The following is a 230,686-nucleotide window of genomic DNA, read 5'->3' as shown; positions in this document are numbered from 1 at the left end:
AAAGAAATAAAAAATAAAGTCAAAAATAATGAATCATTTAATGAAAAAACGGCAGAAAAGACTTATGAAATAAGGCTTCGTTTAACAAAAAGAGGAATGTTGCTGGCAAATGATGTATTTGTTGAATTTATTTGAAAAAAAGGTTATAATAGTGTAACTGTAAAAAATATCATATTTGTACTTATAGAAAATAAATAGGAATTAATCAATTACAAAGCAAGTCAAAAAATAATAAGGAGCAAAAATGAAACTTGATAGTGTAAAAATTCAACAGAACTATGAAAAAATTTTGGAAGATATAAAAAAATATTCTCCATATCCTGAAAAAGTTAAAATTTTATTTGTAAGTAAGTATTTTGATGTCGAAGAACACAAGGCTCTGATTAAGATGGGGTATGATTATTTTGGTGAAAATAGGGCTCAGCTTTATCGGGACAAGCTAAATGAATTTTCAGATGAGAAATATAAAAATATCAAATGGGATTTTATTGGAAGGTTGCAAAAAAATAAAATAAAGTATATAATTAATAGTGTGAATTTAATACATTCGATTGATTCTTATGAACTTTTAGATGAAATAAATAAAAAAGCTATTGAAAATGACAGAATTATAAATGGATTGATTCAAGTTAATGTTTCAAAAGAAGAGTCCAAAACAGGAGTTTACATTGAAGATTTTAAAAAAGATAGCGAAAAGTATTTTTCTATGAGTAATGTAAAAATAATAGGTTTTATGACCATGGCACCATTTGAGGCAAGTGAGTCTGAAATAAATGATTATTTTTTAAATATGAGAAAACTAAAAGAAGAATACCAGAAGCAGCATGATTATGTTACTGAGATTTCTATGGGAATGTCGAATGATTATGTAGAAGCCTTGAAAAATGGGGCTACTATAATTAGAATAGGAAGTAAGTTATTTGAATAGGAGGTTATACTTTGGGACTTAAAAGAAAAATAATGGAATTTTTTGGCGATGATATTGAAGATGATGATGATGAATTATCTGAAGAATTGTCAAATGATGAAAGAAAAGAAGTGGCAGTAGAACAACAGCCAGTACAAACTCAACAGGCAAAAGTTCAACCAAAACCAGCAGTAAATCGAGTTGAACAAGAAAAACAACCAGAAGAGAAAAAAGGCATTGGAAGTCTTTTTGGAGTAGGAAAAAAGGAGGAAATTACAAAAATGGCGTCGTCAAAAGTGAGCTATGTTTCGATTATCAGACCAAAAGTTTTTGAAGATTCGAGATTAATTGCTGATGCAATAAAAGAAAATAAAGTTGTAACATTCAGTTTGGAATTTTTAGAATATGAAGTGGGACAAAGAGTAATAGATTTTGTGAGTGGAGCTGCTTATGCAATGAATGCACACCTTTCAAAGGTTACTGATAAAGTTTTGACTTCTATTCCAGTTGGAATCGACTATGAAGACATTGATGCTTCATTAGGAGAAGAATCAAGAGACAGTAACTTATTATAATACAAATAAGTTAATTTTGGAATTTAGCTGCTTTTTATGGGTTTTTCTCATTTAAAGCAGTATTTTTTAATAATTTATTTTAATACTAAGTCCATTAAAAAAATAGAAATAAAATTCTATAATAATTAATTTGATAGCTTTGCAAAAAAAATGAAATTTAATTCTTAAGTATTCATCCTAATGATTAAATTTAATTAAAGGATATTTTAATAGTTACACAGGTCGTATAATAACATAATCATGTAAAAAAAATGATTTTAATTTCATGAATGTTTGATTTTTGATTTTTAAATAGGAAATAATATAAATATGAAAATAAAAGAAAATGGAGAGAATAGATAAATGGGAATAATTTTTACAATAGTAATTTTAGGGGTAATAGTATTTTTGCACGAATTGGGGCATTTTGCGACAGCTAAATATTTTGGAATGCCTGTTTCAGAGTTTGCAATTGGGATGGGGCCTAAGATTTTTTCAGTGAGAAAAGGGGAAACGGTTTATTCGATTAGGGTTCTTCCTCTTGGAGGATTTGTTAATATAGAAGGGATGCAGCCTGAAAATTTTGATTTAGAAAGGTTTAAAAAGGAAAAAACTGACGAGATTATTGAGGAACTGAGAAATGAAAAAGGATTAAGTGAAAAATCTGATGAAATTGAAAGCGAAGAATTTGTCAATGAAGTGTCGAAAAGGCTGGATGAGAATGTGGAAAAGGAATTGAAAAAGCAGGAAAATATTCAAAAAAATGGATTTTTTGCCAAGTCGCCGTTTAGCCGTTTTGTTGTACTTATTGCAGGAGTTATGATGAACTTTATTTCTGCCTTGATTGCCTTATTTGTGATGCTTTCAATAACAGGAGTGATGCCTATAAAGTATACAGCGCCAGTTGTTGGAGAAATTCAGGCAGATTCCAGAGCAAAGGAGAAATTGAGAGTAAACGATAGAATCTTGGCAGTTAATGGAGAAAATGTGTCAAACTGGGTGGAAATGTCGGAAAAAGTTTTGAAAATTAGTCAAAATTATAAAGATGAAGATGTAAGTTTGAAAATTTTGAGAGATAATAAGGAAATTACAGAAAATGTGAAATTGACGTATAATAAAGAAGCGAAGGCAAATCTACTTGGAATACAGGTTTTACCGCAAGAAACGAATATTAATGAAAGAATAAAAATGAGTTTTGTAATGTTTCGAGATTATTTTAAACTGACACTTGATGGCGTGAGAATGCTTGTAACTGGAAAAGTGGCAATGAAGGAAATGACAGGACCTGTTGGACTGCCAAAGATTGTTGGTCAGGCTTACGGACAAGGCGGATTTTTTGCATTGCTTGGGATATTTATCCTCATTTCAATAAATATTGGAATTATGAATTTATTACCTATTCCAGCACTTGATGGGGGAAGATTGATATTTGTTATTCCTGAATTTTTCGGAATAAAAGTAAATAAAAAAATAGAGGAAAAAATACATATGATTGGAATGATATTTTTGCTTGTATTGATGTTGGTTATTGTATTTTTTGATGTTACTAAGTATTTTTAAAAAAATTTGAACATACCCGTGTTGTGTAATAAAAAATGGTAATTTAATAGTTAAAATAAATGTGTTATATTTTCAGTTTAATAAAACTAAAAAAGTTGTTAATTTTACCTTGTTATATTTCAGCCTCACAGATTTTAATATACCTGTGGGGTTTTTGTATTGTAGTAAAAAAAGAATTTGGGAAATAAAAGAGAAGCGTGTTAAAATGAGAATAGAAAGATATGTGGCTGGGAAAGGAGTGTTTACAGAAATGAAAAATTATAAAGAATTAGAAAAAATATTATTTTCAATGGATGGAAAAAGTTATTCGGCGTATAAGTTACTTAAAGGGGAATATAAATTTGAAAAGTATATTCTTGCGATTGATCATGTGCAGTCGGATCCTTATGCTCCGCCTTCAAAAATGAGAGTTATAATGGATAGAAAAATTTGTGGGATTCCTTATGAGCTCACGGATACGAAGGATAAGAATATTGCAGTTTCGGATTTTCTTACGAGAAATTTTTATAGGGAAATTCAGAAAAGTGGGAATGACAGTACAGGAACTGGGGGAAGTGGAAGAATTTTTATTGACAGGTGCGGACAGGAAATTTTGGAAAGAACTTCAGTTCTGATAAAGGGAGATAAAGTTGAAGTGAGGTTTGAAATGGGGATGCCTGCGAGAGGCAGACGGATAATGGGAAAAGCTGCACAGAAAATTATTTTTGAGCAGTTGCCTAAAATTGTAGAAAAATCCATTATTTACAATAATTTGAATAAAAAAGCATTAAATGAGCAGGTAATTCTAATGCTGGATCAGGAATATGCAAGAAAAATGTTGAAGGAAAAAGGGCTTGTTGCATTTGTGGCTAATGATTCTGTGCTTCCACGTGAAAGTGGAGTTTCGGATAGACCTATGAAAAATGCAGTTAAGTTTAAAAGTCCAGAAAAATTTGAGATTACGTTAAAACTTCCAAGTGGAAAAAAAGTAAGTGGAATAGGTATTCCAAAAGGAATTACGCTAATTGTGGGTGGAGGTTATCACGGTAAATCCACGTTGCTTGCAGCACTTGAAAGAGGGGTTTACAATCACATTGCTCAAGATGGGCGTGAATTTATAATTTCTGAATCGGATGCGGTAAAAATACGTGCGGAAGATGGAAGAAACGTGGAAAAGGTGAATATAAGCGGATTTATCAATAATTTGCCGCAAAATAAGGATACAAGGGCTTTTTCAACTGAAAATGCGAGTGGAAGCACATCGCAGGCGGCAAATGTCGCAGAAGCACTGGAATACGGGACTTCTTTACTTCTAATAGATGAGGACACTTCGGCTACTAATTTTATGATTCGTGACGGAAGAATGCAAAAACTTGTGGCAAAGGAAAAAGAACCGATAACACCCTTTATTGACAGGGTAAAGGAACTTTATGATAATTTTGGAGTTTCTACGATATTGATTGTCGGTGGCTCTGGAGATTATTTTGATGTGGCAAATCACGTTATAATGATGGATGAATATGTGCCAAAAGATGTAACGGAAAAGGCGAAGGAAATTGCAAAATTGGATGAAAACAAGAGAGAATTTTCTTCAAATGATAAATTTCAAGTAATTACACAGCGTATTCCACTTAAAAAAAGTTTTTCGCAGTCAGGAAAACTGGATAAAACAAAAGCCAAAGGGAAATACAGCATTCTATATGGAAAGGAATTAATCGACATTTCGGGACTAGAGCAGCTTGTGGATGATAGCCAGACAAACTGCATTGCTGTAATGATTGAATATTTTAAAAATAAAGTGCTGGATGAAAAACTGACACTTTCGCAAGCAGCTGACAGGATTTATGAAAAAATTGAAAAGGACGGGCTTGATTCGATTTCTTCGTACATAGGACATCTAGGAAATTTGGCATTACCGAGAAAGCAGGAATTTTGTGGGGCAGTTAATAGATATAGGAAGTTGAAAATAAAATAGTTTACTTTTAAATTTTTACTTTATTTAATAATTTTATCAATTAAATTTGAAATAAAAAATATTGTAGAGGAAGTGATGGCTATGAGAACGAAGGTATTGGTGTTTGTAGGTTTGTTTTTTGTAAGTATGTTAGGAATTGCATCAGAATTAGTTTTTAAAGGTGGATATGATTTTAATACATATTTATCATTAAAGGCAAAAGTATTTGATTATGGGCAGAATATAGTTTCGATTGAAATTGATACAAAAGGGCAAGGGAAAAATATTCAAAATAAGCAAATTGAAAAAGATACATTTAAAGTTTTTGCTAAAGGAACTTTGCCAAAAGACGCTGGAATTGTGCTAGACGATAAGACTAAATCCTCGGGGACATTTGAAGTTGAGAGGGAAATTGAGAATATTTATGTGAATGACAAGGGAAATATTGTTATTAACTTGAAATATGGGAAAGATGTGGCTGGAGCAAATACTTTGAGTTATGTTACTGGGGATGTTTCTCGAAATGTATTGATGGACTTGGAGTACAGAGTGGAGCAAAAAAAGGAGATAAAGGGTTATAAAACAGGATTTTATAGACAAGGGAAAATTGTTGATGAGGAAGCTGATAAGTTTGTAGCGGCGAAGTCTAAAAGTGGAGTGAACTATCAATATTTTAAACCTGTTAATAAAGATGATGGGAAGAAACATCCGCTTATAATCTGGTTTCATGGGAATGGTGAAGGCGGATACAAGGATTATCGGAATAATGTTTCACAAAAATTGGCAAATCGTGGGGCAGTAGCTTTTGCAGAAGATAAGACACAAAAGATATTTGGCGGGGCTTATGTTGTGGCACCACAGGCTGATGACACTTGGTACAATAATTATACCAAAGAGTATATAAAATCAGTAAAGGCCATGATTGATGAATTTGCTTCTGAAAATAATGTTGATAAAAATAGAATTTATGTTTTTGGAGCTTCTGCTGGTGGATATATGTCCTTTAGAATGATGATTGAATATCCAAATTATTTTGCGGCATTTAGTACAAGTGCGGCTGCTCTTGATAAAGCGGCTACTTCTGGTGGAGTTGCAACTACTACACAGGATTTGATGAAAATAAGAAATAAACCGCTTTGGATGGTTCACGCACAAAATGATCCGACTATTTCCTACGAAAATACAAGTAAAAGAGTTTACGATGTTCTTTCAAAATATGGAGCAATACTTTCCTCTTATCCAAATGTAAAAATTGGTGAAACTGAGTACAATGGACACTGGAGCTGGATTTATAGTCTTAGAAATATGCCTGTGAATAATAAAGGGGAACATTTGTTTGAGTGGATGGCAAAGCAACGTTTGAAAAAATAAAAATTTTAGATTATTAGGGATGTTAAAATGAAATGAAAAAGACTTGCTTGGAATAGTAAATTCTGAGTTTAGTCTTTTTTGTTTATAACTTTATTTTTAATTATTTAGATAAATGAGAGTTTTTAATTAATTTTCTTGAAAAAATTAGATTTATTGGTGAATTTGTGGTATTATAAACAATAATAGGTTAAGAATAAAATTTTTTAAAAGAGGAAACTTATAGATGACTGGTAAAGAGAAGGAAGTAAAAGAGAATAGAATACAAGAATTGCTTGTAAAGAGGGAAGAATATGTGAATAATGGAGAAATTGAAAAGGAAATTATTGTTTTACGGGAATTGAAGGTGTTGTTTAGACGGCTGTATGGTGGGGAAAGTGATGAGAGCGTAAAAGTGCTGACTGAATTGGGGAATGTTTTGAAATATGTTGGGAAATTTGAGGAGGCAATAAGACATTTATCTAAAGTTGAAAAAATTGTGTTAAAAAATTATGGAGAAAATACTATGGCTTTTGTGACTTGTAATGCGAATCTGGCTGAAGTTTACAGAACTATGAAAAAGTATGAAGAGGTTGAGGAAAAATATTTTAAGGCCATAAAGACGTATAAAAAGAATGATTTTAGGAATGAATATGTATTTGCAGGAATATGTAATAATCTTGGACTTTTTTTTGAAGAAACAGATAGATATAAGGATTCGGTAAAATGGCAAAAAAAAAGTTTGGAAATATTGGAAGATGCGGAAAATAGTCAAGTACAAAGTGCGATTATTCGAAGCAATATGGTAAATTCCTATCTGAAAATTGGAGAAAAAAAGTTAGCAGAAAATTGTATGAATGTAGCTCTTGAAGTTCTAGAAAAAGAAGTAGGAGAAAATAGTAATTTGTATTTTAATATTTTACATAATTTGGCAAATGTTTATTTTGAAAACAAAAGTTATAAAAAATCAGTTATATTACTAGAAAAATGTGAAAAATTGCATAAAACTATTTTTGGAAATGAAAATGAAATGTATCAAAGTATTTTGGATAAAATTTTAATTGCAAAGCAGAAAATCGCTAAAAATAAAATGGAACAGTATGTATGGAAAAACCAGAGTGTAAAAAAATTGAAAAACTAAAAAATATATAAATTTTGTTTAATAAATAATTTTGATTTGAGAAATGAAATTACAAGTAAAAATAAAGAGGAAGTTGAATATATGGATAAATTGGAAGATTTTTTGAAATATTCAGTTTTGTTTTCATATTATGGAGAACTTTTCCCCAAAAAGAAAAGGCAATATTTGGAACTTTATCTGGAGGAAAACAGCTCACTTTCGGAAATTGCTGAACAATGTGGAGTTACAAGGCAGGCTGTTTTTGATAATATAAAAAAAGGTGTTCAGAAGCTGGATGAATATGAGAATAAACTTGGAATATTTGAAAAAGAAAAGGAATTGAAGTGTAAATTGGAGCATTTGAGAAAAAATTTTACGAAGGAAAATTTGGAAAAGATAATAGAAGATTTTGAATATACAGAATAAAATTAAATTTGAAAAAGCAAAAATAAAAAATAAATTGCTATTGACAAATAGGAAAGTCAAGGTATAATGGTTATGTAAAGAATATGTGAAGTTTATAAATTTGAGTTATTACTATTTGGATTAGACAAAACTGAAATGGCGGGAAATGCTTCTAATAATTGTTTTCCCCCTTTGGTTTTGCCTTTTTTATTTAATAAGAAGGTGAAGGATGATTATTAGTAAACTGGAAAAAAAGGAGAATTTTACAAATAATGAAAATGAAATAGCAGATTACATTTTAAAACACTTGGATGAGGTACATTTACTGTCAGCGGAGAGTCTGTCTAAAAAGGCGTTTGTGAGCAAGGCTACTGTTGTGAGATTTTGCAGAAAACTAGGGGTTAAAGGGTATAGGGACTTTCAGAGAAGTCTGGATAAGGAAGTCGAGGAAATGATGAAAATTAAAGGACTGCTTAGTGAAGAGCCTGTAAACAGTGAAACAAAATACGATGAAATTATCTCAATTATTCCATCGCTTTATGAAAGAGTTATCGGGGCTACAAAACTTAATTTGGATACACCTGTTATGGAAAAAATTATTGAAAAACTTAAAAACGTTAAGAAAATTGAGATTTATGGAACTGGAATTTCATATATATTAGCAAAATTGGCTTCATTTAAATTTATGACGCTTGGAATAGAGAGTGCGGCTTATGATGGTCTTAATGAGCATTATGTAATTTCTACGGAAAAAGGGGAAAAAGACATGGCTCTTATTATTTCGCTTTCAGGGAATAATCCCTACATGATTAGAATTGGGGAATATTTGAAAAAAAGGAATGTATTTGTCGTAGGAATTGGGAATGGATCATCTGAAGAAATAAAAAAAGCATGTTCGGAATATATTGAAATACATGCTCCAAATTATATTTTGAGTTTTGAGATGGTATCGGCATTTACTGGTGTTAATTATGTGCTGGACATATTTTTTACTTCTCTTTTAGTGTCGAACTACTACAAGAATATAGATACATCTTTGGAAGTTAGCAAAAATTATGAGAAAAATGAACCAAAAGTATCAAAAAAATGATTAAAATAAAAACAATTTTGAAACAATGGGGAAAATTGAGAAATATTCTTGTTTTTGTAAGATTTTAGTGTTATATTTTTAATGTAAAGGAAATTATTAAAAATATTAAATGCGAAAATTTTTTAGGAGGAGATGGAAATGGGATTTAGAAAAGACTTTTTGTGGGGTGGAGCCACTGCCGCAAATCAGCTTGAAGGAGCTTATAATGTGGATGGAAGAGGGCTTGCCAATGTGGATTTGTCGCCAGTTGGGGAAGACAGGCTTGCTGTGATTACTGGTGAGCGAAAAATGCTGGAATTTGACGATGAGCATTTTTATCCTGCTAAAGGGGCGATTGATTTTTATCATAGATACAAGGAAGATATTGCATTATTTGCAGAAATGGGATTTAAGACTTATAGAATGTCGATAGCATGGACTCGTATTTTCCCAAATGGAGATGAAGAAACTCCGAATGAAAAAGGGCTTGAATTTTATGAAAATGTATTTAAGGAATGTAGAAAATATGGTATTGAGCCATTAGTTACAATAACTCACTTTGATTTTCCGATTCATTTAATCAAGAAATACGGTGGATGGAGAAACAGAAAAGTTATTGATTTTTACAAAAGATTGTGTACTGTAATTTTCACTAGATATAAAGGACTTGTAAAATACTGGCTTACATTTAATGAAATTAACATTTTGCTTCACGCACCGTTTATGGGGGCTGGAATTGTTTTTGAAGAAGGGGAAAATAAAAATCAGGTTTTATATACTGCGGCACACAATGAATTGGTGGCAAGCGCTTGGGCTACAAAAATTGGGCATGAAATTGACCCTAAAAATAAAATTGGATGTATGCTTGCGGCTGGGAAATTTTATGCACTTACTTCAAAGCCTGAAGATGTATGGACTGCACTTGAAAAAGACAGAGAAAATTATTTTTTCATAGATGTGCAGGCTCGTGGATATTATCCTGCCTATGCTAAGAAATTTTTTGAAAGAGAAAATATAAATATTGGAATTACAGATGAAGATGAGCAAATTTTGAGAGAAAATCCAGTTGATTTTGTAAGTTTTTCTTATTATACAACTCGCTGTATCTCTGCTGAAGCTGATAGACTTGGAGAAGGAAACTTGCTAAAAACAATGAGAAATCCGTATATCGAAGTGACAGATTGGGGCTGGGGGCTAGATCCGTTAGGATTTAGAACGACAATAAACGAAATTTATGACAGATACCAAAAACCGTTGTTTGTTGTGGAAAACGGGCTTGGAGCCGTGGATGTTCCAGATGCGGATGGATATGTGGAAGATGATTATAGAATTGGCTATTTAAGAGATCATATAAAGGCAATGAAGGAAGCGGTTGAACTGGATGGAGTGGAGCTGCTTGGGTATACGACTTGGGGGCCTATTGACTTGGTAAGTGCGGGAACTGGAGAAATGAAAAAACGTTACGGATTTATTTATGTGGATAGAGATAATTATGGAAATGGAACATTGAAGAGAAGCAAGAAAAAATCATTTGACTGGTATAAAAAGGTTATCGCAAGCAATGGAGAAGATTTGGATTAACATTTGAAATTATTTGTTGAAAAAATTAGTAAAAAAATAAGGGGATTTTTAAAATAGCGAATCCCCTTTGCTTTTGTGTGTGAAACTTTTTAAAATAAAATTGAGAAATTTAAATAAAATCCGAATTATAGAAAAAATAAAAATGTAATAATAAACCCCTTTTGAAAATAGGAATAAATTTTTATAATAACTATTTCATAATCATTCAACTAATTATTATGTTTTTTCTTTTTTGTTTTTGTAGGATTGCTCATTGCCGCAAATCCTACGACCTATGGCTAGTCTACGACATTTTTCTGCACTGACAAAAAACTCGCTATGCTCAAACAGTTTTGTCAGCACAGAAAAATGCTCCGACAGATTAGTTTATGATAGATTTTGTTAAAAAAGTGAAAATTATATTTTAATTGTTTGAAAATATTAGGTTTTTATCCTTTTTAAAAAAAGTTTTTAATAATTTCGCTGCTTAAACGGGGTTTAGTATTAAAATGAAATTGAGAAACTTAAATAAAATCTGAATTATAGAAAAAATAAAAATATAAAGGGAGAATTGTTATGAGCACAGCTTATGGGAATAATAGATTTAGCAAGATAAGAGTATTTTCAGGAGCACAATTAAAATATATCGCTTTTTTATCAATGTTGATTGATCATGTAAATAAGGCTTTTGCTAACAGAAAATGGATTTTTGAGATATGTGAGCGATGTATTTGATATTTTGGGGTTGTTGAGGATGTATTTTAAAATAGGAATTTAGAATGGAGAAATGGAGAGAAAATGAACAGAATGATAAGAGCGTATGGATTGCTCATATTACTTACGATACTGGCAGGGATGGAATTAGCTCTTTTGGTAAAGATGAACGTAGGAGTTGGGCCTTGGGATGCGATGGCACTGTCTTTTTCGTTTTTGACAGGAATAAAAATGGGAACAGTAGCGATAATATGTAATTATTTATGTGTATTGGGACAACTTATTTTACTAAAAAAGAAATTTAAAAAGATAAATTTTTTACAAATACCTATTTCTATGTTGCTGGGATATTCAATTAATTTTTTTGTATATGTAGTTTTTAAAAATATGGCATTTAATAACTATATTTTCAGAATAACAACTAATATTATAGTACTTGTATCAGTTGCCTTTACAATGGGAGCAATAGTAGTTTTGGGATTGCCGACATTTGCTTTGGAAGGTTTTTGCAGTGCGATTCATGCAAAAACTGGTATTCCGTTTGCAAAGTTTAGGCAATGGGTAGATTTTTTCTGCGTTGGGCTTGTAGTTATTTTGACACTTGTATTTCCTATAGAATGGAGTCTGCGTGAAGGAACGATAATTAGCATGATTCTTTTTGGACCTTTACTTGGAATATTTATGCCAAGAATTGAAAAACTCTATGAAAAATGGGATTTAGTTGATGGAAAAAGTCAGATTGAGAAGGAAATAGAAGGATTGGAATAAAAAATAAATTTTATAAAAAATATTGAAGGAGATTAGTTATGAAAATAAATCATGTAGCAATTTATGTAAAAAATTTGGAAAAAACAAGGGAATTTTATGAGAAATATTTTGAAGCAAGGGCAAATGAGAAATATCATAATAAAAATACTGGATTACAGACTTATTTCCTAACTTTTCCCGATAGTGAAGCACGGCTTGAAATAATGTCACGTCCTGAACTTTTGGAAAGAAACGATAAAATAATGAATGAAGGCTTTATCCATCTTGCTTTTAGCGTTGGAAACAAAGAGAATGTTGATAAATTGACAAAAAGACTTGTAAATGATGGGTTTAGATGTTTAAGCGGACCTAGAACAACTGGAGATGGATATTATGAGAGTGTTGTTGAGGATTGTGAAGGAAATTTGATTGAAATAACAGAATAATATTAATTTATAAATTTAGGGAATATACCTCAACAGGCGATAGATTGGGATTAAATTTTAATTTTCAGGAAATATAGAAAGTAAAATTTAGTATTTTGTCCGTTGTTTTTCTTAATATTGTTATTTTTTTCATTTTGTGATAAACTATACTCAAACTTTTTAAAATTAAATAAATAAAATTAAGTAATTTCGTAGTTTGATTTTAAATTGATAAATTTTAAGAAACATTTTTTGGGGGAAAAATGATGGGGGATAATAGAGAAATATTGACTTTTAGACAAAAGTTGTCTGAAGAGCAGGAAAAGGGGCATAGAGAAAGGCTAAGGCAGAGATTTTTGTCTGTAGGAGTTAAAGGCTTTTTAGATTATGAACTTTTGGAACTTTTGCTAACATACACGGTTATTAGGAAAAATTGTAGAGGAATTGCAAAAAATTTGTTAAAAAAATATGGAGATTTGTATACAATTTTACGTCAATCTGAGGAGGAATTACAGAAAAATAAGTATATGACACAAAGAACTGTTGTATTTTTAAAACTTTTGTTTGAAATTATAGAAAATGAACTTTATAAAAAAATACATAATAAAAAAATTAAGATATCAAGTAATGTAAAATTATTGAATTATCTAGAATATTCCCTTTTGAAAAGGGATGTAGAAGTATTTAAAGTATTGTTTTTGAATACACAAAATGAACTTGTTAAGGAAGAAGAGCTGTTTTATGGAACTATTGATAAAAGTACAGTTTATATTCGGGAATTAATAAAAAAAATATTAGAATACAATGCAAAAGGTGTAATTTTGGTACATAATCATCCAGCAGGTTCATTAAAACCGTCAGAATCAGATATAATATTGACAAAAAAAGTAAAAGAAGTATTTGAAAATATGGAAATACGCTTGGTTGACCATTTAATAATAAGTGAAAAGGGATATTTTAGTTTTTTAGAAGGTGGAATTTTATGAAAATAATAAATATTAAATTTAGAAAAACAAAAAAAGTTTATCCTTTTATGATAAATGATAAAGAAGATTATAAAAAAGGGGATCACGTACTTGTAGACACAATTCGTGGTGAACAAATTGGAATAGTTTTGGGACTTGCTTTAAATAAGGAACAAAATGAACAAGATGATTTAAAAATTAGAGAAGTAAAAAGAAAATTATCAAATAAAGAGATTGAAAAGTTAAAGGAACTTGATAAAAAAGCAGACGAAGCCTATTTTAAATGTAAAAAAATAGTAAAATATCTGTTGCCAGAAATGAATCTTGTCATCGGAGAATACACATTTGATGAAAGCAAACTGATATTTTATTTTACAGCGAACAATAGACTTGATTTTAGAGAACTTGTGAAGGAAGTAAACAGGACATTTAAAAAAAGAGTGGAATTTTATCAAATTAAGACAAATGATGAAGGTAGAATATTGTCAGCATTTGGGAAGTATGGACGAGAAATTTATTGGTAAACTTAGAAAAAACTGATATTTTAAAGTGAAACTTCAGTTTAGGGAATTTTTTTTAAAAAAGTAGTTGAAATATTGAATAAAATGTGCTATACTAATTAAGTAATAAAAAAGTTCGTGGTCGCATAGCTCAGTTGGGAGAGCACCTGCCTTACAAGCAGGGGGTCATTGGTTCGAGCCCAATTGTGACCACCATTTTTATGGAGGTGTAGCTCAGTTGGTTAGAGTGCTTGCCTGTCACGCAAGATGTCGCGAGTTCGAGTCTCGTCACTTCCGCCATTTGCCCAGATAGCTCAGTCGGTAGAGCAAGGGACTGAAAATCCCTGTGTCCGTGGTTCGATTCCGCGTCTGGGCACCATTAAAACAATTAAATTTGAAATATATAGTGCAAATCAGTGTTTATGCTGAAATGCACTTTTTTCTTTTATTTATGGTACTTTGCAGTTGGAGTGTACCCAAAATCTTGGACAAATAATTTGAAAACTAGTTTCCTATTTGTTAAAATATAGTTAAGGAGAGGAATTTGATTATGAACAAGAGAAGTAAAAGGTACACAGATGAATTTAAAATGTTAATTTTAGAATTGCTGGAAGATGGAAGAAAAAATCATTAGGAAATGAATATGGGGTAGCAACAGCAACAATCAGAAAATGGGAAAAAGAATTTAAAGGAATCATAGATAAAAAATACAATGCTAATGAAGCTTTAAATGAAATCATGGCCTTAAAAAAGCAGCTGCAACAAGAAATGGATAAAAATAAAAAATTAGAAAAAGACCTGGAACAAAAGGAATTAGATATTGACATATTAAAAAAGGCATCAACCATATTGATGAAAAAATAAGGACTGTTGACAAGTACGTATTAGTAAAGACTTTATTCAATGAGTTTAATGTTTCAAAATCAATAATAATTAATTTAATAGGCATTAAAAAAAGCAGCTATTACTACTGGATTAAAGAGGTCAAGACACAGAGGAATATAGAAAATAAAATTTTGTACGATATAATAAAATCAATATGGCAAGACAGGAGAAAAACTTACGGAGCAGTAAGAATTCATAAAAAACTAAGAAAGTTAGGATTAGAAGTAAATATAAAACGAGTCAGAAGATTGATGAAGAAAAATCAGATAAAGTCAATAATTCATAAAAAATTTAGAAATTATAACAAATCAGACGACATGAAAGAAACAGCAAGAAATATTTTAAAAAGAAATTTTGATACAAAAAAATTAAATGAAAAATGAGTAAGTGATATAACATATATTTGAACAAGAAAGCACGGGTGGTGCTATTTATCAAGTATAATGGATTTGCACAGCAGAAGAATAATATCACATAAGGTTGGAAAATTTATAGATATAAAATTAGTTATCGACACCTTAAAAATGGCGATATATAAAAGAGGGGATATAACTGATTTGATAATACATACAGATAGAGGAAGCCAGTATGTGAGTAAAGAATATCGTAAATTTTGTGCAAAAAAAAGCATAAGCATATCTTAGAGCGGAAAAGGAAATCCTTATGATAATGCCTGTATAGAATCATTCCATGCAACATTGAAAAAAGAATATGTACATAATGAAAACTTTGAAAGTCTAGAAAGTTTAAGAAGTAGAATGTACGAGTATATAGAAATATGGTATAATAACAGCAGAATACACAGTAAAATAGGATTTACAAGTCCGAATGAATAAGAAGAAAGCATAAAGAAAGGAAACAAAGAAATTGCTTAAAAATAGTCTAAATTTTGGGGGACACTCCAGTATAAGTTTCACTATAATATTAATTTCAGAAGAATTACTTTTGTCAAAAAATTTTCCACAGCCTGTTAGAAAACAAAAAAATAGTAATAATAAAAATACCCCTTTTATATTTTTCACAAAATACCCCACCTTTTATTTTATTTATTAATACAAGTCTTACTATTTTTCAAAACATTAAAATTTCAAAAAATATGTCTGAATTTATTATAACAGAAAAGACTGGAGTATACCAGTCCGATTTTATTAAATTATATTTTTACTTTTTGTTACACTTGACAAAGAGCTTTTTTAAAACTTCTATTTAGCTTTATTGACATTTCTTAAATATAAAATTCCGCCATAAGGAACTAATTTCAGTCCTTTTATTCCCGGTATTTCGAGAATAACACGAGTAATTTCACCATAGCCCATTTTTGCTGCCGGATTTTCTTTCTCATATATATTTTCGGCTTTGACTAAAACATCTGTTTTGACGTTAATATCTTTTGTTTCAGAGGCAATTTTTATAAGTTTGTCATATTCAGAATTAGAATAAGAACCGTAATTATAAGGACTGTCTGATACAAATCTTTCAAGATAAAGTATCGGATCACTAAATCCTAACAAAATTTCGTTTTCAATAATATCAAAATCTTTTTTTCTTGATTTTAAAATTAAATCCTTATAAGACACTCTTGTAACTTTGATATCTATTCCAAGATATTTTTTTAAATTTTCTGAGAACCTGTCAATGGAATTTTCTTTAATGACAATATTTAAAACAGGCATTTTATTTATTCCTAATTCTTTTAATCCCTCATCTAATAATTCTTTTATATTTTTGTAATGATAACTCTCACTTTCAATTTTTCCATTTTTTGCAGCTAAAGCAGAGAAATTTTTTCCATTAATACTGATGTATTCCGGAACAAATCCATATTCCTTCCTTGTTTCTCCTGCCATTACAGCATCTATAGCCTTTCTGACCTTAGGATTACTCAATACTTTTACTTTAGTATTGAAAACATAATAATGAGAAGAACCTGTAGATAATCTCTGTGTTTCTTTCATGTCATTTTTCAGCTTGGTTCTTGAAAAGAATTGGGAATATACAACAGTTGCATCTATTCCTTTACTTTCAGCAATTCTTTTATGGTCGTCTCCGTCCCATAAACCGCCATAAACATTGATTTTATTCATTTTTATATTACTGCTGTTCCAGTAATTTTTATTTTTTTCCAACAATAATTTTCTTTTTCCTATACTTTTTATTATATAAGGTCCTGAGTATAAGGTATTTTCAGGTGCTTTCCCGTATTTTTGTCCCAACTTCCCGAAAAATTCCTGCTTTAAAGGCGAAAATTCGACTTTTGCCATTAACATATCAAAATATCCTGTCGGCTTGATTAGTTCCAGTTCAATAGTCTCATTGTTATTCAATATTTTTATTCCTACATCTTCAGCTTTTACTTTTCCCTCATAAAATTTTCTGCCGTTTTTTACAAGAAAAAGAACATCCGTACTTGGAGATATTATTTCAGGATTCAGCATTCTCAACAATGCAGTTTTGAAATCTTCAGCTTTTATAGGGGTTCCGTCAGAATATTTCAAGCCTTTTCTCAGATGAAAAGTCCACTTGGTTTTATCCTTGTTTGTTTCCCACTTTTCTGCCAGTCCTGGTACTATTTTACCATTTTCATCAATTCTGACAAGTCCTTCAAATAAAAGGTCAAAAATATCAGCAGCTTCATAATTTCTGATATTTTCAGGGTGTTTATCATTAAGCAGTTGAGCATCGTAAGAGTTAGGAAGAAACAGATGTACTAAATTAAAAGTATCAGGGGCACTTTCAGCAACATTATATTCAAATTTAGATCCGCTAATTGTGTCCGCCATTGTATCAAATATATTTTCTCCTGTCTTATTCTCAGAATGTGTTCCTGTCTTACTTTCGGAACATGATAAATTGAATACTCCTAATAATAATATAAAAATTGTATATATTTTTTTCATTTTATTCACCCTCTCTATTTTTTTTAGCAAAAATCAGCAAAATTCCTAAAAATATTATTACAAATAAATTTACACAGAAATACATATTAAATATCTCAATGTATAAATTTTTATACCTCAACACAAATTTTAAGAAATGAATAAAAAACTTAAACTCATGCCCCACTTTAAAAGAGTAATTTTTATACAAGTTAGAAAGTTCCATTATAAAATTGATTCCTAATAATCCTATTATTGAAACAATAGCAGTATAAATTATTCCTATTATTCTGTGTTCATACAATTTCTTTTCGTATGTTTTTACTGAAAATAAAAAGACTACTGAAAAAAATGCAGTTGCTGATGTTGCTATTACTCCTGAAGGAATTCCCGAAAATAAAAACAGCATTATTTTCTGAATGAAAGTAAAGTTGAGTTTCATCTGTTTAAGAACTTCAGATGTTCCAATAATCGAATTTATAATAATTAAAACTCCTATGAAAATTATTACATAATACTTTATTTTATGAGATAATTCCATACTATTTTCATTAAAATATTCTTTTGTTATTTTTATAGAAATAATAGCTGATACAATTATTACAATAAGAGAAAATAATGTAAATATTGCAGCTAGCATTGTTATTTTTTCTTTTACATCTGTACCACTAAATTTCATTATAAAAGAAAGGTAATATTGCATATATATCATTCTCTTAAATAATACAAGAAAAACTGCTAAAACGACTATACCTGTTATTTTCATCAATCCTTGAAATAGACTGCTGATATTCTCTTTTTCAAAATCTTCAAATTTTTCATTTAAATCATTTATTTTCATATATTCTTTTACCTCCGGAAATATATATTTTTTTATTTATTTTCTATTCTTATGTAATATTAGCAGTAAAAGATTAAAATAAAATGAGATTTTTGATTTTTAAACTTAGCAAGGATCCTTTTCTCTTAAAATAGAAAACCTGTCTTTTCTATTTTGTATAGAAAAGAAACTTATAAAGATAAAAGGAGAAAAACATATAAAGATGGAAAAATAAAATAAATATACAGAGCCACTGATTAACTTCCCCAAAAAGTTGGACAAATTTAATTTAACTTACTAACAAGAATTGATTTTTGCTTTATACAGAAATCAATTTTTTTATTTATAAGAAAATTAAATTCATATTTTTTAGGTATTTACTGATATATTTGATAATTTTAAAAGAGGCGTCAGCCTCTTTTCCTCTTCTTTTATCAAAATAACTATATAAATGTCTACGACAAAATATCCAACCTAGTTGGATTAATAAAATATTAATAGTATTTTTTGAGGGGCGGATATCTGTAATGATAAAATTCCCATACAATCATTTTAACCTTGCTGACTTTTGTTCTTATAAATCATATCTAAAAATAGAAAATGTATATTATATTTGGAATTTACGTTAAAGAAAACTAATTTCCTGTTTAATTGTTCACAGTTTTGGGAACACTCTAATTTTTAAAATTTTTACTTATCTAAAATAGATAAATATAAATCTAGTTTCTGATTTAAATACCTAGCAAACATATCTGACATTGCTGATATATTGTGCTTTACATGATATTCATCAAAAGCTTCATAATATCTCAGTCGATCAGTAAACTTGATATCTATAGGTGGATATTCCTCCTTCATAAGTTCTAAATTTATTAATAATCTTCCAGTCCTTCCATTTCCATCAATAAAAGGATGAATACTTTCAAATTCTATATGAAAACGAGCAAGTTTAGTTACAATGTCTTCCTTGCTGTTTTTATAACGTTCCAATAATTCTTCCATTTTCGGAATAATTAGATACGGTTGTACGGGTTCATGAGCTGCTCCCATAATTCTAACAGGAACTCTACGGTATATTCCTCTATCCTCTTTCTTATCAGCCAATATCAAATAATGAATATCCTTAATTACTTTTTCGGATATTTCAACATTTTCACTAACAAGTTTTCTTACATACTCAAAAGCTTCCTTGTGTCCAATTACTTCCAAATGCTCCTTTAATGATTTTTGGTTAATGGTAAGCCCTTTAAGAATCATGTCTGTTTCACGTAAAGTTAAAGTGTTCCCTTCAATTGCATTTGAGTTATAGGTATATTCTGTTAAAAATTCTTCATTTAATCTTTCCAGTTCCCCTTCTGTTAAAGGTCTCCTTGCTTTAAGATTGCTTAATTTTTCTTCTAATATTTGAATGAGCGTTCCTGTAATTTTATATCTTCCATCAGTTGGTTTTATTGCATCATATGGTATTTTCCAAGTTCTTCCTTCTTGATATGCACCAGGTATTTTCCCTTCAGAGCATAAAACTCTTACTCTTCTATCAGATATTCTCCATTTTTCAGAAGCTTGTTTAACTGTAATATACATAAAATCACTCCAATCTTTTCATAGTATACTATTTTATCGGAATAATATCAATACTATTGGAATGAAATATATTGATTGTCGGAACAGTATTTTTTTGAAAAATTTGAAACAAAAGTTAAAATTATTTCTGATGGTATAAAAGAAAGATCAATTCAGGAAGAATTAGCAGAAGATATTATTTCCATAATTCATTTATTTAGTGAAAAACTTTACGGATTGAGATCTGCTTTTATTTTGATTATGTGCAGCAGTTCTCTCCCTAACCGTATTTTCCAGCTCAATATCCAGATTAATCTTAAAATCATTCCACCAGCCAGTCGTTTGCTTTAAAATTTTGGAGTGTACCCAAATCTTGGACAAATAATTTTTGGTACACTAAAATAGTATTCAAAATGGGACTTTTTCATAATCTATGCTTCCCAAAGAAAAAATATACATTGTTTAGTTTAATTTCAGATAATCCTTGTTGTAAAAAATAGAGCTTTTTTATTAGGAAAATAAATTTATTTTTAACATAGGAGTAAAATTATGAAAAGAAATTTTAAAAAAGTAACTGAAATTTTACTGGCAACTTTTATATTTCAAATACCCATTTTTAGCGAAATAATTATGCGTGGGCACCATTATTATTGATTTTAAATAAATTTTTCATAATATTGCAAAATACAATTCATTAGAAATAGTGAATTGTATTTTTTTTGAAATATTGTTTATATAATTATTAAGAATAGGAGTATTATTATGTGTAAAAAAGTTTTTATAGATACAAATATATTTATTGGTGAAAAATTTATGTTATCAAATGATAAATTTGAAAAGTTAAAAACATATATTGAAAACGATAAAATAATATTGTTAAATAATGAAATAACAGAAAGAGAATTAGAAGTTCATATAATCAAAGATGTAAAAGAAGTAATAAACAGTTATAATAAAGTATTAAGCAAAAGTCCTTTTTTAGAAATATTAAGCGAAACTCCGATTAAATTATCTGCTGAAGATGAAACATACATGATTTCTTTTCTTAAAACAGAATTGATAAAATTTTTTGATGATTCTATAAAATTATCTTTAGAAGATGTAGATATAAAATTAATATTAGAAGATCATTTTAACTTAAACTTACCATTTGAGAAGACAAAGCAAAATGAATTTAAGGATGCTTTTGTTGCACAAATAATAAAAAAATATCAAAAAAAGAATAACGAAAAAATTTATATTATTTCAAAAGACGACGGATTTAGGAAAACGTTTGACAATAATGATCAAAACTTTATAATTTTTGAAAATTTATCAAAATTTATAGAAGAAATAGAAATGGAAATGTTGAAAGAAAATGAAAAATTCTTAATCTTAATAAATGAAATAAAAGTTGGAGAAGCAAATGATAAAATTAAAGATTTTATAGATGATATTGGTTTAGAAATTGATTATGATTCCTCTGATTATGAAATTGATAATTATGAAATTATAGGAATTTATCCTGAGTTTATTAACTCTTGTGAAACAGAAAATATACAAATATATGAATTCAATGTAAAATTAGATATAGAAATAGAAATTACATATTTAGATGAAGATAGTTCTTATTATGACAAAGAAGATGGTGAGTATTTGTTTTCAAACTATATAACTGCTAAAGAAAAACATAATACAGAGTTTAAATTAGTAATTTTGTGTGATATAAAGGATTTGGAAAAAGAAGACTTTTTTAAGATTATATAACAATTGACAACGAAAAGTCTGATAAACGAATTTATTTAGATGAATATACTTGTGAGGATAGGAAAATTATTAATGAAACAATTAATAATTCTTAAAATATGTTAAAGAATTGTGTAACCTTAGGATAAAAAATTAACAAGGAAATTGCTTTAATTTTTGAGATAATTCCTTTTTATGTATGTTTAAGAGAATAAATTTTAAATTATTGTATTGAAAAAAATACTGTTTCATATAACTATAAAATAATATTTAAAAAATATAAAATTGACAAAATACTATTTCAAGGTATAATAAATAATAAAATTAAGTAAATATTAAAATTAAAGATAATAAAAAATGTTATAAATATTTATAATCAATTAAGAAAATTTTTTATAGGGAGATGGTATTATGTCAAAAATAAGAAAAATTGTGATATTTTTGATGTTTGTTTTTTGTAGTTTTATGATGTTTTCTAACGAAAATTTACAGCTGGAAAAAATTGTGATTTTTAGCAGACATGGACTGCGTTCACCATTAACTTCGCCAGGAAGCAGATTATCAAAGGTGACTCCATACGAATGGGAAAACTGGGATGTTTCTGCAAGTCATTTGACGAAAAAAGGTGCTATTCTAGAAACATATTTTGGACAGTATATAAACGACTGGTTAATACAAAATGAAGTTATAAAAAAAGGAGAATGTTTAAGTCCTAATAACGTTCAAATCTATACAAACAGCCTGCAAAGAACAATTGCAACTGGGCAATCACTTACAACAGGAATATTCCCAGGATGTGACATTAAGCCAGAACATAAAATGGAAATAGGGAAAATGGATCCAGTATTTAATCCAGTAATTACAACCGATAATGTTAAATTTAAAGAAGAAGCGTTAAAAGGAATGAATTTGAAGAAACAAAATCAAGAGTTAAAAGGTTCTTATTCTTTGTTAAGTGAAGTTATCAATTATGCAAATTCAGAAGAATGCTTAAAAGAAGGGAAATGTACATTTTATAATGAAGAAGGGACATTGAAAATTGAAAAAGATAAGGAACCAGGAGTAGATGGACCGCTAAGACTGGGGACACAAATTGGAGATGCATTGTTATTACAATATTACGAAGGTTATCCGTTGGATAAAATTGCTGGAAATAATATAAATACACAAGAAAAATGGCAAAAAATAACAGATATAAAAAACGGATATGGAGATCTGCTGTTTGCAACGGATAAAGTGGCTAAAAATGTAGCTGCACCGTTGATAAAATATATTTATAATGACATAAATTCTTCAAATCATAAAGTAACAGTGCTTGTTGGACACGATTCGAATGTAACTGCTATGCTTTCTGCGTTAGGTTTTAAAGATTATAAATTGGAAGAACAAGTTGAAAAAACTCCAATTGGTGGAAAAATATTTTTTGAAATTTGGAAAGATAAAAAAACAAATGAAAGAAAAGTAAAAATTGAGTATGTGTATCAAACATTAATCCAGATAAGGGAAACAAAGAGACTAACAAAGGAAAATCCGCCAAAACATACAATTTTAGAAATGAAAAACTGTAAAATTGATAAGGAAGGATATTGTCCATATTCTAGATTTATGACAGAATTAAAAAAATTTAATTAAATATTTAAATCAAAGAAAAAAATTATTTGAACTACATCTAAACTATTATAACAGGATAGGAGGTGTGGTTTTTTTATTTTTTTGCTCTTCAGTATCGTAGGGTAATTGCATATTAAATTTTTCTCTTTATGAAATCCTTTATTTATGGAATAAAATGAATAAATTGACTTTTTTATAAAAGAAAAATTAAATATTGATTCAACCCCTTTAAAAATCAATCATTCGGACTTATGAATTTTTTTTCTTGCGATTGCCTTGCATTATCGTATAAAAAAATGACAAAATTGAAAAAATATAGTATAATGTATGATATTATGTAAAAGTTTTGTGAATTTATAGATATATACTAAATTTTTTCAAATATTGAACTAATGAAATGTGATAACTATTTAGGTTCATTGGATAAAAAAATTTAAGAAAATAAAATTTTTAGAAAGGAAGACGAAATGAATAAAAGAAAAATCGAGGGTATAATTTGGTTTGTTGTGGGGTTTATATTGGTTTTATTGATGGCGAATAAATCCAGTATGTTAAGTGATAATGTTGGAGAAAATATTTTTGCACTGATACTAAGTGGAATTACGTTGTTTTTTGGAAAAATGACATGGTTTATAGCGATAGGTTCAATGATATATGGAATAATAATATTTTTTTATGAAAAAATTGAATTTCATATAACACAAGGAAAAATAGTTGCACTTATCGGATTATTTTTAAGCTGGTCGATGATTTTAATAAGAGGTTCTGTTGTCAAAGGGAATCCACTGGCAAATACTTTTACTGAGGCTGGAAGAAAATTGCTGGAGATAGGGTTTAATCGTGAGAGTGGAGGTATTCCAGGAGCGTTACTTTCAATGCCGTTTTATAGTGTTTTACATTTAAAAATTATGTTAATTGGTTTAATAGTTTTAGTGATAGCTTTCTTAGGTTGGTTAGTTAAGGATATGATTGAGCTGGGGTATGAACTTTTGAAAGAAGTTATGAAATATTATAAAAGTGACGATTATAAAGAGAAAAAGAGAAAGTTGGCTGCGAAAAAATATGCTGAAAATTTGAAAAAGACAGATTATAAGCGTTATCAGCGAGAAATGTTAAAGGCAAAAATTATACAATCAAGAAACGAAAAATTAAGTTTTGAAATTGCTAAAAAGCCAAAGGATAATTTTTTACAAAAGACGGAAGTTTATTCAAAAGAAGAACTTGCTGAAAAAGAAAAAGAATGGATTGAACTTTTTGAAGAGAAAGAAAAAGAAAAACAAAGTAATTTACAAAATATGAAAAAAAATTCAAATGAACAGAAAAATGATGTAAAAGAGTCTGAACTTAAATTGGAAAATATTGTAAAACCATCGGAAAATGTGAAAAGTTCTGAAACAGTAGAGGAACAAAATGAAAAAACAGCAGATTCTGAAAAATTTGAAGATAAAAAAGAAGAAACAGAAGAAAATAAAAAAATAGAGAAAAAGGTAGAAATAAAAGAAAAAGCTGAGAAAGAAGATAAGAGAGAACCTAAATTGGAAATTGTAACACCATTAAGGCGAGAAATGATAAATTCCGCACAAATGGATCCAAATTTTCAGGAGTTTCCCAAACTTGAGGCATTTGAGAATCCAGAGGTTGTAGAAAAAGGGTTTGAAGAAGAATTAAAAAAAGTGAATGCGATGTTTGACAATAACAAAGGATATGATGATGTTGTGAAAAAATCAATTTCTGAAATTTTTAAATCAAAACCTATGGATTTGAAAAAGAAAGAACAAATAGAAAAAAGCATAAGAGAAAATGTGAGTCATTTAGAAAATGTTTTAAAGGAATTCGGTGTAGAAGCAAAAGTTGTGAATTATGAATACGGACCTACTATTACAAGATATGAAATTATTATTCCGAAAGGCGTGAAAGTAAGTAAAGTTACTGGGCTTTCAGATGATATAGCAATGAATCTAGCTGCTGAAAGCATTCGTATAGAAGCACCAATTCCAGGGAAAAATACTATTGGTATTGAAACTCCAAATAAAATAAAGGAACCTGTTCATTTTTCAAATATTATAAAGAATAAAGAGCTGGACAGTGGAGAATTAAAGGTAATATTAGGAAAAGATATTGTTGGGCGAGATAAATTTATAGATATTGCTAAAATGCCACATTTGCTGATAGCGGGACAAACTGGATCAGGGAAGTCTGTTGCTGTAAATACATTGATTTCTACATTGATTTCTAAAAAATCTGAAAATGAAGTAAAGTTTATAATGGTGGATCCAAAAATGGTAGAACTGATGCCGTATAACGATATTCCACATTTACTGGTACCTGTAATTATAGATCCTCATCAGGCTGCGATAGCTTTAAAATGGGCAGTTAATGAGATGGAAAACAGATACAAGAAACTTATGGAAAATGGCGTTAGAAATATAAAAAGTTATAATGGACTTAGTTATGTTGAAAAAATGCCATATATTGTAATAATAATTGATGAGCTTGCTGATTTGATGATGGTTGCATCTGGAAGTGTGGAGGAATCTATAGCAAGAATCGCACAAAAAGCTAGAGCTGTAGGAATACATCTAGTTGTAGCTACACAGCGTCCGTCTACAGATGTTATTACAGGGATGATAAAGGCTAATTTACCAAGTAGAATTTCTTTTGCATTAAGATCACAAGTTGATTCGAGAACAATACTGGATAGTGCAGGTGCTGAAAAACTTCTAGGACAGGGAGATATGCTGCTTCTTGCCAATGGGACTTCAAAATTACAAAGAATCCAAGGTGCATATATTTCAGATGAGGAAGTTAGAAATTTAACAGATACCCTAAAATCTGCTAAAAAGGTAAAATATAGGAATGAAATTTTAGAAGAAATTGAAGATGAAACAATTGATATTGATCCATTTTTTGAAAATGCAGTAAATATAGCAAAACAAGAGGAAAAAATATCAATTTCAATGTTACAACGTAAACTAAAAATAGGATTTAACAGAGCTTCACGAATTTATGATCAGTTGAAGGAACATGGAATTATCAATTATGATAACCAATTAATAGGAGATAATATTGATGAAATTGATTAAAAAATGAATAAATTTTCAAATATTATTTGTAATTATGAAAATTCAGTATTAAAGTTGCTTGAGTATATTTGAAAAAAATGGTAAAATAGTTAATAATGAAAATAACATATAGCAATTCTAATTTAAAATGGAAGTAGAAGATTAGGCTATATCTATAGTCAATCCATTGTTTTTAAATATTTTTACTCTAATTTTAAAGTGGATTGACTATAATTAAATAAAGATACTTTAAAGTAAAAAATAAAATGAAGGAGATAGAATAGATGAAATTTTTTGATATTTTTAAGACAAATATAGCACCAAAAACTACACGAGATATAGCTATTGATTTGGGAACTGCGAATACAGTTGTATATGTAAAAGGTGAAGGAATTCAAGTAGATGAACCAACTTATGTTGCAATTAACAAAAAAACAGAAGAATTGGAACATATTGGTGAAAAAGCTAAGGAAATTATTGGAAGAACTGCAAAACATACCGAAATTATCCGTCCATTAAAAAATGGAGTAATTTCAAATTATGAAGTTACTGAAAGAATGCTTGAAGAATTTTTACATAGAATAAAAAAAGATAAATTTCAAAGTTCAAGAGTTATAATATGTGTACCAAGTGGGGTTACACAAGTAGAAAGAAGAGCTGTAATTGAAGTTGTAAAAGATGCAGGAGCGAAAGAGGTTTATTTGATTGAAGAGCCAATAGCAGCTGCAATTGGTGTTGGAATTGACTTATTTGAACCAAAAGGACATTTGATTGTCGATATAGGTGGAGGAACTACAGAAATTGCATTTATTGTATCAGGTGGAGCAGCATTATCAAGATCAGTTAAAATCGCAGGTGATCATTTAAATGAAGATATTATGGAATATGTGAAGGATGCACATAATTTATTAATTGGTGAAAGAACAGCTGAAGAATTAAAAATGAATACAATAAGTCAACAAGATCCTGAGTTTGAGTACGAAATTAGAGGTCGTGAATTAGGGGTTGGATTGCCGAAAAGTATGAAAATAAAAGCAGCTGAAATTGATGGAGCAATCAGAAAACATATTGATGCGATTATTGATGAAGTAAGACTTACAATAGAAGAAATTGAGCCTGAGGTTGCAGCAGATATTTATGAAACAGGAATTTTCCTATCTGGTGGTGGAGCAGGAATCAGAATTTTGAAAGAAAGAATTGAAAAAGAATTGTTGTTGAAAGTGACAGTTGGGGAAGATGCGATTCATGCTGTAGTAACAGGAATTGCAGAAGTACTTACAGACTTTAATAAATACAAGAATATCATTATTTCACCAACATACGAATATTAATTGAATAATATAGAAATTTAGGGGAATTTTCTGAACTTACAGTTAAAGGAGAATTCCCCTATTAACGCAAAATAACAAGTTTATTTGGCAAAAATAAAATAATGAAGATAAATGGTAGAATATGGAAAATTTTGAAAGCAAAAAAATTGAAATAAAAGAAAATAAAGATAGAGAAGAAACTATAAAAAATAAAATTAATGATATTGAAGAAAAAATTGAAACGATTATTTTTTTATCAAAAGAAATGATTACTGTGAAAGAACTTGCACAGTTTTATGGAATGGAATCTTTTGAAATAGAGGAAATATTGCGTAATTTAAAGGAAAAGCGGAAAAATACAGGAATAAATGTAAAAATTGAAAATGGAGTTGTATGTCTTGTATCAAATCCACTTTTTGGCTCTGATGTAAAACGATTTTTTAATCCAGAAATGAAATTAAAGAAATTATCTCGTTCAGCAATGGAAACATTGGCAATCATCGCATATAAAGGACCTATAACTAAAGCAGAAATAGAGCAGATCAGAAGTGTCGGTGTAGACAAGACTATGTCAAACCTATTGGAAAGAAAACTAATTTATATTTCTGGACGGAAAAAAACGGCTGGGACACCGAATTTATATGAAGTGACAGATGATTTTTACAGTTATCTGAATATCCATGGAAAACAGGAACTGCCAGGAAATGAGCAGTTTCAAAAAATTGAACTGCTTTACAAAGAAGATGAGAAGGCAGAAAATGAAGATGTAAGTGAGAAAGAAAAATTAAATTCAGAAGAAGATTCGGAACTAAAAGCAAAAGAAGAAATTGAAAAAATAAAAGAGTAGAAAATAAAGAGGTAAATAAAATGAGATTAAATAAATTTATAGCTGAAACGGGATTTTGTTCACGTAGGAAGGCTGATGAACTAATAAACGAAGGAAGGGTTACAGTAAATAAGCACGAGGCGATTATAGGAATGGATGTGAAGCCTGAAGATGTGGTCAAAATTGATGGAGAAAGAGTAAAACTTAATACAAAATATGAATATTACATTTTAAATAAGCCAAAAAGAGTGCTTTGCTCAAATGAAGACAAGTTTGGGCGTAGACTTGCAGTAGACTTTATAAAATCACGTGCCAGACTTTTTACTTATGGAAGATTGGACTTTATGACAGAAGGGTTAATTATAATCAGTAATGATGGGGAAGTTTATAATCACGTGATGCATCCAAGAAAGAAATTGTACAAAAGCTACATTGCAAAAGTTAGCCGTGAAATTGAAGACAAGGATATTGAGGCATTGCAATATGGAGTTGTAATTGATGGGAAAAGAACGGCACCAGCTAAAGTTAAAAAAATTGACAAAAAGGAACTTAGAATTGCAATTTTTGAAGGAAGAAACAGACAGATAAGAAAAATGCTGGAAACATTAGGATATAATGTTAATTCATTAAAACGTATTAAAGTGGGAGAACTTACGCTTGGTAATTTACAAGTGGGAGAATACCGTGCTTTGAATGAAGATGAAATTGAATATCTGAAAAATTTATAAAATTTTCTGACAGGAGGAAAACATTGGGAAATAATAAAAAATCAATCTTTTTAATAGATTTTGATATAACAATAAGTAACAAAGATTCGACAGATGTTTTGCTTGAAATGCATCAGCCTGAATTTAAACAGGAACTTCGAAAAAGATACAGAGCTGGAGAGTTTTCCATAAGAGAATTTATAAAAAATGGGCTAGGTTCCCTAAATATAACAAAAGAGCAGTATATTAAGACCTTACAGGAAAATGTGCCAATCGACGAAACTTTTATAAATTTTGCAAAAAGTGGAATTAAATTTAAAATCGTGAGTGCCAGTTCAAGGCTAAATGTACAGGGAACACTTTTGAAATATGGAATAAACTTACCAGATAGCGAAGTTATCTCGAATGATTTAAAATTTAACGGAGCTGATAAAAACGAAATTACTGTGGAAAATCCATTTTTGGACAAGGAAGGATATTATGGCGTTGATAAAAAGGAAGCAGTAGAAAATTATAAGAAACAAGGCTACACAACTTATTTTGTAGGTGACGGTCCATCTGATTACAAGGCATTGGAAGTGGCTGATTTTGCTTTTGTGAGAAAAGGGACTAGGGCGGTTAAGTTTTGTGAAGAAAATGGAATTGAGTTTTTTGAGTTTGGGGATTTTGATGAGATTTTGGAGTGGGTAGAAAATAATAAGAAATTTTAATTTAAGAAAAAAGTGTTTTTAAAATGAAAAAATTTAAAATAATAATAGAAGAACATGTTTAAGAAGAATTTGAAGTTGAAGCAGAAAATATGGAAGAAGCGTTTAATATTGCAAAAAAATAAGGATAAATTCGGAATGGAGGAAAAAAGTAAATGTTAAGCAAAGAAGATGTTTTAAAAATAGCAGCACTTTCTAAATTGGAATTTTCGGAAAGTGAAATTGAGAAATTTAGGGTGGATTTGAATAAAATATTTGAGCATATGGAAGAGTTGAATGGAGTTGATACGACTGATGTAGAGCCACTTTTTAATGTGCTGGACTTAAAAGATAAATTGAGAGAAGATAAAGTTAGGGATGCTGGAATTAAGAAGGAAATTTTAGAAAATTCGTCTAATAAGGATGAAGAATTTATAATTGTGCCAAAAGTTGTTGGAGAAAATGCGGATAATTAGATTCTTTTAAGGAGAGAAAAATGTTGGGAAATGTAGATTTATTTGCAGATAAAATAAAATGCGATTATGAAAAAATTAATGAAGATAGCGGAATAACAGAAGTTGTAGAAAGATACTTTCAGCTATTGGAAGAAGGTAAAGAACAAGGTTTTATCCCTGTTTTTGTTGAGGTAAAAGATTATTTCAATGAAGAATTTCCTGAATTCGAGGAATATAAAAGAATAAAAGATGAAATTTTAGAAAATTATAAAAAAGTAGACTGTACTCAGTGGTTTAAAGAAAGAAAACAGGAGTATATAGAAAATGAGTATCTGGATGAGGAATATGAATTTTCTGATGATGGTGACTACTTAGATTATTTTAAAAATTTCAATGAAGATAAAACTTTATATTTAAATTCAATATTTGACATAGAAACTGGAAAAATAAGAGAAAATGTAGGCTTATTTAAAGTTCCGGCAGATAAAGCTTATGAAATTTCGGCATGGTTTTTATTTGGCGGATTTAATGAATGTCCTTTGCCGGAAGAAATCATAGCTATCAGTAAATATTGGTATGAAAAATATAATGCAAGAGTTGTTGCCATAACTGATTCTGAAATGGAATTTTATTTGGAAAAATTTCCAGAAACACAAAAAGAGGCTGAAGAATTGGCAATAGAGCAGTTTTTAGTTAGCGAGGATTTAGTTTTTCAAATTTATGATGAACTGGAGGAACTTTCAAAAGAGTTATACAAAGCTAAAAATTGGTATTTTTGGTGGGATTAGAAAAGAAGAAAGGTGGAAAAATGAACTTATACAAAAAAACGGCTAGCGAACTAGCTAAAATGATAAAGAATAAAGAGATTACTTCAGAAGAAGTTACAAGAAATTTTTTAGATAGAATAAAAGCAGTTGAACATAAGGTTGGGGCTTTTTCTAATATTTTTGAGGAGAAGGCATTGGAACAGGCTCGAAAAATTGATGAAGAAAATAACGAAGAAGGAAGAAAAAAATATGAAAATACAGGACTTTTTGGAGTGCCTGTGGCGTTGAAGGATAATATTGTTTCAAAGGGAGATTTGACAACGGCGGCTTCACAAATTTTGAAAAATTATGTGGGAGTTTATGATGCTACTGTTGTGAAAAAGTTAAAGAAAGCTGGAGTAGTACTGGTTGGAAAGGCTAATATGGATGAGTTTGCGATGGGATCTTCAAATGAAAATTCGTCAATAAAGTCAGCATCTAACCCTTGGGATTTGGAAAGAGTGCCAGGAGGAAGCAGTGGGGGATCGGCTGCTGCGGTTGCGGCTAGTGAAATACCTGTTGCTTTGGGAACGGATACTGGTGGAAGTATTAGACAGCCTGCGAGCTTGACTGGAACTGTGGGGATAAAGCCAACTTACGGAAGAGTTTCGAGATATGGGCTTATGGCATTTGGTTCTTCGTTGGATCAGATTGGGGCTTTGGCAAAGAGTTCAGAAGATTTGGCAAGAGTTATGCAGATAATTTCTGGATATGATGAAAATGATCCGACAACTGCGGATGTGGAAGTCCCAGATTATTTATCTTTGCTTGAAAATGATATAAAAGGATTGAAAATTGGACTTCCAAAAGAATATTTTTCAGATGAACTGGATAAATCAATAAAGGAAGTTGTGGATAAAACTGTGGAAACATTGAAAAAACTTGGAGCGGAAGTGAAGGAAGTATCGTTGCCTTACACAAAATACGCAATTTCCACTTATTATATAATTTCATCGGCTGAAGCGGCTTCAAACTTGTCAAGATATGACGGAGTGAGATATGGAGTTAGAAAAAGTGATGAAAATATTGAGGAAATGTATGTAAAATCACGAACAGAAGGTTTTGGAGATGAAGTGAAACGTAGAATTATGATTGGAAATTACGTGTTAAGTTCTGGATTTTATGATGCTTATTATAAAAAGGCTTCGCAGGTTAGAAGATTAATAAGAGATGATTTTTCGCGAGTTCTTTCAGAAGTTGACTTGATTTTGACACCAGTTTCTCCGACAACAGCATTTAAAAAAGGTGAAAAAGTTACTGATCCAGTTCAGATGTATTTGGGAGACATTTTTACTGTATCAATAAATATGGCTGGATTGCCTGCAATATCAGTGCCAGGTGGCTTTGTAAATGGACTTCCTGTGGGAATACAGCTGATTGGAAATTATTTTAGGGAAGATTTGCTGTTTAATGTGGCAAACAAATTTGAGAAAGAACGTGGAGAGATAGAATATCCAGAACTTTAAAAAAGTGGAGGAAATATGAAGAAGATAAGAGTAATACTATTTTTGATGTTGAGTATCTGTATTTTATCAAGCTGTGGAAATGATAAAAATACAACTGAAGAAAATAAAAAAAGTGAAAAATCAGATTACAATGGGATAAAAGAAATAGATTTTTCAAATAAGGATAATGAAAAATTAAAGAAATTTTTAGCTTTTTATACGAGTAATAAAGATAAATACAAGTATTATTCTTCTGCTTTGGAAGAGTATACACTAATGTTTGGATATGATTATTTGTATGAAGTATATTTGATTGCATTTATAAATGGAGAAAATGAATTTCAGGCTGATGAAGAAAAAGTCAGTTCATTTAAAAGTTCTCTTGTAACATTTGATGAAAGATTTGGCAATGTTTATGAACAGTTTAAAAGTCTTATTCCGCTAATTAAAGAGGAACTTAATAAAGGAATTGACAAAAATGGAAATGGAATTGATGAAAAATATAAAGAATTTATAGAATTGGCAGAAGAAAAGACAACAATTATTGATGAAATAAAACAGTATTATAATTCAAATAAATATAAAACTGACAATTTTTCAAAAGGAAGAGAACTAAATGATAAATATTTAGCTAATTACAAAAAAACAAGAGAAAAATACAGGGAACTTTATAATTTGTTTTTTGAGATAGATGAAGAGCTTTCAAATAACGATATTAAATCTTTCAAAGATAAGGGATTACTAGCTAAAATAGAAATGGCAAAGGCAAGACTGCTTTTGAAAATGTTTACAAAAGAGCTTTATGCTTCAAGTTTTCAGTTTGAATTTATTAAGGCAGGTACAACTATTAATATAAATAATAGAAATTATATTAATAATTTAAAAAATATTCATCAAGTATTGGATAAAACTGTTCAAGACATGGAAAAACTTGATGAAAAAACAATTGAAAAGGAAGATTTAAATTCAGAAAAATATAAAGAAATAGTAGAAGAAATGAAAAATATGTCTACTTATTTAAATGAAATAATTACTAGATTTGAAAAAACTGATTATAAAGAAATTATGCACCTAATTACAGATTTTACAGTAAGAAATTATCTTGTTGAGAGAGCAATAGGAACGCTGTAATTAGAAATTATAAAAGGTGATCTGAATATGAAGCTTAGAAAAAAATATATTGTTTTATCATTATTATTAGTATTAATGTTGGGATGCGGTAAGCAGAAAAAAGTAATTAATTCAAAAGATTACAGTGAAATTTCAGAAGTTGATATGGTTAATAAAAATATAAAAACAGAAGAGTTACAAAATATAATGTATCCGTTAATTGAAAATCCCAACTTATTAAATAAATATGGGAATATAATTTCTTCTTATCGGCTAGAAAATTTTCCAGATATTTTTTACAATAACTATTCACAGAATTTTTTGGATGAAAATAACAACTTTGTTATGCCAAATAAAGAAAAAATTAATTCATTTCTTTTAGATTACGATGAAAATCAATACAAGCTGCATCTTGAAAAAATATGAATGATATGAAAAATGAATTATCAAAAAAACCGAAGTATAAAAACAAGGAACTAGATAAAAAAACCGAAGAATTTATTAATTCCATTGAAGAAAAACTTGCCAGTATGGATGAAATAAGAAATTATTATAAAAATAAGGAATATAAAAAAGATAATTTTGAAAAAGGGAAAATTTTATCTGAAAAATACGTAAAGAGTTATAGAAATTCCCTTGAAAAATATGATAAATTTTTTCATGAATTTAGAAAGACAATGTATGTTGTTATGAAAAATTCAATTAGTATTTTAAATGATCAAACTGGTAAGAGTATATTGTACAATAAGTTAAAAGTAAATTTGCTTTGTGAAATGTTTAGAGATAAGTTCTATGGTTCAAAATTATCTATTGATACTTCTAAACCTTTTGTTATAGAAGATAATGATAAGGAAAAATATGTAAATGAACTAAAAAGTATTCAAAAAACATTGGATTATACTATTTCTGATATGAGAAAATTAGATGCTTCAAAATTGTCGCAAGAAAATATAAGTAATGAAGAATTTAAAAATTTCCTACACAAGATAGAAAAGATTTCTAAAAATACAAAAGTTATAATAACAAAAATTGAAACTGGAAAAAATAATGAAGTAAATGAAATGATAAATGAATATTCAGAAAAAGTTGAGAAGTTGAAAAGAGAATAAAATTTCTCACAAATATTAAAAATTTTAAATGAAAGCAGGAATAGGAAAAATACAAAATTTGAAGAAGGGAATAAATAAAAAATGAGTATGGAATATGAAACAGTCATCGGACTGGAAGTGCATTGTCAATTGAAAACGAATACGAAGGTATGGTGTTCTTGTGATGCGGATTATGATAATAAGGAGCCTAATACTGCGGTGTGTCCTATTTGTACAGGGCAGCCTGGGGCTTTGCCAAAATTGAATGAGAAAGTGCTGGATTATGCGATAAAGGCGGCACTTGCACTTGGGTGCGAGATAAACAGGGAGAGTTATTTTGATAGAAAAAATTATTTTTATCCTGATTCGCCAAAAAATTATCAAATTACACAGTTTTTTAAGCCTTATGCTGAAAATGGAGCTTTGAAAATTACGACAAATAGTGGAAAAGAGGCAAGTGTCGGGATTGAGAGAATACAGATTGAGGAAGATACGGCGAAAAGTATTCATACGGCTTCTGAAACTTTGCTAAATTATAATAGGGCCTCTGTGCCGTTAATTGAGATTATTTCAAAGCCTGAGATAAAAAATGCCGAGGAAGCGTATGCTTATTTGAATACATTGAAGGATAGGCTGAAATATACGAAAGTCAGTGATGTAAGTATGGAACTTGGATCACTTAGATGCGATGCTAATGTTTCTGTTAGAAAAAAAGGTGAAACAAAACTTGGGACTAGAACAGAAACTAAGAACTTGAACTCGTTTAAGGCGGTTGTGAAGGCGATTGAGTATGAAACAAACAGACAAATTGAAGTGCTTGAAAATGGTGGGCGTGTAGTTCAGGAAACAAGACTTTGGGATGAGGAAAATGCAGTTACAAAGCCAATGAGAAGTAAAGAGGAAGCAATGGACTATAGATATTTTCCAGAGCCTGACTTGCCAGCGATTATCATTACTGAATCAAGACTTTCAAATGTAAAGGGTGAAATGCCTGAATTTGCAGATGAGAAGGCAAAAAGATTTATTAATGAGTATAAATTGAATGAAATGGAAGCAGCGACTCTTTCATCAGAGCAGGAACTGGCTGAATATTATGAGGAAGTTGTAAAAGTTTCGGATGATGCAAGACTTGCGGCAAACTGGGTATTGACAGAAATTTTACGTGTGTTGAAGGAAAAAAATATCTCTATTGAGGAGTTTTCTGTTGAGCCTGAAAATATCGGAAAATTAATTAAATTGATAAAAGCTAATACGATTAGTTCAAAAATTGCAAAAGATGTGTTTGAAATCCTGCTTTCAGAAAATAAAGATCCTGAAATTATCGTAAAGGAAAAAGGGCTTGTGCAAATTACAGACAACAGCAAAATTGAGAAGATTGTAGAGCAGGTATTGGCTGAAAATCCTCAATCTGTGGAAGATTACAAGGCTGGAAAAAGTAACGCATTAAAATATCTTGTGGGACAGTCAATGAGACTTTCTAAAGGCAAGGCTAATCCGCAAATGATTAATGAAATGATTTTAGCAAGACTTGAAGGTTAATATTGGTTAAAGTAGGAGAAAAATGAAAAAGGGTAATAAAAAAAGTAGTATTATTGACAGAGCAAAGTCAAATATGGAAGAAAATAGGAGAAAACAGAAGTTACAAAAAATTTGTAAAAAACTGTTTAAATATTTTAACACATTTAACGGACGATTTGTATTGATATTTCTTTTTACAATTATAGGATTTGCAGCCTTAATTGCAAGAGTTTATTATCTTCAAACAAAAGGTGGACAAAAGATAAGAGAAGATTCAGAAAAAAAATATTCTTACAAAACATATAAAAAAGCTAAAAGAGGTAAAATATCCACGAGTGATGGGCAAATTTTGGCATATGATAATGAGGATTATTTTGTTATACTAGATCCAACTTTGATTGATGAGGAAAGTATTGATACATTGCTAGATATGTTAAAAAGATATATTGAATCTTTGGATATTCAAAAATATAAACTTGAGTATTTGGAGAAAAAAAAGGCAGGTAGGCAATATTTAAAAATAGATGATAAAATTTCATATAGAACAAAAATAGAAATTGAGTCAGAAATTGATAATGATAAAAATGAGGCTATTAAACAAAAAAAAGAAAAGTATAAAAGACGGTTTAAAGGAATAGTATTTGAAACGGTTTTTACAAGAAATTATGTGCAGAGTGAGGCTTTTCAGGAAACACTTGGATTTGTAAACAATGAGAATAAAGGTGTTTATGGGATTGAAAAATACTATGATGAACAACTTGCTGGAGAAATGGGAGTTGAGCCAAGACTTAGAATACCAAAGCCATTTTTAGAAATTGTAAAAGTAAAAAATAAAAATGAAGCAAAACCAGCTGTTGAAGGACAAAATCTTGTGCTTACGCTTGACAGTGTTATGCAGTATAATCTTGATGACGAGCTTCAAAAGGCATATATAGAACATAGTGCAACTTCAACAATGGGAATTTTAATAGAAGTAGAAACAGGAAAAATATTGGCAATGTCTTCGTATCCAAAGGCTGAAGATAAGTCAACTATAAAAAATAGGACAATTGTTGATTTTTTTGAGCCAGGTTCAATATTTAAGCCTATAACTGTTGCAATAGGACTGGACACAAAAGTGATTAATGAAAATTCTAAAATTAGATCATCAGGGTCAACAAAAGTGTATGATACAGTAGTAAGAGATCATGATGATTCAACAAGGGGAGAGTTAGGATTAGCGGATATAGTAGCACATTCTGGAAACGTAGCAATGGTAAAAATACAGGAAAAGATTGATAAAAATACTTTTTATCGTTACTTAATAGACATTGGACTAGGTGGAAAAACAAATGTAGATACATATTTTGAAGCAACACAAAAACTTCGTGAATTTAAAACTTCAAAAGATGAAGTAAGAAGAGCTAATATATCTTTTGGACAAGGAATCGCAGTAACACAAATTCAAATGATAACAGCATTAAATACAGTTATAAACAATGGTAAATTAATGAAGCCTTATTTAGTGGACAGAATAGAAGACAATAAGGGAAATATAATAAAGCAAAATAATCCTGTTATGATAAGAAAAGTATTTAGTGATGAAGCATCAAGGTTAAATAGAAGGTACATGGAAGCAAGTGTAAATCGTGGAACTGGTGGAGGAGCGTATATGCCTGGCTATCGTGTTGGTGGAAAAACAGGAACTGCTCAAAAAGCAGAAAAAGGTGGATATGGAAATAGACATATTAGTTCGTTTTTTGCATTTTTTCCAGCAGATAAGCCTAAATACGCTATATTGATAACAATTAGCGAACCTAAAGGTGGAAAATATTATGGAGCTCAAGTTGCCTTACCTTCAGTAAGAAGAGTATTGGAAAAATTAATTGAGTATAAGAGAATAAAACCAAATGGGAAGGTAAAAACTCCAGAAAAAATTACTGAAGTTGTTCAGCAGGAAAAGAAAAAGGACTTAGGAAAGATAAAGCAGGATTTTGATAAAAATATTATGCCTGATTTAACTGGAATTAGTTTGAGAGAGTTTTTATCAATTTATCCGCAAGGGAAGTTTGCTCAGTACGAAATTACTGGAAGTGGAGCGGTTGTATCACAATTTCCTGAAAAAGGGACTAAACTCGATAAGCATACGAAGATACAGATAATGCTGGAATAAAAGTATTTTTTATAAAAATTAATTGAGGAAGAAATGTTAAGGGGTAAAAATGTATTATTATGAAATTTATGTGGAGAATAATCAGGGAATATACACATATAAATCGGAAGAGAAGTATGAAATTGGGCAATGGTGCATTGTCAATTTTATAAATAAGGATAAAATGGGGCTTATTGTAGCAATTGTTAATGAAAATCAGATTCAGTTTGATATTTCAAAAGTGAAAAAAATTAAGGATGTTGCCCCAGTTTTGTCCATTCCATCTGATATTATGCAGCTTATAAGATGGATAAAAAATTATTACATAAGTGATTATTATAGCGTAATAAAGGCAGCTTATCCAGGAGCGTTGAAATTAAGTTATTCCAAAAAAGCCATTTTCCAAAAGGAATTTTCGGAAAATAATGAAACTTTGGAAGTGGAAAAAATTGAGGAAATGAAAAAATTTAATGAATATATGAAAAAACGGCAGGAAGTTACCATCGCAACTTTGAAAAAGAATTTTTCCAGTGAAATTGTGAAACAGGCGGTAAATGAAAAGGTTATTTCCATTGAAAAGAAAGTTATTTTAAATTCTAAAATTTCAAAAAGAGAAAAAGAAAAAAGTGAAATTGTAGAAAAGGAAATTATTTTGAATGATGAGCAGCAAAAGGCTGTGGATACAATAAAAAATAGTGAAAATCAGATTTTTCTGTTAAAGGGGATAACTGGCTCAGGGAAGACGGAAATTTATATTAACTTGATAAAGGAAGCCTTGAAACAAGGGTTTGGCAGTATTTTCCTAGTGCCTGAAATTTCACTTACGGTTCAGATGATACAAAGGCTTGAGGAGGAATTTCACAATGAAGTGGCTATTCTTCACAGTAAACTTACAGACAAGGAAAAGCGGGAAGAATGGACTTTTATACGAAATGGAGAAAAGAAAATTGTGATTGGAGCAAGATCGGCGGTTTTTGCACCTGTTCAGAACTTGAAATATATTATTGTGGATGAGGAGCATGAAAATACCTATAAGCAGGAGAATAATCCACGGTATTACGTAAAAAATGTGGCGATAAAAAGGGTATTTTTGCAAAACGAAAATTTGAAAAAAGATGAAAAACTTGAAAAAAATAATGAATTAGAGAAAAATGTTAATTTGGAAGAAGCTGAAATTGTAAAAAGTGAAAAGATAAAAGTGATTTTAGGTTCAGCAACTCCATCTTTTGAAACTTATTATCAGGCACAGCAGGGTGATATTGAATTAATTGAGCTGACAAAAAGGTATAAGAATGCTAAACTGCCAAAATTTAAAATTGTGGATTTGAATGAAACAACAGAAAATTTTTCAGAAGAATTGCTAGATAGGATTTCTCAAACTTTACAAAAAAATGAGCAGGTTATCTTGATTTTGAACAGAAAGGCATTTTCAAATTTGCTTAAATGCAAGGATTGTGGAAATATTCCAACTTGTCCGAACTGTAGTATTTCTTTAAACTATTATAAATATGATAATCGCCTCAAATGCCATTACTGTGGATATGAAAAACGCTTTGACAACACGTGTGATGAATGTGGCGGACATAAAATGAGACAAATTGGGGCTGGAACTGAAAAAATTGAAGAGGAACTGGTGACGGCGTTTCCATCGGCAAGAATTGTGAGAGTAGACTCTGAAAGCATAAAAACAAAGCAAAATTATGAAAAAGCCTACAACGACTTTAAAAATCATAAATACGACATAATGCTTGGAACACAGATTATCGCAAAGGGACTGCATTTTTCAAACGTAACATTAGTCGGAGTAATTAATGCGGACATAATCCTGAATTTTCCAGACTTTCGGGCCTCAGAAAAGACTTTTCAGCTGCTGACACAGGCTTCAGGGCGTGCCGGACGTGGAGAAAAGGATGGGGAAGTGATTATTCAGACTTTTAATGGCGAAAATGATGTAATAAAGAAAACTATTGAAAGTGATTATGAAGGCTATTACAAAAACGAGATGATTATGCGAAAAATGTTGAATTATCCGCCTTTTGGAAGAATTGTAATTTTGGTAATTTCGGCAACGGAGGAAAATCTGGTAACGGAAAAAGCCAAAATTTTGCGTGAAGAAATTATAAGAAATGTAAATGTAGCTATGAATTTAACTCAAAATGATTTTATCTCAGACGCTTTCAAATCCCCAATTTACAAAATAAACGGCAGATACAGATACCAAATATTTTTTAAATTTGAAAGAGAAAATATCTTAAAAATTAAAAAAATCATAAAAAAATGTGTAGGCAAATTTCGGGAAAGAGAAAAGAAAGTCAGGGTAACAATTGATGTAGATCCTGTAAATATGATGTGATTTTTTTGAAACTTAATGTATTTTGAAGTGGGATTTTTTAGATTCTGCTTCTTTTTTTGTTTTAAAAGGGGAATTGTACTCTAGAACTAGAATTAGTATTAAAAAATTTACTATGTATAATCATCTTGTTTTTTCCCACATAATATGTTATCCTATAATCACGAAAATTAAAAAAATATATAGTAAAAAATATATAAATAAGGAGAAAAATTAATAATGTTTAATAATTTAGGAGATAGATTTAAAGATATATTTAAAAAAGTCAGTGGACAAGGGAAATTGACTGAAAATAATATGAAAGAAGCTTTGAGGGAAGTAAGACTGGCATTGCTTGAAGCAGATGTAAATTACAGCGTGGCTAAAAACTTTGTAGCAAAGATTCGAGAAAAGGCATTGGGAGAACAGGTTATTAGCGGAGTTAATCCTACGCAGCAATTTGTAAAAATTGTAAATGATGAACTTGTGGAAGTGCTTGGAGGTTCAAATGTTTCGATTGCTAAAGCTGATAAAAATCCAACGATTGTAATGCTTTCTGGACTTCAAGGAGCTGGAAAAACTACATTTTCTGGAAAATTGGCAAAGCATTTGAAATCGAAAGGGGAAAAGCCATTTTTGATTGGGGCAGATGTTTATAGACCTGCTGCGAAAAAGCAATTGAAAGTGTTAGGAGAGCAAGTGAAAGTTCCTGTATTTACAATTGATGAAAGTACAAATGCATTGGAGATTGTAAAACAAGGGATTGAGGCTTCAAAAACTGAGCATGCCACTTATGTGATTATTGATACTGCGGGAAGATTGCACATTGATGAACAGCTTATGAGTGAATTGCAAGACATAAAGGATAGTTTTAATCCAAATGAAATTTTGCTTGTTGTTGATGGAATGACAGGGCAGGATGCGGTTAATGTAGCAAAGGAATTTAATGAACAGCTTGATATTACTGGAGTCGTGCTTACAAAACTCGACGGAGATACTCGGGGAGGAGCTGCTCTTTCAGTAAAGGAAGTTGCAGGAAAACCAATTAAATTTATAAGTGAAGGTGAAAAACTGGATGACATCGCACCATTTCACCCAGATAGGCTTGCTTCGCGTATTCTTGGAATGGGAGATGTTGTTTCGCTCGTAGAAAAGGCACAGGAAGCTATTGATGAAAAAGAAGCCAAGAAAATGGAAGAAAAATTTAGAAAAAATCAATTTGATTTTGAAGATTTTTTAAAGCAGTTTAAGATGATAAGAAAAATGGGATCAATTGCTGGAATTATGAAAATGATACCTGGAGTTGACACTAGTATGATTGACATGGGAATGGCTGAAAAGGAAATGAAAAAAGTTGAAGCAATCATTTTTTCAATGACAGTTCAGGAAAGACGTGATCCAAAACTTCTAAAAAACGGAAGCCGTAAAATGAGAATTGCCAAAGGAAGCGGAGTTCAGGTAAATGACGTAAATAAATTAATAAAACAGTTTGAGCAAATGAAACAGATGATGAAAATGTTTAATAGTGGCGGTATTCCAGGACTTGGTGGAGGATTTATGAAGGGCAGAAGAAGATAAAAAATAGATTTAGAAATAAAAAAGTAAAAAAGGAGAAAATTAGAATGAAAAAATTAATTTTGATGTTATTTATTATTTTTGGAACACTATCGTTTTCAGCTTTAGATAAAGTTGTAATTGGAGTTATTAATGACAATTATGAAAACCCAGTGATAAGTGGAACAGTAAATCGTGGAGGGCTTGCAAATCTTCTTTTTAAGCTGAAAAAGGATGGAGATTTTGCAAAACAGATGTACAAAAATCTTTCAGGTGCAAATAAAGTCGAATTTATTATAGAAAAACACGATGAATCTGCACTTTTGAGCCTTTTAAAAGTATTTGAAAAAAATAAATACAAAGGGCAATTGGAAGTTACAGAAGTGGCTGCTTCAGAAAATAAGAACATCCGTGAAATTACTAGAAAAAACGGCTGGACTTATAACATCTACCCTTATACAAGTGGAATACCAGGAACTGTCACAATTTCAGGAATTGATACTGATAAGGGAGAATTTGTACAAGATTTATTTCAAAAGGCAAAAGCAGCATTAAAATAAGTTAGTTAGGATAAAGAGGGCAGGATTTTTATGAATGCTCTTTTTTATTCGTAAATAAAAATACTTGACTTATAATGGTTATAAATTATAAAATATATTCAAACCTATTTAAAATTAAACTACTAAAAATTATATAAATTTAAGGTTTGAGTAGAATAATCATAACTTTTGAGTTCAGTTTTAAATTGGTTTTACTATATATTTGAACACTTGTAAAATTGAATGAAGAAAAATAAAAAAAGAAAATTTATTTTAGAAAAGGGAAAATATGAAAATATTAATAATAAGATTTAGTTCATTTGGAGATGTGGTGCTTACAACTCCGATAATAAGAACAATTAAGGAGAAATATCCAGAAGCTGTAATAGATTTTATAGTTTACAATACTTTTTTTGAGGCAATTTCCTTAAATCCTGAAATTAGAAATTTGGTAATTTTTGATAAAAAGAAAAGTAAGGATAGAAATTATATAAAAGATATGATAGGCAAGCTGAAAAAAGAGAATTATGACTATGTTATTGATTTACATTCAAAATTTCTTTCCAGAATTATTGGAAAAAGCCTTCAAAGTAAGAATACTAAGTATTGTCGATATAAAAAGAGGAAATGGTGGAAAACTATACTTGTAAAAGCGAAACTTATTACATATAATGCAGATTGCACAATTGTTGAGAGTTATTTTACTGCATTAAAAAAACTAGGAATAAGTTTTTCTGATAAAAATATAAAAAATGGATTTGGAGATAATCTGGAATTTTATATTGATAAAAAAATGGAAGAAAAATTTGTACAAAAATATGATTTGAAAGATGGAAGTTATTTTGTGTTGGCTCCAGGAGCTTCTAAATTTACGAAAAAGTGGCCTTATTATGATGAACTGGCAAAAATGATTCTTGAAAATGAAAGTAAATTTGTAAAAAATAATGAAAAGTTGAGAATTTTTGTGATTGGTGGAAAAGAAGATGCAAATGTTGTAAAAGCTGATGAAGACGGACGAGTGATTGATTTGTGCGGGAAAATTTCTTTTAAGGAAAGTGGAATATTATTAAAATATTCAAAAATCGCTGTTGTAAATGATTCAGGTCCTTTTCATATAGCAAGAGCTGTAAAAGCCAAAACTTTTGTATTTTTTGGACCAACTGATCCAAAATTATTTTCCTTTGAAAAAAGTACATTTTTGCTAAATAATCCAAACTGTCCGTCGCATTCACTTTATGGAGATGACAAATTTCCTAAGAAATATGCAGATTGTATGACGGGAATTTCAGTAAAAACTGTATTTGACAAAATTGTTAAGGAATATGACAATTAAAAATTGAAGAAAAAAATGAAAAACGAAAAGAAGAAAGAGAGAAAATTATGAAAATACTTGCATTTGAAACATCCTGTGATGAAACTTCCGTTGCAGTTGTAGAAGATGGAAAAAAGATTTTAAGCAATATTATTTCCACTCAGATTGGTATTCATAAGGAATTTGGTGGAGTAGTTCCTGAAATTGCCTCACGGCATCACATTGAAAATATTTTACCAGTATTTACCGAAGCTCTTGAAAAAGCAAATTGTCAATTAAGCGATATTGATTACATCGCTGTAACAAACACTCCTGGACTTATCGGTTCCTTGCTCGTAGGCTTAATGTTTGCAAAATCCTTGAGTTATGGCAACAATATTCCACTACTTCCAGTAAATCACATTAATGGGCATATTTTCTCAAGTTTTATTGATAACGATGTAAAATTACCTGCAATATCACTAGTTGTATCAGGCGGACATACAAACTTGTATTATATTTACGAAGAAAATGAAAAAATAATTACTGATTTGCTTGGCGAAACATTAGACGATGCTGTTGGAGAAACTTATGACAAAATTGCAAGAATATTGGGATTAGAATATCCAGGAGGACCGCATATAGATAAATTGTCAATAAATGGAGAAGATATTTTAAAAATAAAAAAACCAAAAGTTGACGGCTACAACTTCAGTTTTAGTGGAATAAAAACTTTTATAACTAATTATGTAAATAATCAAAAGATGAAGGGTAATGCTATTTCAAAAGAAGATATTGCAAAATCTCTTCAGGAAATTATTGTAAATGTTTTGTATGATAAAATATTGATGGCTGTAAAGGAAAAAGATGTGAAAACTATACTCGTTGCAGGTGGCGTTTCTGCCAACAAAAGGCTTCGTGAGAAATTTTCAGAATTTACAAATATTAAAACTGACAAAAACGAACAAATTGCAGTTTATTTTCCCAAAATGGAATATTGTACTGATAATGCGGCTATGATAGGAGTTGCGGCTTATTATGACTTGAAGAATAATTCTCAAGTTGAACTGGGAAAACAGTATGATGTGGATGCGATTTCTACTAAAAATTAGATATATAATGAAAACACCCCTTGTAACCTGTAATATTATTTATAATAGAAATATAGCTTTTAAGGGGGTTTTTATTAATTATAATTTTTTATTACTTTGATTTTAAATAATTTCAAGAATAAGTTAAAAATTAAGAGTAACTTATTATGTTAAATTATTTCATTTCGTCCAAAATATTTCTCACAACTTCCCTATCATCAAAATGTGTTTTTTCAGTTCCGATGATTTGATAAGTTTCGTGTCCTTTTCCTGCAATTAATAGACTATCGCCTTTTTGAAGTAGTTTCATTCCATGTTTTATTGCTCTTTTTCTATCAGCTATAATTAAGTATTTACCAAATGGGTATTTTTCTTCAATAAGTCCTTTTTCTATGTCTGCTAAAATTTTCACAGGATTTTCTGTACGTGGATTGTCTGAAGTTAAAATAATAAAATCACTGAATTTCGCAGCAGCTTTTGCCATTTTTGGACGTTTTTCGTGATCTCTATCACCGCCTGCACCAAATATTGTTATTACACGATTATCTGTGATTTGTTTCAAAGTTTTTCCAACATTTAAAAGACCATCATCTGTATGTGCAAAATCAACTACTATTCTTACTTCCAAATCGTTTTTTATTGTTTCAAATCTTCCTGATACTGAAGACATTTTTTCTAATTTTTTTACGATACAGTCCATTTCAATGCCAAGTGATAAAGCAGAAGCAACACAACCAAGAATATTGGATAAATTATATTCTCCAACCAAATCAACTTCAAATTTGAATTCTTCTTTACACTCTTCGTTTATGTTTTTAAGAAAAGGATTAGTTTTTTCAAAATAATTTTTCAAATTTATTTTTACTTTCATTCCATTATTTGTATAATTTAGAATATCTCCCCAAATGTCAGCTTTTTCATTTCTTACACTTATTGAAATAGAATTGTTGCCTTTCATTTCAGAATAAATTTTTTCCCCGTGTTCATCATCAATATTAATTACCCCTGTACCGCTATTTTTTTTATCTTTTCTTAACATAGAAAATATTTTTTTCTTTGCATTAAAATAATTTTCCATTGTTTTGTGGAAATCCAAGTGATCTTGTGTCAAATTCGTAAATATTGCAGAATCAAATTGAAGCATATCTACACGCCCAATTTCCAAAGCATGTGAACTAACTTCCATTATAAAGTAATCAGCACCTTTTTTTACGCTTTTATCAATCAACTTGATTAATTCTAGTGATTCAGGAGTCGTATTCACTGCGTCAAATTCTTCATCTAAAATACGGTTTCCATTTGTCCCTATTCTAGCTGTCTTTTCCAAAATATTTTCTAAAATAAAACTTGATGTAGTTTTTCCATTTGTTCCTGTAATTCCTATGATTTTTATTTTATTTTGTGGATAGTCATAATAATTTGAAGCAATTATTCCTAGTTTTTTTCGTATATCTTCTACTAAAATAAAAGTTACATCGTCAGCATTTTTGTATGTTGCTATATTTATATTTTTTTCTGCAATAATCATTTTTGCACCATTGTCGATTGCCTTTTGAATAAAATTATGCCCATCTGTTTCACTTCCAGACATTGCCACAAACACAAAATCTTTTTTTATTTTTCGTGAATCATACTCAATACCTTTTATTTCAAATTTTTTTGAATCTTTGAGTATTTTATACTCTACATCTTTGAATATTTTATACATTTTACACACTCTCTCTCTTGTTAAAGAATCTTAGGATTCTAAAATTTGTTTTTATAATATATTTTATCATTTTAGCCAAAAAAAATCTAGAAAAGACAGAATAAAAAATTTATAAGCAAATAAATTTAATCAGATTTTATATATATACTCAAACCTATTTAAAATTAAACTACTAAAAATTATATAAATTTAGGGTTTAAGTGAAATAGTCCTAACTTTTGAGTTTGGTTTTAAAATAGTTTTACTATAAGATAGTATTAGATGTTATAAAAAAAGACTCAAACTCCAAAATTATAAAGGAGTTCGAGTGTATTTAAAAATTATAATTCAATGTCTTCTTTTCTTAAAGTTGGGAATAAAATAACATCTCTAATTGAAGCAGAATTTGTCTGCAGCATAACTAATCTGTCAATTCCTATACCAAGTCCTCCAGCTGGGGGCATTCCGTATTCTAAGGCACGGATATAGTCTAAATCCATTCCTTGTGCTTCATCATCTCCAGCTTCTTTTAATTTTACCTGTTCTTCAAATCTTTCCTTCTGATCTCTCGGATCATTTAATTCTGAATAAGCATTAGCAAATTCTCTTCCTGAAATAAATAATTCAAATCTGTCTACCCATTCAGTTTCACCTTTTTGATTTTTTGAAAGTGGAGAAATTTCTTTTGGATATTCTGTAATAAATGTTGGATTTAATAAAGTTCCCTCTACTTTTTCTTCAAATATCAAGTTTAAAATTCCATATTTTGTATAAGTTCTATCCTTTTCTAGTGGGATATTCATTTCCTTAGCTTTATTTATAGCATCTTCATCACTGGTAACTGTATCAAAATCAAATCCAGTTGTTTCTTTTACAATGTCCTTCATTGTAATACGTCTCCAAGGTTTTGCCATATTAATAGTCTTATTTTCATATTCAATTTCATATTTACCGTGTAATTCAAACGTCAAACTTGAAATCAAATCTTCTGTCAAGTCCATCATATCATTAAAATCAGCATAAGCTTGATATAGTTCCATCATTGTAAATTCTGGATTATGTTTTATTGAAATTCCTTCATTTCTAAAACTTCTGTTTATTTCAAATACTTTTTCAAATCCACCTACAAGAAGTCTTTTTAAGTATAATTCAGGTGCTATTCTCAAAAACAGCTCCATATCAAGTGCATTATGGTGTGTTACAAATGGTCTTGCTGTAGCTCCTCCAGCAACTGGGTGCATCATTGGCGTTTCCACTTCTGTAAATCCTTGTTTTTCAAGATAGCTTCTAAAAAATCTTATAATTTGGAATCTTTTTTTCATCGTTTCCATAACTTCTCTGTTCATTACAAGATCTACATATCTTTGTCTGTAACGAGTTTCGATGTTAGTCAGTCCGTGGAATTTTTCTGGAAGTGGACGTACATTTTTAGACAGCACTTCAAAAGAATCTACTCTTAAAGTTAATTCTCCAGTATTAGTTCTAAAAAGTTTTCCTTCAAGTCCAATAAAGTCTCCAAGTCCCATTTTTTTATAAATTTCGTACTGTTCTTCTCCAACTTCATCTTTTTTTACATAATACTGAATTTTCCCAGTTGGATCCTGAATTTGTCCAAATCCATTTTTTCCCATTCTTCTAAAGGCAACGATTCTTCCCGCTGTTTTAAATACTTTGTCACAAGTTTCATCATATTGATTTATTTCTGCAATATCATTTAATTTTTCATATTTTCGTCCATATGGCTCAATGCCTATTTCTTTTAGTTCTTCTACTTTTTTTAATTTTTCTTTTATAATACCATTATCATTGTGGTTTTGATTACTCATTCATTTTTCCTTTCTGCTTTTTTATTATGAAATAAATGTATTTATATCTTTATCTTTCTACTATTTAGATTTAAAAAATAAAATCTAAATAATAGATTTCATTCCCCAAAAATCAAAATATTTCTAATTTAAAGTAATATTTTTATAAGAAAGTTTTGTGTAGCTTTGGGATATAAGGGCATGGCGATTGATGCTCTTGCTTAAATATCTATAAATTGTACTTCTAAATTTATACTGTTTATTATTTCATTACCATCTATTATATCATATTCCAGCATTATTTTTCCATTTTCTTTTTCAAATTTTTTTGTAAAAATCTCATATTTTCCATGAAATTGCTTTGTAATATAGGTAAATAAAGTATTTTTATTATTTTTAAATATTTGCTTGGAATTGATTTGCCCATAGCGAAAAATTTCTATAAAATCATCTTTATCAATGATTTTACAGTTTCCATATTCGTCTTTATAATGATATTCTTTTTTTTCTTCAAGATTTATCATTTTTTCCAGTTCAAATAATTTTTCATAATTTTGTTCAAAGCTATCCGAACTTTTAATTTTTATTTTCATTTCATTCCTTTAGTTTATTTTTTATTCATCATCATCATCAAAGAAATCATCTAAGAACTCAGATAAATCCTCGTCATCTTCGTCTTCATTGCCAAAAAATTCATTTTCTTCATCTTCGTCTTCTAATGCGTCAAAGTTTCTTTCATCATATTCTCCATCCACATTTTCATCTTTATCATATTCCCCAAAATCTTCATTCCAATACATATAATCCTTGTCAGAGCCGTAATATTCATCATTCCATATTTCCAACACCTGATCTTCTTCATCCTCATCTAAATCATACAGTTCCTCTTCAATACTGTCATAATAAAACACTTTCTTTTCGCCAGTTTCATCATCACAAACTAAATATTCCTTATCTCCTACCGTAACATTGGAAAGGCAAGTATAACCTTCTACATCTCCTTCGTTGTTAATTCTTTCAAATTCTTCCCCAGCAGAATACATATTTTTCCTCCATTATTTATGATATTTTATATTATTATTAATTGAAATCCATCTGTATATTTGCTCTGTCAAAATTAATCGCATAAGCTGATGTGGAAATGTCATTGGTGAAAAACATAGTCTAAAGTCTACAATTTTTCGCAAGTTGTCATTTACTCCGTTAGATCCGCCTATTATGAAATTAATTTCACTGTTTGTTATGGAAATTTTTTCGATTTTATCTGCCATTTCTTCAGAAGACATCATTTTTCCATTTAAATCGAGCAAAATATTGTATGAATAATTTTTTTTTGAAATAGCAGTTATTATTCTTTCAGTTTCTGAATTTATTGCATTTTCAATCCCCTTGTTATCATCTTCTTCAGCCAGTTCAGTAATATCGAGTTTTATGTATTTTGACAACCTTTTTGAAAACTCAGCTATTCCCTCTTTTATGTATCTATCTTTTATTTTTCCAATACACACTACATTAATTCTTATCATATTTTTTCCTTATTGTCAAAAGTTTTTTCAATTTTTTACTAAATTTTCTCAATTTTTATCCTTATTTTCTTCTGCCAAACATTTTATCTAGATCGTTTCTAGAGAGTTTTACAATAATTGGACGTCCATGTGGACACGTATATTTCGCAACTTCGTGAATCCTTCGCACCATATTTTGCATTTCAAACATATCAAGCCTTTGTCCAGCTTTTACAGCTCCCTTGCACGACATCGAAATAATAATATTTTCCCGTAAATCCTTTATTTCAACTTCATTTTTCAAATCCATAATCAGCTGTAAAAAGACGTTTTCAATGCTATCCCGAAAGTCAAAGGCAGGAACGGCACGAATTACAATTTCATCTTCTGAAAATTCATCAATATCAAATCCAAAATCTCTAAAAATTTCAATATTTTCAAAAATAATATTTTTTTCAATTCCTGTAATCTCCATTTTCAGAGGCAATAATAAATGCTGTGACTCTAGTTTCTTATTATAGAACTTGTCTTTTAGCTCTTCATACAAAATTCTTTCGTGAATAATATGCTGATCATAAATTTCCAGTTCATCATCTCTGCGAACAAGAATATATGTATCAAAAATCTGCCCCAGAATATCATAATGAAACTGCTTTCCAACATGCTTTTCAAACATTCCAACTTTATAATGGGATTCATTTGCAGTATTTTCATTTATAATATCAAAATTTCTGTATTTACCAGAATTTTTGTAATTTTCAAAATTGCTACTATGTTCCGATTTTTTTGTCTGAAATTTATCTTCAATTTCAAAGTTTTCCACATTATTTTCCACAATTTTGTTTGAATTTTCATTCATTTTATTCCAGATTTCATCAAGTTTTGAGCTATTTTCATTTTTATTATTTACAAAATTTTCATCACTTGAAAAAGTATTGTATGTAATATTTTCGGAATTATCAGAAAACTCAGAATTTCTATCATTTTTATTAAAATCATCCGCTGAAAAATTATCTTTCTCATTTGAATTTTTAGTATTTTCTAAAATCTTTCCATCAAAAGTTTCCAAACTTATAACTTTTTGATTTTCCCCTTTTAAAATATCGTCAGAAAACAAGTCATCGTTTTCCACAGCAACATTCTCGTTAATGTTAATATTTTTCTTTATCAGGTCAATATTAGGTTGCCAGTTTTCCCTGTCGTTATAATAAAAAAAGTCATCAATTGCTGATTTTATTTCATTATAAACAATTTTATCATTTGAGAATTTTATTATTTTTTTGGATGGGTGAACGTTTACATCTATTTCCTTTGGATCAGTATTGTAAAAAATAATTGCAAATGGATATTTTCCCTTCATTAGTTTAGTGTAATAGCCGTCTATAACAGCACGTTCAATAGTTGTTGACTTTACATATCGGTTATTTACAAAAGTAAACATAAAGTCCTTTGAACTTCGTAAAATTTCTACGTTACCTAAATATCCATATTCAAATTTTTTCAAATTTCTCAAAACAGACTTTCCAAATAATTCAAGGATTGTATTATCAATCCCCTTTCCGCTAGTCTTTATAGTACTTTTTCCATCTAGTTCCAGCGAAAATGCCACATTGCTGTTCGAAAGTGCTTCCTTTAGCACAATATCCCTAATTTTACCATATTCTGTTGACATTTTGCGTAAAAATTTCCGTCTGGCAGGCGTATTGTAAAATAAATCCCTGACTTCCATTTCTGTACCGATATTTCTCGAAACTTCCTCAAACTTTCTCACAACTCCGCCATAACAGCCAATTTTGTATCCTATAGGACTATTTTCAGAACGTGTAGTAATCGTAAGCTTAGACACCGCCGCAATAGACGACAAAGCCTCTCCACGAAATCCATAAGTGTTTAAATTAAAAACATCTTCCTTTTCCTTAATCTTAGAAGTAGCATGCCGCTCGACCGACAAAAGTGTATCGTCCTTATCCATCCCAATTCCGTTATCACTTACTTTAACATCCGTTCCAGATTTGAAAACTTCAATTTTTATCATTGTAGCCTTCGCATCCAGCGAGTTCTCAATCATCTCCTTAATCATCGAAGCAGGATTTTCGACAACTTCTCCAGCCGCAATAATATTTGACACTTTTTCATCAAGTATTTTTATATATCCCACAATTTCTCCTCCTTTTTCATTAGTTTTTCTTTTTTAAGACAAATACAGCTATCACACAGACAATTAATCCAGCAACTGCAGGCTTTAACATTGACAATGCACTATTGCCAGTTAAAAGGTAGCTGTTAAATATTTTAAGAATTGCAGTTGCTATTAAAATTAATAAAAGTAATTTCCAGTTTTTTGTCCAAGTTGAAACTATTATAAAAACCAAAAAAATTATAACAATAAAAAGCAGGGCAATTTTATCTATTGTCCATCCACTTTTCAAATAATTTGCTTCAAAATTTAAAAATTTTACAATTTCAGGATTAGTTATATTTGGCTTTGGAAACCAGAACATACTCGTAAATAGAAGAAAAATAGAAATTGAAATTCCTGAAAACATCTTTTTGTATGCACTCCAGATTATTGGAATAATAAATAGTGGTCTAATATACCAGCTTAGTATATTATGATGCCGCTGAAATGCCCACATAAAAAATATGTTATTACTAAAAAATAAATAAATTAAAATTATTGTCATAATTCCAAATAGTATGCCTATAACTATGTCAGCTTTTCTTAATTTATCCATTATTCAAAATCCTTTCCAAAATATATCTTAACTCTTTCAATATTAAACTGATAAAATCAAACAATTTTAGGAATTATCATAATTTTTTATTTTCAATTTCAAATTATACTCAAACCTATTTAAAATTAAACTACTAAAAATTATATAAATTTAGGATTTGAGTAAAATAGTCATAACTTTTGAGTTTTGTTTTAAAGCAGTTTTACTATAATTTTCACAATTATAATTTCACAGTCTTACTTACAATAATCTTATACTTTTCTTCAAAAATTTCTGCTAATTTTTCTAAATCCTCTTCCAAACAAAGTACCTTCACATTAGGCCCTGCATCCATTGTAAAATAGCATTTTTTGCCATTATTTCTCAAATTTTTTACAAAATCTATTGCTTCATAAGTTTTTTCATTAAAATATGTAAATGGAGGATTTGCAGTTTCAGTTGTCTTGTGCATTCTAAGAGCATTCTCTTCTGTCAAAGTTCCTACTTTTTCAAAATCATTTTCAGCAAGATATTTTTTCATATTTATAAAGTCAATTTCAGACTGTTTTACCCACTCGTCAAAATATGTCGAAGTTTTTGCACAAAGTTCCATTCCATTTCGGCTTGAAATTTCCTTTTTATTTTCATTCAGCACAAGCACAATCATCGCCAGTTTCAAATCTGTCTTTACCTCATAAATTTCTCCAGTATCCTTGTCCCAAGCAGCAATAGGTCCAAAAAAGCTTCTCGAAGAAGATCCCGAACCAAATTTTGAAATCTGTGCAAGTTCAGATTGCGTATAGTTTTTTCTAAAAAGTTCATTACAAGCCTTTATTACAGCCGATAAACCACTCGAACTGGAAGAAAGTCCAGCAGCTGTTGGCATATTATTGGTTGTAGAAATTTTTACCTTCTGACTTCTATTTTTTCTGAATAAATCCACAACTTTACTAATCTTTTCTGTATGTACACTATCCTGCAAGTCTCCATTCAAATAAAACAAATCTGCCATGTTTGAATATTTATCTTTACAATTTCCACTTTTTATCTCTTTTTCAACTGCAATTTTAATATCTTCATCATTTATAAATTCCAGTTCTGTTTCTGTAAACATATCATTAAGAGTAAGGGAAATGCTGCTTGTGGAAGGTATCATTTTTGCTGCATCTTTTTTTCCCCAATATTTTACAATCGCAATATTAGCATAAGATTTGACTTTTACCATTTTTACTCCTTTTTTTTTATTAAATTTTCTCCACCCAAATATTCTCTGCTCCACATTTTAGCAATTCATCTTTTATTTTTTCTACAATTTCCAGATTCTTAGCAAGTGCGATTACACAGCCTCCTAATCCTCCGCCAGAAATTTTTGCCCCACTTGCTCCGTTTTCGATTGCTGTTTTTACAAATAAGTCTGTTTTTTCAATGGTTATATTCAAGTTTCCGAGTTCTGTATTTGCTTTTGTCATAATTTTTCCTATTTTATCGACTTTTTCTTCTTTGGATTCAATATTTTCAGTCAAGATTTTAGCCATTTCATCTGTCAATTCTCCTAATTTGTTTAAAGAACTGTCAGCGTTACTTCCTAAATTTTTAACCTTTTGAATTGCTTCGCCAGTATTTCCATAAATGCCTGTATCTGCAATTACAAGATATGCATCGAGATTTAAGTCAATGTATGAAAATCCCTTGTTCTTTATAAATTTTATGGCTTTGTTGCTAAGGCAAGTTTTGGCATCCAGCCCGCTTGGTGTACTATGAGCTACAATTTCTGCCGTGTGAACCAACTTTTCCAGCAATGTATCTTCCAAATATTCTCCAAAATAATCAAATACAGCACGAATGGCGGCAATACTCACAGCTGCTGAAGAGCCCATTCCACGTTTTGTCGGTATTTGAGAAGTTACTTTATATTTTATTTTTGCATTTTCTTTTTTTAAATATTTTAACGCAGTAAAAAGAGCAACTGAAATAGTATCAGTCTTATTAGGGAAATAGCTGCTTTTGGCTTCTTCCACAATACATTCAATTTTAATTTTTTTTAGTGGAATAGCGATGGCAGGATAACCGTAAACAACAGAATGTTCTCCAATTAATATTATTTTACTGTGTGATTTTCCGATACCTTTTTTCATTGAATTTTCCTTTTTTATACTAAAATTATACAAATTTATTATACTAGAAAAGTTATAATAATCCAATACCTTTTTATATATTTTCAAATTTTTTCAAAATCGAAAAAAAATTAATAAAATCTAGTGTTTGTATATAAAAACATTTTTTTATTTGTTAAAAAAAAACTCTAAGTTTTTTATAAACCTAGAGTTTCTAATAATTTTATTGTTGGTAAAGGTTTTAATTTTTATTAACCTGCAAGAAGTTTTGCTCTAGTTAAACGCAATCCTCTGTACCCAGTACCTTCAAAATAAATTTTATAAGAATATCCTTTTGAAACAGAAGATAATCGACCACTTGTAAATTGGAATGTTCTTCCTGATTCTGCACTTTCACACGTTACAGATCTACCTGTTTTACCAGTAACATAACACTCCTCTACGTATCTTGAAAATCCTAATGCTCCAAATGCTAAAAATCCTACTAGAATTAATTTTTTCATGCTAATCAGCTCCTTTTTACATTTTTTTAAATACTGTTTTCTATTATAGTATATCATATAATTTAAAAAAATCAAGTATTTTTTTGATTTTTATTCGAAAATTTTAAAAATTAAATCTAAATATTGATTATTAGAGACATTGTATAACTTTGAAACGTAATGTTACTTTCTTTGACTTAGTCTATATTTTTAACAAGTTAGAATCTAAGATGCCACTGTTTGATTAAGTTTTTAATTTATACTAAAGAAAGAAAATAACAATAAAATAAAAAAAGACGTCCTTGTGAACGTCTTCTTTATTTTTGGAGAGAAAATCAACTTGTGAAAATTGATTTATCTTAGTTATATATAAAATATAGCTAAAATCATATTTAATTTGTCTTTTGTGAAATTATTTTTATTATTCACAGACATAGTTTATTATTAAAATTCTTTTTTGATTTGTTCAACCCATGCATCAATTCTTTCATCTGTTAATTCAGACTGATTAACTTCATCTAAAGCAAGTCCTAAAAATTGACCATTTTTTACAGCTCTTGATTCGTTAAATTCATATCCTTCAACTGAAGTTTTTCCAATAATTGTTGCACCAGTTTTTTGGATTTCTTCATCAAGAATGCCAATTCCATCCATAAATGTATCCGAGAATGTTCCTTGATCTCCACTACCGAAATATCCTACTTTTTTACCACTGAAATCTTTGTTTGCCAAGTCATCGACAACTGCAGCCCAGTCATCTTGCAAGTCTCCAAACCCCCATGTAGAAGCTCCCAAAAGCAGTACATCAAAGTCTTCTAACTTATCTTCATTCCCATCAATATTAAAAACTTCTGCTCCATCAATTTTTTCTGCAATTTTATGAGCTATATCTTCAGTTACGCCTGTTGTTGATCCGAAAAAAATTCCTACTTTTGCCATTTTAAGCCTCCGTTATTAGTTTTATTTATTTTGGATATCATGTATCCATCTGTTTGTTGTATTTTTAAATCAAAGAATTGAAATAAATTATTTTACTCAATTTTCATATAAAAAATATATCATATTTTATTTTGATTGTCAAATTTTTTTGATTTTTATATTAGTTTTTTAGATTATATTCAAAATTTTTAAAATTAAGTCCTAAAACTTAATAGAAAAGGACTTATTTTCTAAAATAACAAAAATAAATTAAATATACCACATATAGTAATCTTCTTCTGTTTTTGGGATAATTCTGGCAGGAATGCCTACAGCGACAGCCTCGTCAGGTACATCTCGTAAAACAACTGAATTTGCTCCAATTCTTGCATTTTTACCAATTATTATATTTCCTAAAAGTTTTGCTCCAGTTCCAACTGTTACATTTTCTTTTAATGTCGGATGTCTTTTAGTTTTTGAGGTACTTACCCCTCCGAGAGTTACCCCATGATAAATAACGCAGTTATTGCCAATTTCGGCTGTTTCTCCGATTACAATTCCCATTCCATGATCAAAAAATATTTTATTTCCCAGCTTTGCTCCAGGATGAATTTCTATTCCTGTAAAAAAACGGGAAAGTTGTGAAATAAGCCTTGCAAAAAAATATAATTTATGATTTTGAAAAAAATGTGCAATTCTATGATTAATAACCGCATGCAAGGATGGGTAGAGAAAGACTTCTATTTTGGATCTTACTGCTGGATCCTTTTCTGCGATATTATTTATTTCATTTTGTAACCATTTAAAAATAGTAATCACACTCCTTAAAAATTATATCTTATTATATACTAAAACTATTTTAAACACAACTTTTTTATACAAATGTAATAAAATTTTTTTAAGGATTGTAAAAAAGGCAATTAATCTTAGATATATCTGCAATATCAAAGAATTCTTGCCTTATTATTTTCTATAAATTATTTCTAAATACTTCAACTGATAAGTATTTTTCACCACCATCAGGTAAAATTGCTAAAACTTTTTTTCCTTTTCCTAATTTTTTAGCCACCTTGTAAGCAGCTGCAATTGCAGTTCCAGAAGAGATTCCTATAAATAGTCCATTTTCCTTTGAAGCTCTTGTTGCAAACTCAATAGCTTCTTCATTTGTTATTTTTATAACTTCATCAACAAGTTCAGGATTATAATTTCCAGGAATGAATCCAGCTCCAAGACCTTGCTGAGAATGTTTTCCAGGTTGTTCTCCTGATAATACTGCAGAAGTTGTAGGTTCTACAGCGAACACTTGCACTCCAGGTCTTTCTTCTTTCAATCTTTTTCCAACTCCTGATAAAGTTCCAGCAGTTCCAACTCCTGAAATAAAGGCATCAATTTGTGGGAAGTCATTCAAAATTTCTTTTGCCGTAGTTTCATAGTGTTTAGCAGGATTTGCAGGGTTTTCAAATTGCTGAGGTAGGAAGTATCCGTTTTCAGCCGCTAATTTTTCAGCTTCAGCGATTGCTCCTTTCATTCCTTTTGCCCCTTCAGTCAATATTAGCTCAGCTCCGTAAGCTGCCAAGATGCTTCTTCTTTCCACACTCATCGAATCAGGCATGATGATTATTACTTTATATCCTTTTGCTTTTCCGATTAAAGCTAATGCAATTCCAGTATTTCCCGACGTTGGCTCAACAATTGTACCACCTGGCTTTAATTTCCCTTCTTTTTCAGCTGCTTCTATCATTCCAAGAGCCGCTCTATCCTTTACACTTCCACCAATATTATATTTTTCCAGTTTCACATAAATATCAGCAATATTTTCTTCATTTAAAAATTTTAGTTTTACTACAGGTGTATTTCCAATTAAGTCTAAGATATTTTCATAAATCATTATACATTACCTCCATATAATTAATATATTATTCTTTTAAATTTGTATCTACAATTATTATATCACTAAATTTTTTTTAAATCAATAGAAAAACAGAAATATTTTAAAATTTTATTTTTAATAATGATTTAAATTACAAATTCATATCATCGACACTATCCAGATATTCTTTAATTTTTGGAATTACAGCCGCTAATGTTCCTTCCTCAAACGGATTTTTAAGATTGGCAGATTTCATAAGTTCAAAAAACGATTTACTTCCACCAAGTTTACATAGATTCAAATAATCCTGCCATGCTTTTTCCCTGTCTTCCCTTGATTTTATCCAGAATTGGAAAGCACAGACTTGGGCTAAAGTGTAGTCGATGTAGTAAAATGGCGAGCTGAAAATATGCCCTTGTCTAAACCAGAAAATTCCATTTTTCAATTCATCGGCTTCCCCATAATCTCTAGTTGGCAAATATTTTTTCTCAATTTCAAGCCATTTTTCACGACGCTCTTGTGGAGTAACTTCTGGATTTTCATAAACCCAATGCTGGAATTCATCTACAGTTACTCCATAAGGAATGAATAGAAGAGCTTCTGATAAATGAATAAATTTATATTTTTCTGTATCATTTTGAAAGAACAAATTCATCCAGGGCCAAGTCAAAAATTCCATGCTCATTGAATGGATTTCACAAGCCTCGTAAGTTGGCCATAAATATTCAGGTACATCAAAACTTCGGCTTTGATAAACTTGAAAAGCATGTCCTGCTTCATGCGTCAAAACATCAATATCGTGTGCAGTCCCATTAAAGTTGGCAAAAATAAATGGAGCCTTATGTTCTGGAATGTAAGTGCAGTATCCGCCACTCATTTTCCCCTTTTTAGAAAGCAAGTCAAGCAAATTATTTTCAGTCATAAATGTAAAAAATTCATCAGTTTCCTTCGACAATTCCTTATACATCGTTTTTCCATGACTCAGAATCCATTTAGGTGAACCGTGTGGATCAGCATTTCCAGAATTAAATTTTATAGCCTCATCATAAAATCTAAGTTTTTCCACTCCCAGTCTTTTCTCCTGTCTTTTACGAAGTTCAGTATGTAGTGGAACAATGTTTTCAAGTACTTGCTTTCTGTAACCTTCCACCATTTTTGCATCGTATTCAAGTCTTGACAGCTGTTTATACCCAAATTCCACATAATTTTTATATCCCATTTTCTGTGCCATTTTAGTTCTCACTTTTACAAGCGAATCATAAATATTGTCAAATTCTTCTTGATTTTCAGAAAAAAACTGAGCCACTTTCTTTGCGGCTTCAATTCTCACATTTCTGTCCTTTGATTGCGTATAGGGAACCATTTGCGATAAATTAAGCTCTTTCCCATCAAAATCAATTTTTGCACTAGCAATCAATTTTGAATATTTGCTAGATAATCTATTTTCTTCCTGTGCATCTGGAATAATCTCGTTCGAGAAAACTTTCAATGTATTTTCTGCCAAGTCGAACAATAATTTTCCATATTTCTCGACAAGTTCGTTTTTAAATTTTGAATTCACAAGAACTCTATAAAAATCATTAGTAAACCCAAATAAAATTGGACTAATTTCATCCATATACTCATTTTCCTTATCATAAAACTCATCGTTCGTATCAATGCTGTGTCGAATCGAAACAAGCATCTGCATAGTTTCAATATGATTTCTCAGCTTTATAATTTTATCAAACGCCTCAATTTGTCCCTCTACATTTTCTGCCTTTTCAAAACTATCTATCAGCTCTGAAAATTCTCCTTTTATTTTTTCCAAGTCCAAATGCTTATATTTGTAATCATTAAAATTCATAATTTTTCTCCCTCCATATTTTTTATTTTTATAAATTTAGTATATCAAATTTTAAGTAAAATAACAATTTCAAAGATTTAGATTGCTGGATTTAGCTTCTACTTTGTTATGAGATAGTAAGTATAAGTATAAGTTATGATTAAATTTTTAAAATATATAAATAAAAAATTATAAATATACGAGTATAACGTTTAAAATTACTTCAAAGCTATGTTTCTCTTGAATTATCGGTACTTGAATTTCATAATAAAATATGTTATACTCATACTGTGATTATGTATAAAAATAGAGAATAAAAACTTCTATATTACACAAAAATTCAAATAAATTTTTTCATCTTTTTTCTCATTTAAAATTATTTAATACAAATTATAATTTTTTGTCTTAGAAAATATTATTCTTTACTTGAAACTTAGTAAAAAAATTAAGATGAAATCTTGAATGAATAGTTCTTACATGGAGTCTATATAAATGATTTGTTAAGTGAGGATGAATAATTATGAAACTAAATAAAGATATACGCATACGTATATTATATATTTTTATTTTATATATGATTTATAGTCTTTTATTAGATAAATATGACTATGTAGTAAAATATTTAACAAATTTTATATTTATTTTATTTATATTTGTAAAGTTTATATTTTGGGCAACTGGATTTTTATGCAGAACGTTTTAGGCTTAAAGATGTTTTTATAAATTTAGGAATTGATATTATTTTTTCTGTAATGTTATATGCCTTTTGGAAACGTTTTGATGTATTTTATATGTTTGGATTAATATTTGTGTTTCAAGTAATTTTTAGAAAAATTATATGTTCAATTTATATGAAAAAACAAAATGTATTAATATTCGGATCAAATCATATAGACAATAATATCCAAGAAGATATTATAAATACCCTTGACTATAATTATATTGGATATATTTCAAATAATAAAACTAGAGCAACAAAATATTTAATTGGAAAATATGATGAAATGGAGTCAATTATTGTAAAAAATAATGTGGATATTCTAGTAATTGTAAAAGATATAAAAAGTCCTGATTTTAAAAAATATTCAAAACGTATTTTTGATTTGAAAATTAATGGATTAAAAATAATGAATTATGAAGAATTCAATGAAGATATCCAAAAGAAAATTGATATAAATCAAATAAATGAAGAATGGATTTTACAATCAAATGGATTTGATATTTTGAACAATGAAATGCAAAGAAATATAAAAAGAGGAATGGATTTAATACTAGCATTAATTTTGATGGTTGTTCTTTCTCCTCTCGCATTAATTACTTCAATAATTATTAAATGCGAATCTAAAGGACCAGTTATATTTAAACAAACAAGAATAGGCGAAAATATGAAACCTTTCAAAGTTTATAAATTTAGAAGTATGAAACTGCATGATCCTAAAAAATATTCAAAGTATACTTTGGATTGTGACACAAGAGTTACAAAATTTGGGAAATTTATGAGAAAAACAAGAATCGATGAATTACCACAACTTTGGAATATTTTAAAAGGGACAATGAGTTTTATTGGACCACGTCCAGAATGGGATATACTAGCCAAAGATTACGCAGAACAGATAAGCTACTACAATTTAAGGCATCTTATAAAACCTGGAATAACAGGTTGGGCTCAAGTAATGTTTCCATACGGCGAAAGTTTAGATGATGCAAAGAGAAAACTTGAATATGATTTATACTATTTAAAACATCAGGACTTAATACTTGATGTGCTTATTGTTGCAAAAACGGCTAAGGCTGTTTTATTTGGAAAAGGGAAATAATATTGAAATTGAAAAAATTCTGTTTATTAAATGGTTTATTTAAGGAGGAGACTTATGAAGGGAATTGTTTTAGCTGGAGGTTCTGGCACAAGACTTTATCCATTGACAAAATCTATTTCCAAACAAATATTGCCAGTTTATGATAAGCCTATGATTTATTATCCTTTATCTGTACTTATGCTTGCAAATATAAAGGATATTTTAATAATTTCCACACCAAGAGATATCTTGTTATTCGAAAATCTTCTTGGAGATGGAAAACAATTAGGAATAAATATTGAATATAAAATTCAAAAGGAGCCAAATGGAATTGCTGAATGTTTTTTGGTTGGAGAAGATTTTATTAATTGTGATAACGTTACATTGATTTTGGGAGATAATATATTTTATGGAAATGGATTTTCAAAAATTCTTGAAGAAGCAATTGAGTATTTTGAAAATTCTAAAAAAACAGAATTAAATAATAATGGTGCAATGATATTTGGTTATCCAGTGAAAAATCCCAGTGATTATGGTGTTGTTGAATTTGATAAACATGGAAATGTTATTTCTTTACAAGAAAAACCAAATGTCGCCAAATCAAATTTTGCAATCCCAGGACTGTATTTTTATGATAATACAGTTATAAAAAAAGCTAAGACATTAAAACCATCAAAACGTAAAGAGTTAGAAATAACATCAATTAATGAGCTTTATTTGATTGAAGAAAAATTAAAAGTAAAAACTCTCGGACGTGGCATGAACTGGTTTGATACAGGAACACCAAAAGGTTTGTTAGAAGCTTCAAATTTTGTAGAAGCAATTCAAAATAGACAAGGTTTTTATATTGCTTGTCTTGAAGAAATTGCCTATACAAAAGGCTGGATAGACAAAGAAGTGCTTGTTAAAATAATAAATAAGTTAAAAAATTGTGATTATAAAAAATATTTAGAAAGTTTATTAAAAAAATAATTTATAATAGTAGTTGTTGTTTTCTATAATTCAGAAAATATACTAATAAAATTTTAAATAAAAAAAGGAGGAGCTACATTGACTTCAATAGTAATAATGGCTGGTGGAAAAGGTGAAAGGTTTTGGCCTAAAAGCCGAACAAATTTGCCAAAGCAATTTTTATCTTTAACAGATGATGGGAAATCCATGATACAACATACTGTTGAAAGAGTAAAAAATTTAGTAGACATTGAAAATGTTTACGTAGTAACAAATGAAATGTATAAAAATTTGGTTTTAGAACATATTCCAGATATACCAAAAGAAAATATTATCATTGAACCAATTGCCAAAAATACAGCACCTTGCATTGGACTTGCTGCAATGCATATTGCAAAAAAGGATATAAATTCAAAAATGATAATTTTACCTTCGGATCATCTAATTAAATTTAATGAAATTTTTATTGATACATTGAAAATAGCATTAGATGTTGTTGAAAAAGATGATAATCTAGCAACAATAGGAATTACTCCAAATTATCCTGAAACAGGATACGGGTATATTAATTTTACAAAAGGTCAAAACTTTAAAGATAGTACAAATATTTATGAAGTTTTGCGTTTTGTGGAAAAACCAACTTTAGAAAAAGCTAAAGAATACTTAACAAGTGGACAATATTTATGGAATAGTGGAATGTTTGTATGGAAAGCATCAACTATTTTGAAAAATTTTAAAGAATATTTGCCAGAAATTTATGAAGGACTGCAAAAAATAGGAGAGTCAATAAATACAGAAGAATATGAAGAAGTGTTAAGAAAAGAATTTCCAAATCTTCCATCAGAATCTATAGATTATGGGATAATGGAAAAAGCTAAAAATATTTATGTAATTCCAGGAAATTTTGGATGGGATGATGTGGGAAGCTGGCTTTCACTAGAAAGAATTAACAAAACAAATCAAGATGGAAATGTTATAAGTGGAAATGTTATAAGCATAAAAACAAAAAATTCAATAATACAAGGTAATGAAAAACTTATCGCAACTATTGGATTAGAGGATATAGTAATTGTGGATACTGATGATGTAACATTGATTTGTCATAAAAGTAATTCACAGGAAGTTAAAGAGGTTATTAGTAATTTAAAAATTTGTAATAGAAATGAATATTTATAAAATAAAAAGATAGGAGAGTAAATATAAATGAAAAGAGCTTTAATTACTGGAATAAATGGTCAAGATGGTTCGTATCTAGCAGAATTATTATTAGAAAAAGGATATGAAGTTTATGGACTTATGAGAAGAAAAAGTGTAACTACTTTTGGAAATATAGCACATAGAAAAGATGAGATAAAGTTTATCTATGCTGATATGATAGATTTGGTTTCATTAATAAATGCAATGCAAATTTCACAAGCAGATGAGGTGTATAATTTGGCTGCACAATCATTTGTGGGAACTTCATGGGAACAACCTGCAGCAACTGCAGATATTGATGGAATTGGTGCTTTGAATATATTGGAAGCAATAAGAACTATAAAACCTGATGCAAAATTTTATCAAGCATCTACGAGTGAAATGTTTGGATTGGTTCAAGCAATTCCTCAAAATGAAGATACACCTTTTTATCCTAGAAGTCCATATGGAGTAGCGAAACTATATGGTCATTGGATAACTAAAAATTATAGAGAAAGTTACGATATGTATGCGTGTTCAGGAATTTTATTTAATCATGAATCTGAAAGACGTGGAAAAGAATTTGTAACAAGAAAAATAACAGATGCGGTGGCAAGAATAAAATTAGGTGTTCAAGATGTTTTGGAATTAGGAAATTTGGATGCAAAACGTGATTGGGGACATGCAAAGGATTATGTAAAAGCAATGTGGTTAATGTTACAACAAGATAAAGCAGATGATTATGTGATTGCAACAAATGAAACTAGAACAGTTAGAGAATTTGTTGAAAAAGCTTTTAAATGTGTCGATATAGATATAGTTTGGGAAGGCAATAGCATTGATGAAGTAGGGAAGGATTCTAAAACTGGAAAGACATTAGTTAGAATAAATACAGAGTTTTTTAGGCCAGCAGAAGTTGATATCCTAATTGGAGATCCTGCAAAAGCTGAAAAAGCATTAGGGTGGAAACGAGAAGTTACATTTGAAGAATTGGTAGAAAGAATGGTTAAGAATGATTTAAAATTAGTAGAAAGAGAAATTAAATTTAAATCTATCTAAATTTTAAAATTAATAAAAAAGTAAGGAGAGTTGTAATGCTAGTTGAGAGAATGAAACCAAATTTTGAATTTAAAAATAGTGAAGGCTCGTTAATACAGTTAGTAAGAGAAGGTTGGAAACAGATAAATGTTTTATATTCAAAAAAAGATTCTAAAAGGGGAGGGCACTATCATAAAATATGTAATGAAGCATTTTATATAGTTAGTGGAAAAATAAAATTATTCTTAGAAAAAGGTGATGAAAAAGAGGAAGAAAATTTTAAGGAAGGAGAAATGTTTATGATAACTCCTTATATAAAGCATACATTTGTTTTTTTAGAAGATACTGTTATGGTATCTATGTATGATAAAGGAGTTGAATTAGAAAATGGAGAAAAAGATATTTATGAATAAGAAAAATGAACAGGATATCTATTTAATAGTTGGTGCAAATGGTTTTGTTGGATCATATATGATAAAAAATATTTTAGAGAAGACAGAAAAGAAAATTTTAGCAGCTGATTGTAATATAGAAGGAAAAGAAAATACAGAGCGTGTAGAATGGATAAAATGTGATGTAACAAAGCAAGAGGATATTGAAAAAATAAATAAAAAATGTAATGAGTATAATGGAGTAAAAGTATTATATCTTGCTGCATATCATGCACCTGATTTAGTAAAAAAAAATCCTAAAAAAGCATGGGATATTAATGTTACATCGTTATCTTCTTTTATAAATTCTATTGAAAATGTAGATTGTTTATTCTATTCTTCTACAGAGATGGTTTATGGTGCTGGTGAAGCAGATAAGAAATTTTCTGAATCAGATTCCTTGAACCCTGTGAATATTTATGGAGAAAACAAGATTGTTGCTGAGGCTCTTATTAAAGGTTATGGATATAATGTATTACGTTTTCCCTTTTTAATTGGACCAAGCTTAGATAAAAATAAAAAACATTTTTATGATAAAATAGTTGATGAAATAACAAATGGAAATTCAGTTGAAATGTTTTCAGATGCTTTAAAAACAGCTTTAGATTTCAATACATTAACAAAAATAATACTAGAATTAATGGAAAATTACACTTCAGCACTACCTAAGTGTATTAATATATCTGGTGATGATATTTTGTCTAAATATGATATTGGTTTAATGATTGCAAGAAAATATAATTGCAATGAAGAATTAATAATTCCTATTTCTATGGAAAATAATAATCAAATTTTTACAGAAAAAAGAGCAAATTGTACATTATTAGATAATTCTTTATTAAAAAAAATATTAAATTTATCTGAGATAAAAATAGAAATTTAAAAAAGGAGAATGTATGAAAAAATTAGCAATAATAAGTAGTTATAATGAATCTTGTGGAAATGCATCTTATACTGAGGTTTTAAGAAGAGAATTTGCTAAGTACTATGAAGTGGATGTTTTATCATTACAGTTAGATGTTTTATCAAGTAATGCATCAAATATAAGAAAAATAGCAGATGAACATATTAATGAACTTGCAGAATCTTTAAAAAATTATGATTATGTGAACATACAATTTGAAGCAGGATTATATGGAAATAATAAAAATGATATACTTAGAAGAGTAAAAAAACTAATAGAAGCATCTAATAATTTGATAGTTACTATGCATAGAATTGACTTACCAAGATTATTGTTTAGTTTGAAAACTTTAAAAATATTATTTTCAAGTAAAAATATAGTACAAAATATCCGATTAATAAAAAATGAAATATATTTTAAACAATTGTATAGAGATATTGTTAAAATAATAAAAAATCATTCTAAAAAACATAATGTTAATATTATAGTTCATACAAAAAAAGATAAAAAAAATATAGAAAGATTTTTCGATTTTCATAATGTATATGATTTTCCATTAACATTTTTAGATAAAAATCAAAGATTAAGAAAAAGAAATGATAAAGAAAGAGAAGAATTTATAAAAAAATATGAATTAGATAAAAACGATAAATTAATAGGTATATTTGGATATATTTCTGAATATAAAGGTCATGAAACAATAATAAAAGCATTGTCATACTTACCTGATAATTATAAACTTCTAATTTTTGGTTCTCAACATCCAATGGCTATACAGGAATTTTCTAAGTGTGATCCATATATATCACAACTTTTAAATATGGTAGATGAATTAAAAAAACAGGAAGAGTTAAATGGAAAAGAAATGTTGCCTAAAAAAGAAATTTCCATCACTGATAGAATTCTTTTCTTAGGTAATCTAGATGACGATGATTTTTTAGATGCTTTATATTGCTGTGATTTTGCAGTATTACCTTATATGGAAGTAAATCAAGGAGGTTCAGGAATAGCATCATTGGTTTTAGAAACAAAAATAAAATCTCTATATTCAAATAATAAAGCATTTGCAGAGTTAAATAAATATTATCCAAATACATTTAGTAAATTTGATATAGGAAACTATGTAGAACTTGCTAGAAAAATAAAAAATTATAAAGAAGATTATACAGAAGCAATAGATAAATCTTTAGAAAAATATAACCTTGAAAATAACGTAAGATTACACATGGATATATTTGAGGAGGCTTTAAAAAAATGATTCGTAGTAAGGAAATTTTATTTACTATATCTCAAATGGACTTGAAAACAAGATATCAAAATAGTAAGATAGGTTTTTTATGGTCTTTTTTAAAACCTTTATTACAATTTTTTGCATATTACACAGTATTTAGAGTATTTTTAAAAATTGATGTTTCAGAGGACTATCCATTAAGATTATTCTTAGGAGTTTTGTTATGGAATTTTTTTGTTGAGGCAACAGGTAATGGACTAAATTCATATATCGGTAAAAAATCAATTGTAACAAAAATAAAGATACAGAAAGAAATATTACCGATGGCTGCCTATTTAACAGCTTTTATGAATTTTTTACTAACTATGGTTATTTTTATTATTATGTTTGTAATACAAAAAAAAGTAATAGTGATTTCCTTCTTCAGTTTGTTAAATTTTATATTTTTTTTAATACTCTATAGTATTCTTATTATTTCTATAAATATTATTTTATCAACTGTTAATGTGTTATTTAGAGATTTACAGAATATATGGGATATTGTTTTAACATATGGAGTTTTTCTTACTCCTATAATATATACAATAACAATTCCTAAAGAATATTTAAAAATCTATTATTTTTTAAATCCATTAGCTTATCCTATTGAAGAGATGAAAGCTTCATTTTTTGGTATAAGTGGTCTATGGCAGGCTCCAGAACATTTATTTTCATTTATTTTGTCTATAATTTTTTGGATTTTAATTGCAATGATTGTGAGAAAAAGATTAGGATTAAAGGTGGCTGATTATCTATGATTGAGTTAACTAATGTTAGTAAAAGATTTAAAAAGTATACAGTACCATTTAATTCTTTAAAAAGTTTTTTGCTAAATTATAAGAAGTATAAAGAAGAAAATAAAAAAATTGAAGAATTAACTGCTGTCGAAAATTTAAGTATGAAAATAGAAGCTGGAGAAATTTTATGTATTGTTGGAAAAAATGGTGCGGGAAAATCAACATTAGCAAAAATGATAGCTGGGACAATTGCACCAACAAAAGGTCAAATTAAAGTTAGTGGAAGAATAGTTCCTTTTTTAGAACTTGGTGTTGCATTTAATAGTGAATTAAGTGGTTATGATAATGCTATATTGAATGGTGTTTTGCTAGGTATGAAAAAAAAATATATTAAAGAAAAAATAAATGAAATTTTTGCTTTTGCTGAAGTACAAGATTTTATAGATACGCCATTAAAATTTTATTCATCAGGTATGTTAATGAGACTTGCATTTTCTATTGGAATGTTTGCAAATGGAGATGTTTATATTTTTGATGAAATATTAGCAGTTGGAGATGCTAATTTTCAAAAAAAGTGTTTTAGTTCTTTTAAAAATTTAATTAAAAATAAAAAAACGATAATATTGATAACACATGATTTAGAAACAGTTAGTAAATATGCAACAAGAGTTTTATTGTTAAATGGAAAAAATCATAAAATAGTTGATGATATAACTAAAATTAAGCAAATGGGAGAAAAAAATTTTGATGATATATATATAGAGAAAGTGTAATTTAAATGTATTTTTAAATTTAATATAAATACTATTATCTTATATAGTTATATTTAATAATAAATAAAAAATGAAAAAGTTAATAATATCAAAAAAATTATTTTATCTAGAAAGAGCTATAATAATTTTTATTGATTTATTAAATTTTTTCTTTTTTTATTCATTTTTTATAGAATAGTAAGGAATATTTTGAGAATTATATCATTCAAGAAAATAGATTTATTTAAAGATACTATTTTGTAAATAAAAAATATTAAAGATTGAAAGGTTATACAATATGAAATTTATAAAAATACTATTTGTTTCTATATTTCTATTTATAATATCATCTATAGGTCTATTATTTTTATGTAGAATGAAATTTCAAACAGAATTAATAGGAGATACTCAAATTGTTAAGGAAGAACCAAAATTAAGATTTATGGAAGTGCTATCTGGTAACTATCAGTTAAACTATGAAAAATATTTTGGAACAAACTTTCCCTTAAGAAATTATCTAGTAAAAGGTATGAATCAAATTTTATATAATTTTGGTTCAGTAAATATTATAGAAAAAGGGAATAAGAATGATTTATATTTACTACTTTGGACTAAAAGATACTTACTCTATGATTTATATAATGTGAATAATAATAACTTACAGGACATATCTAGTTTAGCTGGTAGAATTAATTATGAAGCTAATGAAAAGGAGATTCAGGAATATTTAAATAATATAAAGTATATAAATAATTACTTAGAAAAAAAAAATAAAAAGTTGATATACGTAATTACTCCTAATAAAGCAGAAATATATAATGAAAATATGCCTATTAGATTTAAAGTAATTGAAAAAATTACAACAGAAGAAAACAAATCAAAATTGAGAAAAAAATTGATAAAATATTTGAATGAAAATAATATTTTAAATATAGATGCAACAGATTCTATGCTAAAACTAAAAAAAACTGGGAAAAGAGTTTTTCCTATTAAAGGTATTCATTGGAATAATATTGGAAGTTCTCAAATAATATATGAAATGAATGAAAAATTGAGAAATACTGGAATAACTTTACCTAGATTGGAATTATCAGAAATCCAAACTTCTAAAGAACCAACTAATGATAGTGATATTGATGCAAAAAATTTATTAAATGTATATTTTATAAAAAATGATCCATGGTATTATAATAGAAAGCTGATAATTGATGATTCAACAGAAAAAAATGTTAATGCTTTTGCAATAACTACAAGCTTTTTTTATTCAATACAGGAATATTTTGTGAGAAATATGCCTTTTAATAAAATAAAAAGATTTGATTATGATCAATATAATGTTGAACTTTACTATGAAAATAAAAATTTGATGTCCAAAATTAATCAAATAGGAATTACGGAACAAGATTATCAAGATATTGTAGATAAATATGATGTTTTAATAATAGAACATACGAGTATGGCTTTACCAAAATCACATATTGAATTTATTAATAATTTGAAAAATTATTTGAAAAAATTAGAAGAAAAATAGGAAAGGATTTTCAAATATGGTTTTTGCTTCAGCAATTTTTTTATTTTTATTTTTACCAATAACAATTATTGGATATTTTTTAATAAAACCAAAATATAGAAATTTTTGGCTTTTTATAATGTCTCTTATTTTTTATGCATGGGGAGGATTAATATACGCCATATTATTTATATTTTCTGCATATATAAATTTCTTGTTTGGTATATGGATGGAAAAAAATAGAAGAAGGAAGAAATTAATTTTATCTCTATCAATTGTATGGAATTTGGGGATACTAGCTTATTTTAAATACTCTTCATTTATTTTATTGAATCTTCAAGCAGTTATTCAAATTTTTATACCAAATTTTAAAATTAACATTGTTTCTGTTCCTTTACCTATAGGTATTTCATTTTTTACATTTCAGATTATGACTTATGTAATTGACCTATATAGGGAAGAAATTAAAGTTCAAAAGAAATTTATAAATTTAGGATTATACATTATGTTGTTTCCTCAATTAATAGCAGGACCAATAGTGAGATATATTGATATTGAAAAAGAAATAAATAATAGAAAAGTAGATATTAATTTAATTGATGAAGGAATTAAGAGATTTATATTGGGTCTTGGTAAGAAAATTTTTATTGCAAATATTATGGGAACCTGGGCTGATATAGTATTTAACATGCCATTAGAAAAAATAAATACACCTTTAGCCTGGCTTGGAATTTTTGGGTATACTATGCAAATATTTTTTGATTTTTCAGCATATTCAGATATGGCAATTGGATTAGGAAAAATATTTGGATTTCATTTTTTAGAAAATTTTAATTATCCTTATGTATCAAGAAATATACAAGAATTTTGGAGAAGATGGCACATATCATTATCACAATGGTTTAAAGATTATCTTTACATACCATTAGGAGGAAATAGAAAAGGGGAAATTAGAACTTATATAAATCTTTTGACAGTGTTTTTCTTAACAGGATTGTGGCATGGAGCTTCTTGGAATTTTATTTTTTGGGGAATATTTCATGGATTATTTTTGATAATAGAAAGATTAGGATTGAAAAAATTTTTAGAAAAAATTCCCAAAACTTTACAACATTTCTATACGATGATTATAGTAATTATAGGATGGGTATTTTTTAGATCAAATAGCTTTATTTTTGCTCTAAAATACTTAAAAAAATTATTTGTTCCTAATTTTATTTATATGGAAAGTTTTTTTGTAGAACTTGAAACTTTGAAACTATTTATAGTAGTATGTACAATATTTTTTTCGACTCCAATAGTTCCTAAATTAAAAAATATTTTATTGAATAATGTATTTAAAAGTAAGTTTTACTATGAAATATTTAGAAATTTTGTTTATATCGTTCTCTTTTTGCTATCAGTTATATTTTTAGCAGGTTCTAACTTTAATCCATTTATATATTTCCATTTTTAAAAATGGATTATAAAATAAAATTATGAAAAAGGATACTAGAATAATGAAAAAAATAGTTCTATCTGGGATAAATTTATCTGAAGGAGGACCTTTAACAATTTATAAGGAATGCCTTGGATGTCTAGAAAAATATTTTTTAAAAGAATACAGAATAATAGCACTAGTTCATGACAGAAATTTATTTTCAGAGTATGAATCAAAAATAGAATTTATAGAATTTAAAGATTCTAAAAAAAGTTACTTAAAAAGAATGTATTATGAATATTTTTATTTTAAGAAACTATCGAAAAAATTGAAACCCTATTTATGGTTTTCACTACATGATATGACACCGAATGTAAGAGCTGATAAAAGAGTTGTGTACTGTCACAATCCTAGTATTTTTTATGATATGAATAAAAAGGATATGATTAATGAATTTAAAATGTTTATGTTTTCTAAGTTTTATAAATATGCCTATAGAATCAATATTCGAAAAAATGATTTTGTTGTGGTGCAGCAAGACTGGATTAGAAAAAAATTTAAACAGATCTTTAAAATTAAAAATGTAATTGTAGCTCATCCTAATGTTGTTATTGATGATTTAGATTTAGAGAAAACTAGACAAAATAATGTGAAAACAGTAAAAAAAAGTTTTTTATATCCTTCATTTCCTAGGATTTTTAAAAATTTTGAGGTTATTTGTGAGGCTGTGAAAATATTGGAAGAAAAGAATGTTACAGATTTTACAGTTTATCTAACAGTTGATGGTAGTGAGAACTTATATTCCAAAAAATTGTTTCAAAAATATAAAGATTTAAAGAATATAAAATTTTTAGGCTTGTTAAAAAGAAAAGAACTTATGAAATATTATGAAAGTTCAGAAAATATTATTTTTCCATCTAAACTTGAAACTTGGGGATTGCCAATTTCAGAAGCAAAAATATTTGGTAAAAATATACTTTTAGCAGATTTAGAGTACGCTCATGAAACGTTAGGAAATTATAAAAATGTAATGTTTTTTGAACCTGATGATGCTGAAAAATTAGCTGAAAAAATGGAAATATTAATAAATGGGGAAAATGTAAAATTTGATGGAAATTTAGAGAAAAATATTGAAAATCCGTTTTGTAAAAACTGGAAAGAATTATTTGATATTTTACTTGAAGATAATAAATAGTATATTTAAATTAACAAAAAATTATAAAAATAGAAAGAAGCTTAAAAAAGATATGGGAAAAGATAAAATTGTTATATATTTTGGATTTAATAATCCAATTATATATAAACGTGGGGTAGAAAATGTTATACTGTCTCAGTCTGAGGCATTACCACAGGATATAAAAAAATATTATATATTTTTTGGAGAAAAAGATGAAGATTTTTTTTGGAATGATATAAAATGTATATCAATAAAGCATAATTTATTTCGTTTTTTTAAATTAAATAAACTTACAAATAGATTGACTAAAAATACGGAATGTATTATTCATTCTCATAATTATTTGATAAGTTTTTTTCTTTGGAGAAAGACAGATATATTTACTGTTCATGATGGGCTTTTTTATTTATCATCCCAAACCAATCATAAGTTTAAAAATATTTTTAAATTTATTGAAAAAGCTGTTTATAGAAAAAGTAAATTAGTACATTTTATATCAAATTTTTCAAAAAAAGAATCACTTTATCATGGAAATAATTTTATTATTGTTAATAATACTACTCCACTTGAACAAGTAAAAGTTAAATTTGAAAAAGAATCTTGGAGTTCAAAAAAAGTAAAAATATTTACAGTAAGAAGTATTGAAGAGCGTGTAAATATTCATTTGCTTATCGAACTTGCTCAAAAAAATAGTAATTTTGAAATAAAAGTTTCTGGAAAAGGACCTTTGCTTGAAAAGTATAGAAAAGAAATAAAAGATAAAAGATTAGATAATATTGAATTAATGGGATTTCTTGGAGATGAGAAAATAAGGAAGTATTACAATAGCTGTGATCTTGTAACAGTTTTGGCAAAATATGGTGAAGGATTCGGTCTCCCTATTATTGAAGGATATTTGCATAATAAACCTGTTTTTGCTTCTAATGTTTCAGCAATTCCAGAAGTAATAATTGATAGAAAGTTCTTATTAGATAATACTGTTATAGATTTAGAAAATAAAATTCAGAATTACTTGAAGGAAAGTAAAAATTATAATTTTGAAAAATATTATTATGATAATTTTGGAAATAATGTAATAAGAGAAAAGTATATTAAGTTGTATAATCAGATTTTTTTAATTGATAAAAGCAATTAAAATATAATAGAGTTGTATTTAAAACTTAACAGAAATAGTTAAAAAAGTAGTTTTATATAGAATAAGAAAAAATATAATTTGCCTTTAGAATATATATTGTATTTAGGAACAATAGAACCAAGAAAAAATATAGAAAGAATAATAAGAGCCTTTATAAAATACAAAAATGAAGTTAATGATGATTTAAAGTTTGTAATTGTAGGAAAAAAAGGATGGAAATATGATAATATTATGAAATTATAGAATCAATGGGGACAGATATTATAATTACAGGTTATATTGATGAAGAAGATAAAATTCCTATTTATAAACTTGCACAGATTTTTGTATTTCCATCACTCTACGAAGGGTTTGGAATGCCAGTTCTGGAAGCTATGGCGGCAGGAGTGCCTGTGGTCACTTCCAATGTGTCGTCTTTACCTGAAGTTGCAGGAGATGCCGCAATTTTAGTTGATCCTTTAAATGAAGATGAAATTTTTGAAGCATATAAAAAAATACGGAATGACAGTAATTATAGAGAAGAAATGATACTAAAAGGATATGAACAGGCTAAAAAATATCAGTGGAAAAATTCTGTAGAAGTTCTCGAAAAAGTTTATGAAAAAATGTAATCAAATAAATATAGAAAGGTAAAATATGGAAAAATCAGTTTATGAGTTGTGTAAATTGGGGATTAATTTAATTAAAACAAAAATATTTTTTCCAAAAGCTAGACTAATTCGTTTCCCATTCGATATAAGGGGAAAAAAGTATATAAAATATGGAAAAAATTTTACTACTGGTGTTGGATGTCGAATAGAGGCTTATAATTTTAATAATAGAATTTCAGATGGAAAAAATCCTCAATTAATTATTGGAAATAATGTTCAAATTAATGACTATGTTCACTTATCTTGTGCAGAGTCAGTTATTATAGAAGATAACGTATTAATTGCTAGTAAAGTTTATGTTTCTGATTTGAATCATGGAAATTATTCTTCGTTAAAGAACCCTGAACATTCATGTCCTGATGAAATTGTAAAAGAGAGAAAAATTTTTACAAAACCAGTAAAAATTTGTCAAAATGCTTGGTTGGGAGAAAATGTTGCAGTTTTATCGGGAGTAACTATTGGAAAAAATTCTATAATTGGTGCAAATTCTGTTGTTTCTAAAAATATCCCAGAAAATTGTATTGCTGTTGGAAATCCTGCAAAAGTAATAAAAAAATATAATTTTGAAACAAGAAGATGGGAAAAAATATAAAATTTTTTTGAAATATTTAACTTGTTTGATTAAATTTAAGATGTTATAATTTTACTAAGTAAAAAAGAGTGGAGGATTTCGTATGTATGACTTTACAGCTTGTATAGTGACTTATAATACTGATCAAAAGGAATTAGCTCAAATCATAAGTTGTTTTCAAAAAACAAAATTGAAATTTAAATTATGGATTTCAGATAACTCTGAAGAGGATAGTTTGAGAAATTTTATAAAAAATTTTTCAGACGATCGAATCGAATATATTTTTAATAATTCAAATAATGGATTTGGATCAGGACATAATGTTATATTAGAAAAATTAATGGATAAAAATTGCAAAGAAAAAGCAGAATTTCATTTAATATTAAATGCTGATATAATTTTTGAAGAAAATACAATTGAGAAAATAGTTGATTATATGAGAAAAAATTCTGATATTGGGCAGATAGGGCCTAAAATATATGAATCTAATGGAGAGGTAAACAAATCTTGCAGACTATTACCCACACCTTTAAATTTAATATTTAGAAGATTTTGTCCAATAAAATCGGTTGTAGATAAAATGGATTATGATTATGAAATGAGATGGTGTGATTATAACACAATAATGGAAGTTCCAATTTTATCTGGATGTTTTATGTTCATAAGAACAGATGTTTTGAAAACTGTTGGAATGTTTGATACTAGATATTTTATGTATATGGAAGACTATGATTTATGCAGAAGAATTGGTCAAAAATATAAAGTTATATTTTATCCTGAAGTAACAATAGTTCATGAACATGGAAAAGCATCTTATAAAACACGAAAAATGATGATGGCACATATAAATTCAGCTATAAATTATTTTAATAAATGGGGCTGGTTTTTTGATAAGGAAAGAAAAACAAGAAATAAAGAATGCATGAAAAAATATAAAAAATAATCTAGTTTGGTAAATATTCAATTAGGAGAATAAATGAAACAAAAGGTTTTAGTAACAGGTGCTAATGGTTACATAGGAAGAAATGTTATAAATTATTTATTAGATAGTAATATCGATGTAGTAGCTGTTGATATTTCTTTAAATAAAATAATAAGTGAGAAACTAAAAAAAATAGAAATCAATATATTTGAAAATACAGACTATCTTTTTTCTAATTTGCAAAATGTAGGGACTTGTATTCATTTAGCATGGCGTAATGGATTTGTACACAATTCTATTACTCATCTTGAAGATATCTCCTTACATTATAAATTTTTAAAGAAAATACATGAATTCGGTATAAAAAATATAAATGTTATAGGAACTATGCATGAAATTGGATATTGGGAAGGAGAAGTTGATAATGATACTACAACTAATCCTATTTCATTTTACGGTATAGCAAAAAATAGTTTGAGACAGTCTTTGAAAATATTAGAAGATAGTGATAAGGAATTGTTTATAAAATGGCTTAGAGTATTTTATATACAGGGTGACGATAGAAATAATAATTCTATTTTTTCTAAAATATTACAAAAAGAAGAAGAGGGTGCTAAGACTTTTCCGTTTACTACGGGAAAAAACAAATATGATTTTATCAATATAAGTATATTAGCTGAGATGATTTCAAAAGCAGCTTTACAAACTGAAGTAACTGGAATTATAAATTGTTGTTCTGGTAAACCTGTAAGTTTAAAGGAAAAAGTCGAATCATTCTTAAAAGAAAATAACCTCAAAATAAAATTAGAATACGGTGTATTTCCAGACCGTTCTTATGATTCTCCTGCCTTATGGGGGAATAATAGTATAATATCTAAAATAATAAATAACAACCCAAAAAAAGACTTCTGAGAATTTGTTTTTTCTCAAAAGTTTTTTTTTATTAACAGGTTATTTTATTTTTTGTAAGAAAATACATGTATATACAAAAATAAAACTTTACAAATAAAATTTTTTATAGTATAATACTTTCATATACAAATGTTATCAGGAAAGTGAGACATAAAAATGAAAAGTATTATGAAAAAAGACAAAAAATTATATATGATAATGTGTATGAATTTGTAGAGTTTATTTTAAAATTAATTGAAAAATAATTTTAGATGTAAACTCATTTTAAAGTGAATAAATTGAAAAAATGAGATTGTATCTTAGAAAGCCGGATAATCTTATTCGGCTTTTTTCTTTAAAAAATATTTATTTTTGGAGGTCTTGGAATGAAAAAAAATAAATTATTGCTAGGAGTTTTATTATTGCTGATTTTAGCCGTATCTTGTGGAAATAAAGCGAATGCTGGGAAAAAAAGGGTTATAAAAGTAGGGACAGATGGAGTTTATGCACCATTTTCGTTTAAGGATGAAAGTAGCGGGAAATTGACAGGATATGATGTTGAGGTTATTCAGGAAGTTGGAAAAAGAATAAATGCAGATATTGAATTTACAACTGTTCCTTGGGATAGTATATTTCTGGGATTAGAGTCAAAAAGATATGATATTATTGCCAATGAAATTGAAAAAACTAAGGAAAGAGAAGAAAAATATATTTTTTCTGATAAATATTTAGTTTCAGCTGCTCAGATTATTGTAAAAGAGGGAGAGAATAATATAAAAACTTTGAAGGATCTGGAAGGTAAAAGAGTAATTTCAGCAGTTGGAAGCAATTATTCAAAAACTGTTGAGGAATATAATAAAACGGCTACTAAAAAGATAGATCTTAATTATTTTGACGGCGGAATTACATTGACATTGGTAGAAATAGCACAAGGAAAAGCGGATGCAACATTGAGCGACAGACTTGTGGTAAGTTACTATAAAAAACAGCAAGGAGATAAGGTTCAGCTGGTAGGAGAGCCTTTGAGTACAACACCAACATTTTTCCTGTTTAGAAAAGATAGCGAGGAATTAAGAAATGAAGTGAACAAAGCACTTGCTGAAATGAGGGCTGACGGAACTCTTGCTAAAATATCAGAAAAGTGGTTTGGCGGAGATTATACGAAATAGTTAAAAGATTAGTTTTACTATAATATAAATAAAAAATATAAAAATTTTGGGAGGAAAATCATGAAAAATATTTTAAAATTAACAGGAATTTTATTGATAGGACTATTTCTTATCAGTTGTGGAGGGAAACAGGAAAATGGTAAAAGTGGGAGTAGTGAAGGAAAACAAAAAGTTAAAGTTGGAACAGAAGGAGTTTATGCACCATTTACGTTTACTGATGGAAGTGGGAAATTAACTGGATATGATGTGGAAGTTGTTGAAGAAATTGGTAAAAGGGCAAATTTAGATATAGAGTTTGTGCCTACGCCTTGGGATAGTATGTTTTTAGGACTGGAATCGAAAAAATTTGACTTTATTGCAAATGAAATTGCTAAAAATCCTGAAAGAGAGAAAAAATATACTTTCTCTGATGATTATTTAGTATCAGCTGCTCAAATTATTGTAAAAAAAGGAAGAACTGATATTAAGACACTTGAGGATTTAAAAGGTAAAAGGGTTATGACAGGAGTAGGAAGTAATTATAACAAAACTTTGACTGATTTTGACAAAAATAAGGAAATAAATTATGCTTATTTTGACGGAAATGTTTCAATTGCACTTGAAGAAATTGCACAAGGAAAGGCAGATGCTACTTTAAATGACAGATTGACAGTAGGATATTTCACAAAGCAAAGAGGAAATCTTGTAGAAATCGTAGGAGAACCCGTAACGAAAACACCTGTATACTTCACATTTAGAAAAGATAGCGAAGAATTGAAAAATAAAGTAAATAAAGCACTAGCTGAAATGAAAGCCGATGGAACGCTTGCCAAAATATCAGAAAAATGGTTTGGCGGAGATTATACGAAATAATTTACAAATAGGAGAAAAGTAATGAATAATAATGTACCTTTTTTAAACTGGGGCTTTATGGTAAGAGCGATTCCAGAAATACTGAAAGCATTGCCAATGACTCTGAATATTGCGATTGTTACGATGATATTTTCGCTGATACTTAGTTTTTTTATCGCACTTGTGAGAATAAATAAAATTCCTGTGCTGACAAGACTTGCTACAATTTATGTGTCCTTTATAAGAGGGACACCTCTTTTAGTTCAGATTTACCTTGCCTATTATGGATTGCCTAAAATATTGGATTATATACATCTGAAATATGGATTTAATATAGATGTGACTAATATTCCTGCGATTGTGTTTGTGTATGTGGCATTTATTTTAAATGTGTCGGGGTATCTCTCGGAAACATTCAGGGCGGCAATTCAGTCGGTGGATAAAGGGCAAGTTGAAGCTGCATTGTCTATTGGAATGACAAAATGGCAGGCAATGAAAAGAATTGTACTTCCGCAGGCGATTATAATAACTTTTCCTAATTTTGGAAATACTTTTATAAGTTTGATAAAGGATTCCTCACTTGCTTTTTCAGTTTCAATTGTGGAAATGATTGGAAAGGCAAAAATAATTTCAGCTTCAGGACTGGATATTTTTGAAGCATATATCGTAGTTTCAGGAATTTACTGGGTTGTTTGTATAATTGTGGAAAAAGTAATGGGAATTGTGGAAAAGAAATTGAGAGTAGGTGGACTGTAAAATGATAAAGGTTGAAAATCTAAAATTGTCTTTTGGAAAAAATGAAGTTTTGAAAGGAATAAACTTTAAAATAGAAAAAGGACAGGTAATAAGCATCATAGGACCGAGTGGATCGGGAAAATCAACATTTTTACGAAGCCTTAATTTTCTTGAAACAGCTTCATCGGGAACAATAACTTTTGGAAACGAAACATTTGACTTGAGTAAAATAAATAAAAAAGATATAAATAGACTTAGAAAAAATACGACAATGGTTTTTCAGAATTATAATTTATTTAAAAACAAAACTGCTTTGGAAAATGTAATTGAAGGTCTTTTGATTGTAAAAAAAATGAATAGGAACGAAGCAACAGAAATCGGATTGAAAATGCTTGAAAAAGTGGGGTTAAAAGATAAAGCCGAATTTTACCCAAATCAGCTTTCTGGAGGGCAACAGCAAAGAGTGGGAATCGCAAGGGCGGTTGCAATGAGTCCAGAAGTAATTTTGCTTGATGAGCCAACTTCGGCACTTGATCCTGAACTTATTGGAGAAGTTCTAAAAGTTATAAAGGATATGGTAAAAGAAAATATGACAATGATAATTGTTACCCATGAAATGCAGTTTGCAAGGGAGGTTTCAGATTATATAGTATTTGTTGATGGTGGAACAATTATAGCAGAAGGTAAGCCAGAAGAAATTTTTGTTAGTTCAAAAAATCAACGGTTGCAAAATTTTCTTAAAAGATATTCGGAAAGTGAAACAGATATTTACTCAATATAGAAATTAAAAAAAAGCCTCTAAATAAGAATATTTGGAGGTTTTCATTTTTTACATATAAAAAATAGACATGAGCTTTCTCTTTACATTTGTAACAATTGATTCATTTAGCTCTAATATCAGACTAATTCGTTACAAGCAGTTTCTAATTGTTTTAATGCTCTTTCTAACACACTTCTAGGACAAGCGGTGTTAATACGCATAAATCCGCTCGATCCATGATTAAACGCACGGCAAGAATTCAATCCTATTTTTGCTTTTTGATAAATAAATTTTTCTAGTTCATCTTGATTAAAATTATATTTTTTCATTAATTCGCGGCAATCTAGCCAAACTAAATAAGTCGCTTGTGGAACATTTGGTTTAATTAACGGAATATTTTCTTTCATAAAAGTATTTAAGAAAAGGATATTTTGTTCTAAGTAATCGATTAACTGAGTCAAATATTCTTCCCCTTCTGTATAAGCAGCAATAGTTGCAACTAAATTGAAAGGATTGTTTCTATGAACCTCTAAATCTTTCCAAAATCTATCAAATTTAGTTTTGTTTTCAATATTATTGAATACAATTGTCGCACATTGTAAACCAGCTAAATTAAAGGCTTTCCCAGTAGCAGTACAAGTTATTGTGTTTTGTCTGATTTCTTCTGAAACACTTGCCATCGGAATGTGTTTATTACCCCAAAGTGTTAAATCAGCGTGAATTTCATCAGAAATAATAGGCACATTATATTTTACACATAAATCTCCGATTGTTTTTAATTCCTCATAAGTCCAAACATGTCCCAAAGGGTTATGTGGATTACAAAAGATGAATAATTTAGGCTGTTGTTTCAATTTTTCTTCCAAATCTTCCAAATCGATAGTGAAAGTACCATCTTTTTCTTTGAATTTATTTTCTAAAACAATTCTTTTATTATCAGTATTAATATCATAAAATTCTGAATAGACAGGAGGTTGAATCAAAACAGTTTCCCCTTCTTCAGAAAATAATTTTATCAATGTTCCAAGAGTAGGCACAACACCGATACTAAAACTCAAAAGTTCTTTTTTAGGTTCCCAGCCAAATCTTTTCTTTTGCCAGTTAATAAAAGATTCGAAATATTCTTCAGGTCGATAAACGTATCCAAAAACCCCATGTTGAACCTTTTTTTCAAGAGCATCAATAATTGGTTGGGCAGTTTTAAAATCCATATCTGCAATCCATAATGGAATAAAGTCTTCAGGCTCCTTTCCATGCTCAAATCCAAATCTAGTCAATTCATTGTATTTAACAGAATGATTATTTTTTCTGTCGATAATTTCATCAAAATTATATTTCATAGAATCACATCCTTTTATTTATGTTTTTTAATTAATTTAGTTGACAATCCTCGAATTAAATTATAAAATATATTCAAAATACTTTTAAAGAGGTAAATTTAATGACTAAAGAATATAATAAAAACTTTATAATTCAACAAAGTGCAAAACTTTTTTATTATAAGGGGTATAAAAATACAGAATTAACCGATATTTTTAAAGCATGCGATATGCCAAATGACATTTTTTACAAATTTTTTTCAAGTAAAGAAGAGCTACTTAGTTCTGTAATTAAATATCATACTGAAAATCTGATAAACTTCTTCAATAATAATGTAGATGACTTATCAATTGATAAATTTCACTACTTTTTTGAAAAATATTTTGAAAACATTGTAAATAATAGATTTCATGGTGGGAGTCCACTTGGAAATTTGGCATTGGAGCTGTCTGACTTAAATAATAGTATACGTGAAGAACTTGTAAAATCATATAAAAAAATAGAACTTAGGTTTTCTTTTTTTATAACAACTTTAAAATATGCCTTTCCTAAAAAATACGATGATATTGTTCCTGAAACAACTGCAAGGCTTTTAATTGCTTTACTCGAAGGAACAATACTTATGTTAAAAACTGAAAAAGAAAGTTTTGCAATTAATGATTTTTTTGTTTTCTTTGATAGTCTTTTCAAACTTGATGAAGATAAAAAAGCAGAAGAACAGTTAAATAAAGAAACTCAAGAAACATCAGATGCAGAAAAAAAATATATTTCAGATTCTATTAAAAGCGAAATCATAGATTCCAAAAGCCATGAGTTCAATATGCAAACTGATATTAAAATTTCTGAAGACATATTAAATAAAGGGATTGAGGAAACTAATCAGGAAAATATAGAAATCGAAGTTTTAGAACATGAAAGTAGCAGTCTTGATGATAATATGTATTATGAACTTGATTCAGACAGTTTAATTAATGTTTTTGATGATTTGGAAAATTATCAAAAAAATGAAACTGAAGATGATGAATAAAAAAATTTAGGGAGAATGAAAAAACTCCCTTTTTTATTTTATTTATATTCAAGTCTTTCACTTGAAACAATTTTACCATCTTCTGTCACAATTACCTGATAATATGCCTGTGCTCCATACAAAATAACTTTCCAGTTTCTAAAGCCCTTTTTGTATAATCCAACGTGCTGAGTTCCTACTGTTTCACTAAATTTTTTTTTCACTTCTTCAATACTGTTATTCATAATAACATCTCGTGACACCACTGCTGAGTTTGGGACAACTCTTTTTCCAACAGATGAACAACTTATTATCATTCCAAAGCATAAAATTATTATTATTTTTTGTATTTTCTTTTCCACTAATTATTCACTACCTCTATTTTAATATCAAATTGTAAATGTTTTTTTTCCTTATCTGAATATGCATATTTTATTTTTCGCAAAACAGCGTTTGGATTGTTACCTAAAATTTCATTAATATTCTGGTTAGCCTTTTCAATGCACTGAAAATTATTTGCAAGTTCAGTATTTGAAAGGCCCATCATTTTCAAATAATTGAACATATTAAAAGTTTCAAACATAAAATTCTCCTTTCCACATCAGATTCCAATCCTTCTTAATATCGAATTAATAAAATTATTTTTCCAATTCCTCATAAGTTTTTTTCAAAATTTCCTCAAAAGATAAATCCGTCTTGAATCCAGCAGCTTTTATGTGTCCACCACCACCAAAAATTGAAGCTATCTTATTTACATTGTACTTATCATTTGATCGAAAACTTCCTTTTAATAAACCATCTTCCTGTTCCCGTACGAAAAGTGAAATTTCGATTCCTTCGATTTTTAAAAGCATTTCTGATGTACTGTTTGTATCATCCTTTTCAATGCCTAGTTCTTTCATTTTTTCTTGTGTCAGATAATAGCTGACAAATTTATATTTTTCATCAACTTTTTTATTTTTATAAACTTCACCAATAAAATCAACTTGTTTTTCATTTACTGCAAAAATAATATTAGCAATTTTGTGATTATTCATACCTACCTCAATTAATTTCGAACATACCAGAAAAGTATGCGATGTAACGTTATCATGCCTAAAGTTTCCAGTATCATTAATTATTCCAAGATACATATATTCAGCAATTTTCTTTGTCAGTTCAATGTCAAAAATCTTCAAAAACTGATATAAAAGCTCTCCTGTACTGCAAATATCTTCTACATAGTTAAAATCCGCATGTTCAGTATTGCTGACATGATGATCAATATTTATTGATTTTTTACTCAATTTTTTGATTTCTACAGCTCTTTCATATCTTTCCTGATTCGCACAGTCCAGACTTATAAACAAATCAAATTTTTCATTATTTTGAAAATTTTTTTTAAATTTTTCACAAAATTTTTCATAATCCCAGATAAGCCCTGTATCTTCAAAATGCCTCATATATTTAGGCAGTTTATCATCGACCACAATCTTTATCATTTTTTCCATATTATTTTTTTTACAATATTCATCTATCATAAAATAAAATGCCAAAAGTGAGCCAAGAGCGTCTCCATCTGGATTAATATGTGCTGTTAGAATAATACTTTTAGACAATTTTATTTCATTTACGATTTCTTTTGGAAGAATATTTCCTCTGTAATTTTTATTCATAAATTTTATTCTCACTTCTATTCTAAATTTTAATTAGTAGAACGTATCATATACCCGCTACCAGCTTTTTTAGCTTGATTTTCCATTGTTTTTAAAGTATTTGGATTATCAGTCATATTTGACATTACCACATAGACTGTTCTACCGTTTACAGATGTTTTTTTGTAGTAAAAATTTCCACCTAATTTTTTTGTTATTTCTCTAGCTGAGGCTTCTGAGCCTACTGAAGCAACTTGAATGTACTTTTTGTGACCTTTAGATTGTCGATTTTTCGCATCTTCCCTAGCTTTTTTTGTTGTTTCCTCTTTAGCTTTTCTAGCAGCTTCTTCTTTTGCACGTTGTCTAGCCGCTTCTGCCCTTGCTTGTGCTGCTGCCTGTTCTTTTCTAGCTGCTGCTTCTTGCTGCTGCTTTTTAAGTTCAGCGTGTCTTGCTTCAGCTCTTTCCTCTTCCTGACGTCTTTGTTCAGCCAATTTTTTCTGTTCTTTTTGTCTTTTCTGTTCCAGTTTTTGAGCTTCTAATTTTTTCTGCTCTTCTTTTTTCTTATCTTCCTTAGCTGCCTTTGGATTATTTTGAGGCTGTGTCTGCTGGTTATTTACTGTAGGGTTTTGTAAGTCTACTGTTTCAGCAGATTTCGTCTGTTCAAGCTCCTTTGCAACTGTTTCATTATTATTTTCAATAACCTGATTTGGCAAAGTTAGATTATTTTTATAGTCCTTGGAATTGTAAAAGTCCTTATTTCGAACTTTCATTTCCTTTGTAACACTTTCGGTCGTAGTTACCTTTGATTTCTTGTAGCCTGTTGCAAGTACTACACCATAAGTAATAACAGCAACAATTCCAACTGCTCTCATTACTTTAAATGGATTTAATCGAAAACTCATTTTTTCTCCCTTCTTTTCCCTATTTTATTTTTGTTGAAACATCTTTTATTTATTAGATAATTGTCCAATATTTATAACTATTTCATTAAATAATTTGTTTTAATATTTTTTTAGAATTTTCTGCTGCCAGTTTCACAAAAGTTTCATATTCCATATCAGATTCGTCTGTAATTGAATCTGAAATTGAACGGATTATCAAAAATTTAACACCTAACCTTGTACAGACTTGAGCCACAGCTCCACTTTCCATATCCACACAAAGTGCTTCAAAATCTTTTCCAAGTTGAATTTTTACATCTTTTTTACTTACAAACTGATCTCCAGTCAAAATTCTTCCAAGTAAAATCTGATGTTCAAAATTCGTTATATTTCCAGTTTTTTCAATTAAATTTTTATCTGATTCAAACGCCCATTCCTTCATTTGCGGAATCTGTCCCATTTTATAGCCAAAAGCTGTAGCATCAACATCATGCTGAACAATATCCCGTCCAACAACAATATCTCCAATTTTGAGCCTTTCATCCAGTGATCCAGCTACTCCAGAAAAAATAACTTCTTTTACATCAAATTTTTCAATTAGTAAAGTTGCTGTAATTGCAGCATTTACCTTTCCAATTCCAGATTGCACAAAAACAACATCTTTATTATTAAATTTTCCAGTAAAAAATGATATTCCGTTTATTGTGTTTTCCTTAATATCATTAATTTCTTTTTTGATTGCTTCAGTCTCTTCAATTACTGCTCCAATAATTCCTATCATTATTTCCTCCGATTTTTATTTTTCATTTTCAATATTATTAGTGTTTTCATTATTAACATTTTCAGTATTACTATCTTTATTTTCAATAGTTGTATTTATATTTCCTTCATAAATATACGTATCTTTAAGTTTACAAGTTTTCGTTTCATTTGTATTAAGAACTGCCTGAAATTCCCATTTTTCATTTTTTCCAAGCGAACTTATGTTGTCAACAGCATCTCCAATCTTTGCCCCATTTTCATCAAAACATGGAATTTCTATTGTCAAATTTCTCTTAGTTACTCCATTATGAGTCAAAATTCCTGTAACAATAGTTTTTCCACCAGTTATTTCTACTTCCGCATTTGCAAATTTGTATTTTGTATTTTTGGCCTTTATTTCGCCATCTTTTCCACCAATAATACCTCCTATCAATTTACCAGTTGTCCCGATAACCGCTCCAGTAATTCCACCTGCAGCTTTTATAGTTCCTCCGACGACACTTCCAACGCCGCCAACAATTCCACAAGATGAAATTCCAAACATTATTCCAATCAATAAAATTCTTTTTTTCACTGTTCTTAATCCCTATTCCTTTTTTATTTTTTATAAAATTATCTTTCGTTATGTCTATTTAATAATCTAACTTTTTATATATTTATTAAAAATAATACATTTTTCGAAAATTCGATATATTATACAATATATGATTATAAAACGATATTAGTATAACATTAGAATATCATATTCCAACTAAAAAAACAAGGCAAATCATCTAATTTGCCTAAAAAATAAACTAGAATCATTGCCCACATTTATTTAAATTACAGTTCTCAAAATTTCAAAGTTTCCAATAGTTTTTGTGTTGATGCCAACAGGGATTAAAATTGTTTCGCCTTTTTTTATTGCAAGCTCTTCATTTTCGCCCCATGTAATTTTTCCTTCTCCTTCCAGTATCGAATAAATTGTCATACTTTCATTATTCACATCTTCAAAGGAATCAGCGAATTTTACTTTATCAATTGAGTAGTATTCTTTTTTTATAATATGTTTTTTCAAAATATCTTTCCCATTTTCAGAATCATCAAAATCAGTATTTTTAATTTCCACTTCTTTTCCAAAATCAATTACATCAGCAGAATCCTGTAAGTGCAGTTCTCTTTTTTTGCCATTTTCATCAATTCTCTCAAAATCATAAATTCTATAAGTTACATCTGAGTTTTGCTGAACTTCTGCAAAAAGTACGCTTCCTTTTAGTGAGGCGTGGACTGTTCCTGGTGTGATGTCAATAAAATCACCTTTTTTAACAGTTTTTTCTTCAAATAATCCATCAAAATCATTTTTTTCTACTTTTTCCAAAAATTTTTCTTTTGTAATACCAGGCTTCATTCCCATAATTAAAGTCGCATCATCACTTGCCTCCATTATATACCAAGATTCACTTTTTCCAAATTCATTGTGTTTTTTTAAGGCAACTTCATCACTTGGATGTACTTGAATAGAAAGTCTATCATTTACGTCCAGATATTTTATAAGAAGTGGAAATTTGTTAGGATATTTTTCATAAACCTTTTTTCCAGTAAGCTCTCCTTTATATTCCTTGTAAATATCATCCAGTCTTTGTCCAGCTAAAGCACCATTTTCCACGATTCCCATTCCATGAGGATGTGCCGACACTTCCCAAGATTCTCCAATTTTTTTGCCTTCAGGCAGTTTCACTCCTAATTTTGTTTCAAATTCACGTCCACCCCACACTTTTTCCACAAAAAATTTTTTAAACTTCATTGGATATAACATAAAAAATCTCTCCTTTATTTATATAATTAATTTTCAATAATTTCTTTATTTTATGATAACATTTTGAATTAAATTTTACAATAACATAATGAAGAAATTTTGCAAAAAAAACCTGCAAATAATATCTGCAGGGGAAAAATATTTTTCATTTTTGGGGTGTTATCCTCTACTTAAAAAATAGTAGGCAACTACAATTTGAATTATGATATAAATTATATCACGCTCCACTGGTATCACCCCCAGACTTGTGTAAAATATGAGGTTCGGTTTTCCTCAAAAATATTATATCATACTATTACAAAATATTATACTTTTTTATTTAATTATTTTTTAAAAATTTTTTATAATTATATAAAAACTGCCCCAAATTTTAAGGCAGTTTAACCGATTTTTTATTTACACATGTCTGTTTTTTACAAAATAATTATACCATAAAAAAAGTTTTTTATCAATTAATTTGAAAAAATTTTGTTAATATTGTAAAATGTTTAAAAGGCGATTTTTAATGTTAAGAGGTTAAAAAATATGTATGTTTACGATGAGCAGAAAATTGAAAAAGAAAAGAGAAAAAGACGACTATTTATTTTGATGAATAGCTTAATGTATGTGATTATTCCGATTATAATAGGATTTTTGAAAATTAATAAAAATATTATATCTATTTGGTTAATAATTATTTTTGGAATTTTGAAGTTTTATTTGGAAACAAAAAAGGATTTTGTAAATGATTATGAAAAAGAAGATGAAGAGACTGGAGATTTTGAGGAAACTTTGCGAAAAGAGAAGTTAAAAAAGAAAATTTTTTATTTAAAGATAGGTTGTGTATCAGTCTGTTTAATTGTAATAATTCTAATTAATATAAATATATTTCAGTTGCCAAGTTATGTTAGGGATTTAAAAGAAATTAGGAAAATTATTTCAAATAGCAAAGAACTTTATGTAAATGGGAAAAAACTTGAAAATACAGAAGATGTAAAAAAATGGATTTGGGACTCTACAAATTATTTTGAGATTTTGTGGGATTACAAGAGGACAGATAATATAGAAGAGCCCAAAATAAAGGCAACTTTATCCAATGAAAAAGACAGTATCTAGTAATTGAGAAAAAAAATTACGGATGGAGTTTTTTGAAAATGAAAGAAAATCACTACTATAAGTTAGGTATTACTTACAAAAAAGATGTTGATAGAACAATTGAAATGGAAAAATCTTTGGGACTTATTCCTCAAGATTAAATGTTTTATTTATAACAATTTTTATTTTTAGACAAAATTTTATGATTATTACAAAGGTTAGGAGTTTTAAAATTAATGGCTATTGATATTATAAGAATTTTTGCGTTTATTTTTATTGTGCTTTTCACACATTGAACAGGCAGTATGGGATAAATGTTTGGATGGGAGGATATGCGGTTATTTCAATCGGAGTTAATCTTTTTGTTATGATTAGCGGATATTTGCTGTTGTATAAATCAGAAAATACAGCATTATTTTTTAAAAAGAGAATTTTAAACATTTTACCACTTTTTATTGTTTTTAATGTGATTTATATTTATTTTTTCAAAGTTCCGATTGTACCAATTTTAAAGGGGAAAGCATTTGCAGCTCCACATTTTTGGTATATTTATATGATTCTGGGGTTGTATTTTCTCACACCTTGGCTTCAAAAGGTTCTTAAATATGCTGAAAAAGAAACATTTTTTGTGATTTTTCTATGGTTTTTATGTAATATTTTAAATCCCTATTTACGTTATTTCAACTTTGTCGAAATTCCATTTTCAAATTTTCCAATAACAGGTTTTATTGGTTATTATATTTTAGGATATTTTATAAAAAAATACGAAGAAAAAATAAAAGATTTTTCATTTGTTTGGATAATAATTATTTATTTTATAGGGTTTTTCATAAGTTTTTTTTCTACAAAATATGTTTTAATTACAACAGGTAACAGTGTATCCAATTTTTTTGATAAAAATTCACTTGGAACTTTCATAATGACGATTTCCTTTTTTTTATTCTGGTGTAAATTTAATTTCGTCAACAGAAATAATTTTATAAAAATAATTGCAAACTCTACATATTTTGCATTTTTAATTCATCTAATTGTTCTTCACTTTGTAATAAAAATAAGTGATGAAATGATTTTCAAATCGGTTCTGACTATTGCAATAAGTATAAGTGTAGGAGTTTTGTATAATTTTTTGAAAGAGGGGAAATTAATACCGAAATATACTATTCACAGATGAATAATAATAGTTTTTGTATATAAAAAACTCACAAAAAAATAATCTAATTAAAAGAAATTGTTAAATAATTTCTATTCATAAACTTGTATAATGAGATTATAATAATATGATTAAAATTATACTAAAAATAATTACAAAATAAATTATATTAGTAGACATTTTCTATAAAAATATTTAATAATTGGGGTTTTGATATACAAGTAATATAATCATAATTACCTATTAGATTTTGTTTTAAGTAAATTTTGGGTGACAGTATAATTTTAGTGTTATTTAAAAATTTAAAGGAGGTGTGAGTTATGACGGATATTAAAGAAATTTATCTAGCTGGAGGATGTTTTTGGGGCGTAGAGAAATTCTTTAAAATGGCTCCTGGTGTTATTGAAACAACAGTTGGCTATGCCAATGGACAAACTCTTGATACAAGCTATGATATTTTAAAAATGACAGATCACGCTGAAACAGTGCATATAAAATATGATAATGAAATAGTTTCATTAGATAAACTTTTGGATTACTATTTTTCGATAATTGATCCTACAAGTATTAATAGACAGGGGCTTGATGAAGGACGACAATATCGGACAGGAATTTATTATGTAGATAGTGATGAAGTTCATACAATAAAATCAAAAATTGACAGTGAACAAAATAAATATTCAAGAGAAATTCAAGTGGAAGTAAGACCATTAAAGCATTATATTATGGCTGAGGATTATCATCAAAATTATTTGGAGAAAAATCCAAATGGTTACTGTCATATTGATTTGGATAATGCAAAAAAAATATTTCAACAATAATATAAAATTAATAATTCATTATTAAGTCGGTTTTATCCGGCTTTTTTTTGTAAATTTTTTAAAAAAATTGTTGTGAGATAATACATATGTAGACAAGAATATACAAAAAAAAGAAAGGTTTCTGATATAATGTAAGCCTACCAAAACTACATTAAGGAGAAACCTTTCATATGAGTAGTATATCAGAAATATACCGTGTTCGTCAACGGGCAATTGAGTATGCAATAAAACATAATAATAATTCAAAGGCAGCAGTGAAGTATAAGACATCACGTCAGCAGATAAAACGTTGGAGAGATAGATACGACGGCACAGTCCAATCTCTTCTGCCAAAAAGCAGAAGACCTAAAAGCCATCCAAACCAGCACACGCAAGAAGAAATAGAACTGGTTATGAAAAAATACAGGAAATTTGGCTATGAAGGGCTGGCAGAAGTTTATGTCAAAGCAAGAAAGGAAGGCTACAGCCGTACATACGATTCAATGTGCAGGATAATAAGGAAAATGAAGGGCAATGCCAAAGAAAAGCCTAAAAAGCCGCATAAAAGAAAAAAGAAGGTTGAACAGGCTAAGTACCCTGGGGAAAGAGTACAGATAGACATAAAATATGTTCCGGAAGAATGCATACAGTTTGGTAAACGTGACCAGAAGTATTATCAAATAACGGCATTAGATGAATATACAAGAAAAAGAGTGTTAAGGATAGCAGATGAAAAAAGTACCTATCAGACTGCAAAGTTTCTAGAGAACTTGGAAAAGGAGCTGGGATTTGACATAAAGAAAGTTCAGACAGATAATGGAAAAGAGTTCACAAATTCTGAAAGTGATAAGAAAACGCTGTTTGAGCTGAAACTGGAGGAGAAGGGGATAGAGTACGGGACAACTCGTCCATATTCGCCATGGGAGAATGGAAAAGTGGAAAGAAGCCACAGGCTTGACAGCAAGTACTATGGGGACAAGAAATTTAAAAGCAAGGAAGAACTGTTAAGGTCAATAAAGAAATACAATACAAGATACAACAACATATCGAGAAAAGTACTAGGCTTTAAGAGTCCAAATGAAGTATTAAAAGAGTACAAGCAAAATCATTAGGTTAAAGCTACATTAGGAAAGAAATATTTTTTTTAATATATTTTTGTAACAAATGTTTGACATCTATACAAAGCGGTTATGACATCTGCACATTACAAGCTTGACAATTTAGTTGCGATAGTTGACTATAACAACTTGCAGATTGACGGAAAAGTTTCGGATGTAATGGATGTCGCTCCAGTTGGGGAAAAGTTCAAGGCTTTCAAATGGAATGTAATTGAGATTGACGGACACAATTATGAAGAAATCATAAATGCTCTTGATACAGCAAGAACAGTAAAAGGACAGCTAACAGTTATCGTTGCGAATACTGTAAAAGGAAAAGGGGTTTCATTCATGGAAAATAACGCTGGGTTCCACGGGGCTGCTCCAAATGATGAAGAATACAAGAAGGTAATGGAAGAATTGAGTTAATAATAGCAAGGGAAATCAATCGCCATTTCCCTTCATTTCGCAATAATAGCTATTTTAACATATTTAACTAATGGAATATTAAAGAGAATGACGAAAGTGCTACGCACTAACCCTGGCTTGTGGAATAGTATTAGAAAGTTTTTAAAAATAATGAAATAAAAAATAGGAGAATATGAGAATGGAAAAAAATCAACTAGAGTAGCTTATGGAGAAGCGTTAGTTAAATTGGGAAAAGTAAATAAAGATGTGGTAGTGCTGGAAGCAGACTTGTCAAAATCAACAATGACTGCGTATTTTAAAAAAGAGTTTCCAGAAAGATATATAAATGTGGGGATTGCAGAAGCTGATATGATTGGAACAGCGGCAGGTATTGCAACGACTGGAAAAATACCGTTTGCCTCAACTTTTGCACATTTTGCGGCGGGACGTGCTTTTGATCAGATTAGAAACTCGGTGGCGTATCCACAATTGAATGTTAAAATTTGTCCAACTCACGCAGGGGTTTCGTTAGGAGAAGATGGAGGTTCACACCAGTCAGTTGAGGATATGGCTTTAATGCGTGCAATTCCAGGAATGGTAGTGCTATCGCCAGCAGATGCAGTAGAAACGGAAAAAATGGTCTTTGCAGTGGCTGAATATGAAGGGCCTGTATATGTAAGACTTGGAAGACTGAATATACCAGTATTATTTGATGAAAACTATAAATTTGAAATAGGGAAAGCTGCAACTTTGAGAGAAGGAAATGATGTAGCAATATTAGCAACTGGTCTTATGGTATCAGAAGCTCTTGAAGCAGCAAAATTACTAGAAGAAAAAGGAGTAAAAGCAAGAGTGGTAAATGTTTCTACGATAAAGCCGTTAGACACAGAAACAGTTTTAAAAGCAGCAAAAGAATGTAAATTTATTGTAACAAGTGAAGAACATTCTGTAATTGGGGGACTTGGAAGTGCAGTTTCAGAATACTTGTCAGAAGTTCATCCTACAAAAGTTTTAAAACATGGAATACAGGATGTTTTTGGACAAAGTGCGGATGGAGAAACTATGCTTACGAATTACGGGCTTAGAGCGAAGGATATTGCAGAAACAGTGCTAAATAATTTAAAATAGTAAATAGGTGAGCAATAATAGAAAAGCCATACTAATTTTCATAATGAAGAGAATAGGTATGGCTTTACTTAAAAAGAGAGGTATTTTTATGGATTTAAAAAATATGGTAAGCGGGACTGATATTCGGGGAATAGTTTCAAAATACGAGGATAAGGACATTAATTTATCTGAAAAGGAAGTTGAGTTCATAGCAAAAGGATTTGGGCTTTGGATAACTGAAAAATGCGATGAAATCGCAAAGGCTGAAAACAGAAAGGTTAAAGTGGCAGTTGGATACGATGCAAGGCATACAGGACCTAAATTTTCAGAAGTTATAAGAAAGGCCTTGATGGAAATGGGAATTGATGTATATGACTGCGGAATGTCAATAACACCGTCGCTTTTTATGGCTACGATATTTGAGGATTATAAAGCTTATGGCGCAATGATGATAACTGCCAGCCATTTACCGAGCTACTACAACGGAATTAAATTTTTTACGAAAAATGGAGGGCTTCAAAAAAGTGATGTTAATGAATTTCTAGAAATGGCCGAAAAACAAGAAGAAAATTTGATTAAAGAAGAAAAAGGTGTAGAAATTCTAAAAAATCTGGCAGATGACTATGCTTCATATATATGTGAACTAATAAAAAATAAAATTGGGAAAGGGGATAAACCTCTAAAAAACCTACGGATAGTGATAGATGCAGGAAATGGAGCCGCGGGATTTTTTGCTGAAAAGGTAATAGAAGTATTAGGTGGAGATACTGCTGGAAGCCAATTTTTAAATCCTGATGGTAACTTTCCAAATCATATTCCAAATCCTGAAGCAAAAGAAGCGATAGAATCAATAAAAAAAGCAGTTCTTGATAACAATGCAGATTTTGGAATAATATTTGATGCAGATGGAGATAGAAGTGCCTTTATAGATAAAAATGGACGTGAAATTAACAGAAATAATCTTATTGCATTGCTTAGTGAAATATTGTTAAAAGAGCATTCTGGCGGAATAATTGTAACAGATTCGATTACATCGGCAGGGCTAAAAGAATTTATAGAAAACCGTGGCGGGATTCACCATAGATTCCAGCGAGGATACAAGAACGTAATAAACGAATCTATAAGACTGAATAATGAAGGAAAGTATTCTCCTCTTGCTATAGAAACGTCAGGACATGCCGCATTTAAAGAAAATTATTTTCTTGATGATGGAGCATACATGGCTGCAAGACTTTTGATTCAGCTTGTAGAGAGCAGGGAAAAAGGGGTTGAATTTACAGATGTTCTAAATGAGCTGTCTGAGCCTGCTGAGGAAATAGAAATAAGAATTCCTATAAAAGATAAAGATTTTCGAGCTCGTGGAGAAAAAATCGTGGAAAACTTTAGGGAATATGCTGGAAAAAAAGAAGGTTGGAGCCTAGAAATGCCTAACTACGAAGGTGTAAGAGTAAATGCCGGTCAAAAAAGCTGGTTTTTAATCAGATTGTCACTGCATGAACCACTTTTGTGCGTTAATATAGAAACGGAAAAAGAAGGAATGGGGAATGAGATTTTAGAAGAATTGAAGGATTATTTTAAAAAATATGAAAAAATGGAAATTTAAGAAAAAATAAAAAATAAAAATTTAAAAAAAGGTATTGATAAAATTTATAAATGTGGTAAAATATAGAAGGGTTTATTACCCACTCTAACTTAAATTAGCTAAAATTCTTTAGCAGAAAAAACTGATTAAATTCAGTTTTTTTTTCTTTTTTGTTATTTTTTTGAAAATTTAAAAAAGAAAATTGAAAAATGGCTTTTAAAATGTTAAAATTAGATGTGAAAAAATAAATTTGGAAAGGAGCGGTATTTAATTTTAAATATCGGATAAATAATTATGAATATAGTGTTATTTGGAGCACCGGGAGCAGGAAAAGGGACTCAGGCAAAGGAATTAATTCAAAAATATGAAATTCCTCAAATTTCAACAGGAGATATTTTGAGAGCCGCAATTGCGAATAAGACTCCGTTAGGACTGGAAGCAAAAAAATTGATGGATGAAGGAAAATTAGTTTCTGATGAAATCGTAAATGGGCTTGTGGAAGCAAGACTTCAGGAGGAAGACTGTAAAAAAGGATTTATTTTGGATGGATTTCCAAGAACAGTGGCTCAAGCTGAAGAACTTGACAAAATTTTGGAAAAATCAAACAGAGAAATTGAAAAAGTAATCGCACTTGAAGTTAGTGATGAAGAAATTATCGAAAGAATCACAGGAAGAAGGGTATCGAAAAAAACTGGTAAAATTTATCACATAAAATACAATCCGCCAGTTGACGAAAATCCAGAAGATTTGGAACAAAGGGCAGACGATAATGAAGAAACAGTAAAAAAACGTTTGGCAGTTTATAACGAGCAGACAGCACCAGTATTGGACTTTTACAAAAAGCAGAATAAAGTTTACAGCGTAGATGGTGCAAAAAAACTGGAAGAAATTACAAAAGATATAATTGATATTTTAGAAAAATAGTAAATATTTTCAAAATTATCTAAGGTTAAATTGGTAAAAATTAAGAAACTTTAGAACTTGAATTTAATTTTAAAGTAATATTACTAAATTTATTTGATGATTAATAAAATTTTATTTTTAAAAGGATAAGACTTTTTGTAAAAAAGTATTGAACTGTCAAATATATCTACTAAAAAATAAAAAAAGAATTTAGAAAGAAGAAGTACAAAAAATGATAATTTATAAAACATTGGATGAAATAAAAAAAATAAAAAAAGCTAATGAAATAATCGCAAGACTTTTTGAAGATGTATTGCCAAAACACGTAAAAGCTGGAATCAGCACATACGAACTGGACCAGATCGCTGAAGACTACATTAGAAGCCAAGGAGCAATTCCAGGAACTAAGGGTTACGATGTAGGTCGTCCATACCCTCCTTATCCAGCCGCAACTTGTATTTCTGTAAATGAAGTTGTCGTACACGGTATTCCAAGCAAAAAGCAGATACTGAAGGAAGGGGATATTCTGACAGTTGACACAGTTACAGTGCTTGATGGCTATTTTGGCGATGCAGCAATTACTTATGCTGTGGGAGAAATTGATGAAACTTCTAAAAAACTTATGGAAGTTACTGAAAAAGCAAGAGATATTGGGATTGAAGTGGCACGTGCCGGAAATAGAATTGGAGATATTGGGCATGCTATTCAGGAATATGTGGAAAGTTTTGGATTCTCGCTTGTAAGAGATTTTGCAGGGCATGGAGTAGGAAAGGAAATGCACGAAGATCCAATTATTCCAAATTATGGAAAAGCTGGAACAGGGGCTAAAATTGAAGATGGAATGGTTATTACAGTTGAGCCGATGGTAAATGTCGGTACTTATAAAGTAAAAGTTCTATCGGATATGTGGACTGCAGTTACCAAAGATGGAAAACGTTCAGCCCAATATGAACACAGCCTTGCTATTATTGATGGAAAGCCTGTAATTTTAAGTGTAAGAGATTAAGTTAAAAATAAAGAACATAAAAATATAAAGAAGGGAGAGAATTATTTTGAGCATACTGGCACTCATATTAATATTATTTGTGGCAATTGAGCATTACTATATATTAATTCTTGAAATGTATTTCAATGAAAGTGAAACTATACAACGAAATTTTGGACTTGATTCAAAATTCTTAAAAGATGAGCGTGTAAAAAAAATGATGGCAAATCAAGGATTATACAACAGTTTTCTTGCCTCAGGATTAATATGGAGTTTAACTGAAACTGGAGAATTTCAAATTCAAATTGCAGTTTTCTTCCTGATTTGTATTATCTGTGCAGCTGTTTATGGTTCTGTCACAGTTTCCAAAAAAATATTTTTATTGCAGGGACTTCCTGCCCTAATGGCTATTATTGCAGTATTGTTGCCGTTAATAGTTTCATAATTTTGATTAGATTTTTAAAAATACGCCTAAACTGGAGAATTGGAGTTTGGGTGTTTTTTTGTGTGAATAAAAAGAGAAATGGGAAATTAATTTTCTTCATTGCAAAGTTTGTTTTTATTTTAAGAAGTTGTCTAATAATTTTAAAAATTTATGAAGATATAGAATTGATAATTTTAGAATAATAGCAGAAATAAAAAATGAAGAACTTATAATATTAGTAATTTAAATAGGAAAAAGAAGTAATGTATATAAAAATTAAAAATATTTACAAAAAGGCTGAAGATAATGCTCTAGTCTTTATTTTATTTGCACTTTTTCTGTAATATCAGTAAAAAAGACTAATAAAAATACAAAAAATGTGATAAAATATATTGTATATTCAAATTCTTCTAAAATTATTTGAATATTTTTGAGAGGAGATTGATAAAAGTTAGGAAAATTAAATAAAATTAAGTTTTAGGAATTTTTTGTAAATTATAAAAAATTGAATTGATAATTTAAAGGGAAAAAATAAATAAAAAATGGAGGAAAATATGAAACATACAGTAGCGATTGTTGGTAGACCTAATGTGGGGAAATCAACATTATTTAATAAGCTGGTGGGTGACAGGCTGTCGATTGTAAAGGATGAGCCAGGAGTTACTAGAGACAGGCTTTACCGTGAGATGGAGTGGAGCGGGAAAGAATTTATTTTAGTTGATACAGGAGGGCTTGAGCCACGTACAGAAGACTTTATGATGGGAAAAATTAAGCAGCAAGCACAGGTTGCAATTGATGAGGCGGATGTAATTATATTTCTAGTGGATGGAAAGGCTGGGATTACTGGGCTTGATGAGGATGTGGCAACAGTACTTAGAAGACAGGATAAAAAAGTTGTTGTGGCTGTAAATAAGATTGACAATTATATGCATGATCAGGAAAATATTTTTGAATTTTATGGACTGGGATTTGAAGAAGTTATTGGAATTTCTGGAGAGCATAAGACGAATCTTGGGGATTTATTGGATGCTGTAATTAACAAATTTGAAGATAAAAAAATAAAACAAACTGAAAACGGAATTAATATTGCAATTCTTGGAAGACCAAATGCAGGAAAATCTTCACTTGTAAACAAACTCTTGAATGAAGAACGTTCTATTGTGAGTGATATTGCTGGAACAACAAGAGATACAATTGATTCTAGTTTGAGATATGATGGAGAAAATTATACATTGATTGATACTGCTGGAATTCGTAGAAAGTCAAAAGTAGAAGACGATGTTGAATATTATAGTGTACTGCGTGCTATAAAAGCGATAAAAAGAGCTGATGTGTGTGTGTTAATGCTCGATGCGACAGAGCTTTTGACAGATCAGGATAAAAGGATTGCTGGAATGATTTATGAGGAAAGAAAGCCAATTATTATTGCAGTAAATAAATGGGATTTAATTGAAAAAAATAATAATAGTGTGAAGGAATTTACAGAATTGGTAAAAGCTGATTTGGCCTTTTTAGATTATGCACCAATTGTAACGATTTCAGCAATGACAGGAAAGAGAACACTGAATATTTTAGAGCAAGCTAAATTTATTAATGAAGAATATCATAAAAAGATAACGACAGGGCTTCTGAATCAGATTTTGGCAGAAATGATAGCACAAAATCCAGTACCTACAAGAAAGGGAAGAGCAGTAAAAATAAATTATGCAACACAAGTAAGCCAAGCACCACCAAAATTCGCATTTTTTGCCAACAATCCAGAACTAATACATTTCTCTTACCAAAGATATATTGAAAATAAGCTAAGGGAATATTTTGGATTTGAAGGATGCCCAATTGATATTGTATTTAACAAGAAAAGTGAAAAAACCTTTGGATAGATAAAAAATTGATAGATAGAAAAAGGGAGATTAATCAAATGAAATTTTATGATGAGGAAAAACTGTTAAAAATAAGAAATATTCTGATTGTAGCAGTGTTGATGCTTTTGACAATTTTGTTGTTTTTTAGAGTTTATGACAATTTTGCAAAACCAATAAGACTTGTGACAAGCACTATTTTTCCATTTATTCTCTCATTTGTAATTGTGTACTGCCTTATGCCTTTTATTGATATGATAAGTGAAAAGGATAGAATTAAGAACAGTAAACTTGATGAGCTTGAAAAAGTGGAAAAAATGAATATAAGCAATTCAGAACGAAGAAAAAGAATGGAATTATTTAATAAAATTTCTTATGAAAATAAGAAAAAAAAAATTCAGTTAAACCGTACATTTGCAATTTTACTTGTATTAACTATGTTTTTTATAATTTTTCTTTATATAGTTTTAACGATTGTTCCGATATTTACAAAGCAAGTATCAAGCCTTATTGACTTTTTACTAAAAAATCAGGAAAAGCTACAAAATAATTTTTTTGGATTTCTTGAAAGTAATAACATCGATTTAAGAACGTCTATAATGAACTCTAAAGATATAATTGTAACAAATATAATAAAAGTGCTAGGTTCAAGTTTTTCATTAATGAGCAGCACATTCAGTTTATTATTTATGACACCTATTTTTACAATAATGTTAATTTTTAGCTATGATAACATTGAAAATGGAGTTAAGCGAATTTTACGAAATATGGGAAGAGAAGACTTAATAGTACTTATAAAGAATATGGATGAAACTATTGGGAAATATATTCTTGTGACAGCTTTGGACAGTATGATAGTAGGCGTAGTATCGTTTGTGATTTTTTATTTTTTGAAAATGGATTACAGTCTTCTTTTTTCAGTAATTATAGGATTTGGAAACGTTATTCCATTTATAGGACCTTTTATTGGTCTAATTCCAGCGATATTGTATGCTTTTACAAAATCATTTAAACTTGTGATTTTGATAATTGTTCTAATTACAATTGTCCAAACAATCGAAGCCAATATTGTGAAACCATGGCTTACAGGAAAATCAGTGGAAATGCATCCAATTACAACTCTTCTAGTAGTTCTTGTGGGAGGAGCTTTGTTCGGAATTGGAGGAGCTTTTGTCGCTATTCCTGTGTACATTATTATCAAACTTACGTGGTTATTCTGCTGGGAAAAATATGTAGTAAAGAATAAATAGCAAACGAAGAAAGGAAGGAAGTGAAAATATGACTAAAGGAAAAATGGAAATTCAGAAATGTATTTATTTTACGATTTCAAAAATGTTTAGAATGATTAATAAAATGGCGGAGGAATCATTTGAAAAGCTGGATATTTATCCAACGCACGGATTTCTTATGATTATATTAAAAGAAGAAGCAGAAGGATTGACTGTAAATCAAATATCAGAAACTTTGGCAATAGCTCCCTCAACAGTTACGAGATTTGTTGATAAGCTAATTTCTAAAGGGTATGTAGCAAGGGAAAAAGCTGGAAAAAACTCCTTTACAAAAATAACAGAGGAAGGCTTAAAAATTATGCCTGAGATTTATAAGGCATGGCATGGAATTTCAGAAAAAGTCGAAGAAGTTGTGGGAAATGAGGAATACTTGAGAAAAGCAGGAGAAGATTTAAGAGAGTTTGCAGATAAAATAGGAAAAGATAAGAAATATGATCAGGTTTGTGAAGATTTTGACTTTTGGATCATTTAAAAATTAAAAATAATTTTATATAAACAGAAAGTTAGGCGATTCTGATGTTAGTAAAACGAAAGAAAATTTCCCCTTATACCATAATCTTAGTATCATTTATAATAATTATATTAATAGGCGGCTTTTTGCTTTCTTCGCCAATTGCAATAGAAAATGGACAAAGGACAAATTTACTTGAAGGCATGTTTACAGCGACATCGGCTGTCTGTGTAACAGGACTTACAGTAAATGATGTAAGCAAGGTTTATAATTTATTTGGCAAAACAGTTATTATGGTATTAATTCAGCTTGGCGGGATTGGAATTATCACGTTCTCAACAGTAGTTGTGGCAATGATTTCAAAAAAAGTTGGATATTTTGCTAAAAAGCTGATACAGGAAGATATAAACACAAATACAACATTTGAAATACAAAAATTTGTAAAAAAAGTTTTGACTACGGTTTTTATAATAGAAATTATCGGGGCTGCAATATTATTTTTAAAATTTATAAAAATATTTGATTATAAGACAGCGGCTTATTATGCTATATTTCATTCTATTTCTGCATTTTGTAATGCCGGATTTGCATTATTTTCAAATAATTTAAGTGATTTTAAAAACAGCATAATAATAAACACTGTAATTCCTGTCTTAATTTTTTTAGGTGGAATAGGTTTTGCAGCAATTCTTAATATTTATCAATATTTTCTAAAAAAAGATAAAAGGCTTACTACTACTACAAGAATAGCTATAAAAATGTCAATTTTTCTAATAATATTTGGGACAATTATAACATTTATCCTAGAATATTCAAACAATAAAACATTAGGAACATTGCCATTTTTTGAAAAGATAGGAGCCGCCTTTTTTCAAAGTGTAACAACAAGAACGGCTGGATTTAATACAATTTCCATAGCTGAACTGCGGGAACCTACAGTTTTTCTGTTTGTAGTATTAATGTTTATCGGAGCCTCACCTGGCTCAACAGGTGGTGGAATAAAAACTACTACAGCCGGATTGATACTTTTTGGAATAATTACAACTATAAAAAATAAGGAACATCTGGAATACAACAAGAGAAGAATCAGCTGGAAAATATATAATAAAGCTATGGTTATTGTTTTTATATCAATTATGTATGTTGCTGTAGTATTATTTTTATTAATTTGGCTGGAGGATATAAGAGTTATAGAATTAGGATTTGAACTGGTATCTGCTTTTGGAACGGTGGGATTATCACGGGATTTAACGCCGCAATTATCGAGCATTTCTAAACTGTTAATTATGATTACGATGTTTGTTGGACGAGTCGGGCCACTAACAATAACATTGGCCTTGTCCAGAATGAAAAATCCAAAAGGAAGATATGTTTATCCAAAGGAAGACATTTTGATAGGATAAGGAAGAGGTGAAAAATGGCAGGATATTTAGTAATTGGGCTTGGAACATTTGGTAGAAGTGTAACTCAGACATTATATGAAAATGGTAAAATGGTACTGGCAATAGATCAAAGGGAGGATCGTGTACAAAAGGTAATTGATGATGAAATCGCAAGTGATGCAATTACATTGGATGTGACAGACGAAAATTCAATCAGGAAAGTAATAAATGATGACTTTGACACTGCTTTTGTCTGTATTGGAGACAATACCCAGTCCAGTGTATTTGTTACGGTAATTTTAAAGGAAATGGGAATAAAAACTATCATTTGTAAGGCAAAAAATGAATTACAGGGGAAAATTTTAAAAAAGATTGGTGCAACTTCCGTTGTTTATCCAGAAGAAACGATGGCCAAGGAAACAGCACTTGGGGTAATAAGGCCCAATATAACGGAACATTTTAAATTTTCAGAAAAATATAGAGTGTTTGAAATAAAAGCACCAAAGGATTTTGATGGAAAAAATCTTATAGAATTAAATTTGAGAAATAAATATGAAATGAATATTATCGGGATAAAAGATGAAAAAGAACTAAATATTATGCCACTTCCAAATATTATAATAAGAGAAAATAATGTACTATTAGTTATCGCAAATATAGAAAAAATGATGTTATTTGGGAAAAAATACGTTTTGTAGTAAAAAACTTAATTAAAGCCTTTCAAATGTAAAATAAATTGTTATAGGTATAAAAGTATGGTATAATTTAGCAAAAATCTAATGTATAAAAGGTTGAAAAAATGAAAAGAATGAGATATAAAATATTGTTTATTTTACTGTTTTATATTATACTTTTTGGCAAGTTAAATGCTGCTGGAGAAGTTATAGAGCTGGAAACAGAAAAATCTACAATTAATCTGGAAACAGAAGAAATAAATACCGAAGGTAATGTTACTGTAAAATATGGAGATTTTACAATAAATGCAGATAAATTAAAAAAGATTGCCAATAAAAACATTCTTTCAGGATCTGGAAATGTTGAATTTATTCAAGGTTCTCAAATTATAAAAGCTGATAACCTTATTTTTGATATGGATACAAAATTAGCAAAAATATTTAATTCAGAAAGTTATGATTCAAATGTTAAACTGCGTTATGGTGGAGAAGAAACGCTAGCTCAAGGAAATAAGCTAATTTTTATAAAAAATGGTTGGTTTACAACGAGCCCTTATGAAAATCCAAGCTACAAAATAAATGCAGATGAGCTGGAAATTTACCCAAATAGAAAAGCCATTGCAAGAAACATAGGTTTTTTTGCAGGAGGAAAAACTTGGTTTAAATTACCATATTATGTAACTTCGTTAAAACCTGCTTCGCAACGGGCAACATTATTTCCGTATGTTGGGATGGATAGCGACAGAGGACTTTTTGGAATTATGGGGTTTGATTATGATTTAGGACCTCTTGCACAGGGATTTGTAGATTTTGAGTTAAGTACAAAGCAAAAGCTAGCTTTAAAATTTTCAAATGATTATGCTTTCTGGGGAAATAATTCAGGAAATATATTTGTAAATAGAATTGTTGTTCCTATCGGAAATCATAAAAAAGAATGGGATTTTAAATGGAATCACAAGGTTAAAAATACTCCTAAAAAAGCTAAGGAAGATAGACAATTTTATGACACAGGTTATGGAATTTGGAATTTGAATTATCAAAATATTACAACAAATTTAATGTATGCTATTAATGGAAATGAGTTAAAAGATGATTATACAGATTTTGTTGATAAGTATAGTCATATTGGATTTTGGGATTTCAATATTAATCAGGAACTTGGACAAAATGGTGAGTTTAATGCGAAATATTACTGGACACAGAATAAACATGCTCTTAAAGCATTGACAGAGATAAATGACAAAATTGTAGAAGCAGATAATTTAGATCCACGTAAAACTGACGTTGATTTATATAAAAGCATAAAGTATACGAATGGAAATTCAAATGTTTCAATAACAATTGACAATGAGGATTTTCGTGATATTAATCCAGGATATATAGGAGATTTGAATTCCTATAGAAAAAAGAGAAGCTATGGAATTGATTTTAGAGGACCTAAATTAAAATTGGATTATTTAGACTCTGACAAGGATGAATATGGAGAGCTTCTTGGTATGCGTGATAGAGGTGAAGACAATACAGTTCATTGGGTTCAGAATGTTGCGTATGACAAAAGAAAAGAATGGGGATTAACTTTTGGAAATTATTATCCATTTAGAGAGAGTGATTTTTTTGGATACCAGCCTAAAACAGGTTATCAAAATTTGACAAATACTCTTTATTTTGGTGCACAAGTAAAACAAGTTGATATAAGAAAAAAAGAATATGAGTATGATTATACACGTGATAATGAAAATTATAATTCGTTATTTTTAAATTCTGCAACAACTGACGAAAGTCGGATTTATAAAATATATCAGGATAATGAAATAATTCGCCGTCCTAAAAAAATTCTTTATGAAAAATATAGATCGCAAAGATTCAATACAGGTAATGATAGAATTGATATTCCACTAAAAAATTCATTTATTGGTTATAATTTGGCATTTGAGAATCGTGATTACAGCAGTTTACCAGTGCCTGAATTTAGAAATGGACGAAAAGTGGAAGATTTAGATTCCCAAACTGGTTATAAAGTTGCAAGAGATGCAAGTGGAAAAAGTATAAAACAAAGTCCATCAATGAGAATTTTTACTCTTGATACAAGATTATTTACAACACTTTTTGATAATACATCGAAAAAAAATAATAAATATGATGTAAAAGTTACAAACGATGCAACAGTTACTTTCCAAAAAACGACAGCTGGAGGAGCAATGTATGATGGTTTTGACATTGTAGAAGTTCCAACAAATGCATTGGGACTTAGAGATGATTTTAAGTATCAGATTGGAAATGTAACATTCAATTATAACTTGACAATGAGGGATGACAGACATTTTAAAGATAATTGGCTAAAAAATAGATATATTAGAAATTATTTTAAGGCTGATATTGCAAATAAAAGGTTTGTAAGCCTTGATTTTTCAAATAATGAGCAGTATGAGTTTGAGAATTTTAAATCTGAAAGAGATTTTAACAGAGAAGTTCAATATGGTTATCTATCTGATGCTGGAGATAATTTTTTATACAGATTTAATGAAAAAAATAAACAACTATTTCCATACAACACAAGTCTTGGTTGGAATCAAAAAGTTTATAAGGAATCTTTAAAGGAAAGAACTTTTGGAGTCAACTTTAATGAGTGGGGATTTGAATACACTAATTCAGTAAATAAAGCAAACGATATTTATGGAAATACAGCAACTTTTGGTTTACCAGCATTAAAATTAAAAACGAATTATCATAGATTAGGATTTGTTTATGATACTTCAAAAATGAAAAATAAGAAATTTGAATCAGACCATTATTTTAAAATAAACTTTGGATTTGGTAAAAAGGTATATAGAGATTTAAATAATACTCCGATTATTACTTCGGATGATAGATATATTCGTGGGAATGATTACACAACAATAGGGTTTCTATATAAATATGAAAATAATGCTAAACCTAGATATGCAGCTGATTTAGATAAAAAAGAAAAGGAAAAAAATAGAGAAACTGAAATTGATACAACTGAGAATCAAATAAAAAATACAAGTATGGTAAGGAATTCAAATACTCAAGAATTTTCTATTAGTAATGCCAATAAAAATTCGATTGATAAAATTTTGGTAGATAGTAACGATAGATTATTTTTGAGCAGTGAGGAAGAAGAAGCATACAAGAGTTATGTAGAAGAAGAAAATTATCGTCAAAATAAATTTAGTCTAAATGATTTTAATTCAAAACTTCAAAATTTAAGAAGCCGGAAAAAATATTTCCAAATTGGGATGGATATGCAAATAGATGGTTCTGATGCAGCTAATCCAAGTGGAATGAAAGGATTTGACAAAATCAATGATTTAACATTTAAGGTTGAAGCAGGATATTTGGAAAAGATGTTTGTTAGATATGCTTTCATAATGGAACGACCTGATCGAATTTATAGAAATAATGCAACTCGTAATAGTACATTTGATTTTAGAAAACATGAATTTGAAGGAAAATACATGTTTTCAAATGATCCTGATAAGCCTTGGTGGGTTGGAGGAAAAATTCAATATGTACAAAATGGAGCACCAAAATCTTCTGATCCAGAAATTTATGAAAGTTCATGGTATGCAACAAAAGTTAATAAATTAACTTTAGGAATGGCAACTTTAAGTCATAGATTTGAAAATATTGAATGGGAAATTGGAGCAGGAATGAAATGGGATAAACCAAGCAATAAAAAGTTAGGATACTATCCAGTAGTTTCATTAAAATTTGGGGTAACACCATTCCCAGAAAAAAATGCACAGTTTAAATATTCTGGAAAAGGATTTGAATTTGGAGCCGGATTATAAAATATACAATACTGAAATAAGCATTAGAAATATTAGGAAACCGATATTTTCTAATGTTTTTTCGTATTTAAATATTCTAAAATCAAATTATTATAGGAGATAAAAAATGAAAAAATATACTCTTGAAATATGTGTAGATAGTGTGAAATCAGCAATAAATGCTGAACGAGGTAAAGCTACAAGGTTAGAATTATGCAGTAATTTAATAATTGGAGGAACTACACCTACAAAAAGTTTATTTGAAGAAGTAAAAAAGAATGTGAATATTCCAATAAACGTATTAATACGTCCTCGGTTTGGAGATTTTTTGTATTCAGATTATGAAGTGAATATTATAAAAAATGAAATAAAAATGTTTAAAAAACTGGGAGTTGATGGAATAGTTGTAGGAATTTTGACTAAAAATGGAGAAATTGATTTGGATAATATGAAAAAATTTATAGAGGGAGCTCAAGATATTCCAATTACATTCCATAGAGCTTTTGATGTGTGTAGAGAACCATTAAAGGCATTTTATCAGTTACAAGAATTGGGAATTCAGAATATATTAACATCTGGACAATCACAAGATTGCCTAAGAGGAAAAAAGTTATTGAAAGAATTAGTAAAAATTTCAACTAAAAATAGTAAAAATAAAACTGAAATACTTGTTGGAGCCGGATTAAATATTGAAAATATTGACGAAATAGTAAATTTTACAGGTGCGACTAATTTCCATTTTTCTGGAAAACGAATAAAGCAAAGCAGTATGGAGTATAGAAAAGAAAATGTAAATATGGGATTAAAGGAATTTAGTGAATTTGAAATTTTAGAAACAGACGAAAATCTTGTAAAAGAAGTAGCTGATTATTTAAGTAAATTATAGTAAACAAAAAAAGCCAGATCTATTAAATTTGGCTTTTTTGCTTATCTTATTAATGAACAAATTGAACTTCAATACGTCTATTGGCTGCTCTTCCTTCTTCTGTATCATTTGAAGCAATCGGATTGTTGTCACCATTTCCTTTTGTTTCAATAATCTTTTCAGGAGATAGTCCTAATTCGATTAATTTTTCTTCAAGACTTTCAGCTCTTCGTAGGGATAATTCTTTATTATATTCTTTAGTACCTTTAGAATCAGTATATCCAGTAATTGAAATTTTCTCATTCTTAGTTTCTATATAGTTTTTCAATTTTTCTAATATTGGAGTATACTCTTCTTTTATTGTGGCACTGTTAAAATCAAATTTTAATTGATTTGTGTCTAGTACTATAACGTTATTATTATTAGTATCCTTTTCTTCTTTTACTATCTCTAATTGTTCTATTTCTGTTCCATCAACTTCAACAGCAGCAGTTCTCATCGCATTATCACGTAAATTTGATGTTGTAAGTTTTTTAGCTGTAGTCGGAGCAGAAACTAATAATACAGATAGCATTGCTGTAATTTTTGATTTTTTCTCCATATTTTAACCTCTTTTCCTTTTTTATTTATATTTTTTATTATATTTAAATTATACTTTCCTTTATTGCATTTAATTGTAACATATTTTTTTTAATTTTCATAGTGTTTTTTTAAAATTTTATAAATAATTTTTGAAAATATAGAAGTTTTTTATCATGGTAGATAATTTATTAAAAATTCAATCAAAATAATAAAATACTCTAAAGTAATATTTAGAGCATTTTAAATAAGAAAATTTATATAATTTAGACTATTTATTTTCGATAATTACTGTTTTTGGATCAACTTTATTTCCGTAAACAGGCTCAAGAGTTGATTTATACGCTTTTTCAAAGAACCCTTCCTTAGTAAGAGCATCTATTTCAGTATTTAGCCAGTCTAATAATTCCTTGTTCCCTTTTCTTACAGCTGGAGCAATATAGTCCTGTTCCCCTAACTGTTTAATATCCACAACAAATCCTGGATTTTCTGTTGCCCATGCAAATACTAGAGTATTATCGTGTGCAAGCGCAGCTCCCCTTTTATCTAATAATGCGTTAAATGTTTCTGTGTTTTGGTCATATTTCAATAATTCTATATCTGGATAATTTTTCGTAAAGTAAATTTCTGCTGTTGTTCCTTTGTTAACTATTAATTTTTTACCTTTCAGCTCTTTCACATCTTTTATTGGAGCACCTTCTGGCGAAACAATCCCTAGTGATACCTTCATATAAGGTTTTGCAAAATCAACTTTTTGTTTTCTTTCGTCTGTTACTGTAAAGTTTGCTAGAATAATGTCAACTTTATTTGATAATAAATATTCCACTCTGTTTGCAGCTTCTAATGTAATGAATTCTATTTTATTTTCGTCACCTAATAAATCTTTCGCAAGTCTTTTTGCCAAATAAATATCATAACCTTGATTTTTCCCATTTTCATCAACAAATCCAAATGGTGGCTTATCTCCAAATACTCCTATTCTAATTTTTCCTGCTTTTTTTATTGCCTCGATTGATCCTGGTTCAGCACTTCCCTTTCCACCTTTTCCACAGCTTATTGCAAATACTCCTAAAACTAAGATTGCAATAATTTTTACAAACCTTTCAAAATTCTTTTTCATAATTACCTCCAAGTTTATTTAATATTTTTGTTATTTCTTATCCTAATTTTTTCAATTCATCTTTTAAATATTTAGCTAGTTCCAACATAGCATATTTCCCAGCTATTTTTTCAGCATCGGCGTTGTAGTTAGTATTTGTATTTATGTCATAAACAAAAACTTCGTTGTTTTCATTTATGATAAACTCTATTGCCGCCACATCTATGTGGTTTTCTTTCAAAAATTTTTCATATTTTTCAATTTGATTTTCTGGCAATCTTTCGATAATTCTAAATTTTGATTTTTCCGCCGCTTCTTCTCCTACAGGACAGAATTTATCATTTATCTGGCACGAATCTGCTGGACATAGTTCAAATCCATCGCTTGAGTCAACTTTTACGGCATAAAGATATTTTCCACCTATAAATTCAGCTCTTATGATATGTCCATCCACAGGCTTCACATATTCCTGAATCAAACTTATTCCATCAACAGAATCTTCAAAATCATTTCCATTTACATAATTGTCAAGTTCTTCATAACTTCTTATAAGCCTTACCCCAAGCCCTTTTCCAGCTCTATTGTGCTTTATGATAAAAGGATATGTGTCAAGTTCCTTTGCGGCATTTAAAATTTGATCTTTTCCCACAGCTCCCAATGTTTTTGGAGTATTTATCCCTGCCTTTTGCAGTAAGATGTATTGTTTCAGCTTGCTTACTTCAAGATTTATAGCAGATGTCCCATTAATTACACGGACTGCTTCTGTTCCTTTGTTTTCCAGCCATGTCAAGACTTGCTCCGTTAATTCTGGTGCATATCTGTGCCCTCTTGTATGTGAAGAAGCACTCATTCTATTATAATACACGCCTTTTTCAGGCTCTTTTCCTATATTTAATATTCCTTCTGACAAATCCAGTTCTTCATAAGGAACCGACAATTCATCCAGCCTTGCGGTAAGATGTCTTGTCCAATCCATATTTTCATGAATTATATATACTTTTGACATATTTTCATCCTTTCTATTTTTATTTTTAAAGTTTATTCAGCTACAGCTGCATTTTCTTGAAGTCCAACATACACTTCCTCTGTTTCCACAGCTTCATATTCTCCAATTTTTTCAATAATTGCAGGAACAAGCGTGTTTCCAACTACATTTACTGCTGTACGTCCAGCATTTGCCAAAAAGTCAACTGATACAATTAGGGCAATGCCTTCTGCAGGTAAATTAAGCTGCGCCGCAGTCGCAAGCAGTACAACCAATGCTCCAGACGGAACTGCCGCAATTCCCTTTGTAATTATTGTCAAAAACAATATTAACGGTATTAATTGCCCCCATGTAAGCGGAGTTGAGTACAAGTTTGTTATAAATGTTACTGATAAACTTATATATATGCAGGCTCCAATAAGATTAAATGAATATCCAAGTGGTATGGCAAAAGCTGAAACTGATTCAGATATTCCATTTTCTTCACTACGTTCAAGAAGTGTCGGTAAAACTACTGCAGAACCTCCTGTTGTAAAGGCTATCAGTACCAAATCCTTAATATTTGATAATAATTTTAAATAAGGAACTTTGAATATGTATGCAATAATCGGAAATACAACTAATAGAGCTGCCAAGTATCCAACATAAAGAAGCAGTACAAACTGTCCTAGCAAGTACAAATCTCCAAGCCCAGTTTTCGCAACATTGTTTGCAATCAGTCCAAACACTCCCACAGGTGCAAATGCAATGGCATAATCTACAATCTTATACATAGCCTTTATCCAAGATTCAAAGAATGCTATCACAGGTTTATTGTCATCTCCAACAGCAATTAAGGCAATTCCCAGAAATACTGCAAAAAATATAACCGGTAAAAGATTTCCATCTGCGAATGCTGTAAATACATTTTTAGGTACAATTGATGTTAAGAAATCGCTCAAATTAATGTTAGAAGCAACATCTTTAATAGCTTCTGTAGAAATGCTTCCAGCTTTTATATTTGCACCAATTCCTGTTACTTTCCCTAAAATAAGGCTAAGCGTGATTACTAACGTTGTAATTGAGAAAAAGTGTAAAAAAGTCTTAAATGCAAGATTTCCAAACTTTTTAGTATTTTTCATTGTAACTATTGACAGAACAACTAGCGGGAATACAAGCGGTACAATAACCATCTGAACTAAACTGGTAAACAGCACTCCCAGTATCTTTAACTCTTTAGCAAACGACGGAAATAACTGCCCAACCAAAATACCTAATAACGCACCAATCAATATCTGTGCCAATAAATTCAATTTTCTAAATCCTAATAATTTTTTCATACTTTCATTCTCCCTTCAACAATTAGCATTCACTAAATTGTTTTACTAAATTTTTTATTTATATCAACAAAGCTGATTCCACCTTATCTTTCTTTTCAAAATTAAATATATTTAAGAACTTCTTAGCTCTTTCAGTTTTTGGATTTCTAAAAAATTCCAGCGGATAATTTGTTTCAACGATTTCTCCAGAATCCATAAACACTATTCTATCCGCAACCGCTTTAGCAAATTCCATTTCATGAGTAACGATTATCATTGTCATTCCTTCCTTTGCCAGTTCCAGCATTACATCCAGCACTTCTCTTACCATTTCAGGATCAAGTGCCGCTGTAACTTCATCAAACAGCATTATTTCTGGATTCATACATAGTGATCTTATAATTGCTATTCTTTGTTTTTGTCCTCCTGACAGTTCTCTTGGATATGAGTTCTTTTTATCCAGAAGCCCTACTCTTTCCAGCAATTTTTCTGCTTGTTCTGTAACTTCCTTTTTATCCCTTTTCTGTACTTTAAGCGGTCCTAACAGAAGATTTTGCATAACTGTCATATGATCAAATAATTCGTAACTTTGAAACACCATTCCTATTCTCTGGCGTATTAAGTGCCATTTTGTCTTGTCTTTATTAATAACATTTCCTTGTAATTTTATTTCTCCAGACTGAATTTCTTCAAGTCCGTTTACACATCTTAAAAGTGTACTTTTCCCACATCCAGAAGGTCCTAATATTACTACAACCTCACTTTTATTTACTGAAAGCGAAACTCCTTTTAGTGCGGCTATGCCTTTTTTATATTCTTTTTTTATATCAGAAAGTTCTAATAAAACTTCCGAATCTGCCATTTTGCTTACCTCCGTTTCCTTTATTTTTTAAACAGCCCATTTTTTCTCCATTTTTTTTGATAATAATGTAATTGGATAACAAATTATGAAATATAGAAAAAATATGAACAGATACACCCAAAATGGTGCCATCGGATTTTTCCTGCTTGAAAATTCTATAATTTGCCGTCCTATTTTTAGAACTTCACCGACTTCTATAAAAATCGCAAGTGAAGTTGTCTTAATCATTCTTGTTATAAGGTTTACCGCTGCAGGTGCAATTCTTCTTACAGCCTGTGGAAGCAGCACATATCTATAAACCTGAATTGTATCAAGTCCTAAAGCCTTTGCACTTTCCCCTTGAATTTTTGGAAGAGAAATAATTGCTCCTCTCACAATATCCATCATTTCAGCCGTTCCCCATATCACAAACACTATTATTGTCGTAGTTTCTGAATCAATATGCAAATCAAAGCCTTTTGCAACTCCAAAATAAATTATGAATAGCCACACAAGCAAGGGAATGATTCTCATACTTTCCAGATAAAATTTCAATACTCCATAAATAATTTTATTTTTTGTAGTCATAACTATTCCCAGAATTAATCCAAACAATATTGAAAATACTATGGAAACAAGGGCAATTTGTCCTGTTACAATAAGTCCACCCATAAGCCTTTGCAAATTGACTCCTTTAAAAATAACATCAATTCCCGACAGTTGCATATCTTATTCTCCTTTCAATTACTGTTAAAATAAACGAAACTGGTAAAATAATAATCAAATATGCTGCAACAAGCATAAACAGACTTTCATTCGTTTTATAATAAAGCCCTATCAAATCCCTTGTCAGATACATCAGTTCCATTAAAGCCAAAATCCCTATTACTGAAGTTTCTTTCAAAAGAAATATTATATTTGCCGCTATCGCTGGAAACGAAACCGTAAATGCCTGTGGCGATATTACGTTAGTTATAAGCTGTGATTCTGTAAGCCCAATGCTTAACCCAGATTCCCGCTGCCCTTTCGTAACCGACTCCAATCCGCTCCGAAATGCCTCACACATGTAACTTCCACCAAGGAAAGATAATCCAATCACAGCACAGATATGCGAATTAAATGTAATTCCAATTTTTGGAAGCCCAAAATACAGAAAGAATAACTGTATTACGAGCGGCGTATTTCTCGAAAGCTCAATATAAATTCCCACAATCTGCCTAACAGCTGGAACTCTATAATAAAGCACCAATGCACAAACTATTCCAATCAATATTGAAAATACAATTCCAAAAATTCCTATAATCACAGTCAATTTCATTGCTTCTAAATATTTAGGAATATTTTCTATTATAAAATTAAAGTCCATTTTTGTATTTCCTTTCTTTGTATATTTTACTTTTTTATCTCTTATATTTGTATATGAAAATATTATACTACAAAAAATTTTATTTGTAAAGATTTATTTTGTATATACACATATTATTAATTTAACAGAGTAAGAAACCTTTCCTAAGTCTAAAATATTTAAGTCGTTTAATTTTTTATTTGATTGCTACTATAATTTTCAAAATACGTTTCAAAGTTCATAAGGATATTTTTGAATAGAAAATTTTAAACAAGCTATTTTTTAGTGAAAAATTAAAATTCAAGAAGTCAGAGTATAGGGAGATAGCGTTTAATTTAACTGCTTAAAATAAACTTGAATATATAAAATAAGAAAAAATATCTTTTAATCTGAATAACTGAAATAAAAATTAATATAAACATTATTTAATAGAGATAGTTAAAAAAATAACAAAACTTTCCTCCAAAGGTTGAAATATTGAAAAATATGTTTTAAAATATAGTAAATAAAATTTTAAGGAGGCAGAAAAATGAAAAGTTTAAAAGAGGATTTTTCTTTAATGTCAAGTTTGTTGATACCAGTAGCGGTGGCTATTAATTTTACAGGTTTTGGGATTGCGAAATTTTTACAGTTGCCTATATTTCTTGATTCAATTGGATCGGTGTTTATTAGTCTTATTGCAGGGCCTTGGGTGGGGACAGTAACAGCAGTTATTACGAGTCTGATTACAGGAAGTTTTTCTCCAGAATATTTTGCATTTATACCTGTAGCAATATGTAATGCCTTGGTTGTAGGAATTCTTGCAAAAATGAGAACTAAAAATTTAGTAATAAAAACAATTATAGTAAGTTTGGCACTGGCTTCGGCTTCAATAATTGTATCTATTCCTATAATTATTAAAGTTTATGGAGGATTTACAGGAAATGCTTCATCTACAGTGGTAGTATTATTTAAAAGTATAGGATTTAGTTTGGAACAAGCAGTTGCGATAGCCACTATGCTTACAGAAGCGGCTGATAAAATTGTAACAACAGTAATTTCTATATTAATTATAAAAAGCATGTCAGATAGATATTTAATAAAATTTAAATATGGAGAAAATTATATTTATAAGAAAAATGGAGAATAGGAAGTTATGATTAAAAATTTTTTTAGAAACTTGTATCCTCTTACGAAGTTCTATTTAGCCGCAGTATTGTTAATATCAGCATTTATATTGCCAAACTATACTTACGGATATTTATTGATAGCAATTTGCGGAATTGTTGCCTATTTTTATGAAAAGTTGGGAATATACTTGAAAAGAGTGTTTTTTAGCCTGTTTTTTCTAACTTTGATTATATTTGCTGTACAGGGGCTGATGATTCCTTCTAATGATATTATGGCAAAATTTGGTTTTATTACAGTATATAAGACTGGAATAATAACTGCGGTAAGATTGACTTCCAAAATTGCAGCTCTAGTTTCTACTATAACAATGTTGACACTAATATCAAAAGCTAAAGAGTTCACAGTGGCTCTTGAAAAAAAAGGACTTAATCCTAAAGCGTCATTTATCTTGCTTTTATCGCTTCAAATGATTCCTGAAATGAAAAAACAGTCAGATATAATTATGGATTCACAAAAGGCAAGGGGAGTAGAAATGGAAGGAAATGTATTCGTAAGATTTAAGGCACTTATTCCAATATTTATTCCAATGGTGTTGTCATCCATAATAAGTACCGAAGAGCGTGCGATTACACTTGAGTCGAGAGGATTTTCCATTGGAGAAAAGCGGACAATATTACATGATATAGAAGAAACAAAAAATGATAAAATTATGAAAATTATGCTGGCTATTTTTATAGTGCTGTGTATTGTGTGGAGGGTGCTATGGGTTATTTCAAAATAGAAAATGTGAACTACAAATATCCGCTTGAAGAAAAACAAGCTCTGAAAAATATTAATATCGAGATAAAAAAAGGCGAATTTTGGGCTGTAATCGGAAAAAATGGGAGCGGAAAAACGACATTTTGCAATATGTTAAGGCGATTTGTGCCTGATTTTTATAAAGGGGAACTGACAGGGAAAATAACGCTGGAAGATAAAGAACTGAAAGATTATTCTCAAAAGGAACTTGTGCAGAAAATAGGGTTTGTATTTCAGAATCCATTTACACAGATTAGCGGGGTTAAAGATACTGTTTTTGAAGAAATTGCTTATGGACTTGAAAATCTGGGTTTAGAAAAAGAAGAGATAATTTCCAAAGTTGAAGAAATATTGAAACTGCTTGAAATTGAAAAGCTGCGTGACAGAAATCCTTATGACTTGTCTGGTGGACAAAAACAAAGAGTGGCACTTGCCTCAATTATCGCAATGAATCCTGATATTCTAGTTATTGACGAGCCAACTTCACAGCTTGATCCAAAAGGGACGGAAGATATTTTCAAAATTATAAATTTAATGGCAAATGAAGGAAAGACAATTATTTTGGTTGAGCATAAATTGGAATTAATAGCAGAATATGCTCAAAATATACTTGTCCTTGATGAAGGGGAAATAATTTTGAGTGGAAAAGCGGAAGAAGTCTTAAATAATAAAATCTTGCTGGAAAAGGAAATTGGTATGACACAGTATTCGATGCTTGCCTATGAACTTGAAAAAGAGAGAAAAGTCGAGTTTGAAGAAATTCCTATAACCAAGGAAAAGACAGTGGAATTATTGAAAAAATAAAGTAATAAAAAATAAAAATTGTTAAGCAAATCTTGAAAATATTTATTAAAAAGGAAAAATTATGAAACCAAAAGATTTGAAAAATAGAATCGTACTTGTAAAAGGCGATATTACTGAATATCCTGCTGATGTGATTGTCAATGCCGCAAATTCTTCCTTGCTTGGAGGCAGCGGCGTTGATGGTGCAATTCATAGAAAAGGTGGAAAAGAAATAACAGAAGATTGTATGAAAATACGTGATTCTCAAGGGAAATGCAACGTTGGGGAAGCTGTTATTACAAGAGCAGGAAATATGCCATTTAAAAATGTAATTCATACAGTTGGGCCTGTCTGGCAGTCAGAAAAAAATAATGAAGCAAAATTGTTTGCAGAAAAATTGTTAAAAAATGCCTATATTTCAAGTTTAGAATTGGCTGAAAAAAATAAACTGAAAAATATTTCCTTTCCAAATATCTCGACAGGAGTGTACAGATTTCCAAAAGATTTAGCTGCAAAAACGGCTATTAATGCTGTGATAGAATATTTGGAGAAAAGCGATTTTATAGAAAAAGTAAATTTTGTATGTTTTGAAAATGAAAATTTTGAGATTTATAGAAAGTTATTGGAAGAGAAAGGGATTTTATGAAAGAAGGAAAACTGAAAAAAATTATAAAAATAGACTGGACTATATTTTATTCCAAACCAAGAATACAAATTTTAGGAATTTTGATATTTTTGGATATAATATTGCTTTTCTCAGTAACAAAAGAAATGGAAAAAGGCTTTAACGTATCTTCTGTTTCAACTTCAATAGTTTTATTTATACTATTTATCTTATTAAATGGATTGTTTATTTTTTATTATAAAAATAAATTTCCTAATATAGAATTTTATGATGATTATTTTATTTTCAAAAAAGAGAAAGTGTATTATGAAAATTTAAAATATTTTTTCTTTAAAGATAATAGATTATTTCAAATGAAGAAGTTTTCTAAAATTTTGTATAGACCTGATGGCGGTAATTGGAAAAAGATAGACGGAAGCGGATATGATTATGACTTATTTTCAGTATTTCAAAAATGTTTTTTAGAAAAAAATTTTTCAAAAGCAGTAAAAAATATTGAAAGTGGCGGAGTTGAGATTTTTCCATTTCAAAATCAAGGTTTTGTGAAAAACAAATTTTTATTTTCAAGCCAAGAAGGATTGCAGGAATTGACTCAGATTTTTGAAAGTTCACCTAAAATACAAGTATCGAATAAGTCTGTAACATTTGATAATGAGATTTATGATTGGGAAAATTATAATATTGAATTTGAAATCGGCACAATTACAGTAAGTGATTTGAAAAAGAATACGATTCTTGAAATTGAAACTAAAAATACAGTAATTTGTCAGGAAATTTTATTAAAAAACTTGATAGAAAATTTTGATAAAAAATATCCTAAATTTTATTAGAAAATAAGAAAATTTGGAAAGTGAGAAAGGGAAATTTTGATGAAAAGATGTTTGTCAGGCTTATTAGGAATTATTTTGTTATTTTTTGTGATGACAATTGTTTATTGTCTATACTGTCTTTTTAAAATATTTGTTAATAAATATATACCTTTTTTTGAAGCACTGATTTTTCTAGGGATATGTAGTGGCTGGACATACGGATTAAATAGATATGATAAAAAAAATTTTGAAAATGAAAAGGATAAGAATAGAAGCAGATTTGCACCAAAAGAAAAGACAGAGCCGTCAAATAAAGAATTGCTGTCAGCCCTTTTTCTCGCATATATTCCAGCAATTATAACAATTTATCTTGGAAATGTGACTGAACTGGCATATTTCATAAGTTCCACTGAGAAAACAAAATTTACAGCAGAGTTTTTTTATTCGGTAAATGAAGTTTTTAATCAACGATTTTTTTATAAAAATTTATTAATAGTATCAGTAACTTTTATAATATTTGGGGCTTTTTTTAGTTTTAGAACAGTCACAGAATACATGAAGAGGAAAAAAGAGGAGATGGAACAATAAAATAATTGTTGTTGAATAAAATTTTTAAAGGAGATTAACTATGAGTTTTATTACTGTCAAAAATTTGAGTTTTAAATATCCGAGCGGAACTGAAAATGTGCTTAATGATGTTTCTCTTGAAGTTAAAAAAGGGGAAAAGGTCGCAATCATTGGGCAAAATGGCGCTGGGAAAACAACGATGGTAAAAATGCTGAATGGGTTGTTAAAGCCAGTAGGCGGAGATGTTGTTGTAGATGACTGGAATACAAAGAAATATACCGTTGCCAAAATGAGCCGAAAAGTCGGATATGTCTTTCAAAATCCAATGGATCAGATATTTCATAACAATGTTTACGATGAAATAGCCTTTGGAGCAAAAAAATTAAAATATTCTCCTGATGAAACAAAAACAATGGTGGAAAACGCCATAAAATTAACGGAACTTGAAAAATATCAAAAGGAAAATCCGTACAATTTACCGTATTCCTTGAGAAAATTTGTTACAATTGCCGCAGTAATTGCAATGGGTTCAGACGTTATTGTAATGGATGAGCCGACAGCAGGGCAGGATTTTAGAGGAATGAGAGTTTTGCATAACTTGATTGACGAACTTCAAAAGCAAGGAAAAACTATAATTACAATAACTCATGATATGGAATTTGTAGTAAAAAATTTTGACAGGGTAATTGTAATGACAAATGGAAAAGTTATCGCTGATGGAGATAAACGTGATATTTTCTGGCAATTTGATACATTGGAGAAAAGCATGGTGAAACAGCCATATATTAGTGATCTGTCTAAGGAAATAGAAATGAATGGAAAGGTTTTGTCTGTGGAGGAATTTGTGGACAATTATAGAAAGTAAATTTTGGTGAATAAATTATTTTTTGAACTAAAATAGAGGATTTTTTCCACTTATTTATTAATATTTTCTTGTAATTAGCATATAATATTTTATTTTAATAATCGGTTAGGTTTTTTAATTTTTTTAAGAAAGTTTAAAATGTAAAATATATGAAAAAAACTATATTAATTATGAAAAATATATGCTAAAATATAAAATATAGAAAAACAAAATAAGGAGGTATATTTGATGAATTATAAAAATTTAGTAAATGGAGAGTGGAAAGACTCTAAAAATACAATAACTATTTATTCGCCTATCAATGGTGAAGAGCTTGGAACTGTGCCGGCTATGTCAAGAGAAGAAGTTGATTTTGCTATGGAATCTGCTAGAAAGGCTTTGCCTGCTTGGAGAGCATTGTCGGCTGTGGAAAGAGCAGCTTATTTGAATAAGGCTGCGGATATTCTTGAAAGAGATAAAGATAAAATTGGGGAAAATTTGGCAAAAGAAGTTGCAAAAGGAATTAAGGCTGCTATTTCAGAAGTAGTAAGAACAGCGGATTTGATTAGATATGCTGCAGAAGAAGGACTTAGAATCACAGGTGAATTTGTAAACGGCGGTGGATTTGAAGCTGGAAGCAAGAGAAAATATGGGGCAGTAAAAAGAGAGCCAGTTGGGGTTGTGCTTGCAATAGCACCATTTAATTATCCAGTAAATCTATCAGCATCTAAAATTGCACCAGCATTAATAGGAGGAAATGTAGTAATTTTCAAACCGCCTACACAAGGCTCAATTAGTGGATTATTATTGACGCAAGTATTTGCAGAAGCTGGAATTCCAGCGGGAGTATTTAACTCTGTAACTGGAAAAGGTTCTGAAATAGGAGATTATTTGATAGAACATAAAGAAGTAAACTTTATAAACTTTACAGGAAGTACACCAATTGGGGAAAAAATTGGGAAACTTGCTGGAATGCGTCCAATTATGCTTGAATTAGGTGGAAAAGACGCTGGAATCGTATTGGAAGACGCTGATTTGGAAAAAGCTGCAAAAGATATAGTGGCAGGGGCATTCAGCTATTCTGGACAAAGATGTACTGCAATTAAAAGAGTGCTTGTAATGGATTCTGTTGCAGATAAATTGGCTAGCTTGATAAAAGCAGAAGTTGAAAAATTAACTGTGGGAGACCCTTTTGACAATGCTGATATTACAACATTAATCGACACTCCATCAGCAGACTTTATCGAAGGATTAATAAAAGATGCACAGGAAAAAGGTGCAAAAGCATTGACAACAGTAAAAAGAGAAAAAAACTTAATATGGCCAGTAGTTTTTGACAATGTAACAACTGATATGAGAATTGCCTGGGAAGAGCCATTTGGACCAGTATTGCCAATTATCAGAATAAATTCTGTAGATGAAGCAATAGAAATTGCAAATAAATCAGAATACGGACTGCAATCAGCAGTATTTACAAAAAATTTCCCATTGGCATTTGAAATTGCTGAAAAGCTGGAAGTGGGAACAGTACACATAAATAACAAGACTCAAAGAGGTCCAGACAGCTTCCCATTCTTAGGAATCAAAGGTTCAGGAGCAGGAGTTCAAGGAATAAAATATAGTATAGAAAGCATGACAAGGGTTAAATCTATTGTATTTGACATGTAAATTTGTAAGAGATGTTTTCTTTAAGGAAACATCTTTTTTTTGGCTTTTTATTTTAAAATTTTAAATAACAGACTATTTTTCAGGAGGTTTTCCTATGAAAAAGTTAAAAATATTTATAATATTGGTTTTATCTACATTAACATCTGTAAGTTGTTCCTATTTTAAAATTCCCAAAAAAACAGGGAAAAAAACAGGAAATATATGTACTTATACAGCCAAAGGAGAGTTTATAGGTTGTGAACCTATGCGATAGTAAATTTTATTAGTAAAATAAAAAATATATAGGAGGAAATGTTATGAAAAAAGCATTATTATTTTTGTTTGCTGCATCTGTAGTATTTGCAGCAGGACCAAAGGTTCCTTATACTCATGAGGGATTTTATTCAACAGATAAAGTTCAAAAGGCTGTGCATTTTGTGTCTGTTGATGATATTAAAAAAAGTTTGGAGGGTAAAGGTCCGATTAATGTAAGTTTTGACATTGATGATACATTACTTCATTCAAGCGGGTACTTTATCTATGGGCAACATTATTTTCAAATTCCAGGAGATAAAAGAGGAGCTGTAAGCTATTTGTACAATCAAAAATTCTGGGATTATGTATCTGAAAATGGTGATGAACACTCAATTCCAAAACAATCTGCAAAAGATCTTATCAAAATGCACTTGGAAAGAGGAGATAACGTATTTTTCATTACAGGAAGAACTGGGCACTCAAAAGGTAAAAACTACACTTCAACAAAATTATCAAAAACATTGCAAAGATACTTTGAACTACCAAAAGAAGTTTACGTAGAATATACAGCTGACACACCAACAGGTGGTTACAAATATGACAAATCATTCTACATCAAAAAACACAATGTTTCAATCCACTACGGTGACAGTGACGATGATATCCTAGCTGCAAGAGAATTAGGAATAAGAGGAATAAGAGTTCAAAGAGCTTATAACTCTACAAATCCACAAAAAATGAATGGTGGATATGGAGAAGAAGTTCTAATAAATTCTGCATGGTAAAATAAAAAAGTTTATAACAAACATTTTCAGAAGTATAAAAAGATACTTCTGATTTTTATTTTGGAAAAAATATAGGAATGTATGGCTATAATATACACCAAATATATGAATACTGTATCTTTCCTGCTGTTTTTATTTGAATACAAATTTGATAAATTAATATTTTGTGTTATAATTAATTTAAAATTATAAGGAGGAATTATGGAAAATAAAAGTTATTTTGACGGTGGGCTGCTTAGTTACATTGGGTGGATTATTTTAGGCTCTCTTATAACATCTTGTACGTTTGGAATTTGTTATCCGTGGGCATTGTGCATGATTTATGGTTGGAAAATAAATCATACTGTTGTTGAAGGTAAAAGATTAAAATTTAATGGCAATGCAGTAGGTTTGTTTGGTAATTGGATAAAATGGTTATTGCTAATAATAGTAACATTAGGAATATACGGATTTTGGGTTCATATTAAATTAGAACAGTGGAAAGTAAAAAATACAACTTTTTTAAATTAATTTATTAACTTAAGGCGGATTATTTTAGTCTTTTTTCTTGATTTTACTCGAAATTTATTACAAAATATAAACTATATTAAGGACAAAAAGTTTTAATGCTTTACTAGAGTATGTAATTCAAAATTTATTAAACATTCGCTATTTAAAGGCGGAATAGTATTAAAAAAATAATTATAAAAAAACAAGAGGTATAGTTATGGATTGCCTCTTGTTTTATTTTATTAAAAGTTAAAAAATTATCTTCTTCTAGCTGATCTTCTTCTTCCAGCAGCTATTCTTGCTTGTCTTTGTCTACGAGAAGGTTCTTTTTTTACATATACAGTTTTGTTAGTTCTTCTTTTTGGTACTCTTATAAAGATGTATCTTCTTCTTATTACTCTTCTTCTTGGTTCTCTTTTTACATACACAACTTTATTGTTTCTCCTAGTTACTGAAAATGAAGTAACTGAAATACCAAGTATTCCCAGGATTAAAATTAGTTTTTTCATAAAATTTTTGATATTCATTATATCATCTCCTTCTTTTTGATTTGATAAAGTTTATTTCAATGATAATTTTTCCCAAAAATTATATTATAGATTATAACATTATTTTATTTTAAAATGTTGTAAAATTTATTTGAAATCCATGTTTTTATAAAAATTTATTTTTTTAGTGATTTTTTTAGGAAATCAAGTTATAATTATACTGAGAAATACAAATTTTTTTCAAGGAGGAAAAGTTATGAAAAAATTAATGTTATTGGGACTGGCAGTCTCATTATTTTCTACAGCAGGTTTGGAGGCAAAAACAATTCAAAGGGCAAAAAAACAAAGTCCATCAACTTCATTTGAGCTGAATGTAGCTCACATTAACGATCACCATTCACATCTGGAAGAGGAAAAAATGCCTCTTAAACTCAATGGAAAAACTGTTACGGTACATATTGGAGGATTGCCAAGAGTGGCACAGGCAATCAAAAATTTTAGACAAGGCAATAAGAATACTCTTGTACTCCACGCAGGAGACGCGCTGACAGGGACGCTTTATTACACATTATTTGAAGGAAAAGCTGATGCCGAGCTTATGAATGCAATAAATTTTGATGTTTTTACATTGGGAAATCACGAATTTGACGATGGAAACAAACTTTTAAGATCATTTTTAGATGTCTTGAAAATACCAGTAGTTTCTGCAAATGTTGTGCCTGATAAAGGAAGCATTCTGGAAGGAAAATGGAAACCATATATGATAAAAAATGTTGGTGGGCAAAATATCGGAATTATTGGACTGGATGTCGTGAAAAAAACTAAGGAATCTTCTAGTCCGGGAGATGACATTAAATTCCTTGATGAAGTTGAAACAGCGAGAAAATATGTAAATGAGCTGCAAGGCAAAGGAATAAATAAAATAATAATTGTATCCCATTCAGGATACGAAAAAAATGTGGAAATTGGGGAGAAGGTTGACGGAGTTGATTTGATCATAACTGGGGACACTCATTATTTATTAGGGAAAGAATTTGAACAATTTGGATTAGTTCCTGAAAAAGAGGATTACCCTAAAAAAGTAAATTCACCTAACGGAAATCCAGTTTATATTGCAGAAGCATGGAATTATTCATATTTATTAGGGCAAATGAAAGCAAAATTTGACAAGAATGGCGTAATTACTGAATTAATCCCAACACCGAAAGTTCTAATTGGAGATGATTTTTTTGAAGTGAAAAATGCTGAAGGGAAGGCAGTTCAGTTAGATGCGAAAGAAAAAAATGAAATTTTAAACTCAATAAAAAACAATAAAAATATAGCTGCCATCAAAAATGACCCAACTTTAGCAAAGCTTCTCGAAAGATACCAAAAAGAAAAAACAGAACTTGGAAAACGTACAATTGGTAAAATTACAGAAGAAATTCCAGGAGGATCAGATAACAGAGTTCCAGGACCTCACAATAAAGACGGTTCTTTTGCAACAACACTTGTAGCTGAATCAGTTTTACATAAATTAAGAAATACAGGAACTGGAAACGTTGACTTTGTAATTGGAAACGCAGGTAACGTAAGAATCACATTAAATCCAGGTGTATTCACTTATGATTTGGCATATTCATTACTGCCATTTACTTCAAACACAGTATTTATAACAGACATTACAGGTGCAGAAGTGAAACAGACACTAGAAGATGCAATTGACTATGTCCTAAATGGAGGTTCAAGCGGTGCATTCCCTTATGGTGCAGGAATTAGATACGAAGCTACAAAAGAAGGAACACTTGGTACAAGAGTCAAAAAAATAGAAGTATTCGACTTTAAAGCAAACAAATGGGTGCCAATTGACGCTAAAAAAACATATATGTTAGCTGTAAACTCTTACATCGCCAAAGGAAAAGACGGCTACACAACATTAGGAAAAATCACATCCCAAAAACGTGGAAGAGATACTCATTTAAGCGATACTAAAATATTTATTGACTATTTGAAAGAGAAAAAAGAAATAGGAAAACCAAAATCTACAAATGTAATCTTCAAATACTAATTTTTTAAAAAATTTGAAAATAAATGATACTTTTATTACAGATTTTTTTTGATTAATAAATATTTTTTATTTTTATTTAATATTAGTTTTTTTAACGCAGAGGTATCAGACGCGATATCTCTGCACTCCCGCTTTACGCAAAACTTTCTTATAAAGAAAAAATAAAACTCGATTTTGAACTAAGATTATTTTAACTGAAATAACTGTGTATAATTTAAAACATATTTCAAAATCTCAAACAGTTATTTTTTCTTTAACAAAATTTTGCTTGAAATAAAACTATCTTGTTGTAAATAAACTAAAAACGTCGTGATTTTTTTGGAATAAAAACTACTGTCTGAGCTTTTTCAAAATATTGAAATTAAGATTATTTGAAGAAACGAGAACAGCCTTTATTAAAAAGCGAGTTTAGTTTTTATTTCAAAAAAATACTTAGACAAGCCGGGATTGTAAAGGGGATGGCGACTGATCCCCTTTACGTAAAAAAAATAAAAACATAAAAATTATAAAAAAAATTCATTAATAACAGTATATTGTGTAAAATAAAAACATTAATTTTAAGTATTTATACCAAAGAATTTAGAAAAGAAGGAAGTAGTTTTATGGATAAAAAAAATAATAACAGTGATGATATGACACTTAAAGAAGTGCAGTATTTGATAAAAAGAATAGAAAAAGGAACTCTGGATGAAACAAAGGATGATAAAATTAAGCAGAATAAAAAGGAAAATGGACAAAGACTTGTTTTAAAATTAATTGAGGAATTTGGAGAATTAGCTGAAAATATTAGAAAAAATGTGAGATATAATGGAGAAAATATAAAAGGTACTATCGAAGAAGAAGTGTTTGATGTTTTTTATTATATTATTGCGATTGCGAATGACTATGAGATTGATTTGGAAAAGATTTTTTATATTAAAGATGAATTGAATGAAGTAAAATATGGCAGGGAGTTTTCGATTTACGAAGCTAGAGAAAAATGGAAAAATATGAAAAAATGAATGTAAAATGTAGTTCAAAAATCTATAAATAGTTTATTTAACTCTAAAATTTATTTAATTTTACGAGGATTTAGTATGTTTTTTAAAAAATTTAAGTATAGAAAATAAAAAACTGAAAAGGAAATATAGATATTATGACAACAGAAAATACGGATACTGCTTTAATAAAACGAGAAACAAGTATAAAAATATTAGGGACAAGCGATGTTCATGGAAGGGTGCTTGCTTGGAACTATGCGGCTGATGAAGAGGATAAGTCGGGTTCTTATGCACAAATTTCAACGTTAGTCAAAAAAATTAGAGAAAAAAATAAAAATGTGATTTTGGTTGAAGTTGGGGATGCGATTCAGGATAATTGGATAGAAAAATTTTCAATGACGCCAAAACATCCTATTCCTAAAATATTAAATTATATGGGATATGATATTTTTGTGCCAGGAAATCACGAATTTAATTTTGGAATGCCAATACTATCAAATATTTTACGAGATATGAAATGTAAAAAATTAACTGCCAACTTGTATTACAATGAAAATGCTGAAAATGATACTAATTTCTCAAAAGATAAACATAGATATTTAGATGCAACGACAATTATTGAAAAAGATGGTGTGAAAATAGGAATTATTGGATTATCAACTCCAATGTCGGCACAGTTTGAAGAAGATACTGGCTATTTGAAGGATTTTTATTTTGTGTCACCTATAAAGGAAACTCAAAAACAAATAAAAAAACTGAAAGAGGAAGGTGCAAATGCCATTGTTGTCGTGGCACATATGGGCATTCAAAATGAAAATGGAATTCCTGAAACTGGAGTAAGGGATTTAGCAAACGCTGTACCTGAAATTGATGTGATTATAGCAGGACATATGCATCAGAATATACCAAAGGAAATAATTAACGGTGTTCTTATTACAGAGCCTCACAGATACGGAACTTTTGTTTCTGAAGTGGATTTGAAATTTGAAATTACTGGTAAAAATGTTTGCTTGATAGGTAAAAATTCTACAACTGTTTCTGTAAAAAATGAAGAATCTGACAAAAGAATTGAAGAAATTTACAAGCCGTTTCATAATAGGCTTTGCAGAATTGCAGATGAAGAAATTGGCGAAACATTGAATGATATGATTCCCCAGGAAAAACATCACGGCATATCGTCTGCCTTTAGTAAAGACACAGGAATGTCCTCGTTTATAACGGATGTGGAGCTTTATTACAGTGGAGCAGATGTCGTTTCCTTTGCATATAATTATGAAAATGTAAAACTGGATAAAGGAGAAATTAAGAGAAAAGACATAGTTTACAACTACCGTTATACAGGCGGAGATGTTACAATTTATGAAATGACAGGGAAACAGTTAAAAGATTATATGGAATGGGCTGCTGATTATTTTGATACAATTCGGCCTGGAGATATTGAATACCATTACAATCAAGAGCGTGCGAACGGCAAATATGTAACATTTGATATTTTTGGCGGAGTGAAATATAAAATTGATTTAAGAAACGAAAAAGGCAATAAAATTACCAACCTGATGTTAGTCAATGGAACTAAAATAACGCCTGAAATGAAATTAAAAGTTGGAATGAATGCCTATAGATTTGAACAGTTGGCTAGAAAAGGCGGTATTTTTGATGGTCAGAAAATCCCAGTCTTATGGGCCTCAAAAGAAATAATTGGAAATATAAAGGGAACCATTCAGAATATGATGATTGACTATATTCGAGATGTAAAAAAAGGTGTAATTGATGGAAAGAGCCATAATAATTGGGAAATAATTGGATTATAATTTAGAATTGCTGAAGGAATAAAAATAAAAAATACAAAAATGGAGAACAATTTATGAGAAAATTAACAATAGCATTTTTACTGTTAAGCAGTTTGAGCTTTGCTTACACAAGAAAGGAGCAAATTCAGGAAAATCTTTCAAAAATGGGGATAAAGCAGGCAATAATTGATGAAACAAAAAAAATTGATTATGAAATAAGAGATATTGTGGCTTTTGAAAATGATGAAACTGTAATCGGAGAAAAATTGAATAAACTGCTTGCCATCTTGAAAAAAGATGAGCGAAATTACATTGTATCAGAAGATATTATCACAATTTATGAGTCCAAAATCGGAAAAGATTATGAAAAATATTTAAATTTATTCACAAAACACACTCCTTACGAGTATGAAAAATTATTTGCAAACATGGTATATTATCGTGGAATTGGGAAAAAGGATAAAAGCGATAGCTATTATAAAGAAATAGAAAAAAAGTATAATAATACTCCTATTATGGAAATTGTAAAAATATTTAACATTGCAAATGAAGATAATAGGCAGATTCAAATAAAAAAAGTTTTAAATTTATTAAAAAGCGAAGATGTAAAAAGACAGGTTGGAATGGCAGATGAAGAAGTACATTCGATGAACTTGACTTACACATTGTCTGAAGTAAGAAAATATTACAATGACAGTAAAATCGAAAAAGCAGTTTCAGAATATATAAACAACGTCGTAAATGCCAATGTATCAAATGAAGTTCGTGAATATAACCGCCTAAAAGAAACATTGCTATTATTAAATGTTTTGATGATAAATGAAGAAATTACAAATAAAAAGTTACATGAACAAAATAAGCAGAAGTTGGAAAGCACCTATATTTCTAAGGAAATAAAGAAATCAACTGCAAAAGATGCAGATTATCTTGATAAATATTTGAATGAGATGTAGTTAGGAAAACTGAATATGAAAAAAATATTTTTATTTATATGCTTAATCTTGATGTTTATTTCTTGTGGAAAATTTGATAGAAAGAAATACAGCAATAAAGATTTAAAAAAATTGGATTTTAGTAAAAATTATGACTTTAAGCATAAAGAAGCTGTTACAGGAAATTCAGACTATTTTGAGTGGAATCTTGAATGTGAGAAGTTAAATTGTAATATTTCCTATTTAAATGGAGTCAAAAAATATTCAAGAAAAATTGTTTTAAAAGATTATAAACAAAAAAATAATATAATTAAGAAAATAATAAATGGGCTGAAAAATCCAAACGAAAATGTAGTAATTGATGATCATTATCCAGAAAGCAAGATTATAATTTATGATAAAAATGAACATTATTCTTTTGATTCAAATGTTGAAAATAAGGAGTTTTATAAAATATTAGATAATTTGCTTGGAGAAAATCATGAGAGATTATTGGAAAAATTATAAACAAATTTAAGAAAGGAAATTAAATTTATGAAAAAAATTTTGTTAGTAATGATGCTGGTGTTTTCAACATTTATGTTTGGAAATCCAGAATTTGAAAAAAGTTATGGAGAAAGTATTACAAGCACTTTAAAATTTGGAATGACAAAACAGGAATTTGCTAAAATTATTCAGAAAAAAGCTCTGTCAAATTCACATGATGAAGGTAATTATGCGGTTTATTACTATGCTAATGTAAAAGATCCGCTGGGAATTGAAAGGCAGCTGAATAGTTTTAACTTTGTCGATGGGAGGCTAGTTTCTTCAGTTTTTGACTCACAAACTACCGATGCTGAACATGAACAAATAATAAAAATGTACATAAAAAACCCAAATAAGCTTTCTAAGGAAAAAATGACAAAACTGGAAGCAAAAGGAAGGCTGCTGCTTTATAACAGTAAAAAAACAATAGAAATTGCAAGAATGATGGACCACACTTTTATTACAGTACAAACTGCAGCGCCAAGGCTATTGGAATATAAAATTAGGTCAATAAAACAAAATTAAAGTAAAAACAGAAAAAACTCTTTTGCCAGACAAGGACAAAAATAAATGGGAATATATCAAAATATGGATTTATCTGTTAACAGTCCAGCTATCAGCAGATAGGAAATTTAAGGATAAAACTCTTATTTTCAAATTTCTATACTAAAATATAAATAATTAAAAATGAAAAGAACATAAAAATATTTTTATATTATTGAATTTTAATAAATTTTATTAAATTTTTTTGAAAAAATTGAAATTTTGTTTTGAAAATAAGGACACATTGTGATATAATTATAGTTGAGAAATATTATAATAAATAAATTTACGGAGGTAATTAGAAATGACTAGAATTGAAGATATCTATGCAAGAGAGATACTTGATTCAAGAGGAAATCCAACTGTGGAAGTTGAAGTGTACTTAGAAGGTGGAGCAATGGGAAGAGCTTCTGTACCGTCTGGAGCATCAACTGGAGAACATGAAGCAGTTGAATTAAGAGATGGTGACAAATCTAGATATTTAGGACAAGGTGTGTTACAAGCAGTAGAAAATGTAAACAAAGTTATTGCTGAACACTTAATCGGATTTGACGCTTTAGACCAAGTAGCTATTGATAAAGCCATGATCGAGTTAGACGGAACACCTAACAAAGGTAAATTAGGAGCTAACGCAATTTTAGGTGTATCATTAGCAGTGGCAAAAGCAGCGGCTAATCAATTAGGTATACCTTTATACAGATATTTAGGTGGAGTAAACGCTAAAGAATTACCAGTACCAATGATGAATATCTTAAATGGTGGATCACATGCTGATTCAGCAGTAGACGTTCAAGAATTCATGGTACAACCTGTAGGAGCTAAAACATACAAAGAAGCATTAAGAATGGGTTCTGAAATTTTCCATCACTTAGGAAAAATCTTAAAAGCAAACGGAGATTCTACTAACGTAGGAAATGAAGGTGGATATGCACCATCTAACATTAATGGAACTGAAGGAGCTTTAGATGTAATTTCTCAAGCCGTAGAAGCTGCTGGATACAAATTAGGAGAAGATATTACATTTGCAATGGATGCTGCTTCATCAGAATTTGCAACTAAAAATGCAGACGGATCTTATACTTACACATTCAAAAGAGAAGGTGGAGTTGTAAGAAACTCAGACGAAATGGTTGAATGGTATAAACATCTAACTTCTAAATACCCAATCGTATCAATTGAAGACGGACTTGCTGAAGATGACTGGGATGGATTCAAAAAATTAACTGATGCAATCGGAAAAGACGTTCAATTAGTAGGAGATGACTTGTTCGTTACTAACACAGTAAGATTAGAAGAAGGAATCAAAAAAGGAATTGCTAATTCAATCTTAATTAAAGTAAACCAAATTGGTACTTTAACAGAAACATTAGATGCAATTGAAATGGCTAAAAAAGCTGGATATACTGCAGTAGTATCTCACAGATCAGGAGAAACTGAAGATGATACAATTGCTGACATCGCAGTTGCTACAAATGCAGGACAAATTAAAACAGGATCTGCATCAAGAACAGACAGAATGGCTAAATATAACCAATTATTAAGAATCGAAGATGACTTGGCAGAAGAAGCTGTTTACGAAGGTAAAAAAGCATTCTACAACATCAACATTAAATAATAATACATAAAATTAATAAAAGTTAAAAGTTAAAAATGTCTCTTTTGAAGGTAATAAAATACATTTAAAAGAGATGTTTTTAAATAAGAATTGACAATTATTAATAAATGATATATAATATAAAAGATAATTAAAACCGATAACTAATTTAGGAGGCAAAAATAATGAAAAAAGTTGGAATTTTATTTGTACTTTTGAGTGCTTTATCATTCTCAGCTGCTTCTGCAAAATCTACAAAACAAGCAAAACAACCATCAAAACAAGTGGCAAATCAAACAGTAACTGGTAGATTTAATCAGCTTGAAGCAGAATATGAAAGACTAGTAAATATGGAGAACCAAGAGTACAGCAAATTAAAAGCAAATGCTGAGGCAGCTGCTAATAGATTAGCTGAAAAACAAGCTCAAAAAGCTCAAATTGAAGAAAGAATCGCTAAAATTGAAGCAGCAGCAGATTCAAAAGCATTTAAAGCTCAATATTCTGAGTTAGCAAAACAATACAAAACTGTAGTTAAAGCATTAGATTCAGAAATCAAGTCTTTAAACACAACAGTTGAAAATTTTGCAGCTATAGAAGCATTAAAAGGTAATTAATCAAATTTAAATTAATGAAAGGAGATACGAGAAATTAAAATAAAATTTAAGGAAGTTTTATTTACTCTCGTGTATGGAAAATGAAAAAAAAATTAGCAGTATTATTAGGAGTATTAGTATTAAGTAGTGTTTCATTTGCAGCTCCAAAACCAGCAGCAGGTGGATCATCAATCGAAAACAGCTTAAATAGCTTAGAAAATCAATTAATCAAATTACAACAAATGGAAGATGCAAAATTCAGAGAACAAGAAGCTCAAGCAAATGCAGCATCTCAAAGATTAGCAAACTACACTGCAATGCAAGCTAAAATCGACGAAAGACTTGCTGAAATTGAAGCAAATACAGATACAAGTATTTTCGGAAAAGAATTCAAAGCTAAAGCTACTGAATACAAAAACTTAAGAAATCAATTAGACAAAGAAATCGCTAGAGAACAACAAATTATCGATAACTTTGAATTAATTAAATCTTTAAGATAATAACTAAGTTAATATAAAAAAGGTGCTTTTACAAGTTATTTGCAAAGGCATTTTTTTTATGTTTATTAGTTTAATAACTAAAAATAAGAATAATACTTTTATTTATGAATTAAATCAAAAGGAGAAATGAAATATGCAAACACAAAAAAAATTACACGGAATGTTATTAGCTAGTTTAGCTTCTAGTCTATGGGCAATTTCAGGGATTTCTGGAGAAATCCTTTTTAAAAAATTTAATTTTTCATCAGACTGGTTAGTCTCGACTAGAACATTAATTTCTGGAATTTTATTGTTTCTAATTGTTATTTTTATTGAAAAAAAATCTGTTTTAAGGCCATTAAAAAATAAAAGAGATTGTGCTGGAATAATTTTATTTGGAACAGCGGGAATGTACTTAGTTCAGTATACATATTTTAAAACAATTGAGCTCAGCAATGTTTCTTTTGCTACAATTTTACAGTTTACCGCCCCATTTTTTATATTTATTTATGAATCTATAAAAAATAAAAAAATTCCAGCTGTTTCAACTATTATTCTATTGTTTATGACAATTTTAGGAGTTGTATTTATTGCCACTAAAGGAAACTTTTCAAATTTATTAATTTCACTAGAAGCGTTACTGCTAGGAGTAATTTCAGCAATTATGATAGCTTTTTATTCAACATATCCAAAAAAACTTTTGAAAAAATATGGAAGTATTACAGTAGTTGGATGGGGAATGATAATAGGTAGCATAATTTCAAATGTTATTCACCCTATTTGGAAAATTGAAGGAAATGTAAATGCAAAATCAATGATTCAGGTAATAATCGTTGTAATTTTAGGAACTTCCATAGCCTATTTAATTTACATTGCAAGCCTAAATTATATTTCCTCTTCCCTTGCAGGAATTTTAACTGCTTTTGAGCCTGTACTTGCAGCGATATTATCAGTTGCTATTTTTGGTTTAAAATTTTCTTTTATTGAAATAGTTGGTTTTATATTAGTGTTTGTATCAATTTTTATTTTGGAAAAGAGATTGTAGAAATTATTGAATTCTGATAAAAAAATGCTTTGAGGAGAGAATTTTTCCCCTCTTTTATTTTATAAGTAAAATTTGATTTAAATAGAATAGTAAAAAATTATAAAATTTAAGGTTTAAGTAATTTATCGGAATTTATGAATATAGGTTTAAAAACATTTTGCTATATGAAAATTTCTGAAATTGCAAATAAAGCTGCTTTTCCACTCATTTTTATTCTTCCATTATCTGCTAGAGTACAATAAAGTGTTCCGCTTCGTTCTGAAGCCTGATAAGCGATTAAATTTTCCTTTTGCAGTTTTGCCATCCAGTAAGGAGCAATATGGCAGTGCCCAGAGCCGCAGACAGGATCTTCGTAAACATTTAATTTTGGAGCAAAGGAACGAGAAATACAGTCTATTTTATCAGTTGTATTTTTTATTTTAAAATTTAAAGAATAATTACTATGTTGAGCAGTAATATGCAGTAATAATCCATCAAGTTTTTTAATTTTTTCCGAATCTAAATCTGCACTGAAAATAAACTCTTCATCGTCAAAGATGCACATTAAATCTCGTCCTAAATATGCTTCAGCTGGTTTTTTCCCAATCAATTCAATCATTTTATCAGTTATTTCAACTTTTTTCAAATCATAAGCAGGAAAATCAAGCTCGTATAAATCTCCATTTTTTCTATTTACAGTCAATTTTCCGCTCAATGTATCAAAAATTACAGTTTTTAAATTTTTTTCATAATAATTCATAATTACAAAAGCACAAGCAAGTGTGGCATGTCCACATAAGTCAATTTCTCCGCCTGACGTAAACCAGCGTAATTTATAATGATTTCCTTCTCCTTTTACTGCAAAGGCTGTTTCGGACAAATTGTTCTCCCTTGCTATTAAAAGCATAGTGTCGTCAGAAAGCCATTCGTCTAGAATACAGATTGCGGCTGGATTCCCTGAAAAAACTTTGTCTGTAAAAGCATCAACTATATATTGTTTCATAATACTGGTTTCCTTTCAAGTTTTTCTAAATTAATTTTATCAAAATTCTTTAAAAGTGTATATAAATTTTTAAATTTTCTCATTTTTCTTTAATAAAAGTGTGATACTATTCAATTAACAAAAATGAAAAGAGGTATTTAAAATGAAAAAAATATTTATTTTAATTGGAATTTTTTCGATGTTTTTGGTTAATTGTTTTATATTAAGTGCAGCTCAGACTGTCAATTTAAATGGTTCTTCGTGGCAATTATCAAGAATTAGACAAAACGGAGTAAATTTAGAGATTCCAAGAAATACTAAAATCACAGTTAGTTTTTCAGGAAATAAGATAAGTGGATTTTCAGGAATAAACAGATACAATGGAACTTATCGAGTTAGAAACAACACTACTTTATCAACTGATATAAGTACAACATTAATGGGTGGTTCTGAAGAATTAATGAATTTTGAAATGGCATTTTTGGATATTTTACAATCTTCTCCAAAAATAGATTATAATAAAGGAACATTAACTCTGAGAAATAGTAACGGAGATACTTTGAATTTTAATAAAAGCTCAAATTCAAATGATCAATCAGATGAAAATTTTTTATCACGTTTGACTAAAGAACTATCTGGAACAGATTGGAAACTTGTTAATATGAACGGAAAAGAAGTAAGAAATGCTGGAATTACAATTTCGTTTTCAGGAAATAAAATAAATGGTAATTCAGGAATTAACAGTTATTTTTCTGATTATATAATAACAGCGGGAAATATCACAATAGGAACTGTTGGAAGTACAGAAATGGCTGGTTCTGACAGTCTAATGAAAACTGAAAAACAATATCTAGAACTTCTACAAAATGCTAAAAAAATTGAATTAGTAAACAAAACAACTTTAGTATTAACAACAAATAGAGGCAAGACTTTGACTTTTGAAAAATTATAATTTATAAAAATTTTCTTGTTTTTTCAAAATTAAATTATATTTTATTTTTAGTTAATTTACTTTTCTTAAAATTAATGTTACAATTGATACACAGAAAATATTACAATTGAAAATTAATTTTGAAAGGAATAAAAAATATATGAGAAAAAACAAGTTTTTAACAGCAGTATGTATGTTATCAGCTTTTGTAGGTTCAAATCTACATGCAAAAACATCAAAAACTAAAAAAGTTGACAAATCAAAAACTTCTCACAAACCTGTAAAGAATAGAAAAAGTCACAGTGGAAGCAATACTGGAATTTATGGTATTTCTTCAAATAATAAAAGCGAACTTATTGAAATAAAAATGACAGAATTAAGACAAAGACATGCTAAGGCCATGGCTTCAGGTTCAACTCAAGAGAGAAAAAAAGCGGCTGTAGAAAGAAAACTTTTGACTTCATACAGCAAATGGAGAGGGACAAAATATGCTTTAGGAGGAGATTCGAAAAGTGGAATTGACTGTTCAGCCTTAACACGTAGAGTTTACCGTGAAGCTTTTAATAAGGAACTTCCTAGAGTTTCGCAACAGCAGATAAAGCAAGGGACAAGAGTTTCAGCTAAAAATTTAAAATCAGGAGATATTGTTTATTTTACACCAGATAACAGAACGAGCCATACAGCTGTTTACGTTGGGAATTCATTATTTATAAATGCTTCATCTTCAAAAGGAGTTGTAATGTCTTCATTAAAAAGTCCTTATTGGAGAAAATATTTTAAATATGGTGTGAGAGTTCATAATGCATAAGGAGAAAGTAGGAATTTATGAAATTGACTAAAAAATTAACAATAATAGCTATAGGAATACTATTGTTGGGGTGTTCACTAAATGGAATTGCGGCAAATAAACATAAACGGATAAAAAGAAAAAATCCAGTAATAAGCTATAGAAAAAAAGCTATTGTTTCACAAAAATTTAATTGTGGTAAGAAGCAATATGTTGTAAACTATATTACAAATGATAAAGTTCAGCTGGTAGATGTTGTATCAAATACTAAATTTCAATTAGATCAAGTTATATCTGCGAGTGGTTCGAGATATAGTAATGGGGAAATTGAAATTCATATAAAAGGAAATGAAGCATTACTTAATCGAGATGGTAAAGATATTTCTTGTAATCTTGTAAAATAGTAATAAAATAAGGACTGTACCTATTTCTAAGTCAGTCCTTTTTATTTTGCTTAAATTAATTTAAAAATTAAATCTAAGTCCTGTTGTAAACACATTGTTATTTCCTTTACCTTTTCCACTATCAATTGAATCATCATAGTTTACATACCATCCAAATTTAGAATTTACTTCAGTCAATGCTCCAACTCCCACCCAAGTTCTATTTTTAGCAAGTCCTATTCCTTTTACCTTGAATGTTGCTCCTGGTAGTCCTGTATATCTTGCATCAAAACTTAAATCCTGATCATTAAAAGCTCTTTGATGTGTTACATAACCTTGGAATGTAGTCTTGCTTTCACTATTCCAGTTTACAGCTTTTCCAATTCTAACTCCAAGTAATGCAGCTGTCTGGTTATAATTTTTCTTGTCAGCAGTCAATCCAAATTGACTCTTTTCTTCTGAGAATGATCCTCTTACAACTGTATCGTGAGTTAGTCCCACAAATGGTGTTACAACAAAGTCTCCATTACCATTTTTAATATCATATCCTGTTTCTAAATATCCAGAATAAACTTTATCATTATGGTTAATTTTAGCTCTTGTGTAGTCATTAGTGCTTAAAATAATATCTCTTTCAACATCACTATCAACAAATCCAATTCCAAAACGTCCTTGCAGGTAGAATGGAATATTTTTGTTTCCTAATCTTCCATATAGTGAAACTCCAAAGTTATTAGCATCAGATTTACCACCATATCTGTTAAATTTAACGTTAGCTTTTGAATAAGACAATGCAGTACCTAAAATCAAGTTTTCACCAAATTGCTTATCAACTCCAACTTGTCCACCAACGACTTTAGTATCTCCTTTACCGTATCCATCTTGTTTTAATGTACCATTAGCTCCCAATCCAGAAATCCATAGTCCAAAATTATCTCCAACATTGTCAAGAGTACCAAGCATAACTAATCTATTTGACAAGTCCTTATTTACAGTTTGTGAATGTTGGAAAGTAAGAGCTTGTGCAGAAGCATAAATTTGTCCAGATAAGCTATCTAAAACAGCAGCTCTGTTAGAAGAAGTAAGAGCTTGTAGAGTAGCAGCTTTTCTTTCAAACTGAGCGACATTTCCAGCAGTACCATTTTCTATATTTTGATCTAATTTTTGGAAGGCAGTTTCCATGTTTTGTGCAGTGTTTTTTTGCATTTCATCAGATTCTGATATTTTTTCTACATAGTCTAATACATTTTTTCTACTTAAATTAACATTCAATTGGTTTCCTTTAACTTCAGTTGAACCATTTACCAATTCAGTTGTTTCAACATTTGCAAAATTTCCTTCAATTCCTTTTCCTGCTTCAATTACAGTCGTTGATAATGGTTTTGCTGTAATGTATCTTCCGTTGCTTAAAGTTTGTAATGTAGCACTTTCTCCATTTAAATTCACTGTTCCATTAACTATAAGTTTAGAACCAATTTCTGCTTTTGTTACAGAACCAGCAGTTGCAGTGTAATCTCCAGTTATGACAGCTCCTGAACCTCTATTTTCCAAAGTTCCACCATTATTATAAACATTTTTCTGTTCATTTATTATAGCTGTTGGATAAGTTACCAATGTTCCTTGCTGGTTTATTGTTATATTAGAGGCATTATTTCCATATATTTCTAATTTTCCTTCATCTATAGTAGTATTTCCAGCATAGCTATTATTCCCTGTTAATATCAATGTTCCATTACCAGATTTTTTTAATCCTGCATCACCTGTAATATCATTTTCAAAAATTGATGTCCTGGAATTTCCGATATTAGCATTAAATTGTCCTTTTAATCCTGCAGCTGAAGCTCTTTCGCCAACAATAAGTATGTTATTAAACTCAGAAGGCCCTTTTAAAGCTTTTGTTTCATTAAGTAATCCCCAACCAAAATTTAAACTAAGTTTACCATCTTCAGTCATTAAATCGTATATTCTATCTGCAGTAGTAAGGATTGTTTGCTGTATTTCATGCCCTGTCATCCAAGGGAATTTTTCTTTTAATTTTGCTGCAGTTGCTGTTACTTTAGGTGCAGCAAAAGAGGAACCATGTTTACGGCATTCAGAAAGTTCGCAATCACCATTTGCTGCAATAGACCAGTAAGCAGCTCCTCCTGCGTGTGCCAACCTGTTAGGGTAGTCAGTTATTGTTCCATCTGGTTTAACTTTTACTCCTACTACTGCTATCCATCCTTTTTGAAGTTTTCTGTTATAATATGGTAATCCTGCCTCAAAATCTACACCATAAAGTGGCTTATTACCTGCAGCCCATACAAACAATGATCCATTTTCTATTGCTTCTTCATAAAATTTTATAATTTCATCTGCTTTATTTTTTAGTTGTTCCTCAGAGTAATTTCCATCAGGAATATAAACTGTTTGCTGAAATTGTTTTTTATAGTCAAATTCATGAGCTCTATGGGGTTCTATATAAATTCCTTGAGGTTTATCAAATTGAACATTTTCGTGGCCCAATGACTGATTGTATATCCTTACACCATTATTATACATTTGTCTATAATATTCTATATCAACTTGGTATGCTGGACCGTTTGAAATACTTGCTCCATATACTTCTGATTTTTTTGCTCCTTTTCCGTTATTTCCAGCTAAAATAGTTGCTACAATAAGACCGTGATCACTTTTATCAGTGGATTTTGTATTATTTTTTGGAAGTATAGTCATTCTGTCACCAAATTCATCTTCGATTACCGTATTGAAAGTATCTCCTATTTCAAAACTATTAATTATCTTTGAATGGAAATTTTTTGTTTGTGCATTATTACCACTCAAAAAATCACTATCCAAAACACCTACCTTAACTCCTTGTCCTGTAATTTCTCTTGAATCAACAGGTTTAGTAAAACGATTGTCTACTGATGGTATCTGAGGCATTGTATTAGAACCAGCATTTTGTGGTTGCACTGACTGTGTATTATTGTTTGCATTGTTTATTTCGCCTGTATTTCCAGAGCCAATATTTACATTCCCAGCATTGGCATTTATATTTCCAGAACCAGTATTTGTATTTTCTGAAGTAGGTGCTATTGGAGTAGTTCCTGATGTTTGAGAAGAACCGCCTCCACCTCCTCCGCTCCCACCACAGCTTGATAATACTGTGATAAGACTAATTAATAATAAGGTTTTCTTCATATTTATATCTCCTTTGTATTTTATTTGTTTAAAATTAATTTTTCATTCGTGATAATTATAGCATATAAAATTAGAAAAAACTTTTAAATATAAGTATTTTTTATATCAATTTTTTCATATTTATTTTAAATTTTGATATTTTTTTAAAAATAATAGGTAATAAAAAATGACAAATTAAAAAATTTGCCATCTTTATAAATAGTATTATAGAGTTTAAGGTTATTAGTTATTTTGTCTGTAATAATCCCATTCGTCAATTTGTGTACCATTTTTAAATTTACACACATTTTTTTGTTTACCTTTTCTGTCTTTAATAGTAACAGAACTTCCGCCTTTATCTACACAAAATTTTGAAGCAGGATTTGGTGATCCTGTTATTATTTCAGCTTCAAAGCTTTGTGGAGTATTATTTTGTCTGTAATATTCCCATTCTTCAATAGTTGTTCCATCTTTTAATTGACAAACTCCATATTCACCTTTGCTACCTTTCACAATAATAGATTTTCCACCTTGTTTTTCACAATAAACGGAAGCAGGGTTTGCCATTCCTACAGTTGGTGCAGGTTTTGAAGTATTAGTTTTATTTTTGTTTCTATTTTTTCTGAAACTAAAACTTGCACTCATTCCTATAACAGATATACCAATTATAAGAGTAGTTACAATTACTTTTAAATTTTTCATTTTTATTCTCCTTTTTATTATTCTTTCTATAGTAATATAACACAGAAAAATTTGATTTTCGTGTATTTATTATTATTTTATGTTTAAAAATTGAAAAATTCAAAAAAGTTAAATTGTAATTAATTAACAGGATATACTATTTTATAATTGTTGTATGGATTTATAATTACCACTTTTTTAAGTTTTGTATCATAGGCATAGGCGTAATCATTATTATTATCACCAAGGGCTCTAAGAAATACATTCTTTTCCAATTTTAATCTGATTTTTTCCTCTTTTACTATCGTTTTATCGTCAGGTATATCAGAATATTTGTAGTCTTTCTGAGTGTTGAAATTATCAGAATAGAGACCTTCAGTAACATAGTGTATTAAAAAATATCCTTTGCTGTCTTTCTGAATTTTAAAACCGTCTGATGAATCTGGATAGCCAAATCTCTTGTTCAAAAGCTTTTCTGGATGCAATTTTCCATCTGTAGTAAATTGCTGATCGAATCCTTTTGCTAATCCGCCTAGAGATTCTTCGTCTTGCTGAATGCTTTGTGTATTATTTTCAGTAATAACACTTTCATTTGCATAAGATACAGCACTTATTGCCAACATTGCCATTAGAACACATAATTTTTTTAAATTCTTTTTCATGATAAATTCTCCTTCTTGATTTATTTTTATAGTAAATAATTTTCTGTTTTATTTTAATATAATTATATACTAACTTTTTTAAAATGTCAAGTAATTTTTTATCATTTTTAATAACGGTAAAATTTATACTGTTAAAAATATATTTCAAATAACTCTAAAATTTATAGATAATCAAAGGAATAAAAAAAGAGAAAACTAACCGCAATAGACAAATAAATTTGCGAAAAGGTCAATTTTCTCACTATTTTTAATAAATATAAGTTATAAAGTTCTGAATAAAATCTCAAAATCAGATTTTTAATCAACTATGAACATTATTCTATAGTTGTTGGCTGGATTTATAAGCACGACCTTTTTAAGTTTTGTATCATAAGCATAAGTTAAACCATCACCATCTACTTCTGTAAGAAAAACATTTTTTACTAATTTTAGCCTAAGCTTTTCCTCTTTTGTTGGTCCAGAACCATCTTTTTCTTCTGATTCATCAATGTACTGTGTTACAAAGTATCCTTTACTATCTTTTTGAATTTTGAAATTGTCTGATGTATCTGTATAATTAAATAATTTATTCAAAAATTTTTCTGCATGCAACTTTCCATCTGTAGTAAATTTTTGATCTATTCCTTTTGCTAATCCACCTGGAAATTCTTCGTCTTGCTGAATGCTTTGTGTATTATTTTCAGCAATAATACTTTCATTTGCATAAGTTACTGCTCCCATTGTTAATACTGCTATCAACAAACATAATTTTTTTAAATTTTTCTTCATGACAAATTCTCCTTTTTATTTGTTTTCAAAATAGCAAATTTTTTATTCTACTTCTTGATTAATAAAATTATATAATAGAATTTACAGTAAGTCAATACTGTTTTTTTTTTGCGATTTTTTTGAAATTTTTTTAGAAAATAGATTGAATAAAATTATTCAACTGGTTATTTTTTATAAATTATGCTAAAATAGATTTTGATAAATTCAAATAAAAAAATCAAACTGTAAATGGAGGAAAGACATTGGATATTGTAGCTAGTGTGGCAAAAGAACTGAACTTTAAAGTGCCGCAAGTGGAAAATACGATAAAACTTTTTGATGAAGGGGCGACTGTACCGTTTATTGCTAGGTATCGGAAGGAAGTTACGGGGAATCTGGATGAGGAGCAGATTCGGGATGTAATTGAGAAAATTACGTATTACAGGAATCTGGAAAAGAGGAAAGAGGAAGTTATAAGGTTGATTGAGGAGCAAGGAAAACTAACTGAGGAATTGCATAAAAGTATTGTAAATGCCATGAAACTGCAGGAAGTGGAAGATCTGTACCTACCTTATAAGAAAAAGAAAAAAACAAAAGCGGATATTGCAAAAGATCAAGGGTTGGAGCCTCTTTCAGAGTTTGCATTAGCCAAAGGGACTACAATGGAGCAACTGGAGAAAGAAGCTGAGAAATATGTTACGGAAGAAGTGGCGGATGTTAAGGCTGCAATTGAAGGAGTGCATTTGATAATTGCTCAGGATATTTCGGAAAATATTAAAATCAGAGAATTTTTAAGGGATAGAATTGCAAAATTTGGTATTTTGACTTCTAAAGTTATTGAGAAAAATAAAGAAAATGATGAAAAAGGTGTTTATCAGGATTATTATGAATATTCGGAGCAAATTGGGAGAAGTGCTTCAAATAGGATTCTTGCGTTAAATCGTGGAGAAAAGGAAAAAATACTGAAAGTTGACATTGATATTGATGAAAAAACAGAAGAAGTTATAACAAACTTTATTCTGAATACTTTTGAAAATAAAAATTTAACAGAATTTTTTAAGGAAGTTATAAAAGATTCGCTGGACAGACTGGCTTATCCATCCATAAAGAATGAAGTGAGAAATATTTATACAGAAAAAGCGGAAGAAGAAGCAATCAACATTTTTTCTGAAAATCTGGAAAAACTATTGTTACAACCGCCTTTATCGAAAAAAACACTTATGGGATTGGATCCAGGATATAGAACAGGCTGCAAGATGGTAATTATTAATAAATATGGATTTTACGAAACAAATGACGTACTTTTTCTTGTAGATGGAGTACATAACGAAAGACAGCTTGCTGCTGCAAAGAAAAAAATATTGGACTATATAGCAAAATATGATGTGGATATTATCGCAATTGGAAATGGAACAGCTTCGAGGGAAACGGAGGCTTTTGTTGCCGATGTAATAAAGGATTCTAAGAAAAAAGTTTCATATCTGATTGCAAATGAGGCTGGGGCTTCAATTTATTCTGCTTCCAAAATTGCTATTGAGGAGTTTCCTGATTTGGATGTTACGGCAAGAGGAGCCATTTCTATTGCAAGAAGAATTCAGGATCCAATGGCAGAACTTGTAAAAATTGATCCAAAATCAATTGGAGTGGGAATGTATCAGCATGATGTAAATCAGAAAAAGTTAAATGAAACTTTGGAACAGACAATTGAGCATGTAGTAAATAACGTAGGAGTCAATATTAATACAGCTTCGTGGGCATTACTAAGTTTTGTTTCTGGAATTAAGAAGAATGTGGCAAAAAATCTTGTGGATTATAGGCACGAAAATGGTGATTTTAAGGACAGAAAACAGCTTAAAAAAGTAAAAGGGCTGGGAGATAAGGCATTTGAGCAGATGGCAGGATTTGTGGTTGTGCCTGATAGTAAAAATCCGCTTGATAATACGATTATCCATCCAGAATCATATCACATCGCAGAAATTATCTTGAAGGAAGCTGGTTGTAAAGTTGAGGATTTAAAAGAAGATTTGGATGTTGTAAGACAAAAATTGCAGAAAATAGATTTGGAAAAAATTATTAAAGAAAATGATTTTGGAAGGGAAACTGCGAAGGATGTATATGAAGCGCTGTTAAAGGATAGACGTGATCCCCGTGATGAATTTGAAAAACCGCTTTTACGTTCAGATGTTTTAAACATGGATGACTTGACAGAAGGGATGGTTCTGGAAGGAACTGTAAGAAATGTAGCAAAATTTGGAGCATTTGTTGACATAGGGTTAAAAAATGATGCATTGATTCATATTTCTGAAATAGCAGAAAAATTTGTTTCAGACGCTACAAAGGAACTTTCTGTGGGACAAATTATAAAAGTTAAGATATTGTCGTTGGATAAGGAAAGAGGAAGAGTGGGACTTACGAGAAAAGGACTGTAAAATATAAAGGGCTGTATAAAAATAGCTTGTTTAGAAAAAAATTTGTACTTTTTTAAAAAATTTGATAAGATATAGTATAAGATGTTAATTGTTTTAAGAAAATTATAGAAAGAAGGTTAGGAAGAAATGGAATTTTTAGCAGGTTTAATACCATTTTTTGTGGGATTGATACCAATAATTTTATTTTTGGTATTGTTGGCTGTATTGAAAAAATCGGCTATGTTTAGTGCTTATACAAGTTTAGCGGTGGCTATTATTTTAACATTTGTTGTAAAGAAATGGAATATGCCAATACCGGGAATTATTGCTTCAATATTTGAAGGATTTTCGGTGGCGTGGATGCCAATTGGATTTGTAGTAATAGCTGCGTTATTTGCTTATGATTTATCTGTGAAAACTGGAAAGATTGAAACAGTTAAGAAAATGTTAGGAAACATTTCATCAGATAAAAGAGCACAGGCATTAATACTTGCTTGGGGATTTGGTGGATTTATAGAAGGTATTGCAGGATATGGAACAGCAGTTGCAATTCCAGCAGCAATAATGGTTTCACTTGGATTTAATCCATTAAATGCGGCATTAATTTGTCTGATTGCTAACTCTACACCGACAGCATTTGGTACAGTTGGACTGCCAGTTACAACAATGGTTTCAAAATTAGGTCTAAATCCTACTCAGACAGCATTGTTCACATCATTGTTACTGTTACTATTAACATGTATTATACCATTTATCATTGTTCAAATGGCTAACAAGGAAATAGAAGAAGGGAAAAATCCAGCTTTTGGAAAAGGAATTTTGGCAGTAATCATAGCTTCAGTTTTGGGATATTTGATTCAACCGATTATAGCTGGGACAATGGGAGCTGAATTAACAACAATCTTATCAAGTTTGCTTGCAATGGTTTTAATGATTCTTGCAATTAAATTCTTTATTAAGGAAGAAGAAGGATTTGAAAAAGAGCCAGTTACAGGTAAGGAAGCATTTTTGGCATGGTTACCATACATATTAATGATAATATTAATAATCGGAACAAGTCCAGTTGTGGAACACATTCATTCTTTACTAGAACCTACAACAACTAAATTTAACTTTGCTTTAGGAAATCAGGCTAAATGGTTCAACGAAAATGGAGCAGACCCGTCAGTAACATTCAAATGGATTTTAGCACCAGCTGCACCATTATTTGTAGCAACAGTTATCGCAGGATTTATCCAAAGAGCTAAAATTAAAGATATGGGAGAAGTTCTATGGCACACAACAGTTCATAAAATACCATCACTTGTGGTAATTATGGGAATTGTTGCTTTATCAGTAGTTATGAAGCATAGTGGAATGATTCAAAGCATTGCAGATGGATTCGTAAGCCTTACTGGTAAAGGATTTCCTTTAATCTCGCCATTCTTAGGAACAATTGGAACATTTGTTACAGGAAGTGATTTGTCGTCTAACTTGTTATTCGGAGATTTGCAGGCAAGTGTTGCTAATGGACTAAAACCAGGTAGTGATGTATTAAAAGAATTATTTATCGCTGCAAATACTGCGGGAGCTACAGGTGGTAAGATGATTTCACCTCAAAATATAGCGATTGCAGCTTCGACAGTTGGATTAGTTGGAAAAGAAGGAGATATGTTGAAATTCACTATTAAATATTCTGTAGTGTATGCGATAATTTTAGGGGTTTTAACTTTTGTTGGAAGTGGAATGATACATTAAATAAAAATATAAAAAATTTGAATTAAAATTTAGAATTGAAAATATAAAATTTCGGAACAGGTGAAATGAATAAGTCTATCATTCCTTGTTTCGATTTTTAAATATATACTTGAGCATAGCAAAATTATTTTGAAATCAACCTTAAAAACTATGTATATTTTATTAAAATCTTAGTAATATTTAGTATTTTAGGTTAGATATTAAAAAGTTCGAGTATACTTTAAAATATAGGAGGAGAAATGTCAGAAAACAATAACATGGAAGAAAAAGTTGATTATGCAAAAACGCTGAATTTACCAAAGACGAGCTTTAAAATGAAAGCTAATCTGGCTCAAAAAGAACCTTTAACATTAAGGGACTGGAAAAAAGCTGAAATTTATGAAAAATCATTGAATGAAGGGGCACCATTTTTTGTGCTGCACGATGGTCCTCCGTATGCAAATGGAGATATTCACATTGGGCATGCGTTAAATAAAATATTAAAGGATATTATCTTAAAATATAAAAGGCTTAGAGGATATAACGCACCATATATTCCAGGATGGGATACACATGGTCTTCCTATCGAATGGAAAATAATGGAAGAACTTGGAGAAAAGGCAAAAAATATGACTCCACTGCAAATTAGGCAGGAATGTAAAAAATATGCTTTAAAATGGGTAGAAAAACAAAAAGAAGGATTTAAAAGGCTTGGAATTTTAGGAAACTGGGATAATCCTTATATTACTTTAATGCCTGAATATGAAGCGGAACAGTTAAAAGTATTTAAGGAAATTTACGAAAATGGTTATGTTTATAAAGGGCTAAAACCAGTTTACTGGTCGCCTACTACTGAAACAGCTTTGGCTGAAGCGGAAATTGAGTACAAGGATGTAGAATCTCATTCAATTTATGTAAAATTTGAAGGGACACAGGATTTATTGGATAAATTAGGAGTGGAAGAGGCAAGTATTCTTATTTGGACAACAACGCCTTGGACATTGCCTGCAAACTTGGGAGTATTTTTACATCCTGAATTTGACTACGGATTATACAAAACAGAAAAAGGGAATTTAGTTTTAGCAAAAGAACTAGCTGAAACTGTATTTAACACACTTGGAATTTCTTATGAATTATTGAAGGAATTTAAAGGAACTGAACTTGAGAAAACTCATTATAGACATCCGTTCTTGGATAGAGAAGGGTTAGTAATGCTTGGAGATTATGTTACGGCTGATGCAGGGACTGGAGCAGTACACTCGGCACCTGGACATGGGGCGGACGATTACAATTATTCACGAAAATACGAACTTGGAGTATTGTCGCCAGTTGATGACAGAGGGCATATGACAAAGGAAGCTGGAAAATACGAAGGAATGTTTTATGCAAAAGCAAGCAATGTAATTGTGCAGGACTTGACAGAAAGTGGACATTTACTGCATCACAGTAAATTTGTTCACTCGTATCCGCATGACTGGAGAAGTAAAAAACCTGTAATTTTCAGAGCGACTGAGCAATGGTTCATTAGTGTTGATGAAAGCGATATTAGGGAAAATGCGATAAAAGCACTAGACGATGTGGAATTTGTACCATCTTGGGGTAAAAATAGAATTGGTTCAATGTTAGAAACTCGTCCAGACTGGACTATTTCAAGACAAAGAGTATGGGGAGTACCAATACCATTGTTCTACAATAGAGCGACTGATGAAGTTATTTATGAGCCGGAAATTATGGACAGAGTAATTGAAATGGTAAAAAACGAAGGAACTGACATTTGGTGGAAATATGAAGCCAAAGAAATTATTGGGGATGAACTTTTAGAAAAATATAACTTGAAAGATGTGGATATTAGAAAAGAAAGAAGTATAATGGATGTCTGGTTTGACTCAGGAGTTTCACATAGAAGTGTGCTAGTGCCAAGAAACTTGCCAAGACCAGCAGACTTGTACCTTGAAGGAAGTGACCAGCATAGAGGTTGGTTCCAATCTTCATTGTTGACATCAATTGCAAGTACAAAAGATGCACCTTATAAGAGAATCCTAACTCACGGATTCACAATGGATGGGCAAGGAAGAAAAATGTCTAAATCTTTAGGAAACACAATACTTCCAAAAGATATTACAGAAAAATATGGAGCAGATATTTTAAGACTGTGGGTATCTTCAGTAGATTACAGAGAAGATGTTAGAATTTCAGAAAATATTTTACAGCAAATGTCTGACGCTTATAGAAGAATCAGAAATACAGCCAGATTTTTGATGGGTAACTTAAATGATTTTGATTATGCAAATGATAAAGTTGACTACAATGATATGTTTGAAATTGACAAGTGGGCAATGCACAAACTGGAAGAATTGAAGGCTAAAACAACAGAATTTTATGATAAATACGAATTTTACAGTCTATTCCAGGAAATTACATATTTCTGCTCAATGGAAATGTCTTCATTCTATCTGGACATAGTAAAAGATAGACTTTACTGCGAAGGAACAACTTCAATTGAAAGAAGAAGCACACAGACTGTATTGACAGAAGTTCTGAAAGTGTTGGTAAGAATAATTTCCCCAGTATTATCATTCACAGCTGATGAAATTTGGGAAAGAATTCCAGAAGCATTAAAAGAAGAAGAAAGTGTACATTTATCTAAATGGATTGAAGCAAATCCTGAATACTTAAACGAAGAATTGGCAGAAAAATGGGATAAAATCGCACGTCTAAGAAGAGAAGTAAACAAAAAGCTGGAAGCAGAAAGACAAACTGGATTAATAGGACATTCTCTTGATGCGAGAGTTATTTTAAATATTGCCAATGATGAATATTCATTTATAAAAGATTATACAGAAAATGAAGTTTCTGACTTGTTTATCGTATCTCAAGTTAAATTTGTAAATGATAATTTAGCAGAAAGCGAAATCGAAGGAATTAACATCGCTGTAGAAAAAGCCTCTGGAGAAAAATGTGAAAGATGCTGGAAATACGACGAAGAAGTTGGACATAATCACAATCATCCAGATGTATGCCCAAGATGTGCAAGCGTTCTGGAAAAAATGTAACATAAAATTTATTTTGTAAAATAGGACTAAATACAGCTAAATAAAAATAACTTATTTAGTTCGTTTTTTACAAATATGTGTTAATAAAAAATGTGAGGAGAAAAGAATGCCTTATATAATTATTATTTTGGTTTTAGCTGGATTAGATCAGATTACAAAGCAGTTAATGTTGAATGTGTCAGGTGGAGTACAAGGTTTTTCTATACCAATAATAGATAAATTCTTTCACTTGACTTATGTTGAAAATCACGGCGGAGTTTTCGGTCTATTGCAAGGAAAAATCAATTTATTTACAATAGCAAGTGCAGTTCTGATTATATACGTGATCGCTGTAGAGTACAAAAACTTTAAAAACTATAGCAAATGGACAAAAATAGGAGTAGCAGTAATTGCCGCTGGAGCTATGGGAAATATGATTGACAGAATTCTTCGTGGATACGTAATTGACATGATAGATTTTCGAGGCATCTGGGCTTTCGTATTCAATGTAGCAGATATGTATGTGCATATTGGTATTTATATTATTGTAATTGATTATTTAGCGAGAAAATATTTGAAAAATAGTAAAAAGTAGTTACGAATATCTAAATTAAACTTTATTGATTAACAATACTTTTTTATGTAATTTATATGTTTTTTCTTTTTTATAAAGCAAAGGGGAACAGTCGCCATCCCTTTTGCAAACCCGGCTTGTCTAAGCATTTTTTTGAAATGAAATTGAAACTCGCTTTTTAATAAAAATTATTATCAACTCTTAAATTGATTATGATTTAAAAATTTTTAAAAAGCTCGGACAGTCAATTTCATTCAAAAAAAATCACGACAGTTTTAGTTTAGTTACACAAGATAATTTAATTAAATATGAAAAAGAAAAATATTTAATAAATTTGATAAATATAAAGTTGTTATGTTATTTATAGATTTAATTTATTAAAGATATTTTAGATAGAAAAATATAAAAAATAGAGAAAGGATAGAGATAAATGACTTTTCAGGAAATTATATTAACTCTTCAAAAGTTCTGGGGAGATAAAGGGTGTATAATATCAAATCCGTATGATATTGAAACAGGTGCGGGAACGTTTAATCCAGACACTTTTTTAATGTCGTTAGGTCCTGAGCCTTGGAATGTTGCCTATGTTGAGCCATCACGTCGTCCAAAAGATGGAAGATATGGTGAAAATCCCAACAGAGTGTACCAGCATCATCAGTTTCAGGTAATTATGAAACCATCGCCAGAAAATATTCAGGAACTTTATTTAGAAAGTTTAGTGGCATTAGGAATTAATCCTAAAGAACACGACATAAGATTTGTGGAAGACAACTGGGAAAGTCCTACACTTGGAGCGTGGGGATTAGGATGGGAAGTTTGGCTGGATGGAATGGAAATTACACAGTTTACATACTTCCAGCAAGTTGGAGGACTGGAAGTTGACATAGTTCCATCAGAAATAACTTACGGACTTGAAAGAATTGCACTTTATTTGCAAAATAAGGACGATGTAAAAGATTTGGAATGGACAAAAGGCGTAAAATATGGAGAAAGAAGATTCCAGTTTGAATACGAATTATCAAAATACAGCTTTGAAGTGGCAGACGTTCCAATGCACTTCCAACTTTTTGATATGTACGAAAAGGAAGCTCAAAATTGCCTAAACAACGACTTAGTATTCCCAGCCTACGAATACGTTCTAAAATGTTCACACACATTTAATAACCTTGACGCAAGAGGTGCAATCAGTACAACAGAAAGAATGTCCTACATTTTAAGAATCAGGGATTTGGCTAAGAAGTGTGCAGAGAAATTTGTGGAGGCAAGGGAGAGATTAGGATTCCCGTTGTTGAATAAGTAAAAATATAGAAGAGGGGGAAATTTTTATGATTTATAAAAAGAGAGGAAAGGAAATAATTGAAATTAACAATAAATAATATTGGTAAATTGAAAAATGCTGAAGTAGAAATTAATGGTATAACAGTAATTGCAGGAGAAAATAATACTGGAAAAAGCACAGTTGGAAAAGTTTTGTGGAGTGTTTTTAATAGTTTCTATAAGGTTTATGAACAAATTGAAAAAGAAAGAATTGATTTTGTAAATGAACAGATTTATAGTTATATTAGAAATTTAGACAAATCAGATAATGTAAAGAAAAAAACTTTAGATATGGCAACAGACATTATTCAAAATTATAGTATTTATTATAGAAATGAAGAAAATATAAAAAGCTATATAACAAAAAAATTTAAAGAAAATAATTATTTTATAGGTAATGAAAGAATAGAAGAATTAATTGCCAGTATATATACTATATTAAATATAATTGATACACAAATAATAAGTTTCATTATAGACGAAAAACTATCAGTTGAATTTAATGAAGAAATAATAAATAAAAAAATAGGAAAAGGAAGTTTTGCAAATATAGAATTAAATATTCGAAATAAAATTTTAAATTTTAATATTGAAGAAGGTATAGATGTTGCAGGAGAATTTGTTGAGAATTTGAAAGGAGATATTGATAATTTTGATTTGTTAACAGAAGCAGTATTTATAGACAATCCTTTTATAATTGATGATATAGAAAATATATTTGAACAAAAAAAGAAAAATTACAGACAACATCTAGTTTCAAAACTTTATTACAATAGAAATGAAAATACAGTAAAAAAAATGTATGTAAATGAAAAATTAGAAAAAATTTATAAAAAATTAAATTCTATTGCAAGTGGTAAAATAATCATAAAAAAATTAGATGTTTATTATAAAGATAGAGAAATAGAAATAAATGCTAAAAATTTATCAACAGGACTTAAAACTTTTGCAATTATAAAAATGTTATTACAAAATGGAACTTTAGAAGAAAATGGAACAATCATACTTGATGAACCTGAAATTCATTTACATCCTGAGTGGCAAATAAAATTTGCAGAATTAATTGTGTTGTTACAAAAAGAATTTGGAATGCATATTTTACTTACAACACATAGTCCTTACTTTCTCAAAGCTATCCAAGTTTATTCAAAAAAGTATGAAATATCAGACAAATGTAAATATTATATGAGTGAATTAGATGGAGAACAAGCAATTTTAGTTGACAAGACTAATAATTTGGAGGATATTTTTTACCAATTAACAATTCCTTTTGAAAATTTAATGAACGAGGAAGAATTACTATGATAAACAAAATATCAGAAAATTTTTTAGAAATTTTGGAACAATGTAGAACTACGATGAAAAAAGCGTCTTGGGATAAAGAAAATAAGGAATACATGGTTAAATCTGAATTAGAAGTTATTAATTTTGATAATTTGAAAAGTAAGTATTGTAAAATGATGAAATTAAATGGTGAAGGTATCAAATCAAACGATGTTTTATTTATAAAAAATGATAAATTCGTATTTATTGAGTTTAAAAATGGTAAAAATATTAAAAGGTATGATTTACAGCAAAAAAATTATGATAGCATTTTGATATTTAATGATATTTTTAATAAGACATTGAAAGATACAAGAATAGAAATGGACTATATATTGGTGTATAATAGTAAGTACAATGAAAAACTTGGAGGACAATTTCTAGGAAAAATGAAAATTGTAACTGAGAAATTAGGATTAGAAAAATTTGAAAAATATTTTTTCAATAAAGTACACACTTACTCAAAAGAAGAATTTGAAACAGAATTTGTAAAAAAAATTAAAAATGAAAATATTGTTTAGAAATATTTAGAAGAAATAAAAATGTAAATTTGTAAAGGAGAGAATTAATTATGAATTTTCTTTTTGAAATAGGATTGGAAGAATTGCCTGCACAATATGTGGATCAGGCGGAAAAAGATCTAAAAAAAATAATAGAAAATGAATTAAAATCTGAAAGAATCAAGTTTTCAGGGATTGAGTCGTTTAGTACACCTAGAAGGGTTACTGCGATTATAAAGGATTTGGCTGAAAAACAGGATGATTTGGATAAAAAAAGCGTAGGGCCTTCGATTGAGATTGCATATAAGGATGGGCAGCTTACGAAGGCTGGAGAAGGGTTTGTGAAGTCGCAAGGTGCTACGGTTGATGATATAAAGATTATTGAAAATGAAAAAGGGAAATATATTTCGATTGAAAAATTTATTGCAGGAAAAAATACTAGGGAAATTTTGCCTGAAATATTGAAAAATGCGATAAAAAAAATAGAGTTTGAAAAGTCAATGAAATGGGCGGACAGAACATTTAGGTTTGTAAGGCCAATTAAATGGTTTGTAACTTTGTTTGACAATGGAGAAATTTTGCCTTTTGAGTTTGAAGGTCTAAAAGGTGGAAATAAAACTCGTGGAATGAGATATTTTGCTTCTCAGGACATTGAGATTAATAATCCACTTGACTATGAAAAAATATTGCTTGAAAATTTTGTTATTGTAAATGGTGAAAAAAGAAGAGAAGAAATTTTGAAAAGCATAAGGGAAAATGGTGAAAAGGATGGAGATACTGCTATAATCAATAAATATTTATTGGATGAAGTAGTTAATGTAGTAGAATATCCTTATGCAATAAAAGGTGAATTTAGCAAGGATTATTTACAGCTTCCTGAAGATATTATCACGATTACATTGGAAACTCACCAAAGATATTTTCCAGTAAAAGATAAAGACGGTAAATTATCTAATAAATTTATTGTTATAAGAAATGCGCCTGAATATTCTGAAACTGTAAAAAAAGGGAATGAAAAGGTTGTAGAGCCAAGGCTTGCTGATGCGAAATTCTTCTTTGATGAGGATTTGAAAAATAAATTTGCAGACAATGTGGAAAAACTAAAGGAAGTTACTTTCCAAAAGGATATGGGAACAATTTTTGAAAAAGTTAAAAGAAGTGAGAAAATTGCTGAATATCTGATTTCAGAATTGAACTTGAATGACAAGAAGGAAAATATTATAAGAACTGTGGATTTAGCAAAAGCCGATCTTGTTTCAAATGTAATTGGAGAAAAAGAATTTACAAAATTACAAGGGTTTATGGGTTCAGTTTATGCTCAAAAGCAGGGAGAACATAAAGATGTGGCACTTGGAATTTTTGAGCATTACTTGCCACGTTATCAAGGAGATGAACTACCTACAACTGTGGAAGGCGCTATCGCTGGAATAGCTGATAAGATGGATACAGTAATTGGATGTTTTTCAGTTGGATTAAAACCAACAAGTTCTAAAGACCCTTATGCATTAAGACGTGCTACACAAGGGATTATCCAAGTTGTATTAAATTCAAAATTATCCTTTGACTACAAAGAATTAATTGAAAAGGCTTATGAAATTTTTTCGGCTGATAAAAAAGTGCTGGAAAAAGATGTTGTAAAAGATGTGACCGAGTTCTTTAAACAAAGAATAATTAACGTACTTTCTGAAAAATATAAAAAAGATCTTATAAACTATGAGATAAATCTTGAAAGCAATGTTGTGGAACTTGATAAAAAATTATCTGAACTTCTGAAATTATCACAAACTGAAAACTTTGAAATTTTGATAAATCTTTTAAAACGTGTAAAAAATATTGTAAAAGATGAAAAAAATGAAAATCTAAATATTGACAGTACTTTATTCGAACTGGAAGAAGAAAAGACATTGCATAATTTAGCAAATCAATTGGAAAGTATTGAAAATACAGATTTTTCAAATTATATTGAAACATTGCTAAATAATGCCTCTACAATTAATCGATTTTTTGATAATGTAATAATTAATGTTGATAACGAAAAATTGAAAGAAAATCGTATTGCATTATTGAAAAAATTAGAAATTTCTATTGATAAAATGATAAATATATAAAAACTAAAAATAAAATAATAATAGAAAATCTATAGTTTATTTAGTAAAATAGACTTAGAAAAGAACTTACAATTTGTTAAAAATTTAGATGTATTTAGTTTTTTTGAGCTTGATTTTAAAGTAATTTTTGCTCAAAAAATCAAAAAAAAATAAATTTTTAAAAATGACTTGTAAGTCAAGAAAACTAAGAGTTTTACATAGTAAAAAGTGCTAAACATATAGCTTAAATCAAAGAATTGAATGATTTTTTTATTGACTTTTTATTAAAAAAATGTTATCATATATATGTAAAACAAAAAGTTTTAGCTAAAGAATGTTTTTAATGTAAAAGCTAAAGTATTGATTTTTTACCTAAAATGTTGTATAATTTATTAAGAGGATTAGGAGAAAACAGTACTAATTTAAAAGTTAGAGAAAACAAAATGAAATTCAGGAGGAATTGAAATGAAAAAATTAGTTATTTTAGGAACAGCTTTATTAGCTTTAAATGCTGTAGCATCTGAAGTCCAAGTTAAAGGTGGATATGATTTCTACAGAAAATTTAAAGCAGGTTCAAGTGAATTTAGTGAAGACTATAGATTTAAAAATGGACCAACACTTGGTTTAGAATATATCGTTGACAACCAAGGTGAATTTGAGTGGGGATTAGGAGCAGAATACAAATTATCAGCTAACTCTGGTAAAATCAAAAGAAGAGATGATAATGCTAAATTAATGAGAAATGTTCCAGTTTATGCTTTAGGTAAATTTAATTTAATCACAACTAACAATGGAAATGATGCATTATACGTATTAGGAAGAGCAGGATATAATTTTGCTAAAGAAACTAAAAATGTAAATAATGATGTTAAAGGTGGATTATATGTAGCTGCAGGATTAGGAACTGAATTTGGACCAGTTTCATTAGAAGCTATTTATGAAAGAGCAAACGTTAAAGTTAAAGGAACTAATACTGTAGGAGATGCATATAGAACAAGAAATTATACTGATTCAGTAGGAGTTAGAGTAGGATATAGATTTGGACAATTGAAAAATGACAGATCACCTAAAATCATAACTCAAACTGTGCAAGTACCTGTACCAACTCCAGTACCTGCACCAGCTCCAGAACCAGCACCAATTGTTAATAATACTGCAACATTACCATTTAGCTGTTCAGTAGAAGATAAAAAATGTGTAATTAGAGGATTTAAAGTTGACGGTAGAGTACCTAATGAAAACGAAGCTGCTGACTTGAGAACTATCGCAGGTGTAATTAACCAATTCGCTGATGGTGGATCAATTGATTTTGTTGGACATACAGATTCAACTGGATCAGATGCTTATAACCAAAAATTATCAGTAGCAAGAGCACAAAATGTTGCTAGATTGTTAAGAGACTATGGATTGAAAAACTCAATATCTTATGGAACAATCACTGGACAAGGAGAAAAAAATCCAGCTGATACTAACGATACTGTTGATGGAAGATACAACAACAGAAGAGTCGAATTATTCTTCCAAAACGTTGACTTTAGTAACGTAAGATTTATTAACCAATAATCTTTTAAATTAAAATAGAAATTTATAAGTATTCAGAGGGACATTTAATTATGTCTCTCTTTTTTTGTTTATATTGATTTTATAAAAAATTTATATAAATATTGATTTTTAATGCAATAAATGATACTATTTACATAGGTTTATATTCGTATTGTTTAAATTTTGATATTAAATATCGTAAAACAAAGCATTTGAACAATCAGGAAGGAAAGTTATGAAGGAAATTGTTGTGGAAATAAAAAATGAACAGGGAGTTCATGCACGTCCTGCAGGGCAAATTGTAAATATTGCAAAACGATACAAAGTAACTTTGGAAATAGAAAAAATTGGAGAAAATGAAATTATTGATGGAAAAAATGTATTTGGAGTGATGACTCTTGGAGCAGCAAAAGGAGAACAATTAAAACTTAGGGCTGTTTCAGAAAATGGAGAGAACCTTGATGAAGAAAGTAAACTATTGGAAGAATTAAGACAAATAATTGAAATTGATAAATTTTTTGAAAAATAATTTTATAAACAAAATATAAAGAAGGGAGAAAGAACTAGCTAATATAAGTAGTTCTAGAGTACAAAATGAACGAAAAAGAATTTGAAGTATTGTTGGAAGATTATTTGCCAGAAGAAAAAAAATCTGGAGATGTAGTGGAAGGAGTAATCACTAGAAAAGAGCTTGATTTCGGATTTCTTGATTTGAATGCAAAAAAAGAAGGAAGAATTTATGCTAGTGAAGTTAAAGATTTTGAAATAGGAGATAAAATTGAAGTAAAAGTTTTAAGAGAAGATGAAGACAATATCATTGTTTCAAAATTTTTATTGGATAAGGCAAAAGAACTAGCCTCATTTAATGTAGACGACATTGTAACAGGAGAAATTATTAAGAAAATTAAAGGTGGATACACTGTAAAAATTGGAAAAAATGAAGCATTTCTACCATTTTCACTTGCCAGATTTGACAAAAATAAAGATTATACAGGACAAAAATTTAAATTTTTAATAAAAGAAAAAAATAAGAGCAACATAACTATTTCAAGAAGTGACTTAATAAAAATTGAAGAAGAAAAATACTTTGAAAAAGTAAATATTGGAGATGTAGTTACTGGTAAAATTAAGGAAGTATTCGATTTTGGTATTATTTTGGACTTGGAAGCAACTAGTGGATTTATTCATATATCTGAAATTTCTTGGGATCAAGTGGATAATTTGACTGAAAAATATGAAATTGGTAATGAAATAAGTGCTAAAATTATTGAGAAAGATGCTGAAAAAAATAGATTGAAATTAAGCATAAAACAATTATCAGAAGACCCTTGGGTTACATTTGCGGCAAGCCATAATGTAGGAGATGTAGTTGAGGCAGTTGTGAAGGATGTGCTTGATTTTGGGTTAGTTGTAACTGTTGATGGAAATTCTGGATTTGTACATGTGTCAGAGTTGGCTTGGCACAATGGAGCTAAAGAGCTTAAAAACTATAAGGAAGGAGACAAATTTTCTGCAGAAATTATTCAAATTGAAGATGAAAAGAAAAATGTTAAGTTAAGTGTAAAACAATTGTCAGAAAACCCTTGGGATACAGTTAAGGAAAAATACCACATCGGAGATATTATCGAAAAACCAATAACAGAAGTATTTGACTTTGGATTATTAATTTCATTGGAAAAAGATATTGACGGACTTTTACATGTATCTGACTTGTCGTATAAGAGAGAAACTAACTTGTCTTCAAAATATAAGGCAGGAGACGTAATCAAATTTAAAATAGTTGACTTTAATGATGAAAAAAATAGAATTACTTTGAGTGCTAAAGCATTGCTTGATGACAGATGGGAAGTTCTTGAGGAAACTTATGACTTTGATAATGAGTTTAAAGGAAAAGTTATGAATGTTCAAGATTACGGAATTTTTGTAGAACTTGAAAAAGGAATCGAAGTGTTTATTCATAAAAATGAATTTTCATGGGACAGAAAAGAACATAAAGAATATAAAGTTGGCGATGAAGTAGAATTTAAAGTAATAGTAGTTGATAAACTTGATAAAAAACTTTCTGGAAGTATCAAGCAACTTGAAAAATCGCCTTGGAAGGAAGTTACAGAGCAATATAAGAAAGGGAATATTGTGAATACTGAGATTGTGGAAATCCAAGAAAACTTTGTACTTGTTAAATTGACAGACAGATTTAACGGAATTATACCAAAACGGGAATTGGCAGAGGAAGTTTTGAAGGATATTTCTGAAAAATTCTCTGTTGGAGATAAAGTTGAGGCTGTAATTACGGATATTAATGATAAGAGAAAATCAATTGCATTATCTGTAAAAAAAGTTCAGGAAATGGAAGAGAAAAAAGAGCTGGATGAACTTATGAAAGTTTATGGAGTCTAATTTTACAAATTCAAAATATAATAAAATTAAGAAAAAATTATAATTTTAGCATTTAAATATATATAATATATATAGTTAATTATAAAAAATAAATTTTACATAATTTTAAAAAAGTGCTAAAATATAAAAGTAAATATTAGAATACTGAAATACATGGAGGTAAAATTAGATGGCAAAGACAGAATTTATGAAATTTGCATATTTCGATAAAGAAATAGTGGAATTTGAAAAAGCAACAGTTAGTATTGCTACACACAGTTTACAATATGGAACAACTTGCTTTGGCGGAATCAGAGGATATTACAGAAATGGGAAAGTAGCGATTTTTAGACTGAAAGATCACTATATAAGATTAATGAATGCGTCAAAAATGTTAGGATTTGAATATTTTATAACTTGGGATGAATTTAAGGATATTGTTACAGAATTAGTTAAGAAAAATGATGTAAAAGAAGACTTTTATATGCGTCCATTCGTATTTTGTAAAGAGCCTAGATTGTCACCTAAAAAAGCAGGATTAGACTTTGATTTAGCAATTTACATGCTGCCGCTTGCAGATTATGTAAGTACAGAAGGTGGACTGAACTTAATGAGTTCGACTTATAGAAAATATAATGATTCGGCAATTCCTACGAAAGCGAAAGCAGGAGGTTCATACATTAACTCGTTCCTTGCGACAAGTGACGCTCAAAGAAACGGTTATGATGATGCATTAATGTTTGATGATGCTGGAAATGTGGTAGAAGTGTCAGTTGCAAATATAATACTGGTTTACAGAGGGCAAATAATAATCCCTGATACTGGAAACGCAGCTCTTGAAGGGATTACAGTAAGATCGGCATTGGAATTACTGGAACACAATGGATATAAAATAAATCGTGGAAAAATCGACAGATCAATGGTATTCACAGCAGACGAACTGCTAGTAACAGGAACAGCAATGAAAATTACTTATGCAGAATCATTGGACAAACGTCCTATTGGGCAGTTAGACTTTAATGCAAAACCACAAGCAGGTAAATTTCATAAATTGTTAAAATCAGAATATGAAAAAGTAATCAATGGAGAACATGAATTGTCTTCTGAATGGTTATTTATTGTAGAATAAAGGTAAGTACACTGGAAATGTTTGAAAAAGGCATTGAAGGTGTACTTTTTATATTATTATCAATAATTTTTTATTATTTTGAAAAAAACTTGTATTTAAGATAAATTGAGAGTAAAATATAGTTGAAAGAGAAGTGATGATAAGAAAAAATTATTGAAAAATTATAAAAAACTGAAATTTAGATATAATTTTTTACGTTAATTAATTTAATTGTGAGAGAATTAAGGCATGCCAAAAGATTGAAATTTCTTGGGAAATTAAATAGTAATGTAAAATTTGGGAAGAGAGATGGTTATTTAAAAACGTCTCTCTTTTTGTTATTATAAAAAAATCTGATAAAAAAATTTGGATACAAAACTATAATTTTTTTGTTTTAATTATCAGGATAAACCTTTAATACAAGATAAGGGGTTGTGACAATGAGCAATCTTGCCAAAAAAAGAAAAAAACTAATATTAAATTCCATTATAAAATAGAAACTATATAAAAGTTTTAATTCTTTACTCATTCGTTATTTAAACGGGGAATAGTATTAGAACCTATTAAAAAAAATTATAATAAATTAGTTATTTAAATATTGTTTAGATTAAATCAAAAAAACTTTTAAGAAAATTATTTTCTCAAAAGTCTTATTTATAAATTTAAATATTCAAATCATTTTTTTTAATAAATTCTAACAACGCTTTACAACCTTTTACTACATCATCATAAGTTGTATCAAAATCGCCAGTAAACCACGGATCTTTTATTTCCCGTTTTTCTCCTGCGTATTCTAACAGCATTCTTATTTCGCCTTTATTTTTTCCATTTGTAAAAAGTTTGATATTTTCTATATTGCTTTCGTCCATCCCAATAATATAATCGGCATCCAAATCATCGTTATTTAAAATTCTGGAATACATTCCTTTTACACTTATTCCTTCTTTGGCGAGCCTAGTTTTAGTACCGTGATGAACTGGATTTCCGTGTTCCCATGAACTTGTCGCTGCTGAATCAATAATGATTTTGTTCGAAAGTTTTTCCTTTTTTACCATTTCGCGAAAGACTGCTTCTGCCATTGGGGAACGGCATATATTTCCTAGACAGACAAATAATACTTTTACCATTTTCACCTCTTTATTTTTTTATTTTAATCTAATTATTTTAATTTTTTAAAAACTTCTCCTATGCTTTCGTGTATAACTAAATTTGTAAAATTGTCCTGCTCAGTCTTGGATTTATTTATTAACACAAGATTTTTTCCTTGAAAATAATGTATAAGGGAAGCGGCTGGATACACGATAAGTGAAGTTCCACCTATAATTAGTGTATCAGCTTTGGATATTTCGTTTATTGCTTTTCTAAAAGTATCTGGATCAGGAACTTCTTCATACAAAGTAACATCTGGTTTTATAATTCCGCCACATTTTGAACAATGAGGGATTTTTTCAGTTTCACAGATTTCTAAAAATTCTTCCATATTGTATTTTTTACCGCAAATAACACAAGTATTGCTGTCAACAGTTCCATGCAGTTTCAAGACATTTTTGCTTCCAGCCATTTCATGCAGGCAGTCGATATTTTGAGTAATAACAGCCGTCAATTTTCCATCTTGTTCCAGCCTTGCCAAATATTTATGAGCAAAATTCGGTTTTGCATTTGGATAAACAAGATGTTTTTTATAAAAATCATAAAATTCTTCTGGGTATTTTTCATACATTGTGTGAGAAACAAGCTCTTCTGGAGAAAAATTCCTATCAAGTTTTAAATTGTAGACTCCATTTGCACTTCTAAAATCAGGAATGCCTGATTCTGTAGAAACTCCCGCACCTCCAAAAAAGACAACTCTTTTACTTTCATCAATTGTTTTTTGAAGCAAACTTATTTTATCCATTTTTATCACCTTGCTTTTTTTACTTTGTTTTTCTATTATTAAATTCACTATTGAAATAGAGGGATTAAAAAAAATTTATTGTAAAAAAATTATAAATATTTCAATTTTCCTCTAAAATCTTCAATAGTTTTGTATCCTTTTTTATCCATAATATCTTTTAATTCGTTAGTTATTCTCTCAAAAGCAACAGGACCTTCCTTGTGTAAAGTTGTACCAATTTGAACCATGCTCGCCCCACATAAAATATGCTCAAAAGCATCTTGTCCTGTAAGAACACCGCCTGTTCCAATAATTTTAATAGAAGGATTCAATCTTTGATAAAAGGCGTGAACATTAGCAAGGGCAGTTGGTTTTATATATTCTCCACCAATTCCTCCAAATCCATTTTTAGGCTTTATTACAACACTTTCATCTTCAATTACAAGTCCATTTCCAACGCTGTTTATACAATTTATGAATGTCAATGGAAATTTATTGAATACTGCGGCTGCCTGATCGAAGTGAACAATATCAAAGTAGGGAGGCAATTTTATTCCAAGCGGCTTTTTGAAATATGAAAAAATATCTGCCAGCAACTTTTCAGTAGTTTCCAAATCATAGGCAATTTGTGGTTTTCCTGGCACATTTGGACAAGACAGGTTAAGTTCTGTTATTCCCTTAAAATCACTTTCCTGAACTTTTTTTAGTAATGCGTGAGTGTCTTCTGTCGACATTCCTACAAGCGAGAAAAAGAAAGTTCTGTCAGGATGTGTTTTCTGTAATTCCAGTAAATAATCTAAATAGTAATCAAATCCCAAATTTGGAAGTCCCATTGAATTTATGCTTCCCAGAGCTGTGTCATGATACCTAGGCTCTGGATTTCCAGGACGGGACTGTAATGTGGCAGTTTTCGTGACAAATGTTCCAGCCTGTGAATTTATAAGTTGTTCCAATTCATTTCTGTCGTAGCAGTAAACTCCCGCTGCATTCATAAAGCAGTTTTCAAAATCAAAATTACCGATGGATGTTTTTGTAGTTGCCATTTTTCCTCCTAAGATTAATTATTTTATTTTTTTAAATTATAGATGTAAAGCTGATTTATAGTATTGGATAGCCAATTTCAACTGTTCTGCTTCTTCGTAAAGTTTTGCAACTTCAATTACATTATCAGAAATTTTTAGATATTCGCTACCTTTCAAGTTTTGCTCAGCCACATCGAATTTTCCAAGTTTTATACAACATTTTCCAAAATTGAATTTAAGTTTTGCTTCGTCAATTTTTCTCATGTCAACTTTTGCATTTTCTCGTTTTTTTCCTTCAAAAAAATGTCCGTAGTTTGTGTAGGCAAGATTATAGTTCTTTTCATCAGCAAATATATTTCCAAGCAGTGCAAAGGCTTCCAAATGGTTTTCATCTGCAAGCAATGTTAAATAGTGTTTTGCAAGAGTCATATTATTTTTGTCGGTATAAAGTTTTGAAAGTACTTCCTGTGCTTTTTTATTATCAAAATCATCTGCTGCTGTTTTAAGATGTCTTTCAGCAGTTTCGATATCCTGTTTTTCTCCATAAAGCTTTCCAAGTAAATAATATGATTCCCCATTATCTTTAGCTTTGTGTAAATATTCTTCAGCCAAATCAACTTGTCCATTATCATAATAAATTTTGGAAAGTAATACTTGAGCCTCCTGATCTCTTTCATCAGCAATAGGTTTTAAATAATCTATTGCTAGATTTTTCTTCTTATATAAATAATATAAATTTCCCAAATTGTATTGAGCTCTCTGATTTCCATTATTTATTGCCAATTTGTAATAATATTCTGCCAATTCAAAGTTCGATTTTCTTTTATAAACAGTCCCAAGTTTATCTTGAAGTTCAAAATCTCCACCATCAGCAATTTTTTTTAAATATTTTTCTGCCAAATTTAATTTATCATATTTCAGATAAATGTCAGCAAGCATAAGAAAGGCCTTTCTATTTCCACCTTTAGCTGCTTCTTTTAAATATTTTTCAGCTAAAATATCAGAGCCACTGTCGTAGTAGCTTTTACCCATTTCATATAATCGACCAGAATCATCATTTTCGATATTATCAAAACCTTCAAATTCCATATTTTCCATAAAACAAACCTCCTATTTTTTATTATTTATTTTTTATTGTTTCCAAATTTGAAATTTTACTATTCAAAGTTTGGATATTAAACTTAAACTTATTATATCTAGTAAAATCACTTTAAGTTGAATTTAAAAGTGATAACTATTCTAACCAATCCCTAAGTTTGGTTAATTTTTATTAGTGTAATTTTAAATAAGTTTGAACATACTATATTATACTATATTTTTTTATATTTGTCATACTATTTCAGAACAAAAAAAATTATTTTTGAAAATCCTTTGAATTGTTAGGAAAGTGTGATATAATCAAAATAAAATTTTTTAAATACAATTTTTGAAAACAGGAAGGAGAAAATTATGAAAAAATACAGTCAATTTGAGATTTTTAGATTTATTGGAGCATTGTCAGTTCTATATTATCATTTAGGGATACACAGTTCATTTTCTTTACCCAAATTGCCTTTTTTAATGGAATATGGAATTGCTTGGGTATTTTTCTTTTTTTTGCTTTCAGGATTTTTTTTAACATACGTTTATTCAACTAAGTTTTTTGATGCAAAAGTATTTTATAGGACAAGATTTTTTAAATTTTATCCAGTTTATTTTTTGTCACTTTTATTAACTTTAAAATTTCGGGGAACAATTATCTACAATCTTCTTTTAGTACAGTCTTGGATATTTAATAGATCCCTAAGTTATAATTCATCAGCTTGGTATTTGTCTGTTTTAGCCTTTTTATTGCTTTTATTTCCTGCATTACTAAAATTTCGCGAAAATAAGTATTTCGTATGGTTTGTCCTAATTATTAATTTTTATGTTTATTATTTTTATAATTATCTTTTTCAACAAAATTCCAATAGTGGAACAGTACTTGAATTTATAAAATATAATCCGTTAATGTATATTAGTACTTTTTCTCTTGGTATGTTACTTTACGATAAAATAAAAAATGTAAAAAAGCGAAATATTTATTCATTTTTTACAATAATTTATATTTTATTTTTATTATTTGTACCGTATAATAAATTAATACCTTATAATTCTACTGTTATTGCTTTATTTTTTCTTCCTTTGATTGTATTTTTATATTTAGATAATTATTTTTTCAGTAAATTTTTAAGAAATAAATTTTTTATTTATCTTGGTGGACTAAGTTATTCAATATATGTACTTCATAGACCCTTGTATATTGTATTTGAAAAATTTTTAGGTGAGATTAAAAATTATACTGATTTTACAATTTACCTTTTTATGGTATTTTTCATGGCAAATTTAACAAAATATCTAATAGAAAATAAATTTTATAAATATTTGTGTAAAAAATATATATAATAAAAAATATATATAATAAAAAATGTACCTATAAACTTTGTAATATTTATTATTCAGTTTATTGGTACATATTCTTTATTATTCAGTTTATCGGTACATATTCTTTTTTATTTAATATTTATTTTCTAGAGTTTAAAAATTATAAATCATTTTCTCTTAAATATTCTTCTACATCAAGTCCTGCAATTGCTCCACTTCCTGCCGCAATAATTGCTTGCTGGTATCTGCCATCTTGAACATCTCCTGCTGCAAAGATTCCAGAAGTACTTGTTTTTGAAGATTTTCCTTTTGTTACAATATAGCCTCTTTCGTCAATTTCTACTTTACCTTCAAGAAATTTTGTATTTGGAGTTCTTCCGATTGCTACAAAAATTCCATCTGCTGTTAAAGTTTCAGTTTCGCCTGTTTTGTTATTTATAAGCTCTATTCCTGTAACTTTTTCATCAGCCAGTACTTTTTTTGGAGTGTAGTCTAGTTTCCATTCAATTTTGTTGTTATCTTTTGCTCTTTTTTGCATAATTGCTGAGGCACGTAACATATCTCTTCTGTGAATAACTGTAACTTTGTTGGCAAATTTTGTTAAAAAGACAGCTTCTTCCATCGCAGTATCTCCACCGCCAATTACAACAACATCTTTTCCACGATAGAAAAATCCATCACAAGTGGCACATGCACTAACACCTTTTCCTATATTTTCTTTTTCATTTTCAATTCCAAGGTATTTTGCACTTGCCCCTGTTGATAAAATTACTGTTTTTGCTTCTATGATATTTCCGTTATCCAAATGTAATTTAAATGTTTTCTTACCATTATTTTCTACATTTTCAATATCTTTTACAACTGCCTGTAGAAATTCAGTTCCAAAATTTTTTGATTGAGCCTTTATGTCTTCTATTAGCTGTGGACCTGAAATTCCTTGTGGAAATCCAGGAAAATTTTCAACTTCTGTTGTGGTTGTCAATTGTCCACCTGGTTCCATTCCATTTATTATTATATTTTTTAATCCTGCACGGCTTAAATAAATTGCGGCTGTCAGTCCTGCTGGACCTGAACCTATAATTACTGAATCATACATATTTTTCATCATTCCTTTTTTAGTGATTTTTTTATAAATTATGATTAAGAGATCATAATCACAAAGTTTCTTTTTTAATATTAAAGTCTAGCAAAATTGAAAAAACAATCGCTAGACTTCTTCTATAAATAAATATATCTTTAAATAACGTATTTTTGGTTTTATAATACTTGGTTTACTTCTTCATAAAGTGATTCTTTTGAGTGTAATCCAACTAATTTTTTAACAGGTTTTCCATCTTTGAATAAGATTAATGTAGGAATACTTTGGATTCCAAAAGATTGTGCTAATTCCAATTCTTCATCTACATTTACTTTTCCAATTGTAGCTTTTCCTTCCATTTCGTTTGAAAATTCTTCAATAATAGGAAGTTGCATTTTACAAGGTCCACACCATTCTGCCCAGAAATCTACTAGAGCTACTCCACTTGAAATACTTTGATCAAAATTATCTTTATTTAAATTTAATGCCATTTTACATCAACCTCTTTCTTAAAATCATTTTGTTAAGTTTTATAATTTTATAGTTTATTTTTTAAAAAAATTGTGTTATACTGTTTTTAGAAAATCAACTATTCAATCAAGTAATTGAATAGTATCATATTTAAAATAAATTGTCAATACTTTTATTATAAAATTTTGAAAATATATCAAAATTTAATATCTATCTAGTCAAGGTTAAGTGAATTTGTAGATCAAAATAATAATTTTTAAGTTTGGTTTTAAAGAGATTTAGTATAAATAAAGAAAGCAAAAAGGAGCTGAATTAAATGGATAAAATATGTCAAAATTATAAAAATAGCCTATATTCAGGATTGTCAAAAATAGGAAAATGCCTGTCCAGTGAAAAAAGAATCGAAATACTGGATTTATTAGTTCAAGGGGCAAAAACTGTGGAAAGTATTTCAAATGAAACAGGGATGAGCATTGCAAACACTTCAAGACATTTACAAATTTTAAAGGATGGAAACTTAGTTATTAGCGAAAAAAAGGGGAATTATGTTGTTTATGAAATCGCAAATACACAAATAATTGACTTGGTGTATCTTCTGATTGGGGTAGGAGAACAGCAACTGGCAGATATTCAGCGGATACACAATGAATTTAATGATAGTTGTATGAAAATCCGTCCGATTACTTTGGAGCAGGCTTACGAAATGGTAAAAAATAAAGAAACTTTAATAATAGATTTACGTCCAGAAGATGAATTTAATTCAAGCCATATAGAAAACGCAATAAATATTCCAATGAAAAATCTTGAGAAAAATCTGAAAAAATTACCTAAAAACAAGGAAATAATTGTTTACTGTAGAGGGCGAAACTGTGCTTATGCAAATCTTGCTTCCAAATTTTTGAATGATAATGGATTTCATGCTTACAGCTTGAATCAAAGTTATTATGATTGGAAAAAATATGATAATTTTTGAGTTTGATTTTAAAAAATAAGAAAGAGACTATTTCAAAAAAATTTTGAGACAGTCTCTATTTTTTTAATATTTAAATTTTACATTTGAAGATTCAGGTCTTCCAACTGATTTTTTCTCTTTAACATAGTTTATAAATGCTGTTTCAACACCTAAATGTGTATTTACACCTTCTCTTCCAGGAGTTGAAGTAATTTTACCAAAAGTTGTATATCCGTCTTTTCCTGCCGCAACATATGAATTTGTTCCTACAGTATAAGTTTTTCCTGCATCAATTGGAACCCATTTATTTGTTTTTGCATCAAGTACTTCCACTTTTTTAACTCTTGTTCCCAAAGTTCCTACCTTAGTTGCTTCAAATCTTATTGCAGCTCCATAAGGGAATGCTCCTGAAGATCCTCCGTCAAGGGCAAAATTCAATGCATCTTCGATTACTTGTTTTATTTCTGCACCATTCATTTTCAGAATATAGATTGTATTAGAAGTAAACGGAAGTAATGTATAGGCATCATCATAAGAAATTTTTCCTGGAGTTAAAGATATTCTTGTTCCTCCTGAATTCATTATTACCATATCAATATTACCTGTTCCCATATTTTTAAGCATATGTAGAACTGTTTCAGATACAAGTGTTGTAGCTAAAGATCCCTCAGGATTTTTATCATTAGGAATTCTGTTTGCTGATCCACCAGGGATTTCCTGTGTTATATTTCCTATTTCCTTTTTACCAAGCTCGTTCTTTTCCTTTTTATATCTTTCAAGAACTTTCTGTGCAGTTGGATCTTCTTTTACAAATTTTATATCTTTACGGCTGTTTACATATTTGATAATATCTTCTCTTTCTTTTCCTTGAAGTTCGCTTTTTTCGCCTTTATCATTTTTAACTTCAAATGAGCTATCACCAATAACTATTGTAGGCTCTGCTTTTAGTTCAGTTATTACACCTTTATCATTAAATTTAACCTTCATATTTCCTACCAGATGAGAGTAGCTCCATGCTTCTGCAACATATACAGGTTCTCCTGCTGGAGAGATTATTTTTTTAGGATATTCTGCAACAGGTTTTAATCCATATTCTGTATAACTTTCTCCCAATAGATAGTGAGTGTCTCCCGTAATAATAACATCTATTCCAGAAACTTTTTCAGCGATTTCAAGATTTTTTTCGTATCCTGCATGTGATAAGAAAATTATCTTATTAAGTCCTTTGGCTTGGAGTTCTGCTACCATTTTTTTAGCTGTTTCAACTTCATCATGGAATTTTATATCTTTTCCTGGACTTGAAGATTCGACGGTTTTTCCTACTACGTCTAATCCTACAATGGCCACATCTTGTCCATCTATTTTTTTAATTACATAAGGAGTCCATTTTCCCTCCAATATGCTTCCTTTATCAGGAACAACATTCGCTGAAACTACTGGTATTTTTAATTCATCGAGAAAGTTTTTTAAGACAGCATTACCATCGTCAAATTCATGATTTCCCAAAGCAAATAAATCAAAATGTCCTACATTCATAAGTGCCGCATCAGCTTTTCCTTTAAATAAAGTGTAATACAATGTTCCAGAAAGAGCATCTCCTGCGTGCAATACTAGGTTATTTTTACTAGATTTTTTTAAATCTACGATTCTTTGAATCATTCTTGGCATTCCACCAACGTTGACAGTAACTTTTTTCCCATTAAGAATTAAGTCCATTTTTTCTTCTTCAAGATGTGAATGGTGATCATTAACGTGTATTAAATTCAGCTCCAATGTTTTAGCAGAAAGTTTGCTTTTTGAAGCAGTTTTTTTTCTAGTTGCTCCCATAGCTGATATGCTTATAGCTGCAGCGAGTCCTAATAAAATTAATTTTTTCATGTTTCCTCCTCAAAATTTTTTATTTTTCAATATGATTATATCCTGACTTTTAAAAAAATCAAGAATAATTTAATATTTTTAAGTATATTCAAACTTCTTGAAAATTGAATCGGTAAAAATTAAACAAACTTAGGGATCGAGTAAATGATAACTTTTAAATTCAGTTTTAAAGTAGTTTTATTATAATTTATTTATCTAAATAATTTTCTCTTATTAAATCAAAATATTTATTTAATGATGGAGATCCAAAATCATTTAGCCATTCCTTTTTTGGAACTGTGCAGTATTTGGAATAATATTTTGTCGTAACGTCTATAGGATTTTTTTCATTCACGAATAATCCCTCTTCCTGTATTATTCTTCCGTAAGTACTTAATGAAGAATTAAATGTATCTATCATTTTTGTATGTTTATTGTCTTCGTGAAATGAACGAAGTAATACCTGTTTTATAATAAACCTGCACCGAAAGTCTCCTGGAAATATTTCTGGAACATTTTTAAAAGTGTAGTCAAATTTCCTATCTGTAAACGGATCTTTTATATTTCCAAACGAAACTATACTCACCATTAAAAATAAATACACTGCCACTTTTTTCATAAATAACCATCCTTTCTTTTTTATTCAAAAAACTATATTCAACTCATTAAAATAGAATTTTGTATGATGTGTTCATAACTTTTGAATTTAGTTTTAAAATGATATCATTATATTATAACCTGATTTTAAAAAAATGCACATAAATTTTTTGAAATTTAAAAAAATATACTAAAAATATATATTCCTAAAATAAAGGTGTTTATTTTTTAGGTAATTAGAAAAAAGGCAAAAAACAGCATAAATTAATAAAAAAATAAAAAAATTTTGAGATTTTCATAAATTATATGCGAAAAAATGCAAAAAAATGCTTGACTTTGTGAAAATTAAAGTTATAATATTAAAAAGGAATTATGTGAAACTAATTGAAACTAAAAATAATGTTTAGTTAGAAAATAAAAATAGTTGAAAATAATAGATAACTGCTTTAAAATAGATAAAAAATTTTAATAGTGTGGCACAAAATATAGAAATTATATAAATTTTAGAGCAGTTTGAAAAATTTAATATTATAATTTTATTTGGAGGATGTTATGAACAAGAACAAGAAAGAAAATCAGATTTTTCTTACATTGCAGACAATAGGAAGAGCGTTCTTCCTGCCAGTTTCGATTTTACCAGTTGCTGGATTATTGTTGGGTTTAGGTGCCTCATTTACAAATCCTAAGACAATAGCATTTTATCATTTAGATGGATTGCTCGCACAAGGGACACCTATGAATTATGTTCTTACTGTAATGAATAACGTTGGACTTGCAGTATTTGCTAATTTGCCTTTGATATTTGCGATGGCAGTGGCATTGGGAATGGCGAAAAAGGAAAAAGGGGTTGCAGTGCTCTCTTCTGGACTTTCATTTATAATAATGCATACAACTATTAAAACGTTATTGGTATTTAGCGGAAAAATTTTACCTGACGGGACTGTTTCTGAAAAAGTGCTGGATGGTGCGATAAGTTCCGTGCTTGGTATACAAACGCTTGAGATGGGAGTGTTTGGAGGAATTGTAGTAGGACTTGGAGTTGCATTTTTGCATAATAGATTTTATAAGACAAAACTTCCTGCGGCAATATCATTTTTTTCAGGAGTTAGATTTGTGCCGATTATATGTACGTTTGCTTATATTGTTGTAGGATTTATTTCCTTTGCGATTTGGCCAGTTATTCAACAGGGAATATTCTCAATTGGAAGAGTTGTAACAGGTTCGGGGGACATTGGAATATTTATTTTTGGATTTATGGAAAGAATATTGATACCTTTTGGACTTCATCACATCTGGTACATTCCATTCTGGCAAACAGGACTGGGTGGAAGTGCAATGATAGACGGAACAATGGTTTCGGGAGCACAGAACATATTCTTTGCAGAATTAGTATCGCCAAATACTACACGTTTTAGTATAGATGCGGCTAAATTTATGACAGGAAAATATTCATTTATGATGGGTGGACTTCCAGGAGCAGCTCTTGCAATGTACCATTGTGCAAAACCAAATAAAAAGAAAATAGTTGGAGGATTGTTACTTTCAGCAGCTTTAACAAGTTTTCTTACAGGGATTACGGAGCCTATTGAATTTACATTCTTATTCGTAGCACCTTTTGTATTTGTTGTTCATTGTATTTTTGCGGGAATTTCATTTGCACTTATGAGAATACTTGATATAGCGATAGGAACAACGTTTTCATGTGGATTAATAGACTTCACATTATATGGAATTTTGCCGGGAAGTTCAAAAACACACTGGGTTAGATTATTGCCGATATTTGTAATATATTTTGTACTTTATTATTTTTTCTTTAAATTTGTTATACAAAAATGGAACTTGAAAACTCCAGGAAGAGAAGACGATGATGAAGATACAAAATTATATACAAAAGATGATTACAATACTATGAGAGACAGCCGAAAACAAGGGGCAGTAGCAGAAGATACAGTTTCACAGGCAATTATAGATGGGCTTGGAGGACTCGATAATTTTGGTGATGTTACGTGCTGTGCAACTAGACTGAGAATGCGTGTAAATAATATGGATTTAGTAAATGAAGCGGCATTAAAGCGTACAGGAGCAATGGGAGTTATCAAAAAAGGCAGTGGAATTCAAGTTGTATACGGACCTACTGTATCAGTTATTAAAAGTAATTTGACAGAATATATTGAAAAAATAAAAGAACACGGTATGGAAGCTTCATTTGCCCAAGAAAAACCAGGAAGAAATATAGATTTGAATGTATTGAACTTGAGTGAAGATAGCATAAATGAAAATTATGAATCGTTAGAGGCAATAAATCAGATAATTGCCCCATATAAAGGTAAAATCTATGATATTGAAAACATTAGTGACAAAATTTTTAATACAAAAGTTCTTGGAGATGGTTTTGCGATAGAAATTGAAGGTGATGAAATAATCGCTCCAACTGACGGAACAATAGTAAATGTTTATACAACAGAACATGCCTTTATTATACAGGATAAATTTGGACATAATATTTTGATACATGTTGGACTTGGAACATCTGGATTAAACGGTGAAGGCATAAAATTATTCAAGAAAATAGGAGATACAGTTAAAAAAGGCGAAAAAATTGGTACATTAGATAGAAATGCGATAACAAAAGCAGGAATTTCGTTAGTTTCACCTGTAACTTTCTTAAATGTAGACAAGGCAAAATATGGTATAAAAGTTGAAAAAGCTGGAAATGTGGAAGCTGGAGAAGAAACTGTTATATTTATAACTAAAAAATAATCAGTACAATAAACCTCTATAATAATATAGAGGTTTTTTATACATTATTGAATTGTAGTCCGTAATAATTTTAGTGGATATTAATTAAAATTTATAAAAAGTTTTTCTTGAAAAATTTTCTAATATTCGATAGAATAAAAAATAACATAAAGATTGGATATGATAAAATGCTGAAAAATGAAAGACAAGATATAATTTTAATGAAACTTAATAACAAAGGTAAAGTTGTAGTTGGAGAACTTGCGATTGATTTGTCAGTTTCTGAAGATACGATAAGAAGAGATCTCGCTGAAATGGATTCGAAGGGACTGTTAAAAAGAGTTTTTGGAGGAGCATTGCCTTTAAACAGATATGCTTTGAACTACACAGAAAGGGAAAATTTTGAGCCTGAATTAAAATATGAACTGGCATTGAAAGGAGTAAAACTTCTAAAAGATGGCCAATTAGTGGCAATAGACGGAAGTACTACAAATTTGCAGCTTGCAAGGGCAATTCCTGTAAATTTATCATTAACGGTAATTACAAACAGCCTTACTATAGCAAGTGAACTTTCTAATCATAAAAATATAGAAATAATAATGGTTGGAGGGAATTTGTTTCAAAAAATTATGACCAATGTGGGAGATTTGGCGGTGGAGCAGATAAAGGAATATTATCCAGATATTTGTTTTATGGGAGCCTATGCAATTCATCCAGTTATGGGAATAACAAGCCCTTATGAAAAGGAAGTCAGTGTAAAACGTCAGTTTATAAAGTCTTCAAGTAGAGTTGTGACGTTAATTATACCAAATAAATTTAATGTAATAATGCCCTATAAAGTATGTGATATGGTAGATGTTACAACAATTATATCAGATAAGAGTGTCTCGACAGAGATACTGAAAGAGTATGAAAAAATAGGAATAGAATGTATTTAATTGAGAGGCTGATGCCTCTTTTAAAATTATCAAATATATCAGTAAATACCTAAAAAATATGAATTTAATTTCCTTATAAAAAATAAAAAAATACAAGAAGCCAAAATTGCTAGCTTCTTGTATAAAGAGAAAACTTATCTATAAAAATTATCTAAAAAGATACATATTTATATTCTTTGTTCAGTTCTCGAAATAATATCATTTTGTGTAGTTCTGTCAAGTGTAACAAATTGAGCACAGTATCCAGCAACTCTTACTATTATATCTCTATGTTTTTCAGGTTCAACTTGTGCTTGCTTTAATGTTTTTCCTGAAATAATGTTAAATTGAATATGCCATCCTTTTGAACTTATAAATGATTTTATTACATTTACAAATTTTTCAAACTGTTCTGGAGTATTTACCAGTTCAGGAGAATATTTTTGATTTAATAACTGTCCACCTGTAATCATCAGAGTTGGCAATTTATTTACAGAATTTAATACTGCTGTAGGACCATTTGTGTCAGTTCCCTGAGTTGGAGAACCTCCTTCTGCTGCAGGAGTATAAGCGTATCTTCCGTCTGGAGTTGCACCGCTCACCGTTCCCATTGGCACATTTGAAGAAATTCCAGATGTTGAAACTCCATAACCGCCGTTTATTGGTCCTCTTCCGTATCTTGTATTATGGTATTTTTGAATTTCATCAATGTATGTCCAGTAGATGTTTGTAGCAAATTCATCCACTTCATCAATATCATTACCGTATTTAGGCACTTCTAACAATATTTTTCTGATTCTTTCCCCATTTTCACCTTCATAATTTGTTTGTAGTGCATTGTAAACTTCTTCTTTTGTTAGGATTTGATTATCAAAAACAGTAGTTTTTAGTGCATAAAGAGAATTTGCGGCATTTGCAATTCCAACTTGAAGTCCTGAAATAATGTCATAAACAGCTCCACCCTCTTTTGCTGAAAGTCCTCTTCCAATACAGTCATCAACAAGACTTGATAATAAAATATCAGGGAAATCTTCTAAATGCGTATCAGACAATGCGTCAAGCGCAACAGACAGTTTTGTATAGTGTTTCATATATTTTTTCCATGCTTCCCATAAATCCTCATAAGTTTCATAGTCAGTCAGTTTCCCTGCTTTTAATAATTGAAGTCCAGTTCTAGAATCATAACCGTCATTTAACACAAGTTCAGTTGCTTTTACAAAGTTTAAGAAAGTCATTCCTGTACATCTATATCCCCATTTTCCAGGAACAGCCACTTCTACACATCCAACCATTGAATAATTGTAGGCATCTTCAATTTTTACGCCTTTGTTTAACAATGCGGGAACTATTATTTCATCTGTATGCATTGCAGGCATTCCATAACCTGTTGCAGCCACTTCTGCACATTTTCTGATGAATTTTTCTGGAGAATTTATATGAAATCTTGCAGATAAATTTGGTTGTGTAAGCTTGTTTTCTCCGACACTTTCTAAAATCAGATAGCTTAATTCATTTGTAGAATCTTTTCCGCTTGGAGTTGATCCTCCTATTGTAACATTTTGATAAGTTGGATAACCTGCCCCATAACCAGAATGCGAAGTTGAACGGACTTTTATTACAGAGTAAAGTTTTACCCATAGACATTGCAGCATTTCTTTTGCAAATTCTCTGTCTAAATCGCCTTCCAGTACATCTTTTTTGTAAAGTGGATACAAATATTGATCCACTCTTCCAAGAGAAGCTGAATGTCCGTTGCTTTCAATCTGAATTACTAAATGAATAAACCAGATTGCCTGTACTCCTTCCCAAAATGTCTGAGCAGGATTTTCAGGTACGTTTAGACAGTTTTTCTGAATTTGAAGTAATTCTTCTTTTCTTTGAGAATCAGTTTCCTTTTCAGCAAGTTCCTTTGCCAAATTTGCAAATCTATGAGCAAAGTCAATAGTTGCCTGTGCCACAATTTCTACAGCCTTTAAGAAATCAATTTTATTGTACCCGCCATAAACTGTAATGTCTACTTTTTCCATAGAAGCCTTAGCTTCTTCAATTACACCTTTTAGTCCTTTTGTCAAAACCTTTTTAAAATCAGGTACAATATGTCCGTCACCAGAAGTCATATTTCCTTCACCGTGAATAATTTTTGCGATTCCAGCTTCTTTTATTTCCTGTGGCATCTGAGCGTGCGCTCTATCTTTTAATGTTTTTCCACGCCACCATTCACATATTTCCAAAAGTTCAGGAATTTCTTCTTCAGGAATTCTGAATTTATCTCCATCTCTATGGTCAAAGTTTCCTTTTTCCTTAATTTCATCAACAATCCAATCCACTGCATATTCTGGAAAAAGAGGTGCTGTTCTTTCATCAACAGATTGATTTCCTACAATAAGTTCTCCATCTTTTATGTATATTGTCATGTTTTCTAAAATTTCTTTAACTGCATAAGCACGAACAATGTATTTTGATTTTCCTTCATGTTCTTTGTATGCTTTTGTCAAAAGTCTTCCTCTTTCGACACTGACACCAGGAAATTTTGATAAAGCCGATTCTCTTAATTTTTTTACTCTTTCACTTTTTAAAACAAATTCTCTCATTATCTTATCCTCCAAATTTTATTATTTATTTAAATTTTTTATCCATTCAGTTTTGCCTTTAATCCATAACTTTTCATTATTTGTAAAGCATTATCGAGTTCTTCCTGTGTATGTTTTTCAAGTGTTTTCATCGGATATGGCATTCTCAATTTTCTATATTTTTCAAGTCCCATTGTATGATAAGGCAGTATATTTACTTCCAGTAAATTTAATTTTTTCAAAAATTTTGCTGTTTCGTGAATATTCTTCTCATCATCGTTTATTCCTTTTATAAAGGGAAATCTCATAATAATCTTTTTATGCCATTTTGAAAGTTTTGTAAGATTTTCCAAAATTAGCCCATTTGTAACAGAAGTATACTGTTTATGCTTTTCACTGTCCATATGTTTAATGTCAAATAATACTGTATCAGTTAATTTTGCAAGAGTTTCAAGTTCCCTGTAACTTCCAAAACCAGTTGTTTCAATAGCAGTATCTATATATTCTTCTTTTAATCTTTCAAATAATTTTGTTGCAAATGCTGCATTTACAAGTATTTCTCCACCACTTAATGTAACTCCTCCTCCAGAGTTTCTATAAAATTTTTCATCCTTCATCACAATTTTAAATACATCTTCAACTGTCATATCCTGTGCAACTTTTTTTAATGCACCAGCAACTGGACATACACGGCAGGGAGTATCAAAATCTTCACATAAAAAACGGTTATAATTCCAGAAGTTATCTTTATTTATAGTGATGGAACTGTTTTCTACCTTTGTACAATCTCCACATTTTGTACATTTTCTTGAATCCCAGTAAAATTGGTTTTCAATTTTTTGGGTTTCAGGGTTAGAACACCACAGGCATCTAAGCGGACACCCTTTAAAATAAACAACAGTTCTAATTCCTGGTCCGTCAAATGTAGCTCCTCTTTCAATATCTGTGACCAAAGCTTTCACACCCTCTACACCTCTTTTCTTTTAAAAATTGTTTCTGAAGTTTCATTTTGTTTCTTTATATTTCGATTTTACCCTATTTTTGAAAATTTGTCAATAGTTTTATAAAAAAATTTATATAAAATGTGAAAGTTAATTTAATTTATAAATAAGAAATAGATTTGTTAGTTTTGAAGTTATTTTTAATTTAAGATATCAGAAGAAAATATAAATTGAAATAGAATAAAAATTATATTATATACGATTTTGATATAGTATCAATTTGTAGAATGATTAGGAAAATAAACTAAAATATATGTAAATAAAAATAGAAAAAGCCAGTTCAATTTGAACGAGCTTTTGTAGTTGTTTTTTCGTATTATGATTGTTTTTTTTTGTAATAAATGTAACATAAAAAAAGTAACTATTCAATCAAATTTTTAGAAAAGTTGAAAAAAAGCATTGACTTTTCTTAAATTATGTATTAAAATTATATCGAAATAAAACGAAACTAATTAAAATGTGGAATTATTTAATATAAAAAAATAAAAGGAAGGATGATAAAAATGCAATATTTTATTGATACGGCAAATTTGGAAAGTATAAAAAAAATCAGTGATATTTTTCCGATAGCAGGTGTAACTACAAATCCTACTATTATTGCAAAGGAAAAAAGACATTTTAAAGAGATTATAAACGATATTTTTGATATTATTGGAAAAGATAAGATTGTGCATGCACAGGCTGTGGGAAGTACAGCTGAAATAATAGTAAAAGAAGTACAGCTTTTGCGTGATACTTTTGGAGAAAATTTTTATACAAAAATTCCTGTAACGCCTGAAGGAATAAAAGCTATGAAGATTTTATCAAAAGATGGTCATAAAATAACTGCAACAGGTATTTTATCACCACAGCAGATAATTATGGCAGCAGAAGCAGGGGCAGAATATATGGCACCGTATATTAACCGTTCTGACAACATTGGTGAAAATGGAATTGAAATTGTAAAAGATGCCTATAAAATTCTTGAAATGACTAAAAAGACTGATGAGGAAAAACTGGCACGGTACAAAAGAATCTTTGAACCTAAAATATTAGGAGCTTCGTTTAAGAATGTAAGACAAGTTCACGAAACTATTCTGGCTGGGTCAAAATCTGTAACAGTAGCTCCAGACGTTTTTGAAAAATTAATTTATCATCCTTACACAGACTGGAGTATGGATACATTTAATTCAGACTGGGAAAAAGTTTATGGAGAAAAAACATTGCTTGATTTGTTATAAAATTTTGAAATATTAAATGAATTTTGGTATAATTTAGGTAACTATAAAAAAGTATTGGAGAACTTATATGTTTTTGGATGAAAGACTAGAAAAAATACTTGAAATTTTAAAAAATGAAAAAAAAGTAAAAGTTACTGATTTGGCAGAAAAATTTGATGTTTCGGAAGTTATTATAAGAAAAAATTTAAAAAGGTTGGAGCAGGAAGGGAAACTCAAAAGAACCCATGGAGGTGCAATCTTGCTAAAAGAACTTGCACATTCAAGTACTCTTGAAGAAAGAGTTATAAATAGAACAAAGCCAAAGGAAATTATAGCAAGAAAAATAATAGAAAATATTCAAAGCGGGGAAACAGTATTTTTTGATATTACAAGCATAAACTATATTGCAGCAGAATATCTTGCAAACTCTCAAAAAGAGATAACCCTTATCACAAATATGCCTAGCATAACAACACATTTTAATAAAAATTCAAAAATCAGCATAATTATGATAGGTGGTGAATACAACAAGGAAATTGGTGGAAATGTTGGAATAGAAGCAATTAATTACATAAAAAAATACAACGTGGATAAAGCCTTTGTTGGAAGTGCAGGAATAGATTTAGAAGCTGGAAAAGTGATGAATTTTGAAGCAAACGACGGAAATACAAAAAAAGAAATAATGAATATTTCAAAAAAAATATTTTTAGCAACTGAATACAGAAAATTGGGGATTTTAGGAAATTATAAATTTAGTAATTTATCTGATTTTGATACATTTATTTGTGAAAAAGATAAAAAAGATTTTTTAGAAAGTTATAAAAAAATATTTGATAAATCTGAAGTGGAAATTTTCTAATTTATTAGAAAGTTTTTAACATATTATCTAGTTTTAAGTAGTTTTTTATACATCATAAATTTTTATATATTTGAAAAAAAGCCAGATGTAAAAATTTGGCTTTTTTGTATTACCAGCTGTTTACAATAATTAATACTATTTTACGTTTACATAGTAAATATTTCTAGTTTCTAATAGGGCTTAATATAAAATATAATAAATATTAATAAATTTTAATAATTTAGTTGCTCAAAGCAAAAATAATTAACAATATTCACACTTTATAATAGATTTTTTTTAAAATGTATAGTAAAATAATTTTAAGAAAAAGTGATTGAATAGAATAATGCAGAGAAGGTTTTATTTGATACTGGGAGGATGGGATACGAGATGGATGAAAAGAAAGTGCCGAAAAATGAATGGAAGATGACGGATGATGATATAGTGGATACCAAAGTACCTGCAATTGTGAATAAGAGCTATGATGAATTGCTTAAACAGCTGACTGACAGGATTAAAGAGAACAGGCTGGATGTGGACATGAATAAAATTGAAAATGCTTATATACTTGCGTATGAGTCACATATAGGACAAAGGAGAAAAAGCGGGGAGGATTATATTTTACATCCTGTCGAAGTTGCGGAAATACTGGCTGATATGAAAATGGATACAGATACTATTGTAGCTGGGCTTTTGCACGATGTGGTTGAGGATACTCTTATAGTTTTGGAGGATATTGAGGATAATTTTGGAAAAGATGTGAAAAAGTTGGTGGATGGGGTTACAAAACTTAGGAATTTACCGAGAACTGACAGCAAAAAATTGGAAAATAAAAGAAAAATGGTAATTGCAATGTCAGAGGACATTCGGGTTGTAATTATAAAACTGGCAGACAGGCTTCACAATATGCGAACGTTAAAGTACATGAAACCTGAAAAGCAGCAGGAAAAATCAAAGGAAACAATTGAAATTTATGCACCAATTGCTCACAGAATAGGGATGGCTAGGATAAAATGGGAACTGGAGGACATAAGTTTTAGGTTTTTATATCCAAATGATTATTACGAAATTAAGGAACTTGTAAATACAAAAAGACGCGAGAGGGAAGAATATACAGCAAAATTTATTGAAAAAATAAAAATAGAACTCAAAAAAAATAATATAAAGGGTGAAGTTACAGGGCGTCCAAAGCATTTGTACAGCATTTATCGGAAAATGAATGAGAAGCAAAAAAGATTTATGGATTTGTATGATTTAATCGCAATAAGAATTATTGTTGAGAAAAAGAATGAATGTTACAATGTGCTGGGAATAATTCACGATTTATTTATACCTGTTTTTGATAGATTCAAAGATTATGTTGCACAGCCAAAGCCAAATGGCTATCAGTCAATTCACACAACAGTGAAAGGGCCTAATAAACAGAATGTGGAAATTCAAATTAGAACTCAAGAAATGCACGAAATAGCAGAAGAAGGGGTTGCAGCACACTGGAAATATAAAGAAAAAAAATCGAAATCCAAAAATGAAAAATTTTATGCAGATGTAAAAAAATTGAAAGATTCTGTTCAAAATAAAAAGGAAAATGAAAAAAAAATCGAATTTGCACAGGAAGTTACAGGAGATGTTTTAAAACAAACGATATTTGTATTTACACCAAAGGACGATATTGTGGAAATGCCACGAAATTCCACTGCACTTGATTTTGCATTTCAAGTACATACGCAAATTGGATACAGAACGATTGGAGCAAAAGTGGATGGAAAGATTGTTCAGCTTAATCATGTATTAAAAACTGGAGATAAAGTTGAAGTTATAACTTCTAAAAATATGAAAGGACCCGGAAAAGACTGGATTGAAATGGTAAACAACCACAGTTCCCGTGTGAAAATCCGAAAATGGTTCAAGGACAAGGAATTTGAAGAAAAATCAAAGGAAGGGGAACAGATTTTAGAAAAAGAATTTGATCGACTTGGACTTAAATTAAAGGATATGCTGGAAGACGAGCGTGTTTTTCTTTATATGAAAAAATATAACATTGGAGATAATAAAACATTATTTTACAGATTTGGAACTGGAGATTTATCACTTGATGGCTTTATGAATAAATTTGAGGTAAAAGAGGAAAAAGCATTAGAAAAGGTGCTTGAGGAGGAAACTGAAAAAGGGCATCGTCAGAAGGAACGAAATCAAGGCGGAGTAAAAATTTCTGGGACAGAAAATACAATGTACCGTTTTGCAAAATGCTGCAGTCCTCTTCCTGGCGATGAAATACGTGGCTATGTGACACGTGGACGTGGAATCGCAATCCATCGTGTTGACTGCGATAATTTTATTTCTCTTATGAAAAAAGAGCCAGAAAGAGAAGTTGATGTTTATTGGGATGAATCTGCAATTTCATCCAACAGTACATACGAATTTAATTTCACGATAAAAGCCTCAGATAGAAATGGATTATTGTTGGATATTATTCGAATTTTAAATGAATATAAAATGAATCTAATAACTGTAAATACGAATAACTTTAAAGAAAATGGGAACAAACGAATTTTTATACATCTAAGAATAACCATTAGAAGCCGAGATGATTTTGATAGATTGGCAAATAACTTAAAATCAATGCCAGAAATAATAGATGTAATAAAGAAATAAAAAGATTAATTTTATAAAAAGGGGAGTCGAAAATGGAATTGAAAATAATAATAGGAATAATTATATTGTTTTTTTTATTGAAGTTTTTTATAAATATTACTAAAAAAGTATTGTTTTTCTTTTTTGTGATTATTATTTTTATGATTGTTATAAATTATTTAAAATTGTAATTTTTGTTATTACAATTTATACAGACAGTGTTTCCTTATTTTATACTTCCTATTACAGATTAAAAGATAAGTTTAATCGGATGGGTTTGCTTAGGATTTAAAAAGTAAATATGAAAAAGAAGGTGTTATTAAAGTAATTTTATTATAATTTTACTAGCCTATAAACTATTTAATTATGAAGAAATAAATATTAAAGTACTAAGTATGTTATTGAAAAACTATTAATGTATCTGGTATTAGTTTCACAAAATTAGATTCTTTTAGTAGGAACGTATAATGGATATTCATGTAAAGATTACTGAATAATTCATAAATAAAATTATAAAGTAGATTAATATGAAAAAAATTCAATAAAAATTTATTAAACAGTAAATCAAAAAGGTTTGCTGTTTTTCTTTTGTGTTTGTTTTTTTTAATTAAAAAACTGTCTTAATTTAAGACAGTTAATTTTAAATTATAGTAAAAGTTCTTTAGAAACTTAACTCAAAAGCTATAACTATTTTACTCAAACTTTAAATTTATATAATTTTTAGTAGTTCAATTTTAAATGGTTCGAATATATTTCTAAAATGCCCAATTTCCTTTTCTAAATACAGGAACTCTTGTCCCATCTTCCAAAATTCCATCAATATCCATTTCCGCATCACCAATCATAAAGTCAACGTGGGAAATAGACTGATTAATATGAGCTTTTTCAAGTTCTTCTTCAGTCATTTTTGTCCCATCTTTTAGGGTAGTTGGGTATGCTGCACCCAATGCCAGATGATTTGAGGCGTTTTCATCAAACAATGTCTGGTAATAAAGAAGCCCAGAGTTAGAAATAGGGGAATCATTTGGCACAAGGGCAACTTCTCCAATTCTTCTCGAACCTTCATCAGTATCAAGCAGCTGCTTCAAAATCTCATATCCTTGCTCCGCTTCAAAATCCACAACTTTTCCATCCTTAAAAGACAATTTAAAGTTATCGATGATATTTCCTTGATAAGAAAGCGGTTTTTTATTTGAAACATAACCATCTACACGGTCTCTATCTCCAGCTGTAAATACTTCTTCTGTCGGCATATTTGGCAAGAAATCCGCCCCTTTCGCATTTTTACTTCCAGCCGCTACCCAAATGTGATTTTTGGGAAGTCCTACTGTCAAGTCAGTACCTTTTGAAGTATAATGAAGTGCTACAAAGTTTTTATTGTTTAAAAATTCAGCTTTTTCAGTCAAATTTTGTCTATGTTCTTCCCAAGCCTTAACCGGATCAGTTTTATCAACTCTTACAGTCTTTAATATTGCATCAAGCAGTTTTTCCTGTGCAATGTCAGTATTTGCTTCATCTGGGAATACAAGTCTTGCCCAATCTGCCGAAGGATAGCTTGCAATTGTCCAAGAATTTACATCTGTCATAATGCAAGTTCGGTAATGTTTATAGGCTTCTCCTGCATTTTTTGTCAATGCTCCCAGTTTTTCAGCATCAATTCCAGCAAATAAATTTGGAGAACTGCTTAAAATGTGGATAAATACGACATTATTGTCAAGATAATCATTTCTTTCGTCAATTGCCCATTGTGGGATGTGTGAATAGACTTCTTTCGATTGATATTCAGCATGAAGTCTTGATAATTTATCATCTGTCAATTTTACGTGAACATCACTTGCTCCCGCTTGATAAGCTAATTCTGTAACCTTATAGACTAATGGCAAAGCATCAGTTGTACAGTTTACCCAAACTTTTTGTCCTTTTTGTACATTTGCTCCAATTTTTACAATTACTTCTGCATATTTATTTAATTTTTCTTCAAAGTTGTTCATTTTTATTTTTTTCCTTTCAAAATTTGTTATTATTCATGTTTAAGAGCATACCCAAAATCTAACGATACTGTTGTGCCACTTAACATAATGTTATCTCTATAATGTCTAGTAGGACTGGAATATGTTCTTTTTGCTTTTTGTATAGATGTCAAACATTTGTTACAAAAATGTATTAAAAAAAATGGTAAAGAGTATAATATTTTTTAATTTACTATTGATAAAATATTTTCATTTTCTCATTTTCCTCATTATATTTATAAAACTGTAAATTATTATATTTTTCATCTTCAAAAATAATAAATTCATCCTCCTCTGAATTTGGATTGCTATTTTTTAAGTTTTTTAATCCTTTATAAAAATTTTTTATGGATTTTTTTGCTTCTTTTACATAACTTTTATATTTATCAATATCCATATTTTCATCTTTAATTTCTGAATCTTTTATTTTCTCGGCTTGAGATACTGCTAATTTAAAATCTTTTCCCAGTATTTCCAGTTGATTTATTAAGTTATCATTTTTTTCATCTGCAAACTCATCATCATAAAGTTTTTTATTAATTAGAGAAATAATGAATTTTATTCGGAAAATATTATATGCGGCAGTTTGTCCGTTATTTTTTAAATTATTTAGTAAATATTTTGCAGATAAGGACTCTAAATTTTGAAATTCTGATACAAGACTACTGTCATAATAACTGTATGACATAAGAATTTCTTCGTATTCTTTATCTAAAATTCTGCCTTTTTGAAAATTATCTTTCTTATATTCATTGCTTTTATAATAATTCTCAATTTCTTTCATTTTTGAAATTTTCTTTTCAGAATACTCAAAATATTCATTTAATGGTTTTTCAAAATCTTCTAGAATACTATTATTTTGAATCATATTCTTTAAAAACTTCTTTATTTCAAAATATTTTTTTTCCATTGGAGTTACTGGGTATTTTTCCACAAGTTCTCGTATATTTATTTCTGAAGGAATAAAAAACTCTTCTTTTTCGCCTCTTTTTATCCTAAAATACATGCTATATTTGTAATCATATTCAGAGAATACATCATCATACGGATTAATAGTTTTTAATACCCCTAAAGATGGCGACATATTCTGAAGTTTTTCAAATTTTACCTTTTCTTCTTCAGTTATTTTATCAGATTGTGTTTCTTTTAAATCAGAACTGTTATTACAGCTAAAAATAAAAATAAATGTAAAAATTAACAAAAAAAATTTTTTCATAACACCTCCGTAAAAAAATTAATCTTCAAATCCATTTGGATTTTTTTTCTGCCAGTTCCAGGAATCTCTGCACATATCCTCAATAGTGTATTTTGCTTCCCAGTTTAATAATTTTTTGGCTTTTGAGGCATCAGCATAACAAACAGCAATATCTCCTGCTCTTCGTCCATCAATTACATAAGGAATTTCTTTTCCAACAGCTTTTTCAAAATTATGTAGGATTTCAAGAACGCTGTACCCTTTTTCACTTCCTAAATTTATTGCATCAAAACCAAGATTTTCATTATTAAATAAGTAATTTAATGCTGCTGAATGTCCTGCCGCCAAATCATTTACATGAATGAAATCTCTTATACAAGTTCCGTCTAGAGTGTCATAATCGTTTCCAAAAATATGTAATTTATCGAGTTTTCCTACTGCAACTTGAGTTATGTAAGGGGAAAGATTATTTGGAATTCCATTTGGATCTTCTCCAATTCTTCCACTTTCATGGGCACCTAATGGATTAAAGTATCTAAGTGCAATAATGTTCCAAGTCTTGTCAGATTTTGCTAAATCCATTAAAATATTCTCGATAATTACTTTTGTACGTCCATAAGGATTTGTAGCTTCTCCCATTGGATCAGTTTCTACGAAAGGGACTTTATCAGAAGTTCCGTAAACCGTAGCCGAAGAACTGAATACAATATTTTTTACATCAAATTCTTTCATTACTTCAAGTAAAGTAACCATACCAAATAAATTATTTTCATAGTACATAAGTGGTTTTTTCACAGATTCTCCAACAGCTTTAAATCCAGCAAAATTAATTACAGCATCAATTTTGTTTTCATTAAATATTTTTCTCAAGCCTTCCTTATTTTTTATATCAAGTTCATAAAAAGATATTTTTGTTCCAGAAAGTTCTTCTAAAATTGAAATAACCTTTTTGCTTGAATTGCTAAAATCATCAACTATAATAGGATGAAATCCTTTCTTTATCAAGTCTAAAACCGTGTGAGAGCCGATATATCCTGCTCCTCCTGGAACCAAAATTGTTTTCATAAAAACATCCTTTCTTTCTAAAATTTCTATTTTTGTATGTAAGAAAATTTTAAAATTATTAAATTAACTATGCAAATTAATTTTTTTCATGATTTCATCAAAAGTTTGAAATCCATTTAATGTTTCTACAATTTCTCCATCCTTAAAAAGAATAAGCATAGGAAGTCCTCTTATCTTAAATTTAGTTCCAAACTCAGGATAATCATCAACATCAACTCTGGCAATCCTGCACTTGGAATTATTAGCCACTTCAGAGAGAACCTTTTCAAGCATTTGGCAAGGTCCACACCAGATAGCATAAAAATCCACAAGTGTAAGTCCAGTATGCGAAATTATTTCATTTTCAAAGTCTTCTCCAGCATAATTGATGATATTATTCATATAACTTCACCTCTATATTTTAAATTTATATTTTCTATTATTATATCAATTTTAGTTAATTTCTGCAATTTTATTTTTTTCAATTTAGAGTTGTAAAGTGAGTTATCACTAATAAATATTTGTTTTAATCCTTTTTTATTTCAAAAAAATTTCATATTTTTTATTTTAACAGTTAATTTGGTTAAAAATCGGAGACTTATATAAGATATATAAAAAATTTAACAAGAAGAATTGGATTAACTAAGAAAAAAAGAAGAAGAGAGGGGAAGAAATAAAAATTAGGAAAAAATTTTTCAAAAAATATTTTGATTATCAAAATAAAAATATTTAATTGTAAAAAGTCCAAAAACATTATATAATTAAAAAATAACGTGTGTTATAAGTTTTTTGAATACATATTAAAATATAAAAAAATCAAGCTAGTTTAAATTAAATAGATACAATTTTTGGGTTTGGTTTTACAGGATTTATCACAAGCAATAAAGGAGGTTTTATGTTTGAAAAATTTCGGTTGAAAAAGTTATCTAAAGTTGTGCAAACAGTTGTTACACAGTTTTTTGAACAGGTTACAAAAAAAGATTATTTGGCAACTTTTTCTAAAATAAATTTTTTAAATATTGAAAACGTTGCATTATTATATGAGAAAAATAAAAAAATTGTGATAAATAAAAGTGATGAATTTTTGAAAATGCTGGATAAACATATTTCAAATTCAGGGATTGATTTATCGTTTTTGGAAAATGTTGATTTAAAAAGGCTGGTAGAAAATTTTGAACGGCTTTGTGCCAATGGGTATATAAATTTTATTGAAAATGATATTAGAAAAAAAATAATTGAAAAAATAACAAAATTAATATATATTTTGCCTAAATTGCATTTTTGTAATGTAATTTTAAATTACACTTCAGTAAGTGAAAAAAAGAAGATTAGTAGGGCTCCACCATATAATTTTTAAAAATAATCAATGTTAATAATTTAGAAAAATTATAAAATTGGAGGAAATCAAAGTGAACGAAGTGAAGGAAATTAAAGAAGAAAATTCTAAAATTTTAAATGAAAATAAAAAAATCGAATTAAAAGGGATAAAAATTGGGAAATATTTTATTGAAAAGCCGATAGTTCAAGGTGGAATGGGTGTTGGAATCAGCTGGGATCAGCTTGCTGGAAATGTAGCTAAAAATGGATGCCTTGGAACAATAAGTGCTATTTGTACTGGATACTACCAAAATATGAGATTTGTGAAAAAAGCCGTAAATGGTCGTCCTCTTGGGACAGAAAATGCATATAATCGTGAAGCACTTTTTGAAATATTTAAAAATGCAAGAAAAATTTGTGGAGATAAACCGCTTGCGTGCAATATTCTTCATGCAATAAATGATTATGAGAGAGTGGTAAAGGATGCTCTTGAGGCTGGGGCAAATATTATTGTTACAGGAGCAGGGCTTCCATTGGAACTTCCAAGGCTTGTAAAGGATTATCCGGATGTGGAAATCGTGCCGATAGTTTCATCAGCCAGAGCTTTGAAAATAATCTGCAAAAAATGGAAAGCTGCTGGGAGAATGCCGGGAGCAGTAATTGTGGAAGGACCGAAAAGTGGAGGACATCAAGGTGCAAAATATGAAGAATTATTTGCTCCTGAACATCAACTGGAAGCAATTTTGCCGCCGATTAAGGAGGAACGTGATAAATGGGGAGATTTTCCTATTATAGCGGCAGGTGGAATATGGGACAATAATGATATAAAAAATATTATGGCACTTGGAGCTGATGCCGTTCAAATGGGTACAAGATTTATCGGTACTTACGAATGTGATGCAAGCGATGTTCTAAAACAGGTTTTGCTCGATGCAAAAGAAGAGGACATAGTAATTGTAAGTTCGCCAGTTGGCTATCCAGGACGTGCTGTAAAAACGAACTTAGTTCAAACATTAGAGCCTAATACAAAAAAAATAAAATGTATAAGCAACTGTGTATTCCCATGTGAACGTGGAAAAGGTGCAAATAGAGTGGGATACTGTATTGCAGATAGCTTAGGAGATGCCTATTTAGGTAGGCTTCAAAGTGGATTGTTCTTCTCGGGAGCTAACGGATGGAGATTAAAGGAAATTGTCCATGTGAAGGATTTAATAGACGAACTTATGACAGAAAGTAATTAGGATTATAGTAAATAATCAAGAACAAGGGGGATGAAATAATCGAATCCCCTTGTTTTCCGCTTAGTATTTATGTTGATTAATTTAGGTAAAAAAATAATTAAAATTTGAATTTTTTAGTAAAAGTCAAGGATTGTTAAATTTAGAGTATGTCTTTTATTAAAGAATTGAAATATAATTTAAAAAGTTAAAAAATAAATTGGAGAGAGAAATGGCTAGAAATAGAAGTATAAAGAGGATAATCAATATTCTTTTAAACAAAAATGTTGAAGAAACAGAAGAAAAAAAGAAAAAAACTATAAAAAAACATCATCCGATGAAACCAATGACAAAAAACACCGAATTAAAGGAACTTAAAGATGCTGCTCTTTTATATGTGCCACTTTCGCAACATATAGGAAGTCCTTCCATTCCAGTAGTAGAAATTGGAGATTATGTAAAAAAATATGAGAAAATAGGTGAAATTTCAGGTAATATATCTGCTAATATACATTCACCAGTTTCAGGCGATGTTGTTGACGTTGTTGAGCATTTTATTGCTAATGGAAATAAAGTGAAAACTATTATTATTGCAAATGATTTTAAAAATAAGGAAGAAAATCTTGTAAAAAGGGAACTTCGAGATTTAAAATTAATAAAAAAAGATGAAATTTTTAAGATAATAAAAGAGGCAGGAATAGTGGGGCTTGGAGGAGCACAGTTTCCGACTCATATAAAATATGATATAAAATTTAGAAAAGTAGAAACATTTATAATAAATGGAGCTGAATGCGAGCCATATTTGACTTCTGATTATTCTGTTATGAAAAATTACACAAGTGAACTTTTCCGTGGATTGAAAGTTATTCAAAAATTACTAAATCCAAAAGAAATGATAATTGGAATAGAAGAAGAAAATAGCGAACTGATTGAAATTTTTGAAAAAATAGGAAAAGAAGAAGAATTTGATTTAAAAATTCAGTTGTTGCCAACGATTTATCCACAAGGAAGTGAATTGCAGCTAATAAATACTGTTACAGGTAAAAAAGTACGAAAAGGTGAATTACCATTAGAACAAGGTGTAGTTGTAAGTAATGTAAGTACAGTAAAGGCAATTTATGATGCATTTTTTGAAGGGAAACCACTTATAGAAAGAGTTGTTACAGTATCTGGTGAAGAAGCAAGAAATATAGGAAATTACAAAATAAAATTTGGAACGCCGCTTTATCATATTGTAAAAGAATTGGATATTCGGAATGAAGAAAAGGTTATTTTTGGTGGCCCTATGATGGGAATGGAAATTTTTGATTCTCGAGTGCCTGTGATTAAAGGGACTTCTGGGATACTATTTTTAAGTCCAGAAGAAATTGAAAGGAAAAATTGTATTTCGTGTGGATATTGTGTAGAAGCCTGTCCTATGAATCTTATGCCTTTTGAATTTGCTGATTATTATGAAAAAGGGAAATACGAACAGATGGTTACAGCGAATATTCAAAATTGCATAGAATGTGGAGCATGTGAGTTTGTATGTCCATCAAGAGTTCCATTAATAGAAAGCATAAAAACAGGAAAAGCAATTTTGTCGGAAATGGAGGCGAATAAATAATGACAGATGAAAAAACATTGTTAGAAGAAATATTAGATGTAAGAAAAAAAATTAAAAATGGACTTTTGGATAATGATGATGCAGTTCACCCTTCAGAAACCGAAAATTTGCCTAAAAAAAGGAATATTAATCAGCAAAATTTGCATAATAATGGTAAAATAATAAAGCTGGAAAAAACACGAAATGAAAAAACTAAAAGAGAAACAATTAAAAAAGAAGTAAATGAAAAAGCAGAAAATGAGGAAAAGAAAAATATAAAAAATACAAATTTAAGTAAACCAAAAGTATATGAAAAATCAAATATTTTAAATGAAAAAAATTTAGGGAAACAAGATGAAAAAATTAAACGAAGAAAAATAATAAGAACCTTTTTTAAAAAAAGAGAAATGAAAAAAATGTCATTTAATCCATTCGTACGAACAGATGTTGAAGTGAGAGATGTTATGAAAGATGTTATTATATCTTTATTCCCTGCTATAATTGCAGCTGGACTTGTTTATGGGTTAACAGCTTTATTAGTAATAGTAACTTCTATTTTTTCAGCAGTAATAACTGAAAAATTGTTTTCAAGAATATTTTTGAATGACAAGGATTCTGCACATGATTTATCAGCAGTAATCACAGGGATTTTGATGGCTTTGACTTTGGCACCGTTAACTTCATTACCAGTTGTTGCTTTTGGAGCCAGCATGGCTATAATTTTTGGAAAACTGATGTATGGAGGAATTGGGAAAAATGTACTTAATCCAGCGGTAGTAGGACGTGAATTTATGACAGTTTTCTTTCCAGCAGCAATGTCTTCTGGAACTATTTGGTTTAGTCAAGAAGCACTAAGATTATCAAAAATAAATTTCTTTGTAAATTTTCAGAAAACACCTATTATGAGCTATTTAGACGAACTATTGTTAACTTCTTCAGGTTCATTGGGGTCATATTCTGCATTTGCATTAATTCTGGGAGGGCTGTATTTATTATTAAAAAACCGTATTTCATGGCATATCCCTGTAACTTTATTTGCTACATCATTTATAGCCACAATGATTTTAAAAGATGGAATTTCTGTTTCAATGGGAGGACTTTTATTAACAGGAATATTTATGGCAACTGATATGCCGACAAGTCCATCATTTGCAGCTGGGAAGATTTATTATGGAATAATACTGGGTGTTGTGATTGTGCTTCTGTCAATGCTTGGAGTAGAAAATGAAACATTATCGTATGTATTGTTAATTTTGAATCCGTTTACGAGATATATAAATAAAGTGTTCCGTCCTGTTGTATTCGGTTACGAGGTGAAGGAAGAAGTGGTAAAACAAGTTGGAAAAGGAATATTACTGACACTTGGAATTATTGTTTTTGCATTAATTTTTATAGGGTTACATAAGATAGGGGCTATTCCATATTTAGTTTATTTATATATTTTAATATTAACATTACAGTTAATAAGAAGTGATAGAAATAAAAAATTTAAGTAAATAAAAAAGGAAATTAGCTAAATAATTAACTTAATTTCCTAAAAAACAAATTTGTGCAAGGATAATGGAAATAAAAATCCTTGCATTTTTTGTTAAAAAATAATACTTGTCTTTTCCCTTTCGAAAATCAAATTCTTCTCAATTTTTTCATTCGCATCTTCCATAAAATCAATAAAGTGCTTTTGATTTTTAGATTTTTGATTCAGCATTTTCAGTTTATTTTTAGTTTCAGAACCGAGATGGTTGTCTTCTTTTAAAATATTTCGCACATCCTGATTCAGCACAAGTACTTCATTTATCGAAATTCTGCCGCTGTATCCATTGGAGCATTCACTACAACCTTCTCCCATACATTTCTGGCATTTTTTTCCAACCAGTCGTTGTCCAATCACGCCAATTAACGAATCTAATATCAAATATTTTGGAATACCCATATCCACTAGCCTGATTAATGTGGAAACAGCGTCATTTGTGTGAATTGTGGATATAACAAGATGTCCTGTTAATGCAGCTCTTACAGCAATTTCTGCGGTAACTTCATCACGAATTTCTGAAATCACTATAATATCAGGATCGTTTCTTAACGTGGCTTTTAAAACTTCAGCAAATGTTACTCCAATATTCTGATTTACCTGTATCTGAACAATTCCTTCAATTTTACTTTCAACAGGGTCTTCTACAGTTATGATTTTTTTTCTTCCGTCATTTAACATAGTTATTAGAGATTTTAAAGTTGTGGATTTTCCAGATCCTGTCGGACCGCTAACCAAAATCATTCCATATTTTCTAGTTAAAATTTCTTTTAACATTGCTACGCTTTGATTTGAAAATCCAAGTGTTTCAAGATTTATATCTTCCAGATAATTTTCAAGAATACGTAAAACCATAGTTTCACCACCGATTGTTGGCATATAGGCAGCTCTTATGTCGTAGCGTTTATTAAGATTTTTTATATTAAATAAAAAAGAAAAGCTGCCATCTTGTGGCTTTCTTTTCTCTGCAACATTCATTCCCGCCAAAATTTTTATTCTGGCAATAATTTCGGTGATATTTTTTTCCAGCACTTTTTTATTCACAGTTTCATATAAGTTTTGGCTTTCCATAAGGTATCCATCAACTCGATACTTTATTTCCATTCCTTCAAGTAAGTCAAATTTTATGTGAATATCACTGGCACGTTCCTTAAATCCAGCTTTTACAATTTCATTTAGATAAGAAATCGTGTCATTTGATAATATATTGTTTTTATTATCTGCAAAGTCTTTAAGTTTTACTTTTTCGTTTATTTTTTTATTCATTGTCCTCAATTTTCCTTCCCACTTTTATATTTTTACTTTTTATTTATTTCTTTTTGACACTTCCAGAATTAAATTCTTCCAGCACTACTTCTGTTTGTTTTGTCAATGTTTTAAATAATGCTTTTTTTATCAAATTGTACCATTTTAAAGTAGCACGTTGAGCGTCAATCCCTTTTAATGTTTCTTTTAGCTGCAATTTAAAAAAGTCAACTTCTTCGTAAGAAAGTTTTACATTTTTAGTTTTTTCTTTTTTATTTGCCTTTGTTATTTTTACTTCATTTTCTAAATATTTGAAAAAAGCAAATACATTTGGAAGCTGTTTTTCGTATTGCCCCATCATTTTTCTCATTTCCTCGATCATTCTTGTCAGATAACTTCTTGACATTTTAGAAAACGTAACATTAACTTTTCTTTTTCCTTTTCCAACTTTCTGCACAATCTGCTGCATTTTCGCTTGTGATTTTGCATTTATTAAATCCATATTGCTAACAGTATTTGGATTTACCATTTTTGCCATAAAAGACTCCTTTCCGTTTATTATTTTTATATTTATAAAAATTTATTAAAATTATAATTATTCTACTCAAATATTTAACTTTTGTCAATTTAATCTTAAATATTATCATCTAAAATTATTGATTATTTCCTCAAATGCAATATTTCCTTCTCTTAATAATATCAATTTTCCATCTTCATATTTCACAATTGTAGAAGGTTTTCCTGTCAGTTTCACTTTTTCATTTGAAATAATTATATCTACATTTTTTATTAATTCTTGACTTAGATTTTCTACTTTAGTAACAGCATTTTCGCCTGAAATATTTGCACTTGTGGTTAATAAAACGCCTCCAGATTTTTTTATTATTTCAAGGGTAGTTTCATTTTTTGGAATACGAATTCCAATAGTTTTCATGTTTTTATCAAAATGTTTTGTAAAATTCTGATTTGCACGAAAGATAACAGTCAATTCTCCCGGCCAATATTTTTTGAGGATATTTTCAATTTTTTTCATATTTTCATCAGTTTCGTTTATTAATTCTGATAGTTTATTTTTATCACTGATTAAAGCGATTATTTTTTTTGAAAAATCCCTTTTTTTTATTTTATAAATTTTTTCCATGTATTCTTTTTTTGGAAGAGTGCCTATCCCATAAACAGTATCTGTTGGAAATATGGCAACCCCCCCATTTTTCAAAATACGTACTGCATTTTCAATTTTATTCATCATTATCATCGTCAACTGGCATTTCAAATAAGTCACTTATTGGACTATTTTTCGAAATTCTTTTTATTATTTCTGCAAACATTTTACTTGTTGATAAAATTTTTAATTTATCAAATTTTCTGTCTTCAGGTAATTGGATTGTGTCAGTTACTACAACTTCTGTAAAAGCTGAGTTTTTTAACCTTTCAATCGCAGGGTCTGAGAATACAGCGTGTGTAGCACATGCGTAAACTTCTGTTGCTCCTTTGTCAATTAGAGCCTGTGCCGCATTACATATTGTTCCAGCTGTATCAATCATGTCATCAATTAAAATAGCTTTTTTCCCTTTTATATCTCCAATAATGTGCATAACTTCCGAAACATTTGCTTTGGCACGTCTTTTATCAATTATCGCAAGTGGCGTATGTAGCCAATTTGCAAGTCCTCTCGCTCTTTTTACACCACCAACATCAGGTGAAACAACAACAGTGTCTTCTGGGTGAAATCCATATTTTATAAAGTGTTTAGCCAAAATTGGCAATGCTTCCATGTGATCCACTGGAATGTCAAAAAATCCTTGAATTTGTCTTGCATGTAAATCCATTGTGATTACTCTTGTAGCCCCTGCGACAGTAAGTAGGTTTGCAACAAGTTTTGATGTGATTGGCTCACGTGGACTTGCTTTTCTGTCCTGCCTTGCATATCCGTAATAAGGAATTATCGCAATAATTTCTCTGGCTGATGACCTTTTAATCGCATCAATAAAAACTAAAAGCTCCATAATACTTTCATTTACAGGTTTTGAAGTAGATTGGATGATAAATACCTTGCATCCACGTACACTTTCATTTGACTTCGCAAAAGTTTCTCCATCGGCAAATCTTACAATTTCAGCAGATGATAAATCCATATCCAAATATTTTACAATTTTTTGTGCTAAAACTTCACTAGATGATCCTGCAAAAATTTTTATTCTGCTTTTGTCCTCTTTGGTTAATGTTATCATTTTATTTCCCTTTCTCTCTTTATATTTTGAATTTTTATTAAAATGTTTTTATTATTAATTAACATTAAAATATACATTATAATTTTTGATTTTTTGACATTTTTATTTTTTAAAATATTTGTTTATTTTTTTTCTTTGTTAACCTGTTTTGCTCTTCCAAATGCCAATGCTTCATCTGGAATATCTTTTGTAATAACCGATCCAGCCGCTGTTAGAACTTTGCTTCCTATTTCAACTGGAGCTACAATTATTGAATTGCTTCCAATAAAGGCATTTTTTCCAATTTTAGTCTTATGTTTATTTTTCCCGTCATAATTGCAAGTGATTGTACCTGCACCGATATTCGTATTTTCCCCAACTTCAGCATCTCCAATATAAGTCAAATGCCCTGTTTTTACACCTTTTTGAAGCGTAGCATTTTTTATTTCCACAAAGTTTCCCACATGTACAGTTTCTTTCAAATGTGCTTTTGGACGCAAATGTGCAAAAGGTCCCACAGTTACCCCTTCCTCAAGAGTAGACTGCTCGACAATAGAAGCCTCTATTTTCACGTTATCAGCAATCACAGAATTTTCAATTCTTGTATTTCCCAGGATTTCGCAGTTTTTACCAATTTTTGTATTACCTTGAATTGTAACATTTGGATAAATTACAGTATCTTGCCCAATTTTAACATTATCTTCAATATAAGTTGTATTTTGATCAATCAGAATTACTCCGTTGTCCATAAGTTCAGTATTTTTTCTGTCTCTTGAAATTTTACTTGCCTGTGCTAACTGAACTTTTGAGTTTACTCCTAAAATTTCATCTTCATCTTCAATTTGAAAGCTGTCAACACTGTAACCTTCATTTGTCAATATTTTTATAGCATCAGTCAAATAATATTCACCTTTTGAATTGTTGTTGTCAATTTTTTCTATCGCATAAAGCAGACTTTGATTTTTGAAAATATAGACTCCAGTATTAATTTCATCTATTTTTTTCTCACTTTCGTTTGCTTCCTTTTCTTCGACAATGTTTGAAATTTTGTCATTTTCCTTAACAATCCGTCCATATCCAAATGGATTTTTAACTTTACATGAAAGCACAATACAGTCAAGATTTTTTTCATCAAAGTTATCCTTTAATTTTTTCAAAGTTTCTTCTTTTAAAAGAGGTGTATCTCCGCAAGTGATGAGCACATCTTCACCGTATTCCTTGATTTTATCCTTTGCAATTAGAATAGCGTGTCCTGTTCCAAGCTGTTCTTCTTGTGTGACATAAACGACATTTCCCATTTCAGCTAGAACATCTTCCTTTTTGTGTCCTAGAATAAAAATATTTTTTTCATTTCCGATATTTTCCAGCACATTGACAACTCTTCTAATCATAGGAACACCATTCACCTTGTGTAAAACCTTTGATTGATCGGACTTCATACGAGTCCCTTTCCCTGCCGCCAAAATTAACGAAATCATCATTCCTCCTTCAATTTAATTATTAACAATAAAATATTTGTTTTCATTTTACTCAAGCTATAAAAAATCTAGTGTTTAAAAAACTCAAATTTTTGAGTTTAACAAAATTACTTTACGTTCTAATTATATCAATTTTTTCCGATTTATTCAAATGTTATGAAAAAGTTTTTTATTTGTTAAAATATATTGCAAAAAACTTTAACTTTAACGAGATGTAACCTTATATATAGCAATAATTTGTTATATAAAAAATATGAATATCTAAATAATTTATATTCAAAATTTCAATAAATTGAAAATTTTTATCCAATAGTTTTAATTGTAATCTTTTATTTTCCAATTTTGTTACTATCCCAACTTTACTATCTTCAAAATCTTCATTGTCAATAAAAACAAATAAATTATTTTCCTGACAAATTTTTAAAATTGAAAGATAATCTAGACTGTTAATGTTTTCAAAATATTTATTTAAGTTTATTTTGTCAATATATTTAACTTCAGTAAATGGTTTAGATATTTCTTCAATAAATTCTTTTCGGATAACTGTTACAAATTTTTCAGTTGCAAAATCGAAAATTTCTTTTAAAACTAAAAACTTTTCATTTTCCATAACAATATTTCCAATATAGGTTTTTCCAACAAATAATTTAATTTTATGAATCTCAAAATCTTTATTTATTTTTTTCCTGTCAAAAAATTTTATTAAACGGATATAATTTTTAGAAATAATTTCTGTAGAAGTTATATTTAGATTATAATCCAGTATTTCCAAAAAATAGTTTTCTCCAATTTTTTTGGTAATATAGCAAATTTCTGTTGTTTCGTCCTTTAAATGTAAAAAAACTAAAGTTCTAGTCTCTATAATATTTTCTAAAATATCATCAATGGAATTTAAGTTTTTTGTATACAGCCATTCGTAACTGCTTTCCGTTTTATCTAATAAGTTGTTTCCTAAATTTTTTATATAATCTGAATCCAAAATAATTCTTTGAATTTTATCAATTTGATAAATTTTCATTCCATCTTCATTATTTTGAGTATCATAAGACTTTAAAAGCAAGTAATTGTCCCAAATTTTTAGAATATTTCCAACAGAAAATCCATCAGTATCAAATCTGTAAATTCCAATTTTATCTTTATTTTTTAAATTTAATAAAAATTTTTTCATTTTTTCTCCATCAAATAATTTATGTATGTACAATGATTCTAGTTTTTATTTATTTTTTTCCTCAATTTCAGTATCATTTTCATTATAATTCAAATGAATTCTTAAAGCTTCGAGTGAAATCTGAATTTCTAACAATGAAAATATTAACGAAATTATGAGCGATACCAAACTTATTGCAAAACTGATTTTTCCAATAAAATCTATCTGAAAAAACAGGAATAACATCGAAACCGCACACATTAACAAACTAAAAACCCCAAAATATTGCATTCTTTTAATGTACTTCAATCTTTTCCTCAAGTTTTTAACCTGATAAAATTCATGTTCTATTTCCCCGCTCGAATCCATCTGTCTAACAATCGCTGTAAGTGCCAAAAATCTGTTAGTATATGCAAGTAAAAGTAGAGATACAGTAGGAAAAAGAACGGCAGGTGTAGTAATTTCTAAAGTCATATTTTTTAGTCTCCTTAATTCATTTTTTTAGTGTTTTTTATTTAATATTATACATAATTTTTTCCAAATTTTAAACCCATTTCATTTTTTAGTTTAGTTACTCTGTAATTTACTTAAAAAATTACAAAAAATATAAAAACAATATTTTGGAACAACGGTTTATTTTATAAAAATAAAAAAGAATAGAAAGAAAAGTTAAAAAGTAATTGCAAATTTGGACTAGAAAATATATAATTATATATAGCTAGAATTTTATAAATGTAAATTAAGTAAAGAAATTATAAAATTCTTTAATTTGGAGGGAAAAATGACAAAAAATATGAAAACAATGGATGGTAACCAGGCTGCGGCTCATATAGCGTACGCATTTACGGAAGTTGCTGGAATTTATCCAATTACTCCGTCGTCAACTATGTCAGAGCTTGTAGATCAATGGGCATCATACGGAAAGGAAAATTTATTTGGAATGCCGGTAAAGGTTGTAGAAATGCAATCGGAAGCTGGAGCTGCGGGGATTGTACATGGATCGCTTCAGACTGGGGCTTTGACTACGACATTTACTGCTTCTCAAGGATTGTTATTAAAAATACCTAATATGTATAAAATATCTGGGGAATTGCTGCCAGGGGTAATGCATGTTGCGGCAAGGGCAATTTCTACACAGGCGTTGTCAATATTTGGAGATCATCAGGATATTTATGCGGCTAGAATGACAGGCTGGGCTATGCTTGCGACAAGTTCGGTTCAGGAAGTTATGGATCTGGCTGGAATTGCACATTTGGCGGCAATTAAGTCGAGAGTGCCTTTTATGCACTTTTTTGATGGATTTAGGACTTCGCATGAGATAAATAAAATAGAAGTTATGGAATATGAATTTTTGGAGAGTCTGCTTGATAAAAAAGCTGTGCAGGAATTTAGGGAAAGAGCATTAAATCCAGAAAACCCTGTAACAAGAGGAACTGCTCAAAATGATGATATTTATTTTCAGGCAAGGGAGGCTCAAAATAGATTTTATGAAGCTGTGCCTGATATTGTAAATGACTATATGAAAAAAATTAGCGAAAAAACAGGACGGAACTATGCACCTTTTGTTTACTACGGTTCAGAAACTGCTGAAAGAGTTATTATTGCAATGGGATCTGTAAATGAAACAATCAAGGAAGTTGTGGATTATCTTAATAAAAATGGCGAAAATGTGGGAGCATTGAATGTTCATTTATATCGTCCATTTTCTAGCAAGTATTTTTTTGATGTGATGCCGAAAAGCGTGAAAAAAATCGCTGTACTTGACAGGACAAAAGAGCCTGGAGCATTGGGAGAGCCATTGTATATGGATGTAAAGGCACTTTACTATGGACGTGAAAATGCACCTGAAATTGTTGGCGGAAGATACGGACTTTCATCAAAGGATACAACGCCTGAACAAATTGTGGCAGTATTCAAGAATCTTGCACAAAAGGAACCTAAAAACAACTTTACAATCGGAATTATTGACGATGTTACATTTACATCCCTGGCACTGGAAGATGAAGTGTTTACTGGAAATGAGGATGTGAAAGGCTGTCTATTTTATGGTCTTGGTTCAGATGGAACAGTTGGGGCAAATAAAAATTCGATAAAAATTATTGGAGATAAGACAGACTTATATGCACAGGGTTATTTTGCTTATGATTCAAAAAAATCTGGTGGAGTAACACGTTCGCACTTACGATTTAGTAAATATCCAATCCGTTCTACTTACTTAGTTACAAAGCCCAGCTTTGTTGCCTGCTCTGCACCTGCCTATCTGGGAAAATACGACATGATTTCAGGGCTACGTGAAGGTGGAATATTTTTATTAAATACAATTTGGGATAAGGAAAAACTGTTAAAATATGTTCCAAATGAGATAAAAAGGGAACTTGCACGTAAAAAGGCTAAATTTTACTTGATAAATGCAACGGAAATCGCAAAGGAAATTGGGCTTGGAAATAGGACGAATACTATTATGCAGTCGGCATTTTTCTATCTTTCGGAAGTAATTCCTCACGATGAGGCGAAGCAATACATGAAGGAATATGCTGAAAAAAGTTATGGAAGAAAAGGACAGGATATTGTTCAAAAAAACTGGGATGCCATTGACAGAGGGATTGATGGGCTGGATGAAGTTGAAGTATTGCCTGAATGGGCAGATCTTGAAGTTGATGAAAAAATCATTGACGATGCAAAACCTGAATTTGTAAAAAAGGTGGCTGATCCGATTAACAATCTGAAAGGTGAAGAATTGCCAGTTTCTGCATTTTTAGGACGTGAAGACGGAACATTTGAGCATGGAACGGCAAATTATGAAAAAAGGGGAATAGCAGATGAAGTTCCAGAATGGCAGCCTGATATGTGTATTCAGTGTAACCAATGTGCTTATGTGTGTCCACACGCTGTAATTCGTCCTTTCTTGATTGACGAGGAAGAAATGGCAAAAGCTCCAGAAGGAATGCCGACAATAAAGGCACTGGGACGTGGAATGAACGACTTGAACTATAAAATTCAAGTATCGCCGCTGGACTGTACAGGATGCAGTGCGTGTGTAGACGTGTGTCCTGCTCCTCGTGGAAAAGCCATTGTTATGAAACCAATTCAATCCCAAATTGAAAGAAATGAAGTTGAATATACAGATTACTTATTTAACAATGTTTCATACAAGGACAAAATTTTAGGAAAAAATACCGTAAAAGGCTCACAATTTGCAAAACCGCTGTTTGAATTTTCGGGAGCGTGTGCAGGCTGTGGAGAAACACCTTATATTAAATTGGTAACACAGTTATTCGGAGAACGTATGATTGTAGCAAATGCGACAGGATGCTCTTCAATTTATGGAGCGTCTGCACCGTCAACGCCTTATACAACGGCAGAAAGCGGCTGTGGACCTGCATGGGCCTCTTCGCTGTTTGAGGACAATGCTGAATATGGATACGGAATGTTTCAGGCTGTAAACACAATTCGGCACAGAATTTTAAAAAGAATAAATGAAATAAAAGACGATGTTTCAACAGAACTTTCTGATTTGTTTACTTCATTTGCAGAAAACTTTAATAGTGGAGATAAAACTGCAGAAATGCGTGATGAACTGGTAGCTTTAATGGAAAAGGAAAAATTGGAAAATACAAATGAAATAGTAAAGAGCAATATAGATGAAATATTGGAATTGAAACAGTATTTAATCAAAAAATCCATCTGGATGTTTGGTGGAGATGGATGGGCTTACGATATTGGATTTGGTGGGCTTGATCACGTGTTGGCTTCTGGAGACGATGTAAATATGCTTGTGCTTGACACTGAAGTTTACTCAAATACAGGAGGACAGGCTTCAAAAGCTTCAAAAGCAGGAGCAGTGGCAAAATTTTCTGCTTCTGGAAAGCCAACTAAGAAAAAGGACTTGGCAGCAATACTTATGACTTATGGGAATATTTATGTAGCGAAAGTGTCAATGGGAGCAAATCAAAATCAGACATTAAAAGCAATACGAGAAGCCGAAGAATATCCAGGACCATCAATAATCATTGCCTATTCGCCTTGTATTGAGCATGGTATAAAGGCAGGAATGGGTAAATTCCAGACAGAAGAAAAACTTGCAACAGAAGTAGGATACTGGCCAATTTTCAGATTTGATCCAAGACTTGCTGAAAAAGGGAAAAATCCACTTCAACTGGATACAAGAAATCCAGCTTGGGATAAATATGAAGATTTCCTGCTAGGAGAACGAAGATATGCAACCTTAGCCGCAGAATTTCCTGAAAAAGCCAAAGAATTGCTTGAAGCAAACTTAAAAAATGCCAAAGACAACTGGAACTACTATAAACGAATGGCAGCAATGGATTATTCAACAGAAGAATAAAATTAAATTAAAATAAAATTTATTTTTTATAAAAAGAAATTCCCCTTTATTTTAGGGGTTTTTCTTATTTTTTAGAAAAAAATTAGAATAGCTGGCATTTATTTTGATAAAAAAATGTGGTAAAATTATGTAGATATTCAAATTAATGCTTTTTATTTAAGATCCATAAGATGAATTATTGTTAATAAATATTTTTTAAAATTTATATGTTATTTCTTTATTATAAAGCAAAGGGGAACAGTCGCCATCCCCTTTGCAAACCCGGCTTGTCTAAGCATTTTTTTGAAACGAAAACGAAACTCGCTATGCTCAAACAATCGTTTTCATTCCAAAAAAATCACGACATTTTTAATTTAATTATGAAGGCTGTTTTAATAAAGAAATATTAATCAAAATAGCTTATACTAATATCTAATTAAACTATGTATAATAAATTAGGAAAAAGTATATATTAATCGCTATTGATTAAACCTGTTCAACAACTATATGTTTTTATTAATAAAACAAATATTCTGAAGCAAGGGTTTTTGACCTCTTGTGAAAATGAAAAAGTTAAGTTAGCGAAAACATCGGTTGTGTACCATTTTTAGTTAGAAATTAGTATTAAAATGAATATTTTAAAAGAATTTAGTATTCGAATACTTAAAAAGAGAGTACAATAATAAAAATAAAGTTTAAAATAAGAGGGGAAAATATAAAAGAGGAGATAAAATATGAGAAATACGAAATGGGCTGCAAAAATAATTCCTAATCCACGACAGGAGAGGGAATATATTGAAAGAGACAACAAGCAGAAAAATGATGAAAAAACAAAAAAATTGAAAAAAAGTAAGACTGAAAAACAGAATTTTGAAAATATAAATTTGAGTTCAGTAATTGATAATGATATTTTGAAAATACTTTATTCACGTGGGATAACTACAGAGAAGGAAATAAGAGAATTTTTGAATCCAAAACTTGAAAATATCCAGAATCCTTATGGACTGCAGGATATGGAAAAGACGGTTTTGGAAATTGAAAAGGCGATAAAGGAACAGAAAAATATTTGGATATATGGAGATTATGATGTGGATGGAATTACTTCGACATCTATTTTGTATATGGCATTAAAAGAGCTTGGGGCGGAAAATGTGAACTACTACATTCCTATTCGGGATGAAGGGTATGGATTGAATAATGAAGCATTGAAAAAAATAAAAGAATCTGGGGCAGATTTGGTAATTACTGTGGATTGTGGAATTACAGCGTTTCCTGAAGTGGAGTTTGCAAATTCTATAAATTTGCCGATAATTATTACAGATCACCATAATTTAAATGGGGACAAAGTTCCAAATGCTATCACGGTTGTGAACCCAAAACGTCCTGAAAATGAATTTTCCTTTGAGTTTCTAGCGGGAGTAGGTACTATTTTTATGGTAATTCTTTGTCTTTATGAAAGAATTGGGAAAAAGGCAAAAGCATATAAATATCTCGATTTAGTAGCAATTGGTACAGTTGCGGATATTGTGCCGCTGGTGGAAGAAAACAGGATTTTAACTAAGTTTGGGCTGGAGCAGCTTAGCCGTTCTAAAAATAAGGGGCTTAGATTTTTGCTGTATAAATTGTTTAGTACGCAAAATTCAGATTTTAATGAGAAAACTGAATATAATTCGTATGATGTGGGCTTTATCATAGCACCTGTCTTTAATGCGGCTGGAAGGCTTAAAGATGCAAAAATGGTGGTAAAATTACTAATTTCGGATAATGATAGAGAAATTGAGATAATTGTAAAGGAATTGATTAATAAAAATTTTGAGCGTAAAGAATTACAGAATGAAATCGTGGAAAAAGTGGAAAAACACATTGAAGAAAGCGATTTGAAGGAAGATTATGTGATTGTGGACTATTCGCCTGAATATCATCACGGTGTAATTGGTATAGCGGCTTCCAAAATTGTAGATAAATATTACAAGCCTGCGATTATCATTGAAGTGAAGGAAGATGAAGGAATAGCAGTTGGATCATGCAGAAGTATTGGGAACTTTAATATTTTGGAAGCGTTACAGTCAATGCCTGAACTTTTTGTGAAGTTTGGGGGACATTCTGGAGCGGCTGGATTTACGATTGGAATAAAAAATTTGGAATTATTTAGGAAAAAAATAAATAAATTTGCAAAAACAAAACTGAAAGAAGAGGATTTTGTAAAAATAATAGAAATTGATAAGCAAATCCCAATTCAAAAGGTTTCGTACGAATTTTTCCAAATAATAGAACTTTTAAAACCATTTGGCTTTGGAAATCCAATGCCGACGTTCAGAACCAATAACGTACTTTTTGAAAATATAAAATTTATTGGAGAAAATAAAAACCATATAATGTTTGACATAAAGCAAAAGGGATTTTTTAATAAAAATGCTGTCTGGTTTAATTCTGGCGAGTATTTTAAAGAACTGAACGAGAATTTGTTTTACGATATTGTTTACAAATTAAAGACGGAAATGTTTCAGGACAGATATTATACGAAAGTGTATGTTGAGGATGTGAAAGTGTCGCAGTTGAAGGACGATACTTTATCTTATTATCATTCGCTTTTTAACACATCTTTCCCGATGAAGTCTGTATTTTATACAAATATTGAGCTGGAAACGGAAAAGAAAATTACAATGAAAATGGAATTTGACCAGATTTCGCTTTTTCAAGGAAGAAAATTCATTGGACGGCTTGATTACAGCATTTCCAACTTATTAATACTTTTAAATCGGTATTATAACTGGAATTTTACTGTGAAAATGGAGGATGTGAAGCAGGCTTCAAATCATAATATTGTAAATATACTGATAAAAAGAGATTATAATTTTAAATGTTACGATCACACGCAAATTGGCATTTTTAAGAAGATAAAAGAATTTTTGATTGGAAAAATGGAGTATAATTCACAGACTAAAGAATTTCTGGCACAGTTTTTTAAGCAAAATAAAAACTTGATTATAAAAAATATTTTTGATGAAAATGAAAAATATAAATACAAAATGTCAAATTTTGAAAACTTTTTACTAACAGTTGGAATTTATTATAAAAAAATGACTGATAAAAAAAGTCAAATTGTAATGAGTTCAGATAAAAATCCAGCTTTTAACAATTTTATAAAATCGTATTTTGATATAAATGAAGAATATTCGGAAAACAGTTATCCATTTACATTATTTTATAACTACAAGGATACAGAAAAGCTTGAAAATATTATAAAAACAGATTTTTCAATGCAAAATGAAATTTTTTAAGACAGAAGATAAAAACGCTGTGAAAAGTGAAATTAACGAAGAGCCAAAACAACTGGAGTATAAAAAAGTTGAAAAAATAGAGTTTAAAAATAATGTGAATGTGGAAAACTCTGAAAATATTGTGGAAAAACATCAGGAAAATACTGAAAAGTTAAGTGAAGCTGGAAAACAGGAAGTGGAGAAAAGATTTTGCATAATAATAAATTCTGAAGATTTTATGGTAAAAATAGATGATTTGGACAAAAATAATATTGAAGAGATAAATACGAAAATTGAAGTGCCAGAAAATATAGCATTTTTAGAAAACTCAACCAAGAAGGAGAGAAAAAATGCAAAAAATATTTTTGTAGAATATTTACCAATTGAAGAAAAAATAAAATTGAAAAAGTTGCTTACTGATGGAGAAAAGATTTATTCTGATTATTCGGTTAATGAGATTTTATAAAAGTAAATGATGATACAAATATTTGAGTAGCAGAAATCTTAATTTGTTGTAAAAAATTATAAAAAAAGTGATGTGAAATAATATATCTATGTGACAAGAATATAAAAAATAGGAGGAAATATGGAAAAACTAAAAAAGGCTATTTTGGTTTACAATCCAAAATCTGGAAATGCCAATATGATTTTAAGCAATTTTGATTTAATCACGACAAAACTGCTGGAAAAAGGGATTACATTGACACTTTATAGTATAAATAAGGATTATGACCTGTTTACAGAAATTTTAAAAAATGAAAAATATGATATTTTGATTTTATCAGGTGGAGATGGAACATTAAGCCGTTGTTTAAGCGAACTTTATTCTAAAAATATTGAATTTCCAGAAGTTGCAATATTTCCGACAGGAACATCAAATGATTTTGCAAAAGCATTGAAAATCGAAGAAAACATTGGGAACTGGATAGAAAAAATTACAGATAAAACTGCCAAAAACATTGATTTTGGATTAATCAATGGAAAAACGGTATTCTTATCTTCGTATGCTGGCGGACTATTTACCAAAATTTCCTACAATACAGACAAAACGTTGAAAAAAACATTTGGAAAAATTGCCTATTACATAAATGGACTTGGAGAACTTACAAATATAAAGACTTTTGACTTGGATATTGTGCTGGATGGGAATGAGACTATTAAGGAAAAGGCTATTTTATATACAATTTTGAATGGAAAAAGTGTCGGTGGATTTGAAAATGTAATTGATGAAGCCAGTATGAATGATGGATTTATGGATATTCTAATCGTAAAAAACATTGATAACCCGCTGGATATTCCAAAAATCCTAATAGACTTAATGAACAGCAACCTAACAAACAATGATTATATCCGAACTTTACAAGCCAAAAAATGCAAAATAAAAAAAGTTACTGAAGAAATTGACGTGAGCATTGATGGAGAAGAAGGGGAAAATATAGATGTAACAATCGAGTTTATTAGTGGGAAATTAAAAGTTTTTTGTTAAAAAAATTTATAATATAAGAAAACTTTAATTAAATAAGTTTTTTTTGTTTTTTGAAAATTTTGGGATTGAATTTTTTTAGAAAAAATGATATAGTAACTTTGAATAAAAAACCTGTTCAGGTTAGTGTAAAATTAAAAATGCGAGAAAAAGGCTTTATTCTTTATTGAATAGGGCTTTTTTTGTGATATAATTGTCTGTCAAGGAACGCAACCTTGATTACACTTTCTTGAACAGGGGGTGGTAATAATGGCAAATTGGGATTTGACTGTTTTGACAGTTATAATCATATTGTTTTTGATTTTTAGCAGTCAAAAATAGCAGTTGAATTCTTGTCTTATTGTCTTCACCTTTTGCCTGCCAGTTGAATTTAGCTGGCAGTTTTTTTGTAATTTTAAAATTATGTTGCTAATGAAATAAAATAGATTGATATGAGAAAATTTTGTTACAAGGTTAAAAATTAAAATGTGAAATGTCAGGTTATAATAAAAAAAGAAAGTTTAAAATTTCAGTAAACTTTCTATAAAAAAATTTTGAATTTCTGCGAAAATATGGTATAAATATAATATATAAAAATTTATAAAGTATGGAGGAAAAATTATGAATGGATATTTGAGTCTTGTTTTGCATGCACATTTACCTTATGTAAGACACCCAGAATATAAAGAATTTTTAGAAGAAGATTGGTTATACGAAGCAATTACAGAAACATATGTTCCTCTACTAGAAATGTTTGAAAATTTGACAAGGGATAATATTCCTTGGAATATGACCATTACAATGTCTGGGACACTTGTTAATATGATGAACGACAGTTTATTAAGGGAAAGATACGTTCGTCACATAGACAAATTGATTGAATTTTGCGAGAAAGAAGTGGAAAGACTTAGTCCATATCCTGATATGCTAAATGTTGCAAAACATAATTTATGGTTTAATACAAGGGCAAAACGAGTATTTGAAGAAAAATACAATAGAGATTTGGTTGGGGCCTTCAGAAAATTCCAAGATCAGGGCAATTTGGAAATCATTCCAGTTACTGCGACACATGGATTTTTACCAGTTATGAAAGATTATCCAGAAGCAGTTAATGCTCAAGTTTTTATGGCTAAAAAAGATTACATCAAAAATTTTGGAAGAGAGCCAAAAGGAATTTGGCTAGCAGAGTGTGCTTATTATCCAGGACAGGATAAATTTTTGGAAAAACATGGAATAAGATATTTCCTAGTTGATGCACATGGGATTATGCACAGTGATCCACGTCCAGTTTATGGTATCTACTCGCCAGTTTATACAAAAAACTATGTAGCTGCATTTGCCAGAGATTTGGAATCATCCGAACAAGTTTGGAGTTCTGAATCAGGTTATCCAGGAGACGGACTTTACCGTGAATTTCACAAGGATGCTGGGTATGAACTTGACTATGAACTTGTAGAGCCATATTTACACAGTGACGGAGTACGAAGAAACATCGGAGTAAAATACCATGCAATAACTGATAAAAAAGGAACTTATAAAGCAGTTTACAATCCAGAAGCGGCAGCGGCCAGAGCCAAAGAGCACGCCTACAACTTTGTATTCAACCGTTCAAAACAAATTGAGTTTCTGGCTTCAAAAATGAAATATAGAAAACCAATTGTAGTATCGCCTTATGATGCCGAATTATACGGACACTGGTGGTATGAAGGGCCAATATTCCTAGAATGGGTATTCAGAGCCACAGCGGAATCTAATTTTTCTACAATAACACCATACAAATATTTAGAGCAATATCCGACAAATCAAATAGTTGATGTAAGCATGTCAAGCTGGGGAGCAAACGGTTATTATGATGTTTGGATAGACGGCTCAAATGATTATGCCTACAGACATTTACATAAAGCCGCACAAAAAATGATAGAACTGGCAAACGGAAGAGAACCATACAACGAATTAGAATACAGAGCATTAAATCAGGCTGCAAGAGAATTATTAATGGCACAAACTTCATGCTGGGAATTTATAATGTATACTGGAACAATGGTTGGTTATGCTCACAAGAAAATAAGCGATCACGTTCACAGATTATTTAAAATTTATGAAGACTTCAAAAACGGAAGATTGGATGAAGGCTGGATAAGTGAAATTGAAAGCAGAGATAATATCTTCCCTGAAATTGAATACAGAATGTATAGAAGTGACTGGCTATAATTTAAATAATAAAAATTAATATAATTTAAAGGAGTGTTTTTTATAATTTTTTATAAGAACATTCCTTTTTAATATTAATTAAATTGGTAAATATTTTTATTTGATTTTAAGGTTAAATTGGTATAAAATATATTTAATGCTAAAACCTATTTAAAAAATAGAGATAAAATTCAATAATAATTAATTTGATAGTCTTGTTAAAAAAATCAAATCTAATTTTTAAGTATCTATCTTAAGGATTTTATTTAGATTTTGAAAAATTGCTTATTGTTAATAAATATTTTTTTATAATTCTATGTTTTTTTCTTTTTATATAAGCAAGGGAAATCAGTCGCCATTTCCCTTGCAACCCTGGCTCGTCTAAGCATTTTTTTGAAATAAAAACGAAACTCGCTGACGCTCAGACAGTCGTTTTCATTCCAAAAAATCACGACATTCTATATATATTCAAGTTTTTAAATTTGGAAAATATTAAATAAGCAAAATTTCGTTAAAGGAAAAATAACTGTCTGAGCGTAGTTTTACGCGAGTTTTATTTTTCCTTTATAAGAAAGATTTGCGTAAAGCGGGGTTGTAAGGGCATGGCGTCTGATGCCCTTACGTTAAAAAAAAATTGAATAAAAAAACTATTGTTAATCATAACTTATAAATAAAATTATAAAAATCCTTAAGATGGATACTTAATGATAAAATTTAATTAAAAGATATTTTAACAATTACATAGATTATATAACAATCGTATAAAAATAGCTGATTTTTTTGATTTCCACTATTTAAATGGAAAATAGTATAAAAGAGAAAAATTATATTTTCTAATTTAAGGTTGTTTTGATTAATGGTTTTTATGTCAAAAAATGCTTAGACAAGCCAGGGATAATGCATAGCACCTTTGCTATTATGTATTATTTGAATATATCAAAATAACCGTTATTGCGAAATGAAGAGAAATGGCGATTGATTTTCCTTGATTTAGAAAAAATATAAGAATAATTGAAAAAACAGTTATTAATCAAAATAATCTGAAAATAAAAAATTTAATAACTATAAATTGATACTAGAAAAAAATTTTTAATAGATAATAGAAAGAGAGAAAAAAGAATGGAGAAGATAATAGGAATAAATCCAGTGATTGAAGTGTTGAAATCGGATAAAAATATTGAGAAGCTGGAGGTTTATAAGAAGATAAAGAAGGAAACAATCAAGGAAATATTGAATTTGGCAAGTAGAAGGAATATAAAGATTTTTTATACTGATAGACGGACTGAAAATTCACAGGGGGTAGTGGCACTTGTTTCGGAATTTGATTATTATGTTGATTTTTCTGCGTTTTTGGAAAAGCTTTTGAGAAAAGAAAAGTCAAGAGTAGTTGTGCTGGATCAGGTTCAAGATCCGAGAAACTTTGGAGCGATTATAAGAAGTGCGGAGTGCTTTGGAGTGGATGGGATTATTATTCAGGACAGAAACAGTGTGAAAGTTACGGAAACAGTTGTAAAATCATCGACAGGGGCGATTGAGCATGTGGATATTGTAAAAGTCACAAATATTTCTGATACGATTGATAAATTAAAAAAATATGGATATACAGTTTACGGTGCAGAAGCTGATGGGCAGAATTATTATTATGAAGAAAATTATCCAGAAAAAACGTGTCTTGTACTTGGAAGTGAAGGAAACGGAATGCGAAAAAAAGTTAAGGAACATTGCGACAAAATTGTAAAAATACACTTGAAGGGTCAAATAAATTCGCTGAATGTATCTGTGGCTGGGGGAATAATATTGGCGGAGATGTCGAAATAGTAAGATTTGGAATTTTCTCATTGAAAAAAGTTAGTTAATATAAAAGTAAAAGTTATAAAATTCCGAAAAAAAATAATAGGAGGTCAAGATTCTTTCGCAGAGGATAGAGAAAAGTAAGAAAAATAAAAATATAAAAATATTGTATTTATTAGAAGTTTTAGACTTTTACAAATAATTAATAAAAAATGTTTGATAGGAGAGAATTTTAATGGAAAAGCAAAAATATATTTTAAATAATACTTATGGAATCAATGGGATAGAAAAAATATCTTTAAAGGAAATAATGAAAATTTTTTCTGTACCTGAAGAAGTAGAAATGAAATTGAGCGATGATAAAATAACAATATCAATAGATTTGATATATAAAGGATTGAAAATATACTATTCATTAAGTTACTTTGTTGAAAATCTTACAAAACCAGAAACTCAATTTTTAACTTTTTGTATGGAAAAGTTGTATTTAAACAATAGAGAAAGTATAAAAGTAGGAGATGAAATAAAGACAGTTCTTCCTAAAATAAGAAAATATCTTAAGAGAAACAATAAAAATGTTAAATTTGAATATGAGGAAGATAAGTATGCAGGGAGATATTTATTTGATAATGGAGAGATTGATATATTTTTTGAAAAATTTGGGAGTAAAAAAGTAATGGATGGTATAATGATAAGTTTGCCTTATGAAGATATATTGCCAGAAAATAAGGAAGTTTTGGCAGAAATTAGTAAAATAATGGAGATAAAGACTAAAATAGATGAGTTATTTTGGGAAAAATACAAGAGAGTTGATTAATTGTGAAATTCAAAAAGTATAATAAAAAAGAGGAAATATATAAAATAAAAAAACTTGAAAATAATATAAAAGAGATTATTGATTTTTGGGATCCAATCAAGTTATTGTCTTTTGCTCCACAGGATGAATACGATTTTGAAATTAAGCAAATTAGGAATAAAATGCTTATAAATAAAGATATTAAAACTGACGAATTGGCTCTTGTGATACAGACTGTATTTAAAAATGCTTTTGGAGAAGATGTATATTATTCTGATGAAAATATAGAGTTTGATATTGCAAAGAAAATTTTGAAGAAATGTATTTAAATATTTTCAAAATACAAAAAAATAGAATCTTATATATTTCATCTAAATTTTACTATATGGAGACTTGAAAATTAAAGAAAAATATGGTATTATTATATGAAATATTGAAAATAATCATAGTTATAAATAGAAAGGAGCATAGATACATGAAAAAAGATTTACATCCATCATACGGATTTGTAGTATTTGAAGATACAAGTAACGGAGAAAAATTCTTAGGAAAATCAACTAAAACTTCTAAAGAAACAACAACTTTTGAAGGGCAAGAATATCCAGTAATAAAAGTTGCAACAAGTTCAACTTCTCACCCATTCTATACTGGAAAATCTAAATTTGTTGATGAAACTGGAAGAGTTGATAAATTTAAGAAAAAATACAACTTATAATTTTGAAAATATTGAAAACAGGGATAACTTATTCTCTGTTTTTTATTTAACTTGATTTTTCTGTTAATATAATTTTAATGGTTGACAATATATTTAATATTTGTTATGATATATGAGATAATTAGTAGGATAGCAGGATAGTAGGAGATTAAATTTATTGAAAAATAAAAATTTTAAAAGGTAATTTAGTAGTTTAAAAAAGTAGTAGTGTTGAAGATTTGAAGGATTTACAAAAGAATAGAGATTTTATAGTTAATTGATTTTAAGTAGTTTTGAAAAAATATAAGATTTGAGATTAATTAAGTATAATTGCTGGATGTAGAGGTTTAAAATATAATAATTGCTTGATAATTTAAAATATTTTTATAATTTTGACTTATTTAAGTAAATTTTATAAATTTTAACTGTGTAAATAAACTATTAAAGTATCGTAAAATGTAGAAATAAATATTGTGTATAAATATTATCCTCTCCTAAAGTTATTTTAAGAGAGTTTTTTTTTACAAAAATTTAGAAAAGAGGTAAAAATATGATTATTACAACTACAAATGAAATTCAGGATAAGAAAGTTATGGAATATAAAGGAATCGTTTTTGGAGAGGTTATTTCAGGAATTAATATGTTTAAAGATATGGGGGCAAGTTTGAGAAATATTTTTGGTGGAAGATCTAAAGGCTATGAAGATGAGCTTTTGGCGGCAAGAGAAAATGCTCTGGAGGAAATGAAAACTAGGGCTGCAAATCTTGGTTCAAATGCCATTATTGGTGTAAAAATGGATTACGAAGTATTAGGAGCAGACAATGGAATGCTTATGGTAACTTGCAGCGGAACAGCTGTAGTTGTAGGTTAATTTAATATTGTACAGTGAAATCGTTTTATAATTTACGTAATGAAAATGGAATAGGAGAAAAAATGATGATTATTAAAGTAGATGGCGGAATAAGTGAAAAAATCTTGGAAAAATTGATAAACAGATTGGAAACGGAAAATAATGTAAGCGTTAAATTAATTGCTGGCAAAGAATATTCAATTTTAGGATTAGTTGGGGATATTAGCACAATTGATATAAAGCATATTCAGGCGCTAGATTATGTGCTGGATGTACAAAGAGTGCAAGAGCCTTATAAGAGAGCAAGTAGAAAATTTAAACCAGAAGATACTATTGTAAAAGTGGGAAATGTGGAAATTGGCGGAAATAGCCTTGTGATGATGGCAGGACCTTGTTCTGTGGAGAATGAAAAACAAATTATTGATACAGCGAAAGCTGTAAAAGCGGCTGGAGCAAATATTTTAAGAGGTGGAGTTGTAAAACCGAGAACATCGCCTTATGCCTTTCAAGGATTAGGAATGGAAGGTATTGAATTAATGAAAAAAGCAAAAGAAGAAACAGGGCTTCCAATAATATGCGAAGTTATGTCAATTGCTCAATTGCATGAATTTGGTCCACATCTTGATATGATTCAGTTAGGTGCGAGAAATATGCAAAATTTTGATTTGCTGAAAGAAGTTGGGAAAACAAATATTCCAGTACTGTTAAAAAGAGGATTGAGTGCAACAATTGAAGAATGGTTAATGTCGGCAGAATACATTTTGGCTGGCGGAAATGAAAATGTAGTTCTTTGTGAAAGAGGAATCAGAACTTATGAAACAGCGTACAGAAATGTATTGGACTTGAATGCAGTACCTATGATTAAAAAATTGACACATTTGCCAATAATTGTAGATTCAGCTCATGCAACTGGAAAATACTGGATGGTAAAACCTCTTGCAATGGCAGGGATTGCCGCTGGAGCAGACGGATTAATGGTAGAAGTACATCCTGAGCCAGACAAGGCATTGTCAGATGGGCCTCAATCATTGAAATTTGAAGTGTTTAACGATTTAATGCAGGACGTGGAGAAGATTGCAAATGTGTTGGGGAAAAGTTTTAAGTAAATTTATTAGAAGGTTGTAAAAAATGAAAAGAAAATGGCTATTATTACTAATTTTAATTTCTTCAATTAATTCTTTTTCTAAAGAAACTTATACTAAAGAGGAAAAGCAGTATTTAAAGCAAATTGAAAAAGGAGATAAGGATTCACTATTAAAATTAAGTGATTATTATTTTCGAAATAGAAAATTTGAAGAATCTGAGAAATTATTATTAAAATATGAAAAAGAAAATAATAACTTAGGAAATAGTAGAGAAACAAAAGAAAAAATTATTTCATTCTATAGATACTGGAGAGATTCAATAGTGCTTTCAGTTTTAAAAGTAAATATAGAGAAAACTAAAGAATTAGAAGAAAAAATTATTGAACGGTATAATGAATTAATAAAATCTGGTGATGTAAAAGCGTTAAATGATTTGGGAGAATTTTATATTTGGATAAAACAGGATGAAAAAGGAAATAAATTGTTGAAAGAAGCTGCTGATAAAGAATATAAACCAGCTCAAGAAACTTTGGAAAGACAGAAGAAGGATAAAAGTTTTGGTGAACAAAAATTACAAGAATATGAAAATAATTATAAGGAAACAGGTGATGTTAGAGATTTAAGAATATTAGCGTATTCTTATGTAAGTTTAAAAAAATATGATTTAGCAGAAAAAACTTATTTACAGTTAATTGAATTAGAAGACTATCAACCTGATTATGCTTCATTAGCCCAAATGTATGATTATAAAACTCAAAATTATGAAAATGCCATAAAGTATTATAAATTGGCAATACAAAAAATATCTAATAAAAAACAAAAATTTGATGCACGGGATTATTGGATTAGAATAGGAGATATGTATTTTTTACAAGGTAATTTTATTGAAGCTGAAAAGGCGTATAAAAATTCTATGGCGTTTAAGCATCCAAATGATGGTAAAACATACGAGCGAAATATGTTAATAGAAATTTATAAGTCGCAAGGAAGAACAGAGGAAATGAAAAAATTAGAAAAGCAAAATAAAAGTTGGTGGAATAATTAAAATTTTGATAGTGGTATTTAGATTGAAATAGCTGTTTATAAGAAAATTTGTAAAAAGGGGTGTTTACAATTTTAAAAAAAATAGAAAATTTGACAGTAACAATAGTTGGACTCGGAGTAATTGGAGCAGCTTTTGCACAGAGTTTTAAGGAAATGGGCATTAAGACTGTTTATGGGATTGATATTGATGAGGAAACAATAAAGAAGGCAGAAGAGAAAAATATTATAAATAAAGGTTTTTTGGAAACAAGAGAGCCTTTGGAAAAGTCGGATTTTGTGGTAATTACTCTTTATCCGAATTTGATGAAGTCGTTTTTTGTAAATAATATTAATTATTTTAAGGAAAACTCTATAATTACTGATGTTGTTGGAATTAAAGAGAAAATTATTAAGGATATTGATCCAATTATTGAGAAGAGTGGAAGAAATATTGACTTTATTTTTGGACATCCTATGGCGGGACGTGAGAAACGCGGGATTGATTTTGCGGACAATAGAGTATTTAAAGATGCAAATTATATAATTATTAAGGATGAAAAAAATAAAAAAGAAAATCTAGAACTGCTGTCGGAAATTGTTAAGCTGATGGGCTTTAAGAAAGTCAGTTTTCTTACAGCACAGGAACATGATGAGATTATTGCGTTTACGAGCCAGCTTACGCATGTAATTGCAGTTTCACTTGTAAATAGCGATAGTGAAAAGTACGATACAAATCGATTTATTGGGGATTCTTATCGGGATTTAACAAGGATTGCGAAAATAAACGAGGATTTGTGGGCAGAACTTTTTATGGGAAATAAAAAGAATCTTTTAAAAATGATACAGCAGTTTGAACGGGAACTAGATATAATAAAAGAAGCCTTAAACAGCAATGATTTAGGAACTTTAAAGGAAAAATTTATAATTTCAACAAAACGGCGGGAAAAAATTGATTAAGAGAGATTAATTTGGGAGGAATAAAATGGAAAATAATTCTGAGAAAAAGTATTTGAAAAAATTGATAGGAGATAACATTTATCTTTCTCCAATTTCTGTTGATGATGTTGAGGAATATGCTGAAATGGTTAATGATATAAAAGTTTCGGTTGGTTTGGGTTATCTTTCCTATACAAATATTATAGATTTTGAAAGTGAAAAGGAATTTTTAATTTCAGTAAAAAAAGAAAAAATGTTTGCTGTTAGACTACTTGAAAATGATGAGCTTTTGGGAAATATTGGATTTAATTCGTTAGATATTATAAACAGAAATGGTGCGTTGGGAGTTCTCATTGGAAATCCCAAATATCAGAGAAAAGGTTACGGAACTGAAGCTCTAAAGTTAATACTTGATTATGGTTTTTCATTTTTAAATCTGAGAAATATATCGCTAAGTGTATTTGAATATAATGAACCAGCTTACAATCTATACAAAAAAGTTGGTTTTAAGGAAGTTGGGCGATTGCGAAAAGCCTTAGAAATTATGGGAAAAACATACGATGTGATTATATTGGATATGCTAAAGGAAGAGTTTCAGTCGGTTTATATAAAAAGGGAACTTGAAAAAAGATATAATTTGAAATAAAAATTTATATAGTAAAATCATTTTAAATGTTTGAATTTGGTGGTTTTGCTATATTTTAATATACAAATAATTCGTTTTAAGAATTTATTTACATATTTTGATTAATAATTATTTATCAGAAGAGAGGATGGAGAAAATTATGGAAATATTGAATGTTGGACTGGAGGAAAATTCTTATGATATTGTAATTGGAAAGAATTTTTTTGAGAAATTTACTAAGTATATTAAAAAGATTTATAATGGGGAAAAATTATTTGTAATTACGGATTCTAATGTGGATAAAATTTACAGGAATCAGTATGAGAAGATGTTTAAAGGTTTTGATTATACAATTTATGTGCTGGAAGCAGGAGAAAAGAATAAGCATATCGGAATAATGCCTGGAATTTATTCTGCAATGGTAAATGCAGAGCTTACAAGAAAGGATATGGTTATTGCATTTGGTGGCGGTGTTGTTGGAGATATTGCAGGATTTGCGGCTGCCAGTTATATGCGTGGAATTGGATTTATACAGATACCGACAACGATTGTTTCACAAGTTGACAGCAGTGTTGGCGGAAAAGTTGGTGTTGATTTACCAGAAGGGAAAAATCTTGTTGGGGCGTTTCATCAGCCTAAGCTTGTTTTAATTGACAATTATTTTTTGAATACATTGACGGACAGATATTTTTACGATGGATTTGGGGAAATTGTGAAATATGGATGTATTTATGATAAGAAGTTTTTTGACAGACTTATGGAAATAGTGGAAACAGCAGGTGTTTCCTATGATGATGAAAATTATAAACAGAAATTGCGTGAACATCTGATGAAATATGTGAATGAGCTTGTTTACCGTTCATGTGAGATAAAAAAGGAAGTTGTGGAAAAAGATGAGAAGGAAAGTAATTTGAGAATGATATTGAATTTTGGACATACTATCGGACATGCAATAGAGCAGTTTACAAATTATGAGAAATATTCACATGGGGAAGCAATTTCTGCTGGAATGGTAGACATTACAAAAATTGGAGAGAAAAAAGGATTTACTAAAAAGAATGAATTTTTAAAAATTGAGAAATTGTTGAAGGCATTGAATTTACCGACTGAGATTGAATATCCGAAAGACAGGATTTCTGAAATTATGAAAAGAGATAAGAAAAGTACGAGTGGTGGAATTAATTTTGTAATTCTGAAGGAAATTGGGGAAGTTGAAATTAGAAAGATAGGGGAAAAGGAGATTTTTGAGTAAATTTTAGGTTGTAAAAATGAAAATAGTTAAGCAAAGGAACTGAAAAGGTCAGACGCTATCTGACTTAATTTGAAATATTAGAGGAGTGAAAAAATATGTTACAGGAAAATTTCAAAAAAGTTGAGAAAGCAAATTGGCTAAAAATAGTTTTTAATTCAGCAAAATTTTTGATTTCGTTATTAGTGTTGAATATAGGGATAGTTTTATTATTTACAGTCGAGATTAGCAGAAATTTTTATATTTCTACTGTTATGATTTTTATAGTTTTATTAATTATATTGGGGATAGTAGATTTCTTTGTGTTTTCGTATTATAAAAAGAAATATCCTAATATTTATTTTTACGATGATGGTTTTAGCGTAGGAAAAAATGAAAAAAATTATTATAAAAATTTGCAATATTTTCTTTCAAAGGAAGTATACATGGTGGGAAATACATTTACAGCCATTTTTTTCAAATCTAATGAAGGAAAGTGGGAAAAAATTAATGCAGGCGGGTATAAAAAAGATGCTTTTAATTTATTTAAAGAAGATTTTGTAAAACAGAATTATCCGAGTGCATTAGAAAATATTGAAAATGGTGGAAATGAGGAATTTCCATTTAGAAAATCACATAAATTAAGTTTCAGTCTTTTCCCAGACAAGAAGCAAATTGAGAATTTTGATAATTTAAAGAAAATAAAAATTTCAAAAGAAAATATTACATTTGATGATGAAATATATAACTGGGAAGAATATATAATTGGTGTAACAGATGGAGTGATATTTGTAAAGGATTTACACAATAGTATTATTTTAGCTTTTGGAAATGAAATGGAAATTTTCTGTGAAAATCTGCTAGTCTTTTTAATAGAAAAACTGAATAAAAATTAGATGAAAGGGATTATTTATGAAGAGATATTTAAATGGAATTTTATTTGCAGGGTTAAGTTCTATTGTTGCAGTTATGATTTGCTTAGGATTTTCGATGATTTTTTTAGGATATAAAATAATTTCTATAATTATATTTTTTATAGTTTTTTTTGGCTGGATATTTGGAATAAAAATTAAAAAGACAGAGACAGAAAGTAAAAATATTGCCAAACCTATACGTCAAAGTAAATTTGGAGCAAATGCTAAAAATGAAAATTTACTAAATCCAAAATATGAGGCTTTGCCAATGAGGGATATTACAAAAGGAATTCCTGTAATTACAATTTTTTCCATGATTGCAGTATACTTTGTTGATGTAGTTTTGGTAGCTTATTATTTGAAAAAAGAGCAAAAATTACCATTTCTAGAAGGTTTATCTTATTCGTGGATGGAAGTTTTTAAAATAAGTAATGAAATATATACAGATTGGGCTTGGATAATTTTAGTTGCGATTGTATCTGTAGTTGCTTTTATAAGAGCTGAGAAAAAGGAACAGATGAGTAAGGAGAATTAACTAGAAAGCGAGATTTTTGAGACATTTTCTCGGAAATTTAGGAGATAGTGTCCGATGAATTAAAAAAGGGATTTATAAAAGGGGGAGAAATAATGAAAAAGAGAGAAATTGAAAATATGGAAATAGTGAAAAATGTAATTGATTTGTTGGAAAATGCAAGGAAAAAAGTTGTTACAACTGTTAATCAGACGATGGTTTTGACGTATTTTGAGATAGGAAGAATGATAGTCGAGGAAGAGCAGAAAGGTGAAAATAGAGCAGAATATGGAAAGAAAATTTTAGAGATATTATCTGAGAAATTAACTGAAAAATACAAAAAAGGATTTTCAGTAACAAATTTACGACAAATGCGACAATTTTATGTAGTTTATTCGGAAAATGGAATTCATCAGACACTGTCTGATGAATTTAAATTGAGCTGGTCGCATTATATTAAATTAAGCAGAATTTCAAATCCTGATGAAAGGAAATTTTATGAAATTGAAGCTGTTAAAAATAATTGGAGTTTAAGAGAACTAGAAAGACAGTTTGATAGTGCGTTGTATACGAGGTTGAGTTTAAGTAGAGATAAGAAGAAAGTTTTGGAACTTTCGCAAAAAGGACAGATTATAGAAAAGCCACAGGATTTGATAAAGGATCCTTATATACTTGAATTTATAGGATTACCAGAACAGTCCAGTTATTCAGAAAGTGAACTGGAAGAAAAATTAATAAGTAAATTAGAAAATTTTTTATTGGAACTTGGGAATGGCTTTACATTTGTAGGTAGACAGAAACGAATATCTTTTGATGAACAGCATTTTTACATTGATTTAGTTTTTTATAACAGATTTTTAAAATGCTTTGTCCTAATTGACTTGAAAATTGGGAAATTAAAACATCAGGATATAGGACAAATGCAGATGTATGTAAATTATTATGACAGAGAAATGAAATTAGATGATGAAAATAAAACAATTGGAATAGTACTGTGTCAGGAAAAAAATCAGTCTTTGGTGGAATACACATTGCCAGAAGATAATGAGCAAATTTTTGCAAGTACATATAAAACAGTTTTGCCAAGTAAAGAGGAATTTATCAAAATTCTTGAGGAAGAATAGGAGGATTAAATTATGAAAATAAAAATAAAATCAAGCATATTAAAGGGTACAATAGAAATCCCGCCATCAAAAAGCTATTCACACAGAGCAGTAATTGCAGCGGCATTAGCTGAAGGTGGGAAAAAATCGAAGATTAACAATTTGAAGTTTTCAGTAGACATTACAACAACAACGGATATTATGGAAAACTGGGGAGCCGAAATCAATCGAGGGGAAAGTTCTCTTGAAATTATCGGAAATGGCGGAAAAGTTGTTCCGAGAGATAAATATGTACAATGTAATGAGTCGGGGTCTACAATCAGGTTTTTGATACCGATTGGGATTACAGATGAAAATGAACTAATTTTCGACGGAAAAGGGAAGCTGGTGGACAGACCGCTTGACTCGTATTATAGGATTTTTGATAAACAGGGAATTTTTTATAAAAATGAGAATGGTAAATTGCCACTTACAGTGAATGGAAAATTGAAGGCAGGAAATTATGAAATTGACGGGAATATAAGTTCACAGTTTATTACTGGACTTTTGTATGCTTTGCCACTCTTGGACGGGGATTCAAAGCTGACTATTAATAAGAATCTGGAGTCAAAGGGGTATGTTGATTTGACATTGGAAATATTGAAACTGGCAGGAATTGAGATTGTGAATAATGACTATAAGAGTTTTGATATAGGGGGAAATCAGATTTATAATCCATTTGATTATACTGTTGAGGGGGATTATTCGCAAGTGGCATTCTGGATTGTGGCTGGAATAATTTCTGCAAATAAGGATAATGAAGTGAAATGTCTGCATGTGAATAAGAATTCGCTACAAGGCGACAGGGAAATAATAGAAATTGTTGAAAGAATGGGAGCAGATATCGAGATTTTCGATAATTATGTACTTGTGAGACCTTCTAAAACTAAAGGAACAGTAATTGATATTTCGCAATGTCCTGATATTGGGCCAATTTTGACAGTATTAGGAGCCTTGAGTGAAGGGGAAACTAGGATTATTAATGGAGAAAGACTTAGAATAAAGGAGTCGGATAGAATAACTTCGATAAAGACTGAACTGAATAAACTTGGAGCGAATGTAGCTGAGGAAGGGGATAGCTTGATTATTCAAGGTGTAGAAGGATTTAAAGGTGGAGTTACAGTAAATGCATGGAATGATCATAGAATTGCAATGTCGCTTGCGATTGCTTCAACAAGATGTGAAAAGGAAATAATTTTGGAAGAGGCTGAAAGTGTTAGAAAATCTTATCCGCATTTCTGGGATGATTTTGTGAAAATGGGTGGAGAAATAGAGAAAGATTGTTAAAAAAATTTTCTAGAAAGATAAAGATTATTCGTAATAGAAAAATAAGTTAAAAATGGTAAAATTTAAAATGAAATTTTTTAAAATAGAAATAGAGAATTAATTGAATATGCGAATGTAAAATTTAATTAAAACTGTTAGGAAAGGGAATTTATATGAGTAAATTATTTTTGACATCATATTTAGCAGGAACAAAAAATTTAGTGAAAGAGTTTTTAAAAGATGTATTAGAAAAAGAAATTACGTTTGTTCCTACTGCCTCAAACACTGAAGATTATAAAGGATATGTAGACGAAGCTAAGCAGGCATTTTTGGAATTGGGATTTTCAATAAATATTTTAGATATTTCAAAAACAGAAAAACAAAAAATAGAAAATATATTGAAGGATACAAAAATTTTGTATGTATCAGGTGGAAATACATTTTATCTATTGCAGGAACTAAAACGTAAAAAAATTTTAGATGCTATTAAAGACAAAATTTCAAATGGAATGTTTTATATAGGAGAATCGGCTGGAGCGATTATTACTTCTAAAAATATAGAATACAATCAGATAATGGATAATAAGGAAATTGCTCCTGATTTAGATAATTATGAAGCAATGAATATTACAGATTTTTATATTTTGCCACATAATAATGAATTTCCGTTTGTCGAAAGTACAAAAGAAACTATAAAAATTTATGAAAATAAATTAAATTTGCTTCCAATAAGCAATAGTGAGGCAGTTTTGGTAAATGGAAAAGATTTTGTTGTAAAAAATGATGATAAATAAAAATTTGGAAAAATAGAAAGGAAAAAAATGGCAGCAAATTTTGGAAAAAACTATAAAATATCAATTTTTGGTGAATCACATGGTAGTGCATTAGGAGTAAATATTGATGGAATTCCAGTTGGGACAGAACTGGATTTGGAATTTATCTCGCAGGAAATGAGAAGGAGAGCGCCAGGAAGATCAAAATTGACAACACCTAGAGTGGAAAAGGATGAATTTGAGATTTTGAGTGGATTTTTTGATGGAAAAACTACAGGAACGCCACTTGCGATGATTATTAGAAATTCAAATCAGCGTTCAAAGGATTACAGCGAATTAAAAAGAAAGCCAAGACCAGGGCATGCAGACTGGAGCGGATTAAACAGATATAACGGATTTAATGATATTCGTGGAAGTGGGCATTTTTCTGGTAGAATAACGGCTTCATTGGTATTTGCTGGAGCAATTGCAAAGCAGGTTTTAAAGAATCAGGGAATTTTAATTGCAGCTCATATCAAATCCGTAAAGGATATTGAAGATAGGGACTTTATGGAAAGTGATATTACAGAGGAAAATATTGAAAAATTGAGAAATATGACTTTGCCTGTCTTGAATGAGGAAATTGTGGAAAAAATCGAGAAGGCTGTAGAAAAAACTAGGGAAGAAAAGGATTCACTTGGTGGAATTGTGGAAGTTATGGTTACAGGACTTCCTGCGGGAATAGGAGACCCATATTTTGAATCCATGGAAAGCGAGCTTTCTAGAATGATTTTCTCGGTACCAGCCACAAAGGGAATAGAATTTGGAGCAGGCTTTGGAATTACCGAAATGACAGGGTACGAAGCAAATGATGAAATGTTTTATGATGAAAAAGGTAATATAAAATCATTTACAAATAATAACGGTGGAATCATAGGTGGAATAACGACTGGAATGCCAATTTCATTTAAAGTAGCAATAAAACCTACAGCTTCAATCGAGAAAGCGCAAAAAACTGTGAATCTTGAAACAGAGCAAAATGATATTTTGGAAGTGAGAGGAAGACATGATCCAATAATAGTGCCAAGAGTAGTGCCTGTATTGGAAGCGGCTACGGCAATTGTGATTTTGGATAGGGTTTTGGAAAGTAAAAAAAGAGTATTGTAAAAATAATTATTTGATTTCAAAAGAACATTTTAAAATAGAGCTACTAAAAATTATATAAATCTAGTATTGAGTAAAATGGTAATAGCTTTTGAATTGAGTTTTAAGGCAGTTTTACTATACGAAAAAAGAAAAATAAATAGTAGTTACAATTTATATATAAATATTAAATAAACACTTCAAATTTTATTAAATTTATTATATAATAAGCAAGGAAATGTTTTTTATAAAAAAAGGATTATGCGTTATCCGTTAATTAACGTAAATTTGTGAAAGGAAAGGATAAAATGTTTAAATAATGGAATTATTAACAATAAAATTAAAAAAATTGTTTTCAGAAAATATAAATAATATTTTTGGTGCTGATTATGCAGAAAAAGTCGATATTCAGAATTCTACAAAAAAAGAATTTGGGGATTTTCAAACAAATTTTGCGATGGTTAGTTCAAAATTAATTGGTAAAAATCGACGAGAAATTGCAAATATGCTTGTAGATAATTTTAAAGAAAATGATATTATTGAAAAGTTGGAAATTGCAGGACCAGGGTTTATTAATATTTATTTGAAAAATAGCTTTTTAAATGAAGAGATTAAAAAAGTGGAAAATGAGAAATATGATTTTTCCTTCTTAAATACAGATAAAACTGTTATTATTGATTATTCTTCTCCCAATATTGCTAAAAGAATGCACATTGGACATTTGAGAAGTACGATTATTGGGGATTCTATAAAAAGAATTTTACAATTTTTAGGATTTCATACACTTGCTGACAATCATATAGGTGATTGGGGCACACAGTTTGGAAAACTTATTGTAGCTTATAAGAATTGGCTTGACAAAAAGGCTTATGAAGAAGATCCAATTGGTGAATTGGAAAGAATTTATGTACAGTTTTCTGATGAAGCTAAAAAAAATCCTGCTTTGGAAGATGAAGCTCGTGAAGAACTGAAAAAATTACAGCTTGGAGATGAAGATAATCAGGAACTGTGGAAGGAATTTATAGATATTTCACTAAAGGAATACAATAAAATTTATGATAGACTCGATGTAAACTTTGATTATTACTATGGTGAATCATTTTACAATGATATGATGCCATCTGTATTAGAAAAATTAAAGGAAAAAGGCATTGCACGTGAAGATCAGGGAGCATTGGTTGTATTTTTTGAAAATGATAAGTTGCCACCTGCAATTGTGCAGAAAAAAGACGGTAGTTTCTTGTACACAACTTCTGATTTGGCTACAATGAAATTTAGAAAAGATGAACTAAATGTGGATGAGGCAGTTTACTTGACAGATGATAGACAGCAAAATCACTTTAAACAGGTTTTTGAGATTGGAGAAATGCTAGGAAAACCTTATAATTATAAAAAGACTCACGTTGTATTCGGGATTATGAGATTTGGAGATGGGATGATTTTTTCTTCTAGAAGTGGGAATATAATAAGACTTGTTGATTTACTGGATGAAGCAAAAACTCAAGTTAAAAAGGTAATTGATGAAAAAAATCCGAATATTCCTGAAGATGAGAAAGAAAATATTGCTGAAATTGTTGGAAGTGGAGCTATAAAATATTTTGATTTAAGCCAAAATAGAACTTCTGATATAACATTTACTTGGGATAAGGTTCTTAGTTTTGAAGGAAATACAGGTCCTTACCTGCAATATACTTATGTTCGGATTATGTCGATTTTTAGAAAATTGAAGGAAGAAAATATTAATGTAGAAAATGAAAACATTATTTTAGAGGACATGACTGGTATTGAACGAGAATTAGCTACAGAGCTTTTAAGATTCCCACAGGCAGTAGTAAAATCCTATGAAAGTTATCGTCCAAACATAATAGCTGACTACTTATTTGATATGGCAAAATTATTTAATAATTTCTATAATTCAAGTTCTATTTTGAAGGAAAAAAATAAAAAAGTTATGGACGCACGAATTTTATTATCAGAAAAAACTGCATTTGTTTTAAAGGAAGGTCTTAGTCTTCTTGGAATTAAGACGGTAGATAGAATGTAAATTCATAAAAATTTTAGTTAAAAAAAGAAATAATATAAATTTTACTAAAAAAGAGAAATAAATTAATCAAAAAACAATTTTGATTTAATCGGGATTTAATAGTTATAGTGTATACTATATTTAGATCGATTAAAAGATCTGAAACCTCAATTAACCCCCCCTTTTATGGCCCTCTTTTTTAAGAGGGCTTTTTACTTTTTATACATCTGATGATTTTAGCATAAGAATCAACTGATTAATTAAATAAAAAAATTAAATATAGAAAAGAGGAGAACAATGGCAAAACAACAACAATTTCTTTATGATTATAGAAATGATCATAGTGGGGAAAGTAGTAGTAAATTAGTAAAAATTGCATTTATTTTGTTTATTATTTCAGCATTACTGGTGGCATTTTCACATTTTATTTTAATTGGAAAAAAAGCAAAATTTGAAAAAGATATCCCTGTACTTAAGGAAAATAAACAAAAACTGGAAAAGGAAGTGGAAGCTATTAATAATAGTATCAAACATAGTGAAGACACTTACAAAAAAACGGAAGCATTAGTAAATAAATACAAAAAATAATAAATGAGAGGTAAAAAAAATGAAAAAAGTATTATCAATTATTGGTATATTACTTGCTACGGCAGGATTTTTATACTCAGGAATACAAATTTTTGGAACAACTGGAAAATTTATGGAACATAATGGTTTACAATCAAATATAAAAAAATTAATTGAAGAAAAAAATAAAAAAACAGAACAACTTGCTGAGCTTACGAAAAAAAATACAGATATGAAAGCTCAATATGAAAAACTTAAGGCTGATAAAAAAATAAAAACAGTTTATTTAACATTTGATGATGGGCCTTCAGCACATACTGATCAAATACTTGAAATTTTGAAAAAAAATAATATAAAGGCAACATTCTTTATAATTGGAATTGGAAAAAATTACAATGATTACAAAAAAATAATTGACCACGGGCATGTACTTGGATTGCATACTTATTCGCACGAATATAAAGAAGTTTATGCAAACGAAGAAAGTTTCTTTAAAGATCTTTATAAAATAAGAGATGCTGTAAAATCAACGACTGGACTAGATGTAAAAATTACAAGATTTCCTGGTGGTTCAAGTAATGCAAAAGCATCAAAAGCTTTAAAAACAGCTATAATTAATAGAATGACAAAAGAAGGATATGTATATTTTGATTGGAACTGTGATTCAACAGATGCTTCTGGAAATAATGTACCTGTAGAAAAATTAGTTAAATATGGTGTTTGTACAACACATCCTGACATAAATGTCTTAATGCACGATACAAATGCTAAGAAAACAACTGTTCAAGCATTACAGCAAATTATTGATGGATATAGAAAAGCAGGATATACATTCGAAACTTTAGATGTAAATAGTCCAAAAATTCAGCATATGAAACAGCCTGAACTGAAATAACTAAGTAAAAAATAAGTAATTAAACATTAAAAATATGATATAATGTAGAAGTTGTTTAAATTTTGAAAAATTAATTTTTTAAATATTAGACATCATAAAAAAATTTTATTGTATTAAAGGAGAAAAATTAATGAAAAAAATAGTTACTATAATTGCAGGTCTGACAATATCACTATCACTAATGGCAGAAACAAATACAAATAGTAATATAATTTACATAAAAAATGAAATGATAAAAGCTGTTGATAGTGGAACGGACTTATATGTTGCAAAAGCAAAGACAACTTCTACGAAAGAAAAAACATCTAATTCAGGAAGCTCACAAAGTGGAATAGCTTCATATTATGGTAAAGGGCTGCACGGAAGTAAAACAGCAAATGGAGAAAGACATAATAGAAATGAAATGGTAGCGGCACACAGATCTCTTCCATTTGGTACAAAGGTAAAAGTTACAAATTTGAGTAATGGAAAAGAAGTTGTTGTAAGAATTAATGATAGAGGTCCTTTTATTAAGGGACGTGTGATTGATTTGAGTTATGGAGCTTTTTCAAAAATAGAAAATCCTGGAAAAGGGATTACAAAAGTAAAACTTGATGTTTTAAAATAATTACTTATTATTTAAAGTTTTTTATAAAATTCTAAATTAAAAAGAAAAGAAGGAAAGGTGGAAAATACAGTGTTAAGCGGTAAAATTGCATTAATTACAGGTGGTTCAAGAGGAATTGGAAAGGAAATCGCACTAAAATTTGCTGAAAATGGAGCAACTGTTATTTCTGGAGATTTAATTGATCCTGATTACAGTCATGAAAATGTTTCACACGTTAAATTAAATGTTACTGATAGAGAAAATATAAAAGAAATTGCAAATGAAATCAAAGAAAAATATGGAAGATTGGATATTCTTGTAAATAATGCAGGAATTACAAGAGATTCACTACTTCAAAGAATGAAGGAAGCAGACTGGGATTTAGTAATTGATATTAACTTAAAAGGTGTCTACAATGTGATGCAAGGTTTTGTTTCTTTATTATTAAAGAGCAAAGCTTCAAGTGTAATTAATATGGCTTCTGTAGTAGGAGTAGATGGAAATGCAGGACAAACTAACTATGCAGCTACAAAAGGTGGAGTAATCGCTATGGCAAAAACTTGGGCAAAAGAATTTGGTAGAAAAAATCTTAGATCAAACGCAATTGCACCAGGATTTATCGAAACAAATATGACTCACGTATTACCTGAAAAAGTTGTAGAAACTGTACTTGCAAATACTCCGCTTAGAAAGATGGGAGATGCTGAAGATGTTGCAAATGCTGCATTGTATTTAGCAAGTGATATGTCTAAATTTGTTACAGGACAAGTTTTGAGAGTTGATGGAGGATTAAATTTATAATTCAAATAAATTTATTTAAAAATGACAAAAAATAAAAAATTCTATGCTTATTTCATTATAGATACAAATGAAAATGGAATACTTGAAAACTGGGCAGATTGTCAAAAAAAAGTAAGCGGTAAAAAAGCTCGTTATAAATCATTTAAAAATTTTTCTGAAGCACAAGAATGGCTAAATTCCGGAGCAAATTATGAAAAAAAAGAGAAAAGTGATTTGACGAAACTGTATTCTGAGCTAGAGCGTGATGCAATTTATTTTGATGCAGGAACAGGTCGTGGCAACGGCGTAGAAGTCAGATTGACTGATTTTGACGGTAATTCGCTGCTTTACAAAATTATGAATGAAAAAAATATTAATGAATTTGGAAATTATTATGTTGCTAATACTAGAACAAATAACTTTGGTGAATTAGTTGGGATTTACACAGCTTTTGTTTATGCTAAGAAATACGATACAAAAGTAATTTGTGGGGATAGTTCACTAATTATTGAATATTGGTCAAAGGGACGATATAATAGTTCTAATTTGGAAAATGACACAATTGAACTTATAAAAAAAGTAACTTTAATGAGAAATGAATTTGAAAAAAAAGGTGGAACTGTAAAAAAAATCTCTGGAGATGTTAATCCTGCTGATTTAGGTTTTCACAAATAATACTAAAATAGAAGGAGGATTTTTATGAAAAAAATATTATTAGTAGTAATAATGTTGATAACGTCTGTTATTGGATTGTCTAAAACTAAAATTACAGACAAAACTCTTAAAGGCGAATATACAAGAGGAACAAATACATTTACGTATATAAAAGATAATCTGGTTTTTCCCAATAAAGTTCTTACTTTCACAGTAAAAGATAACTCTGGGTTATTGGATAAAATTTACGAGTTTATGATGAAAAATTACGGTGTAGATAATTCAGATCTTGTTACTTTAGATGTTAAAGGCACAGTGTCTAAAGATGGTGTTTTGACAATAAAAAAAATAGTTAATTATCAAATACCTGAATATAAATTACATGCAGCAGATTTTGGTATTACACCATCAAGTACAAATGGATCTCAAGAAGATTCAGGAATTACTAATGATTCTTCAAATTTAAATGACCCTGGTTCTTTCTTTAATCAAGAAACTGGAAATTAATTTCCAAGAATTACAAATAATTTTAAAAACAAGGGACGTTTTGTCTCTTGTTTATTTCTTTAGTAATAAAAAAATAAGATACTGAAAAACGAAAATAAAGTATTTCAATTTAATCTAAGAAATATGAATGAAATTTTTATTTGTTCACATAATTTTCCGTACTTGCAA

At 29.4% G+C, this 230,686-nt stretch carries 214 protein-coding genes, 3 tRNA genes and 1 pseudogene (1 of these 218 running past the window's edge); 157 read left to right on the top strand and 61 right to left on the bottom strand.

Features of this window, described 5'->3' with window-relative positions:
- The 10 genes from hemW to QU666_RS11565 form a co-directional block, all read left to right on the top strand.
- A protein-coding gene (gene hemW, locus QU666_RS11610) for a radical SAM family heme chaperone HemW (protein ID WP_021768736.1) crosses the window boundary here: on the top strand, nucleotides 1-135 show its 3' portion. The gene continues 1,257 nt to the left of window position 1, outside the view; 135 of the gene's 1,392 nt are visible here — the last part of the coding sequence; the start codon falls outside the window, past its left edge; it ends in the stop codon at nucleotides 133-135.
- 109 nt (nucleotides 136-244) lie between these two features.
- The gene (locus tag QU666_RS11605) at nucleotides 245-928 is read left to right on the top strand and encodes a YggS family pyridoxal phosphate-dependent enzyme (protein ID WP_021768735.1); all 684 of its coding nucleotides are present in this window, start codon (nucleotides 245-247) and stop codon (nucleotides 926-928) included.
- 11 nt (nucleotides 929-939) lie between these two features.
- A complete protein-coding gene (locus QU666_RS11600) occupies nucleotides 940-1,482 on the top strand; it encodes a cell division protein SepF (RefSeq protein ID WP_232218410.1) in 543 nt (180 codons plus the stop codon).
- 342 nt (nucleotides 1,483-1,824) lie between these two features.
- Entirely contained in the window at nucleotides 1,825-3,021 is a 1,197-nt protein-coding gene (locus tag QU666_RS11595) for an RIP metalloprotease (RefSeq protein ID WP_021768733.1), read from the top strand.
- A 205-nt stretch (nucleotides 3,022-3,226) separates the two neighbouring features.
- Nucleotides 3,227-4,975, top strand: a complete 1,749-nt coding sequence (locus tag QU666_RS11590) for an ABC-ATPase domain-containing protein (RefSeq protein WP_232218409.1) — start codon at nucleotides 3,227-3,229, stop codon at nucleotides 4,973-4,975.
- A gap of 81 nt (nucleotides 4,976-5,056) precedes the next feature.
- Nucleotides 5,057-6,325, top strand: coding sequence for a prolyl oligopeptidase family serine peptidase (locus QU666_RS11585; protein ID WP_232218408.1), 1,269 nt, complete (start codon nucleotides 5,057-5,059; stop codon nucleotides 6,323-6,325).
- A 223-nt stretch (nucleotides 6,326-6,548) separates the two neighbouring features.
- Nucleotides 6,549-7,442, top strand: coding sequence for a tetratricopeptide repeat protein (locus QU666_RS11580; protein ID WP_021768730.1), 894 nt, complete (start codon nucleotides 6,549-6,551; stop codon nucleotides 7,440-7,442).
- An 81-nt stretch (nucleotides 7,443-7,523) separates the two neighbouring features.
- A complete protein-coding gene (ylxM, locus tag QU666_RS11575; protein ID WP_036070251.1) occupies nucleotides 7,524-7,847 on the top strand; it encodes a YlxM family DNA-binding protein in 324 nt (107 codons plus the stop codon).
- 208 nt (nucleotides 7,848-8,055) lie between these two features.
- Complete coding sequence (locus tag QU666_RS11570) at nucleotides 8,056-8,916, top strand: MurR/RpiR family transcriptional regulator (RefSeq protein WP_021768728.1); 861 nt, start codon at nucleotides 8,056-8,058, stop codon at nucleotides 8,914-8,916.
- Nucleotides 8,917-9,054: 138 nt separating this feature from the next.
- Nucleotides 9,055-10,476, top strand: a complete 1,422-nt coding sequence (locus tag QU666_RS11565) for a 6-phospho-beta-glucosidase (protein ID WP_036070249.1) — start codon at nucleotides 9,055-9,057, stop codon at nucleotides 10,474-10,476.
- 216 nt (nucleotides 10,477-10,692) lie between these two features.
- Here QU666_RS11565 and QU666_RS11560 read toward each other — a convergent pair whose 3' ends face one another.
- On the bottom strand, nucleotides 10,693-10,818 hold the full coding sequence (locus tag QU666_RS11560; RefSeq protein ID WP_304984845.1) for a hypothetical protein: 126 nt from the start codon (nucleotides 10,816-10,818) through the stop codon (nucleotides 10,693-10,695).
- Nucleotides 10,819-11,031: 213 nt separating this feature from the next.
- Between QU666_RS11560 and QU666_RS11555 the strand changes: the two genes are divergently transcribed.
- The 11 genes from QU666_RS11555 to QU666_RS11505 all read left to right on the top strand — a co-directional run bounded on the left by QU666_RS11555 (nucleotide 11,032) and on the right by QU666_RS11505 (nucleotide 15,527).
- On the top strand, nucleotides 11,032-11,190 hold the full coding sequence (locus tag QU666_RS11555) for a TraX family protein (protein WP_021768751.1): 159 nt from the start codon (nucleotides 11,032-11,034) through the stop codon (nucleotides 11,188-11,190).
- Between the two features lie 63 nt (nucleotides 11,191-11,253).
- Entirely contained in the window at nucleotides 11,254-11,937 is a 684-nt protein-coding gene (locus QU666_RS11550) for a YitT family protein (protein WP_036070276.1), read from the top strand.
- A gap of 38 nt (nucleotides 11,938-11,975) precedes the next feature.
- Nucleotides 11,976-12,362, top strand: coding sequence for a VOC family protein (locus tag QU666_RS11545; RefSeq protein ID WP_021768749.1), 387 nt, complete (start codon nucleotides 11,976-11,978; stop codon nucleotides 12,360-12,362).
- 242 nt (nucleotides 12,363-12,604) lie between these two features.
- The gene (radC, locus tag QU666_RS11540) at nucleotides 12,605-13,327 is read left to right on the top strand and encodes a DNA repair protein RadC (protein WP_021768748.1); all 723 of its coding nucleotides are present in this window, start codon (nucleotides 12,605-12,607) and stop codon (nucleotides 13,325-13,327) included.
- The gene (ricT, locus tag QU666_RS11535; RefSeq protein WP_021768747.1) at nucleotides 13,324-13,830 is read left to right on the top strand and encodes a PSP1 domain-containing protein; all 507 of its coding nucleotides are present in this window, start codon (nucleotides 13,324-13,326) and stop codon (nucleotides 13,828-13,830) included. Before radC ends, ricT begins: the two co-directional genes overlap by 4 nt.
- Nucleotides 13,831-13,946: 116 nt before the next feature.
- Nucleotides 13,947-14,022, top strand: a tRNA-Val gene (locus tag QU666_RS11530).
- Nucleotides 14,023-14,029: 7 nt separating this feature from the next.
- Nucleotides 14,030-14,106 (top strand) — tRNA-Asp (locus QU666_RS11525).
- A 3-nt stretch (nucleotides 14,107-14,109) separates the two neighbouring features.
- Nucleotides 14,110-14,185, top strand: a tRNA-Phe gene (locus QU666_RS11520).
- 637 nt (nucleotides 14,186-14,822) lie between these two features.
- Nucleotides 14,823-15,074: an IS3 family transposase gene (locus QU666_RS11515; protein ID WP_304984844.1), complete on the top strand. Its 252-nt coding sequence runs from the start codon at nucleotides 14,823-14,825 to the stop codon at nucleotides 15,072-15,074.
- A gap of 60 nt (nucleotides 15,075-15,134) precedes the next feature.
- A complete protein-coding gene (locus QU666_RS11510) occupies nucleotides 15,135-15,335 on the top strand; it encodes a DDE-type integrase/transposase/recombinase (RefSeq protein WP_304984843.1) in 201 nt (66 codons plus the stop codon).
- A gap of 54 nt (nucleotides 15,336-15,389) precedes the next feature.
- Entirely contained in the window at nucleotides 15,390-15,527 is a 138-nt protein-coding gene (locus QU666_RS11505) for an IS3 family transposase (protein ID WP_235846097.1), read from the top strand.
- A 366-nt stretch (nucleotides 15,528-15,893) separates the two neighbouring features.
- Here QU666_RS11505 and QU666_RS11500 read toward each other — a convergent pair whose 3' ends face one another.
- From QU666_RS11500 to QU666_RS11490, 3 genes are all read right to left on the bottom strand, one after another.
- Nucleotides 15,894-17,588: a peptide ABC transporter substrate-binding protein gene (locus QU666_RS11500; RefSeq protein WP_304984842.1), complete on the bottom strand. Its 1,695-nt coding sequence runs from the start codon at nucleotides 17,586-17,588 to the stop codon at nucleotides 15,894-15,896.
- A gap of 1 nt (nucleotide 17,589) precedes the next feature.
- Nucleotides 17,590-18,408, bottom strand: a complete 819-nt coding sequence (locus QU666_RS11495) for a hypothetical protein (protein WP_021769571.1) — start codon at nucleotides 18,406-18,408, stop codon at nucleotides 17,590-17,592.
- Nucleotides 18,409-19,077: 669 nt separating this feature from the next.
- Complete coding sequence (locus QU666_RS11490) at nucleotides 19,078-19,971, bottom strand: DNA-binding protein (RefSeq protein WP_021769572.1); 894 nt, start codon at nucleotides 19,969-19,971, stop codon at nucleotides 19,078-19,080.
- Nucleotides 19,972-20,046: 75 nt separating this feature from the next.
- Between QU666_RS11490 and QU666_RS11485 the strand changes: the two genes are divergently transcribed.
- The 21 genes from QU666_RS11485 to tsaD all read left to right on the top strand — a co-directional run bounded on the left by QU666_RS11485 (nucleotide 20,047) and on the right by tsaD (nucleotide 45,255).
- The gene (locus QU666_RS11485; protein WP_021769573.1) at nucleotides 20,047-20,301 is read left to right on the top strand and encodes a hypothetical protein; all 255 of its coding nucleotides are present in this window, start codon (nucleotides 20,047-20,049) and stop codon (nucleotides 20,299-20,301) included.
- Nucleotides 20,302-20,712: 411 nt separating this feature from the next.
- Nucleotides 20,713-21,696 carry a PIN domain-containing protein gene (locus QU666_RS11480; RefSeq protein WP_021769574.1) on the top strand — a complete coding sequence of 328 codons (984 nt, stop codon included), beginning with the start codon at nucleotides 20,713-20,715 and terminating at the stop codon, nucleotides 21,694-21,696.
- A gap of 390 nt (nucleotides 21,697-22,086) precedes the next feature.
- Nucleotides 22,087-23,307, top strand: a complete 1,221-nt coding sequence (gene agp, locus QU666_RS11475) for a bifunctional glucose-1-phosphatase/inositol phosphatase (RefSeq protein WP_021768199.1) — start codon at nucleotides 22,087-22,089, stop codon at nucleotides 23,305-23,307.
- A 446-nt stretch (nucleotides 23,308-23,753) separates the two neighbouring features.
- Nucleotides 23,754-26,369 carry a DNA translocase FtsK gene (locus QU666_RS11470; RefSeq protein WP_021768198.1) on the top strand — a complete coding sequence of 872 codons (2,616 nt, stop codon included), beginning with the start codon at nucleotides 23,754-23,756 and terminating at the stop codon, nucleotides 26,367-26,369.
- Between the two features lie 263 nt (nucleotides 26,370-26,632).
- Nucleotides 26,633-27,679: a rod shape-determining protein gene (locus tag QU666_RS11465; RefSeq protein ID WP_021768197.1), complete on the top strand. Its 1,047-nt coding sequence runs from the start codon at nucleotides 26,633-26,635 to the stop codon at nucleotides 27,677-27,679.
- Between the two features lie 121 nt (nucleotides 27,680-27,800).
- Complete coding sequence (gene scpB / locus QU666_RS11460) at nucleotides 27,801-28,505, top strand: SMC-Scp complex subunit ScpB (RefSeq protein ID WP_021768196.1); 705 nt, start codon at nucleotides 27,801-27,803, stop codon at nucleotides 28,503-28,505.
- A gap of 20 nt (nucleotides 28,506-28,525) precedes the next feature.
- Nucleotides 28,526-29,212 carry a pseudouridine synthase gene (locus QU666_RS11455; RefSeq protein ID WP_021768195.1) on the top strand — a complete coding sequence of 229 codons (687 nt, stop codon included), beginning with the start codon at nucleotides 28,526-28,528 and terminating at the stop codon, nucleotides 29,210-29,212.
- Between the two features lie 23 nt (nucleotides 29,213-29,235).
- Nucleotides 29,236-29,901, top strand: coding sequence for an HAD-IB family phosphatase (locus QU666_RS11450; protein WP_021768194.1), 666 nt, complete (start codon nucleotides 29,236-29,238; stop codon nucleotides 29,899-29,901).
- 152 nt (nucleotides 29,902-30,053) lie between these two features.
- Nucleotides 30,054-30,353 carry an Asp-tRNA(Asn)/Glu-tRNA(Gln) amidotransferase subunit GatC gene (gatC, locus tag QU666_RS11445; protein ID WP_021768193.1) on the top strand — a complete coding sequence of 100 codons (300 nt, stop codon included), beginning with the start codon at nucleotides 30,054-30,056 and terminating at the stop codon, nucleotides 30,351-30,353.
- 20 nt (nucleotides 30,354-30,373) lie between these two features.
- Nucleotides 30,374-31,120 (top strand): DUF4253 domain-containing protein, encoded by a 747-nt coding sequence (locus tag QU666_RS11440; protein WP_021768192.1) that lies wholly within the window; start codon nucleotides 30,374-30,376, stop codon nucleotides 31,118-31,120.
- 20 nt (nucleotides 31,121-31,140) lie between these two features.
- Complete coding sequence (gatA, locus tag QU666_RS11435; RefSeq protein WP_036069791.1) at nucleotides 31,141-32,604, top strand: Asp-tRNA(Asn)/Glu-tRNA(Gln) amidotransferase subunit GatA; 1,464 nt, start codon at nucleotides 31,141-31,143, stop codon at nucleotides 32,602-32,604.
- 15 nt (nucleotides 32,605-32,619) lie between these two features.
- The gene (locus QU666_RS11430) at nucleotides 32,620-33,714 is read left to right on the top strand and encodes a DUF3829 domain-containing protein (RefSeq protein ID WP_021768190.1); all 1,095 of its coding nucleotides are present in this window, start codon (nucleotides 32,620-32,622) and stop codon (nucleotides 33,712-33,714) included.
- A gap of 27 nt (nucleotides 33,715-33,741) precedes the next feature.
- A complete protein-coding gene (locus QU666_RS11425) occupies nucleotides 33,742-34,119 on the top strand; it encodes a hypothetical protein (RefSeq protein WP_021768189.1) in 378 nt (125 codons plus the stop codon).
- A 5-nt stretch (nucleotides 34,120-34,124) separates the two neighbouring features.
- A complete protein-coding gene (locus QU666_RS11420; protein WP_198012107.1) occupies nucleotides 34,125-34,802 on the top strand; it encodes a DUF3829 domain-containing protein in 678 nt (225 codons plus the stop codon).
- A gap of 81 nt (nucleotides 34,803-34,883) precedes the next feature.
- Nucleotides 34,884-36,320 carry an Asp-tRNA(Asn)/Glu-tRNA(Gln) amidotransferase subunit GatB gene (gene gatB / locus QU666_RS11415; RefSeq protein WP_021768187.1) on the top strand — a complete coding sequence of 479 codons (1,437 nt, stop codon included), beginning with the start codon at nucleotides 34,884-34,886 and terminating at the stop codon, nucleotides 36,318-36,320.
- A 22-nt stretch (nucleotides 36,321-36,342) separates the two neighbouring features.
- Nucleotides 36,343-38,451 (top strand): penicillin-binding transpeptidase domain-containing protein, encoded by a 2,109-nt coding sequence (locus QU666_RS11410; protein ID WP_021768186.1) that lies wholly within the window; start codon nucleotides 36,343-36,345, stop codon nucleotides 38,449-38,451.
- 49 nt (nucleotides 38,452-38,500) lie between these two features.
- Nucleotides 38,501-40,783 carry a primosomal protein N' gene (gene priA, locus QU666_RS11405; RefSeq protein WP_021768185.1) on the top strand — a complete coding sequence of 761 codons (2,283 nt, stop codon included), beginning with the start codon at nucleotides 38,501-38,503 and terminating at the stop codon, nucleotides 40,781-40,783.
- Between the two features lie 216 nt (nucleotides 40,784-40,999).
- The gene (ffh, locus tag QU666_RS11400) at nucleotides 41,000-42,337 is read left to right on the top strand and encodes a signal recognition particle protein (RefSeq protein WP_021768184.1); all 1,338 of its coding nucleotides are present in this window, start codon (nucleotides 41,000-41,002) and stop codon (nucleotides 42,335-42,337) included.
- Nucleotides 42,338-42,381: 44 nt separating this feature from the next.
- Nucleotides 42,382-42,873, top strand: a complete 492-nt coding sequence (locus tag QU666_RS11395) for a hypothetical protein (RefSeq protein WP_021768183.1) — start codon at nucleotides 42,382-42,384, stop codon at nucleotides 42,871-42,873.
- A 268-nt stretch (nucleotides 42,874-43,141) separates the two neighbouring features.
- Entirely contained in the window at nucleotides 43,142-44,185 is a 1,044-nt protein-coding gene (locus QU666_RS11390) for a glycosyltransferase family 9 protein (protein ID WP_021768302.1), read from the top strand.
- 47 nt (nucleotides 44,186-44,232) lie between these two features.
- Nucleotides 44,233-45,255 carry a tRNA (adenosine(37)-N6)-threonylcarbamoyltransferase complex transferase subunit TsaD gene (gene tsaD, locus QU666_RS11385; RefSeq protein ID WP_021768301.1) on the top strand — a complete coding sequence of 341 codons (1,023 nt, stop codon included), beginning with the start codon at nucleotides 44,233-44,235 and terminating at the stop codon, nucleotides 45,253-45,255.
- A gap of 154 nt (nucleotides 45,256-45,409) precedes the next feature.
- On the opposite strand, the gene QU666_RS11380 is transcribed toward tsaD, so the two are convergent.
- From QU666_RS11380 to QU666_RS11315, 14 genes are all read right to left on the bottom strand, one after another.
- The gene (locus QU666_RS11380; protein WP_021768300.1) at nucleotides 45,410-46,942 is read right to left on the bottom strand and encodes a UDP-N-acetylmuramoyl-L-alanyl-D-glutamate--2,6-diaminopimelate ligase; all 1,533 of its coding nucleotides are present in this window, start codon (nucleotides 46,940-46,942) and stop codon (nucleotides 45,410-45,412) included.
- Between the two features lie 320 nt (nucleotides 46,943-47,262).
- Nucleotides 47,263-48,747, bottom strand: coding sequence for a lysine--tRNA ligase (gene lysS / locus QU666_RS11375; protein ID WP_021768055.1), 1,485 nt, complete (start codon nucleotides 48,745-48,747; stop codon nucleotides 47,263-47,265).
- 200 nt (nucleotides 48,748-48,947) lie between these two features.
- A complete protein-coding gene (locus QU666_RS11370) occupies nucleotides 48,948-49,319 on the bottom strand; it encodes a DUF1934 family protein (RefSeq protein ID WP_021768054.1) in 372 nt (123 codons plus the stop codon).
- A gap of 21 nt (nucleotides 49,320-49,340) precedes the next feature.
- The gene (locus tag QU666_RS11365; protein WP_021768053.1) at nucleotides 49,341-49,769 is read right to left on the bottom strand and encodes a hypothetical protein; all 429 of its coding nucleotides are present in this window, start codon (nucleotides 49,767-49,769) and stop codon (nucleotides 49,341-49,343) included.
- Between the two features lie 12 nt (nucleotides 49,770-49,781).
- The gene (locus QU666_RS11360; RefSeq protein WP_021768052.1) at nucleotides 49,782-50,252 is read right to left on the bottom strand and encodes a 23S rRNA (pseudouridine(1915)-N(3))-methyltransferase RlmH; all 471 of its coding nucleotides are present in this window, start codon (nucleotides 50,250-50,252) and stop codon (nucleotides 49,782-49,784) included.
- Between the two features lie 61 nt (nucleotides 50,253-50,313).
- On the bottom strand, nucleotides 50,314-52,389 hold the full coding sequence (gene mutL, locus QU666_RS11355) for a DNA mismatch repair endonuclease MutL (protein WP_021768051.1): 2,076 nt from the start codon (nucleotides 52,387-52,389) through the stop codon (nucleotides 50,314-50,316).
- A gap of 19 nt (nucleotides 52,390-52,408) precedes the next feature.
- Nucleotides 52,409-52,966, bottom strand: coding sequence for a hypothetical protein (locus QU666_RS11350; protein ID WP_021768050.1), 558 nt, complete (start codon nucleotides 52,964-52,966; stop codon nucleotides 52,409-52,411).
- A gap of 220 nt (nucleotides 52,967-53,186) precedes the next feature.
- Nucleotides 53,187-54,170, bottom strand: coding sequence for a diphosphomevalonate decarboxylase (gene mvaD, locus QU666_RS11345; RefSeq protein WP_036070442.1), 984 nt, complete (start codon nucleotides 54,168-54,170; stop codon nucleotides 53,187-53,189).
- 19 nt (nucleotides 54,171-54,189) lie between these two features.
- Nucleotides 54,190-55,080, bottom strand: a complete 891-nt coding sequence (gene mvk / locus QU666_RS11340) for a mevalonate kinase (RefSeq protein ID WP_021768872.1) — start codon at nucleotides 55,078-55,080, stop codon at nucleotides 54,190-54,192.
- A 230-nt stretch (nucleotides 55,081-55,310) separates the two neighbouring features.
- Nucleotides 55,311-55,562 carry a hypothetical protein gene (locus QU666_RS11335; protein WP_036070439.1) on the bottom strand — a complete coding sequence of 84 codons (252 nt, stop codon included), beginning with the start codon at nucleotides 55,560-55,562 and terminating at the stop codon, nucleotides 55,311-55,313.
- Between the two features lie 423 nt (nucleotides 55,563-55,985).
- Nucleotides 55,986-56,480, bottom strand: coding sequence for a flavodoxin (locus QU666_RS11330; protein ID WP_021768870.1), 495 nt, complete (start codon nucleotides 56,478-56,480; stop codon nucleotides 55,986-55,988).
- Nucleotides 56,481-56,729: 249 nt separating this feature from the next.
- Entirely contained in the window at nucleotides 56,730-57,278 is a 549-nt protein-coding gene (gene epsC, locus QU666_RS11325; RefSeq protein ID WP_021768869.1) for a serine O-acetyltransferase EpsC, read from the bottom strand.
- Nucleotides 57,279-57,429: 151 nt separating this feature from the next.
- Nucleotides 57,430-58,347, bottom strand: a complete 918-nt coding sequence (gene cysK, locus QU666_RS11320) for a cysteine synthase A (RefSeq protein WP_021768868.1) — start codon at nucleotides 58,345-58,347, stop codon at nucleotides 57,430-57,432.
- A 133-nt stretch (nucleotides 58,348-58,480) separates the two neighbouring features.
- The gene (locus tag QU666_RS11315) at nucleotides 58,481-60,175 is read right to left on the bottom strand and encodes a M3 family oligoendopeptidase (RefSeq protein WP_021768867.1); all 1,695 of its coding nucleotides are present in this window, start codon (nucleotides 60,173-60,175) and stop codon (nucleotides 58,481-58,483) included.
- Nucleotides 60,176-60,906: 731 nt separating this feature from the next.
- On the opposite strand from QU666_RS11315, the gene QU666_RS11310 reads away from it, so the two are divergent.
- The 22 genes from QU666_RS11310 (at nucleotide 60,907) to QU666_RS11205 (ending at nucleotide 81,001) form a co-directional block, all read left to right on the top strand.
- Nucleotides 60,907-61,971, top strand: coding sequence for an exopolysaccharide biosynthesis polyprenyl glycosylphosphotransferase (locus QU666_RS11310; protein ID WP_370528901.1), 1,065 nt, complete (start codon nucleotides 60,907-60,909; stop codon nucleotides 61,969-61,971).
- 54 nt (nucleotides 61,972-62,025) lie between these two features.
- Complete coding sequence (rfbA, locus tag QU666_RS11305; RefSeq protein WP_021768865.1) at nucleotides 62,026-62,922, top strand: glucose-1-phosphate thymidylyltransferase RfbA; 897 nt, start codon at nucleotides 62,026-62,028, stop codon at nucleotides 62,920-62,922.
- 78 nt (nucleotides 62,923-63,000) lie between these two features.
- Entirely contained in the window at nucleotides 63,001-64,077 is a 1,077-nt protein-coding gene (locus QU666_RS11300) for a mannose-1-phosphate guanylyltransferase (protein ID WP_198012116.1), read from the top strand.
- 27 nt (nucleotides 64,078-64,104) lie between these two features.
- Nucleotides 64,105-65,136 (top strand): GDP-mannose 4,6-dehydratase, encoded by a 1,032-nt coding sequence (gene gmd / locus QU666_RS11295; RefSeq protein WP_021768863.1) that lies wholly within the window; start codon nucleotides 64,105-64,107, stop codon nucleotides 65,134-65,136.
- A 35-nt stretch (nucleotides 65,137-65,171) separates the two neighbouring features.
- Nucleotides 65,172-65,528 carry a cupin domain-containing protein gene (locus QU666_RS11290; protein ID WP_021768862.1) on the top strand — a complete coding sequence of 119 codons (357 nt, stop codon included), beginning with the start codon at nucleotides 65,172-65,174 and terminating at the stop codon, nucleotides 65,526-65,528.
- Nucleotides 65,521-66,429, top strand: coding sequence for an NAD(P)-dependent oxidoreductase (locus QU666_RS11285; RefSeq protein WP_304984840.1), 909 nt, complete (start codon nucleotides 65,521-65,523; stop codon nucleotides 66,427-66,429). The genes QU666_RS11290 and QU666_RS11285 overlap by 8 nt, the downstream gene beginning before the upstream one ends.
- A gap of 13 nt (nucleotides 66,430-66,442) precedes the next feature.
- Complete coding sequence (locus QU666_RS11280) at nucleotides 66,443-67,708, top strand: glycosyltransferase (protein WP_304984839.1); 1,266 nt, start codon at nucleotides 66,443-66,445, stop codon at nucleotides 67,706-67,708.
- Nucleotides 67,705-68,478, top strand: a complete 774-nt coding sequence (locus QU666_RS11275) for an ABC transporter permease (RefSeq protein WP_021768065.1) — start codon at nucleotides 67,705-67,707, stop codon at nucleotides 68,476-68,478. The genes QU666_RS11280 and QU666_RS11275 overlap by 4 nt, the downstream gene beginning before the upstream one ends.
- Complete coding sequence (locus QU666_RS11270) at nucleotides 68,475-69,230, top strand: ABC transporter ATP-binding protein (protein ID WP_021768066.1); 756 nt, start codon at nucleotides 68,475-68,477, stop codon at nucleotides 69,228-69,230. Before QU666_RS11275 ends, QU666_RS11270 begins: the two co-directional genes overlap by 4 nt.
- Before the next feature lie 355 nt (nucleotides 69,231-69,585).
- Nucleotides 69,586-70,740 carry a hypothetical protein gene (locus QU666_RS11265; RefSeq protein ID WP_036070098.1) on the top strand — a complete coding sequence of 385 codons (1,155 nt, stop codon included), beginning with the start codon at nucleotides 69,586-69,588 and terminating at the stop codon, nucleotides 70,738-70,740.
- 208 nt (nucleotides 70,741-70,948) lie between these two features.
- Entirely contained in the window at nucleotides 70,949-72,175 is a 1,227-nt protein-coding gene (locus QU666_RS11260; protein ID WP_198012110.1) for an MBOAT family protein, read from the top strand.
- A gap of 43 nt (nucleotides 72,176-72,218) precedes the next feature.
- Nucleotides 72,219-73,334 carry a glycosyltransferase gene (locus QU666_RS11255; RefSeq protein WP_036070101.1) on the top strand — a complete coding sequence of 372 codons (1,116 nt, stop codon included), beginning with the start codon at nucleotides 72,219-72,221 and terminating at the stop codon, nucleotides 73,332-73,334.
- A 52-nt stretch (nucleotides 73,335-73,386) separates the two neighbouring features.
- Complete coding sequence (locus tag QU666_RS11250; protein ID WP_156908191.1) at nucleotides 73,387-74,451, top strand: glycosyltransferase family 4 protein; 1,065 nt, start codon at nucleotides 73,387-73,389, stop codon at nucleotides 74,449-74,451.
- A 96-nt stretch (nucleotides 74,452-74,547) separates the two neighbouring features.
- Complete coding sequence (locus QU666_RS11245; RefSeq protein ID WP_304984838.1) at nucleotides 74,548-74,694, top strand: glycosyltransferase; 147 nt, start codon at nucleotides 74,548-74,550, stop codon at nucleotides 74,692-74,694.
- A 5-nt stretch (nucleotides 74,695-74,699) separates the two neighbouring features.
- Nucleotides 74,700-75,062: a glycosyltransferase gene (locus tag QU666_RS11240; protein WP_021768591.1), complete on the top strand. Its 363-nt coding sequence runs from the start codon at nucleotides 74,700-74,702 to the stop codon at nucleotides 75,060-75,062.
- A 25-nt stretch (nucleotides 75,063-75,087) separates the two neighbouring features.
- Nucleotides 75,088-75,693 carry a DapH/DapD/GlmU-related protein gene (locus QU666_RS11235; RefSeq protein WP_021768592.1) on the top strand — a complete coding sequence of 202 codons (606 nt, stop codon included), beginning with the start codon at nucleotides 75,088-75,090 and terminating at the stop codon, nucleotides 75,691-75,693.
- 82 nt (nucleotides 75,694-75,775) lie between these two features.
- Entirely contained in the window at nucleotides 75,776-76,615 is an 840-nt protein-coding gene (locus QU666_RS11230) for a glycosyltransferase family 2 protein (RefSeq protein ID WP_021768593.1), read from the top strand.
- A 33-nt stretch (nucleotides 76,616-76,648) separates the two neighbouring features.
- Nucleotides 76,649-77,506, top strand: a complete 858-nt coding sequence (locus QU666_RS11225) for an NAD(P)-dependent oxidoreductase (protein ID WP_021768594.1) — start codon at nucleotides 76,649-76,651, stop codon at nucleotides 77,504-77,506.
- 365 nt (nucleotides 77,507-77,871) lie between these two features.
- Nucleotides 77,872-78,654 carry a transporter substrate-binding domain-containing protein gene (locus tag QU666_RS11220; protein ID WP_021768595.1) on the top strand — a complete coding sequence of 261 codons (783 nt, stop codon included), beginning with the start codon at nucleotides 77,872-77,874 and terminating at the stop codon, nucleotides 78,652-78,654.
- A gap of 60 nt (nucleotides 78,655-78,714) precedes the next feature.
- Nucleotides 78,715-79,506, top strand: coding sequence for a transporter substrate-binding domain-containing protein (locus QU666_RS11215; protein WP_021768596.1), 792 nt, complete (start codon nucleotides 78,715-78,717; stop codon nucleotides 79,504-79,506).
- Nucleotides 79,507-79,527: 21 nt separating this feature from the next.
- Nucleotides 79,528-80,241, top strand: a complete 714-nt coding sequence (locus QU666_RS11210; protein WP_021768597.1) for an amino acid ABC transporter permease — start codon at nucleotides 79,528-79,530, stop codon at nucleotides 80,239-80,241.
- A gap of 1 nt (nucleotide 80,242) precedes the next feature.
- Complete coding sequence (locus tag QU666_RS11205; protein ID WP_021768598.1) at nucleotides 80,243-81,001, top strand: amino acid ABC transporter ATP-binding protein; 759 nt, start codon at nucleotides 80,243-80,245, stop codon at nucleotides 80,999-81,001.
- A gap of 116 nt (nucleotides 81,002-81,117) precedes the next feature.
- Here the strand turns inward: QU666_RS11205 and QU666_RS11200 are convergent, their stop codons facing one another.
- Complete coding sequence (locus tag QU666_RS11200) at nucleotides 81,118-82,320, bottom strand: MalY/PatB family protein (protein WP_021768599.1); 1,203 nt, start codon at nucleotides 82,318-82,320, stop codon at nucleotides 81,118-81,120.
- Between the two features lie 101 nt (nucleotides 82,321-82,421).
- Here QU666_RS11200 and QU666_RS11195 point away from each other — a divergent pair, with 101 nt between their 5' ends.
- Nucleotides 82,422-83,327 carry a TetR/AcrR family transcriptional regulator gene (locus tag QU666_RS11195; RefSeq protein WP_021768600.1) on the top strand — a complete coding sequence of 302 codons (906 nt, stop codon included), beginning with the start codon at nucleotides 82,422-82,424 and terminating at the stop codon, nucleotides 83,325-83,327.
- A 38-nt stretch (nucleotides 83,328-83,365) separates the two neighbouring features.
- Here the strand turns inward: QU666_RS11195 and QU666_RS11190 are convergent, their stop codons facing one another.
- From QU666_RS11190 to QU666_RS11160, 7 genes are all read right to left on the bottom strand, one after another.
- The gene (locus QU666_RS11190) at nucleotides 83,366-83,668 is read right to left on the bottom strand and encodes a hypothetical protein (RefSeq protein ID WP_021768601.1); all 303 of its coding nucleotides are present in this window, start codon (nucleotides 83,666-83,668) and stop codon (nucleotides 83,366-83,368) included.
- A complete protein-coding gene (locus QU666_RS11185; protein WP_021768602.1) occupies nucleotides 83,668-83,889 on the bottom strand; it encodes a hypothetical protein in 222 nt (73 codons plus the stop codon). Before QU666_RS11185 ends, QU666_RS11190 begins: the two co-directional genes overlap by 1 nt.
- A 55-nt stretch (nucleotides 83,890-83,944) precedes the next feature.
- Nucleotides 83,945-84,961 carry a bifunctional oligoribonuclease/PAP phosphatase NrnA gene (locus QU666_RS11180; protein ID WP_021768603.1) on the bottom strand — a complete coding sequence of 339 codons (1,017 nt, stop codon included), beginning with the start codon at nucleotides 84,959-84,961 and terminating at the stop codon, nucleotides 83,945-83,947.
- Nucleotides 84,962-84,990: 29 nt separating this feature from the next.
- A complete protein-coding gene (locus QU666_RS11175) occupies nucleotides 84,991-85,842 on the bottom strand; it encodes a cell envelope integrity protein TolA (protein WP_021768604.1) in 852 nt (283 codons plus the stop codon).
- 85 nt (nucleotides 85,843-85,927) lie between these two features.
- Nucleotides 85,928-86,602, bottom strand: a complete 675-nt coding sequence (locus QU666_RS11170; protein ID WP_021768605.1) for a 5'-methylthioadenosine/adenosylhomocysteine nucleosidase — start codon at nucleotides 86,600-86,602, stop codon at nucleotides 85,928-85,930.
- A 15-nt stretch (nucleotides 86,603-86,617) separates the two neighbouring features.
- On the bottom strand, nucleotides 86,618-87,157 hold the full coding sequence (locus QU666_RS11165) for an FxLYD domain-containing protein (protein ID WP_021768606.1): 540 nt from the start codon (nucleotides 87,155-87,157) through the stop codon (nucleotides 86,618-86,620).
- Between the two features lie 243 nt (nucleotides 87,158-87,400).
- Entirely contained in the window at nucleotides 87,401-88,378 is a 978-nt protein-coding gene (locus tag QU666_RS11160; protein ID WP_021768607.1) for a type I phosphomannose isomerase catalytic subunit, read from the bottom strand.
- Between the two features lie 525 nt (nucleotides 88,379-88,903).
- Here QU666_RS11160 and QU666_RS11155 point away from each other — a divergent pair.
- The 17 genes and pseudogenes from QU666_RS11155 to QU666_RS11075 all read left to right on the top strand — a co-directional run bounded on the left by QU666_RS11155 (nucleotide 88,904) and on the right by QU666_RS11075 (nucleotide 108,240).
- On the top strand, nucleotides 88,904-89,473 hold the full coding sequence (locus QU666_RS11155; protein ID WP_304984837.1) for a hypothetical protein: 570 nt from the start codon (nucleotides 88,904-88,906) through the stop codon (nucleotides 89,471-89,473).
- A gap of 271 nt (nucleotides 89,474-89,744) precedes the next feature.
- Nucleotides 89,745-90,623 (top strand): acyltransferase, encoded by an 879-nt coding sequence (locus tag QU666_RS11150; RefSeq protein ID WP_198012111.1) that lies wholly within the window; start codon nucleotides 89,745-89,747, stop codon nucleotides 90,621-90,623.
- Between the two features lie 299 nt (nucleotides 90,624-90,922).
- The gene (gene msrA, locus QU666_RS11145) at nucleotides 90,923-91,423 is read left to right on the top strand and encodes a peptide-methionine (S)-S-oxide reductase MsrA (protein WP_021768610.1); all 501 of its coding nucleotides are present in this window, start codon (nucleotides 90,923-90,925) and stop codon (nucleotides 91,421-91,423) included.
- Between the two features lie 170 nt (nucleotides 91,424-91,593).
- Nucleotides 91,594-92,514 carry a DDE-type integrase/transposase/recombinase gene (locus QU666_RS11140; protein WP_304984836.1) on the top strand — a complete coding sequence of 307 codons (921 nt, stop codon included), beginning with the start codon at nucleotides 91,594-91,596 and terminating at the stop codon, nucleotides 92,512-92,514.
- Nucleotides 92,515-92,577: 63 nt separating this feature from the next.
- Nucleotides 92,578-92,928, top strand: a pseudogene (locus QU666_RS11135) (transketolase); the annotation flags it as partial.
- Between the two features lie 225 nt (nucleotides 92,929-93,153).
- The gene (locus QU666_RS11130; RefSeq protein ID WP_304984835.1) at nucleotides 93,154-94,035 is read left to right on the top strand and encodes a transketolase family protein; all 882 of its coding nucleotides are present in this window, start codon (nucleotides 93,154-93,156) and stop codon (nucleotides 94,033-94,035) included.
- Between the two features lie 88 nt (nucleotides 94,036-94,123).
- Nucleotides 94,124-95,617, top strand: coding sequence for a phosphoglucomutase (locus QU666_RS11125; RefSeq protein WP_036071164.1), 1,494 nt, complete (start codon nucleotides 94,124-94,126; stop codon nucleotides 95,615-95,617).
- Between the two features lie 273 nt (nucleotides 95,618-95,890).
- The gene (locus QU666_RS11120) at nucleotides 95,891-96,520 is read left to right on the top strand and encodes an adenylate kinase (RefSeq protein ID WP_021769488.1); all 630 of its coding nucleotides are present in this window, start codon (nucleotides 95,891-95,893) and stop codon (nucleotides 96,518-96,520) included.
- A gap of 211 nt (nucleotides 96,521-96,731) precedes the next feature.
- Nucleotides 96,732-97,505 (top strand): type I methionyl aminopeptidase, encoded by a 774-nt coding sequence (map, locus tag QU666_RS11115; protein WP_021769487.1) that lies wholly within the window; start codon nucleotides 96,732-96,734, stop codon nucleotides 97,503-97,505.
- A 46-nt stretch (nucleotides 97,506-97,551) separates the two neighbouring features.
- Nucleotides 97,552-97,929, top strand: a complete 378-nt coding sequence (locus tag QU666_RS11110) for a DUF1304 domain-containing protein (RefSeq protein WP_036071158.1) — start codon at nucleotides 97,552-97,554, stop codon at nucleotides 97,927-97,929.
- A gap of 533 nt (nucleotides 97,930-98,462) precedes the next feature.
- Nucleotides 98,463-99,788 (top strand): ribosome biogenesis GTPase Der, encoded by a 1,326-nt coding sequence (gene der, locus QU666_RS11105; protein ID WP_036071155.1) that lies wholly within the window; start codon nucleotides 98,463-98,465, stop codon nucleotides 99,786-99,788.
- A 38-nt stretch (nucleotides 99,789-99,826) separates the two neighbouring features.
- Nucleotides 99,827-101,017, top strand: coding sequence for an AI-2E family transporter (locus QU666_RS11100; protein ID WP_021769483.1), 1,191 nt, complete (start codon nucleotides 99,827-99,829; stop codon nucleotides 101,015-101,017).
- 28 nt (nucleotides 101,018-101,045) lie between these two features.
- Nucleotides 101,046-101,528: a MarR family winged helix-turn-helix transcriptional regulator gene (locus QU666_RS11095; RefSeq protein ID WP_021769482.1), complete on the top strand. Its 483-nt coding sequence runs from the start codon at nucleotides 101,046-101,048 to the stop codon at nucleotides 101,526-101,528.
- Between the two features lie 44 nt (nucleotides 101,529-101,572).
- Nucleotides 101,573-102,910 carry a TrkH family potassium uptake protein gene (locus tag QU666_RS11090; RefSeq protein WP_021769481.1) on the top strand — a complete coding sequence of 446 codons (1,338 nt, stop codon included), beginning with the start codon at nucleotides 101,573-101,575 and terminating at the stop codon, nucleotides 102,908-102,910.
- Between the two features lie 14 nt (nucleotides 102,911-102,924).
- Nucleotides 102,925-103,587 (top strand): TrkA family potassium uptake protein, encoded by a 663-nt coding sequence (locus tag QU666_RS11085; protein ID WP_021769480.1) that lies wholly within the window; start codon nucleotides 102,925-102,927, stop codon nucleotides 103,585-103,587.
- Nucleotides 103,588-103,688: 101 nt separating this feature from the next.
- Nucleotides 103,689-107,375 carry an LPS-assembly protein LptD gene (locus QU666_RS11080; RefSeq protein ID WP_021769479.1) on the top strand — a complete coding sequence of 1,229 codons (3,687 nt, stop codon included), beginning with the start codon at nucleotides 103,689-103,691 and terminating at the stop codon, nucleotides 107,373-107,375.
- Between the two features lie 106 nt (nucleotides 107,376-107,481).
- The gene (locus tag QU666_RS11075; protein ID WP_021769478.1) at nucleotides 107,482-108,240 is read left to right on the top strand and encodes a copper homeostasis protein CutC; all 759 of its coding nucleotides are present in this window, start codon (nucleotides 107,482-107,484) and stop codon (nucleotides 108,238-108,240) included.
- A 49-nt stretch (nucleotides 108,241-108,289) separates the two neighbouring features.
- Here QU666_RS11075 and QU666_RS11070 read toward each other — a convergent pair whose 3' ends face one another.
- The 7 genes from QU666_RS11070 to QU666_RS11040 all read right to left on the bottom strand — a co-directional run bounded on the left by QU666_RS11070 (nucleotide 108,290) and on the right by QU666_RS11040 (nucleotide 114,387).
- The gene (locus tag QU666_RS11070; RefSeq protein WP_021769477.1) at nucleotides 108,290-108,820 is read right to left on the bottom strand and encodes an OmpA family protein; all 531 of its coding nucleotides are present in this window, start codon (nucleotides 108,818-108,820) and stop codon (nucleotides 108,290-108,292) included.
- A 249-nt stretch (nucleotides 108,821-109,069) separates the two neighbouring features.
- Nucleotides 109,070-109,918, bottom strand: coding sequence for a cysteine ABC transporter substrate-binding protein (locus tag QU666_RS11065; protein WP_021769476.1), 849 nt, complete (start codon nucleotides 109,916-109,918; stop codon nucleotides 109,070-109,072).
- Nucleotides 109,919-109,955: 37 nt separating this feature from the next.
- A complete protein-coding gene (locus QU666_RS11060) occupies nucleotides 109,956-110,903 on the bottom strand; it encodes a RimK family alpha-L-glutamate ligase (protein ID WP_021769475.1) in 948 nt (315 codons plus the stop codon).
- A gap of 32 nt (nucleotides 110,904-110,935) precedes the next feature.
- Entirely contained in the window at nucleotides 110,936-112,201 is a 1,266-nt protein-coding gene (locus QU666_RS11055; protein ID WP_021769474.1) for a dicarboxylate/amino acid:cation symporter, read from the bottom strand.
- Between the two features lie 58 nt (nucleotides 112,202-112,259).
- Nucleotides 112,260-113,042, bottom strand: coding sequence for an amino acid ABC transporter ATP-binding protein (locus QU666_RS11050; protein ID WP_021769473.1), 783 nt, complete (start codon nucleotides 113,040-113,042; stop codon nucleotides 112,260-112,262).
- Between the two features lie 27 nt (nucleotides 113,043-113,069).
- The gene (locus tag QU666_RS11045) at nucleotides 113,070-113,747 is read right to left on the bottom strand and encodes an amino acid ABC transporter permease (RefSeq protein ID WP_021769472.1); all 678 of its coding nucleotides are present in this window, start codon (nucleotides 113,745-113,747) and stop codon (nucleotides 113,070-113,072) included.
- Nucleotides 113,728-114,387 carry an amino acid ABC transporter permease gene (locus QU666_RS11040; RefSeq protein ID WP_021769471.1) on the bottom strand — a complete coding sequence of 220 codons (660 nt, stop codon included), beginning with the start codon at nucleotides 114,385-114,387 and terminating at the stop codon, nucleotides 113,728-113,730. The genes QU666_RS11045 and QU666_RS11040 overlap by 20 nt, the downstream gene beginning before the upstream one ends.
- Nucleotides 114,388-114,895: 508 nt before the next feature.
- Between QU666_RS11040 and QU666_RS11035 the strand changes: the two genes are divergently transcribed.
- The 11 genes from QU666_RS11035 (at nucleotide 114,896) to QU666_RS10985 (ending at nucleotide 123,099) form a co-directional block, all read left to right on the top strand.
- Nucleotides 114,896-115,495: a hypothetical protein gene (locus QU666_RS11035; protein ID WP_021769470.1), complete on the top strand. Its 600-nt coding sequence runs from the start codon at nucleotides 114,896-114,898 to the stop codon at nucleotides 115,493-115,495.
- A 6-nt stretch (nucleotides 115,496-115,501) separates the two neighbouring features.
- Complete coding sequence (locus QU666_RS11030) at nucleotides 115,502-116,257, top strand: energy-coupling factor transporter transmembrane component T (protein ID WP_021769469.1); 756 nt, start codon at nucleotides 115,502-115,504, stop codon at nucleotides 116,255-116,257.
- Nucleotides 116,239-117,078, top strand: coding sequence for an energy-coupling factor ABC transporter ATP-binding protein (locus tag QU666_RS11025; RefSeq protein WP_021769468.1), 840 nt, complete (start codon nucleotides 116,239-116,241; stop codon nucleotides 117,076-117,078). The genes QU666_RS11030 and QU666_RS11025 overlap by 19 nt, the downstream gene beginning before the upstream one ends.
- A 61-nt stretch (nucleotides 117,079-117,139) precedes the next feature.
- On the top strand, nucleotides 117,140-117,703 hold the full coding sequence (locus QU666_RS11020; protein WP_021769467.1) for a macro domain-containing protein: 564 nt from the start codon (nucleotides 117,140-117,142) through the stop codon (nucleotides 117,701-117,703).
- Nucleotides 117,700-118,512 carry a hypothetical protein gene (locus tag QU666_RS11015; protein WP_021769466.1) on the top strand — a complete coding sequence of 271 codons (813 nt, stop codon included), beginning with the start codon at nucleotides 117,700-117,702 and terminating at the stop codon, nucleotides 118,510-118,512. Before QU666_RS11020 ends, QU666_RS11015 begins: the two co-directional genes overlap by 4 nt.
- A 39-nt stretch (nucleotides 118,513-118,551) precedes the next feature.
- Nucleotides 118,552-119,079, top strand: a complete 528-nt coding sequence (locus tag QU666_RS11010; protein WP_051285833.1) for a hypothetical protein — start codon at nucleotides 118,552-118,554, stop codon at nucleotides 119,077-119,079.
- Nucleotides 119,080-119,119: 40 nt separating this feature from the next.
- Nucleotides 119,120-119,923 (top strand): energy-coupling factor ABC transporter ATP-binding protein, encoded by an 804-nt coding sequence (locus tag QU666_RS11005; RefSeq protein WP_021769464.1) that lies wholly within the window; start codon nucleotides 119,120-119,122, stop codon nucleotides 119,921-119,923.
- A gap of 228 nt (nucleotides 119,924-120,151) precedes the next feature.
- Nucleotides 120,152-121,570: an NADP-dependent glyceraldehyde-3-phosphate dehydrogenase gene (locus QU666_RS11000; RefSeq protein ID WP_021769463.1), complete on the top strand. Its 1,419-nt coding sequence runs from the start codon at nucleotides 120,152-120,154 to the stop codon at nucleotides 121,568-121,570.
- Nucleotides 121,571-121,664: 94 nt separating this feature from the next.
- Nucleotides 121,665-121,823 (top strand): hypothetical protein, encoded by a 159-nt coding sequence (locus tag QU666_RS10995; RefSeq protein ID WP_021769462.1) that lies wholly within the window; start codon nucleotides 121,665-121,667, stop codon nucleotides 121,821-121,823.
- Between the two features lie 43 nt (nucleotides 121,824-121,866).
- Nucleotides 121,867-122,589 (top strand): acid phosphatase AphA, encoded by a 723-nt coding sequence (gene aphA, locus QU666_RS10990; protein WP_021769461.1) that lies wholly within the window; start codon nucleotides 121,867-121,869, stop codon nucleotides 122,587-122,589.
- A 201-nt stretch (nucleotides 122,590-122,790) separates the two neighbouring features.
- A complete protein-coding gene (locus QU666_RS10985) occupies nucleotides 122,791-123,099 on the top strand; it encodes a DUF898 family protein (protein ID WP_021769460.1) in 309 nt (102 codons plus the stop codon).
- Nucleotides 123,100-123,335: 236 nt separating this feature from the next.
- Here the strand turns inward: QU666_RS10985 and QU666_RS10980 are convergent, their stop codons facing one another.
- Nucleotides 123,336-123,587 (bottom strand): hypothetical protein, encoded by a 252-nt coding sequence (locus tag QU666_RS10980; protein WP_304984834.1) that lies wholly within the window; start codon nucleotides 123,585-123,587, stop codon nucleotides 123,336-123,338.
- A 235-nt stretch (nucleotides 123,588-123,822) separates the two neighbouring features.
- On the opposite strand from QU666_RS10980, the gene nadN (QU666_RS10975) reads away from it, so the two are divergent.
- From nadN (QU666_RS10975) to QU666_RS10935, 9 genes are all read left to right on the top strand, one after another.
- On the top strand, nucleotides 123,823-125,613 hold the full coding sequence (gene nadN / locus QU666_RS10975; protein ID WP_036071148.1) for an NAD nucleotidase: 1,791 nt from the start codon (nucleotides 123,823-123,825) through the stop codon (nucleotides 125,611-125,613).
- Between the two features lie 602 nt (nucleotides 125,614-126,215).
- Nucleotides 126,216-126,614, top strand: coding sequence for a MazG nucleotide pyrophosphohydrolase domain-containing protein (locus QU666_RS10970; protein ID WP_036071145.1), 399 nt, complete (start codon nucleotides 126,216-126,218; stop codon nucleotides 126,612-126,614).
- 134 nt (nucleotides 126,615-126,748) lie between these two features.
- Nucleotides 126,749-128,404 carry a bifunctional UDP-sugar hydrolase/5'-nucleotidase gene (locus tag QU666_RS10965; protein WP_021769455.1) on the top strand — a complete coding sequence of 552 codons (1,656 nt, stop codon included), beginning with the start codon at nucleotides 126,749-126,751 and terminating at the stop codon, nucleotides 128,402-128,404.
- A 53-nt stretch (nucleotides 128,405-128,457) separates the two neighbouring features.
- The gene (locus QU666_RS10960) at nucleotides 128,458-129,336 is read left to right on the top strand and encodes a hypothetical protein (protein ID WP_021769454.1); all 879 of its coding nucleotides are present in this window, start codon (nucleotides 128,458-128,460) and stop codon (nucleotides 129,334-129,336) included.
- A 15-nt stretch (nucleotides 129,337-129,351) separates the two neighbouring features.
- Nucleotides 129,352-129,822, top strand: a complete 471-nt coding sequence (locus QU666_RS10955) for a hypothetical protein (RefSeq protein WP_036071141.1) — start codon at nucleotides 129,352-129,354, stop codon at nucleotides 129,820-129,822.
- 27 nt (nucleotides 129,823-129,849) lie between these two features.
- The gene (locus QU666_RS10950) at nucleotides 129,850-130,365 is read left to right on the top strand and encodes a hypothetical protein (protein ID WP_021769452.1); all 516 of its coding nucleotides are present in this window, start codon (nucleotides 129,850-129,852) and stop codon (nucleotides 130,363-130,365) included.
- A 322-nt stretch (nucleotides 130,366-130,687) separates the two neighbouring features.
- Nucleotides 130,688-131,998: a phosphopyruvate hydratase gene (gene eno / locus QU666_RS10945; protein WP_006805724.1), complete on the top strand. Its 1,311-nt coding sequence runs from the start codon at nucleotides 130,688-130,690 to the stop codon at nucleotides 131,996-131,998.
- Nucleotides 131,999-132,162: 164 nt separating this feature from the next.
- Nucleotides 132,163-132,591: an adhesion protein FadA gene (locus QU666_RS10940; protein ID WP_021769450.1), complete on the top strand. Its 429-nt coding sequence runs from the start codon at nucleotides 132,163-132,165 to the stop codon at nucleotides 132,589-132,591.
- An 80-nt stretch (nucleotides 132,592-132,671) separates the two neighbouring features.
- Nucleotides 132,672-133,070, top strand: coding sequence for an adhesion protein FadA (locus QU666_RS10935; RefSeq protein ID WP_021769449.1), 399 nt, complete (start codon nucleotides 132,672-132,674; stop codon nucleotides 133,068-133,070).
- 98 nt (nucleotides 133,071-133,168) lie between these two features.
- Here the strand turns inward: QU666_RS10935 and QU666_RS11800 are convergent, their stop codons facing one another.
- Nucleotides 133,169-133,213, bottom strand: coding sequence for a hypothetical protein (locus QU666_RS11800; protein ID WP_369750586.1), 45 nt, complete (start codon nucleotides 133,211-133,213; stop codon nucleotides 133,169-133,171).
- Between QU666_RS11800 and QU666_RS10930 the strand changes: the two genes are divergently transcribed.
- The gene (locus QU666_RS10930) at nucleotides 133,204-134,094 is read left to right on the top strand and encodes a DMT family transporter (RefSeq protein ID WP_021769448.1); all 891 of its coding nucleotides are present in this window, start codon (nucleotides 133,204-133,206) and stop codon (nucleotides 134,092-134,094) included. The genes QU666_RS11800 and QU666_RS10930 overlap by 10 nt on opposite strands.
- 160 nt (nucleotides 134,095-134,254) lie before the next feature.
- Here the strand turns inward: QU666_RS10930 and QU666_RS10925 are convergent, their stop codons facing one another.
- The gene (locus QU666_RS10925; protein ID WP_021769447.1) at nucleotides 134,255-135,076 is read right to left on the bottom strand and encodes a PhzF family phenazine biosynthesis protein; all 822 of its coding nucleotides are present in this window, start codon (nucleotides 135,074-135,076) and stop codon (nucleotides 134,255-134,257) included.
- Between the two features lie 142 nt (nucleotides 135,077-135,218).
- On the opposite strand from QU666_RS10925, the gene QU666_RS10920 reads away from it, so the two are divergent.
- The 3 genes from QU666_RS10920 to QU666_RS10910 all read left to right on the top strand — a co-directional run bounded on the left by QU666_RS10920 (nucleotide 135,219) and on the right by QU666_RS10910 (nucleotide 137,177).
- Entirely contained in the window at nucleotides 135,219-136,007 is a 789-nt protein-coding gene (locus QU666_RS10920; RefSeq protein WP_021769446.1) for an META domain-containing protein, read from the top strand.
- Nucleotides 136,008-136,146: 139 nt separating this feature from the next.
- Nucleotides 136,147-136,794, top strand: coding sequence for a C40 family peptidase (locus tag QU666_RS10915; RefSeq protein WP_021769445.1), 648 nt, complete (start codon nucleotides 136,147-136,149; stop codon nucleotides 136,792-136,794).
- A 17-nt stretch (nucleotides 136,795-136,811) separates the two neighbouring features.
- Nucleotides 136,812-137,177 carry an MliC family protein gene (locus QU666_RS10910; RefSeq protein WP_021769444.1) on the top strand — a complete coding sequence of 122 codons (366 nt, stop codon included), beginning with the start codon at nucleotides 136,812-136,814 and terminating at the stop codon, nucleotides 137,175-137,177.
- 60 nt (nucleotides 137,178-137,237) lie between these two features.
- On the opposite strand, the gene QU666_RS10905 is transcribed toward QU666_RS10910, so the two are convergent.
- The 4 genes from QU666_RS10905 to QU666_RS10890 all read right to left on the bottom strand — a co-directional run bounded on the left by QU666_RS10905 (nucleotide 137,238) and on the right by QU666_RS10890 (nucleotide 142,429).
- Nucleotides 137,238-140,339 carry an autotransporter domain-containing protein gene (locus QU666_RS10905; RefSeq protein WP_304984833.1) on the bottom strand — a complete coding sequence of 1,034 codons (3,102 nt, stop codon included), beginning with the start codon at nucleotides 140,337-140,339 and terminating at the stop codon, nucleotides 137,238-137,240.
- Nucleotides 140,340-140,561: 222 nt separating this feature from the next.
- Nucleotides 140,562-141,020, bottom strand: coding sequence for a DUF333 domain-containing protein (locus QU666_RS10900; RefSeq protein WP_021768062.1), 459 nt, complete (start codon nucleotides 141,018-141,020; stop codon nucleotides 140,562-140,564).
- 119 nt (nucleotides 141,021-141,139) lie between these two features.
- Entirely contained in the window at nucleotides 141,140-141,628 is a 489-nt protein-coding gene (locus tag QU666_RS10895; RefSeq protein WP_232218381.1) for a pantothenate kinase, read from the bottom strand.
- A 330-nt stretch (nucleotides 141,629-141,958) separates the two neighbouring features.
- The gene (locus QU666_RS10890) at nucleotides 141,959-142,429 is read right to left on the bottom strand and encodes a hypothetical protein (RefSeq protein ID WP_021768060.1); all 471 of its coding nucleotides are present in this window, start codon (nucleotides 142,427-142,429) and stop codon (nucleotides 141,959-141,961) included.
- Nucleotides 142,430-142,671: 242 nt separating this feature from the next.
- Here QU666_RS10890 and QU666_RS10885 point away from each other — a divergent pair, with 242 nt between their 5' ends.
- The 12 genes from QU666_RS10885 to QU666_RS10830 all read left to right on the top strand — a co-directional run bounded on the left by QU666_RS10885 (nucleotide 142,672) and on the right by QU666_RS10830 (nucleotide 160,412).
- Nucleotides 142,672-144,837 carry a Tex family protein gene (locus QU666_RS10885; RefSeq protein ID WP_021768059.1) on the top strand — a complete coding sequence of 722 codons (2,166 nt, stop codon included), beginning with the start codon at nucleotides 142,672-142,674 and terminating at the stop codon, nucleotides 144,835-144,837.
- A gap of 126 nt (nucleotides 144,838-144,963) precedes the next feature.
- Nucleotides 144,964-146,553 carry an L-lactate permease gene (locus QU666_RS10880; protein WP_021768058.1) on the top strand — a complete coding sequence of 530 codons (1,590 nt, stop codon included), beginning with the start codon at nucleotides 144,964-144,966 and terminating at the stop codon, nucleotides 146,551-146,553.
- A gap of 239 nt (nucleotides 146,554-146,792) precedes the next feature.
- The gene (gene ileS, locus QU666_RS10875; RefSeq protein WP_021768057.1) at nucleotides 146,793-149,585 is read left to right on the top strand and encodes an isoleucine--tRNA ligase; all 2,793 of its coding nucleotides are present in this window, start codon (nucleotides 146,793-146,795) and stop codon (nucleotides 149,583-149,585) included.
- A 106-nt stretch (nucleotides 149,586-149,691) separates the two neighbouring features.
- Nucleotides 149,692-150,159 carry a signal peptidase II gene (gene lspA, locus QU666_RS10870; protein ID WP_021768056.1) on the top strand — a complete coding sequence of 156 codons (468 nt, stop codon included), beginning with the start codon at nucleotides 149,692-149,694 and terminating at the stop codon, nucleotides 150,157-150,159.
- Nucleotides 150,160-150,568: 409 nt separating this feature from the next.
- Nucleotides 150,569-151,438 carry a glycine--tRNA ligase subunit alpha gene (gene glyQ / locus QU666_RS10865; RefSeq protein WP_021769413.1) on the top strand — a complete coding sequence of 290 codons (870 nt, stop codon included), beginning with the start codon at nucleotides 150,569-150,571 and terminating at the stop codon, nucleotides 151,436-151,438.
- A 56-nt stretch (nucleotides 151,439-151,494) separates the two neighbouring features.
- Nucleotides 151,495-152,760 (top strand): ATP-binding protein, encoded by a 1,266-nt coding sequence (locus QU666_RS10860; RefSeq protein ID WP_021769412.1) that lies wholly within the window; start codon nucleotides 151,495-151,497, stop codon nucleotides 152,758-152,760.
- Nucleotides 152,757-153,299, top strand: a complete 543-nt coding sequence (locus QU666_RS10855) for a hypothetical protein (protein WP_021769411.1) — start codon at nucleotides 152,757-152,759, stop codon at nucleotides 153,297-153,299. The genes QU666_RS10860 and QU666_RS10855 overlap by 4 nt, the downstream gene beginning before the upstream one ends.
- A 50-nt stretch (nucleotides 153,300-153,349) precedes the next feature.
- On the top strand, nucleotides 153,350-155,386 hold the full coding sequence (glyS, locus tag QU666_RS10850) for a glycine--tRNA ligase subunit beta (RefSeq protein ID WP_021769410.1): 2,037 nt from the start codon (nucleotides 153,350-153,352) through the stop codon (nucleotides 155,384-155,386).
- Between the two features lie 444 nt (nucleotides 155,387-155,830).
- Nucleotides 155,831-156,928 (top strand): OmpA family protein, encoded by a 1,098-nt coding sequence (locus tag QU666_RS10845; RefSeq protein WP_021769409.1) that lies wholly within the window; start codon nucleotides 155,831-155,833, stop codon nucleotides 156,926-156,928.
- A gap of 214 nt (nucleotides 156,929-157,142) precedes the next feature.
- A complete protein-coding gene (locus tag QU666_RS10840) occupies nucleotides 157,143-157,436 on the top strand; it encodes an HPr family phosphocarrier protein (protein WP_021769408.1) in 294 nt (97 codons plus the stop codon).
- 65 nt (nucleotides 157,437-157,501) lie between these two features.
- A complete protein-coding gene (locus QU666_RS10835; RefSeq protein ID WP_021769407.1) occupies nucleotides 157,502-159,304 on the top strand; it encodes a S1 RNA-binding domain-containing protein in 1,803 nt (600 codons plus the stop codon).
- A 169-nt stretch (nucleotides 159,305-159,473) separates the two neighbouring features.
- Nucleotides 159,474-160,412 carry a branched-chain amino acid transaminase gene (locus tag QU666_RS10830; protein WP_021769406.1) on the top strand — a complete coding sequence of 313 codons (939 nt, stop codon included), beginning with the start codon at nucleotides 159,474-159,476 and terminating at the stop codon, nucleotides 160,410-160,412.
- A 641-nt stretch (nucleotides 160,413-161,053) separates the two neighbouring features.
- Here the strand turns inward: QU666_RS10830 and QU666_RS10825 are convergent.
- The 4 genes from QU666_RS10825 to QU666_RS10810 all read right to left on the bottom strand — a co-directional run bounded on the left by QU666_RS10825 (nucleotide 161,054) and on the right by QU666_RS10810 (nucleotide 164,384).
- Nucleotides 161,054-161,518, bottom strand: a complete 465-nt coding sequence (locus QU666_RS10825) for a low molecular weight protein-tyrosine-phosphatase (RefSeq protein WP_021770129.1) — start codon at nucleotides 161,516-161,518, stop codon at nucleotides 161,054-161,056.
- A gap of 32 nt (nucleotides 161,519-161,550) precedes the next feature.
- Nucleotides 161,551-162,285, bottom strand: coding sequence for an NAD-dependent protein deacylase (locus QU666_RS10820; RefSeq protein WP_036071875.1), 735 nt, complete (start codon nucleotides 162,283-162,285; stop codon nucleotides 161,551-161,553).
- A gap of 89 nt (nucleotides 162,286-162,374) precedes the next feature.
- On the bottom strand, nucleotides 162,375-163,307 hold the full coding sequence (locus QU666_RS10815; RefSeq protein ID WP_021770127.1) for a dihydroorotate oxidase: 933 nt from the start codon (nucleotides 163,305-163,307) through the stop codon (nucleotides 162,375-162,377).
- A 36-nt stretch (nucleotides 163,308-163,343) separates the two neighbouring features.
- On the bottom strand, nucleotides 163,344-164,384 hold the full coding sequence (locus QU666_RS10810; RefSeq protein WP_021770126.1) for a lipopolysaccharide assembly protein LapB: 1,041 nt from the start codon (nucleotides 164,382-164,384) through the stop codon (nucleotides 163,344-163,346).
- A 351-nt stretch (nucleotides 164,385-164,735) separates the two neighbouring features.
- Here QU666_RS10810 and QU666_RS11795 point away from each other — a divergent pair, with 351 nt between their 5' ends.
- Nucleotides 164,736-165,710, top strand: a complete 975-nt coding sequence (locus QU666_RS11795) for an acyltransferase family protein (RefSeq protein WP_370528900.1) — start codon at nucleotides 164,736-164,738, stop codon at nucleotides 165,708-165,710.
- 139 nt (nucleotides 165,711-165,849) lie between these two features.
- Here QU666_RS11795 and trxB read toward each other — a convergent pair whose 3' ends face one another.
- A complete protein-coding gene (trxB, locus tag QU666_RS10805; protein ID WP_021769859.1) occupies nucleotides 165,850-166,797 on the bottom strand; it encodes a thioredoxin-disulfide reductase in 948 nt (315 codons plus the stop codon).
- A 149-nt stretch (nucleotides 166,798-166,946) separates the two neighbouring features.
- Nucleotides 166,947-167,258 carry a thioredoxin gene (gene trxA / locus QU666_RS10800; protein ID WP_021769860.1) on the bottom strand — a complete coding sequence of 104 codons (312 nt, stop codon included), beginning with the start codon at nucleotides 167,256-167,258 and terminating at the stop codon, nucleotides 166,947-166,949.
- A 296-nt stretch (nucleotides 167,259-167,554) separates the two neighbouring features.
- On the opposite strand from trxA, the gene QU666_RS10795 reads away from it, so the two are divergent.
- Nucleotides 167,555-168,211 carry a metalloregulator ArsR/SmtB family transcription factor gene (locus tag QU666_RS10795; protein ID WP_021769861.1) on the top strand — a complete coding sequence of 219 codons (657 nt, stop codon included), beginning with the start codon at nucleotides 167,555-167,557 and terminating at the stop codon, nucleotides 168,209-168,211.
- Between the two features lie 63 nt (nucleotides 168,212-168,274).
- Here QU666_RS10795 and nadN (QU666_RS10790) read toward each other — a convergent pair whose 3' ends face one another.
- Both nadN (QU666_RS10790) and QU666_RS10785 read right to left on the bottom strand, forming a co-directional pair.
- On the bottom strand, nucleotides 168,275-170,068 hold the full coding sequence (gene nadN / locus QU666_RS10790; protein ID WP_021769862.1) for an NAD nucleotidase: 1,794 nt from the start codon (nucleotides 170,066-170,068) through the stop codon (nucleotides 168,275-168,277).
- A 187-nt stretch (nucleotides 170,069-170,255) separates the two neighbouring features.
- Nucleotides 170,256-170,666 carry a hypothetical protein gene (locus QU666_RS10785; RefSeq protein ID WP_021769863.1) on the bottom strand — a complete coding sequence of 137 codons (411 nt, stop codon included), beginning with the start codon at nucleotides 170,664-170,666 and terminating at the stop codon, nucleotides 170,256-170,258.
- 530 nt (nucleotides 170,667-171,196) lie between these two features.
- On the opposite strand from QU666_RS10785, the gene QU666_RS10780 reads away from it, so the two are divergent.
- Together QU666_RS10780 and QU666_RS10775 are read left to right on the top strand one after the other, a co-directional pair.
- Nucleotides 171,197-173,404, top strand: coding sequence for a glucose PTS transporter subunit IIA (locus QU666_RS10780; RefSeq protein ID WP_036071559.1), 2,208 nt, complete (start codon nucleotides 171,197-171,199; stop codon nucleotides 173,402-173,404).
- 167 nt (nucleotides 173,405-173,571) lie between these two features.
- Nucleotides 173,572-174,321, top strand: a complete 750-nt coding sequence (locus QU666_RS10775; RefSeq protein WP_036071562.1) for a DeoR/GlpR family DNA-binding transcription regulator — start codon at nucleotides 173,572-173,574, stop codon at nucleotides 174,319-174,321.
- 167 nt (nucleotides 174,322-174,488) lie between these two features.
- On the opposite strand, the gene QU666_RS10770 is transcribed toward QU666_RS10775, so the two are convergent.
- The gene (locus QU666_RS10770) at nucleotides 174,489-176,891 is read right to left on the bottom strand and encodes a glycyl radical protein (RefSeq protein WP_021769865.1); all 2,403 of its coding nucleotides are present in this window, start codon (nucleotides 176,889-176,891) and stop codon (nucleotides 174,489-174,491) included.
- A gap of 38 nt (nucleotides 176,892-176,929) precedes the next feature.
- Nucleotides 176,930-177,832, bottom strand: a complete 903-nt coding sequence (locus QU666_RS10765; protein WP_021769866.1) for a glycyl-radical enzyme activating protein — start codon at nucleotides 177,830-177,832, stop codon at nucleotides 176,930-176,932.
- Nucleotides 177,833-178,365: 533 nt separating this feature from the next.
- On the opposite strand from QU666_RS10765, the gene QU666_RS10760 reads away from it, so the two are divergent.
- The 3 genes from QU666_RS10760 (at nucleotide 178,366) to QU666_RS10750 (ending at nucleotide 182,560) form a co-directional block, all read left to right on the top strand.
- Nucleotides 178,366-179,091, top strand: a complete 726-nt coding sequence (locus QU666_RS10760) for a transaldolase family protein (RefSeq protein ID WP_021769867.1) — start codon at nucleotides 178,366-178,368, stop codon at nucleotides 179,089-179,091.
- A gap of 67 nt (nucleotides 179,092-179,158) precedes the next feature.
- Nucleotides 179,159-179,929: a DeoR/GlpR family DNA-binding transcription regulator gene (locus QU666_RS10755; protein WP_021769868.1), complete on the top strand. Its 771-nt coding sequence runs from the start codon at nucleotides 179,159-179,161 to the stop codon at nucleotides 179,927-179,929.
- Between the two features lie 357 nt (nucleotides 179,930-180,286).
- Nucleotides 180,287-182,560 carry a bifunctional (p)ppGpp synthetase/guanosine-3',5'-bis(diphosphate) 3'-pyrophosphohydrolase gene (locus QU666_RS10750; protein ID WP_021769869.1) on the top strand — a complete coding sequence of 758 codons (2,274 nt, stop codon included), beginning with the start codon at nucleotides 180,287-180,289 and terminating at the stop codon, nucleotides 182,558-182,560.
- 734 nt (nucleotides 182,561-183,294) lie between these two features.
- Here the strand turns inward: QU666_RS10750 and QU666_RS10745 are convergent.
- The 4 genes from QU666_RS10745 to QU666_RS10730 form a co-directional block, all read right to left on the bottom strand.
- Nucleotides 183,295-184,530 (bottom strand): aminopeptidase, encoded by a 1,236-nt coding sequence (locus QU666_RS10745; RefSeq protein ID WP_021768876.1) that lies wholly within the window; start codon nucleotides 184,528-184,530, stop codon nucleotides 183,295-183,297.
- A gap of 211 nt (nucleotides 184,531-184,741) precedes the next feature.
- Entirely contained in the window at nucleotides 184,742-185,764 is a 1,023-nt protein-coding gene (locus QU666_RS10740) for a DUF3829 domain-containing protein (protein ID WP_021768982.1), read from the bottom strand.
- An 18-nt stretch (nucleotides 185,765-185,782) separates the two neighbouring features.
- Nucleotides 185,783-186,808, bottom strand: a complete 1,026-nt coding sequence (gene galE / locus QU666_RS10735; RefSeq protein WP_021768983.1) for a UDP-glucose 4-epimerase GalE — start codon at nucleotides 186,806-186,808, stop codon at nucleotides 185,783-185,785.
- Between the two features lie 63 nt (nucleotides 186,809-186,871).
- Nucleotides 186,872-187,189 carry a co-chaperone YbbN gene (locus tag QU666_RS10730; RefSeq protein ID WP_021768984.1) on the bottom strand — a complete coding sequence of 106 codons (318 nt, stop codon included), beginning with the start codon at nucleotides 187,187-187,189 and terminating at the stop codon, nucleotides 186,872-186,874.
- A gap of 493 nt (nucleotides 187,190-187,682) precedes the next feature.
- Here QU666_RS10730 and QU666_RS10725 point away from each other — a divergent pair, with 493 nt between their 5' ends.
- The 4 genes from QU666_RS10725 to QU666_RS10710 all read left to right on the top strand — a co-directional run bounded on the left by QU666_RS10725 (nucleotide 187,683) and on the right by QU666_RS10710 (nucleotide 192,402).
- Nucleotides 187,683-188,144: a hypothetical protein gene (locus QU666_RS10725; protein WP_021768985.1), complete on the top strand. Its 462-nt coding sequence runs from the start codon at nucleotides 187,683-187,685 to the stop codon at nucleotides 188,142-188,144.
- A gap of 175 nt (nucleotides 188,145-188,319) precedes the next feature.
- Nucleotides 188,320-189,345 (top strand): nitronate monooxygenase, encoded by a 1,026-nt coding sequence (locus QU666_RS10720; protein ID WP_051285813.1) that lies wholly within the window; start codon nucleotides 188,320-188,322, stop codon nucleotides 189,343-189,345.
- A gap of 208 nt (nucleotides 189,346-189,553) precedes the next feature.
- On the top strand, nucleotides 189,554-190,927 hold the full coding sequence (rsxC, locus tag QU666_RS10715) for an electron transport complex subunit RsxC (RefSeq protein ID WP_021768987.1): 1,374 nt from the start codon (nucleotides 189,554-189,556) through the stop codon (nucleotides 190,925-190,927).
- The gene (locus tag QU666_RS10710) at nucleotides 190,927-192,402 is read left to right on the top strand and encodes an RnfABCDGE type electron transport complex subunit D (RefSeq protein ID WP_021768988.1); all 1,476 of its coding nucleotides are present in this window, start codon (nucleotides 190,927-190,929) and stop codon (nucleotides 192,400-192,402) included. The genes rsxC and QU666_RS10710 overlap by 1 nt, the downstream gene beginning before the upstream one ends.
- Before the next feature lie 92 nt (nucleotides 192,403-192,494).
- Here the strand turns inward: QU666_RS10710 and QU666_RS10705 are convergent, their stop codons facing one another.
- From QU666_RS10705 to QU666_RS10675, 7 genes are all read right to left on the bottom strand, one after another.
- Complete coding sequence (locus tag QU666_RS10705) at nucleotides 192,495-193,700, bottom strand: GspE/PulE family protein (RefSeq protein WP_021768989.1); 1,206 nt, start codon at nucleotides 193,698-193,700, stop codon at nucleotides 192,495-192,497.
- A gap of 43 nt (nucleotides 193,701-193,743) precedes the next feature.
- Nucleotides 193,744-194,217 carry a hypothetical protein gene (locus QU666_RS10700; protein WP_021768990.1) on the bottom strand — a complete coding sequence of 158 codons (474 nt, stop codon included), beginning with the start codon at nucleotides 194,215-194,217 and terminating at the stop codon, nucleotides 193,744-193,746.
- 105 nt (nucleotides 194,218-194,322) lie between these two features.
- The gene (locus QU666_RS10695; protein WP_304984832.1) at nucleotides 194,323-194,952 is read right to left on the bottom strand and encodes an L-threonylcarbamoyladenylate synthase; all 630 of its coding nucleotides are present in this window, start codon (nucleotides 194,950-194,952) and stop codon (nucleotides 194,323-194,325) included.
- On the bottom strand, nucleotides 194,918-195,910 hold the full coding sequence (locus tag QU666_RS10690; RefSeq protein ID WP_021768992.1) for a ribose-phosphate pyrophosphokinase: 993 nt from the start codon (nucleotides 195,908-195,910) through the stop codon (nucleotides 194,918-194,920). Before QU666_RS10690 ends, QU666_RS10695 begins: the two co-directional genes overlap by 35 nt.
- Before the next feature lie 122 nt (nucleotides 195,911-196,032).
- Entirely contained in the window at nucleotides 196,033-197,367 is a 1,335-nt protein-coding gene (gene glmU, locus QU666_RS10685; RefSeq protein WP_036070585.1) for a bifunctional UDP-N-acetylglucosamine diphosphorylase/glucosamine-1-phosphate N-acetyltransferase GlmU, read from the bottom strand.
- 220 nt (nucleotides 197,368-197,587) lie between these two features.
- A complete protein-coding gene (locus QU666_RS10680; RefSeq protein ID WP_021768994.1) occupies nucleotides 197,588-198,535 on the bottom strand; it encodes a hypothetical protein in 948 nt (315 codons plus the stop codon).
- A gap of 45 nt (nucleotides 198,536-198,580) precedes the next feature.
- A complete protein-coding gene (locus tag QU666_RS10675; RefSeq protein ID WP_021768995.1) occupies nucleotides 198,581-198,988 on the bottom strand; it encodes a DUF2721 domain-containing protein in 408 nt (135 codons plus the stop codon).
- Nucleotides 198,989-199,295: 307 nt separating this feature from the next.
- Between QU666_RS10675 and nifJ the strand changes: the two genes are divergently transcribed.
- The 28 genes from nifJ to QU666_RS10535 all read left to right on the top strand — a co-directional run bounded on the left by nifJ (nucleotide 199,296) and on the right by QU666_RS10535 (nucleotide 230,518).
- A complete protein-coding gene (gene nifJ / locus QU666_RS10670) occupies nucleotides 199,296-202,859 on the top strand; it encodes a pyruvate:ferredoxin (flavodoxin) oxidoreductase (protein WP_021768996.1) in 3,564 nt (1,187 codons plus the stop codon).
- A gap of 713 nt (nucleotides 202,860-203,572) precedes the next feature.
- Nucleotides 203,573-206,119, top strand: a complete 2,547-nt coding sequence (gene recJ / locus QU666_RS10665) for a single-stranded-DNA-specific exonuclease RecJ (RefSeq protein WP_304984831.1) — start codon at nucleotides 203,573-203,575, stop codon at nucleotides 206,117-206,119.
- Nucleotides 206,106-206,564, top strand: coding sequence for a hypothetical protein (locus QU666_RS10660; protein WP_304984830.1), 459 nt, complete (start codon nucleotides 206,106-206,108; stop codon nucleotides 206,562-206,564). Before recJ ends, QU666_RS10660 begins: the two co-directional genes overlap by 14 nt.
- Nucleotides 206,565-206,684: 120 nt before the next feature.
- Nucleotides 206,685-207,584 carry a diacylglycerol kinase family protein gene (locus QU666_RS10655; RefSeq protein ID WP_021768998.1) on the top strand — a complete coding sequence of 300 codons (900 nt, stop codon included), beginning with the start codon at nucleotides 206,685-206,687 and terminating at the stop codon, nucleotides 207,582-207,584.
- Between the two features lie 597 nt (nucleotides 207,585-208,181).
- Nucleotides 208,182-209,771: a glycoside hydrolase family 57 protein gene (locus QU666_RS10650; RefSeq protein WP_021768999.1), complete on the top strand. Its 1,590-nt coding sequence runs from the start codon at nucleotides 208,182-208,184 to the stop codon at nucleotides 209,769-209,771.
- Nucleotides 209,772-210,869: 1,098 nt separating this feature from the next.
- Nucleotides 210,870-211,568: a 23S rRNA (guanosine(2251)-2'-O)-methyltransferase RlmB gene (gene rlmB, locus QU666_RS10645; protein ID WP_021769001.1), complete on the top strand. Its 699-nt coding sequence runs from the start codon at nucleotides 210,870-210,872 to the stop codon at nucleotides 211,566-211,568.
- Between the two features lie 208 nt (nucleotides 211,569-211,776).
- The gene (locus QU666_RS10640; protein ID WP_021769002.1) at nucleotides 211,777-212,358 is read left to right on the top strand and encodes a hypothetical protein; all 582 of its coding nucleotides are present in this window, start codon (nucleotides 211,777-211,779) and stop codon (nucleotides 212,356-212,358) included.
- Between the two features lie 2 nt (nucleotides 212,359-212,360).
- Nucleotides 212,361-212,666, top strand: a complete 306-nt coding sequence (locus QU666_RS10635) for a DUF1871 family protein (RefSeq protein ID WP_021769003.1) — start codon at nucleotides 212,361-212,363, stop codon at nucleotides 212,664-212,666.
- 146 nt (nucleotides 212,667-212,812) lie between these two features.
- Entirely contained in the window at nucleotides 212,813-213,052 is a 240-nt protein-coding gene (locus tag QU666_RS10630) for a type B 50S ribosomal protein L31 (RefSeq protein ID WP_006806019.1), read from the top strand.
- A 529-nt stretch (nucleotides 213,053-213,581) separates the two neighbouring features.
- Nucleotides 213,582-213,902: a putative heavy metal-binding protein gene (locus QU666_RS10625; protein WP_021769005.1), complete on the top strand. Its 321-nt coding sequence runs from the start codon at nucleotides 213,582-213,584 to the stop codon at nucleotides 213,900-213,902.
- Nucleotides 213,903-213,967: 65 nt separating this feature from the next.
- On the top strand, nucleotides 213,968-214,987 hold the full coding sequence (gene aroF / locus QU666_RS10620; protein WP_036070590.1) for a 3-deoxy-7-phosphoheptulonate synthase: 1,020 nt from the start codon (nucleotides 213,968-213,970) through the stop codon (nucleotides 214,985-214,987).
- Between the two features lie 22 nt (nucleotides 214,988-215,009).
- Nucleotides 215,010-216,011, top strand: a complete 1,002-nt coding sequence (locus tag QU666_RS10615; RefSeq protein WP_021769007.1) for a M48 family metallopeptidase — start codon at nucleotides 215,010-215,012, stop codon at nucleotides 216,009-216,011.
- Between the two features lie 59 nt (nucleotides 216,012-216,070).
- Nucleotides 216,071-216,946, top strand: a complete 876-nt coding sequence (locus QU666_RS10610) for a prephenate dehydrogenase (RefSeq protein WP_021769008.1) — start codon at nucleotides 216,071-216,073, stop codon at nucleotides 216,944-216,946.
- Nucleotides 216,947-216,971: 25 nt separating this feature from the next.
- Nucleotides 216,972-217,571 carry a GNAT family N-acetyltransferase gene (locus QU666_RS10605; RefSeq protein WP_021769009.1) on the top strand — a complete coding sequence of 200 codons (600 nt, stop codon included), beginning with the start codon at nucleotides 216,972-216,974 and terminating at the stop codon, nucleotides 217,569-217,571.
- A 139-nt stretch (nucleotides 217,572-217,710) separates the two neighbouring features.
- Nucleotides 217,711-218,802, top strand: a complete 1,092-nt coding sequence (aroB, locus tag QU666_RS10600; protein WP_036070593.1) for a 3-dehydroquinate synthase — start codon at nucleotides 217,711-217,713, stop codon at nucleotides 218,800-218,802.
- Nucleotides 218,803-218,897: 95 nt separating this feature from the next.
- Nucleotides 218,898-219,674 (top strand): hypothetical protein, encoded by a 777-nt coding sequence (locus QU666_RS10595; protein WP_021769011.1) that lies wholly within the window; start codon nucleotides 218,898-218,900, stop codon nucleotides 219,672-219,674.
- Between the two features lie 16 nt (nucleotides 219,675-219,690).
- Entirely contained in the window at nucleotides 219,691-220,227 is a 537-nt protein-coding gene (locus tag QU666_RS10590) for a hypothetical protein (RefSeq protein WP_021769012.1), read from the top strand.
- 92 nt (nucleotides 220,228-220,319) lie between these two features.
- Nucleotides 220,320-221,327: a YhcG family protein gene (locus tag QU666_RS10585; RefSeq protein ID WP_036070611.1), complete on the top strand. Its 1,008-nt coding sequence runs from the start codon at nucleotides 220,320-220,322 to the stop codon at nucleotides 221,325-221,327.
- Between the two features lie 12 nt (nucleotides 221,328-221,339).
- Nucleotides 221,340-222,632, top strand: coding sequence for a 3-phosphoshikimate 1-carboxyvinyltransferase (gene aroA, locus QU666_RS10580; RefSeq protein ID WP_021769014.1), 1,293 nt, complete (start codon nucleotides 221,340-221,342; stop codon nucleotides 222,630-222,632).
- A 152-nt stretch (nucleotides 222,633-222,784) separates the two neighbouring features.
- Nucleotides 222,785-223,405, top strand: a complete 621-nt coding sequence (locus QU666_RS10575; protein ID WP_021769015.1) for a Type 1 glutamine amidotransferase-like domain-containing protein — start codon at nucleotides 222,785-222,787, stop codon at nucleotides 223,403-223,405.
- A gap of 27 nt (nucleotides 223,406-223,432) precedes the next feature.
- The gene (gene aroC / locus QU666_RS10570) at nucleotides 223,433-224,530 is read left to right on the top strand and encodes a chorismate synthase (RefSeq protein WP_021769016.1); all 1,098 of its coding nucleotides are present in this window, start codon (nucleotides 223,433-223,435) and stop codon (nucleotides 224,528-224,530) included.
- A 295-nt stretch (nucleotides 224,531-224,825) separates the two neighbouring features.
- Nucleotides 224,826-226,550: an arginine--tRNA ligase gene (gene argS, locus QU666_RS10565; RefSeq protein WP_021769017.1), complete on the top strand. Its 1,725-nt coding sequence runs from the start codon at nucleotides 224,826-224,828 to the stop codon at nucleotides 226,548-226,550.
- Between the two features lie 276 nt (nucleotides 226,551-226,826).
- Nucleotides 226,827-227,117 carry a hypothetical protein gene (locus tag QU666_RS10560; RefSeq protein ID WP_021769018.1) on the top strand — a complete coding sequence of 97 codons (291 nt, stop codon included), beginning with the start codon at nucleotides 226,827-226,829 and terminating at the stop codon, nucleotides 227,115-227,117.
- A 19-nt stretch (nucleotides 227,118-227,136) separates the two neighbouring features.
- The gene (locus QU666_RS10555; RefSeq protein WP_021769019.1) at nucleotides 227,137-227,991 is read left to right on the top strand and encodes a polysaccharide deacetylase family protein; all 855 of its coding nucleotides are present in this window, start codon (nucleotides 227,137-227,139) and stop codon (nucleotides 227,989-227,991) included.
- 130 nt (nucleotides 227,992-228,121) lie between these two features.
- The gene (locus QU666_RS10550) at nucleotides 228,122-228,598 is read left to right on the top strand and encodes a septal ring lytic transglycosylase RlpA family protein (RefSeq protein ID WP_021769020.1); all 477 of its coding nucleotides are present in this window, start codon (nucleotides 228,122-228,124) and stop codon (nucleotides 228,596-228,598) included.
- A gap of 69 nt (nucleotides 228,599-228,667) precedes the next feature.
- Nucleotides 228,668-229,378, top strand: coding sequence for a 3-oxoacyl-ACP reductase FabG (gene fabG / locus QU666_RS10545; RefSeq protein WP_036070614.1), 711 nt, complete (start codon nucleotides 228,668-228,670; stop codon nucleotides 229,376-229,378).
- A 21-nt stretch (nucleotides 229,379-229,399) separates the two neighbouring features.
- Nucleotides 229,400-230,032 carry an RNase H1/viroplasmin domain-containing protein gene (locus tag QU666_RS10540; RefSeq protein ID WP_021769022.1) on the top strand — a complete coding sequence of 211 codons (633 nt, stop codon included), beginning with the start codon at nucleotides 229,400-229,402 and terminating at the stop codon, nucleotides 230,030-230,032.
- A gap of 24 nt (nucleotides 230,033-230,056) precedes the next feature.
- Nucleotides 230,057-230,518 carry a hypothetical protein gene (locus tag QU666_RS10535; protein WP_021769023.1) on the top strand — a complete coding sequence of 154 codons (462 nt, stop codon included), beginning with the start codon at nucleotides 230,057-230,059 and terminating at the stop codon, nucleotides 230,516-230,518.
- Nucleotides 230,519-230,686: the final 168 nt, after the last annotated feature.

The sequence above is a fragment of the Leptotrichia sp. HMT-225 genome (genome assembly GCF_030644325.1).
GTDB classification, from domain to species: domain Bacteria; phylum Fusobacteriota; class Fusobacteriia; order Fusobacteriales; family Leptotrichiaceae; genus Leptotrichia; species Leptotrichia massiliensis.
This window is presented reverse-complemented; position numbering and strand designations above follow the sequence as displayed.

Excerpts from the sequence above, each read along its gene's own strand:
- QU666_RS11605 (WP_021768735.1), top strand. The coding sequence starts at position 245 with ATGAAACTTGATAGTGTAAAAATTCAACAGAACTATGAAAAAATTTTG.
- QU666_RS11595 (WP_021768733.1), top strand. The coding sequence starts at position 1,825 with ATGGGAATAATTTTTACAATAGTAATTTTAGGGGTAATAGTATTTTTG.
- QU666_RS11590 (WP_232218409.1), top strand. The coding sequence starts at position 3,227 with ATGAGAATAGAAAGATATGTGGCTGGGAAAGGAGTGTTTACAGAAATG.
- QU666_RS11585 (WP_232218408.1), top strand. The coding sequence starts at position 5,057 with ATGAGAACGAAGGTATTGGTGTTTGTAGGTTTGTTTTTTGTAAGTATG.
- QU666_RS11580 (WP_021768730.1), top strand. The coding sequence starts at position 6,549 with ATGACTGGTAAAGAGAAGGAAGTAAAAGAGAATAGAATACAAGAATTG.
- ylxM (WP_036070251.1), top strand. The coding sequence starts at position 7,524 with ATGGATAAATTGGAAGATTTTTTGAAATATTCAGTTTTGTTTTCATAT.
- QU666_RS11570 (WP_021768728.1), top strand. The coding sequence starts at position 8,056 with ATGATTATTAGTAAACTGGAAAAAAAGGAGAATTTTACAAATAATGAA.
- QU666_RS11565 (WP_036070249.1), top strand. The coding sequence starts at position 9,055 with ATGGGATTTAGAAAAGACTTTTTGTGGGGTGGAGCCACTGCCGCAAAT.
- QU666_RS11555 (WP_021768751.1), top strand. The coding sequence starts at position 11,032 with ATGAGCACAGCTTATGGGAATAATAGATTTAGCAAGATAAGAGTATTT.
- QU666_RS11550 (WP_036070276.1), top strand. The coding sequence starts at position 11,254 with ATGAACAGAATGATAAGAGCGTATGGATTGCTCATATTACTTACGATA.
- QU666_RS11545 (WP_021768749.1), top strand. The coding sequence starts at position 11,976 with ATGAAAATAAATCATGTAGCAATTTATGTAAAAAATTTGGAAAAAACA.
- radC (WP_021768748.1), top strand. The coding sequence starts at position 12,605 with ATGATGGGGGATAATAGAGAAATATTGACTTTTAGACAAAAGTTGTCT.
- ricT (WP_021768747.1), top strand. The coding sequence starts at position 13,324 with ATGAAAATAATAAATATTAAATTTAGAAAAACAAAAAAAGTTTATCCT.
- QU666_RS11510 (WP_304984843.1), top strand. The coding sequence starts at position 15,135 with ATGGATTTGCACAGCAGAAGAATAATATCACATAAGGTTGGAAAATTT.
- QU666_RS11500 (WP_304984842.1), bottom strand. The coding sequence starts at position 17,588 with ATGAAAAAAATATATACAATTTTTATATTATTATTAGGAGTATTCAAT.
- QU666_RS11495 (WP_021769571.1), bottom strand. The coding sequence starts at position 18,408 with ATGAAAATAAATGATTTAAATGAAAAATTTGAAGATTTTGAAAAAGAG.
- QU666_RS11490 (WP_021769572.1), bottom strand. The coding sequence starts at position 19,971 with ATGTATATTACAGTTAAACAAGCTTCTGAAAAATGGAGAATATCTGAT.
- QU666_RS11480 (WP_021769574.1), top strand. The coding sequence starts at position 20,713 with ATGTGTAAAAAAGTTTTTATAGATACAAATATATTTATTGGTGAAAAA.
- agp (WP_021768199.1), top strand. The coding sequence starts at position 22,087 with ATGTCAAAAATAAGAAAAATTGTGATATTTTTGATGTTTGTTTTTTGT.
- QU666_RS11470 (WP_021768198.1), top strand. The coding sequence starts at position 23,754 with ATGAATAAAAGAAAAATCGAGGGTATAATTTGGTTTGTTGTGGGGTTT.
- QU666_RS11465 (WP_021768197.1), top strand. The coding sequence starts at position 26,633 with ATGAAATTTTTTGATATTTTTAAGACAAATATAGCACCAAAAACTACA.
- scpB (WP_021768196.1), top strand. The coding sequence starts at position 27,801 with ATGGAAAATTTTGAAAGCAAAAAAATTGAAATAAAAGAAAATAAAGAT.
- QU666_RS11455 (WP_021768195.1), top strand. The coding sequence starts at position 28,526 with ATGAGATTAAATAAATTTATAGCTGAAACGGGATTTTGTTCACGTAGG.
- gatC (WP_021768193.1), top strand. The coding sequence starts at position 30,054 with ATGTTAAGCAAAGAAGATGTTTTAAAAATAGCAGCACTTTCTAAATTG.
- QU666_RS11440 (WP_021768192.1), top strand. The coding sequence starts at position 30,374 with ATGTTGGGAAATGTAGATTTATTTGCAGATAAAATAAAATGCGATTAT.
- gatA (WP_036069791.1), top strand. The coding sequence starts at position 31,141 with ATGAACTTATACAAAAAAACGGCTAGCGAACTAGCTAAAATGATAAAG.
- QU666_RS11430 (WP_021768190.1), top strand. The coding sequence starts at position 32,620 with ATGAAGAAGATAAGAGTAATACTATTTTTGATGTTGAGTATCTGTATT.
- QU666_RS11425 (WP_021768189.1), top strand. The coding sequence starts at position 33,742 with ATGAAGCTTAGAAAAAAATATATTGTTTTATCATTATTATTAGTATTA.
- QU666_RS11420 (WP_198012107.1), top strand. The coding sequence starts at position 34,125 with ATGAAAAATGAATTATCAAAAAAACCGAAGTATAAAAACAAGGAACTA.
- gatB (WP_021768187.1), top strand. The coding sequence starts at position 34,884 with ATGAGTATGGAATATGAAACAGTCATCGGACTGGAAGTGCATTGTCAA.
- QU666_RS11410 (WP_021768186.1), top strand. The coding sequence starts at position 36,343 with ATGAAAAAGGGTAATAAAAAAAGTAGTATTATTGACAGAGCAAAGTCA.
- priA (WP_021768185.1), top strand. The coding sequence starts at position 38,501 with ATGTATTATTATGAAATTTATGTGGAGAATAATCAGGGAATATACACA.
- ffh (WP_021768184.1), top strand. The coding sequence starts at position 41,000 with ATGTTTAATAATTTAGGAGATAGATTTAAAGATATATTTAAAAAAGTC.
- QU666_RS11395 (WP_021768183.1), top strand. The coding sequence starts at position 42,382 with ATGAAAAAATTAATTTTGATGTTATTTATTATTTTTGGAACACTATCG.
- QU666_RS11390 (WP_021768302.1), top strand. The coding sequence starts at position 43,142 with ATGAAAATATTAATAATAAGATTTAGTTCATTTGGAGATGTGGTGCTT.
- tsaD (WP_021768301.1), top strand. The coding sequence starts at position 44,233 with ATGAAAATACTTGCATTTGAAACATCCTGTGATGAAACTTCCGTTGCA.
- QU666_RS11380 (WP_021768300.1), bottom strand. The coding sequence starts at position 46,942 with ATGTATAAAATATTCAAAGATGTAGAGTATAAAATACTCAAAGATTCA.
- lysS (WP_021768055.1), bottom strand. The coding sequence starts at position 48,747 with ATGAGTAATCAAAACCACAATGATAATGGTATTATAAAAGAAAAATTA.
- QU666_RS11370 (WP_021768054.1), bottom strand. The coding sequence starts at position 49,319 with ATGAAAATAAAAATTAAAAGTTCGGATAGCTTTGAACAAAATTATGAA.
- QU666_RS11365 (WP_021768053.1), bottom strand. The coding sequence starts at position 49,769 with ATGTATTCTGCTGGGGAAGAATTTGAAAGAATTAACAACGAAGGAGAT.
- QU666_RS11360 (WP_021768052.1), bottom strand. The coding sequence starts at position 50,252 with ATGATAAGAATTAATGTAGTGTGTATTGGAAAAATAAAAGATAGATAC.
- QU666_RS11350 (WP_021768050.1), bottom strand. The coding sequence starts at position 52,966 with ATGGATAAATTAAGAAAAGCTGACATAGTTATAGGCATACTATTTGGA.
- mvaD (WP_036070442.1), bottom strand. The coding sequence starts at position 54,170 with ATGGTAAAAGTCAAATCTTATGCTAATATTGCGATTGTAAAATATTGG.
- mvk (WP_021768872.1), bottom strand. The coding sequence starts at position 55,080 with ATGAAAAAAGGTATCGGAAAATCACACAGTAAAATAATATTAATTGGA.
- QU666_RS11335 (WP_036070439.1), bottom strand. The coding sequence starts at position 55,562 with ATGAAAAAATTAATTCTAGTAGGATTTTTAGCATTTGGAGCATTAGGA.
- QU666_RS11330 (WP_021768870.1), bottom strand. The coding sequence starts at position 56,480 with ATGGCAAAAGTAGGAATTTTTTTCGGATCAACAACAGGCGTAACTGAA.
- cysK (WP_021768868.1), bottom strand. The coding sequence starts at position 58,347 with ATGATTTATGAAAATATCTTAGACTTAATTGGAAATACACCTGTAGTA.
- QU666_RS11315 (WP_021768867.1), bottom strand. The coding sequence starts at position 60,175 with ATGAATTTTAATGATTACAAATATAAGCATTTGGACTTGGAAAAAATA.
- QU666_RS11310 (WP_370528901.1), top strand. The coding sequence starts at position 60,907 with ATGTTATATGCCTTTTGGAAACGTTTTGATGTATTTTATATGTTTGGA.
- rfbA (WP_021768865.1), top strand. The coding sequence starts at position 62,026 with ATGAAGGGAATTGTTTTAGCTGGAGGTTCTGGCACAAGACTTTATCCA.
- gmd (WP_021768863.1), top strand. The coding sequence starts at position 64,105 with ATGAAAAGAGCTTTAATTACTGGAATAAATGGTCAAGATGGTTCGTAT.
- QU666_RS11290 (WP_021768862.1), top strand. The coding sequence starts at position 65,172 with ATGCTAGTTGAGAGAATGAAACCAAATTTTGAATTTAAAAATAGTGAA.
- QU666_RS11285 (WP_304984840.1), top strand. The coding sequence starts at position 65,521 with ATGAATAAGAAAAATGAACAGGATATCTATTTAATAGTTGGTGCAAAT.
- QU666_RS11280 (WP_304984839.1), top strand. The coding sequence starts at position 66,443 with ATGAAAAAATTAGCAATAATAAGTAGTTATAATGAATCTTGTGGAAAT.
- QU666_RS11275 (WP_021768065.1), top strand. The coding sequence starts at position 67,705 with ATGATTCGTAGTAAGGAAATTTTATTTACTATATCTCAAATGGACTTG.
- QU666_RS11270 (WP_021768066.1), top strand. The coding sequence starts at position 68,475 with ATGATTGAGTTAACTAATGTTAGTAAAAGATTTAAAAAGTATACAGTA.
- QU666_RS11265 (WP_036070098.1), top strand. The coding sequence starts at position 69,586 with ATGAAATTTCAAACAGAATTAATAGGAGATACTCAAATTGTTAAGGAA.
- QU666_RS11260 (WP_198012110.1), top strand. The coding sequence starts at position 70,949 with ATGGAAAAAAATAGAAGAAGGAAGAAATTAATTTTATCTCTATCAATT.
- QU666_RS11255 (WP_036070101.1), top strand. The coding sequence starts at position 72,219 with ATGAAAAAAATAGTTCTATCTGGGATAAATTTATCTGAAGGAGGACCT.
- QU666_RS11250 (WP_156908191.1), top strand. The coding sequence starts at position 73,387 with ATGGGAAAAGATAAAATTGTTATATATTTTGGATTTAATAATCCAATT.
- QU666_RS11240 (WP_021768591.1), top strand. The coding sequence starts at position 74,700 with ATGGGGACAGATATTATAATTACAGGTTATATTGATGAAGAAGATAAA.
- QU666_RS11235 (WP_021768592.1), top strand. The coding sequence starts at position 75,088 with ATGGAAAAATCAGTTTATGAGTTGTGTAAATTGGGGATTAATTTAATT.
- QU666_RS11230 (WP_021768593.1), top strand. The coding sequence starts at position 75,776 with ATGTATGACTTTACAGCTTGTATAGTGACTTATAATACTGATCAAAAG.
- QU666_RS11225 (WP_021768594.1), top strand. The coding sequence starts at position 76,649 with ATGAAACAAAAGGTTTTAGTAACAGGTGCTAATGGTTACATAGGAAGA.
- QU666_RS11220 (WP_021768595.1), top strand. The coding sequence starts at position 77,872 with ATGAAAAAAAATAAATTATTGCTAGGAGTTTTATTATTGCTGATTTTA.
- QU666_RS11215 (WP_021768596.1), top strand. The coding sequence starts at position 78,715 with ATGAAAAATATTTTAAAATTAACAGGAATTTTATTGATAGGACTATTT.
- QU666_RS11210 (WP_021768597.1), top strand. The coding sequence starts at position 79,528 with ATGAATAATAATGTACCTTTTTTAAACTGGGGCTTTATGGTAAGAGCG.
- QU666_RS11205 (WP_021768598.1), top strand. The coding sequence starts at position 80,243 with ATGATAAAGGTTGAAAATCTAAAATTGTCTTTTGGAAAAAATGAAGTT.
- QU666_RS11200 (WP_021768599.1), bottom strand. The coding sequence starts at position 82,320 with ATGAAATATAATTTTGATGAAATTATCGACAGAAAAAATAATCATTCT.
- QU666_RS11195 (WP_021768600.1), top strand. The coding sequence starts at position 82,422 with ATGACTAAAGAATATAATAAAAACTTTATAATTCAACAAAGTGCAAAA.
- QU666_RS11185 (WP_021768602.1), bottom strand. The coding sequence starts at position 83,889 with ATGTTTGAAACTTTTAATATGTTCAATTATTTGAAAATGATGGGCCTT.
- QU666_RS11180 (WP_021768603.1), bottom strand. The coding sequence starts at position 84,961 with ATGAATAAAAATTACAGAGGAAATATTCTTCCAAAAGAAATCGTAAAT.
- QU666_RS11175 (WP_021768604.1), bottom strand. The coding sequence starts at position 85,842 with ATGAGTTTTCGATTAAATCCATTTAAAGTAATGAGAGCAGTTGGAATT.
- QU666_RS11170 (WP_021768605.1), bottom strand. The coding sequence starts at position 86,602 with ATGATAGGAATTATTGGAGCAGTAATTGAAGAGACTGAAGCAATCAAA.
- QU666_RS11160 (WP_021768607.1), bottom strand. The coding sequence starts at position 88,378 with ATGTTATATCCAATGAAGTTTAAAAAATTTTTTGTGGAAAAAGTGTGG.
- QU666_RS11155 (WP_304984837.1), top strand. The coding sequence starts at position 88,904 with ATGTATGTTTACGATGAGCAGAAAATTGAAAAAGAAAAGAGAAAAAGA.
- msrA (WP_021768610.1), top strand. The coding sequence starts at position 90,923 with ATGACGGATATTAAAGAAATTTATCTAGCTGGAGGATGTTTTTGGGGC.
- QU666_RS11140 (WP_304984836.1), top strand. The coding sequence starts at position 91,594 with ATGAGTAGTATATCAGAAATATACCGTGTTCGTCAACGGGCAATTGAG.
- QU666_RS11125 (WP_036071164.1), top strand. The coding sequence starts at position 94,124 with ATGGATTTAAAAAATATGGTAAGCGGGACTGATATTCGGGGAATAGTT.
- QU666_RS11120 (WP_021769488.1), top strand. The coding sequence starts at position 95,891 with ATGAATATAGTGTTATTTGGAGCACCGGGAGCAGGAAAAGGGACTCAG.
- map (WP_021769487.1), top strand. The coding sequence starts at position 96,732 with ATGATAATTTATAAAACATTGGATGAAATAAAAAAAATAAAAAAAGCT.
- der (WP_036071155.1), top strand. The coding sequence starts at position 98,463 with ATGAAACATACAGTAGCGATTGTTGGTAGACCTAATGTGGGGAAATCA.
- QU666_RS11100 (WP_021769483.1), top strand. The coding sequence starts at position 99,827 with ATGAAATTTTATGATGAGGAAAAACTGTTAAAAATAAGAAATATTCTG.
- QU666_RS11095 (WP_021769482.1), top strand. The coding sequence starts at position 101,046 with ATGACTAAAGGAAAAATGGAAATTCAGAAATGTATTTATTTTACGATT.
- QU666_RS11090 (WP_021769481.1), top strand. The coding sequence starts at position 101,573 with ATGTTAGTAAAACGAAAGAAAATTTCCCCTTATACCATAATCTTAGTA.
- QU666_RS11085 (WP_021769480.1), top strand. The coding sequence starts at position 102,925 with ATGGCAGGATATTTAGTAATTGGGCTTGGAACATTTGGTAGAAGTGTA.
- QU666_RS11080 (WP_021769479.1), top strand. The coding sequence starts at position 103,689 with ATGAAAAGAATGAGATATAAAATATTGTTTATTTTACTGTTTTATATT.
- QU666_RS11075 (WP_021769478.1), top strand. The coding sequence starts at position 107,482 with ATGAAAAAATATACTCTTGAAATATGTGTAGATAGTGTGAAATCAGCA.
- QU666_RS11070 (WP_021769477.1), bottom strand. The coding sequence starts at position 108,820 with ATGGAGAAAAAATCAAAAATTACAGCAATGCTATCTGTATTATTAGTT.
- QU666_RS11065 (WP_021769476.1), bottom strand. The coding sequence starts at position 109,918 with ATGAAAAAGAATTTTGAAAGGTTTGTAAAAATTATTGCAATCTTAGTT.
- QU666_RS11060 (WP_021769475.1), bottom strand. The coding sequence starts at position 110,903 with ATGTCAAAAGTATATATAATTCATGAAAATATGGATTGGACAAGACAT.
- QU666_RS11055 (WP_021769474.1), bottom strand. The coding sequence starts at position 112,201 with ATGAAAAAATTATTAGGATTTAGAAAATTGAATTTATTGGCACAGATA.
- QU666_RS11050 (WP_021769473.1), bottom strand. The coding sequence starts at position 113,042 with ATGGCAGATTCGGAAGTTTTATTAGAACTTTCTGATATAAAAAAAGAA.
- QU666_RS11045 (WP_021769472.1), bottom strand. The coding sequence starts at position 113,747 with ATGCAACTGTCGGGAATTGATGTTATTTTTAAAGGAGTCAATTTGCAA.
- QU666_RS11040 (WP_021769471.1), bottom strand. The coding sequence starts at position 114,387 with ATGGACTTTAATTTTATAATAGAAAATATTCCTAAATATTTAGAAGCA.
- QU666_RS11035 (WP_021769470.1), top strand. The coding sequence starts at position 114,896 with ATGAAAAGTTTAAAAGAGGATTTTTCTTTAATGTCAAGTTTGTTGATA.
- QU666_RS11030 (WP_021769469.1), top strand. The coding sequence starts at position 115,502 with ATGATTAAAAATTTTTTTAGAAACTTGTATCCTCTTACGAAGTTCTAT.
- QU666_RS11025 (WP_021769468.1), top strand. The coding sequence starts at position 116,239 with ATGGGTTATTTCAAAATAGAAAATGTGAACTACAAATATCCGCTTGAA.
- QU666_RS11020 (WP_021769467.1), top strand. The coding sequence starts at position 117,140 with ATGAAACCAAAAGATTTGAAAAATAGAATCGTACTTGTAAAAGGCGAT.
- QU666_RS11015 (WP_021769466.1), top strand. The coding sequence starts at position 117,700 with ATGAAAGAAGGAAAACTGAAAAAAATTATAAAAATAGACTGGACTATA.
- QU666_RS11010 (WP_051285833.1), top strand. The coding sequence starts at position 118,552 with ATGAAAAGATGTTTGTCAGGCTTATTAGGAATTATTTTGTTATTTTTT.
- QU666_RS11005 (WP_021769464.1), top strand. The coding sequence starts at position 119,120 with ATGAGTTTTATTACTGTCAAAAATTTGAGTTTTAAATATCCGAGCGGA.
- QU666_RS11000 (WP_021769463.1), top strand. The coding sequence starts at position 120,152 with ATGAATTATAAAAATTTAGTAAATGGAGAGTGGAAAGACTCTAAAAAT.
- QU666_RS10995 (WP_021769462.1), top strand. The coding sequence starts at position 121,665 with ATGAAAAAGTTAAAAATATTTATAATATTGGTTTTATCTACATTAACA.
- aphA (WP_021769461.1), top strand. The coding sequence starts at position 121,867 with ATGAAAAAAGCATTATTATTTTTGTTTGCTGCATCTGTAGTATTTGCA.
- QU666_RS10985 (WP_021769460.1), top strand. The coding sequence starts at position 122,791 with ATGGAAAATAAAAGTTATTTTGACGGTGGGCTGCTTAGTTACATTGGG.
- QU666_RS10980 (WP_304984834.1), bottom strand. The coding sequence starts at position 123,587 with ATGAAAAAACTAATTTTAATCCTGGGAATACTTGGTATTTCAGTTACT.
- nadN (WP_036071148.1), top strand. The coding sequence starts at position 123,823 with ATGAAAAAATTAATGTTATTGGGACTGGCAGTCTCATTATTTTCTACA.
- QU666_RS10970 (WP_036071145.1), top strand. The coding sequence starts at position 126,216 with ATGGATAAAAAAAATAATAACAGTGATGATATGACACTTAAAGAAGTG.
- QU666_RS10965 (WP_021769455.1), top strand. The coding sequence starts at position 126,749 with ATGACAACAGAAAATACGGATACTGCTTTAATAAAACGAGAAACAAGT.
- QU666_RS10960 (WP_021769454.1), top strand. The coding sequence starts at position 128,458 with ATGAGAAAATTAACAATAGCATTTTTACTGTTAAGCAGTTTGAGCTTT.
- QU666_RS10955 (WP_036071141.1), top strand. The coding sequence starts at position 129,352 with ATGAAAAAAATATTTTTATTTATATGCTTAATCTTGATGTTTATTTCT.
- QU666_RS10950 (WP_021769452.1), top strand. The coding sequence starts at position 129,850 with ATGAAAAAAATTTTGTTAGTAATGATGCTGGTGTTTTCAACATTTATG.
- eno (WP_006805724.1), top strand. The coding sequence starts at position 130,688 with ATGACTAGAATTGAAGATATCTATGCAAGAGAGATACTTGATTCAAGA.
- QU666_RS10940 (WP_021769450.1), top strand. The coding sequence starts at position 132,163 with ATGAAAAAAGTTGGAATTTTATTTGTACTTTTGAGTGCTTTATCATTC.
- QU666_RS10935 (WP_021769449.1), top strand. The coding sequence starts at position 132,672 with ATGAAAAAAAAATTAGCAGTATTATTAGGAGTATTAGTATTAAGTAGT.
- QU666_RS10930 (WP_021769448.1), top strand. The coding sequence starts at position 133,204 with ATGCAAACACAAAAAAAATTACACGGAATGTTATTAGCTAGTTTAGCT.
- QU666_RS10925 (WP_021769447.1), bottom strand. The coding sequence starts at position 135,076 with ATGAAACAATATATAGTTGATGCTTTTACAGACAAAGTTTTTTCAGGG.
- QU666_RS10920 (WP_021769446.1), top strand. The coding sequence starts at position 135,219 with ATGAAAAAAATATTTATTTTAATTGGAATTTTTTCGATGTTTTTGGTT.
- QU666_RS10915 (WP_021769445.1), top strand. The coding sequence starts at position 136,147 with ATGAGAAAAAACAAGTTTTTAACAGCAGTATGTATGTTATCAGCTTTT.
- QU666_RS10910 (WP_021769444.1), top strand. The coding sequence starts at position 136,812 with ATGAAATTGACTAAAAAATTAACAATAATAGCTATAGGAATACTATTG.
- QU666_RS10905 (WP_304984833.1), bottom strand. The coding sequence starts at position 140,339 with ATGAAGAAAACCTTATTATTAATTAGTCTTATCACAGTATTATCAAGC.
- QU666_RS10900 (WP_021768062.1), bottom strand. The coding sequence starts at position 141,020 with ATGAAAAATTTAAAAGTAATTGTAACTACTCTTATAATTGGTATATCT.
- QU666_RS10895 (WP_232218381.1), bottom strand. The coding sequence starts at position 141,628 with ATGGCAATGTTGGCAATAAGTGCTGTATCTTATGCAAATGAAAGTGTT.
- QU666_RS10890 (WP_021768060.1), bottom strand. The coding sequence starts at position 142,429 with ATGAAGAAAAATTTAAAAAAATTATGTTTGTTGATAGCAGTATTAACA.
- QU666_RS10880 (WP_021768058.1), top strand. The coding sequence starts at position 144,964 with ATGGAATTTTTAGCAGGTTTAATACCATTTTTTGTGGGATTGATACCA.
- ileS (WP_021768057.1), top strand. The coding sequence starts at position 146,793 with ATGTCAGAAAACAATAACATGGAAGAAAAAGTTGATTATGCAAAAACG.
- lspA (WP_021768056.1), top strand. The coding sequence starts at position 149,692 with ATGCCTTATATAATTATTATTTTGGTTTTAGCTGGATTAGATCAGATT.
- glyQ (WP_021769413.1), top strand. The coding sequence starts at position 150,569 with ATGACTTTTCAGGAAATTATATTAACTCTTCAAAAGTTCTGGGGAGAT.
- QU666_RS10855 (WP_021769411.1), top strand. The coding sequence starts at position 152,757 with ATGATAAACAAAATATCAGAAAATTTTTTAGAAATTTTGGAACAATGT.
- glyS (WP_021769410.1), top strand. The coding sequence starts at position 153,350 with ATGAATTTTCTTTTTGAAATAGGATTGGAAGAATTGCCTGCACAATAT.
- QU666_RS10845 (WP_021769409.1), top strand. The coding sequence starts at position 155,831 with ATGAAAAAATTAGTTATTTTAGGAACAGCTTTATTAGCTTTAAATGCT.
- QU666_RS10840 (WP_021769408.1), top strand. The coding sequence starts at position 157,143 with ATGAAGGAAATTGTTGTGGAAATAAAAAATGAACAGGGAGTTCATGCA.
- QU666_RS10835 (WP_021769407.1), top strand. The coding sequence starts at position 157,502 with ATGAACGAAAAAGAATTTGAAGTATTGTTGGAAGATTATTTGCCAGAA.
- QU666_RS10830 (WP_021769406.1), top strand. The coding sequence starts at position 159,474 with ATGGCAAAGACAGAATTTATGAAATTTGCATATTTCGATAAAGAAATA.
- QU666_RS10825 (WP_021770129.1), bottom strand. The coding sequence starts at position 161,518 with ATGGTAAAAGTATTATTTGTCTGTCTAGGAAATATATGCCGTTCCCCA.
- QU666_RS10820 (WP_036071875.1), bottom strand. The coding sequence starts at position 162,285 with ATGGATAAAATAAGTTTGCTTCAAAAAACAATTGATGAAAGTAAAAGA.
- QU666_RS10815 (WP_021770127.1), bottom strand. The coding sequence starts at position 163,307 with ATGGCAACTACAAAAACATCCATCGGTAATTTTGATTTTGAAAACTGC.
- QU666_RS10810 (WP_021770126.1), bottom strand. The coding sequence starts at position 164,384 with ATGGAAAATATGGAATTTGAAGGTTTTGATAATATCGAAAATGATGAT.
- QU666_RS11795 (WP_370528900.1), top strand. The coding sequence starts at position 164,736 with ATGAAAAAATACAGTCAATTTGAGATTTTTAGATTTATTGGAGCATTG.
- trxB (WP_021769859.1), bottom strand. The coding sequence starts at position 166,797 with ATGATGAAAAATATGTATGATTCAGTAATTATAGGTTCAGGTCCAGCA.
- trxA (WP_021769860.1), bottom strand. The coding sequence starts at position 167,258 with ATGGCATTAAATTTAAATAAAGATAATTTTGATCAAAGTATTTCAAGT.
- QU666_RS10795 (WP_021769861.1), top strand. The coding sequence starts at position 167,555 with ATGGATAAAATATGTCAAAATTATAAAAATAGCCTATATTCAGGATTG.
- nadN (WP_021769862.1), bottom strand. The coding sequence starts at position 170,068 with ATGAAAAAATTAATTTTATTAGGACTCGCTGCAGCTATAAGCATATCA.
- QU666_RS10785 (WP_021769863.1), bottom strand. The coding sequence starts at position 170,666 with ATGAAAAAAGTGGCAGTGTATTTATTTTTAATGGTGAGTATAGTTTCG.
- QU666_RS10780 (WP_036071559.1), top strand. The coding sequence starts at position 171,197 with ATGAACAAGAACAAGAAAGAAAATCAGATTTTTCTTACATTGCAGACA.
- QU666_RS10775 (WP_036071562.1), top strand. The coding sequence starts at position 173,572 with ATGCTGAAAAATGAAAGACAAGATATAATTTTAATGAAACTTAATAAC.
- QU666_RS10770 (WP_021769865.1), bottom strand. The coding sequence starts at position 176,891 with ATGAGAGAATTTGTTTTAAAAAGTGAAAGAGTAAAAAAATTAAGAGAA.
- QU666_RS10760 (WP_021769867.1), top strand. The coding sequence starts at position 178,366 with ATGATAAAAATGCAATATTTTATTGATACGGCAAATTTGGAAAGTATA.
- QU666_RS10755 (WP_021769868.1), top strand. The coding sequence starts at position 179,159 with ATGTTTTTGGATGAAAGACTAGAAAAAATACTTGAAATTTTAAAAAAT.
- QU666_RS10750 (WP_021769869.1), top strand. The coding sequence starts at position 180,287 with ATGGGATACGAGATGGATGAAAAGAAAGTGCCGAAAAATGAATGGAAG.
- QU666_RS10745 (WP_021768876.1), bottom strand. The coding sequence starts at position 184,530 with ATGAACAACTTTGAAGAAAAATTAAATAAATATGCAGAAGTAATTGTA.
- QU666_RS10740 (WP_021768982.1), bottom strand. The coding sequence starts at position 185,764 with ATGAAAAAATTTTTTTTGTTAATTTTTACATTTATTTTTATTTTTAGC.
- galE (WP_021768983.1), bottom strand. The coding sequence starts at position 186,808 with ATGAAAACAATTTTGGTTCCAGGAGGAGCAGGATATATCGGCTCTCAC.
- QU666_RS10730 (WP_021768984.1), bottom strand. The coding sequence starts at position 187,189 with ATGAATAATATCATCAATTATGCTGGAGAAGACTTTGAAAATGAAATA.
- QU666_RS10725 (WP_021768985.1), top strand. The coding sequence starts at position 187,683 with ATGTTTGAAAAATTTCGGTTGAAAAAGTTATCTAAAGTTGTGCAAACA.
- QU666_RS10720 (WP_051285813.1), top strand. The coding sequence starts at position 188,320 with ATGGGTGTTGGAATCAGCTGGGATCAGCTTGCTGGAAATGTAGCTAAA.
- rsxC (WP_021768987.1), top strand. The coding sequence starts at position 189,554 with ATGGCTAGAAATAGAAGTATAAAGAGGATAATCAATATTCTTTTAAAC.
- QU666_RS10710 (WP_021768988.1), top strand. The coding sequence starts at position 190,927 with ATGACAGATGAAAAAACATTGTTAGAAGAAATATTAGATGTAAGAAAA.
- QU666_RS10705 (WP_021768989.1), bottom strand. The coding sequence starts at position 193,700 with ATGAATAAAAAAATAAACGAAAAAGTAAAACTTAAAGACTTTGCAGAT.
- QU666_RS10700 (WP_021768990.1), bottom strand. The coding sequence starts at position 194,217 with ATGGCAAAAATGGTAAATCCAAATACTGTTAGCAATATGGATTTAATA.
- QU666_RS10690 (WP_021768992.1), bottom strand. The coding sequence starts at position 195,910 with ATGATAACATTAACCAAAGAGGACAAAAGCAGAATAAAAATTTTTGCA.
- glmU (WP_036070585.1), bottom strand. The coding sequence starts at position 197,367 with ATGATTTCGTTAATTTTGGCGGCAGGGAAAGGGACTCGTATGAAGTCC.
- QU666_RS10680 (WP_021768994.1), bottom strand. The coding sequence starts at position 198,535 with ATGAAAAAATTTTTATTAAATTTAAAAAATAAAGATAAAATTGGAATT.
- QU666_RS10675 (WP_021768995.1), bottom strand. The coding sequence starts at position 198,988 with ATGACTTTAGAAATTACTACACCTGCCGTTCTTTTTCCTACTGTATCT.
- nifJ (WP_021768996.1), top strand. The coding sequence starts at position 199,296 with ATGACAAAAAATATGAAAACAATGGATGGTAACCAGGCTGCGGCTCAT.
- recJ (WP_304984831.1), top strand. The coding sequence starts at position 203,573 with ATGAGAAATACGAAATGGGCTGCAAAAATAATTCCTAATCCACGACAG.
- QU666_RS10660 (WP_304984830.1), top strand. The coding sequence starts at position 206,106 with ATGAAATTTTTTAAGACAGAAGATAAAAACGCTGTGAAAAGTGAAATT.
- QU666_RS10655 (WP_021768998.1), top strand. The coding sequence starts at position 206,685 with ATGGAAAAACTAAAAAAGGCTATTTTGGTTTACAATCCAAAATCTGGA.
- QU666_RS10650 (WP_021768999.1), top strand. The coding sequence starts at position 208,182 with ATGAATGGATATTTGAGTCTTGTTTTGCATGCACATTTACCTTATGTA.
- rlmB (WP_021769001.1), top strand. The coding sequence starts at position 210,870 with ATGGAGAAGATAATAGGAATAAATCCAGTGATTGAAGTGTTGAAATCG.
- QU666_RS10640 (WP_021769002.1), top strand. The coding sequence starts at position 211,777 with ATGGAAAAGCAAAAATATATTTTAAATAATACTTATGGAATCAATGGG.
- QU666_RS10630 (WP_006806019.1), top strand. The coding sequence starts at position 212,813 with ATGAAAAAAGATTTACATCCATCATACGGATTTGTAGTATTTGAAGAT.
- QU666_RS10625 (WP_021769005.1), top strand. The coding sequence starts at position 213,582 with ATGATTATTACAACTACAAATGAAATTCAGGATAAGAAAGTTATGGAA.
- aroF (WP_036070590.1), top strand. The coding sequence starts at position 213,968 with ATGATTATTAAAGTAGATGGCGGAATAAGTGAAAAAATCTTGGAAAAA.
- QU666_RS10615 (WP_021769007.1), top strand. The coding sequence starts at position 215,010 with ATGAAAAGAAAATGGCTATTATTACTAATTTTAATTTCTTCAATTAAT.
- QU666_RS10605 (WP_021769009.1), top strand. The coding sequence starts at position 216,972 with ATGGAAAATAATTCTGAGAAAAAGTATTTGAAAAAATTGATAGGAGAT.
- aroB (WP_036070593.1), top strand. The coding sequence starts at position 217,711 with ATGGAAATATTGAATGTTGGACTGGAGGAAAATTCTTATGATATTGTA.
- QU666_RS10595 (WP_021769011.1), top strand. The coding sequence starts at position 218,898 with ATGTTACAGGAAAATTTCAAAAAAGTTGAGAAAGCAAATTGGCTAAAA.
- QU666_RS10590 (WP_021769012.1), top strand. The coding sequence starts at position 219,691 with ATGAAGAGATATTTAAATGGAATTTTATTTGCAGGGTTAAGTTCTATT.
- QU666_RS10585 (WP_036070611.1), top strand. The coding sequence starts at position 220,320 with ATGAAAAAGAGAGAAATTGAAAATATGGAAATAGTGAAAAATGTAATT.
- aroA (WP_021769014.1), top strand. The coding sequence starts at position 221,340 with ATGAAAATAAAAATAAAATCAAGCATATTAAAGGGTACAATAGAAATC.
- QU666_RS10575 (WP_021769015.1), top strand. The coding sequence starts at position 222,785 with ATGAGTAAATTATTTTTGACATCATATTTAGCAGGAACAAAAAATTTA.
- aroC (WP_021769016.1), top strand. The coding sequence starts at position 223,433 with ATGGCAGCAAATTTTGGAAAAAACTATAAAATATCAATTTTTGGTGAA.
- argS (WP_021769017.1), top strand. The coding sequence starts at position 224,826 with ATGGAATTATTAACAATAAAATTAAAAAAATTGTTTTCAGAAAATATA.
- QU666_RS10560 (WP_021769018.1), top strand. The coding sequence starts at position 226,827 with ATGGCAAAACAACAACAATTTCTTTATGATTATAGAAATGATCATAGT.
- QU666_RS10555 (WP_021769019.1), top strand. The coding sequence starts at position 227,137 with ATGAAAAAAGTATTATCAATTATTGGTATATTACTTGCTACGGCAGGA.
- QU666_RS10550 (WP_021769020.1), top strand. The coding sequence starts at position 228,122 with ATGAAAAAAATAGTTACTATAATTGCAGGTCTGACAATATCACTATCA.
- QU666_RS10540 (WP_021769022.1), top strand. The coding sequence starts at position 229,400 with ATGACAAAAAATAAAAAATTCTATGCTTATTTCATTATAGATACAAAT.
- QU666_RS10535 (WP_021769023.1), top strand. The coding sequence starts at position 230,057 with ATGAAAAAAATATTATTAGTAGTAATAATGTTGATAACGTCTGTTATT.